Raw genomic sequence first — 230,686 nt, 5'->3', positions numbered from 1 at the left:
GCCGGCGGCGGGCACGGAGAGGGCATCCATGTTGGTCACGGTGAGGGCGTCGAAGGCGCCGGCCGTGTACTGGTTGATGCTCTCCACGTAGTCGTTGAACTGCACCACGTCGATCTTGATGCCGTACTTGTCGGCCCACTTCTTGACGATGCCGGAATCGGCGGCGTAGCCCCACGGCATCCAGCCCACATAGATGGACCAGGCGACCTTGAACTCCTTCTTCGGCGCGGCCATCGCCGGCTGGGCGGCGAAGGCGAGGCCGGCCACGGCCACGGCGCCGATGGCGCGGGCGGCGAACGACTTCAAGCGGTGGGCGGAGGACGAGAACGGAGTGCGCATATAATTCCCCTTCGCTGGATACGATTGGGAACTGGCGGAAACCCGAGTGCCGCCAATTCCTTGGCCACTGAGGTCTCCCGGGCTTTTATCCCGCCGTGCACCCGCTGCGGATGTCTCCCGCAGCAGTGGCAGCTCTCGGACCAGCGCACCCTCTGGATGCCGGAACCCTAGCCACCAACTCGCCATCCTCAAAAGCAAGGCCCGTGCCAGTTCTTCCCTCCTGGAAATTCAACCACTTGTCGCGCCCCCGTACATGGGGCTGCGCTCCCGGCGGGCATGAGTGGGTTAATTATTAGGCATTATTGTCCATCTTGGTACGCATTGCATACATGAAAAGGCTCTCGCCTGGAGGCCGCCAAGGCGGGAAGATGCGGGGGGAGGAGAAGGCTGCCATGCTGACCAGACGAGCCTTCATCACCGCTGCCTTGGCGCTGGGCTCCGCCCCCGCTTTCGGCGCCGGTTACCCGCCCGTGCCCTACCGCGCCCTGCAGGGTATGATCGATGCTGCGGCCGAACGGGCGCGCCGCGATCATGGGGCGAAGCGCGCGGTGGTGCTCGGCGTGGTGAACCCGCGCGGCAACGGCCAGCTTCTGTTCGCCGGGGCGCACGGCCTCACCAATCCCGCGGGTCGGCCGCTGGCGCTCGATGGGGGAACCCTGTTCGAGATCGGCTCCATCGCCAAGGTGTTCACCACCGCCCTGCACTTTGCCCAACACGGCCCGTTCACCGGCACCCTCGGCGACTGGCTGGCGCCGCGCCGCCTCTCGCCGGGAATGGCGGCGATCCCGCTGGCGGCGCTGGCGCGCTACCAGCCCGGCCTTGCCCAGGACAACCACCGCGCAGTGGTGCCGCCCGGCACCATGGCCAGCTTCGACGCGCTCTTCCGCTACCTCGCGCGTGCCGCTCCGGCGGCCCCGCCCGGCACCTGCTATTCCTATTCCAACCTCGGCTGGTCCCTCCTTGCCATGGCCGGCGCCGGCGCCGGCCGGGGCAGCGCGCAGGACTTCGCCGAGCGCTACGACGCCACCCTGAAGGCCTATGGGGCGACCTGCGGGGCGACGCACACGGGCATCTTCCGGCCTGCCATGAAAGCGCGCCTGCCGCGCGCCTACCGCCGCAACTGGCAGATGCTGACACCTGACACCGACTATCGCCCGACATACCCGACAGGGGTGGGGTCGGGTGGCATTGTCGCCTCCGGTGTCGACATGCTCGCCTTCCTGCGCCACCAGATGGGCTTCTCGGAAGGCGGTCTCGATGATCCGGCACTGGCCTACCTGCAGGGCCCGGTCTTCGCCGTGCCCGCCTGCGCCGGCGGGGGCGCGCCGCGCACCGCCTATGGATGGATTTTGTCGGATATTCCAGATGCTTCCGCCCCGGTGCGGGTGCTCACCAAGGACGGAGCGGTGGCGGGCTTCACCGCCTGGATGGGCTTCATCGCCTGGCAGGGCACCGGCGCGCCGTCTCCGTTCGGGGTGTTCGTCCTGAGCAATGCTCCCGGCGCGGCCCCCCTCGGCCGCGCCGCCCTGCGCCGCATCCTCTCCGCCTGACCTTGCCTTCCCTAAGGGCGCATAAAATCAGCCGAATTCCTCGCCATCCGTCCGGTCCTGCGGTAAGCGGTGCGGATCATCGTGGGGAAGGACGCGGCATGAAGGGGTTGATGGGTCTCGTGGCGGCGGTGGTGGTGTGCGCCGCGCTCTATATCGCGGAGACGCTGATCGCCCCGGTGGCGTTCGCGCTGTTCGTCATCGCCGTGGTCTATCCGCTCAAGGCCGCCCTGGCGCGGGGGATGCCGGATCTCCTCGCCGTGCTGGCCACCCTCGTCATCACGCTGTTCGTGGTGGGCGGGGTGTCGTCGGTGGTGGTGTGGGGCTTCAGCCATGTGGCGGCCTGGGTGTTCCAGAACACCGGCCGGTTCCAGGCGCTCTATGCCCAGGCGGCGGAGTGGCTGGAGGGGCACGGCTTCGTGCTGGCCGGCCTGTGGGCCGAGCATTTCGACGTGCGCTGGCTGCTGCGCGTGTTCCAGGACATTTCCGGCCGCCTGCAGGGGCTGGCGAGCTTCCTCGTCTTCACCTTCGTCTATGTGCTGCTCGGCCTTTTGGAGGTGGATGCCGCGAAAAGCCAGGTGCTGCGGCTCGGCCGATCCGGGCGGGCGCCGTTCCTGCAGGCGGCGCTGGCCGACACGGCGGCGAAGCTGCAGAAATACATGGCGGTGCGCACGCTGATGAGCATCGCCACCGGCGCGGTGGTGTGGGTGTTCACCCTCACCGCCGGGCTGGAACTGGCGCTGGCGTGGGGCGCCATCGCTTTCGCCATGAACTATATTCCGTTCATCGGCCCGTTCGTGGCGACGCTGCTGCCAACCCTGTTCGCCCTCGCCCAGTTCGAATCGTGGGAGATGGCGCTGTTCGTCTTCGTCTGCCTGAACCTGATCCAGTTCCTGTCCGGCAGCTACCTGGAGCCCCGGTTCGCCGGCAAGGCGCTGGCGGTCTCGCCGTTCCTGGTGCTGCTGTCGGTATTTGTCTGGGCCTTCCTGTGGGGCATTGCCGGCGCCTTCATCGGCGTGCCGATCCTGATCGCCGTCCTCACGTTGTGCGCGCACCATCCCTCCACCCGCTTCGTGGCGGAGCTGCTCTCCGGCCAGACGGTGCCCGAGGAGGCGTGAGGAGGCCTTCGATGGAGGTCGCCCGCATTCTCCGGCGTGGCCGGCTGCTGCCCTCCGGACCGGGGGTGACCTACCGGGCCGGCGGCAGCCCCGCCGCCACCCTCTGGACGAGATAGGGAAAGAACGGGTTGGAGGACATGCGCACCAGCATGTCCACGCCCACCACCAGCGACCCGAACTCTCCCCGCGCGGCAATGTCGCCGAGGCGGATGCCGAAGGTGTCGGCAAGGTCCGGCTCCAGGCCATAGAGCCCGTCGGAGAGCGGGAAGGGCAGCGCCACGTGGGACAGGGAATAGACGTCCTCCGGATAGGTGAGGCCCAGGGACGTGACCGTCTCCTGCGTGGAGCCGGCGGGGGTCTCGCGTGCCTCCATGTCTTCGGTGGTGGTCGAGGCGTTGGCGATGACCGCGGTGCGGAACCGGCGCGGTGCCGGCGGCAGCAGGCGCGAGAGGGCCGAATCGGCGGTGCGCGTGAGCAATTCCTCGAACTGGCCGCCGCGGTTGATGTCGAACAGCACCAGCTCGCTGCCATTGTCGTCGAGACGCGCGTGCAATTGCTCGATGACCGCGCGGGTGCTCACCGTATGATCGAGCACCGACTGGAAGGTGAGGACCGGCGCGAGCCCGGCGAGCCGCCCGGCGCGCAGATGCCGGTCGATGTTCGCCTGCAGCGTCTGCGTCAACAGGAAGGACTGGCGCGCCGCATCTACGGGAAATGAATTGTACTTGAACGGGTTGAACTCGGGAATGATGTTGAGCCAGGCGGCCTTCGCGAAGGCCGGGAAGATGGCGGGCAGCCCGGCGAGGCCGGCGAAGCGGGCAAACTCCGTCACCCCCACCATGGGCGAGAGTAGGACGATGCGCGATGGCGCCACGAGGGCGGGATCGTCCAGCGCGTCGAGGGCATGCATGAGCGCCAGCGCCCCGCCGTTGGAATAGCCGATGATGTGCACCGGCCTGCCCGGCCCCGCGCGACGCAGGGCCTCGCGCATGGCGAGGCGGGTGGCGGCGATCCAGTCTTCGTAGTCGGCCTGCGTCAGCGCCCCCGGCACGGTCCCATGGCCGGGCAGGCGCAGCACGATCGAGATGAAGCCGTGGTCGGCATAGAGCCTGGCGAGGTGGCGGTGGCTGTAGGGAGAATCGGTGAGCCCGTGCAGGAACACCGCCGCGCCCGCGGCCTCCCCCTTGGGCTCCAGCACGTAGGTGCGGTTGAAGTCCTGGGCGAAACGGCCGGGATAGATGGGGCTCGCGTCATAATAGCGGTTGAAGCGCACGCGATCGGCCGGCGGCAGCTTGTCGGTCACGTTCGCGCGCACGGCGGCGAAGGCCGTGTCCTCGGCCCGCAGGTAGGCGGCAAGGTCCGAGGTCGCCAGCTGGGCGCGGCTAAGTTCGGGCGGCACGAAGGTGTGCCACGGCTCGAGCGGCGGGCCGCGCTGGGAATCCACTGCGCGCACCACGAAGATGGTGGCGACGACGGCGACAATGAGCAGGGTGACGATCTTCGCGGTGCGCTTGGCGCCCCGCCACGCCGGTCCGATAACTCTCATGTTGCCCACGTCCCCCCGGCCGCTTCCGGCGGCGCCGCGAGCCTATGGGGCGGCGCGCCGACGGTAAAGCTGCGGCAGGGGGCGGGGGGAAGGCGTGGCAGGGGACGGCCCCTGCATCTCGGTAGCGCCGCTGCGCGCCGAGGCGTTGCCCGCGGATTTGGCGCAACCCGTTGCAGAGAGGAGGTCGGATGCCGCGCCGCGTCCGGGTGCCTCGCCGGTCGCGTCCTGTTTCGCCAGATGCTGTCGGCGTGGCCCGGATGCGTGGCCGCCCCTTGAAGCGCGGGCCCTGTATCGCTATGTGCGGTGTGGCCAGAAAGGCAGCCAAGCCATGGAAAACTTGAAGCTCATCGCCCTCGACGAGGAGGATCTCGCCATCGTCTCCGCGCATCTGCAGGATGCGGTGGTGAAGATGGAAGATATGGGTTTCCTGCCCCGGCTCCAGCGGTTCGCCATGGTGCTGAACCGCTTCGACTGGGACCAGAAGGTCTGCGCCAACGAGACGGTGCGTCGTCGCACCGGCCTGCATTTCGAGCGGGTGCTGGAGGCGAAGTGCCGGGGCATGGACGAGGCGCGCCGGACCGGCGTGCTCAATCTCCTGGCTGTCACCTTCCTTCCCGGCGAGGCGCCATCGGGCCATGTGCTGCTCACCTTTTCCGGTGGCGCGGAAGTGCGGCTCCACGTGGAGTGCATCGAGGCGGGGTTCCGGGATCTCGGGCCGGCCTGGGGGTGCACCCATGCACCCAAGCATCCGCTGCCCGAGGATCCGGCTGCGGACAAGGGCACGGCAGCCTAGATCATTTCCCCGTTTCGCGGAATCGGGAAAATGATCCAAGTTATTGCGTAGACGCGTTTTTTACGCGAACCGGTCCCCGCTTCGCTCGAAAGCGCTCAAGGCGCGCGCGTTTCACTTCAGGCATTGCCGGGGCGTTCGGATTGCGATCGCCGGAGTCCCCAAGCCGGCTCCGGCGAAGCCGGCCGTGCGCGCAAGTCCTTGCAGGACTGTGAAAAAATTTGTCAAAATGATGTGATTTCGTGCGGCATTTTATCGCTGCGCGCTGTGCTAGAGTCCAGCGCTGATGCAGCGCTGCCATGCAGATGGTGTTTCGGTGCCGCTTAGATGAAGGGTTTGACCTGGCGCACAGCATTCAGGCTTCGCAAGGGGAGGGTCAAGCATGTTGCACAGGCAGCTTACCTCTGCAGACCGAAGCAGGGGGCGCTTATTTTATTTCATTATCTTTCTGGTATCGGTGTGCATCTGGATTATTCTCGTCTCGATTGATTTTTCCGAGCGGATTTTTAGCCTAAATCGAACCTATGAATCGTTGCATTTGGATGAGATTTATTCTGGTTTCGTGGTCGCGACGTTCGCCCTGATCGCCATATTGGTCGTGCACGAACGCCGCCTCCGCGCGGAGATCGCCGAACGCCGATATGCGGAAAAGGCGGCACGGGATGCAGCCCATTTCGACGCCCTGACCGGCATCGCGAACCGCGCCCTGTTTCAACAGGAGTTTGGTCAGGCGCTGAAGCGCGCGGAACAGAGCCAGACGCGGCTCGCGCTTCTGGTGATCGATATTGATCAATTCTCGACCGTCAACGACATGTGGGGTTACAGTGCGGGAGACGAAATCCTGTATCTTGCCGCGACGCGACTGCGCACATGCCTGCAAGGCGAGGATTTCGTCGCGCGGCTTGGCAGCGATGAGTTCTCTATGCTGTTCCCGATGCTGTCTGAGGAGCCGGATAAGCTGTTTCGGTTGGCGACGCGTGTCCTGAATATTTTGCACGAGCCCTTCGTCTATCAGGACAAGCAGGTCAAGATTACCGCCAGCATCGGCATCAGCAAGTTTCCCCGTGACGGCGTGACGGAGACCGTGCTCCTCCAATGCGCGGAGACCGCCATGTGGCAGGCGAAAGCCGCCGGGAAGGACCGCTACGCCCTTTATGACCCCACCCTCGATGAGCGTCGGCGCGCGCGGCTTGCGATGGAGGCCGATCTGCACGATGGCTTCGAGCGGGGCGAAATCATCGCCCACTATCAGCCGCTGGTGGATCTCGCGAGCCGGCGGATCATGGGGTTCGAGGCCCTCGCCCGGTGGAACCACCCCACGCGCGGGCTTCTGGGTGCGCCGGCTTTTATCCCCATCGCCGAGGATGCCGGGCTTGTGGACACCCTGTTTACCGCGATGCTCAGGCGGGTGTGCGAGGACACGCGGGAGTGGCCCGCGGAATTTACCGTTGCCATCAACCTCTCGCCCATGCAGTTGCTCGATCCCCAATTGCCGCGCCGCATCCTCGATCTCCTCTCGGCCATGCAGGTGCCGCCCCAGCGCATCGAGCTCGAGATCACCGAGACTGCCCTGGTGCAGGATTTTGAGGCCGCGCGGCGGAGCATGTCGGCTTTGAGGGCGGAGGGCGTGTGCATGTCCCTCGACGATTTCGGCACGGGGTTTTCCAGCCTGCGGCACCTCTACGAGCTGCCCATCGACAAGATCAAGATCGACCGGTCCTTCACCGCCCACATCGTGGATGATCCCCAGTGCCGCAAGATCGTCGCTTCCATGCTCGGTCTTGGCCGCTCGCTGGAGCTTGTGACCGTTGCCGAGGGCGTCGAGACGCCCGAAGAGGCGGATTGGTTGCGCGGCCAGGGCTGTTCGCTGGGGCAGGGCTACCTGTTCGCCCGCCCCATGAGCGCCGCGGACGCCGGCGCACTGGCGCACGCCGAGGTCCGCCGCTCCCTGGCGCAGCGCCAGGCATAGAGGCAAGGGGAGGGCCGGCGCGGGCGAAGGCCTCGGTTCCGCCGGATGCGAGCCGACCGGATAACTCTTTCTCCCCTTGAGGTTGGAGCCGGATCGGCTGGCCCGCCCCCGGGCAGGCCCAAGGCAGGGCTTCCCTCGCGGGCGAACCTGCTCTAGCAAGGCGGCATGCCGATCCGCCTTTCGACCGAACAATCCGACTTCTCCGAGCGTTTCACCGCCTTCCTCGGGTCCAAGCGCGAGGCGTCGGTGGACGTGCAGGACCAGGTGGCCGCCATCATCGCCGACGTGCGCGCGCGCGGCGACCGGGCGCTGATCGATCTCTCCCGCACCTTCGATCGGGTGGACCTCGAGGTCCTTGGCCTCAGGGTGACCGATGCCGAGCTCGACGCGGCGCTCGTCTCCATCCCCGCGGACACGCGCGAGGCGCTCGTCTTCGCCAAGGGGCGCATCGAATCGCACCACGCCCGGCAGAAGCCGACCGACGACAGCTATACGGACAGCGCCGGCGTGGTGCTGGGGCACCGCTGGACCAGTGTGGACGCCGTGGGGCTCTATGTTCCCGGTGGCACGGCGGCCTATCCCTCTTCCGTCCTCATGAATGCGGTGCCGGCCCAGGTGGCCGGCGTGCCGCGCATCGTCATGGTGGTCCCGGCCCCTGACGGCGAAATCGCGCCGCTCGTGCTGGCGGCGGCGCGCCTTGCCGGCGTGCACGAGGTGTATCGGGTCGGCGGCGCGCAGGCTGTGGCGGCGCTGGCCTATGGCACGCAGACCATCAAGCCGGTGGACAAGATCGTCGGCCCGGGCAACGCCTATGTGGCGGCGGCCAAGCGGCAGGTGTTCGGCAAGGTTGGCATCGACATGGTGGCCGGCCCGTCCGAGGTGCTCATTCTCGCCGATGGCGAGGCGAACTCCGACTGGATCGCCGCCGACCTTCTCGCCCAGGCCGAGCACGACACCGCCGCCCAGTCCATCCTCATCACCGATTCGCCGGCCCTGGCGGACGCGGTGGAGAAGGCGGTGGAAGGCATGCTCCTGAACCTCCCGCGCGCCGCCATCGCTTCGGCCTCCTGGCGCGACCATGGGGCGATCATCCTGGTGGAGAGCCTGGCCGCGGCCATCCCGCTGGTGGATCGCCTCGCTCCGGAGCACCTGGAGATCCACGCCGCGGCGGCGGAAGACCTCGCGGCGGAGGTGCGCCATGCCGGGGCGATCTTCATCGGCGCGTTCACGCCGGAAGCCATCGGCGACTATGTGGGCGGCACCAACCACGTCCTGCCCACCGCTCGCTCGGCGCGCTTTTCCTCGGGCCTTTCCGTGCTCGACTTCATGAAGCGCACGTCCATCCTGAAGCTCGATGCGGATGCCCTGGAGAAGCTCGGACCCGCCGCCGTGCGCCTGGCTGGCGTCGAGCGGCTCGATGCTCACGGCCGATCCGTTTCCATCCGCACCAACCGATGACCCGGAGCCAGAGGCGATGAGCGACAAGCCGGCAGCCCGCCCATCGGCCCGCCTCTGCGCGGTCACCCTCGACGATGCGTCCATCGGCCATGCCAGCGCGGACATCGACCACGAGCGCGCGACCGCCATCTGGGACCTGGTGGAGGACAATTCCTTCTTTCCGTGCGGCGATCCCGGCGAGGGGCCTTACAGGCTCCACATCTCGCTCATGGAGAACCGGCTGGTGCTCGACATCAAGCGGGAGGGCGGGGAGCAGGTGGTGCAGCATCACCTTTCCCTCGCGCCCTTCCGCAAGGTTGTGAAGGACTATTTCCTCGTCTGCGAGAGCTATTACAACGCCATCCGCACCGCCTCGCCGAGCCAGATCGAGGCCATCGACATGGGCCGGCGCGGCCTGCACAACGAGGGGTCGACGCTCCTGCGCGAGCGGCTCGACGGCAAGGTGGAACTCGATTTCGACTCCGCGCGGCGCCTCTTTACCCTCATCTGCGCGCTGCACTGGAAAGGCTGAGCGGCGATGGAGCCCCCTGCGGCGCCGAAGCGCTCAGCGCGGCCGCAATCGGTTCTCTTCATGTGCGGGCAGAACGTCGTGCGCTCCGTGATGGCGGCGGCGCTGGCGAAGCACCTGTTCGGCAAGTCGCTTTATGTGGGCTCCGCGGGCGTGATCGCAGGCGACCCCGACCCCTTCGTCACTGCCGTGATGGAGGAGATCGGCCTCGACGTGCACCGGCATCGGCCGCAGAGCGTGGAGGATCTCGAGGAATATGAGGGCCTCAGCTTCGACCTTGCCATCTCGCTCTCCCCGGACGCCCACCATCGCGCCCTGGAACTGACCCGCACCAACGCGCTCGACGTGGAATACTGGCCCACCTCGGATCCCACCGGCGAGGGGGGCAACCGCGAGCAGCGGCTGGAGGCCTACCGCGCCGTGCGCGACGAGCTGGAACAGCGCATCAGGACCCGCTTCCGCCATCCGTAGGATCGGACGGCACTTGCGGCGAAGCCCTGCAATCCCTGGTTTTCGACGTCACCCCGCTGGCAGGACAGCAGCACCGGCCGGGCAGGGGACATGGCCGGCAGACTCGCCGGTTTCGCGCCTCTATTTCACGTCAAAAAATTGATTATTGACGCAATTCACTTCGCATATAAGATCGCTGGAAATTATAGGTTGTGAATTATGACGATCATTCGCGGGCGCGTCCTGAGGGACAGCTTCTTCTTCCTTCTCGCCTACGGCGTCATCGTCGCGGCGATCGTGTTCGGCTGAGCGGCCGTTCAGCTCACCGGCCGGGGCCGGGGCAGGGCGAACCGCGTGGCGATGCGATCGAACGCCTCGGCGGTGGCGGGATCGATGGGGATCCCTTCCATCTGCCGTTGGGCCGCCACCGTCCATTCCCGATCCCCGGGTGCCATCACCATGTCCCCTGGTGCGGGGCAGGAGGCGCGCAGGGTGTCGCGGTAGCGTTTCATCGCCACGTCGAATTCCATTTCCGTCACGAAGGCTCCCGGTTTCAGAGCCATGACGAAGGCCCCCACGTTGCGTGGCGTCGCAAAGTCCGGGCCGCCCATGGGGGCGATGTCGAAGGACAGCCGCGCCCCTGCCAGCACGGCGCTGAACACCTCCACCACGCCGGCAAGCGCCGCCCCCTTGAAGCCGAAGGCCGCGCCCAAGGGGGCCAGCATGTCCACCGCATGCGGGTCCGTGGTGTCGTGGCCGACTGCGTCCGAGGCGACCTCCGGCGGCAGCGCCTGCCCGAGGCTGCGGTAGAGCAGCACGCGATTGTAGGGGATGGCGCTGGTGGCCATGTCGAGCAGCCAGGGGTCTTCGTCGCGCACGGGCACGCCCATGGCGATGGGATTGGTGCCGTGGAAGCGTTCCGCTCCGCCGTGCAGGCGCACGAAACTGTCGGAATTGCAAAAGGCGAGCCCGATGAAGCCGTTCTCCGCCGCTTCGAGCGCATAGGCCCCGGCGGCGCCGAAATGGGAGGAATTGCGGATCGCCACGGCGCCGATGCCGTAAAGGCTGGCTTTCTCCATGGCGAGGTCCATGGCGGCATAGGCCGCGCGCGCCCCGTGGCCATGGTCCGCATCGAGCGTCGCCACCGCCGCGGCGCCTTGATGGAAGCGCAGGTCCGGCGCTCCCTTTACCCGGCCGCCGGCAATCACCGTGACATAATGGTCCAGCAGCCGCACGCCGTGGCTGTCCACACCGAAGCGCGATCCGTGCAGCATGGCGCGGCTCGCCGCGGCGGCCGTGTCGGCGTCCGCCCCGGCGGCACCGAGGGCCGCCTCGCAGAAGGCGAGCAGCCCGTCGGCGCGATGCCGCTCAATCGCCGCCGGGGCGGGAGCGGTGGACTCGGTCGAGGGCGGCTGCTGCGTACCGTGCTGCGTCATGGCCATGTCCTGAGGGGCAATTCCCCGCCACCGGTGCTGTGCGGGAAGGAAAGTTTGGGTGTTTGGTGTACACACCAAACATTCATCTTGTAAATATCCGGCGGGCGCGACGATCCGCGCGGCCGCCGGATGCGGGACAAGTCCTTGGCCGGCTTGGCATGTGCCGTGGCGTCGGGCACGTTTCGCACGGCGGGGCACCGAGGTGTCCTCGCGGCGCGCAGCGCGTGGCAGGCGGGAATTGGGGGAGGGGGCGCGGAATGCCGGTAGAGGTGTCTCCATTGGTTCCGGAGGGACCTGCGTCCACGGCCACGCCGAAGGCGGAGCGGCAGGCGCCGAGCGGCATTTCCCCCCGGTTGCATGAACGCGCCTTCGACATCCTCGCCGCACAGATCGCCTCGGGCGTCCTGGTCACCGGGGAGCGCCTGCTCGAATCACGTGTGGCGGAGCGGTTCGGCATCTCCCGGGCGCCGGCGCGGCAGGCGCTTGCGCGTTTGGAGCGTCTCGGGCTGGTGCGCCGCGCCGAGGGGCACGGCTTCATCGTGGAGCGCCTTTCGGGCACGCTGTCCGTGTCGTCCGCCGACGTGGCGGCGGGCGACGCGCCGGTGCAGCTTGCGCCGGAAGCGTCGTGGGAGCGCATCTATCGCAGTGTGGAGCAGGAAGTGGTGGCGCGCACCGCCTTCGGTGCCTGGCGCGTGGTGGAGAACCATCTGGCCGCGCATTACGGGGTCAGCCGCACGGTCGCCCGGGAGGTCCTCTCCCGCCTGCATCAGCGGGGTGTGGTGCGCAAGGATGCGCGCCTGCACTGGCATGCCCCGGCGCTCACCCCGGCCTATGTGGCGGAGTTGTTCGACATGCGCGCCATCCTGGAGCCGGCCGCGCTGCTGAGGGCTTTCCCGCATTTGCCGACCGAAACCATCCCGCGGCTCAGGAGCGACCTGCTGGACGCCATGGAGACGCCGTCCGCGCTTGATGCCGCGCGGCTCTCCGGATTGGAGGAGGATCTTCACGTGGGCCTCATCGGCCATTGCGGCAACGCCACCCTGATGGAGGCGCTCGGCACCTGCCACACGCTGCTGGTGGCGCTGACCTTCCTGTACAGCCGCGAACCGCGTTTTCATGCGCAGGAGCCGGTGCTTCCGGAGCATCTCGCGGTGGTCGAGCACCTGGCCGCCGGCCACCCCGACGCGGCGGCGGAGGCCCTGCGGGACCATCTGAAGGGCTCTTTCGGTCGCGCGCTCGAGCGACTTGACCGTGTGCGGCGCGACTTTGTGCCGGAACCCGTGCCCTATCTCGTCGCCGTCTAGGAGTGGACAGGCCGGCCGGGCCATGGTCACCGGCCCTACAGATGCCCGGAAGTGCTGCCGCATGAGTCACATGGGCGTGACGCCACTGGTGGCGCCGCCTGCTCCCCCCATTTCATATACGGCAAGGCTGGCGTCCGGCGGGCGAATTTGGCTAGAATGAATTTGTTCGCCGGCGCACGGCCCGCCAGCATGCGGTCATCCCGTCGCAGGCGTTTCGGTGGAGAATATCCATGTCGTCCCTCGTTGCCGCTTCCGCCTTCGCCCTCGCAGCGTTCGTCATGGCGTCGGCCCTTGCGCTGCGCGCCCAGCGCCGTCAGGCGGTACCGGTGCGCGTGCGCGCCAAGCGCGGCCAGAGGTGAGGGCCGGCTCGACCATTCGCGGCAATCCCCGCATCATCTCCTTCTGATCGGCAGGGGGCACCGCAGTGGCCGGGCAGTCCGTCGGCGGTGGCTCCGGCGCGCGCATCGAAATCGGTGTTCAGCGCGTCTCGCAGCTCTTCAACATGCTGGACCCGTTCCCGTTCCGGGAGCGGGATCTCGATCCGGATGCGGAAGCGTTCATCGTCGAATGGGCGCGGGAGCTGCCGCGAAACGCGCCCATCCACATCCTGGTCCATCTGCCCGCCGACGAGGCCGCGTCAGCTGAGGGGCGCGGGCTCGCCGAGGCGCTCAGCCACTACTTTGCCACCCAGGAGCGGACCCTTGCGGCCGAGCTGCGGGAGTTGTTTCGCATCGGGCGGCTGTCGCTGGCCATCGGCGGCGCGGTGCTCGCCGTCTGCCTCGCGCTGGCCGGGCTGATTTCGGACGTCATGGGGTTGGAGCGGCTTTCCGGCTTTGCCGGAGAGGGGCTGCTGATTCTCGGCTGGGTTGCCCTGTGGCGGCCCATGGAGATCTTCCTCTACGACTGGTGGCCCATCGCGCGCCGCCGCGCGCTCTACCGTCGCCTCGCGGCTGCGGAGGTGCGCGTGCAGGCCAACGGTTAGGACGCCGCCTCCCAGGCGCACCGGTCTCCGGCACCGGTCCGGCGCCGGCTTTCGCGGCCGGCGCGGGTTCTTCTGGGTCGGGGCGCCCGTCCTCAGGCGGCGGCGAGGGCGGCGCGGGCGTGGCCGCGAATGCGCTCCACCATCGAGCGTAGACCGTTGGAGCGCTGCGGCGTCAGATGCCCCTCGAGGCCGATCTGGCGGAAGACGCCGAGGATATCCGTCTCCAGGATGTCCTTGGGGCTGTGGCCGGACACCAGCGTCAGCAGCACCGCCACCAGTCCGCGCACGATATGCGCGTCGGAATCACCCTGGAATTCGATGATGGGGCCGGTGGGGGTCTGCCGGAGCTCGGAGATGAGCCACACCTGGCTGGCGCAACCCTGCACCTTGTTGGTTTCCGTGCGATCCGCCTCGGGAAAGGGCGGCAGCTTTTTGCCCAGCTCGATCACGTGCCGGTAGCGGTCTTCCCAATTGTCCAAAAATTCAAAATCTGCAATGAGATCGTCAGCATTCATGAGGTCAATTCCTCGTCCCGTCCCACACCTCCGCCGCACGGCGGCCGAGCGCAATACCGCTCCTTGCGGTGCAGCATAACACAGCCGGCAAAGACCTGCGCCCGATTTATCCGCGAGGGCGGGCCGCGCGGTGCCGAAAGGGCCGGGCATCGACCCGCTTCCGCCCGGCCGGATGCACCGCTGCGCTTCGTTTCCCTAGCGTTCTTCTTCCTGTCGCTCTACCGCGACCACCCGCCCGCGTTCGACGGCGAGCGCAAGGCGCCCCGCCTTGAGCGCCAGCGCGCGATCCCCGAACAGCTCGCGCCGCCAACCCTTCAGGGCCTGCACATCCGCATCGTCGCTCACGGCGATGCGCTCCAGGTCCTCGGTGGTGGCGATCACCTTGGCGGCCACCGCATTCTGCTCGGCCGTCATGCGCAGAAGCACCTTCAGCAGCTCCACCGTTGCGCTTGCGCCATTGGGCAGCGGCTTGTCGCGCTCGATGCGCGGCAGCGTCTTCGGGTCGCGGGCGAGACCGCGCCGGACCGCATCCAGAACCGCCTCGCCATAGCGCGAGCGCTCGAAGCCCTTCGGGACCGAACGCAGCTCGGCCAGTTTTTCGGGGCTCTGCGGCTGCTGCAGGGCGATCTCGCCGATCACGTCGTCCTTGATCACCCGGCCGCGCGGCAGGTCGCGGGCCTGTGCCTCCCGCTCGCGCCAGGCGGCCAGCTCCACCAGCACCGCCAGCTCCCGGGGCTTGCGCACGCGTGACTTCAAACGCTCCCACGCGGTATCCGGATCCTGTTCATAGGTGGCCGGAGAGGTGAGCACATGCATTTCCTCGCCCACCCACTCGCCACGGCCACGCGTTTCGAGGTCGGTGGTGAGCTTGATGTAGATGTCCCGCAGGTGCGTGACGTCGGCGATGGCGTAGGTGATCTGCGCCTGACTGAGCGGCCGGCGCGACCAGTCGGTGAAGCGGGACGACTTGTCGAGGTTGTGGCCGGTCGTGCGCTGCACCAATTGGTCGTAGGAAATGCTGTCGCCATAGCCAAGCACCATGGCCGCCACCTGGGTGTCGAACACCGGATGGGGAATGAGTCGCGCCTGGTGCCAGATGATCTCGATGTCTTGCCGGCCGGCATGAAACACCTTCATCACCCGCTCATTCCCCATCAGGCGGTAGAGGGGGGCGAGGTCGAGGCCGTCGGCGAGCGCGTCGATGAGGATCGCCTCGTCCGGCGAGGCCACCTGCACCACGCAGAGCTTCGGCCAGAACGTGGTTTCCCTGAGGAATTCCGTGTCGACGGTGACGAAAGGATGGCGGGCGAGGCGCTCGCAGGCCGCAGCCAGCGCCTCGGTCGAGGTGATCGGATCCATGCGCAGACCATACCCATGCCGCGCCGTCGGGAAAAGGGAATGTGGCGCGAATTTGTCACGCGGTCGGGCCGCCTGGCTTCAGCGTCCCCGGCCATGGCCGGATGTCCGGCAGGCAGCGGGCGAAGGCGCGCGCTGCCCTTCGACCATCATGCGACGCGGAATGCGCGTCCGCGACCGTCGCCGGCACCTGTAGCCGAGGACCCGCTCAGGCGACGGGACGAGGTGTCACGCCACCGTCGCCCGGGCGAGCCGCAGCGCCTCCTCGGCCGTGCCGGGGCGGCCGAGGAGGTAGCCCTGCAGGTGCGAGCAGCCCTGCTCGGTCATGATGCGCCTTTGGGCCTCGGTCTCGATGCCTTCGCCGGTGCAGCGCAGCGAGAGGGTGCGCGCCAGGCTGGTGATGGCCTCCACGATGGCGCGGCTCTGCGCGGAGTGCTCGACCTCCTCCACGAAGGAGCGATCCACCTTGATGCGGCCGATGCGCAGCATCTTCAGGTAGCGCAGCGAGGAATAGCCGGTGCCGAAATCGTCGAGGGTGATGGTGATGCCCTCCTCGCGGAACTGGTCCAGGGTCGCCCGCACCATGGGGCCTTCCAGCAACAGGGTGGATTCGGTGATCTCGATCTCCAACCGCTCCGGGGCAAGGCCGGAGGCGTCGAGGGCGGCGCGCACCTGGTGGAAGGCCTGCGCGCCGCGGAACTGGATCGGCGAGAGGTTCACCGCGACGAACAGGTGGGACGGCCACTGGGTGGCGGCGCGGCAGGCCTCCTTCAGCGCCCACGCTCCGAGCGGAAGAATCAGGCCGGTTTCTTCGGCGAGCGCGATGAATACGTCGGCCGGCACCATGCCCCGCTGGGGATGGTGCCAGCGCGCCAGGGCCTCGAACCCGGCGAGGGCGCCGCTCTCCGCCTCGAAGATGGGCTGGTAGGCGAGATGGAGCTGCCCGTCCTTCCATGCGGTCTGGAGGTCGAGCTCGAGGGCGCGCAGTTCACGGGCGTTGCGCTCCATTTCCTCCTGGAACACCCGCGCCACGCCGCGCCCGTCGCCCTTGGCGCGGTAGAGGGCGAGGTCGGCATTCTTCAGCAGGCTGACGACGTTGGTCCCATCCCGGGGCGAGAGGGCGATGCCGATGCTGCAGCCGCCGAGCAGCCGGTGGTTGTCGATGAGGTACGGCTCGCGCAGCAGCTCGATGATCGACTGGGCGAAGTCGAGCGCCGCCGCGTCGTCGGTGACGCCCCGGCTCAGGATCGCGAACTCGTCGCCGCCGAGCCGCGCGACGGTGTCGCCGGGCGGGAGCCAGCGGCGGATGCGCTCCGACACCCGCACCAGCATCGCGTCGCCGAGGTTGTGACCCAGCGTGTCGTTCACCGCCTTGAAGTAATCGAGATCGAGGAAGAGCAGGGCGAAGGGCTGGGCCGGCGCGGGGCCTCCCACCAGATTCTCGATCTGCTCGGCGAAGCCCAGGCGGTTGGTGAGGTGGGTGAGAGGATCGCGGCGGGCGGCGGCGTGCTGCGCGTCGGCAAAGGCGCGCTCGTCGTTGACGTGCCGCACCAGGCTGTAGCTCACGAGGCCGATGGTGAGGCAGATGAAGCCCGCGGCGACCGCGATGGGCATCAACCGCCCCCACATCACGGCGGCGACGGAGGCGGTGCCGTCGGTCACGGCGATGGCGAGGGGCAGGCCGGCGATGGGCCTGACGGCGGCGATCCGGGACTTGTCGTCGAACGTGCCCGCCGGCAGCTGTCCGGTGAAGCCGGGTCCGAAGAGGAGCCGAGCCACGCGCTCCCGCACGGCGTCCCCGCTCGGCGCGGCGCCGGTGCCGGCGGGGGAGCGTGCGAGCACGGCGCCATCGGCGCGCACCAGGGCGATGAGCCCCTCGTTGCCGAGGCGGATGGTGCTGTAGAAATGCTCGAAATAGGATTGCTCCATGGCCCCGAGCACGAGGCCGAGGAAGGCGCCCTCGGGCGTGGTGAAGCGGTGGGCGAGGTAGATCGTCACCGATCCGGTGCTGCGATTGGTCACCGGCTCGCTGATGAACACCGGCGGCCCCCGCATGGTGCTCAGGCTGCTGAAATAGTCCCGGTCCGCCACGTTCACCGCGGGAATGGGCCAGTAGCGGGAGAAGTTGATGAGGCGACCGCTGTCGTCGATGAGGGTGATGGCGTCCAGATAGGGCAGGCCCGAGATCTTCTCGTGCATCAGCTGGTGGACCGCCTGCGTACCCATCTGCGCGGCGAGTTCCTCCCGGTTCGACAGCTTCTGGGTCTGGATGTGATCGATGATGTCTTCCTGCACGATCTGCAGGCTCTGGAAGGCGCGGGCGGTCTGCTCCGCGAGGGTCATGGCGAGGTTGTCGAGTTCGCGCCGCCGGTCCTTCACGCCGTCATCGCGCAGCGTCGACATCAGGACGCCCGCCGCGACGATCACCACGAGGATGAGCAGCGCCGCCAGGATGACCAGGGGCATGGTTCCCGGTATGCGTCGGAGAGGTTCGCGCGCACCGCGCTCCAGTCCGTCCACCGTTGTCATTCGCGCCTCACGCCCGACACGCCGCGTTGCGTCCTCCGTCGCGTCACCGCCTTGCGCTGCCAGTGACTCGCCAGAGGCATCGGGCGAATTCTAAGGAGGCATCGAGCGATGCGGCGAGGAAATTCTAACATGTGGCGAATCCAGCTGAACAGCACTCCGGCTTGACAAGGGGAAGGGCGCATGCACCTTCGCCCCGCCTTACACGCGGACTTTCGTGCCGTGGCGCGCGGAAACGCCGCGCCCGGTGCGGGATCGGCGCCTCCGGTGTCCAGAGCGCTGCCCGGGCTGCGCGCCGGGCGCCGGACACCGGGCTTTCCGCCCCGCGTGCCATCCCTTCAGCCTTGAAAGGGCAACCCATGCACCGCTACCGCTCCCATACCTGCGGCGCGCTTTCGACCGCCGAGGTGGGCGAGATCGTCCGCCTGTCCGGCTGGTGTCACCGCATCCGCGACCACGGCGGCGTGCTGTTCATCGACCTGCGCGACCATTACGGCCTCACCCAGGTGGTGGTGGACCCCGACAGCGCCGCTTTCCGGGACGCCGAGAAGGTGCGCTCGGAATGGGTCATCCGCATCGACGGCAAGGTGCGCCTGCGCCCCGAGGGCACGGAAAATCCCGACCTCGCCACCGGCGCCGTGGAGGTCTATGCCGCCGAGCTGGAAGTGCTGGGACCGGCCGCAGAGCTGCCGCTGCCGGTGTTCGGCGACGTGGAATATCCGGAGGAGACCCGGCTCAAGTACCGCTTCCTCGACCTGCGCCGCGAGAAGCTCCATCGCAACATCATGACCCGGGGCGCGATCATCGACGCCATGCGCTCGCGGATGAAGGCGCAGGGCTTCTTCGAGTTCCAGACGCCGATCCTCACCGCCTCCTCGCCGGAGGGCGCCCGCGACTTCCTGGTGCCGAGCCGGCTGCATCCCGGCCAGTTCTACGCGCTGCCCCAGGCGCCGCAGCAATACAAGCAGCTGATCATGATGAGCGGCTTCGACCGCTACTTCCAGATCGCCCCCTGCTTCCGCGACGAGGACCCGCGCGCCGACCGCCTGCCCGGCGAGTTCTACCAGCTCGACCTGGAGATGAGCTTCATCGAGCAGGAGGACGTGTTCGCGGCGATGGAGCCGGTGATCACCGGCGTGTTCGAGGATTTCGCCGCCGGCAAGCCGGTGACGCAGAACTGGCCGCGCATTCCCTACGCGGACGCCCTGCGCAAGTACGGCACCGACAAGCCGGACCTGCGCAACCCGCTGGTGATGCAGGCCGTCTCCGAGCATTTCCGCGGCTCGGGCTTCAAGGTGTTCGCCCGCATGCTGGAGGTGGAGAAGAACGAGGTGTGGGCCATCCCCGCTCCCGGCGGCGGCTCGCGCGCCTTCTGCGACCGCATGAATTCGTGGGCGCAGGGCGAGGGCCAGCCGGGCCTCGGCTACATCATGTGGCGTGAAGGTGGGGAGGGCGCCGGCCCGCTCGCCAACAATATCGGCCCCGAGCGCACCGAGGCCATCCGCGCCCAGCTCGGCCTCAGGGCGGGGGATGCCGCCTTCTTCGTCGCGGGCGACCCGGACAAGTTCGTGAAGTTCGCCGGCCTTGCCCGCACCAAGGTGGGCGAGGAGCTGAACCTGATCGACAAGGACCGGTTCGAGCTCGCCTGGATCGTCGACTTCCCCATGTATGAGTGGAACGAGGACGAGAAGAAGGTCGAGTTCTCCCACAACCCCTTCTCCATGCCGCAGGGGGCCTGGAAGCGCTGAAGACGCAGGACCCGCTCACCATCAAGGCGTTTCAGTACGACATCGCCTGCAACGGCTACGAGATCGCGTCCGGCGGCATCCGCAACCATCGGCCCGAGGCCATGGTGAAGGCGTTCGAGATCGCCGGCTACGGCGAGGAGACCGTGGTGGAGCGCTTCGGCGGCATGTATCGCGCCTTCCAGTACGGCGCCCCGCCCCATGGCGGCATGGCGGCGGGCGTGGACCGCATCGTGATGCTTTTGTGTGGCACCACCAACCTGCGCGAGATCTCCATCTTCCCCATGAACCAGCAGGCTCTGGACCTGCTCATGGGGGCGCCCGCCGAGGCGACGCCGAAGCAGCTGCGCGAACTTCACATCCGGCCGATGCCGGCTGCAAAGTAGGGACCAAAGTCGATATGGCTCTCCCTTGGGCATCCGGAGCCGTGGTCGGCACGTCTGGGTTGCCCCAAGGGGAGGGCGCTATGCGGATCTTGGGCAGCTTGCTTGTTGTTGCATCCTTGGTCTTTCCGGTTGCCGCACGGGCCGACGAGGCATCCGACAAGGCCGCTTTGGCGCGGCAGGCGGTTGACCTGTCGATTGCTCCCGGCCTCGACGGGCGGATCGCGCGGATGATCGGGCAGGCTGTCGAAAAGCTGCCCGCCGACAAGCAGGCGCAGGCTCGCGCCGATCTGCTGAAGGCCGCCGCCGGCACCCGCGAGGATCTGGTCGGCGTGTTCGCCACCTATTATGCCGGCGCATTCACGGTCGCCGAACTCAAGGAACTCTCCGCCTTCTATTCGAGCCCCGTCGGCCGCAAGGTCGTGCAGGTGGAGGAGAACAAGCCGGCGGCGGTGGATGCCGCCATCCAGCAGCAGATCATGAAGCTGGTGGCGCTGGCCAATACGCCCGCCCCCGTCCGCTGAGGGTCGGCGACGAGGGCAGGCGACGAGGGGCCGCCTGGCGGCATCCCCTCGCCAGGCCGCAGAAGACGGACCCTACGGTGCCGACGCCGTTGCCGTGAAGCTGAACGCTTCCAGCAGCATCGACGGATCGAACGCGGCCGCAAGCGCCAGGAGCGGCACCCGTTCCTTTGGCGTGGCGGTCACGGTCAGCGTGCCGGGCTGGCGCACGAAGGCGACCACCGCGCTGCCGAGGTCCGCGGCATCCGGCGCCGCCTCGGTGAGGTCGGCGACCATGCTCTCCACCATCTCCACCACCTGCCGGCGATACTCTTCTTCGCTCACGCCCTCGGATGCGGCGAGCTGGGCGAACATCAGCCGTGCGAGACCGAGATCGGTCAGCGTCACCTTCACCGGCCCGGCGGCAACCGTCGGCAGCGCTGAAATGAAGCCGGTGGCATCGGAGAAGGCGGCCGGCGGCACGTCGCCGATCGCGCTCTCCACCGAGAGCCGGAAGGCCTCCTTCACCTCCGCCGTCGCCGGCGCGACGGTGAGCGTGCGGGCGCTCGCGTCATAGGCCGCCTTCAGCGCGAAGGAGACGGTGGCGCGCTTGATGCCCGCCGCGGCGAGGTAGGTGAAGGGCTCGCCGTCGTCCGCCCGGATCGGGCCGGAAACGTCGGTGAGGGCGAGGTCGAGCCGGGTGGGCAGGGCGCCGGCGGACCCGCCCCAGGACAGGGCGAAGGCGCCGATCTTCACCGGCTCGTTCCTGGCGTCGCCCTCGCCGTAGGGGACTTCCACGCCCGACAGCTCGATGCCGGAAAACAGCTTGAACAGCATCAGCGCCGAGACGGGAGAGGGCGCGTTCTGCTCTGCCGCGAGACGGCTCAGCTGATTGAGGTCGAGCCGGCGGATGGCGAAGCGCCCCACCTTGCCCGGCGCGCCGCCGGCCCCGGCGCCCTCCATCCCCTCGAGGGAAACCTCGTCGATCACGCTCGCGGCGAGGCCCTCGATCCGCATGCTGGCGATGCGGCCCTTCTGGCCGTCCTGCTCCGTCTCCACGCCCGATGCCGCCAGCGTGCGGAAGGCGATGCCGTCGATGATGTCGCGGGACAGGTCGAGGGCGCGGCGGCGCTCGTCCGGCGTGAGCTGGCTGCTGCTCTTGAGCTGGAGATCCCGCAGCGCGGTGGTTCGCTTGGCGTCGAAGGCCGACGGCCGGATGCCCACCTGCTCCATGAGCAGCGAGGCGGCCCGCATGCGCGGCCCGTTGTCCTGGGTGAGCACGTAGGGACCGGTCACCACCTTGCCGTAGATCAGCCCGTAATTGTCCATGCCCGCCGACGTGGCGCCCGGCGGGTTGGTCGCGGCGAGAAGGGGGGCGGTGTCGATGCGCGCCGCGACGATGCCGTCGATTCGGCCGCTGATCCGCCCCGGGACGGGTCCCGGCGCGCGGTCGGCGCCGTCGGAGGGCGGGGTGAAGGCGAAAGTGACGCGGTCGACGATGAGGCTGCGGATGGTGCCGGCATTCACACCCTCGGCGGCGATCTCGGAGTAGTTGACTTCCACCGGCTGCGCCCCGGCGGGGACGATGCGCCCCTTCACCTCGGGGATGGTCACCTTGGCGGCGGTGGTGGCCGCGATCTGCCGAAGCGCCACCCGGAGCGCACCGAAGGGGCCGTCGCCCTCGCCAGCCGCGATCAGCGTCATGGGGCCGGTATACTGGTCGATCATCACCTTGGGCAGCGTGTAGGTGACAGTGCCGCCCGCCGCCGCCTCGCCGGTGAGGGCGACCTCCAGCCCATCCACGTCGAGCGCCTCGACGGACACGCGCCGGTCGTGCGGCCGCTCTCCGCCCCGGGCGAAAAGCCGGGCGATCTTCAGGCTCGCCCCGCCCTCCGGAGAGACGATGGAAATGCCGCTGACGGTGACTGCCCGCTCGCGCGGATCGAAGCTCGCATCGGTGAAGGAGGCCTTCGCGCCGGTCTCGCGCAGGGCGGCGAAGGCTGCATCCACCTCGGAGCGCACCTTGGCGCGTGTCCATTCGAGAAAACCGAACCAGCCCGCGGCCGAAAGCACCACGAGAACAGCGAGGCCGCCCGCGATCCTGACGACGATTTTCCTGTCCATGTCCATTCCTCTCCGTCACCGCCCGATCGCAGGTCCGTCATGCGTGCGCAACATAGACCAATTTTTGCGGTCGACCGTGACATAAGGATGCGCGGCGGCTAGGTTGCAGCCCCATTTTGCCAAGCTGGCGCGTTTGAGGAGGGGGGACGGGTATGGCGTCCAATATTTCCGAGGATCTGCGTTCGGGCGCGCTCGTCTATCACCGTTTGCCGAGGCCGGGAAAGCTGGAGATCCAGGCCACCAAGCCGCTGGGCAACCAGCGTGATCTCGCCCTCGCCTATTCCCCCGGCGTCGCCGCCGCCTGCGAAGCCATCGCCGCCGACCCGCTGCTGGCCGCCGAGCTCACCATCCGCGCGAATCTCGTCGCCGTCGTCTCCAACGGCACGGCGGTGCTGGGCCTCGGCAACATCGGCCCGCTCGCCGGCAAGCCGGTGATGGAGGGCAAGGCTGTCCTGTTCAAGAAATTCGCCGGCATCGACGTGTTCGACATCGAGATCGACGCCCTCACCGTCGAGCGGATGGTGGACGTGGTGAGCGCGCTGGAGCCCACCTTCGGCGGCATCAACCTGGAAGACATCAAGGCGCCCGAGTGCTTCGAGGTGGAGCGCCTGCTGCGCGAGCGGATGAAGATCCCGGTCTTCCACGACGACCAGCACGGCACGGCCATCATCGTCGGTGCCGCGGTGCGCAACGCGCTGGAGGTGGGCAACCGCAAGATCGAGGATCTGAAGATCGTCGCCTCCGGCGCGGGGGCGGCGGCGCTCGCCTGCCTCAACCTGCTCGTCACGCTCGGCGCGAAGAAGGAAAACATCTGGGTCTGCGACATCGAGGGCCTGGTTTATGAGGGCCGCAACACCCTCATGGATCCCTACAAGGAGATCTACGCCCAGAAGACCGACAAGCGGACCCTGGACGAGGTGATCGACGGCGCGCACATCTTCCTCGGCCTGTCCGCCGGCGGGGTGCTGACGCCCGAGATGGTGAAGAAGATGGCGGACCACCCGCTCATCCTCGCCCTCGCAAACCCGACCCCCGAGATCATGCCCGAGCTCGCCCGCGAGGCGCGGCCCGACGCCATGATCTGCACCGGCCGCTCGGACTTCGCCAACCAGGTCAACAACGTCCTGTGCTTCCCCTACATCTTCCGCGGGGCGCTGGACGTGGGGGCGACCGACATCAATGCCGAGATGAAGATGGCGGCGGTGGAGGCCATCGCCGCGCTCGCCCGCGAGACGCCCTCCGACGTGGTGGCCCGTGCCTATGGCGGGGAGACCCGCTCCTTCGGTCCGGATTCGCTCATTCCCTCGCCGTTCGACCCGCGCCTCATCCTGCGCATCGCGCCGGCGGTGGCCAAGGCGGCCATGGACACCGGCATCGCCACGCGGCCCATCGCCGACATGGACGCCTATATCGAGCGGCTCGACCATTTCGTCTTCCGCTCCGGCTTCATCATGCGGCCCCTGTTCGCGCAGGCGAAGCGCAACATGAAGCGGGTGGTCTATGCCGAGGGCGAGGACGAGCGGGTGCTGCGCGCCGTGCAGGCCGTGGTGGAGGAAGGCATCGCCCGTCCCACCCTCGTCGCCCGCCCCAACGTGCTGGAGGCCCGCATCAAGCGCTTCGGCCTGTCCATCCGCACCGGCCACGATTTCGACCTCATCAATCCCGAGGACGATCCGCGCTACCGCGACTATGTGCGCACCTATGTGGAGGTGGCCGGCCGCCGCGGCGTGACCCCGGACGCGGCGCGCACCCTCGTGCGCACCCATCCCACGGTCATCGGCGCCCTCATGATGCATCGCGGCGAGGCCGACGCCATGCTGTGCGGCATCGAGGGCCGCTTCACCCGGCATCTGCGCCAGGTGCGCGACATCATCGGCCTCGCGCCGGGGGTGAAGGAACTGGCGGCGCTGTCGCTGCTCATCACGCCCAAGGGCAACTTCTTCATCTGCGACACGCAGATCCAGACCGAGCCCACCGCCGCCGATCTGGCCGAGATGACCGTGCTCGCCGCCGCCCACGTGCGCCGCTTCGGCCTGGAGCCGCGAGTCGCGCTTTTGTCCCACTCCAACTTCGGCAGCCACGAGACGCTCTCGGCCAAGCGCGTGCGTGCGGCCCTCGCCATCGTGCGCGAGCGGGAACCGGGCCTGCAGGTGGACGGGGAGATGCAGGCGGATGCGGCGCTGGTGGAGGATATCCGCCGCCACAGCTTCCCCAACTCGTCGCTGAACGGCGTCGCCAACGTGCTGGTGATGCCCGACCTCGACGCCGCCGACATCGCCTACAACATGATCAAGGTGCTGGGCGACGCACTCCCCGTGGGGCCGATCCTGATGGGCACCGCGAAGCCGGTGCACATCCTCGGCCCCTCCATCACCGCCCGTGGCATCGTCAACATGACGGCCGTGGCGGTGGCCGAGGCGCAGACGGCGGGTTGAGCCCCCGCCAAGACGTCCCGAATGGATCGTCGCCGGCCTTCCAGGAGCGTTTGAATGGCCACGTTCCGGGACGGGCGTCATGCCCGGCCCCGGTCCGGGCCCCCGGGGGGGCATAGCCGGGACACCTTGAAAAACGGTGCTGGACGGCAGGACATGAATGGCCGGAGCCATGCCCGGCCATGGCGGTTGGACAGGGGTCTGCCGTTCCGGCGAGGACGGCGCGTCCCGCGGATCGCCCGCTTCAGGCGGGGCGACGCGGCGGGAGCGGCGGGCCGGTGGGAGCGGCGGGCTGCGGCGCGTTGCCGGGCGTGACGGTGCGTCCATTCTCGCCACCGCCCCAGGCGGGCAGGAGATCCTGTGGGGTGAGTTCGAGCGCGCCGGACTGGCCGGCGGGTGACGGGCCGGGGACGCCGGCCGGCGGGTTCTCGCGCTCCGTCGACCCGAGCGCCTGGTAGAGCCATTTCGCCCCCACCTGCGCCTTTTCCGCGAGATGGGTCGCCATCTGCCCACCCACCGCGCAGGCCTGCGGCTGGCGTTCGCAGAAGCCGCGCATGTCGGCCACCACCGACTGCGCCGCGCCGAGCGCGTCGAACACGCTCACCGCCTGCCCATCCGAGCCCTTCAGGCCAAGGGGCAGGAGCAGCAGCACGAGGCCGATCCAGAAGGCCAGGCGAAACAGGAAGAACATGGCTCCCTCACTCACGGCGCCGGAGGTTCCGAACGCCCTCGAAAGATACCAGAACGGCGCCCCGGCGGGGGTCCCGAGGGCGCCGGCCCCCGACGACTTTTCAAGACATCGTTAACGCTGCGGCGCACCAGTCGGGCGATTTAGCGTTCGCTTAAAGGCTGGCGTGGCATGGTTTTCCCAGCGGGCGGCGATCTTGCGGGCAGGGGCACCCCGCAGGGAATCGACCCGCGGCGGATCACTTCACAGGGGGCGACGTGCGTCACCTCGGCAGCGGCGAGCAGGGCGAACCATTGCGCAGGGCACCGGCGTCCGACGCCGGCGGCGACACGCTTCCGCGCCTCGCGGTGCTGGGCCGGGTCACCGCCGCGGTGCTGGCGGCGCTGGGCATGCTCGCGCTGGCCTGCGGCGCCATCGCGCTGGTGTCCCAGGTTTCTGGCCTCATGCGCGGGGCCGAACTCAACGCCCTCATCCTCCTGGCCTCCGGCCTCGTCTGCGGCGCCCTCGCCGCGGTGGCGGCGGGCATCGCGCGGGCGGCGGGCCGCGCGAGCGAGACCGCCGTGCCGGCCGGTTCGCTCCTGGTCACCAGCCATGGCCCGCGCGGCGACGTGCTCGCCGTGGACGCCAGGGACGGCCCCTTCGCCGATACCCCGGCCGAGGCGCTGCTCGGCCAGATGCTGTTCGACCGCGTCCTGGTGGCGGATCGTCCCGCCTTCCTCTCCGCGGTGCAGGTCGCGGCGCGTGGCCGGCCGGTCCTGCTCAACCTGCGCCTGCGCTGCGATACGGGCGCCGATGTCGCTCCCTCCTTCATGACGCTGGAGGCGCGCTGCCAGCCGCTGCGCTCGGGCGGGGTGCGAGTGGTTTGGTCCGCGCCGTGGCAGGCGGCCAATGTCGAGCGCCTCAAGGCGGACGCGGCGGCCCGCGCGCGCGCCGAGGCAGAGGAGGCGAACGCCGCCAAGAGCCACTTCCTCGCCGCCATGAGCCACGAGCTGCGCACGCCGCTCAATGCCATTCTCGGCTTCTCCGAACTGCTCGCGAGCCCGTCCGGCGCGCCGCTCGATGACGCCCGCAAGCAGGATTATGCGCGCATCATCCATGAGAGCGGCCAGCACCTGCTGGGCCTCGTCAACGACATCCTGGACCTCTCGCGGGTGGAGGCGGGGGCCTATGTGCTGGAACGCGAGACCATCGATGTCGCGGCCCTCGTGGAGAGCTGCGTCGAGATGGTCGCCCTCGATGCCGGCCGAACCGGCGTCGCCGTGCGCACCCGCGCGCCGGCCCGCCTGCCCGCCATCGATGCGGACCGCAGGGCGCTGCGGCAGATCGTGCTCAACCTGCTCTCCAACGCCGTGAAGTTCACCCCCGCCGGCGGGCGGGTGCAGGTGGCGGTGCGCGCGCAGGGCAACGAGCTCACCATCCGTGTCCGCGACACGGGTCCCGGCATGCGCGCCGAGGACGTGGCACGCCTCGGCGAACCTTTCTTCCAGGCCGGGGACTGTACCCAGCGGGCGCGGGGCAGCGGCCTCGGCATCGCGGTGGTGAAGGGGCTCGTTAAGCTGCATGGGGGAGACTTGCAGGTACACAGCGCGCCCGGGCGCGGTACCAGCGTCATCGTCGGCCTGCCTCTGGCGGAGGCGGACGGCGCCATCCAGCCCGGATGGACGAACGACGTGGTCGCGCCGTTCCCGGCCCGGCTGGACGAGGCCCGCGTGAAGAGGTTGGCATGAGGCTCGAACCGGTTTTGCAGGCTTCCACGCAGGATGTCGCCGCCGAACTGCCGCCGGCGGACGAGGCGGAACGCGAGGGGCGCCGGCTCCGGCGGCTTGATTTCGTCGCCGGGGCGGTGGCACTGGCCGCGTCCGGCGGCTTCCTGGTGAATGCCCTGCTGCTCCAGGCGCCGCCCCCCGGCGCGCCCTTGCCCGAGGCGCGTCCGGCCGGTGCCATCCAGGCTCTCGACCGGGCGAAGGCCAGCCGCACCACGGTGCCGCTTCCGCCGGCCAACCCCATGGCCGGCACCGTGCCATCGGGCGGCGCCACCAACGGCTCGCTGGGCTATCTTTCGGTGCGCACCACCACGGCCGAGGCACCGGTGCCCCTGGTGCCGGCGACGCCCGGTCCCGGTCTGACCCGGACCGACCACCGTGCCGATTCGGTGCGCCGCCCGCTGGCTGCCCTCGGCACGGCGCCGGACGTCACCGGTACCCTGAGGCCGCCCGGCGAGGTCCCGGCCTCGCCGCGCATCCTCTCGGTGCAGAAGGCCCTCGCCAAGCTGGGCTACGGCCCGCTCAAGGTGGATGGACTGCCGGGAGGGGAAACCCGCAGCGCGGTGCTGCGCTTCCAGCGCGACCGCAACCTGACCGCCGACGGGGAGGTCTCCGACCGCCTCGTGCGGGAGTTGGCTGCCGTCTCCGGGATGCCGGTCAACTGATGCGGGGCCCCGTGCCATGCGGCTGAAGAGCGATATCTTCGTCTCCGCCCTCATCCGCCGCGCCCAGGTGGAGGGCGCCTATGCCGTCATGGTCCGGCGTGGAGCGGAGGAGGCGGGCGCCATCTTCGTCAAGGTCTCACGCCTCGACGGCACCGCCGCCCTCTACGGCCCGGCCCCGCAGAGCGCCTTCGACGACTCGTTCCCGGCCGACCGCAAGTTCGCGATGATCGTGGAGCCGGGCCGTCCGGAGGCGGATGCCGACGCGCGCCTCGTGCGGGAGCTGAAATTCGATCCCGACATCTATGTGGTCGACATCGAGGATCGCGCCGGGCGCCATTTCCTGGATCTCGTCACGCCCTGAAGGGCCTTCCCACCCGCGCGTGCGGCTTGCTCGGGGTCGGATGCACGCGCGTGGCCGGGGGATGGTTGCGCGGCGGCTCCTGGCGTACGGGGGGCACCACGTGAGCGGTCCACGTGCGGCGTCGCAACTTCGGGCATTTTCGCAGGACGCGGCGCGCCGCTCGCGGGACCATGTTCACGTACAGCACGGTTCGGCGCCTTGACGACACGGGGCTTGCTGGAGCCGCCTCGTCGTCTTCCCCTGCGTCATCGTTAATGCGCCGTTAACGCCTGCGAAACCATAACGGCGGTCGCGACGTTATGGTCACGGCTCCCGTTTGCAGAAGGAGGAGGGCATGAGTACGGTCATTGCGTTCTCCACGGCACGCCGCACGCCCGTTCGCGGACAGGCAAGCGGGCGTCGGCGCGCCGAGGCGGAGCGCCCCGGAGGGGCGGAGATCGTCATTCTTCCGGTGGTGCGCATCGAGCGGCACGATGCCGACGCACCGGGCTCGCCTCGATTCGGATCAGCTGCCATCCGTCCCCACTGAGGCACACAGGGCGCGGTGCCGCCCACGCGTCGGCGCATCGCGCCGCTGCGGTTCCAGCCGCAGCGCTGATTCCATGGGCATTCGTCCGTTCGGTCGCTTCGCCCGCATCGCCTTCATCGAATCGATCGTTTGCTGCCGCGTCCCGGCGGGGCGTCTCTCCGGGGCCGGATTGTGCTCGGCCTGGGCTTCTCGTTGTGGGCGCATCAGCCCGTGGCTGCTCTCCGCGGCGGCTCGGGATAGTGGCAGAAAATGTTCTCGAATGTCGCAGCGGGCATGGGCTTGCCGAACAGGTAGCCCTGCCCGTCGGTGCAGTGCTGTGCCTTCAGATAGTCGCGCTGCGCCTCGGTCTCGATGCCTTCCGCCGTGGTCTCCAGGCCAAGCGCCCGCGCCATGTCCACGATGGCTGAAATGATGGAGGCGTCGCGTGGGGACTGCAGCATGTTCTGCACGAAGCTGCGGTCGATCTTGATGCGGGTCAGGGGATACTGCGTCAGCAGGCTCAGGGACGCATAGCCCGTGCCGAAATCATCGAACGCCACTTGCACACCCATGTCGCGCAGGCGGTGCAGGGCGTCCAGCACCGCATCGTCGCGGGTCAGCACGATATTCTCGGTGATCTCGATCTCGAGCGCGTGCAGGGGCAGGCCGTGCCGGGCCAGCGTTTCCGTCACCGTCTTGGGCAGGTCGCCGGAGCGCAGCTGAACACCGAAGAGGTTCACGGCCATCCGGAAGTCCGTCGCACCGCGGCGAATCCAGCGGGCCGCCTGCGCGGACGCCTCGTCGATGACCCAGGCCCCGACCACGGTTGCCAGCGGACCGGCCTCCAGCGCGGGCAGGAAGGCGGCGGGAGGCAGAAGACCGCGCGTGGGATGCAGCCACCTTATGAGGGCTTCGGCGCCAGCGACAGTATTGTCGGACAGCCGGATCTGCGGCTGGTAGAACAGCAGCAGCTCGCCGTTGGTCACTGCCCTGTGGAGTTCCATGCCATAGACTCGGCGCTCCGCAGCCTCCGCCCGGAATTCCTTGGCATACATGGATGAGCGCCCGCTCCCGCCGATCTTGGCCTGATACAGGGCGAGGTCGGCATTGCCGATGAGCTCGACCGCCTCTTGCGCATGGCGTGGCGACAGGGCGATGCCGCAGCTCGCGGAGATGCGGACGTCCTGGCCGCCGACGGGGATCGGCTCGGCCACCTGCGCGAGCGCGCGGCTGGCCAACTGGCGCGCCTCCTCCTCCTGGACGGGGCAGGCGAGGATGGCGAACTCGTCGCCGCCGACGCGCGCGACGGTACAGTTCTCGCCGGCCGCGCACTTTAGCCGGGCCGCCACCGAGTGCAGGATCTCGTCGCCGGTGGCCGGCCCGAGAATGTTGTTCACGTCCTTGAAGCCGTCGAGGTCGAGCATGATCACCGCCGACGGCTCCGCTGCGAGCAGGACGGCTTCGACGTTGCAATAGAACTGCTTGCGATTGGGCAGTCCGGTAAGGGGATCGATCTTGGCCAGGCGGGACAGTTCCATCTGGTCCGGCACGGAGGCGGCCGCCGCGGCCTCATGCGCTCGGGTGGCTTCCTCGCGGATGCCCGCCACCTCGACGCGACGCAGTTCCAGGCGATCGCTGGCCATGCGCGCCAGCTCCCGCAAGCGCTTGCGATCTTCCGGCGCGAAGTGCCGGTGGGGCCTGGTGTCGATGATGCAGAGCACGCCGAGCGCACGGCCGGCGAGGGATCGCAGGGGGACGCCGGCATAGAACCTTACGGCGTGCTTTCCCGTCACCAGCGGGTTGTCGTGGAAGCGCTCGTCCTTCAGCGCATCGAGTACCACCATCACGTCGTCCTGCGTGATGGCATGGGCGCAGAAGGAGACGTCGCGCGCCTTGTCCATGTCGTCGTCGGTACCAACGCTGGCGGCGAAGAAGACGTGATCGCTGCCGATCATGTTCACTGCGGCGATGGGCATGCGGAAAATGCGCACCGCGATGCGGGCCACCGGGTCAAGGTCTGGAAGCGGGCGCTCGTCACCGAAGCCGTAATCAAGGAGGGACGCGAGCCGCTCCTCTTCGTCGTGCGGTATCGGCGGGCATCTCATTGGGGCGTCCCTTCCTGTGGCTGGGAAGGGTCGACGCCGATCAGCGTCGACGCAGTTGCCGTGCTGCCGAATATTGAGGCAGCCTCGCAAGCTTAGACAACTTTGTGTTGCTTTCAAGTGGGGGGTTTTCTTTTCCGAGCAGGGGCCGGGGTGGCGGACACCCGGCTGCTGCCCCATCGCGCCGGGCGCAGCGCCCGGGCGGCCCGGCCGGCCTTGCTGCCGACTTCCCGCTGTCCTCGATCAAGGACCGGGGAGCGCCGCGCGGACTGAGCGGCGACAGTCGCGCGATCATCATCCCTCGTGGCCGCCATTCAGGGTGATCAGGTGGCGGACGAGAGGTGCCGTGCCGGTGATCTGGAACGCCAGCAGTTCCTTCTGCACGTCGGCGTCGGCGTGGGAGGTGCGACGGTGCTGGCGCAGGTGCTCGGCCCAGGATTCGACAAGGAACCACTCGACGACAAGCGTGGGGGCGGCCGCATCCTCCGTGACCCCCCAGGCATAGGCGCCGTCGCGCCGTCGCGCGAGGGACAGCCGGCGCAGCGCGGCGAGGAACGCGATGCGATCGTCCGGGCTGACATGGTATTCCACCTGGATCAGCACCGGGCCGCGATCGCCTTCCACCGGCGTCGCCATCATCGGCTCCGGCCAGTGGTTCGAGGGCGCCAGATCCGCCTCCCCCTTGGGCAGGCGCACGCGATGGGCGAGGAAGCCGGTGAGGACAAGGCCGGCGCCGGAAATGGTGAGAGTGGTGGCGAGCCCGATCTGCTGGGCGATGAGGCCCCAGGCGAGGCTGCCGCCGGCCATGGCGCCATTGAAGACGGTGAGGTAGACCGCCAGCGCCCGGCCGCGCACCCAGTTGGGCAGGATCGACTGGGCGGTGGCGTTCAGCGTCGTCAGCGCGATGATCCAGGCGCCGCCCATGGCGATGAGGATCGGCACCGCCGCCCAGCGGGGCGGGGCGAGGGCGAGCGCGCCAGCGGCAACCCCGCTGACGATGGCGGCGGCCAGCATCAGGCCATCGGAATCCAGCCGGTCGCGCAGCTTCGGCAGAGCCAGCGCGCCGAGAATGGCGCCCATCCCGACCGAGCCGAGCAGAAGGCCGTAGAAGGCGGCGTCGCCGCGCAGCAGGTCGCGCGTCACCAAAGGCAGCAGTGCCCAGATGGAGCTGGCGAAGGCAAAGAACACCACCGCCCGCAGCAGCACCACGTGCAGCTCGCGGCTGGAGCGGGCATAGCGCAGGCCGGCGCGGAAGGCGCCGGCGAAGCGCTCGTCCAGCGCGTCCTCGGCGGCGGGCGCCCGCTTCCACCACGCCAAGGCGGCGATGACGACGACATAGCTGGCCACGTCCACGCCATAGGTCACCGCCGCACCGAACGCCGCGAGCAGCAGTCCGCCGGTCGCCGGACCGATGGAGCGGGCGATGTTGATGCCCAGCGAGTTGAGGGCCACCGCGCTCTTCAGCTCGCCGCGGGGCACCAGCTCCGGCACGATGGATTGCCAGGTGGGCGCCACCAGCGCGGCGCCGATGCCGCCGAGGAAGGTGAGGCCGATGAGGGCCGACACGCTCATCAGACCGGACGCCGCCAGCAGCAGGAGCGAGAGGCTCACCATCGCCAGCAGGAGCTGGACCACCATGAGGAAGCGCCGGCGGTCGAGGATGTCGGAGAGCACGCCGGCGGGGATGGCAAGGAGGAAGATCGGCAACATGCCGGCGGCCTGAACGGCGGCCACGGCGGCCGGCGAGGCGGAGAGGTCGGTGACGAGCCAGGCGCTCGCCACGTCGCGCATGAAGGTGCCCGTGTTGCCCAGCACCGTGGCGCCCCACAGCACGGCGAACACCGGCCGTCGCAGGGGCGCGAAGCTGCCGCCGGAGGCGGGGCGCGGGGAGGGAGAGGGTGCCGTATCGCTCAAGGTCAGTCCCTCACGCGCGGTGGGCCAGATCGTACCACGCGACGAGCACGAAGGCGCCGGCGAGGCCGAGATGCTCGAAGAAGGCATTGGCGGCGAAGAACCGCTCCGGCATGGCCATCTCCCAGAAGCGGTTGGCGAGGAGGCTCGCCATAAGGGTGAAGCCGGCGAGCCCCAGCGCGCCGAGCCAGCGGCCGAACCCGGCGAGGATCATCGCCGAGGCCCCGAGCTCCAGCGCGATCACCGCGACGGCGAAGGGGGCGGCGGGGGCGAGGCCGAAATGCCCCATCTCCGCCATGGCGGAGGGAAAATCCATCGCCTTGTTGATGCCGCCCTGCAGGTAGGCCCCGCATAAGGCGAGGAGCGCGAGGAACCGCACCGGAGCGGGGGACAGGAGGCGCCGCGCGACGCCGCGCAGCCCCTGACGCGTTGCAAGAAGGTCCATCGCTCAGAACGCCCAGCAGGCGCAGCCGAGCGCACCCCAGAAGCTGCGCTCGTCCGCCGCCGGCACGTTCGCCTGATAGGCCTGCGCGTGGGCGTGCCCGTGCACGCCGCAGGCATTCGCGCAGCCACAGAGGCTGGCGAAGGCATATTTGCGTCCGCCCGCTTCCGCCCGCTGCTGATAGCCGCCGAAGGTGCGCACCGGCGACCAGTCGGGCATGGCCGGCGGCAGATCGGGAGCCAGCGGCTTGAAGTCGCCGTCGCCATGGACCGGAGTGCCGCCAAGCAGCGTCAGCACGGCGGTGATGTCCTGGATCCGATCGTCGGGCACCGAGAAATAGTCGTCCGACAGCACCGCGAGGTCGGCGAGCTGGCCGGCCTTCACCTGCCCCTTCTTGCCGGGCTCGCTGGAGAACCAGGTATTGGCCTGCGTCCACAGGCGCAGGGCGCTCTCGCGGTCGAGGAGGTTGGACGGCGGATAGAGGGACAGGCCGCCCAGCGTCCTGCCCGTCACCAGCCAGGAGAGGGAGACCCAGGGGTTGTAGGACGCGACGCGCGTCGCGTCGGTCCCGGCACCCACCGGCAGCCCGGCTTCCAGCATGCGCCGTATGGGCGGCGAGCGCTCGGCGGCGCGGGCGCCGTAGCGCTCGGTGAAGTACTCGCCCTGGAACGCCATGCGGTGCTGCACGGCGATGCCGCCGCCGAGCGCCGCGATGCGGTCGATGTTGCGGTCGGAGATGGTCTCGGCGTGGTCGAAGAACCAGTTGAGGCCGTTGAGCGGCACGTCGGCATTGACCTTCTCGAACACGTCGAGGGCGCGGGAGATGGTCTCGTCATAGGTGGCGTGCAGGCGCCATGGCCAGCGGTTCTCGGCGAGCAGGCGGATGACCGGCTCCAGGTCGGCCTCCATGTTCGGCGGCATGTCGGGCCGCGCCACCTGGAAGTCCTCGAAGTCGGCGGCGGAATAGACCAGCATCTCGCCGGCGCCGTTGTTGCGGTAGAGGTCGTCCCCCTGTCCGGGCTTCACCTGCCCGACCCAGCCGGAGAAGTCCGCCAGCTCCTCCTTCGGCTTCTGGGTGAACAGGTTGTAGGCGATGCGCACGGTGAGCTGTCCGTCCCGGTGCAGCTCCTCGATGATGGAATAGTCCTGCGGATAGTTCTGGAAGCCGCCGCCGGCATCGATGACGGAGGTGACGCCGAGCCGGTTCACCTCGCGCATGAAGTGGCGGGTGGAGTTCTTCTGGTACTCGGGCGGCAGCTTCGGCCCCCGCGCCAGCGTCGCATACAGGATGGTGGCGTTGGGCTGGGCGATGAGCAGGCCGGTGGGATTGCCGGCCGCGTCGCGCACGATCTCGCCGCCCGGCGGGTTCTGCGTGTCCTTCGTGTAGCCCACGGCGCGCAGGGCGGCGGCGTTCAGCAAGGCGCGGTCGTAGAGATGGAGGATGAACACCGGCGTGTCGGGCGCGGCGGCGTTGATCTCCTCCAGCGTCGGCAGGCGCTTCTCGGCGAACTGGTGCTCGGTGAAGCCGCCCACCACCCGCACCCATTGTGGCGGCGGGGTGATGGCCACCTGCTTCTTCAGCATCTCCATGGCGTGGTCGAGGGAGCGTACCCCGTCCCAGCGCAGCTCCATGTTGTAGTTGAGCCCGCCGCGGATGATGTGCATGTGGCTGTCGATGAGGCCGGGAATGATCCGGCGGCCACCGACGTCGACGGTCTTCGTGCCGGGCCCCGCCAGCCGCATGGCCTCGGCGGTCGATCCGGCGAACAGGATCAGCCCGTCCTTGACCGCCACCGCCTCGGCCTGCGGGTTGGCGCGGTCGAGGGTGGTGACCTTGCCGTTGTAGAGGATGAGGTCGGCGGTCTCGCTCATGGTCTGCGCCTGTGGGGTCGAGGGAGAAAAGCCGGCAGCCGCGAAGAGGCCGGCTCCGGCGATGAACTGGCGACGGTTTGGCATGTTGCGGCTCCCGGCTAGGATTGGGGCGGTTTCTCCGCAGGGGTGGGTTCGGCGGCCTGCCTTCCGGGGAGCTGGCCGAGCACATGGTCGCTGCAATCGGCGAGCCCGATGGCGGTGGCCAGGCTGTCGCCCTTCAGCAGGTGGCGCGCCACCGGCACGATCTGCTCGCCCACGAGGATGCCGAACAGCCCGATGAGCGCCACCACCGGCGGTGCCGGTGAGCGGACATTGACGAGGCTGTAGACGATGCCGACCAGGATGCCGGCGCCCAGCGAGGCGAGATAGAGCTTCATGCGGCCTCCGCGGTCGGTTGGCGGCGCCGGCCGGCGAGGGCCGGCGCCGGGATCCTCATCCCTTGATGAAGGCGAGCAGGTCGGCGTTGATCACCTCGGGATGGGTGGTGCACATGCCGTGCGGGTACCCCGGATAGACCTTCAGCGTGCCGTGCTTCAGCAGCTTGGCCGACAGGAGCGCGGAATCGGCGATGGGGACGATCTGGTCGTCGTCGCCGTGCATGACCAGGGTGGGCACCTCGCAGGCCTTCAGGTCCTCGGTGAAGTCGGTTTCCGAGAAAGCCTTGATACCGTCATAGTGCGCCTTGGCGCCGCCCGCCATGCCCTGCCGCCACCAGTTCTGGATGGCGCCCTGGGACACCTGCGCGCCCGGCCGGTTGAAGCCGTAGAAGGGCCCGGCGGGAACATCGAGGAAGAACTGGGCGCGGTTGGCCGCGAGGGCGCTGCGGAAGCCGTCGAACACCTCCATCGGCAGGCCGCCGGGATTCGCCGCGGTCTTCAGCATGAGCGGCGGCACCGCGCCGATGAGCACCAGCTTGGCGACGCGGCCCTTGCCGTGCTTCACGGTGTAGTGCAGGGCCTCGCCGCCGCCGGTGGAATGGCCGATATGGACGGCGTTCCTCAGGTCGAGGTGCTCGGTTACGGCCGCCGCATCCGCCGCATAGTGGTCCATGTCGTGGCCGTCGCTGACCTGGGTCGAGCGGCCGTGTCCGCGCCGGTCATGGGCGACGACGCGGAAGCCCTTGGAGACGAAGAACAGAATCTGCGCGTCCCAGTCGTCGGACGAGAGCGGCCAGCCGTGGTGGAAGAACACCGGCTGGGCGTCCTTCGGCCCCCAGTCCTTGTAGAAGATCTCAACGCCGTCTTTTGTGGTGACGAAGGGCATGGCTGTGGTTCCTTTGGTCGTGGCTGAACGAGCAGCCGCGGAGGACATGGGCAGGCCGAAGGCGACCGCAAGCGCCGCGCCGGCGCCGATTTCAAGAGCGGACCTGCGGGTCAGGCCACCGGCCGGGGCGCCGGTGGCGGATGAGACTGCGGTCATGCTCAATGACCTTCGGAGGCCCCGAACATGGTCTTGGCGTAGATGATGCCGAGGCCGTAGGCGCCGCCGAACTTCTTGGCGATCCCGGTGGTCATGTCGTAGGTCCCGGTGCGGGCCCAGTCGCGCTGCAGTTCGAGCAGGTACTGCAGGGACGTCATGGGGCGGGCGCCGGCCTGGATCATACGCTGCATGGCGCGCTCGTGCGCCTCTTCCGAGACATCGCCGCAGGCATCGGCGATCACATAGACCTCGAAGCCCTGCTCGATGGCCGACAAGGCGGGGCCGACGATGCAGACCCCGGTCCACAGGCCAGAGAGCACGATGCGGCTCTTGCCGATCTCGTTGACCTTGGCGATGACGGCGGCATCCTCCCACGTGTTCATGGAGGTGCGGTCGAGCAGGGCCTGGCCGGGGAAGGCCTCGGTGATTTCGGAGAACATGGGGCCGGAGAAGCTCTTCTCCGCCACGGTGGTGAGGATGGTGGGAACCTTGAAGCCCGCCGCCGCATGCGCCACGAGGGCCGCATTGTTGCGCAGGTTCACGGCATCGATAGACTTGGTCGCAAACGACATCTGCGACTGGAAGTCGATCATGATCAGGGTGTGGTCCGTGGGAGACAACAACATCCCGCCGGGGGCAGCGACGGCGTTTGACAAGGCTCGATCTCCTGTTGAGATGGTGGGGGAAGGCTAGCGCCGCGCCGATGCGGTGGCCATTAGTTACCGGGAAGATACCAGTCGGAACCATGGACGACGAAACCGAAGACAAGAGGATCGGTACCGGAAACTGTCCGGCCGAGCCATTTCTCAAGTTTTTCGCTCAGGAATGGATGAGCCACATCATCGCTGCGTTGGCGCGCAACGGTACGCTGCGTTTTGGACAATTGCGGCGGGTGCTTCCGGGCTCGATCTCGGCGCGCGTTTTGTCGGCGCGACTGAAGGACCTGGAGGCCGCCGGCTACGTGACGCGACGCGAACTCGAAGGTCGGGTCCGGCACGTCGAGTATGCGCTGACGCAAGCCGGCAGGGCGATCGATGCTGCGCTCATGCGCAGCGAGGGTCTCGCCACGCCCATGGGCCCGTCTTCCGCATAGCAGGCCGGTCTGCACGGGACCGCAACGCCGCATCGCGTGTGGACCGGTCGCGGTTCGCGGTCGTGCTCATTGCATCCAATCTCTGGCTCGCTGTGCATGCGCGCAAACTATTCCGCGGCGACCGGGGCGTCTTGCATGAAAGTCCGCTGTTCTTGAACGATGGGATCCGCTGCTACCGGCGGCGGCGCCAGGCGCCGGGCGCGGCGCCCGTCAGGCGGGTAAAGGTCCGCGTCATGTGGCTCTGGTCGGAGAAGCCGCAGACGACCGCCACGTCCGCCAGCGGCAGGCGTGAATTCACCAGCAGGTCCCGCGCCTGCTCGATGCGCTGCATGAGCAGCCATTGATAGGGCGTCGCGCCGGTCGCTTCCTTGAAGCCGCGGATGAAATGGCCCCGCGACACCTCGCACGCCGATGCGATATCGCCGATGAGCACCTGCCCCGCGAGCCCGGCCGCCAGCATCTCCTTGGCGCGGGCCACCTGGGCGCCGGAGAGCCCGCGCGCGCGGCCGGCCTTCGGAACGCCGCCGTGCAGCCGCGTGGCGAGATGGGTCTGGATGGCGCTCGCCATCTGGTCCAGGAACAGGGGAGACGAGCCCTTTGCGTTGGCGAGGGCCGGCAGGAGCGCGCGCGCCAGATGGGCGAGGACCGGATCCCGCGCTCCGGGCGTTGTGGTGAGGCCCTCGGCGCAGGACAGCCCGGTTTCGGCGAAGGTGCGCTGGAGGGCGCTGCGCCGAATCTCCAGCAGGAAGAAGTCGAAGCCGGTCTCGACGTCGGCGCGATAGCCGTCCGAGAACGAGCGGACGTAGCAGCTGTCCTCCTCGAAATCATGGGTGACGGACCGGTTGCCGTCGAAGATGCGCCGCCGATGCCCGCGGGTCAGGGCCACGCCGACCAGCAGCCCGCGGTCGCTCGCGGGGGTCTCCACCCGGTGGATTCCGTCCCCCGCATGCGACTTGCGGTAAATCGCAAATCCGGAGCCGATCAATTCCTGGTGACAGCCCAGCGCCGAAAGCGAACATCCGAGGCTGTCGCGCACGGGCACGGTACGGTGCGTGGTGGGGCTGTCCTCGACTGCGGAGGCGTGCGCGGCGTTCATTGAGGCCCTCCACCACCCCGCGAGCGTGGTCGCACAGGTGAACGGTGCGCCGGTGCCGCGGGCCAAACCGGACCACGAGACTAGCACCGGCTGGCCGCCCGGACGAGATCCGCCGGCGTGCGCGCCGCGATCCGGTCAACCGGAGCTCGCTTCTCTACCTTGGGGCAGGCGGGCGCGGCGTGCGCACCGGCCGCCCCGCTACCGTCGCCTGGCCCCCCGGGATCATAGCGCCAGCTGCACCGCAGCCTCGAGAATGGCCATGTCTGTGCCTGCTGCTCCCACCAGCGACAGGCCGAGGGGAAGGCCGTCCACCCGCGCCAGCGGCAGCGACACTTGCGGCAGCCCGCCGAGGCCCGCGACGCAGAGGAGGTTCATGGCGAGGTTCCGGTAGGCCACCTCCACATCCGCGGCCGCCGCGCCCCGTACCGGCGCAACGCGCGGGGTGGTCGGCATCAGCAAGGCGGTGCCGGCGGGGAGAAAGGCGGACAGGCGCGCTCGGATCGCCTCGCGATGCGCGGCGGCTCGCGCCACCGCCGCCGGATCCACCTCGCGCGCCGCGGCGAAGCGTTCGCGGACCCCGGGGCCGAAGGCGGGGCGAACCGCCTCGATCCAGGGACCGACGGAGCGCCAGATCTCCGCTGCCTGAAGGGTGCGGAAGGTGGCGGACCAGGTGTCCAGCCCGTCCGGGGCGAGGGCGATCTCCTCGGCCGGGGCGAGCATGTCCTGAACGCGCTGCACGGCTGGGCGCAGGGCCGCCGCCGCCTCCGGCGCCAGCAGGGCGAAGGCCTCGCGTGGCAGGAGAAGGCGGGTGATCGGGGCAGGGGAGGTGTCCTCCGCGAGCAGCACCCGGCCGACGGTCTCGAACAGGGCCGCATCACGGGTGAACCAGCCGACGCAATCGAAGCTGGGTGCGAACGGAACCACGCCGTCGAGTGGGATGCGCCCATGGGTGGGACGCATGCCGAAGAGACCGCAATAGCTCGCCGGAACGCGCACCGAGCCGCCGCAGTCGGTGCCGAGGGCGAAGTCCACCGCCCCGCCCGCCGTCGCCGAGGCCGAACCGCTCGAGGAGCCGCCGGGCACGCGGCCGGGCGCGGCCGGGTTGAGCGGGGTGCCGTAATGGGCGTTCTCGCCGGTGAGCGAGTAGCACAGCTCGTCGGCAATGGTCTTGCCGGCGAGATCCGCGCCGGCGTCGAGCACGCGCCGCACCGCCAACGCTGAGCGAAGCGCCGGGGCGTGGGTACGCAGCCAGTCCGGATGCCCGTTGCCGGTGGGCGCGCCCTCCACGTCGAGGGCATCCTTGGCGGCGAAGCTTAGGCCGGCGAGAGGTCCGGAGCCCGAGCCCGTGCGCACGGCGTGGTTGTCCGGGCAGAAGGCGCCGAGGGTATCGGTCAAATTCATTGTCCGCATCCGCAGGTGGGGAAATGGAGACGCGCCCGCTCCCGCGTCAGCGTGCGCCGGCCGCGCTTGAAGGCGGCGAGCACGGGCGAAAGCTCGGCCACCGCGTCTCGCGGGGTGGCGTTGTCGATGATGACGAAATCGGCCGACTTGCCCACCTCCAGCCCGTAATCGGGCAGGTTCAACAGCCGGGCCGGCCGGCGCGTCACCATGTGGAAGCACTCGGCCATGTCGTGGGCGGAGCCCACATGGCAGATGTTGGCGTTGAGGTTCGCCATCCTGAGCTGGGAGCAGTCGCCGAACGGGGTGAACGGGTTGAGCACGTTGTTGGTGGACAAGGAGCAGTTCACCCCATGCTGGAGGAGAAGATGCGCCGGGGTCACCCCGCGCGTCTTGGCATGATCGCGGTCACGGCCCATGAGGAAGAGATCGGTGGAGGGCAGCACGGTGAGCGCCACCCCGGCGCCGGCCATGCGCCGCGCGAGTTCGTCCATGCGCGCGGGGGGCACATAGGCCAGCTTGGTGACATGCCCGATCGCCACCCGCCCACCCCAGCCGAAGCGCTCGGCGAGGGTGCATACATATTCGAGGTCGAGGCTCGTCGTGTCGCTGCCGAAGTCGAGATGCATGTCGATGTCGACGTCGAACGCCCGCGCCATCTCGAACACGCGGTCGATCTGGCCGTGCGGGTCGGTGTCCGTATAGGGCGCCGCGCCCACCGCCTTCGCCCCGCGCCGCAGCGCCTCCACCATCAGTGCGTCGGTACCCGGATTGTTGAGCAGGCCTTCCTGCGGGAAGACGCAGATCTGGATGTCGATGGCCCAGCGGTAATCCTCGACCAGCTTCAGCACGCCCTCGAATCCCCTGAGGCCGATGCCCGGGTCCACCTCCAGATGGGTGCGCATGTGGGTGGTGCCCTGGGAGATGGCCTTCTCCACGGTGCGCCGGCCGCGCGCATAGACATCGTCCGGCGTGAAGTCCTTCTTGGCCTTGGCCACCTCGGCGATGGCCTCCTCCAGGTCGCCGCGCCGGGACGCGCAGCGATCGAGGATGCAGGACTTGTCCAGGTGGATATGGGTCTCGACGAAGCCGGGGGAGACGAGGCAGCCGCCGGCGTCGATCACTTCCGCCTCCGCCGTGATGCCGGGGCCGACGGCGGCGATCCGGCCATCGGCGACGGCGATATCGACGGTCTGCTCGGGGGCGTCCGGGAGGCGGGCGTTGGTGATGATCAGGTCCATTCGGGGCTCCTCGGGGGAAGGGTCATCGGGCCGGCAGCCGCGCCTCGCCGCGGGCCTTCTCGGTCCGCAGCCTGGCGCGCCATGTGCCGCTGTCCACCATGGCGGCGATCACGTCCGCCATGACCTTGGCGACGGCTTCCGAGCCGCGCGGATTCATGCTGCGCTGGGACACGACCACGGACAGGCGCCAGGATGGGGTGGGATCGAGGATGGGCACGGCCGTCATCTCGCCGCGTTCCATCTCGTCCATGAAGGCGAAGTGGGGCATCACACCCAGCGCCCGGCCCGAGCGTACGAGGCGGGCGATGGTGGGCAGGCTGTCGCAGGCCATGGCGGCGGGCACCACGTCGTGCCGGGCGGCGAATTGCTCGATCACCGTGCGCATCACGTTGGGCGCGCCGGGCAGCACGATGGGCCAGTCGAACATCTCGCGAAAGGACACGCTGCCTTGTTCCGCCAGCGGATGGCCGGGCGGCACGAACAGCATGAGCTCCTCGACCATCATCTCGGTCCAGGCCACGTGCTCGAACGCCTTGTGGTCGTAGAGCAGGGCCACGTCGAGCCGGCCATGCTGGAGGAAGTCGTCGAGATAGCCGGTCATGGCCTCCACCACGTGGAGGGAGATGTTGGGCTGGCGCTCGGCCAGCGCCTGGATGAGCGGCAGGCCGAGGCCGCGGCAGGCGGAGGTGGGCAGGCCCACCGAAACCCGGCCGGAAGGATTGAGGGAACTGGAGCGGACCACGTCCTTCACCCGGTCCACCTCCTGCAGGATGCGGCGGGCATGGTCGTAGAGCTGCTGCCCGAGCTCGGTGAGGGTGACGCCGCGCGCGTGGCGCAGCAGCAGGCCGACGCCCAGTTCTTCTTCCAGGTTCTTCATCTGCTGGCTGAGCGAAGGCTGAGCAATGCGGAGCACTTCCGCGGCGCGCGAAAAGTTCCCGCTTTCCGCGATCTGGACGAAGTATTTCAGTTGCCGGATATCCATGCCTCACCTTTGCCGGGAATGAATTTTCACGGGGCAAAGGCGATTGTCAAACTGCATGATAAACTATCATATGCCTAAACTATGAGCGACGATGGACGCTAAAATATGTAATATCAGTATCTTATGTGTATGGCTACGGCATCGGCACTGCCTATTAACTCGGATCATAGTCTGGGCCTATATCAACGATCGGAAAATAATCTTTGTCCTTGAGTGCGGCCTATAACTAGCTTTCCTGCGTCGTTGGTCTGCGGGCGAAAATGCCCGGTGCGTCCTGTGGACGACAGGAGAAGAACACATGCCTCCAGAGAGCATTATGCGCAGCCAGCTTCTGGCTGCGGCGGTGGCGCTCGGCCTTTCGACCGGCGCCGCCTTCGCGCAGCAGGAGCCCTGCATCGGCAACTCCGCTGCCGTCACCGGCCCCGCGGCGTTTTCCGGCCAGGCCATCAAGCTGGGCGCCGAGATCGCCATTGACGAGATCAACGCCGCCGGCGGCGTGCTCGGCAAGAAGCTCCGGCTGATCCAGTACGACGATGCCGGCGCCCCGCCGCGCGGCGTCGACAACACCCGCCGCATCGCGCTCGCCGACAAGTGCATCGCGGTGCTCGGCGGCTTCCACTCCACCGTGGCCCTGGCGCAGGTGGATCCGGTGCACGAGATCGGCATCCCCTACATGGGCGTGTGGGCGGCCAACACCAAGGCCATCGAGAATGGGCGCGATCCCAACTTCATGTTCCGCGTGTCCGCCAAGGACAAGTGGGTCGCCCGCTTCCTGGTGGACGAGGCGCTGAAGGTCTCGAAGACCGGCAAGATCGCATTTTTCTACGAGAACACCGGCTGGGGCAACGGCGCGCTGCCGGACGTGAAGGCCGCCCTCGGCGCCAAGGGCAAGGACCTCGTCGCCGCCGAGACCTTCAACTGGAACGACCAGGACATGTCGCCCCAGGTGATCCGCGCCCGCGACGCCGGGGCGGATGTGGCGATCATCTGGTCCCTCGACCGCGAGGCCAACCAGATCTTGCGGTCCATGGACAAGGCGGCCTGGAAGCCGGCCATCGTCGGCGCCTGGGGCATCTCGGGCAATCTCGGCGAGCTCGCCGGGCCGCTCGCCAATGGCGTGCGGGTGATGCAGACCTACTCCTTCCTCACGCCGCAAAGCGAGACCGGCAAGAAGGTGCTTGCCGCCATCGAGGCGAAGGCCGGCATCAAGGACCCGAAGGACATCAAGGCCGGCTCCGGCATCGCCAACGCCTATGACGCGGTCTACGTCCTCGCCGACGCCATCAAGATCGCCGGCTCCTACGACTGGAAGAAGGTGCAGCAGGCCCTCTACCAGGTGAGCCGCGACGGGCTCGTCGCTCCCTACAAGCCCGCTTTCGACAAGGCCGACCCCGAGCGCCAGGACGCCATCCTGCCGCAATACTACCTGCTCACCGTCTGGCACGACGGCAAGCTGATCCCCCTCAAGGGCTCGCCCTACGACAAGTGAGCCCTGGAGCACGCGCTGGCCAGATTGCTCGCATTCTGATCGGCGCGTCCTCTCCTGATGTCGGCAGGCGGTTTCCCTCGCCGCCTCCCGCCTCTGCCTCGGCCGACCGCTTCCGCCGGCCCAGCCGGGATCCACCCCCATCAGTCAGGTCGCCCGCCATGACCACAGTGGTGCAATACCTTCTGTCCGGCCTCGCCATCGGCGGCATCTACGCCCTGGTGGCGCTCGGCTTCCACATCATGTGGTCGTCGGCCAAGGCGGTGAACTTCGCCCATGGCGACACGCTGATGATCGGTGGCCTGCTCGCCGTCTATCTCCTCGCCGCCGGCCTGCCGCTCGGCCTCGCCAGCCTCGTCGCCATCCTCGCCGGCGGCCTGTTCGGGCTGGTGCTGGAACGGGTCGCGGTGCGGCCCTTCCTCGGCCAGCAGGGGTCCGTGGGCTGGATGCTCACCACCATCGCCGTGGGCATCATGGTGGAGAGCTTCGCCACCATCCAGACGCAGGGCTACGCCCGCCCGCTGCCCTCGCCGGGCATCGCCTCCTCGGTCCACATCCTGGGGGCCGGCGTCTATCCGCAGGAACTTGTCATCCCGCTGGTGGCGCTCATCGCCATGTTCGGCCTCAGGGCCCTGCAGCGCCACACGCTGGTGGGCCGCGCCATGCGCGCCGTCGCCCACAACAAGAACGCCGCCGCCCTCATGGGCATCAACGTGAACTTCGTCGTCGCCTTCTCCTTCGCCCTCGCCGGGCTGCTCGGCGCGGCGGCGGGCGTGCTGGTGGCCCCGGTGGTGCAGGCCTCCGCCGCCATGGGGGTGCTGCCGGGACTGAAGGGATTCGCGGTGGCGATCATCGGCGGCATCACCTCGGCCCCCGGTGTGGTCATCACCGGCCTCGTCTACGGGGTGATGGAGAAGTTCGTGGAGGGCTATATCTCCACCGCCGCCCGCGAGATCATCGGCTTCTCCCTCATGATCCTCACGCTGCTCGTCTTCCCCCAGGGACTGTTCGGCAAAAGGGAGGTGATGAAGGTATGAGACACCTCACCCTTCTCGGCTTCCTGGCGCTCGCCGCGATCCTGGTGGCGGTGCCGCTCGCCTCCTCCAACGAGTATGAGCTGCGCCTGTTCATGCTGTTCCTCATCTACGGCATCATCGCCGTGGGGCTGAACGTGCTGGTTGGGCTCACCGGCCTCGTCTCGCTGGGCCAGGCGGGCCTGTTCGCGCTGGGCTCCTATACCGGCGCCATCCTGGCGACGCGGGCGGGCTTCGACATGATCTCGGCGAGCCTCGTCGCCGCTTTGGTGGCCGGCCTGTTCGGCGTGCTGCTCGCCTATCCCACGGTGCGGGTGCGCGGCGTCTATCTCGCGGTGGTCACCATCGCCTTCGGCCTGATCGTGGAGAATGTCGCCATCGAGTGGCAATCGCTCACCGGCGGCACCACGGGCATCACCTCCATCCCCTCGCCCAACGTGTTCGGCATGCGCCTGTCGGGCTATGCCTTCTATTGCGTGCTGGCGGTGTTCCTGTTCCTCGCCACCGCCGCCGCGCACAATCTCAAGGTCTCCCGCTACGGCCGCGCCATGCGTGCCGTGTCCCAGAGCGAGATCGCGGCGCGGGCGCTGGGCGTGGACGCCACCGGCCTGCGGACCCTCGCCTTCGTGGCCGCGGCGGTGACGGCGGGCCTCGCCGGAACCTTCTATGCCTTCCTCAACTCGTACATCTCACCGGACATCTTCACCTTCTCAGACAGCGTGCGCTTTCTTCTGATGGTGATCCTGGGCGGGGCGGCCTCCACCTTCGGGCCGGTGCTCGGCGCCTATATCCTCACCTATTTGCCGGAATACCTGCAGGAGTTCGCGGTCTGGCAGAAGTTCGCCTACGGCGCCCTGCTGCTGGTGGTCATGTTCGTGATGCCGCGCGGCATCATGGGGTCGCTCGCCTACGGCCTGAAGCGGCTGAGGCCCGCGCCGCGCGCGGTGGCTGCCTGCGAGGGGCTGCCCGCCGACGGGACGCTGCGCAGGGAGGCGCGCGAGCAGAAATCGGAGCTGGTGGCCCGCGACCTCACCGTGCGCTTCGGCGGGCTCACCGCCCTCAACAAGGCATCCCTGCGGGTGAAGCCCGGGGAGGTGCATGCGCTGATCGGGCCGAACGGCGCCGGCAAGTCCACGTTCGTGAACACCATTTCCGGCTTCTACCAGCCCACCGAGGGCGCCTTCGAGCTGGACGGCATCCAGCTCGCCGGCAAGCGCTCCCACGAGATCGCCCGCGTCGGTCTCTCGCGCACCTTCCAGAACACCGAGCTGTTCTCCGACATGAGCGTGCTGGAGAACGTGATGGTCGGCTACCAGCAGCGCCTCGGCTACGGCCTCGTCTCGGCCCTGCTGCGGACCTCCGACATGCGCCGACAGGAGAGCGAATGCCGCCGCGCCGCCATCGGCCTCCTCACCTTCGTGGGGCTTGAGGACTATGCCAACGAGGAGGCGCGCTTCCTCCCCTTCGGCCTGCAGAGACGGCTCGAGATCGCCCGCGCGCTGGCGGCGCGGCCCCGCCTCTTGCTGCTGGACGAGCCGGCCGCCGGCCTCACCACGCAGGAGATCGACGAGCTGGAGGTCATGATCCGGCGCATCGCGGCGCTGGGCGTCTCGGTGCTGCTCATCGAGCACCATGTGGAGCTCATCATGGCGGTGGCCGATACCGTGACCGTGCTCGACTACGGGCAGGTGATCGCCTCCGATACGCCCTCAGTGGTGCAGGACGATCCGCGCGTCATCGAGGCCTATTTCGGCACCTCCCTCGACCACGCGAAGGCGGAGGCCTGAGCATGCGCGACATCCTCCTCGACATCCAGTCCATGGAGCTGCGCTACGGCGCGGCGGTGGCGGTGCGCGACATCTCGCTTCAGGTGAAGCGCGGCCAGCTGGTGGCCGTCATCGGCAATAACGGCGCCGGCAAGTCGTCCATGGTGAAGGGGGCGACCGGGCTGGTCGCGCCCTCCGGCGGCAAGGTGCTGTTCCGCGGCGCCGACACCACGCGCATGAGCGCGAACGCCAAGGTGAAGCAAGGCCTGGTGATGGTGCCGGAAGGCCGCCTGATCTTCCCCGACCAGAGTGTCGAGGACAATCTGATCCTCGGCGCCTACGTCCATGGCGGCCTCAGGGGCGCGAAGGCCAAGGCGACGCGGGAGAAGGTGCTGGACCTGTTCCCGCGCCTGAAGGAGCGCCTCGGCCAGCAGGCCGGCTCCATGTCCGGCGGCGAGCAGCAGATGCTGGCCATCGCCCGCGGCCTCATGGCCGAGCCGGAACTGCTCATCATCGACGAATTGTCCCTCGGCCTCGCGCCGAAGATCGTCGACCAGCTCATGGGCGTGCTCGCGGCGCTGAACAGGGCCGGCCTCACCATCCTGCTGGTGGAGCAGCTCGCCTCCTATGCGCTGGCCATCGCCGACCACGCCTATGTCATCGCCAACGGCCGGGTGGCGCGATCCGGGCCCAGCGCTGACCTCGCCCGCGATCCAGAGGTGATGGAAGCCTTCCTCGGCCGCAAGAAACCGGCCGCCTGAGGCCATCCTTCAGCACGTCCCTGCCAGTCCAAGGAGAAATCATGTCCAAAGTTGTCGACCTCAGCCTCCTCATCGAAGACAACATGCCCGCCCACAAGCTCTTCCAGCGCCCGGTCATCACCACTCACATGAGCCACGAAAGCTCCAAGGCGCTCGGCCTCGGCGTGCCGGGCGACGCCATGACCTTCCAGACCAATTTCATCGCCATGTTGGACCATGTGGGCACCCACGTGGATGCCTTCCGCCACGTGAAGCCGGACGGCGCGCCCATCGACGAGATGCCGCTGGAGATGTTCATGGGCAAGGCCGTGTGCTTCGACCTCACCCACATCCCCGACCTCGGCGAGATCACGGTGGAGGACATGGAGAAGGCCGAGGCGGCCTCTGGCGTGAAGGTGGACGGGCATATCGTGCTGCTGTGCACCGGCTTCCACAAGCGCAACTATCCAAGCCTCGATTCCGTCTGGAAGAACCCCCTGCTCACGGCGGAAGCCACCCAGTGGCTGTATGACCGCGGTTCGAAGATGCAGGGCGTGGAAGGTCCCTCCACCGACAAGCCCTCCGACAACATCTTCGCCCAGCACCGGCTGTGCCGCGAGCTCGGCATGAGCCACTGGGAGTGGCTGGTGAACCTGGAGGAACTGGTGGGCAAGGGCGAGTTCCAGTTCTTCGGCGTGCCGCTGAAGTTCAAGGGCGGCTCGGGCTCGCCGGTGCGCGCCTTCGCCGTGCTCAACTGACCGGAGTACGTCTCTCGCCCCGACCGAGACGTATGGGTCCGCCGGATGGTCACTGCCGGCCATCCGGCGGCACTCTTTGCCTGACTTCCCCGACCGGGAGCGCTGCCCATGTCTGCCGATCTCGATTTTCTCAGCGCCCATGCCCTGCGTGCCCTGGTCGCCCGGCGCGAGGTTTCGCCCGTGGAGCTGACGCGTCGCGCCCTCGACCGCGCCGGCGCCACGCAGGATACGCTCAACGCCTTCTGCGTGATCATGGAGGAGGAGGCGCTCGCCGCCGCCCGCATCGCCGAGGATGCGGTGATGAAGGGGGCGCCGCTGGGCCTCATCCACGGGCTTCCCTTCTCCGCCAAGGACCTGATGGCGGTGAAGGGCGTGCGCTATGCCTCCGGCTCGCGCGCCATGGCCGGCAACGTCGCCGAGGTGGATGCCCCCGCGGTGGAGCGCGCCAAGGCGGCGGGCGGCATCCTCATCGGCAAGACCACCACCAGCGAATTCGGCTGCAAGCCCATCGGCGACAGCCCGCTGACCGGCATCACCCGCAATCCCTGGAATCTGGCCATGACCCCCGGCGGGTCGAGCGCCGGAGCGGCCGCCTCGGTGGCGGCGGGGATCACGCCCTTCGCTTTGGGCACGGATGGGGGCGGCTCCATCCGCATTCCCTGCGCGTTCAGCGGCCTGTCGGGGCTGAAGGGGCATTTCGGCCGGGTGCCGGTGTGGCCGACCTCGGCGACGCCGACGCTCGGCCATGTGGGACCCATCGCCCGTTCCATGGCGGATGCGGCGCTGCTGTTCTCCGCCGTCGCCGGGCACGACCGGCGTGATCCCTTCGGCGTCGCCGGCCCGGTGCCGGACGTGCTGGGCGCGGCGCAGGCTTCGGTGGCGGGCATGCGCATCGCCTACAGCCCCACCTTCGGCTATGCCCGCTCGGCGCCGGAGGTGGTGGAGGCCACCGACCGCGCCGCCCGCACTTTCGAGGCCCTGGGGTGCCATGTGGAGCTGGTTGAGCAGGTGTTCGACACCGACCCCGCCGACCTGTGGACGGCCGAATTCTATGCCGGCGTCGGCACCCGCCTGCGCAGCGTGCTGGAGACCCAGCGCGAGCTTCTGGATCCGGCGGTGGCCGACATCCTCATGCCCGCCCTGTCGCAGGAGATGAAGAGCTACCATGCCAGCGTCTTCGCCCGCTATGCGCTGCGCGAGAAGATGCGGCTGTTCTTCGATCGCTACGACCTGCTCATCTCGCCGGTGCTGCCGGTGAGCGCGCTCGAAGCCGGCCGGAACATCCCCGAGGGCCTGGAGGACCGCAACCTCGTCTCCTGGGTGTTCTACACCTACCCGTTCAACCTCACCGGCCAGCCGGCGGGCGCGGTGTGCGCCGGCTTGTCGCCGCAGGGCATGCCCATCGGCCTGCAGATCGTCGGCCGGGCCTATTGCGAGGATGACGTGGTGCGCGCGGCGGCGGCGTTCGAGCGCACGCAGGCCCCCGGCTACAACCGTCCGCCCACCCCGTGATTCCGGGGCGTCGTGCATGGGCCTGCCTGGTCTGCCTCAGCGGCCGTTTGGAAATTCATCCAGATGGATGGGTGCACGCGGGGGTAGAATTCAGTCCCCCGCCAAAGACTTCAGGCCGCCCCGTTAATCGCCTAGACTCCACCGGGAGAACGCGTTCTCTTCCTTCAAGCCAGAGGCGGAATTTCCGACCAGGCCGATTCAACCTGATCGGATCCGGCTCCGGCGGAGCCCGGCGACATGAACGACAAGCAGCTCGAGTATTTCGTGCAGATCGCCGAGCTCGGCAGTTTCCGTAAGGCGTCGGAGGCGCTGCGCATCGCCCAACCGGCCTTGACGCGGCAGATCCAGAAGCTGGAGGAGGAACTGGGCGTCAAGCTCTTCAGCCGGGGCAGCCGGGGCATCGTGACGACCTCGCCCGGCACGCTTCTGCTGGAGCGTGCGCGGTTCATCCGCCGGCAGGTGGAACAGGCCGCCGCGGACGTGCGGGCGGAAGGCACCGTGCCGAGCGGCGTGGTGACGTTCGGCGCGCCACCGTCCGTCGCCGAAATCTTGTTCCCTGCGCTGTCGAAGACCTATCTCGCTCTCTATCCGCAGGTGAAGCTCTCCTTCATGGAGGGAGTGGGACTGCTGCGGTCCTGGCTGCTCGCGGGGGACCTCGACATTGCGATCCTGCCCAATGTCCGTGACATCCCGGCCCGCCACGTGGGGCTCGAGCACCTGGTGCGCGAGCCGGTCTATGTGGTGGGGCCCGCCGGGCGCTTTCCGCCGGGGGCTGCCTGCAACTGGCGCGACGTGGTCCCGCTGCCGCTCGTTCTCGCCGCCCCGCCGAGCGCGGTGCGCGGCTGGCTCGACCTGAACCTGGCCGCGAGCGGCGAAAAGCCCCACATCGGCATCGAGACCGAGAGCCTCCAGGTGCAGAAGAAGCTGGTCATGGCGGGCCTCGGCTATGCGGTGCTGCCGCATAGCGCGGTTCTGCGCGACTATGAGGCGGGGACGCTGACGCTGTGCCGCGTGGAGGGCTGGCTCATGGACCGCGTCCTCGCCTGGCGCACCGATCGCCCGCTCACGCCGGCAGTGCAGAAGATGATCGAAATGACGCGGGCCGAAATGGCCCGGCTTCAGTCGGAGGGCACGTTCGGCTCGCCGGATTCCGGATCGCCCCTGGCCCGCGCGCGACGTGTCCGGCGCAAGCCGACCCTTCCCGCGAAGTGATGCTTCTACGGCATCATGGGCATAGCACTAAAGTATTGGATGGCATCGCGTCCATCCCCTAGCCTTCCTCCTGTCGTAGCCGGGCTCAGACCCAAGAAAAAAAGCTTCGATAGGGAGAAAACGTATGTCTCTGGAGACGGCACGTCTCGCGGAACGCATCCCCATTCCCTTGCGGAATGAGGTGGAGGCGGAAGATCCCGCGATCCGTATCTCGCACCTCGACAAAGTGTTTCTCACGGTCCGGAACGAGCGCGTGCACGCGCTCTGCGATATTTCCCTCTCCGTGAAGGAGAAGGAGTTCATTACCATCGTCGGGCCGAGCGGCTGCGGGAAGTCCACGCTGCTGAAGATCATGGCCGGCCTCGTCGCCCCGTCTTCCGGCCAGCTGCGCGTGGTGGGTCAGCCGGTGCTGAAGCCGCGCCGGGACATCGGCATGGTGTTCCAGAGCCCGGTCCTGCTGCCCTGGCGCACCGTGCTGGAGAACGTGCTGCTGCCGGCCGAGGTGCAGGGGCTGCCGGCCGCATCATGTCGCGCCCGGGCCCGCGACCTGCTGAAAATGGTGGGTCTTTCCGACTTCGAGAACAAGTATCCCGGCGAACTCTCCGGCGGCATGCAGCAGCGGGCCGCCATCTCGCGCGGGCTCATCTGCGACCCCGCGATCCTGCTCATGGACGAGCCGTTCGGCGCCCTCGACGCCATGACGCGCGAGCAGATGAATCTCGACCTCCAGCGCATCTGGCGCGAAAGCGGGAAGACCATCGTCCTCATCACCCATTCCATTCCGGAGGCGGTGTTCCTCGGCGACCGGGTGGTGGTGATGACGCCGCGGCCCGGCCGCATCGCGCGCATCATCGACGTGCCGCTGCCCCGCCCGCGCGGCCTCGACGCCATGGGGGAGCCGGCATTCGGGCAGCTCTCCAGCGACATCCGGCGCCTGCTCTACAGCCTGAACGACGTGTCGCTGGCGCATGGCGGAGGAGGACTGGGATGACCATCGAGGCCCACCTGGGGCAAGGGGCCGGCGCCGTGCGCCCCGACCTCTCGCCGCGCCCGCTCACCGGCATCCGGCTGCTCCTGCGCACGCGCCCGGAGCTGTTCCTGGCGCCCGCTTTCCTCGTCGCCGTGTTGCTGGCGTGGCAGTTCGGCGTCCAATGGATGGACGTGCCGAGCTACATCCTGCCGCCGCCCAGCGAGGTGCTGTGGGCCCTGTGGAAGGGGCTCGACACCGGCTTCACGGCGCGGGGCGGCTACTGGCTGCATGCCGGCGTCACTCTGATGGAGGTGCTGCTCGGCTTCGTCATCGGCAGCGCCGCGGGGCTGCTGCTCGGCACTATCGTCTCGCAGGTGCGGATCGTCGAGGCGACCTTCAGCCTCTATCTGGTGGCGATCCAGAGCCTGCCGAAGATCGCGCTCGCGCCGATCATCGTGCTGTGGTTCGGCTTCGGCCTCACCTCCAAGGTGGTCATCATCTGCCTTTTGACCTTCTTTCCGCTGATGGTGAACTCCATGGCCGGCTTCAAGGCGGTGGAGCCCGAGCGCATCGAGCTCATGCGCGCCATCGGTGCCAATCCCTGGCAGCTGTTCTGGAAAGTGCGGTTGCCCTCGGCCATGCCGTACATCTTCGCCGGGCTCAACATGGCGGCGGTGTTCGCGGTGGTCGGCGCGGTGGTCGGAGAGTTCGTCGGCGCCCAGCGCGGCCTCGGCGTGCTCATCTTGTCCATGAATGCCTCCATGGACACCGCCGGCACCTTCTCGGTTTTCATCATTCTCTCCCTCATCGGCATCCTGCTCCATGGGCTGCTGCGGCTGGTGGAGCGGCGGGTCCTGTTCTGGAGCGGGCCCGACCGCAGCGCCAATGCCGCCGGAAGCTGAAAGAACAACAGGGGAAACGCATGCTCAACCGTCGCAGCTTCAACGCGCTCATCGGCGCCGCCGGCGCGAGCCTTCTTTGCCCGGCCGTCTCCTTCGCGCAGAACAAGGCGGTGGTGCGCCTCGGCAACGCCGCCGGCATCATCGACCCGCAGCTCGCCTTCATGACCGTCGGCCAGAACCCAAAGGTCGGCACCTACGCCAAGGAAGGCGTGGAGATGGACGTCATCAACATGTCCGGCGCCGGCCAGACCTTGCAGGCGGTGGCCAGCGGCAATGCTGAGACTTCGGCGGTTTCCCCGGTGGCGTTCCTCAATGCCTACGCTAAGAACCAGCGGCTCGACGTGGTGTTTCCCTATTGCTGGTTGCGCGAGCCGCACTGGGGCGTCGGGGTGAAGCCGGACAGCCCGGTGAAGACCCTGTCGGACCTGAAGGGCAGGAAGATCGGCATCCGCAACCAGGGCGATACCGGCTATTTCGGCGCCCGCGCCATGCTGCAGGAGCTGAAGATCGATCCCGACAGCGATGTGGAGTGGGTCTCCATCAGCGAAGGCGGACCCGCCGGTGACGCCATCTATCGTGGACGGGTGGACGCCATGGCGTTCTGGGACGCCAGCTTCGCGCGCATCGAGCTCGCCGGCTTCCCCTTGCGCTACCTGCCCAATACGGACGGCATGAAGCAGCTCTTCGGCAATTCCTACGGGGTGCAGAAATCATCCCTTGGCAAGAACCGCGACACCATGGTGCGCTTCTTCCGCGCCATGGCCAAGTCGACGGTCTATGCCTACGCCAACCTGCCCAATGCCATCCTGCTGCATTGGGAGATCTATCCCGAAAGCAAGCCGAAGGGCCGCAGCGACGAGGAGGCCATGAAGGAGGCGCTCTTCATCCTGAAGTCGCGCGCCGACAAGTGGATGCCCAAGCCCTGGCAGAAGGACCAGCGCTTCGGCGCCCAGTCGGCCGAGCAGTGGCAGGCGCAGGTGGCCTTCGCCGGGCTGCAGGGGGAGGTGAAGGATGTTTCCGGCATCTCCACCAACGATCTGCTGGACGAGATCAACGCCTTCGACAAGGACGCGGTCATCGCCGAGGCGATGGCACTGAAGATCTGACACCGGCGCAGCGCGCCTGACCCCGTTGAATTCCGCGCCCGCAGCTTCGGCGGCGGGCAGACCCCGGCTGTTGCCCCCAGTCCGAGCGTGAGCCCCCATGACCGCGCCCTTGTTCCTCAGCGAAGCCGATGTCCGGGCGCTGGTGGGCGTCGACGACGCAATCCGCGCCCTCGACGCCTGCTTCAGCGCCCCGGCGGAGAGCATCGCCGTCATCCCCCGCCAGCGCGCGCCCCTGCCGGGCGGGCCGTTCCAGATCATGGCCGCCACCTATGCGCCGCGGGTGTTCGGGCTGAAGGCCTATTGCGGCGCGCCGCAGGGCACCTTCTACAACGTCCTGCTTTATTCCTATGCCGACCGCCGTCTCCTGGCGCTGGTCGAGGCGAACCTGCTCAGCCAGATCCGCACCGGCGCCGCGACCGGTCTTGCGACGCGCCTCATGGCGCGGGCCGACGCCCGCAGCCTCGGCATCATCGGCACGGGGAAGCAGGCCTTCTGGCAGGTCGCCGCCATCGCCGTGGTACGGCCCGTGAGCGAGGTGCGGGTGTACGGCCGTGACCGTGAGCGGCGCATCGCGTTCGCGCGGCGCATCGAGGCCGAGCTCGGCATCGCCGCCCGCCCGGTTGAAAGCGCCGAGGCGTGCGTGCGGGGGGCGGACGTGGTCGTCACCATCACCAATGCGAGGGAGCCGGTGTGCCTGTCGCACTGGGTCGCCGAGGGCACCCACGTGAATGCCGCCGGCGCCAATGCCGCCGACCGGCGGGAGGTGGATGGCGACCTGGTGACGCGCGCCGCGCTCCGCGTCACCGACGATCTCGCCCAGGCGCGCGTGGAGGCGGCGGAGTTCCGCGACCTCGCCGATGCCGGAGCCCTGGACTGGGCCGACGTGCGCACCCTTTCGGACCTCCTGCGCGTGCCCCACGAGCGAGCGCCGCAGGACATCACCCTGTTCAAGTCCCTCGGCGTCGCCATCGAGGACGTGGCGCTGGCCGAGGTCGTCTATGCGCGGGCGCTCGCCGAAGGGCGGGGCCGCGCGATCACAAGCGGCTGCGCCGCGACCAAGTCTGGAGAAACGCCATGAGCAGTAAGAGCGAAGTGCGCGACGGCATGCGCATCGACTGGGACGTGCCGATCACCATGGATGACGGCGTGGTACTGCGCGCCGACATCTTCCGCCCCCTCGGGCAGGACAAGGTGCCGGCCATCATGACCTACGGGCCATACGGCAAGGGCCTCGCCTTTCAGGACGGCTACAAGACCGCCTGGGAGATCATGGCGCGGGACTATCCCGATGCGCTGGAGGGCTCCTCCAACATGTACCAGTCATGGGAGGTGGCGGACCCGGAGAAATGGGTGCCGGACGGCTATGCCTGCGTGCGCATCGACAGCCGGGGGCAGGGCGCTCCGAGGGTTTCCTGTCGGTCCACAGCCCGCGGGAAACACAGGACATCTGCGACTGCATCGAGTGGCTCGCCGCCCAGCCCTGGTGCACCGGCAAGGTGGCGATGAACGGCATCTCGTATTTCGCCGCCAACCAGTGGCGCGTGGCGGCGCGGCAGCCGCCGCACCTCGCCGCCATCTGCGTCTGGGAGGGCTTCGCCGACAATTACCGCGACGCCACCCATCACGGCGGCATCCTCTCCGTGTTCCGCAGGAACTGGCAGGACATGCAGGTGAAGACGGTGCAGCACGGCCTTGGCGAACGCGGCCCGAAGAGCCGTGTCACCGGCGAATGGGTCTGCGGGCCGGAAACCCTGCCGGAAGACGAGCTGGCGAAGAACCGCGCCGACATGCCCGGTGACCTGCTGCGCAACCCTCTCGACGGCGACTATTACCGCGCCCTCGGCGGCGACCTTTCCAAGATCACCGTTCCCCTGCTTTCCGCCGCCAACTGGGGCGGGCAGGGGCTGCACCTGCGCGGCAATGTGGAGGGCTTCCTGGCCGCCGCCTCCGAGTACAAATGGCTGGAAGTGCACGGCGGCGCCCACTGGGCCGAGTTCTACACCGACTACGGGCTCGATTTGCAGAAGCGCTTTCTCGGCCACTTCCTCAAGGGGGAGGACACCGGCTGGGACCAGCAGCCGAAGGTGCAGATCCAGGTCCGCCGGCCGGGCGAGACCCGGTTCCAGGTGCGCCATGAGGCGGACTGGCCGCTGCCACGCACGCAGTGGACGCGCTTCTATCTCGATCCCGCCGGGATGGCGCTGACGACGCAGAAGCCTGCCGCCGCCGCGACCCTTGACTACGAGGCCATGGGCGAGGGCGCGACCTTCCTCACCGCGCCGCTTGCGCAGGAGATGGAGATCACCGGCCCCTCCGCAGCCAAGCTCTTCCTCTCCTCTCGCACCGGAGACGCCGACGTCTTTCTCGTGCTGCGCGTGTTCGACCCTCAGGGCGAGGAAGTCGTGTTCTACGGCGCGCTCGACCCGCACACACCCATCGGCCAGGGGTGGCTGCGCGCCTCCCATCGCAAGCTCGACGCGCAGAAGTCGCATCCCTATCGGCCCTATCATCCCCATGACGAGGTCTGGCCGCTGACCCCGGGCGAGAAGGTGGAGCTCGACGTGGAAATCTGGCCGACCTGCATCGTGGTGCCCAAGGGCCACCGCATCGGTCTCACCGTGCTCGGCCGGGACTATGAATGGGCAGGCGCCGCGGCGACACTCTCCAACATGAAGAACCCGATGAAGGGCTGCGGACCTTTCGTCCACGATGATCCGCAGGACCGCCCCATGGACGTATTCGGCGGCGTCAACACGCTGCACTTCGGCCCCGGCGAGGAGCCCTATCTGCTGCTGCCCGTGATTCCGGAGTGAAGATCGCGTCCCGCCCCGGATGCGGGGCGGGACCTTTCGCGGGTCCCGGCAGAAGAATGAACAAAAGGGAGGAAAGACGCATGCCCCAGGTCCATCATTGCCTGAAGGTGCTCGCGCTGCTGATTTTCGGCCTCGCAGCCGGCCCCGCACTCTCGCCCGCTTTGGCCGTCGAGTATCCGACGCGGCCGATCACCATCATCGTTCCCTATGCGCCGGGTGGACCGGGCGACATCGCGGTGCGCATCATCTCCGACCGCATGTCCCAGGTCCTCGGCCAGCCCATCGTCGCAGAAAACGTGCCGGGCGCGGGCGGCATGGTGGGCGCGGCCCGGGCGGCACGTGCCGCGCCGGACGGCTACACCTTGCTGATGCACCAGAACGGCCTTGCCATCGCGCCGGTGCTCTATCCCAAGCAGGCGGTGGATGTGGCCAGGGACCTGACGGCGGTGGGGCTGGTCAACGCCTCCTATTCCTTCCTCGTCGGCAGTCCGAAAATCCCAGCGAAGACCTTTCCGGAGCTGGTCGCGTGGATGCGCGGGCCCGGGAAGCCCGCCAAGTTCGCCCATCCCGGCATCGGCACCCTGGCACACCTACAGGCCATCATGCTGGCCCGGGCGGTGGACGTCGAGGTCACCTTCATCGGCTACAAGGGGGCGGACAGGCCATGAGCGACATCGTGGGCGGTCATTCGGATCTGGTCTGGGCGGCGGCCGCCACCTCCTCCGAGCTGATTGCCGCGGGGAAGATCACCGGCTTCGGTTATGGCTCGCCACGCCGCTTTCCGAAGCTTCCCGACATTCCCACGTTCGGGGAACTGGGCCATCCGGAGCTCGACATCCGCTTCTGGCAGGCGCTGTTCGCCCCCGCCGGCACGCCGAAGCCCGTGGTCGACAGGCTCAACGCCGCCTTGCGCGAGACGCTGGCCGACGAAAGGGTGAAGGCGACCTATGCAGAGCGCGGGGTCGAGGCCTTTCCCGCCGACGAACTCTCTCCGGAGGCCGCCAATGCCTTCGTCGCCGCCGAGCTGAAGAAATGGCGCGCCGTCATCGTGGACGCCAAGATCGATGCGGAAGCGAACTGAACGCCGTTTGAGCCGGTCCGCCGGTGTTTCAAGACATCTCTGAAAAATCAGGGGAAGAAACGTGGAAGATACCAGCATCCGCATCGAGGGCACGTGCAGCCCGGAATTTGCCGCCGTGCGCGCCGCATTCGAGGAGAACTTCCGCCGTCGCGGCGAACTCGGCGCGGCGGTGTGCGTCTACAAGGACGGGCAGAAGGCGGTGGACCTGTGGGGCGGCCACACGGACACGGAAAAAACGCAGCCGTGGCGCCCCGACACCATCGTCATCATGAACTCGGTGGCCAAGAGTATGACCGCCCTGTGTACGCACGTGCTCATCGACCGCGGGCTCGTCGACTTCGATGCACCCGTCGCCGATTACTGGCCCGAATTCGCCCAGGCCGGCAAGGAGAAGGTGCTGGTGCGGCACGTCCTGTCGCACACGGACGGGGTCATCTTCTGTGATGCTGCGCCGCCCGGATCGTGGTTCGACTGGGCCACCCACATCAAGGCGCTGGAGGTGCAGGCGCCGGCCTGGGAGCCGGGCACGAAGGGCGCCTACAACTCGATCAATATCGGCTTCCTGCTGGGCGAGATCATCCGCCGCGTCACGGACAAGAGCGTCGGGACCTTCCTGCGCGAGGCGATCACAGAGCCGCTCGAGGCTGATTATCACATCGGCCTCAGGCCGGACGAGATCGCCCGCGTCAGCGACATGCACCGCAATCCGAACAACGGCTTCTTCGCCGTGGCGCAGGATCCCTCGACGCCCCTCGGCCGGGCGTTCAGGTCGGCGCCGCCCATCGGCTACTTCCAGAACTGCCGCGAGATCCGCGAGATCGAGGTGCCGTCCTTCGGCGGTCACGGCAATGCCCGGGCGGTGGCGCGCATCTATGCCGCCCTTGCCGGCGACGGCATGGTGGACGGCGTGCGCATCCTCTCGCCGCAGGCGGTGGAGCGGGCGTCGGCGCTGGTCTGGGAGGACGACTGCATCATGACCCAGCGGCGCCTGCGCATGGGCTACGGCTTCATGCACAACGAGCCGGAGACCGCGCCCATGGGCCCCAACCTGGCGGCGTTCGGCCATACCGGCACCGGCGGAGCCTTCGCCTGGTGTGACCGCGAGCGCAACCTCGCCTTTGCCTACTGCCCGAACTTCCAGCGCGAGGGGCCCGGCATCGGCCCGCGCGGGGCAGCGGTTGCCGTCGCCGCCGGCGGTGGTGCCCCGCCGAGCTGGCTGGCCTAGAGCCGGATCCCTTCCGGGCGGGGATCAGGCGCGGGTCACATTCCCGCCGACCCGCACGCCGCTGGTCCGATCGAACAGCGAAAAGGCGGCGAGGTCGCAGGCGATGCCGATGGTGTCGCCCGGCCGATGCTCGGTGTAGCCGGGCAGGGTCAGCATCACCTCGCGGGTCAGCGCGCCGTCGTCGTCGTGGGCGGTCTTGACGCCGGCGAGCGTCACCCCCACCAGCGATTCCGCACCGATATGCTCGACCAGGGAGATGGTGCCCGCGAGGGTGCCGGCCATGCTCGGTGCCGTGAGCCGCAGCACGTTGGGGCGAAGCCCGAGCCAGACCGGGCCGGAGGCGGGATGCTCCGCGCCGACGGGAAGGGGGAGGGACACCGGACCCACCTTCACCGCGCCACCGGCCACCTCCGCTTCGATCAGGTTCATGGGTGGGGTGCCGATGAAGCGGGCCACATAGGTGTTGGCCGGCCGTTCGTAGATCTCGCGCGGAGTACCGAACTGCTGGAGCGCGCCGTCCTTGAGGAGGGCGATGCGCGTGCCCATGGTCATCGCCTCGATCTGGTCGTGGGTGACATAGACGAAGTCGCCCCCCACCCGCTGGTGCAACTGGATGATCTCGGCCCGCATGGCCGTGCGCAGCTTGGCGTCGAGGTTGGAGAGCGGCTCGTCCATGAGGAAGGCGGCGGGTTGGCGCACCATGGCGCGCCCGAGGGCCACGCGCTGGCGCTGGCCGCCGGAAAGGGTGCGCGGATAGCGGTCGAGCATCTTGGTGAGCGCCAGCATCTCCGCGGTGCGCTCCACTTTCTCGCGGACCTGCGGGCTGTTCTCGATGCGCCGCTTGGCGATGGCGCCCACCACCGGCAGGTGGAACCACCAGCGGTGCTGGCGCATGATCAGCGGGAAAGCGATGTTCCGCCGTACGCTCATGTGCGGATAGAGGGCATAGGACTGGAACACGAAGGCCATGTCCCGCTCGCTCGGCGGCAGGTGGTCCACCCGGTTGCCGGCGAGGTGGATCTCCCCGCTCGACACGGTTTCGAGCCCCGCGATCATGCGCAGGATGGTGGACTTGCCGCAGCCGGAGGGGCCGAGCAGCACCAGGAATTCGTCGTCGCCCACCTCGATGTTGATGTTGTCGATGACCTTGAGGGCCTCGAACGACTTGGAGATATTCGCGAGCCTGAGCGCCATAAAGCTTCTCCGGAAAACGGGTGTCGGCGGCGATGCGTGGCTTGAAGCGCGCGCATCAGCCCTTGACGCCGCCGGCCGTCATGCCGGCGACCACGTAGCGTTGGACGAACAGATAGAAGACCACCGCGGGCAGGGTGTAGATGAAGCCCACCGCCATCACCGTGTGGACCGGTGTCGACAGCTCGCCCACGAAGCTGGCAAGGCCCACCGAGGCGGTGCGCAGCCGGTCGTCGCTGATGAAGGTCTGGGCGAAGACGTATTCGTTCCAGCCATGGAAGAAGGCGATCACCGCCGCCGCCGCCAGCGTCGGCGCGATGAGCGGCACCACCACCGCCAGCACGATGCCGAGCCGCGAGCAGCCGTCCATGCGCGCCGCCTCCTCGATCTCGGCGGGCACCGCGTCGATGGCGCCCTTGAGGATCCAGGTCACCACCGGCACGGTGAAGGCGGCATTGGCCAGGATCAGGCCGAGCAGCGTGTTGAGCAGGCCGGCTTTGGCGAAGATGTCGTAGAGCGGCACCACCAGCATCGCCTCGGGCAGCATCTGCGTCAGGAACAAGGTGAAGCCGAACAGCAGCATGCCCGGAAACTTGAGCCGCGAGAGGGCGTAGGCCGGCAGCACCGCGAGCAGGATCGACAGCACTGTGGTGCCCACCGCCACCACGATGGAATTCAACAGCCACTGCCGCAGCGAGGTGCCGGTGAGCGCATCGAGATAGACCGACAGCTGCGAGAAGTCAGGCAGCACTTGCGGCGAGGCCGAGAACAGCCGCCCGGACGGCGTCAGCGAGGTGACGAACATCCAGTAGAGGGGAAAGGCGGCGACCCCGAGCAGAGCGAGCACCGCCGCGGCGTGGAAGGGATGGAAGCGGGCCATGGCGCTCACCGCTTTCCGCTGGCCGCTTCCGCGCGCCGGGACGCCCAGAAGTAGACGAGGGTGACCAGGATGGCGACCGCGAGGCCGACCACGCCGACCGCCGCCGCGCGGCCGAGGTCGAGATAGACGAAGGCCCGCCGGTAGAGATCGATGACGAGGGTGTTGGTCTCCCCCAGCGGGCCGCCCTGGGTCATGATCCAGATGACGTCGAAGCGGCGCAGCGACCACACGGTGACGAGGAGTGCCAGCAGCGCGACGGTGGGCCGGATGGTGGGCCACACCACCGCCTTGAACACGCTGAAGCGGTCCGCACCATCGATGACGGCGGCTTCACGCAGCTCCGAGGGCACCCCCTGCAATGCGGCAAGGATCACCACGGCCGAGAACGGGAAGATCTGCCAGAGGGTGGTGATGAGGATCGCCGGCAGCGCGTAGGCCGGCTCGTCCAGCCAGTTGATGCCACCGGTGGAGAAGCCGAGCGCCTGCGACACGCGGCTGAACAGGCCGTACTGGGCGTTGTAGAGCCACACGAAGATGAGGGCGGCGGCCACCGGCGGCGCGGCCCAGGGGATGGTGACGAGGGCGCGGGCGATGCCGCGGCCGCGGAACGGACGGTCGAGCAGCAGCGCCGCGCCGAGGCCGAGGGCGATGGAGCCGGCAACGCAGATGAGCGTATAGACCACCGTGACGCGCAGTGCCTGGTGGAATTCGGGATCGGTCAGCAAGTCGCGGTAGTTGGCGAGGCCGACGAAGGTCTGCCGCGAGGGATCGAGCAGCGAGGTGGAGGTGACGCTCAGATATAGCTGCTGCGCCAGCGGATAGAACTGGAACGCGAGCAGATAGAGCACCACGGGCGCGACGAAGGCCGCCGCCACCCAGCGGCCCGGGTCCGGCGCTGCGTTCCGTTCTGCGGCCTTCGGCCGGCGCTGTGTCAGGCTCGTCATGGATCTCGATCCGGTGCGGAGGGAAACGGGCCGGCGCCGGCGTCCGCGCGGCGCTGGCCCGAGTGGTCTTGTGCCGGCGGCGGTCTTCGACCGATGCCGCGTGGAGACGCGCGAGCGCCGCGCGGAGCCCCCCGGTGCTACTGGCCGAGCACGCGGGTGGTGACGAGGCGCTGTGCCTCGTCCATGGCGACCTTGGGCGCGACGCCGCCCTGCAGCACCTTCAGCACTTGCTGCACGACGATCTGCTGGATTTCCGGCGCCTTGGTCTCCAGGCCCTGGGGCAAGGCCGGGACGGAATAGGGCGTCTGCGCGTCGTAGACCTTCAGCCAGGGCATGGCCTCCAGTTCCGCCTTGGTGCGCTCGACCACGGTGGCGACGTTGGCGGCGCCAAGCAGGGTCTGCAGTTCCTGCTGCTGCTGGGGCTGCAGCGCCCAGCGCAGGAACTTCACCGCCGCGTCCTTGACCTTGGTGTTGGCGTTGATGGTGGCGGGCGCGAGGATCATGCCCTGCTCGCGGTGCGGGAAGGGCGAGTGCGCCGCGCTGATCGGGTGGGCCTTGCCCTCGGAGGTGAGGATGGTGGCGACGCCGCCATTGTCGATCTCCATCGCCACCTTGCCTTCCCAGAACATGCGCCGGTAGGTGGCCGCATCCGTGCCCTTCGGGGTCACGCTTGCGTCATAGACCTGCTTGTAGGCGGCGATGCCGGCCACCACCTCGGGGCTGTTGAAGGTGGGCGTTCCGTCGGGCTTCGACCAACGGCCGCCGAAGCCGTAGACGAAATTTGTAAGATCGTACCACATGCCGCCGCGCTCGGCCATGGTGGCGCGGAAGGCGTAGCCGTAATTGCCATCCTTGGTGGCGGCTTTCGCGGCGGCGAGGAACTCCTCGAAGCTTTTCGGCGCCTTGCCCTCGGGCAGCAGGGCGGCATTGTAGACGAGGGCGTAGTTGGCGGTGTCGAAGGCGACGCCGTAGCGCTTCCCGCCCACGCTCATGTACTTGTCGGCGCTGGTGAACTTGTAGTCGGCGTCGGTGATGAAGCCGTCCCATGGCAGCACCGATTTCGCCGCCACCGCCGCATAGAATTCCGGCAGGTCGAAGCGGATCACGTCCGGTCCGCCGCCGCCGCCCATCTGGGTGAAGATGGTGGAGGCGAAGGAGGAGAACGGGATGGTGATCGGCTTCACCTCCACGTCCGGATTCTCCTTGTTGAACCGCTCGATCCAGGCCCTGAGGCGGTCGCCGCGGCCGACCTCGGCGAAATGCGAGGCGGCGAACGTCACTACCGCCTTGGTCTGGGCGCAGGCCGGGCCGGCCGCGAGCAGGGCGCCGGCGGCGGCGATCGAGGCGAGGGGGGCAAGCAGGGTACGTATCGTCATCCGTATCTCCTCCATTTTCTTGTTTCAGCTTGGCGTTTTATTTTCAGATATTTGAGCGGAGCCTCTGTCGCTCAGAGCAGGCCGCGCCCCGCGAGATTGCGCATGAGGTCGGAGGCGCCGAAATCCCACGGCGCGCAGTCGGCGCAGTGTCGCACCCGGTTGGACAGCGCGCCGAGCGCCGGCGTGGCGATGGTCACCACGTCGCCCACCTTGTGGGTGAAGCCCTCGCCCGGCCGGTCGCGGTCCTGCACGGGGGCGAACATGGTGCCGAGCAGCAGCACGAACCCGTCGGGATAATGGTGGTTCTCCGACAGGGTCGCCGCCGCCAGCTCCACCGGATCGCGGCTGATCTGCCGCATGGAGCTCGACCCTTCCAGGCGGAAGCCGTCCGGTCCCTCGACGGTGAGGCCGAGGTCCGCCGCCCGCACGTCGTCGAGGCTGAAGCCGGCGTCGAACAGGCGCACGAAGGGGCCGATGGAGCAACTGGCGTTGTTATCCTTGGCGCGGCCGAGCAGTAGCGCCGAGCGGCCCTCCACGTCGCGCAGGTTCATGTCATTGGCCAGCGTCGCGCCGACGATGGCGCCGCGCGAGGTGACGAGGATCGCCACCTCCGGCTCGGGATTGTTCCACACCGAGCTCGGCAGGATGCCCACATGCGCGCCCGTGCCCACCGAGGACAGGGGCTGGCCCTTGGTGAAGATCTCCGCGTCCGGCCCGATGCCCACTTCCAGATACTGGGACCACATGCCTCGCGCGATCAGCGCCTCCTTCACGTCAAGAGCGGCGGGCGAGCCGGGCTTCAGCGCCGAGAGGTCGGTGCCGATGAGGCGCGTGATGTCGGCGCGGATGGCCTGCGCCTTGTCCGGTGCGCCGCGCGCCTGCTCCTCGATGACGCGCTCCAGCAGGCTGGTGACGAAGGTGACGCCCGACGCCTTCACCGCTTGAAGGTCGATGGGGGACAGGAGAAAGGGCGCGTCGCCGCGCCGCCTGGCCTCGTCGGACTGGGCGAGCAGGTCGGCGATGCTCCCGATGGGTGTGCCGGGAAGGTCACGCGCAAGGCCCGCCGGGTCCTCGCTCTCCGCCAGGTCGCGCACGGTGGGGGTGGCGCGCGAAGTGATGTCGATCACCGCGCCGCCGCGCACGGTGACCACGCACGGGCCGATGCCGGGTCGCCAGGCGCGGCCCACGAGGACCGGTTCGCGGCCGCCCGCGCCGGGCGCGGGTAAAGCGTGCTTCGGATCAAGGATGAGGGCGGATTCCGTCATGGCCGGTCTTTCGTTTGCCTGTGTTCCCTGCGCCGAACTCATTTGCGCCGGAACACCGGCTGCCGCTTCTCCTTGAACGCCGCGCGGCCCTCGGCGGCGTCGGCGGTGGCGAAGCAAATGGTCTGCAAGTCCCGTTCATAGGCTATGGCCTGCTCCACGGGCAAAGCGTGGGCGGCGGCGAGATTGAGCTTCGCCGTTTCCGCCGCGATGGGCGCGCGGCTGGCGATCACCGCGGCAATCGCGTGGGCGCGGTCGAGCAGCCCCTCCTGCGGCACCACCTCGCTCACGAGGCCCCAGGCGAGCGCCTTGGCGGCATCGATGGGGTCGCCGGTGAGGATCATCAGCGCGGCGTTCGAGGCGCCGATGGCATGGGACAGGAAGGCGGCGACGCCGCCCCCGCCGATCCAGCCGAGCTTGATCTCCGGCGCGGCGAACTGGGCATTGTCGGAGCAGATGCGCACATCGCAGCTCATGGCGGTTTCCAGGCCGCCGCCGAAGGCATAGCCGTTCACCGCGGCGATGGAGGGCTTGCGCAGCCGCCGGATCGCATCGCAATAGTCCTCCCGGTTGCGGAAGTTCCACGCCGTGTCATAGCGGTCGAGTTCGCGGATGTCGGAGCCGCAGCAGAAGGCCTTGGGACCGGCGCCGGTGAGCACCACGCAGCGTATGTCGTCGTCGGCGTTGCACCGCTCCACGGCGGCGATGAGCGCGCTCGCCATCTCCGGCGTCACCGCGTTCAGCTTCTGCGGCCGGTTGAGGGCGATCGTGGCGACGTAGCCGTCGGTGGAGAAGGTGATCTCTTCGGTCATCGGGCGTTCCTGAAAAGGCGGCTCTGGGAGCGCTTATCGTTCGGTTCCGGGGGTGCGGCTCAGCGCATAGCGCGCGGCGAGGTCGGCGAGGATGTCGCGGTGCGGCCGGCCTGCCGCGAGGCCCTGCCGCAGAATCTGGGCGGCCTCCGCCTGGAAGGCGATATAGCCGTCATGGCGCGGGCGCACATAGGCCTGCTCCAGCGTGTCGGCCGTGTCCGCGTAGAAATGGCCCCAGCGGGCATTCACCCCCGCGTCGTGCCAGGCGGCGCGGCGGCTCGGCTGGCCGTCATGGGTCGGGATGAAGGAGACCTGCGCCTCGGCGCCCAGCAGCCAGCGCAGGTGGTCGAGCAGTTCCGGCGTGACCTGGCAGCGGCGCGAGATGCCGATGCCGGTGCCGCCGAGGGTGGAGCCCGGCCGGCCCCCGGGCGTGGCGCGCGGCGCGTTCGAGAAGGCGATGGCCTTGGCGCCGGCATCGGCTGGCGCGGCGTAGTTCACATAGCCGTAGACCAGCGGGCAGAGCGCCACGTCGTCGTGCGTTGCCATGTGGGCCAGGAGGCCGATGGGATTCTTGCCCCGCACCCCATCCGGCGTGCGGGCGGCGAGGCGGGCCATCAGGTCGAGCACTTTCTCGCCCACGTCCGGCGAGACCAGCACGTCGGGGTCCGCCATCGCCGGCGGTTCGCCGAAGGCGGTCGCCATGGACAGGAAGGTGAGGCAGGCATGCGGGCCGGCGAGTGAGAGCGCCACCGGCGCATGCGCGGACAGGGCCTCCACCTCGTCCCAGGTGGCGGGCGCCGGGCCTTCGAGGAGGTCCGCGCGGCGGGCCATCACCTGCGTCGCCGCATCGAGCGGCAGCGCCCAGTGGCTGCCGGCGAAACGGTAGCTCGACAGGCTCGGGCCGATGCTCTCCCGCGCCAGAGCCGCGATCTCAGCCTCCGGAAACAGCTCTTCCAGCGGCACCAGGCAGCCCTTGGCCACCGCTTCCCCCACATGGGGATGATCCAGCACCACGAGGTCGTATCGGGCGCACAGGTCGCCGATGGGGTGGGCCTCGAAGCCTTCCAGCGGCTGCCTGTCCCAGGAGATGGCGAGCCCGTTCGCCGGATCGAGCGCCGCTGCGGCTGCGGCCAGCGCAGTGTAGCCGCGCGGGTGGTCCCAGGTGAGGGCGTGGTAGCGCATGGTCGCCCCGTCAGCTTTCCGCCACGGCGCCGGAGGCGATGAGGCGGTCGATGTCGGTGGGGGAATAGCCTGCGTCGGCGAGCACCTGGCGGCTGTGCTCGCCGGCGAGCGGCGCCCCGCGCGCGACGCTGGAGGGGGTCTTCGAGAACTTGATGGGGAAGCCCGGGGTCGTCACGCGGCCTTCGGTAGGGTGATCGTAGGTCACGAAGGTGCCATTCTCGGCGATCTGCGGATCCTTCAAAAGCTCGTCGTAGCCGTAGACCGGCCCGGCCCAGATATCGTGCGCGCGGAACAGGTCGAGCCACGCGGCGGTGGTCTTCGTGGTGAGCCTGGCGCGGGTTTTCGCGAAGATCTCGTCGCGCTGCGCCCAGCTGTCCACCTCGTCATTCATGGTGAGGAAGGAAGGCTCGCCGATGAGCTCGCCGAGAAGCCTCAGGGAAGGGAAGGCGAGGATGAGGAAGCCGTCGGCGGTGGCGAAGGCGCCATAGGGCGCGCGGATATAGACGTGGGCATGCGGCTCGGCCGAGCGCACCTGCGGCTTGCCGGCCACCGTGAACACCGACAATTCCTGCATCTGCAGGGTGGTGATGGCGTCGAGCATGTTGACCTGAACGAGCTGGCCCTCGCCCGTGCGCTCGCGGTGGAGGAGGGCGGCAAGCACGCCCTCGAAGGCGGTGTAGGCGGTGACCGCATCCACCAGATACTGGCCCGCCGGGGTCGGCGGCTCGTCGGCGCGGCCGGCGGAGAGCATCGCCCCGGACATGCCTTGGAGCAGCAGGTCCTGCCCCGGCCGGTCCTTGTAGGGGCCGGTCTCGCCGTAGCCGGAGATGGAGCAGTAGACGAGCTTCGGATTGATGGCCGAGAGCGTTTCGTAGTCCACGCCGAGGCGCTTGGCGACGCCGGGGCGATAGTTCTGCAGGAACACGTCGGCGGTCTTGACGAGTTCGAGCAGCGCCGCCTTGCCGTCGGCCGACTTGAGGTCCACCGCCAGCGACCGCTTGTTGCGGTTGAGGGAGAGAAACGAGACGTTGATGCGGTTACCGCCGGCCCCTCCGGCGGAGACGTGGCGCTGCCACTCGCCGGTCACCGGTTCCACCTTCACCACGTCGGCGCCGAGATCGCCGAGGCGCTGGGCCGCGAACGGGCCGGCCATGGCGATCGAGCAGTCGAGCACGCGATACCCGCTCAGAACGTTGTGCTTACTGTCCATGCCTCGTCTTCCTTGCGGTCCGCGCGGAGCGGACGGTGGGCGTTCCGGTGGTGGCGAAAGATGCCGCCGCACCTATGGGATGGCTGCGGCCGGCTCCGGCCGGGCCGGTGTGGGGTCGATGAAGTTTCGGTTCCAGGTGGGGCTGATCAGGATCTCGTTGACGCATACCCGCGCGGGCATCTCGGCGACGGCGCGGATCATCCGGGCGACATCCTCCGGCCGGAGCAGGCGGGCGACTTCCTCCGGCGGAGGCGGCGCAGCGCGCTGGTTCAGAAGATCGGTCGCCACCTCTCCCGGCATCACCACGCAGGCGCGGATGCCGTTGGCGCATTCCTCCATGTTCAGCGACTGGCCGAGCGCGAGGAGCGCGTGCTTGGTGGCATTGTAGGCCGGCCCGCCGAGCTTCACCGCATGGCGCCCGGCCCAGGAGGAGACGATGACCACGAGCCCGTCGCCCGCCGCGCGCATGGCGGGCAGGACGGCGGCGGTGGCATACATGACGCCGCTCAGGTTCACGCCGACGATGGTGTCCCAGGCGGCGGTGTCGAGGGTGGCGAAGGAGCGGTTCGGCACGTTGAGGCCGGCGCTCGCCACCAGGATGTCGATGCGCCCGCGGGCCGCGCGGATCCCGTCGGCGACGCGGAGGGCGGCATCGGCGTCGGCAACGTCGAGGGGGGCGGCATCCGCCGATCCGCCGGCGGCGCGGATGCCTTGCGCCACCCGCTCCAGCTCGACCTGGCGGCGGCCGGAGACGACGACGTGCGCGCCGGCCCGGGCCAACGCTCCGGCGGTCGCTTCACCGATGCCGCTGCCGCCGCCGGTGACCCAGGCGACTTTTCCTCCGAGCCCGATCATGCCCGTGCCCGCCTCTCCCATGCCGGCGGTGGCACATGGCACCGCCCGCGGCTCTTCTCCCGGAGAGGGTCCCCGGGGTTCTGCATCGATTGTAAAGTGACCGCTAACGTGAGCGATAACACGGGTGTCGAGCTCTCCGCAAGCCTCTTTCGGGACGGCTGTGGATGAGCGGTAACGTGAGCGCGATCACTCCAGTCGTTGCAAGCTTTCGGCCGGGACGTGTCTTGCGCCCGATGGCGCGCGCGGGCATCAAGGGGGGAACAGGACGTAAGGTCGGTTTGCGCGGCCGAGGCAGGGGTTGGGGCAACGTGTCAGAGAACGGGCCGGGGTCGGCGAAGAAATCCACCTCCCAGCGCAGGTCGGCAACGCGGGCCGTCACCATGGCGGACGTCGCCCGGGCTGCCGGCGTGTCGACGCAGACCGTCTCGCGCGCATTGCGCGACCCGCGCAGCGTGGGGCCCGACACCCTCGATCGCATCGAGACCGCCGTGCGCGAGACGCACTACGTGCAGAATTTCGCGGCGAGCCACCTCGCCTCCAACCGCTCCATGACGGTGGCGGCGATCATCCCCACCATCTCCGCCTCGATCTTCGCCGACACCATACAGGGCCTCACCGACGTGCTGCTGCCGGAGGGCTACCAGGTGTTCCTCGGCCATACCGACTACACCCCGGCGCGCGAGGAGGCCCTGGTCCGCTCTCTCGCGGGGCGCCGCCCCGACGGTTTCTTCATCATCGGCACCCGCCACACCCAGGAAGCGACGGAAATCCTCAAGCGCACCGGCATGCCCGTGGTGGAAAGCTGGAGCTGGACCAGCCGGCCGGTCGACCTTCTCGTCGGCTTCTCCAACCACGCCGCCATCATGAGCGTCGTGGACCATCTCGTGGCCGGCGGCTACCGGCGGCTCACCTTCGCCGGCATGGTGCGGCCGGGCGACCACCGGGCGAAGGACCGCCTCAAGGGCTTCATCGATGCCCACGCGCGGCACTTTCCCGGGCAGGCCACGCGCGTGGTGACCGCCGCGAGTGGTGCCATGGAGATGGAGCGGGGGGTCGAACTCCTTCATCGGGTGCGCGAGACCCATCCCGAGACGGATGCGATCGTCTTCGCCAGCGACGTGCTCGCGGCCGGGGCCGTGCTGAAGTGCGGCGCCCTCGGCATCCGCGTGCCGGACGACCTCGCCATCACCGGATTCGGCGACTACGACATCGCCGCCCATCTCACGCCGGCCCTGACGACGGTGGCCATCGCCAGCCGCAGGATCGGCATGGAGGCCGCCCGCCTGCTGCTTCAGCGCATGCACGGCCAGGCCGTGGAGGCGAAGATGGTGGATGTGGGCTTCGAGCTTCTCGTGCGGGGCAGCACCTGAGGGACGGGGCGCGCGGCCCTTTCCAGCGGCGCAGCCATCGCACGCGCCCGGACAGGACAACGGCCGGCGGGTCCCTCCCGCCGGCCGCGCCACACAACTATGTCAAAGCAGCCCGTGTCAGGACTTGAACGCGGCGCAGGCGATGCGGGCCCCGGCGCCGCCGATGGGCTGGGTGGTGTGGTCGTCCGGGCTGGCGTGCACCAAAAGGGCGAAGCCATCCGCATCGAGCAGGCCGTTCGCGCCCGTAAGGCCGGTCGGGCTCGTCACTTCCGCCGAGACCGAGCCGTCGGCGACGGCGAAGATGTTGGGCAGGTCGCCGTCGTCGGGGCCGTTGGGGTTGAGCAGGCCATGCGCCTTGCCGCCGTGGTTCACGTGCGCCTTGGACGCCAGGAACTTGTCGACATCCGAGCAGTCTCCGACCGCATGGAAGTGGATGCCATGCCAGCCGGGCGGGATGGCGCCGGGCTGCAGGACCAGGCGGACGATGGTGACGCGGTCGTTGCCGGTGGCTGTGACCGTGCCGATGGTCTTGCCGTCATTGCCCACCACGTTGCCCTTCACGACCGTGGGTGCGGGCGTGGCGGGTGCGGCGGCAGGCGCCTGGGCCAGAGCGGCGGGAGCGCCGGCGATGAGGGCCGAAGCGACGAAGAGCCATTTCCTCGAGACCATGGAGCTTGTCCCTTTTTCCAAGCCCGCGCCGGGCGCCTGCGCCGCAGGCCGGACGATGCGGGCTCCTTCTTGCGTTTCGCGGCGGTCTCACCGCCCGGCTCGATTCGATCCGAGCGGTGATCCGGATCCAGCGGGTTGCACGGTACGCGCCTCCCCGGCGTGGGGGAACCGCTATCGGCGGCCGCGGGGCTCGACCTCGTCGCCGCCGCGTCATCGGCGGTTTCAAAGTTGCGTGACGAACGGGGCGCCGATCGCCTCGGCCGGGCGCGGCCGGGTGTCTTGGCCGCACCGGAGGCTCGACTCCCGGGGGCGCCCGTCCCACGATGGCTTCTTTCCGGATCCGGTTTCAGGGAGGCCCGAGGCGCGATGATCACGGGTGGATGCTTGTGCGGTGCCGTTCGCTTTCGCGTGCCGTCAGCGCCCGTTTCGGCACGTGTGTGCTGGTGCAGGCTCTGTCAGAAAATCGGCGCAGGCAGCGGAACGGTGAATGCCGTCTTCGAGAAGCAGGGGCTCCAGGTGGAGGGAGACCTGACCGACTATGAAAGCGTAGCCGACAGCGGCAACCGCATGCACCGGCGCTTCTGTCGCGTCTGTGGAACCCCGGTCTTCAGCGAATCGGAGGCCAGGCCCGATCTGGTCCTCATACGGGTCGGCGCCCTCGACGATCCCGAAGTCGCAAGGCCCGCCGCAACCATCTGGGTCAACAGCGCACCCACCTGGGCCTGCATCGATGCGGGCTTGCCGACGGTCGAGCAGCAGCCCCCGCCCAGTCCATAGCGTGCGTCATGCGGCAGGAGGAGGCCCGTTCTTCGCGATGAAGGCGGCGCCTCGCCTCACGGCTTGGTTTCGATGATCTTCCGCAGGGCCGCATTGATTCGCTCCTGCCATCCCGGGCCGCCCGCCTGGAAATGCTCCAGCACGTCACGGTCGATGCGGAGCGAGACCATTTCCCGCGCATTGGGAATGACCGGTGCCGGCGGCGGCGCCTCGACCGGCTTTGCCGTCACCGACTTGAACGCGGCTTCCGCGGTGTCCCGGGCCGAACCCCCGGTTCGACGAAATGGTGGTTTCTGCATCAGTGGTTTCCCTTGCGCGCTCTGCGCATCCGCAGCCGAATCCCCGGCCCTTCGCCCTTCTCTGCGAGGAAGACCATGCAGGTGGCCCCCAAGGCAATACGGATCTTGGTCGTGGGGGTGGTTCGCCGCAGCGGCGGCTGCGTGAGGCGGGCCGCGACCTGTCGGCCCTCCTCACGCGCGATGGCTATGTCCGGGTGGCGGTTCCGGCCATGCAGGCGGGCGCGTCCGCCTGCATCGAGAAGCCGGTCGGACGCACGGACTTGCGCGCCAGCGTCGAGCGGGCCCTCAAACAGCACGGGTCCGGGGGCGGGCGTGAGCGTGCTTTTGGCAGGCGCCGGCTTGTGAGATATTCGTCGCCAATGGCTCGACAGGATCAGCAGCGCCTCGCCTCGCCAGCGACCCTCGCCGACGTGGCGCGCGTTGCGGGCGTGGACATGTCCACCGCCTCCCGCGTGCTGCGCGGCGACAGCGCCCAGCGCGTGCGGGAGGAGACGCGCGACCGCATCATCAAGGTCGCCGAGGAATTGGCCTACCGTCCCAATTCCCTCGCCCGCGGCCTGCGCACGGCGCGCACTTACACCCTGGGCATGGTCGTGCCGCAGCTGGACAATCCGGTGTTCGCGGCGGCCATCCGGGGGGCGGAGCTGGCGGCGACGGCGCTCGGCTATTCGCTGCTCATCTCCCATCGCGAGCCGGGCGCCACCGCCACCACCATCGCCAAGCTGTCCCAGACCAACCGCGTGGACGGATTGCTCGTCGCCAGCCTCGACGACGACGCTGTGCTCCGCACGGATCTGGCCGCGGCACAGGTGCCGTTCGTGTTGATGAACCGCGTGCTGCCCGGCGCGCCGCTCTCCGTGGTGCTGGATAGCCGGGCCGCCGCCCGCAAGGCGGTGGACCACCTGGTCGGCCTCGGCCACCGGCGCATCGCCCACCTTGCCGGTCGCGACCAGGGCTTCAACGCCGCCCAGCGCCTGGAAGGCTATCGCGACGGGCTCGCGGCGGCCGGCATCGGCTTCGACGAGGCCCTCGTCGCCATCGCCGGCTACACCGCCGAGGGCGGCGCCGAGGCCATGCGCCAGCTCATGCCGCAGAAACCCACGGCGGTGCTCGCCGCGACCCTCGTCTCCGCGGCTGGCGCCATGTCGGAACTGCACGCCGCCGGCTGGCGCATCCCGCAGGACATCTCGGTCGCCGGGTTGCATGATGCGCCCGTGGCCCGGCTGCTTTATCCGAGCCTGACCACGGTGATGATGCCCACCGAGGAGATGGGCCGCCTGGCTGCCACCCTGCTGGTGCGCCGCCTCGCCGGCGAGCACCCCGTCCCGGTCCCGCCGCTGCCTCCGGGCGCGCTCATCGCCCGCGCATCTACCGGCCCCGTTCCGCGCTGAATTTTACCGCTTGACGCCCAAGGTCGCCTCTGACAGCTTAGAACAAACGATTGTTCATCAATCGATTGTTCAAAAAGAACAAGGGAGGACGCCAATATGGGACCCCGCATTGCGGGGCCGTGGCTGCGCGCCTCTGTTGCGAAGAGGTGACCATGACCGGCCTGACCATCGCCGCCGCCAGAACGTCCGATCAGGTGGATGCCGACCTTGCGTCGGCGCTCGCCGCCATCGTTGGCGCGGACAACGTCCTCACGGAGTTCGAGGCGCGCCGCGCCTACGCCCACGACCGCCTTCCCTTCGCCAATTTCCGCGAGCGCGCCGGCAAGCTCGCCGGCGTCGTGCCGCGCCTCGTGGTACGGCCGGGATCCGCCGCCGAGGTGCAGGCGGTGGTGAAGCTCGCCCGCGCCGGGCGGGTGGAGCTGATCCCCTTCGGCAACGGCTCGGGCGTCCTGGGCGGCACCATTCCGCTCCACCGCGAGGTGATGGTGGACCTGCGCCGGCTCGATCGCATCGTCGCGCTCAATCCGCACGATGCCATGGTCACGGTCGAGGCCGGCATGAACGGCGCCGTGTTCGAGCAGGCCCTGAACGCCGAGGGCTTCACCACCGGCCACTTTCCCCAGTCCATCGAGATCTCCACCGTGGGCGGCTGGGCCGCCTGTCGCGGCGGCGGCCAGGCCTCCAGCCGCTACGGCAAGATCGAGGACATGGTGATCGGCCTGAAAGCCGTGCTGCCGGACGGCACGCCGCTGGAGATCCGCCCCGTGGCACGCCGCTCGGTGGGCCCGTCCGTCCGCGACCTGCTGGTGGGCGGGGAGGGGGCCTTCGGCATCATCACCGAGCTGACCCTGCGCCTGTGGCGGCTGCCCGAGGCGGAGCGCGGCGTGGTCGTCGCCCTGCCGTCGCTGGAAGCGGCCTGGGAGGCGGCGCGGCGCATCATGCAGGCGGAGCTGCGCCCCACCGTGGTGCGCATCTACGACGCCAGGGAGAGCGCCGATCGCACCGAGGGGCTCGACCAGTTCAAGACCAAGCCCATTCTCGCCATCCTCGTCTTCTCCGGTTCCGAGCCGATGCTGGGCGCGGAGCAGCGGGCCGCGCTCGACATCATCGCCAGCGTCGGCGGAGAGGTGGCACCGGACGGGCCTTTCCATCACTGGAAGGAGAACCGCTACGTCGCCTATTCGCAGAAGTGGCAGGCGGCGGGCTATTACAATGATACGGTCGAGGTCACCGGCAACTGGTCGGCCATTCCCGGCATGTACGCCGCCATGTCGGCCGCCGTGCACGCGATCTATCCGCAGATCCATTTCGGCGCCCACTGGTCGCATGTCTATCCGGAGGGGGCCTGCCAGTACATGACCATCCGTCTGCCGCCCATGGACGAGGCCGAGGCGCTGCCGCTCCACGCGAAGCTGTGGGAGGCGCTTCAGTCCCTCGCGCTGGAGCAGGGTGGCTCCATCGCCCATCATCATGGCGTGGGACTGTTCCGAAACCCGTGGATCAAGGCGGAGCTGGGGGCGGGGCACGCGGTGCTGCAGGCCATCAAGGACGCGCTCGACCCTGATAACCTCATGAATCCCGGCAAGCTTGGCCTGCGCCCGGCTACTGGCGCCGTGGACGTGCGTCATGGCTGAGCGTGCCTCCCGACGGAGGCTCGCACGGTGACGGCCGACCTCCTCGTCGGCATCGACCTCGGCGCCGGCGCGCTGAAGACCAGCGTGATCCGCGTGGATGGCACGCTGGCCGGCGAGGCGTCGGCGGCTGTCGGCACCTCGTCCCCGCATCCGGGCTGGTCCGAGCAGGACCCTGCCCAGTGGTGGCGGGCCATGTGCGAGACGCTGCCCCGCGCCCTCGCGGCGGCAGGCGGGGAGCCGACACGGGTCGCCGCGATTTCCTTCTCCGCCGGTGCGCACACGCAGGTGCTGGAGGACAAGGACGGCAACATCATCCGTCCCGCCATCCTGTGGAACGACCAGCGCTCCGGGGCGGAGACACGCGCGTTGCGGGAGGCGGCGGACGCCCGCATCCTCGAGCTCGGCGCCAACCGGGCGAACCCCACCTGGACCCTGCCGCAGATGCTGTGGCTGAAGCGGCACGAGCCCGAGGCCTTCGCCCGCGTCAAGCGGCTCTATGTGGCGAAGGACTGGCTGCGCTCCCGCCTCACCGGGACCTGGGAGACGGATTTCATCGACGCGGTGGGCACGCTGATGGCCGATATCGCCACCGGCGGCTGGTCGCGCGAATTGTGCGACATGATCGGTTGGCCGCTGGAGACGTTGCCGCCCATCGTGCCCACCACCTGCGTGGTCGGCCGCGTGACCGCGGAGGCGGCGCGCGCGACCGGGCTCGCCGAGGGCACGCCGGTGGTCTGCGGCACATCCGACACGGCGGCGGAGACCTATGGCGCCGGCATGGTCGCGGAAGGCCTCGGCGTGGTGAAGCTCGCCACCGCCGCCACCGTGAGCGTGCTGACGCGTGCGCCTCGCCCGGACTTCACCGTCATCAACTATCCCCACGTGATGCCGGGCCACTGGTACGTCATCGCCGCCACCAATTCCTGCGCCTCCGCGCACAAGTGGCTGCGCGACACCTTCTTCCGCCGGGAGGGAGAGGACGGTTCGGCAGTCTTCTCCGAGATGGACCGCCGCGCCGCCGCCGTGGCACCGGGCGCGGAAGGCCTCTTCTTCCACCCCTATCTCAACGGCGAGCGCAGCCCGCACTGGGATCCGCTGCTGCGCGCCGATTATGTGGGCATGGGCTTCAACCACGGCCCCGGCCACTTCGTGCGCGCGCTCTACGAGGGCATTGCCTACTCGCTGCGCGACTGCATGCTGGCGCTCAACGGGAAGGGCCTGTCCTTCTCCACCGCACGTCTCACCGGCGGCGGGGCGAAGAGCGCGCTGTGGCGGCAGATCGTGGCGGACGTGCTGAATGTGGAGGTGGAGCTGCCGGCGGTGGCGGAAGCCTCGTTCGGCGCCGCGCTCATCGCCGGGGTCGGCGTCGGAATCTATGCCGACGCGCGCGACGCGGCGCGGGTCATCGACATCGTCTGGCGTGCCGCACCCGATCCGGAGCGGGCGGCGCGCTATGCGCAGGGCCATCGCATCTATTGCGACATCCAGGCCGCGCTCGCGCCCATCAACCACCGCATCCACGATTTCGTCCGCGGCGGCTAGCCGGGTTCGGGGGAGGAGCCGCGGGTTCACGTAGAAGCACGTTGATCGAGACGTTTAACGGCACCGCAAAGGCGAGCAGGAGAAGATGGCGCAGGTCAGGCTGAACAAGGTCCGCAAGGCCTACGGGACCGTCGTGGCGGTCCACGGCGTCGACCTCCATATCAAGGACGGCGAGTTCGTCGTGTTCCTGGGTCCGTCCGGCTGCGGCAAGTCCACCACCCTGCGCATGATCGCGGGGCTGGAGGAGATCACCTCCGGCACCGTCGAGATCGGCGGCCGGGACGTGACGCAGCTCGAGCCCAAGGACCGGAACATCGCCATGGTGTTCCAGAACTACGCGCTCTATCCGCACAAGACCATCTACGAGAACCTGGCCTTCGGCCTGCGCATGCGCCGGATGGACAGGGCCGAGATCGACCGGCGCGTCAAGGCGGCCTCCGCCATGCTGGGGCTCGATCCTTACCTGGAGCGCAAGCCCAAGCAGCTCTCCGGCGGCCAGATGCAGCGCGTGGCGCTGGGCCGGGCGCTGGTGCGCAATCCGGAGGTCTTCCTGCTGGACGAGCCGCTCTCCAACCTCGATGCCAAGCTGCGCGTGCGCATGCGGGAGGAGATCGCGCGGCTGCATCAGGAGGTCGGCACCTCCATGGTCTACGTCACCCATGACCAGGTGGAGGCGATGACCCTCGCCGACCGCATCCTCATCATGCGCGACGGCCACGTGCAGCAGCTGGGCGCGCCGCTGGAGGTCTATGACCGGCCGCAGAACCTGTTCGTCGCCGGCTTCATCGGCGCGCCGGAAATGAACCTCGTCGAGGGGCGGGTGGAGGACGGACGGTTCGTCGCCGATGGTTTTTCCATCGGTCTGCCCCAGGGCCCGGCCGTCGCGGAGGGAACGGAGCTGGTGGTGGGCATCCGCCCCGAGCACATGCCGGCGGGCGAGGCACCGGGCGCGGTGCCGCTGGAGGTGAGCGTCATCGAGCAGCTCGGCGCGCAGACCCTGCTCATCGGCCGCATCGGCCAGGTGCGCATGCGCGTGCTGGTGGAGCGCACGGACGGGGTGAGGAGCGGCACGGTGGTGCCGGTGAGCCTCAAGCCGGAGCGGCTGCACGTCTTCGACAAGGTCACCGGTCAGCGCATCGGGACAGGGGAAAGCCCGGCCGGGCAACGGCCGGCGGCGTGAGCGTAAAGAGACGACAAGAAAACAGATAAACGCATTTGGGAGGAACGGCACATGGACGAGACGAAAGACAAAAGCGGCCTCAGCCGACGCTCGGTTCTCAAGGTGGCCGGCGGCCTTGCCGGCGGGGCCATGGCGAGCGGCCTCGGGGCTCCGGCGGTGCGCGCCCAGGGCACCAAGACCATCCGTTTCCTGAATACCGAAACTTCCATCGACAGCATTCGTGCGCTGAAGGTGGCGGCGGCGGAATATGAGAGGCAGTTCGGCACCAAGGTGGTGATCGATTCCGTGCCGCTCGACGGTGTCTTCACCAAGGTGACCACCTCGCTGCGCGGCGGCACCCCCTACGACATCGCCACCTTCGCCTTCGTCGGCCATGTGCTGATCCTCGCCAGCGAGGGGCACCTGATGCCGCTCAACGAGCTGACGGACCGCTACAAGTGGGGTCCGAACATCCTCTTCCCCATCGACGGAAAGGTGTTCTGGTATCCCTACGACTACAACCTCGCCTGGATCTATTATCGCAAGGACCTGTACGAGAAGAACGGCCTCTCGGTGCCGAAGACCTGGGATGCCTTCCTTGCCAACGCCCAGAAGCTGAATGGCGACGGGCGGTCCGGCGCGCTTTTTCCCATCGGCTCGAACGGCGCCACCAACTGGCTGTCGCCCGGCTTCATGTGGGCCGAGGGCGTGAAGATCTTCGACGACAAGTGGAACATCGTCTTCGACAGCCCGGAGATCGGGCCGAAGGTGGCGAAATATCTCGATTTCTTCGGCGAGCTCTACAAGACCATGCCGTCCGGCACCAGCCAGGTGAGCTTCGGCGAGGTGCTCTCCAACTTCACCGGCGACAAGGTGGCCCACACCGCCTATGCCGGCCGCCTCATCGAGACGCTGGAGCGCAACGCGCCGAAGCTCGCGGACCAGTACGGCATCATGCCCTACATGGATTCCGCGGGTAAGGCGCAGGCGGTGAACCACGGATACGACGGCTGGGTGGTGCTCAAGACGCCCCAGGCGGACGAGGCCATGAAGTTCATGAAGTGGTTCACCGACAATCAGTACATCAATTTCCTGCACACCGCGCCGCTGCACTTCCAGCCGCCGCGACTCGACGTCTATGACGACGCGCGCTGGCGGGCGCACCCGCTCATCGAGAAGCACAATGCGGCGGTGGAGGAGATGCGGCGCTTCCTCACCGACAAGAACATCGTGCTGACCTCCATCGACACCCAGGGCCCGAAGCCGGACCTTCGGCCGGGCAAGATCTTCGAGGCTTTCGTCTTCCCGGAGATGCTGCAGAACAAGTGCCTCAAGGGCATGGCCTCCGCCGAGGCGGTGAAGATCGCGGCGGAGCGCATGAAGCAGGTCATCGCCTGAGGGCGACTTGTCCTTGCCTCATCCCCCGGCGCGTCCGGGGGGTCCACCCTGCAGCCGGGGTTGGTGAGTCCAGCCATGGCATCGGGGGAACGCACCAGCGGATGCCCCGGACAAGCCGGGGCATGCAGCCCATATGGACGGGACGCCGCGCCCGCGGTCCCGGACGGTAGAAACGCTCACAAGGACGACACCTTGAGCTCGCGCGCAACCATCTATTCCTTCCTTGGGATCGGCCTTGCGGCCACCCTGCTGCTCATCGTGGCGCCGGTGGTCTATGCCATCTCCCTGAGCTTCTACCACATGGATTCCTTCGTCGGCACGCCGCGCTGGGCGGGCCTCGACAACTATGCCCGGGTCCTGTCCGAGTGGGCTTTCTGGCGGGCGCTGGGGAACGGCTTCATCTATTCGTTCGGCACCATCGTGCTGCAGGTGGTGCTGGGCATCGGCTTCGCGCTGGTGCTGAACCAGGTCTTCCCCTTCCGCAACATCGTGCGGGGCCTGTCGATCCTGCCCTATCTCCTGCCCACCGTGGTGGTGGTGCTGACCTTCAAGTGGATGGTGGACGGATCCATCGGCGTCCTCACCCATGTGATCGCCGCCCTCGGCCTGCCGCCGGTGCAGTGGTTCGAGAGTCCCGGCGCGGCCATGGCTTCGGTGATCCTGGTGAGCGTGTGGATGTGGACGCCGTTCGTCACCACCACCTTCCTCGCAGCCCTGCAGACGGTGCCAGCCTCCCTCTACGAGGCGGCCAAGGTGGATGGCACCAATGCCGTCCAGCGCTTCTTCCACATCACGCTGCCCATGCTGAAGCCCATCCTCACGGTGATCGTGCTGTTGCGCGCCGTGTGGATGTTCAACAAGTTCGACGTGATCTGGCTGCTGACCCAGGGCGGCCCGGTGGGGGCGACGGAGCATCTGGCCATCCTCTCCTACCGCACCGCCTTCTCGCTGTTCGACATCGGCGGCGGGGCGGCCATCGCCACCATTTCCTTCGGGATCCTCTCGGTGGCGGTGTTCATCTATTTCCGCCTGTTCCCCATCGATACGGAGTGAGGACGATGACCCGCCCGCTCCCCGCGCGGCTCGGCCTCTATGCCGCCGCCCTCGTCATCGCGGTCTATTCGGCCTTTCCCATCTACTGGATGGTGGTGTCCTCCTTGCGCGCGCCCGAGGCGATGCTGACCAGCACATCCCCGCTGCCGGGGCCCTTCACCACGGAATATTACTGGAACCTCCTGGAACTGACGGATTATCCCGCCCAGTTCCTGAACTCCGTCATCGTCGCCGGTGTCACGGTGGCGGTGACCATGGTGCTGTCGGTGATGATCGCCTATGCGGTCACGCGCCAGCGCATGCCGGGCAAGCGCCTCGTCATCGGCGCCATGCTGTACGCCTACATGTTCCCGCCGCTGCTCATCGCCATTCCCATGTTCTCGGTGTTCGCCAAGATCGGGCTGGGCGATACGCTGGCGAGCGTCATCGTCTCCCACCTGACGCTGACCCTGCCGCTCGGCGTGTGGTTCCTGTGGGGCTTCTTCAAGAGCATGCCGTTCGAGCTGGAGGAGGCGGCCATGGTCGACGGCTGCACGCGGCTCGGCGCCTTCCTGCGCGTGGTGCTGCCGTTGTCGCTGCCGGGGCTCATCACGGTGGCGATCTTCTCGTTCCTGCTGTCATGGACGGACTACACCTTCGCGCTGATCATGATCGGCTCGGACGCCAACAAGACGGTGCCCGTGGGCCTTGCCTCCATGATCGGCTCGTTCGATCTGCGCTGGGGCGAGATCATGGCCGGCTCGACGCTGATCGCCCTGCCGCTCTTCGGTGCCTTCGCGCTGCTCAGCCAATACTTCATCCAGGGCCTCGGGGCCGGCGCGGTGAAGGGATAGGAACGGAAAACACCGATGGATCTCGGTCTTCAGGGCAAGATTGCCCTCATCACCGGCGGCGCGGGGGGCATCGGCCGGGCGGAGGCGGAAGCCCTCGCCGCCGAGGGCGCCGCCATCGCCGTCAACGACCTTGATGCGGACGCCGCCCATGGCTTCGCCGCGGAGCTTTCGGCGCGGGGCGTGACCGCCGCCGCCGTGCCGGGCGACGTGTCCGATCCGGACGGCGCCCAAAGCGTGGTCGCGCGCGCCGCGCAGACGCTGGGCGGGCTCGACCTCCTGGTGAACAATGCCGGCGCCGGCGGGCGCCATCTCGGCCGCACGGTGGAGGAGATGGCGGTCGAGGACTGGGACATCATCGACCGCACCCATCTGCGCAGCACCTTCCTGTGCTCGAAATACGCCGTGCCCCTCATGCGGTCGCGCGGCTTCGGGCGCATCGTCAACACCTCGTCCATGAACGTGACGGGCGGCGGGCGGCCGGGGGTGGCCAACTATTCCGCGGCCAAGGCGGGCGTGCTCGGCTTCACCCGCACCTTCGCCAAGGAGGTGGGCAGCGCCGGCATCACCGTGAACGCCATCGCCCCCGGCTACGTGGAGACCGGCCTCATCGCCGGCTTCTCGGCGGAGAAGCGGGCGGTGATCACCGGCCAGAATCCGCTTGGCCGTTTCTGCCAGCCGCAGGAAGTGGGGGCGCTCATCGCCTTCCTGTGCTCGGTGCAGGCGGCTTTCATCAATGGCGCGCTCATCTGCATGGACGGCGGAAAGCGCGATTTCCACTGGGGGGAAGCATGACGTTCCGCGCCTTCGGCGGCCCGCACCTCTACGTGCAGGGGCCTGGTGCCCTGTCGCAGCTCGCAGACCGTGTCGCGGCGCTGGGCGGCCCGGCTTTCGTGGTGGCCGACGCGGTGGTCGCCGACCTCCTCGGCGACCGGCTGCGCGCGGCGCTCGGCCCGGACGCGACCTTCGCGACCTTCGGGGGGAATGCTCGGCCGGCGAGATCGACCGCCTTGCGGCCGCCGCCCGGTCGGCGGGGGCGCAGGTGATCGTCGGCGTGGGCGGCGGCAAGGCCATCGACACGGCGAAGGGCGTGCGCATGGCCCTGGGCGCCCGCATCGTGATCGTGCCCACCATCGCCTCGAACGACAGCCCCACCTCACGCCTTGCCGTGCTCTACACGGAGGCGCACGTGCTGGCCGAGGTCCGGTTGATGGGCACCAATCCCGACGTGGTGCTGGTGGACACCGCCGTGATCGCCCAGGCCCCGGCGCGCTTCTTCGCCGCCGGCATCGGCGATGCCCTGTCGAAGAAGTTCGAGGTGGAGCAGTGCACCGCCGCCGGCGGCACCAATTTTTTCAAGGGCCGCCCCACCGAACTTGCCCTCGCCATCGCCGATCGCTGCTACGCCATCATCCGCTCGGACGGCATCGCCGCCATGGAGGCGGTGCGCCGCAAGACGCCGGACACGGCCATGGAGGCGGTGGTGGAGGCGACCATCCTGCTCTCGGGCCTCGCCTTCGAGAGCGGTGGCCTCTCCATCGCCCACTCCCTCACCCGCGGCTTCTCGGTGGTGCCGCAGCTCGCGCGCGCCCTGCACGGCGAGCAGGTGGCGCTGGGGCTGCTCGCGCAACTGGTGGCCGAAGGCCGCGATGCGGCCTTTCTCGACGACTTGCGCGGCTTCTATGCGGCCATCGGCCTGCCGACGACCCTGTCCGCCCTCGCGGTGGTCGATGCCGCCGCGGTGGACGAGATCGTCGACGTCTCCTGGCGGACCGCGCCCTACATCCGCAACTTCACCCCGGAGCTGTCGCGAGAGCGGCTGCGCGACGCCGTGGCCGCCATCCGCTCCTGATCCCGCAGACCGGTTGGACGGCGGCAATGCGAGGTCGGCCTGCTCCGCCGCCTCGACCGCGCGAATCCGGGTCGGGCGCGGTGCTTTCCTCATGACAATTTATCATGTCCCGGCGGCCGCAAACGTCGTTTGAAGCCGCCGATGGACGCGCGCACAGTCGCCGGATGTAGCGCGCGGCCATAGCCGTTCTCCGCTGCGACAGGCGTGGGCCGCAACAAGAGCCCGTGCCCATAAGAATGGGAGGACACATGATCCGTTCATGGCTCGCAAAATCCTTGGCGGCCGCGGCGATGGCTGCTCTGATGCTCGGACCCGCCGCGGGCGCTGACGATACCTATCCCACCAAACCCATCCGCCTCATCGTGCCCCTGTCTCCCGGCGGCGTCACCGACATGGTCGCGCGTCTCCTCGCGCAGGGCATGACGCGGGACTGGGGCCAGCAGGTCGTGGTGGAGAACGTCGCCGGCGCGGGTGGCACGCTCGGGGCGGAGGCGGGCGCACGCGCGGCGGCGGACGGCTACACCCTGCTGATGGGCACGGTGAGCTCGAACGCGATCAATGCCTCTCTCTACAAGAACCTGCGCTACGACAACATTCGTGATTTCGCGCCGATCTCCCTGGTGGCGATCGGGCCAAACATGCTGGTGGTGAACCCGAGCCTCCCGGTGCACACCGTCGCCGAGCTGATCGCCCTGCTGCGCGCCAATCCGGACAAGTACAGCTATGGTTCCACCGGCGTGGGAACCTCGGTCCACCTGCTGGCGGAGCGCTTCAAGACGCTCACCGGCACATCCATGACGCACGTGCCCTACAAGGGCAGCGGCCCGATGACGCTGGATCTCACCGCCGGCCACGTGCAGCTGAGCTTCGACAACATGCCGACCGCGCTGGCGCAGGTGAAGGCGGGCAAGCTCCGCGCCCTCGCGGTGACGAGCCCCGAGCGCTGGCCGACCCTCCCCGACGTGCCCACCGTCGCCGAGACCATTCCCGGCTTCGTCGGCATATCCTGGCAGGGCCTGTTTGCGCCGAAGGGCGTGCCCGAGCCCATCCTGGAGAAGATTTCCGCCGAGGTGCGCAAGATCCTGGCGGAGCCCGCGATCAAGGAGCGGTTCCTGGAGCTCGGCACGCAGGCGGTCGGCAACACGCGCGCGGAGTTCGCGGCCTTCGTCGCCACCGAGACGGCCCGTTGGGCCGAGATGGTCAAGCTGTCCGGCGCGCAGGTGAACTGAAGCAGGTGAACCGAGGCCGGCGGACGTTGCCGGGCGCCGCCGCCGGCTCCACAATGCCCGTGTGAGGACGCCAGAAAACAACGGCCTAAGCCGGGCGTAATCGGGAGGATTTCCATGAAGTCGCTGTTGTCGGAGCAGGGAACGAAGGCCCGCCGCGATGTTCTCGGTGCAGACTGGGTCGATCGCAACCTGGAGAACACGACCGAGTTCGATTGCGCCTGGCAGATGTACGTCACCAACATCAACTGGGCCGGGACCTGGTCGCGCAACATCATCCCGCAGCAGCAGCTCAGTCTCATCAATCTCGCCATGCTGGCGGCCTCGGGCCAGATGCACGAGTTCGAGCACCACTTCCGCAATGCGCTGGTGCGCACCAAGGTGCCGCTGACGCAGCTGCGCGAGCTGCTGCTGCACGTGGCCCAGTATTGCGGCATTCCCACCGGGACCGACATGTTCCGCATCGCCCGGCGGGTGCTGGCGGAGGAGGGAATAGACCTCTCCACGCTCCAGCCGCTCGATACTTCCTATCTCTACACGCTGGATACTGAGGCTTCCTCCTGAGCGAGGCCGCCCGGCGCCCCCGCCGGGCGGCGTGAGGCTTCGGCGAGCCAGGCGCGGAACACCTGGATCTTGGGGGCGTCCGCGCGCTCCAGAGGCGTGACGAGATGGTAGCCGAGGTCGCGCCGCAGCACCGTGCCGAAGGGCTCGATCAGCCGGCCGCTCATGAGGTCGTCCTCCACGTAGGAGCGCTGGCCGATGGCGATGCCGAGGTTTGCCCGGGCGCATTCGTAAACGATGCTCAGGTCCTCGAAGTAGAGGTTGTCCCGCTGCTCCTCGGCGACATGCGCGCAGCGGCACCATTCGGCCCAGTCCGACGGGCGCAGGTTGTGGTGCAGCAGTGTTGATCCGCGCAGCAGCGCCTCCGGCGAGGAGGCGTCGCGCTGGGCGAGATAGTCCGGGCTGCAGATGGGCGAGAGCTCGTCGAGGAACAGGAGGTCGCAACTCCAATGGCGCCATTGCCCACGCCCGTAGCGGATGCCGACGTCCACCGCGTCGCGGTCGAAGTCCACCGGATCGGAGGCCGCCACCAGGCGCACCTCGATCTCCGGATGGAGCCGCTGGAACTGCGGCAGGCGCGGGATCAGCCAGCGGATGAAGAATGTGGTGTAGCCGCGCACCGTGAGCACCGAATGGGTGTGGGTGGCGATCAGATTGTCGGTCGCCCGCGCGATGCGCCCGTAGGCGTCCTCCAGCGCCAGGGCGAAGACGTGGCTGCCGTGGCTGAGCTGGAGCCCCTGCGCGGTGCGGCTGAAGAGGGGGAAGCCGAGCCTCTCCTCCAAGGCGCGGATGTGCCGGCTCACGGCGCCCTGCGTGACGCCGAGTTCCTCGGCCGCCTTGGTGAAGCTGGCGTGGCGCGCCGCGGCCTCGAACGCACGCAGCTGGTTCAGGGGCAGAAGACGGCGATGTGGCTTCTTCATGAGTTTATCTCACGCGGCATCGGGCTGAAAAATGGTTTGTCGCGTCCGATCTGACCCTACAAACTCTTATCATACAAGAAAATATCTCATTCGGTGGGAGATGCTGGAGGCGCCGGGAAAAAACTTGTGATCGGGCTGTTTTCTCATGTTCTCCTCATCCGAGATGAGGAAATCTCATCGGCAGGCTCCACCGACCACGTCTTCCCTTGCTCCATCGGCCCGCACCGGGGTCGGCTCGCCGGCAAGAACAGGGATCAAAAATGTCTCCGAACCTCAGCGATGAACAAAAGCAGATGATCCTCACGGTGAGGGAGCTCGTTCAGTCCGAATTCAAGCCGAACGCCCAGAAGTACATGGACGGAACCTTTCCCTGGGAGAATATCCGCAAGCTGGCGGAGATCGGCGTGCTCGGCATGTCCGTGCCGGAGGAATACGGCGGGCTCGGCCTGTCGGTGTTCGACAGCGCCCTGGTGCTCGAGGAAATTGCCAAGGGCTGCTACGTCACCGCCATGGCCACCTTGGGCGAGGCCGGCGTCCAGACCCGTGTCATCGCCCACTATGCCCCCGCGCCCATCCGCGAGCGCATCCTCCCCCGTGTGGTGGCCGGCGAGTGCATCCTCGCCATCTGCATGACCGAGCCCCACGCGGGCACCGACGTCGCGAGCTATCGCACCAATGCCCGCGTGCTCGGCGACCGTGTGGTGCTCAACGGCGTGAAGACTCTCATCAGCCGGGCGCCGGAAGCCGGCATGTTCGTGGTGTTCACCCGCATTGACGGAAATCCGGGCCGCGAGGGCATCGGCTGCGTGCTCGTGGAGCCGGGCACGCCCGGTTTCGAGGTGACGGGGACCTACCACACGATGGGCGGCGAGAACCTCCACGAGGTGCAGTTCAACGACTGCGAGCTGCCGATCGAGAACCTCGTCATCCGCGAGGACGGCTTCAGGAAGCTGCTGTCGGCCTTCAACACGCAGCGCTGCCTCAACCCCAGCATCTCGCTCGGGCTGGCCGAGGGCGCCTTCGAGGAAGCGCGCCGCTACGTGCACGGCCGCACGGTGTTCGGCAAGGCGGTGGGCGACTTCCAGGGCATCCGCTGGAAGCTCGCGGACATGTACCGGGAGATCGAGGCGGCACGGTCGCTGCTCTATCGGGCCTGCGCCAGCGCCGATCCCTTCCCCGATCCCTTCCTCTCGGCGGTCGCCAAGATCACCTGCAACGAGATGTCAATCCGCGTCACCAGCGAGGCGATCCAGCTGCATGGCGGCGTCGGCTTCACCGACGAGTATGCGGTCTCCCGCTTCTACCGCGGCGCGCGCTACGGCACGCTCGGCGGCGGCACCTCGGAGACCCTGCGCGACCTGATCGGCAAGCGGATCATGGAGGCCACCGCGTTCGGCGACGACATCCTCAACTATTCCGCGCCCGGGCCCCGGGTTTCCCGCCCGGCCGAGACGGCCGGCTTCGCCATTTCGGCGGAGTGAGATCATGACGGCAGCTCAGGTGCCGCCGCCGGCCGCGGCGGGGGAGGTGCATCGCGTGCGGGCCCTGGTCGGCGGTGCGCACATGGATGGCGAGGGAACCTTCTGGACGGTGGACCCCTATTGCCAGACGCCGTTCGCCGAAGTGGCGCAGGCGGGACCGCGCGAGACGGCCGCGGCCGTCGCGGCGGCGCGGGCGGCGGCTGCGGGGGCCGCCGCCTCGCCCGCTCGCGAGCGGGCGGCGCTGCTGCGACGCGCCGCGGCCGCCATCGAGGCGAGGAGCGAAGCCCTCGCCCGCACCATGGCGCGCGAAACCGGCAAGGCGATCCGCGATGCCCGCCGCGAGGTGGCGCGCTGCCCCGCCACCCTGGAGCTGTGCGCAGAGGAGGCCGTGCGCATCGAGGGCGCCCACGTCCCCATGGAGGCGACCGATACGGGAGCGGGGAAGCTCGGCGTGGTCCTGCGCTTCCCGCTCGGCGTGGTGGCGGCGATCACGCCCTATAACGCCCCGCTCAACCTGGTCTGCCACAAGATCGGGCCGGCCCTCGCCGCCGGCAACGCAGTGGTGCTCAAGCCCGCGGTGCAGGCGTCGGCCACGGTGGCGGCGCTGGTGGAGGCGTTCCAGGCGGCCGACCTGCCCGACGGCTGGCTGAACGTGATCTACGGTGACGCGGCCGGCCGCCACCTGGTGGAATCGCCCGGCATCGACGCGGTGTCCTTCACCGGGTCGACCGCCGTCGGCGCACGCATCCGAGCCGCCGTGCCCCTGAAGCCGGTGGTGCTGGAGCTTGGTGGCAACGGCTTCACCATCGTGCACCACGACGCCGATATGGAGGCCGCCGCCGGCCTGTGCGCCGCGAACGCCATGCGCCTCGCCGGCCAGAGCTGCATCTCGGTGCAGAACGTATGCGTCTCGCGCCCGGTCTTCGAGCGCTTCGCGGCGCTGCTGCTCACCCAGGTGGACCGGCTGAAGGTCGGCGACCCCATGGACGTGGACACGGATGTGGGACCGGTGATCTCGGAGGCGGCGGCCGAGGCCATCACCGCGCGGGTCGCTGCGGCGGCGAAGACGGGCGCGCAGATCCTGCGGGGCGGCGGGCGCAAGGCGGCGCTGGTGGAGCCCACGGTGCTGCGCCTCGAAACCGCCCGAGGACCGACCTTCGACGAGGAGGTGTTCGGCCCCGTGGTGAACCTCGTCGCCTACGACGACCTCTGCGAGCCCGTGTCCTGGGTCAACGGCGGGCGCTACGGGCTGCAGGCCGGCGTGTTCTCCGGATCGCTGGCGGTGGGCATGTCGCTCGCGCGGGCGCTGCGGGTTGGCGGCGTGATCCTGAACGGCTCCTCCACCTGGCGTTCGGATCAGGCGCCCTACGGCGGCGTGAAGGACAGTGGCTCGGGCCGCGAGGGCCCGCGCTACGCCATCCGGGACATGACCGAAGAGCGGTTCATCGTCATCAATCATTGAGGGTCGGGACATGTTGTTGATCGAATGCGACGGCAAGGCCCTGTTCGAGGCGGCCGGCATTCCCGTGCCAGAGGGCGTCGTCGTCACGGACGGCACGGTTCCACCCCTGCCGGGCGACGGTCCCTGGCTCGTGAAGGCCCAGGTTCCGGCAGGCGGGCGGGGCAAGGCGGGCGGCGTCGTCTTCTGCGCCACGCCGCACGCGGTGGAGCAGGCGCTCGCGCGGCTGCTCGGCCGCCCGCTGCTCGGACATGTGGTGCGGGCCTGCCTGGTGGAGCGCGCCGCGCGCGGGAGCGAGGCCTATCTGTCCCTGATGGCCGATCCGGCGGAAGGCGCCGTGCGGCTCTCCTTCAGCGACCGCGGCGGCGTGGACGTGGAGGCCACGGCGCGGGAGGGCGGCGCTTTTCTCACCGAGGTCTGCGCCGCGACTCCCGAAGCGGTCGACGCCGCCATCGAACGGCTCGCCGCCGGCCTTGCCCCGCAGGGCGCGGCGGGCCTGCGCGCCGTCGCCCCAGCCCTCGCGCGCCTCTTCTTCACCCATGAGCTGCTGCTGGCGGAGATCAACCCGCTGTTCCTCGATGCGGACGGCCCTTGCGCCGGCGACGCGAAGGTGGTCGCGGACGTGAATGCGCTCGCCCGCCAGCCGCAGATCCGCGGCATCGTCGACGCGCGGCCCGCCATCTACCAGGACGTCTGGCGCAAGCTGCATGAAGGCTTCGATTTCATCGACCTCGACCCGGACGGCACCATCGGGCTCGTCACCACGGGGGCGGGGCTGTCCATGATGCTGATCGACGAACTGACGGCGCGGGGCGGCCGGCCGCTGAACTTCTGCGACCTGCGCACCGGCCAGATGCGCGGCCGCCCCGACCGGCTGGTCCGGGTCCTCGACTGGCTCGCGGCGAAGCCCGGGCTCAAGGTGCTGTTCGTCAACATCTTCGTGGGGATCACCGACCTCGCCGAGTTCGCGCGACTGCTCACCGAGGCGCTGGCGCAGTTCTCGCGGCCCGACATTCCGGTCGTCGCCCGCCTCGTCGGCTCCGGCGAGGCCGGCGCCCGCGCGCACCTGGCGGCGATCCGTCCCGACCTCGTCACCTACGCCGATCTCGACCAGGCCCTCCAGCACGTCATCGCGGTCTCCCGTTCATGATCTCCGATCTCTTCGCCATCGACCGGGACACCCCGGTCATCATCCAGGGCGTGACCGGCCGCATGGGGCGCCGCCACGCCGCGCTCATGCGTGCCTACGGAACGCGCATCGTCGGGGGAACCTCCGCCCGCGCGGGCGGCATCGAGGATATGCCGGTGTTCGGCGATTGCCGCGCGGCGGTGGCCGCCACGGGAGCGCAGGCCTCGGTGGTCATGGTGCCGCCCGAGGACGTGCTGGCGGCGGCGGTCGAGGCCATCGCCGCCGGCATCCGCGTGGTCGTGACCATCGCCGAGGGGGTGCCGGTGCATGACGCCCTCAAGCTCAAGGCCATCGCCGCCGCCGCCGGAGCGGTCTGGATCGGACCCTCCACCCCCGGCATGGCGCTGCCGGGAGTGGTGAAGCTCGGCTTCCTGCCGGACATCGCCCTTCGTCCCGGCGACTGGGCGCTGCTGACCAAGAGCGGAACGCTTTCCTACGAAGTGGGATACCGGCTCGCCGCCCGCGGCCTCGGGCAGAGCATCTGGATCGGCGTCGGCGGCGATGTGGTCAAGGGCGTGCGCTTCGCCGACCTGGTCGAGCCCCTGGCGCAGCACGCATCGTCCCGCGGCATCCTGCTGGTCGGGGAGGTCGGCGGCACCGAGGAGGAAGAGTTCGCGGACGCCCTGATCCGCCATCGCTTCCAAAAGCCGGTGCTGACGCTCCTGGCCGGCCGCGAGAGCAAGCAGGGCGTCGCCATGGGGCATGCCGGCGCGCTCACCTTCGGCGAAACCGGCACGCTGCGCTCGAAGCGCGAGCGTCTGGAAGCCGCCGGCGCCGAGGTCTTCTTCTCGCTCGATGCGCTGGTGGCGCGCGCGGCAGCGCTCTCCCCATCGTCCAACCATGATCAATCCAAGGAGCACGCGCATGGCTGAGCTGAACCTGGCTGAGCTGAAGGGTGCGGACATCATCGTCGATCACCTGATCGCGGAGAAGGTGCCCTACCTCTTCGGCCTGTGCGGCCACGGCATCGTCGGCCTGATGGAGGCGGCCCGGACGCGATCCGACCGCATCGCCACCGTCACGGTGCACAACGAGCAGATCGCGGGCTTCGCCGCCGACGCCTATTTCCGGCTCACCCGGCGGCCGGGCGCCACCTTCACCTCGTGCGGGCCGGGCTCGGTCAACATCCAGATGGCGATCGCCAACGCCATGTTTGATTCCTCGGCGGTGCTCGCCATCACCGGCAACATCCCAACCCAGCAATTCAACATGGGGCCGTTCCAGGAATTCGGGCACCACCATCAGGCGGATTTCGTCTCCGCCATGCGCCCCTACGTGAAGCGCAGCTACCAGGCGACGCGCCCCGACATGCTGCCGTCGATGATGCGCCATGCCTTCGGCACCATGCTGGCCGGCCGGCCAGGGCCGGTCCATCTCGACGTGCCGTTCAATGTGTTCCTCGAGACCGCGCCCTGCTCCGTCGTCGACGTGCAGTCTTGGCGCGCCGGCGTGGACACTCGTCCCGCGCCCTCGCCCGAGGCACTGGACCGCGCGCTCGATCTCCTCGCGGCGAGCGAGCGACCCCTGATCCTCGCCGGCCACGGCAGCCTCGGGGGCTGCGCCGGGGAGGAACTCGCGGCCCTGGCGCGCGAGCTGCAAATTCCGGTGGCGACCACGCCGCAGGGCAAGGGCGTGCTCCCGGACGACGACACGCTCCATCTGGGCCCGACCGGGCGCGACGGCGTCTATCCGGCCAACCGCGCCGCCCGCGAGGCGGACGTGGTGCTGGCGCTGGGCACCCGCTTCGGCGATCGCGGCACCAGCAGCTGGCACCCCGGGGTGACCCACGACTTTCCGCCGGCGCGGCTTATCCACGTGGATTGCGATCCCGCCGTGCTGGGCCGCAACTATCCCACCGCCCTCGGCGTGGTGGCGGACGCGGCGCTGTTCTGCCGGCTGCTGCGTGAACGCGCGCGGGCGCGTCCCCTCGGCCCCTCGGCCGCGCGGCCGGCATGGCTCGCCCGCACGCAGGCATGGAAGGCGCGCTGGACCGCCGACGTCCGGGGACAGGCCGCGAGCGAGGATCGCGCGCCGATGCATCCCGCTCGGGTGGTGGCGGAGATCGCCGCGGCGGTGCCGGACCATACGGTCCTCCTCTCCGACATCGGCGCGCACCACAGCTGGTGCGTCCAGCAGATGCCCATGCGGCGGAACGGGCGCTTCCTCCAGTCGGGCGGCGGGGCGACCATGGGGTTCGGCGTGGGCGGCGCCATCGGGGCGCAGTTCGCCATGCCGGACCGCCCGGTGGTGGCGGTGGTCGGCGATGGCGGCATGCTCATGCATGCGAGCGCCATCGCCACAGCGGTGGAATACGAGCTGCCGGTGGTCTGGGTGGTCTGGAACAATGGCGGCTACGTCTCCATCCGCGACCTGCAGCGGGGCTTCCTCGGCACCGACGCCGAGTTCCTCACCCGGTTTCGCAACGCCCGGACGGGCGACCTCGTCAGCACGGACTTCGCGGCCCTGGCGCGGGCCATGGGCGCGCGCGGCGTGCGGGCGCAATCGCCCGCCGACCTCGGCGCGGCCATGGCCGAGGCCCTGCGTGCGGGCGGCCCCACCGTGATCGACGCGGCCGTCTCCGCCGACGCGGCGCGCATGACCGCCGGCAGCTGGAACATGCCGCCCATTGCCGGTCCCATGCCGAACTACGATCCCGATCCGGTCGGAGCCTGAGCCATGGCCGACGCCCTGACCTTGCTCCCCGCCACGCAGTCGGGCTCCGTCGCCGGGTCCTCCCCCGGGAGAGGGGCGCGGGAGGGGCCGCGGCGCGCCCTGGTGGTGGGCGCCTCGGGTCTGCTCGGGGAAAACCTCTGCCGGCGGATCGCCGCGACCCCCGGATGGCATCTGACCACCCTGTCGCGCCGCCCGCCCACCATCGGCGGCGGCGGGCATGTGGCGCTGGACCTGAGAGCGCGCGACGACTGCCTGGCGCATGCCCGCGCCTTCGCGGACGTCACCCACGTCTTCTTCTGCGCGCGCGAGCTGTCCCGGGGCTACGGCATCAGTGTCGACGCCAATGGCGAGATGCTGGTCAACCTGCTCGACGCGCTCGCCGAAGGGGCGCCGTCGCTGGCGCACGTGCAGCTGATGCACGGGCTGAAATGGTATGGCACCCATGTGGGCCCGGTCGGCCTTCCCGCGCGGGAATCCGATCCGGCGCATGCGGATTCGAGCTTCTACCGGCGCCAGCAGGAGGAGCTGATGCGCCGCTCGGTGCGCGCCGGCTGGAGCTGGTCCACCATCCGCCCGCACTTCCTGTGCGCCTTCGCCACCGGCAGCCCGAGCAACCTCGTCCTGATGCTGGGGACCTATGCCAGCGTGCTGCGGGAGCTGGGCGAGGACCTGTGGTTTCCCGGCTCCGAGGCGGCGTTCGATGCGGTGACTGGGTGCGTCGACATCGATCTCGTCACCTCCGCCATGCTGTGGGCCGCCTCGTCCCGCAATTGCGCCGACAACGCCTTCAACATCGGCAACGGCGACTTTTTCCGATGGCGGGACCTGTGGCCCAAGATCGCCGCGGCGTTCGGGATGCGGCCGGGGCCGGTGCGGCCGACGGACCTGCCCCGTTTCATGGCCGACAAGGGTCCGGCCTGGGACCGGATCGTCGCCTGCCGGGGCCTGAGGCCGTTGCCCTTCGCCGGGATGGCCGATTGGCACTTCGCCCACAACAACGTGTTCGGCCTCGGCTGGGACGTGGTCCCGTCCCTCGTGAAGGCGCATCGCTTCGGGTTCCACGAGGTGGTCGACACCGAGGAGATGTTCGCGCGCCTGTTCGCGCGTTATCGCGCAGAGAGGATCCTGCCATGAGCGGGCACGTCCGACCGCCATTCACCTGCCCGCGGCTGAGCACCACCACGTCGACCTTCGGCGGTGCGCTCGACGGGAAGCTGCGGGCCATCGCGGCAGCGGGCTTCGGACAGACCGAGTTCTGGCCGAAGGACCTGTTTGAGCACCCCGACGGCCCGGATGCCGCGATGACGCAGCTTCGGGCATGCGGGCTCGGCATTTCGGCCTATCAGGCGCTCCGCAACTACGAGGGGGCGCCGCCCGAGCAGCGCGCGCGCACACTCGGCATCGCCACGCAGATGATGGACCAGATGGCCCTGCTCGGGGCGGATCTCCTGGTCGTCGCGTCGAACACCGCCGAGGCGGCGAGCCCGGATCTCGCCCGCGCCGCGGACGACCTCGCCTACCTCGGCGATCTTGCCCGCGCCCGTGGCCTTCGCATCGCCTATGAGCCCATCGCCTGGGGGCGCCATGTGCGCAGCTGCGCGGACGGGTGGCGGGTGGTGCGCGCGGCGGATCATCCACAGGTGGGGCTGCTGCTCGATTCCTTCCACAGCTTCATCCTCGGCACGCCGCTCGAAATCCTGTCCGACATTGACGGGGACAAGATCTTCCTGGTGGAATTGTCCGATTTCGCGCGCAGCGCGCTGCCGGCGATCGAGGTGGCCCGCCACTATCGGCTGTTTCCGGGCGAGGGCGGCTCGAATGTCGCGGAGTTCGTCCGGCGGGTGCAGGGCACCGGATATGCCGGATGCTACTCGGTGGAGGTCTTCAACGCCTACTATCGCACGTGCGATCCGGCGCAGGTCGCGCTGCGGGCGATGACGAGCACGCAATCCGCCCTCGCCGCAATTGCCCCCGAACTGTTTGTCCCGTGACGCACTCCGGTCCCGGACGCCGCCCGCGGTGGGCGGTCTGACCCGCGGCGTGGATGCCGAGGCGGCGGATCGCGCATACGTTTGGCGGCACCATCGGCCGGGTAGCCTCCGCGCCGGACGGCGGCGCGGGCGGGACAGGTCATGACCGATGTGATCGTGGCGGGCGGGTCCGGTGGGATTGACGCTGGCATGCGAGAGGTCATGACGGGGACAGGTAATCTGAAAGCTGCCGCTCGAAATCGGGATAGTAGTGCGGGACGACGGCCATATCGAAGCGTCCGAGGATATTCTCCTTCGGCTCGCGATCCAGGAGGAACCGAAAGACAGCCTCGATGCACCTGGCCGGGCTATGCGCCCCCGCCGTCAGCTCCTGATAGGTGGCTGGCGCCATGGTGACCACATGATGGGTCTCCCCCGTCTCGTCTCGCACCGCCACCTCGAATTTCAGGGGATCCCCGCCCGCGCTCTGCCGCACCTCGATCATTTTGACGCCTCCATTTCCCTCGCAAGGATATGTTAACGCCTCGTGCAATGCGGCCAAGCCTTGGTCGACGGGCCGCGGCGATGGCATCGATCTTGAATGCGGTGGGAGTTCCTGACGGGGGAGGGATGGGACCAGATGCAGCGCAAGCCTGACGCTAGCGATTACCTTGCACTTTTCGGCCACTACAAGGAGGACTTCGGAGACGTCTATATGGACCCGGAAGACGACCGATTCCGGCTGCTTTTCGACCAGATCTGCCGCATGCTCACCCAGCCCTCTTCTTTCAATCTCAGTCTGCCGGAGCAATTTCGCGCAACCGCCTTCCGCTATCTCGAAGGCGACGCGCGTACGCTCGCCCACATGAAAACCGTCGAGAACCGCCATTTCATGCTGAGCGACCTGTTCGACTACATCCACCTTGTCAAGACGATGGGCGGCTCCTGGGATCAGCGCGGGCGGTAGAGGCCGCGCGTAAACCGCTCGGCACGCGCGGAGATCGACGAGGGGCGCCCGGCCTCACCCTCGATGCGGCGGCCCCGGGCCGCCTCGAGGGCGCCAGCATTGAAGGAAATCGGGCTTTCGGCGGGCCACCGCCGAACCTATGCCGCTGAAGGCTAGCGGTTTGTTGCCAGCATCGGGCCGTAGATGACCAGAAAGCCGGCGAACGCGGCCCCCCAGGCTGCGCCCGCGGCCAACATCATCGCGATGCTCCAATCAGGCCAGAACGCCATGCCGATGCGAGCGGCCAGAGCGACGGCCACCAGCAGGTAGACCGCCTGTGTGCCAGGCGAGGCCGTCAATGCCCGGCCGCAATGCCCGAGCGTCGCGCGGGTCATCATGGCCAGCGTCATGCCGCCGATGCCGCCAATGGCGAAGACGTGGATACCCACCGCCGCCGGCACCAGGCCGGGCGCGACGCCGTGCGCCCCGGCGCAGATGAAGCCGATCGCGACGAGCAGGAAGGCCGCATGGAGCACCAGCACCAGCGGATCGGGCAAGGTGCGCCATCCTCGCCAGCGTGCGAGCCGCAGGAGGTTGGCGATCCCGCCCGCGAGCAGCGTCGCGCCGGTGACGCGCATGTCCGGCGCAGCGATCCATCCGGCGAGGCCCAGCGCTGAGACGCCCAGCGCCGCCGTGTCCCAGCGATCGAAGGGGGCGGGCCGGTGCGTCTCGCCGCGCTTGGCCAGCCAGTTGCCGGTGAAGCTCGGCACCACGCGTCCGCCGACCAGGAGGATGAGGAACACGATCAAGGCCAGCGCGATGCGCGCCGCATGTTCCGCCGTTCCGTTCATGCGCGCTTCCAGGTGGAAGCCCAGGTTCGCGAGCGCCAGCAGCATCACCACCCCGGCCACCTTCAGGTTGCGGGTGTTGCGCCCGGCGATGATCTCTCGCATCACCACCGCGGTGAAGACCGCCAGAAACGCCACGTCGATGGCTGCCGCAGCCGCCCAGCCGATCAGCCCCGAAATCAGCACGGCGCCGCGCCCCGCAAGCCAAAGCAGGGCGAGGCTGCCGAGCGCCGCGCCCGCCACCGGCAGTCGCCCCGTCCAATTGGGGATCGCGGTCAGCAGAAAGCCGGCAATGACGGCGCTGCCATAGCCGAACAGCATTTCATGGGCGTGCCAGTCGGTGGCCGAGAAGGCCGTGGGCAGCGCGAGCACACCGGTGAACACCGCCGGCCATATGGCCATGGCCGTGAGCGCGAACACGCCCGCCCCCAGGAAGAAGGGGCGGAAGCCGCGGCTGAGCAGCGCGATTCCGGTGAAGGTCCTGAAGGTTTGCGCCGTGCGCATGATGATCGCTCCTGCCACCGGTCGGCGCCGGGGGCTTACGGGAAGAACAGGCCGTGGGCGCCGGCGGTCGCGCCGAGAATGGTTGCCGCAGCGAGCGCCAGCAGCACGAGATGGATGACGAGCGCCCGCGCCAGAACAACGTCAGGCGCCGCGCGGGCGGCGGCTTCCAGGCGGCGCTTCAGCAGTGGCTCCACGAGGAAGACCGCGCCCATGAAAACGAGCCAGAGGGCGACCATGGCGCTCATCCACCAGAAGGACGCGCTGATGAAGCGATCCCACATGTCGAGCCGCGCCGTCATCCAGAAGCCCGCGGCACCGGCCAGCGGAATGGAGACGCGCACCTGCGCCGAGAAGCGCCGCTCCACCCGCGCGAACAGCTCCGCGCCCTCCACCCCTGCGCCACGGGCGAGCGGAAGGATCACGAGCGTGACAAAGGAGACACCGCCGATCCAGTGCACCAAAGCGAGCACATGCAGAGCGCGGGCCAGGGTCACGTCATCCATCCTCGCCCCCTCTTTCCTGTCAGCCGCCCAAAGCGGACATGTGCCGCGCCAGGGCCGGGGTGCCGACGCGGGCGATGACGAAGTCGTGTCCCCGGGGCTTGGCCCGGATCGCCCCGGCGATCGCCGCGCGCAGGGCCGCGCCGTCGGCGCTGGCGCGCAGAGGGGCCTTCAGGTCGAAGGCGTCCTCCTGCCCGAGGCAGGTGTGGAGCATCCCGGTCGCGCTCACGCGGACGCGGTTGCAGCTCTCGCAGAAGGAATGGCTCATGGGCGTGATGAAGCCGAGACGCCCGCCGGTCTCGGCGACACGAGTGTAGCGTGCCGGCCCGCCCGTGCGTTCCGACGTGTCGGTGAGCGTCAGGCGGGCCTCGATCAGCCGGCGCAGCGCATCGAGGGGGAAATACTGGTCGATGCGGTCCACCCCCACGTCGCCGAGCGGCATGGTCTCGATGAAGGTCAGGTCCATTCCGCGGCCATGGGTGAAATGGATGAGGTCGAACACCTCGTCCGGCGTGACGCCGGCGAGGGCCACCGCGTTGAGCTTGACCTTCAGCCCGGCCTCCAGCGCGGCGCGGATGCCGTCCATCACCACGCCCAGGCTGCCCCGGCGGGTGATGGCGCGAAAGCGCTCGGCGTCCAGGGTGTCGAGGGAGACGTTCACCCGCTTCACGCCGGCGCGGGCGAGGTCCTCCGCATGGCGCGCCAGCTGGGTGCCGTTGGTGGTGAGCGTGAGCTCCTTCAGCGCGCCGCTTTTCAGATGCCGCGAGAGACCGGCGAACAGATCCATGACGCCCTTGCGCACCAGGGGCTCCCCGCCGGTGATGCGCAGCTTGGTGATGCCGGCCGCCACGAAGGCGGAAGCCATCAGGTCCAGTTCCTCGATGGACAGCACCTGATCGCGCGGCAGGAAGGTCATGTCCTCCGCCATGCAGTACAGGCAGCGCAGGTCGCAGCGGTCGGTCACCGACAGGCGGAGATAGGAGACGCGGCGGCCGAACAGGTCGACCATGGCGCAGGGGGAGGTGGCGGAAGCAGACGTGGTGGGAGCAGACGGGGCGTGGAGCATCAGGGCGTTTCCTGCCGTGGGGCGAGGGACCGGGCTGCGGCGGTGGCCGGGCCGAAGGCGCCGCAGGTACAGCCGGCGCCGCAGGGGGCGACATCCTCCAGATCCATCTCGAGGAAGGCCGCGATGGCATGGCGGCGGGCCGCCGTCATGGGTTCCACCGGCGCGGCCAGCAGTGTGTCGAGAGAGGGCAGGGCGGCAAATTCGGCGGGCGAGGAGACGGTGGTGCCGAGATCGCGCAGCAGGCCGTCGCCGATGCCGTAGATCCAGCCGTGCACGGTGACCTCCGTGCCGCGCGCCCAGGCGCTCTTCAGCACCGGGGTCGCCGCGAGGCGGCGGACCTGGATTTCCACATTCAGCTCGCACAGGCGGTCCAGCCGGTTCGCTGCGGAAGCATCGATGGTGGCGCGGTGGCGGGCATAGAGGTCGACGACGGGCGCCAGCCAGTGGTCGACGAGGCCGCTTCCACCGGTGCCGTCGGCATTCTCCAGGGCCCGCCGCACGCCGCCGCAGCCGTAGTGGCCGCAGACGATGATGTGCCGCACCCGCAGCACATCCACTGCGAATTCGAGCACCGCGAGCATGTTCATGTCGCTGGAATGGACCACGTTGGCGATGTTTCGGTGGACGAAGATCTCGCCCGGATCGAGCCCGACCACATCATTGGCAGGGACCCGGCTGTCCGAGCAGCCGAGCCACAGGAAGCGGGGCGCCTGCTGCTCGGCGAGGCGGCGGAAGAAGGTGGGGTCCTCCGCGGTCTTGCGGTCGGCCCAGGCGAAGTTCTTGTCGAACAGCTCGTCGAGCACGCCCTCAGCCCGGCCCATGGTCGTGTCCTCCGCAGCCACCCCCGCCGCCACACCCGCAGCCCGCCGCTTCAGGAGGAGGGGCGGCATCCTGCTTCAACGACCAGTCGATCATGGCGCGCAGGCAGGTGGCGGCTGGGTCGCCGCCGCGCTCCAGCGCCGTCATCAGCGCCAGCCAATCCTCGTCGCTCGCACCGTCGCTGAAGCGGGCACAGGCACCCGCAGCATAGTCCGCCGCGCTCTCGCCGAAGCGTGCGCCGGCCTGCGCCACGCGCGCCGCCAGCGTCACGTCGCCGAGGGCGAACAGGGTCTCCTGCGCGAACCGTTCATCCTGCAATTGCCGCAGGAGGGCGCCGAGCAGCATCTTTTCCTCCTATTGCACGAGGGGGTCGGCGCCCCTTCCAGAGTCACCCCGCGGATGTCGGCCCGCCCTGCGAGCAGGCTCAGATACTGGCGGACCGCGATGTGCCAGGAGGTCGCCTCCAGGTGCGCGGCGATGGACGCCTCGGCCGCTGCGAACGGCAGCTCCTCGCCGGCCACATGCCGGGCCACCCGCACGATGTGGAAGCCGTAGCGCGTGGGAACGAGGAGCGGATGGACCGGCCCCGGCGCGATGGCGGACAAAGCCGCCTCGAATTCCGGCACGGTCTGCCCCTTGCCGATCTGGCCGAGGCTGCCGCCAACTTCGCGTGACGGGCAGGCGGAATGCGCCCGCGCCATCTCCTCGAACGCGGTTTCATCGCTGAGCACGCAGCGCAGCACCGCCTCCGCCTCGACCTGCGCCGCTGCGCGCCGCGCCGCGTCGGCCGACGCGGCGGGAATGAGGATGTGCGCAACCTCATACAGGTCATCCGAGCGGAAGGCCGCGCGGTTCCGCTCGAAGTAGCGGCGGCAGGTGGCGGTGTCGGCCTTCGGCACCGTGACCTCGCGGTCGAGGAGGGCGCGGATGACCGCCTCCTCGTCGGTTTCGCGGGTGCCGTCCGCCTCGGTCGCCGGCTCCGGGACGATGTCGAGGCGCCGGGCCTGCGCGAGGAGGAGCTCCCGCACGGCGAGGGCGCGGGCCGCCGCGTGCCAGGCGTCCGCCGGCGTCTTCGCCGCGTGGTTCTGGATCTCGCGGGCGATGGCGGCGCGGGGGATGACCACGCCGTCCACGCTCACCTCATCCGGGCGTCGGGGCGGACGGGCGGAGGGGGACGTGCCGATGATTTCGGTCATGGCGCTCACTCCGCCGGGCGGCCGAGGGGACGGCGCACGGCCGGGCGCACCGCGGCCAGCGTCTGGCCGGGCACGGGCGGACGGGCCGCGCCCCGCGGCAGGCGCGTGCGCACCACCTGGTAGCCGGTGCGGCCCAGGTACCAGACCGGGGCGCTCCACACATGCACGAGGCGGGTGAAGGGGAAGACGAGGAAGATCGTCATGCCCAGCAAAAGGTGCGCCTTGAACACCGGGCTGACGTCCGCCACATAGGCGGCGGCCGAGGGCTGGAGGGTGAGGATGCCCTGCGCCCAGTTCATGAACTTCACCATCTCGTGCCCGTCCATGTGGTGGAGCGAGATGAAGATGGTCGACAGGCCAAGGGTGAGCTGCGCCCACAAAACCAGCAGGATGGCGGTGTCGCCGAAGCTCGAATTGGCGCGGATGCGCGGATCGAACAGGCGCCGGTGGGCGAGGAGCGCGATGCCGGCGAAGCACATCACCCCGGCGATGCCGCCCACCGTGATGGCGAGGCCCTGCTTGAAGCTATGGGAGATGCCCAGCGCGTCGAATACCCAGATGGGGGTCAGCAGGCCCCCGGCATGGCCGAGGAAGATGACGAGGATGCCCACGTGGAACAGGTTGGATCCCCAGCGCAATTGTCGCTTGCGCAGGAGCTGCGAGGAGCCGGTCTTCCAGGTGTATTGCTCGCGGTCGTAGCGGATCAGGCTGCCGAGCAGGAACACCGTGAGGCAGAGATAGGGGTACCAGCCGAACAGGGCGGCGTTGATGGCCTCGGACATGATCGTCCTCCCTCAAGCTGCGGTATGGCGCGCGTCGCGCTGGGCGGCACGCAACTGGGTTCTGAAGCGGTCCACGGAGCAGGCGCCCATGCCCTCGCCCGGTCCGAAGGTGACGGCGGTCTCCTCCCAGGCGGCATCCAGCGCGGCAAGGTCGTCCACCGGTTCTTCTTTTGCCGGTGCCGATGCCGGGGCGGCGACCACGCCGTCCGTCGCCAGCGTCCGCAAGGCGGCGAACACGGCCGCATAGGCCGAGCCGCGGGCCGCGAGGCGCTCCTCGAGGCTTGCCAGGATGTGGACGATGTCGGCGATGAGCCCCCGCGCCTCGGCCAGGGGCCGGGTGGAGAGGAACTCCAGGAACAGGGGCAGGTAGTCCGGCAGTTCGTTGGCGACGAGCACCAGCCCGCCCTTCTCGTAGATGCCGGCGAGGTCCACCATGGCCTGCCCGCGGTCGCGGCTTTCCCCATGCACGTGCTCGAACAGGTGCAGCGACAGGCGCCGGGTGCGGTCGAACAGGCCGACATAGCTCTCCTGCAGGGCGAACAGGTCGTCCTGCGCCAGCTCCTCAAGCAGGGGGGCGAGGCCGGCACGGGCCGGCTCGCCGACAAGGCCCTCCAGCGCCAGCACGTCGGCGATGGCCGGCGCAGCGGCCACCAGATCCTCGCTGGGATAGGCGAGAAGCGCGGAGAGCGCCCTGAAGGTCAGGTTTTCAGCTTGCATCGCCATCACTCCACCTCCATCGGGGTGCGGGCCTTCTTCGTGGAAGGACTGCCGAACAGGTTGAGCTCGCTGTCGCCGCCGGAGCAGCCGTTGCCGAAGGAGAAGCCGCAGGACCCGCGCAAATCGTAGGCGTCCTCGCTCCATTCGCGGTGGGCGGTGGGGATGACGAAGCGGTCCTCGTAATTGGCGATGGCCATCACCTGGTACATGTCGTCGATGGCGGCGCCGGTGAGCCCCACCTTGGTGGCGATGCGCTCGTCGATGCGCCCGTCCACCGTCTTGGCGCGCATGTAGGCGCGCATGGCCAGCATCCGCTCCAGCGCCAGGGCGACCGGTTCCTCATTGCCCGCCGTGAGCAGGTTCGCGAGGTATTTCAGCGGGATGCGCAGGGAGCGCACGTCCGGCATCTCGCCGTCGAGCCCCATCTTGCCGGAGGCCGCGGCGGACTGGATGGGCGAGAGCGGCGGCACGTACCAGACCATGGGCAGGGTGCGGTATTCGGGATGGAGCGGGAACGCCACCTTCCACTCCATGGCCATCTTCCAGATGGGCGAGTGGCGCGCCGCCTCGAGCCAGGCATCGGGCACGCCGTCGGCGCGGGCCTGGGCGATGACGGCGGGGTCCTTCGGGTCGAGGAACAAATCGAGCTGGGCCTGGTAGAGCCTGGTCTCGTCGGCGACGCTCGCCGCCTCCTCGATGCGGTCGGCATCATAGAGCAGCACGCCGAGATAGCGGATGCGCCCGACGCAGGTCTCCGAGCACACGGTGGGCTGGCCCGCCTCGATGCGCGGATAGCAGAAGATGCATTTCTCGGACTTTCCCGAAGACCAGTTGTAATAGATCTTCTTGTAGGGGCAGCCGGACACGCACATGCGCCAGCCCCGGCATTTGTCCTGGTCGATGAGGACGATGCCGTCCTCCTCCCGCTTGTAGATGGCGCCCGAGGGGCAGGCGGCGGCGCAGGTGGGATTGAGGCAATGCTCGCACAGGCGCGGCAGGTACATCATGAAGGTGTTTTCGAACTGGCCGTAGATGTCGGCCTGGATGCCCTCGAAGTTCACGTCCTTCCTGCGCTTCTCGAACTCGCCGCCGAGAATCTCCTCCCAGTTCGGGCCCCATTCGATCTTCTCCATCCGCTCGCCGGAAATCAGCGAGCGCGGACGGGCGGTGGGGAATGCCTTGGATTCCTTCGCCGTGTGCAGGTGCTCGTAGTCGAAGGTGAAGGGCTCGTAATAATCGTCGATCTCCGGCAGATCGGGGTTGGCGAAGATGTTGGCGAGGATGCGCCACTTGGCGCCCATCCTCGGCTCGATCCTGCCATTGGCCTTGCGGCGCCAGCCCCCATTCCACTTCTTCTGGTTCTCCCATTCGCGGGGATAGCCGACGCCGGGCTTGGTCTCCACGTTGTTGAACCAGGCGTATTCGACACCTTGGCGGCTGGTCCACACGTTCTTGCAGGTGACCGAGCAGGTGTGGCACCCAATGCACTTGTCGAGGTTCAGAACCATGGCGATCTGGGCGCGGATCTTCATTGGGCCATCTCCTTCGCGGGAGTGGTCGAAAGGGGCTCTTCCAGCCAGTCCACCTTGTTCATCTTGCGGATGACGACAAATTCGTCGCGGTTCGATCCCACGGTGCCGTAATAGTTGAAGCCGTAGGCCAATTGTGCGTAGCCGCCGATCATGTGGGTCGGCTTCAGCACCGTGCGGGTGACCGAGTTGTGGATGCCGCCGCGGTTGCCGGTCAGCTCGGAGCCCGGCGTGTTCACGATCTTTTCCTGGGCGTGATACATCATCATCATGCCCGGCATGACGCGCTGGGAGACCACCACCCGGGCGGTGAGCGCGCCGTTGGCGTTGAACACCTCCACCCAGTCGTTGTCGACGAGGCCGGCCGCGCGGGCATCGTCCTCCGACACCCACACCACCGGGCCGCCGCGGTTCAGCGTCAGCATCAGGAGGTTGTCGGTGTAGGTGGAGTGGATGCCCCATTTCTGGTGCGGCGTGATGAAATTGAGGACGATCTCCTTGTGCCCGTTGGGCCGCGCGTCCTTGATGCCGGGGATGGTCTTGAGGTCCACCGGCGGCTTCCAGGTGACGAGGCCCTCGCCGAAGGCCCGCATCCACAGGTGGTCCTGGTAGAGCTGCTGGCGGCCCGAGAGCGTGCGCCAGGGGATCAGCTCGTGCACGTTGGTGTAGCCGGCGCTGTAGCAGACGGTCTCGCTCTCGATGCCCGACCAGGTGGGCGAGGAGATGATCTTGCGCGGTTGCGCCTGCACGTCGCGGAAGCGGATCTTCTCGTCCTCCTTCGCCCGCGCCAGGTGGGCGTGCTCACGCCCGGTGGCCCTGGAGAGGGCGTCCCACGCCTTCACCGCCACCTCGCCGTTGGTCTCCGGCGCCAGCATCAGGATGACCTCGGTGGCGTCGATGTCGGTCTCGATCTTCGGCAGGCCCTTGGCCGGGCCGTCGCGATGGGTGCCGTTGAGGGCGCCCAGCGCCTCCACCTCGTGCCCGGTCTTCCAGGTGATGCCCTTGCCGCCATTGCCGATCGTGGTCATCAGCGGCCCGAGGGCGGTGAAGCGGGCATAGGTCGCGGGATAGTCGCGGGTGACGACGGTCACCGTAGGCATGGTCTTGCCGGGGATCGGCTCCACCTCGCCCGTCTTCCAGTCCTTCACGTCGATGGCCTGCGCCAGCTCGCCGGCCGTGTCGTGCAGGATGGGGGTGAGGACCGTGTCCTCCTCCACGCCCAGCACCTCGGGGGCGACCTGCGAGAAGGCTTTGGCGATGCCCTTGTAGATGTCCCAGTCGGAGCGGGCTTCCCACGCTGGGTCCACCGCCGCCGACAGCGGATGGATGAAGGGGTGCATGTCCGAGGTGTTGAGGTCGTTCTTCTCGTACCAGGTGGCCGTGGGCAGCACGATGTCCGAGTAGACGCAGGTGGTGGACATGCGGAAGTCCAGCGTCACCAGCAAATCGAGCTTTCCCTGCGGCGCTTCCTCGTGCCAGACGACTTCCTTGGTGCGCACGGCGCCTTCCGCGCCGAGGTCCTTGCCCATGACGCCGTTTTCGGTGCCGAGCAGGTGCTTCAGAAAGTATTCGTGGCCCTTGCCGGAGGAGCCGAGCAGGTTGGAGCGCCAGATGAACAGGTTGCGCGGCCAGTTGGCCGCATCGTCCGGGTCGTGGCAGGAGAGTTCCAGCTCGCCAGACTTCAGCGCGGAGGCCACATAGTCCTTCACCTCCCGGCCAACCGCCTTCGCCCGACGGGCAATGTCCAGTGGGTTCTGCTTGAGCTGGGGCGCCGAGGGCAGCCAGCCCATGCGTTCGGCCTTCACGTTGTAGTCGATGAAGGTCTGGTCCCAGTCGCCCTCCGGCGCGGTGGGGGAAAGGATCTCGCCGGCGGTCAGGGTCTCGTAGCGCCACTGGTCCGTGTGGGCATACCAGAAGGAGGTGGCGTTCTGCTGGCGCGGCGGGCGGCTCCAGTCGAGGCCGAATGCCAATGGCTGCCAGCCGGTCTGCGGGCGCAGCTTCTCCTGGCCCACATAATGCGACCAGCCGCCACCGGACTGGCCGACGCAGCCGCAGAACACCAGGAGGTTGATCACCCCCGGTAGCTCATGTCCATGTGGTACCAATGGTTCATGGCGGCGCCGATGATCACCATGGAGCGACCGTTGGTCTTCTCCGCATTGGTGGCGAATTCGCGCGCCACGGTGACGATGGCCTCGCGCTTCACGCCGGTGATGCGCTCCGCCCAGGCGGGGGTGAAGGGCACGTCGTCGTCATAGGAGGTGGCGACGTGGTCGCCGCCGAAGCCCCGGTCGAGGCCGTAGTTCGCCATCATCAGGTCGTAGACGGTGGCGACCTTCATCGGCCGACCCTCGGCATCCGCGAGGGTGCGCACCGGCACGTTGCGGGTGAGGATCTCGCCGTGCTGGGTGGCGACGAAATGCTCGGTGGCGCGCCCGCCGAAATAGGGGAAGTCCACCGCGGCGACCTCGGCGCCGTCGCCGGCCAGGGTCAGCTTCAGGCGGATGTCGCGCCCTTGCCCGTCCTTCTCCTCCAGGTTCCACTTGGCCTCTTCGCCCCAGCGATGGCCGATGGAGCCGAGCGGCGCGACGGGCTCGCCGGATGCCTCGTCCAGCGCCACCGTCTTCCACTCGGGATTGTTGGTCTCGCCCAGCGCCCCCGGCAGGTCGGACGCGCGCAGCATCCGCTCGGGCACCAGATGCCCGTTGCGCTCCACCATTCGGACCAGGAAGGGCATGTCCGAGTAGCGCCGCAGGTAGTCGTCGAAATAGGGCACCTGCCGGTCGAGGTGATATTCCTTCAGGATCACGTGGCCCATGGCGAGGGCCAGGGCGGCATCCGTGCCCTGCTTGGGGTTCAGCCAGATGTCGGCGAACTTGGTGGCCTCGGCGTAATCGGGCGAGACCACCGCGCTCTTGGTGCCCTTGTAGCGCACCTCGGTGTAGAAATGGGCGTCCGGCGTGCGCGTCTGCGGCACGTTGGAGCCCCACACGATGATGAAGCCGGCATTGTACCAGTCGGCGCTCTCCGGCACGTCGGTCTGCTCACCCCAGGTCTGGGGGGAGGCGGGCGGCAGGTCGCAATACCAGTCGTAGAACGAAAGGCACACGCCGCCGATGAGCGAGAGATAGCGCGCCCCCGCCGCATACGAGACCATGGACATGGCGGGGATGGGCGAGAAGCCCACCACCCGGTCAGGCCCGTGGGCGCGCACCGTGTAGGCGTTGGCGGCACCGATCAGCTCGTTCACCTCGTCCCAGGTGGCGCGCACGAGGCCGCCATGGCCGCGGATGGAGGTGTAGGAGGCGCGCGCCTGCGGGTTCTCCACGATGGAAGCCCAGGCCGCCACCGGCGAAAGCTTCACCCGTGCCGCCCGCCACAGCTTCAGCAGCCGGCCGCGGATCATGGGGTATTTCACCCGCGCGCCGGAATACAGATACCAGCTGTAGGACGCGCCCCGGGCGCAGCCGCGGGGCTCGTGGTTGGGCAAATCGGGCCGCGTGCGCGGATAGTCCGTCTGTTGGGTTTCCCAGGTGACGATGCCGCCCTTCACGTAGATCTTCCACGAGCAGGAGCCGGTGCAGTTCACGCCGTGGGTGGAGCGCACGATCTTGTCGTGCTGCCAGCGCTTGCGGTAGCCGTCCTCCCACGAGCGGTCCTCGTGGGTGACGATGCCGTGGCCGTCGGAGAAGGTCTCCGTTTCGCGGCGGAAGAAGGTGAGGCGGTCGAGGAAATGGGACATGTGGTGCGTGCCTCCCGTTACTCGGCCGCAGCCGGACGGTGGGTGGCGCGCGGGGCGATCCCGCGCTCGATGTCGTGGAGCAGGCCACCCTTGCGGGTGTAGACGGCCCAGGTGAGGAGAAGGCAGCTCACGTAGAAGCCGAGGAAGGCCCACAGCGCGGCTTCCGGCCCGCCGGTGAGGGCGATGGAGGTGCCGTAGCCCTTGGGGATGAAGAAGGCCCCGAAGGCGGCGATGGCCGAGGTGAAGCCGGTGATGGCGGCGGCCTCCTTTTCCGCCTGCCGACGGCGCGTCTCGGCATCGGCGGCGGGCATCAGGCGGTCCATCTCCTTGCCCATGATGATCGGGATCATCTGGAAGGTGGAGGCGTTGCCCACGCCGGTGGCGAAGAACAGCACCAGGAAGGAGCCGAAGAAGGCCCAGAATGCCCAGGGCTCCGCGCGCATCCCGATGGACCACAGCACGCCGGAGACGCCCGCCATCATCAGCAGGAACACGTAGATGGTGACGCGGCCGCCGCCATATTTGTCCGCGAGCCAGCCCGTGCCGGAGCGCGAGAGCGCGCCGACGAGAGGGCCGAGGAAGGCGAACTGGAGCGCATTCACGTCCGGGAACAGGATCTTCGTCAGCAGCGGAAAGCCGGCCGAATAGCCGATGAAGGAGCCGAACGTGCCGGTGTAGAGCCAGCACATGATCCAGTTGTGCTTGCGCTGGAAGATCACCGCCTGCTCGCGGAACGAGGCCTTGGCGGAGGCGATCTCGTTCATGCCGAACCAGGCCGCGAAGGCCGACAGGACGATGAAGGGCACGAAGATGAAGCCGGCATTCTGCAGCCACATGGGCGCCGGCCCGCCCGCCGCCTTCACCAGGGCCGGATCGCCGCCGAACGCGCCGAAGATGCCCATGGTGATGACGAGGGGCACCACGAACTGCACCACGCTGACCCCGAGATTGCCGAGGCCGGCATTGAGCGCCAGCGCGTTGCCCTTCTCCTTCTTGGGGAAGAAGAAGGAGATGTTGGCCATGGAGGAGGCGAAGTTGCCGCCGCCGAAGCCGCACAGCAGCGCCAGGATCAGCAGCACCACATAGGGCGTGTCCGGGTTCTGCACCGCATAGCCGATGCCCACCGCCGGGATGATCAGTGACCAGGTGGTGAGGGTCGTCCACAGCCGCCCGCCAAAGATCGGGACCATGAAGGAGTAGAAGATGCGCAAGGTCGCGCCGGTCAGGCCCGGCAAAGCGGCGAGCCAGAACAACTCGTCGGTGGTGAATTTGAAGCCCACCAGCGGCAGCTTGGCCACCACCACCGACCACACCTGCCAGATGGCGAAGGACAACAGCAGCGCCGGGATGGACAGCCAAAGGTTTCGCCGGGCGATGGCGCGGCCGGTGGAGACCCAGAAGCCCGGGTCCTCCGGCCGCCAGTCGGTGAGGATGGCGCCCTTGACCGGCGCCGGGGCGGCGATCGCGGCCGGCATGCCCTGCATTTCCGGCAGCTGGGGCAGCGTCTCCAGCGTCTGGCCCGTGGCCTCCCGCTCCATCTGGCGGATGGCGAAGTGCATCCACGCGAGGGCGCCCGTGGCGAGGATGAACAGCAGCATGAAGCAGCTGGTCCACAGGCCGGTCAGGTCGTTGAGCACCCCGAACATGAGCGGGAGGACGAAGCCGCCGAGCCCGCCGATCATGCCTACGAGGCCACCCACGGCGCCCACGTTGTTCGGGTAGTAGACGGGAATGTGCTTGTAGACGGCGGCCTTGCCCAGGGCCATGAAGAAGCCGAGGACGAAGATGGTGAGGGTAAAGCCCACCACCCCCATCTGCATGTGGAACGCCATGGGGCCGTGGATGCCCTGCACCACATAGTCGGTGGGCGGATAGGACAGGACGAAGGTGGCCGCCACCGAGACCAGGAAGGTCCAGTACATCACCCGCCGCGCGCCATAGACATCGGAGAGGTGGCCGCCATAGGCGCGGAACAGACTGGCCGGCACCGAGAAGAAGGCGGCGATCATGCCCGCGCTCTTGATGTCGAGGCCGTAGACCTTCACCAGATACTGGGGCAGCCACAGCGCCAGCGCGACAAAGGCGCCGAAGACGAAGAAATAATAGAGCGAGAAGCGCCACACCTGGACGTTCTTCAGCGGCTCCAGCTCCAACCATGCGCTCTTCGGCCGGATGCCGAGGCGGCGGCGCTCCGCGAGGACCGGGTCGTCCTTGGTGGTGACGAAGAACACCACCGCCATCACCACCAGCGCCGCTGCCCACGCCTGCGCCACCATCTGCCAGCCGAAGGCGACGAGGACGAAGGGGGCGAGGAACTTGGTGACCGCGGCGCCCACGTTGCCGGCGCCGAAGATGCCCAGCGCCGTGCCCTGCTTCTGCGGCGGGTACCAGCGCGAGACATAGGCGACGCCCACCGCGAACGAGCCGCCGGCGATGCCGACGCCGAGGGCGGCGATCAGGAATTGCGGGTAGGTGGTGGCATAGGTCAAAAGGAAGGTGGCAATCGCCGCGGCGAGCATGGTCAGGGTGAAGACGATGCGCCCGCCATAGAGGTCGGTCCAGATGCCCAGCGCCACGCGGATGAGCGAGCCGGTGAGGATGGGCGTGCCCACCAGCAGGCCGAACTGCGTGTCCGAAAGCCCGAGGTCCTGGCGGATGCGGATGCCGACGATGGAGAAGATCGTCCACACCGCGAAGCACACGGTGAAGGCGACGGTGCTCATGGCGAGGGCAGTCCGCTGGTCCGCGGCGCTCACGTCTCGAGAGGGTTGCATGGCTCGATCTCGCCTGTTGCAAGGGCACGGCTGCGTCGTGCGCCGTGCAAACTCCTTCAAGCGACGTCCTTGTGATTTGACTTATATCAGTAACGAAGTGTTGTGCGACGATTTATTCGGAGATTAGAGCTGTGAGTATCTCGCAATTACATAATTTGTTATTGACAGTTTACATATATGTTCCTGCCAATTGACATTTATCAAGCTGCAGTTTGTTATGGCCTGCTTCGCAATCTATCGAGGGACGCATGAGGCCCGAGGACGCCGCTGCCATTCGGAACCTGCCCCTGTTTCGGGACGCGCAGGAGGAGACGTTCGGAGACCTCGTGCGTGCCGGCTTCCTCCAGCGTTTTCCGCCGGGGGTGGTCCTCATCAATGAGCGCGATCCTGCGGATTTTCTGCACGTTGTGGTGGAGGGCCTCGTGGAGATGTTCGCGACCAGCGAGGGACGTGAGACCACGATCAGCATCGTCCGACCGGTTGGAACCTTCATCCTCGCCGCCGTGCTGAACGACCAAGTCTACCTTCAGTCGGCGCGGACGCTGGAAAAATCACAGGTGCTCATGATCCCGGCCGAAATGGTGCGGGCCGCGCTTGGGACCGACCCGGCGTTCGCGCGCGCCGTTGTCACCGAGCTTGCCCGTGGCTACCGCCGCGCGATCAAGGAGGTGAAAAACCAGAAGCTGCGCAGTGGCGCAGGGCGGCTCGCCAACTGGCTGCTCAGGGAGGATGTGATTCAGGGAGCGTCTGGAGTGGTGAATCTCGGCTTCGAAAAGCGAGTTCTGTCCTCCCTCCTGGGCATGACGCCGGAGAACCTGTCCCGGGCCTTCTCGACGCTCAGGGCGCGCGGTGTCGCCGTTCAGGGCGCGCAGGTGCGGCTGACGGACAGGGAGGGGTTGGTGCGCTTTGCGCGACCGGACCTCCTCATCGATTCTGACGAGTGACGGGAAGCCAGGCGCAGGAAGCCTGGCCGATCAGGTCATGCGCCTGCGATCGCATGACCTGATTTCCACCTGTGGCACAGGGGAAAGAACTGGCCCGGATATCAAGGGCAGTCGGGCGAAGGGCGCACGGGCCACCCCGCCCGCCGGAGGCGCCCCGGCGTCACTGCTCGGCTTCGCTGGTGGTCGTGGTGAGCAGCACATCCTTGTCGCCCTGGATCTCGTAGAGCGCAAAATCACGGCTCTTGAGCATGCCGTTGGGCAGGAAGTCCGCCGAGGAGCTGGCGCCGTCGTAATTGATGTTCTTGCCTTCCGCGAGCAGCTTGGCGCCCTGCGCGAAGGTGGTCACGCGCTCGCCGGGGCCGTTGGCCACCTTCATGATGTGCTCGGCGATCTTCGGGCCTTCCGTGGACCTGGCGCTGGCGATGCCGAGCAGCAGCAGGTTCATCTCGTCATAGGCGGCGCAGCCGTAGGGATTCTGCACCTGCCCGTTGGGCTTGAGGCCGACGAGGCTCAGGTAGGCGTCGTAGGTGTCCTTGCCCACCGGTGGCACCGGCGAGCCGTGCAGGATGCCGTCCGCGGCGGTTCCCACCGCCTGCTTGAACTGCGGGCCGACGGCGAAGGACAGGGCGAAGACCTTGCCCTTGTAGCCGCCGCGCACCAGCTCGCGATAGACGGGGGTGAGGTCGGTGACGTAGCCGGCGAGGAACAGGGCCGGAGCACCGGTATTGATCAGGCGTTCCGCCTCGGCGCGGTAGGAGACCTGGTTGGGATTGTAGTAGAGCGGCTCGCCGACGATCTTGCCGCCCACCTTCTCCAGGGCCTTGCTGAAGCTGTCGCCCATGGAGGCGGCGAAGTCGTTCTTGGGGCCGGCGAAGGCGATCTTCAGCTCGCCGCGCTTGGCGGCGAGGTCGGCCAGCGCCACGCACCACGCCTTGTTGAGGGGCTGGAGGTTGTAGCACAGGCCCTTCTTGTCGCCGTTCGGCAGGGTGTCGGAGGAGCCGGTGAAGATCTGGACGACGTTGGCCTCCTGGCACAGGGGCATGATGCCGAGCGTCTCGGACGAGGCCCAGGTACCGAGGATGGCGCAGACGCGGTCGGCATCGATCATCTTGCGCGCGGCGCGCACCGCGGCCTCGGGATTGGTCTCGGAATTCTCGGAGACGAGCACGATCTGGCGGCCGAGCACGCCGCCCTGCTTGTTCACGAGCTCCACCACGGCCTTGTGCGCCTGCGCCTTCTCCGGCCCGTACGGTCCGCCACCGCCGGACAGCGGCACGAGGCTGCCGACCTTGATGGGCTCGGACTGGGCGAGGCCGTAGCGCAGGAGCGCCGGCGCAGCAACGGTAAGGGTCGATCCGGTGAGGAACAGCCTGCGGGTGAGGTCCATGACCATTATCCTTTCAATGCGGGGCGGCGGGTGGCGGGCACGACGGGCGTGTGCCTGGGCTCGGGCAGCAGCCCCTCGGGGCGGAAGCGGATGACGAGGATCAGCGCCGTGCCGATGACGATGAAGCGCAGCGCGGACACCTGCTCGGCGTCGAGGAAGCCGAGCCATGGGGTCAGGAAGCGGCTGCCCTCGTAGATGGTCACCACCGCCAGCGCCCCGACCACGGCGCCGAGCATGTTGCCGGGCCCGCCGACGATGACCGACATCCACACCAGGATCGCCACCGGCGTTGTGAAGTTGTCAGGCGTGATGGTCTGCACGTAATGCGCATAAAGCGAGCCGGCGGCAGCCATGAGCATGCTGCCGATGACGAAGGACTGGAGGCGGTAGACAAAGACGTTCTTGCCCAGCGTGGCGGGAACCAGCTCGTCCTCGCGGATGGCGCGCAGCACCCGGCCATAGGGCGTCCCGGCCAGGCGCAGCATCAGCGCCAGCGTGAGCACAGCCCCTGTCAGGACGACGCCGAGCACCATCCACGCATTGGCCGTGCGCCCGAAATCGGCGAGGACCGGGCGCGTCATGATCAGCAGCCCCTTGGGGCCGCCGGTCAGCCAGTCCTCGTTGTTGAAGATGAGCCGGACTGTCTCGGCGAAGCCCAGGGTGACGATGGCGAGGAAGTCGCCCGACAGGCGCAGGCAGAGCAGCGCCAGCGCGGCCCCGGCCAGCGCGCCGGTCGCCATCGCCACGGCGAGGCCGCCGATGAAGGGGGCGTGGAAGCTTTCCGTGGCGATGCCGCTCGCATACGCGCCGAGGCCGAAGAAGCCCACCACGCCGAAATTGACGAGCCCGGTGAGCCCGAACTGCAAGTTCAGGGCGAGCGCCAGGATGACGTAGATCCCGGCTATGGTGAGGATGGCGACGAGATAGGCATCCATGGCGCTTACTTTCGATCCACCTTGATGCCCAGGAGGCCCTGCGGGCGCAGCAGCAGCACGAGGGCGATCACCACGAAGCCGACCGCGCCTTTGTAGGTGGGCGTGAAGTGTGCGGCGGTGAGCTCCTCCGCGAGGCCGATCACGACGGCGCCGATGGCCGCTCCAAGGGGCGAGCCGAGCCCGCCGACGATGGCCGCGGCGATCACCGGTATGGCGATGGCCCAGTTGAGGTTGGGATCGATGGCAAGGTCCACGCCCACGAGCGTGCCCGACAGGCCGAACAGGGCGCCGGCGACGATCACTCCGAAGGCCTCCACCCCCGGCACCGGCAGGCCGCGCACATTGGCGAGGGAGGGATTGTCGGCCACCGCCCGCAAGGCCCGGCCGATGGGCGTGAAGGAGAGCAGCGCACCCACGGCCAGGGTGGCCACCAGCGATACGGCAATGACGAAGAGGGTCTCCTTCGGCACGCGCAGGCCGGCGAAGACCAGCGGGCCGGTGAGCGGCAGGTCGAAGCCTTTCACCTGCGCGCCGAAGCCGAAGCGGATGATGTTCTCGATCACGAAGGACAAGGCGATGGAAACGAGCAGCAGCGTGCCGCCGCTCCGACCACGCAGTGGTCGGAAGACGACCCGGTCGCTGAGGGCCACCGCGCCGGCGCACACCCCCATGGCCCCCACGCCCCCGGCCCAGAGCGGCAGGCCCAGCGGCGCGTTCAGCGTCCAGGCGGCAAAGGCGCCCACGGTGACGAAGCCGCCAGCGGCGAAATTGGCGTAGCGGAACAGGGTGAAGATCAGCGTGAAGGCGACCGCCGCCGGCGCGAGGATGGCCGCGGTGGCGAGCGCGTTGATGAACATCTGCATCAGGCGGCCTCTCCGAAGAAGAGCGCGCCGAAATCGGGCTCCTGCGCCAGCACCGCGGCGCTGCCGGCCCGCACCACCCGGCCGTCCACGAGCACCAGCGCCCGGTCTGCCCGTTCAAGCGCCGCGCGGGCGTTCTGCTCGACGATGAGGATGCCGAGGGTGGCGGCGGCGGCGAGCTGGCGCAGCACGTCCAGCATCTCGCCCACCAGCAGGGGAGAAAGGCCGGCGGTGGGCTCGTCCACCAGCAGCACGCGGGGGCGGGCCATCAGCGCCATGGCCAGCGCCACCATCTGCCGCTGGCCGCCGGAGAGGCCGCCGGCCCGCTTGTGCATATAGGGGCGCATGGTGGGCAAGAGAGCCGTCACCTCCTCGCGCCGCTGCGCGATGTCCTTGCAGCCCCAGGCACTGACCGACAGGTTCTCGCTGACCGAGAGGGTGCGGAAGACGTTGCGGTCCTGCGGCATGAACACCGCGCCCGCCTGGGCGCGCGCGGCGGGAGAAAGCGGCACCAGGTCCTTGTCGTCCAGCATGAGCGTGCCGCCGGTGACCTTCGCGACGCCGGCGATGGACTTGAGCAGGGTCGACTTGCCGGCGCCGTTGGGGCCGACGAGGGCGACCATCTCGCCGGGCGCGACCTCGAGGTCGACGCCGTGGACGATGTCGCCGCCGCCATAGCCGGCACGCAGGTTCTGAAGGCGCAGCAGGGTCATGCGGCCTGTCCCAGATAGGATTCGACGACGGCAGGATTGGCGGAGACGTGGGCGAAGCTGCCCTCCGCCAGCACGCGGCCGGTGGCCATCACCACCACCCGCGAAGCGAGGGCGCGGATGAAGCCGATATTGTGCTCGATGATCACGAAGGTCTTGCCATGCTCGCGATTGAGACGCTGGATGAGCAGCGCAATCTCATCCACCAGATGCGGCGCCACCCCGGCGGCGATCTCGTCGAGGAGGATGGTGTCCGCCTCCGCCATCAGGCAGCGGGCCATCTCCAGCAGCTTCTTCTGCCCGCCCGACAGGTTGGACGCGAGCTTGGCCTCGTGGTCCGAAAGGGAGACCAGGGCCAGGACCTCGCGGGCCCGCTCGGTGGCCGCCCGCTCGTCTCGGCGCGTGGCGGCCGGACGGAAGAGCGCGCCGGTGAGCGTCTCGCCGGCATTGGCGGGGGCGGCGAGGAGCACGTTCTCCAGGACCGTGAGCTTGTCCAGCTCGCGGGCGAGCTGGAAGGTGCGCACCAGCCCCAGCCGGGCGAGGCGGTGGGGCGGAAGGCCGGTCGCCTCCGTGCCGTTCACCACCAGGCGGCCGGCATCGGGCTTGAGCACGCCGGACATGAGGTTGAAGAGGGTCGTCTTGCCGGCGCCGTTGGGGCCGATGAGACCGAGAATCTGTCCCGGCTCCACGAGGAAGGAGACGCCATCCACGACGGTGACGCCGCTGAAACGCTTGGTGAGCCCGTTGGCTTCGATGCGCGGCGGGGCGCTGGCGGGAGTTTCGTTCATGGCCGCCGCCGTGCCGAGCTTGTCCGCGGCTTGGCGGCGGCGAGGCTTTCCCGTTCGAGAATGGTCCGTACCGCGTCCACCAGCATGGCCAGCACGTCGCGCACGCGGGCCTCGTCGCGATGGATGTTGTCCTGGATGCGCAGCCCGCGCAGGGTGGAGACGATGAGGGTGATGACCACGTGGATGCGCTCGGGCGGCAGCCCGGACACGTGGAACGCCTTGACGCCCAGATCCTCGTAGGATCGGAACAGGTCCGTGAGGATCTGCTCCACCGCCTCGCCCACCCGCGTGTCACGGCCGGTGACCATCAGGTCGAGCATGGTGACGAGCGCATTGGCCCGGAACACGTCTTCGTAGAGACGCTCGACGAAGGTCGCGACATCCGTCCGCCCCGCGCTCATGTCGTCGGCGAGCGCCGCCACAATGTCCTGCGCTCGCCGCCAGAAATGGGCGGCGGTGTCGATGATGAGCTCATCCCGCGTCGGATAGTGATGCAACATCGCGCCGCGGGAGACGCCACATCTCTGCGCGATGGCGGCGGCGGATGCCGCGTTCACCCCCACCTCGGCGATGAGTTCCTCGGTGGCGGCGCGCAGCCGGGCCCGCATGGCGGCGCCTTTCAGCTCGCGGCCGTCGGCGCTCTCGCCGGGATGTCTGAGGAGGATGGTTTCCATGGTCAAAGCCTGACATGTGGCGGCCGAGGCCGCGCGCAAAAAAGTCAGTCATGACTGCTTGTTTTATGCGCAGCCGTCGCCGGTCCTTGGGCGCTAACTCGCCCGTCGCCGAAAACGGTTCGCTGCGTTGCGGTCTTGGTGGCGCGGGTCGCAGTCCGGCGTGTGGCCAACATTTGTTCATCATAGAAATGATGGGCGTTAAATCATCGGTTCGACATATATAAATCGTGACTTTTGCATGGATTTGGGGGAAGAAAATCTTATTGATTCGTGAAAAGAAAGAATAAAAATAATTTAAGCATATTTGATGCCCCGCGATGCGCCGTGTACATCGTATCCGGGCTTGGCGCGAGATCGTTTCCTTACCATTCGCAGAAGTTGTCGCGCCGCAGGCATGGAGAGAAAAAGTTGCTCGTTCGGGAAACGCCGGCTGAGGAAAAGCCGACCCTGGCGGCGCCCGCCGACCTCGTGATCCTTGGTGCCGCGCAGGTCGTGCTGTGCGATCCCGGCCGTCCGGACGGGGTCGGCGTCGTGGACGGCGGCGCCGTTGCGGTCCGCGGCGAGGAGATCGTGGCGGCGGGGCCGGCGGCGGAAATCCTGGCCCTGATCGGGGCGCACACGCAGATCGTGGATGCGCGCGGCGGCGTCGTCACGCCTGGGCTGGTGGATTGCCATACCCACCTGGTGTTCGAGGGTGACCGCTCCGGCGAATATTTCCACCGCACCCGCGGGCTCGACGACGCCGGCCTGACCGCCGCCGGCCTCTCCTGGGGCGTGCCGGCCTCCCGGCCCGCCAATGCCGGCCTGCCGCCGGACCGCCTCGCCGAGGCGGCGCTGCGGCGCGCCCGGAGCATGCTCGCCTGCGGCACCACCACCATCGAGACCAAGTCCGGCTACGGGCTCGACCACGACAGCGACCTCGCGTCACTGGAGGCGGCGCGGCTGGTCGCGCAGGCCACCGGCGTCGAGATCGTCGGCACCTATCTCGGCGCCCATGCCCGGCCGAAGGAGGGGGCGGCGCGCTATCTGGACCGGATGATCGCCGACACCATCCCGGCGGTCGCCGAGGGCGGGCTCGCGGAATTCTGCGATGTCTACGTGGACCCCGACGTGTTCACTCTCGACGAGTGCCGCCGGGTGCTCGCCGCCGCGAGCGACGTGGGGCTTGTCGCCAAGCTGCACACCGATGCGCGCGTCAACGTGGGCGGCGCGCGCCTTGCGGCCGAGGTCGGCGCCGCCTCTGTCGACCATGGCAACATGCTGAGCGACGCCGACCTGCGCGTGCTGGCGGATGCCGGCACCAGCGTCGCCGTCTTCCCCGGCTTCGACTGGGCGGTGAACCACCCCCGGCCGGTGAATGCGCGCCGCTTCGCCTGCTCGGGCGTGAACGTGGCGCTCGCCACAGACTTGTGCCCCGTGTGCTGGCACCTGTCCCAGCAGGTGACCATGGGCTTCGCCTGCCGTCTCTCGGGCCTGTCGCCGGAGGCGGCGCTGCTGGGTGTCACCCTCAACGCCGCGAAGGCGATCCGGCGCGATAACCGCATCGGCTCCATCGCGCCCGGCAAGCAGGCGGACCTGGTGGTGTTCGATGTGCCGGATTTCCGCCAGCTCGCATTCCGCTTCGGCACGAATGCGGCGGCGGTCGTGATCAAGAAAGGCCGCGTCCTCCTGGACGCGATGGCGGTCAACCCGAGGGACGGACGATGAAGGACAGGAGCAGCGAGGGGTTGTGGGCATGGCGGCAGCCGGAGAACCACAACCACATGATCGGGCTTCAGGAGAAGGGGCCGACGGCGTCCGGCGACGGGTCCATCGAGCTTGCCTTCTTCGGCGGCTCGGCCTTCCGCATCACGACGCCGGCCGGGCTCACCTTGATGCTCGACCCCTGGCGCAACCCGCCCTGGGGAACGTGGGACTGGTACCTCTACGACTTCCCGAAGACGCAGGTGGACGTGGCCCTCTCCACCCATGCCCATTTCGACCATGACGGCCTGCATCAGCTCAGCGCCAACGTCATCCTGGACCGGCTGATCGGCACCTACAGCTTTGCCGACGTCACCATCACCGGCATCGCCGACAAGCACGTGAGCGATAGCCGGCACAATGCCTATGACTGGGCGGAAATGACCCGCCGCCTGACCCATGTGGGCACGACGCCTCCCGACAACTGGCGCTCGTTCGACAATTGTCTCCTCATCGTGGAGGTGGCGGGCCTCCGGATCCTGCATTGGGGCGACAACCGTCCGAACCCGCCGTCGAGCGTGTGGGACAAGCTGGGCGAGATCGACATCCTGCTGCTGCCGGTGGACGGCTCGCAGCACGTGCTGAGCTATGCCCAGGCGGATGCGGTGGCGGATAGGCTGAAGGCGCGCCTCATCGTGCCCCATCACTACGGCATCTGGGACGTGACGACGCGAGGGTCCACCCTGCTGCCCCCCGACGCGTGGGTGAACACGCGCCCGGACGCCATCTGGGCCGAGGCCGGCGCGGTGCGGCTCGATCCTGCTTTCGTCAAGGCGCAGGCGGGCCGCGTCTTCTGCTTCGGGGAGAAGGTCGCCTTTGACAAGCCAGACATGAAGGCCGCGCCGAAGGGCGCGTGAGGCGCCGAGGCTCGCCGCTCAGCGGTCGAGGGTCCGTTCGGCGGCCATGCGCCAGACGATTTCGGCCGCATGGGAGGCGAAGCTCCCCGCGCGGCGGGCGAGGCATATGGTGCGGGGAAAGCTCGGCTCAAGCGGCGTCACCGTCACCCCGGCATGGGTCTGCGGCACCGCGGTTTCCGCGATGATCGACACCCCCATGCCGGCCCGCACCAGGGCAAGGATCGAGGTGATCTGCTGGATCGAATGGCGGATCATGGGCTCGTGGCCGCCGCGGGCGAACCAAGCGCGCACCAGCGGCTCGCTGCCGCCCTTGGTCATGATGAAGGGAGCCGCGGCCAGCGTCGGCGCGTCGAGCGTCCTGCGCCGGGCCAGCGGATCGCCCGTCCGCACCAGCGCCATCAGGTGATCCTGCTTGAGAGGCAGCAGCTCGAGGTCCGGATCCCCGGTCTCCACGATGGTGGCAAAATCGACGAGGCCGTCATGGAGCGCCTGCAGGGTGGGCTGATCGGTGGTCTCGGTGATCTCGATCTGGAGCTTGCGATAACGCTGGCTCACCGCCGCCACGAGCTGCGGCAGGATGTGGGTGGACGCTGACGCGCCGAAGGAGGCGATGCGCACGAGGCCGTCGCCCTGCGCCCTGCAATCCTCCAGGCGGCGCGCCGTCAGGCGGGCGAGCTCTTCCTGCCGCTCGGCATGTTCAGCCAGGATGCGGCCTTCCGCCGTGAGCACCATGGGCCGGCGGCCGCGGATGACGAGGGACACGCCGCAGATCTCCTCGGCGCGGACGATGGCCTTGCTCGCCGCCGGCTGGCTGACGTCGAGGGCCCGGGCCGCCTCGGTCAGGTTGCCGAGCCGCGCCACGAGGGGCAACAGCCGCATGGCAAGCAGGGGAACGGCATCGAAGGGAGCGGCGGCCATCTGAATAACTAACAGTTATTGGATTATGCCACTTCATTCTGCACAAGAATAAGCCTGTCGTCATCCGAAACGTCCGGTCTGCCCCGTGAAAATCGCTCTCAACCCGTTCATCGCCGGTATTCCCGCCAATCCCCTGCGCGCCCTTTTCCCCTTCGCGGCGCGGCCGGGCATGCTCAATCTGGCCAGCGGCCATCCCTCCCGCGACGCCTACGATCACGAGGGCCTCGCGGAGGCGCTGGCGACGGCGGGTGCCGATTTCCCGGCCTGGACCTACGGCCCGAGCGCCGGCGATCCGCTGCTCCTGGCGGCCCTTCAGGAGCACGTGGCCGAGGTCCCCGCCGGCCATCGCCTGCTGGTCACCTCCGGCGCGCAGCAGGGCATCGACCTCGCCATCCGCACGCTGGCGCCGCCCGGCGCTACGGTGCTGGTGCCGGAGCCGGTCTATCCGGCGGTCCTCTCGGCCTGCGCAGCGGTTGGCGTGCGCGCCGTGGGGTATCGCACCGATGCGGCCGATGCGGCCATGGCGGGGCTCGCCGAGGCCTTGGCCGCTGCCCCCGACGTGCGCGCCCTCTACGCCCTCCCGACCTTCGGCAATCCCACCGGCGAGACCCTCGACCAGGCGCAGCGGCTGGCGATGCTCGCTCTGTGCGCGCGGCGAAGTATCCCCATCATCGAGGACGATCCGTACCGCGCCCTGTGGTTCCGCGCCCCGCCGCCATCCAGCCTCATGGCGCTGGCGCCGCAGGTGCCCGGCGCTGTGGTCATCCATCTCGGCAGTCTGTCCAAGATCATCTCGCCTGGGCTGCGCCTCGGCTGGGCCATCGCGCCGGATGCCGTCGCCGGACCCATGCAGGAGGCGCGTCAGGCGAGCGACCTCCAGCCCAATTCGCTGGCGCAGCGCGTGGCGCTGCATTACCTGCGCCTCGGACGGCTCGACGCCCATGTGGTGCGCGTGCGGGCCCTGTACGCGGCCCGCCACGATGCCCTGGCCGGGCGCCTGGCCGGCGCCGGCTTCGACGTGCCGAAGGTCGAAGGCGGGATGTTCGTGTTCGCGCGGATGCCCGACGAGGCCGTCCGCGACGGCCTGTTCGAACGGGCGGTGGCCAACGGCGTGATGTTCGCGCCGGGACCGGCCTTCTCGCTCCGCCCGGGAGATGTGGCCTTCGCGGAGCGGATGCGCCTGTGTTTCGTCGGGCTTTCCGATGCCCATGTCCTGGAGGCCGCGGACCGCCTCATCGCGGTGGTGAGAGGCTGATCATGTTCCAGATCCTCATCGCGCTGCTGCCCGATTTCAGCCTGATCGCCCTCGGCGGCGCCTTGCGCCTGACCTTGTCGCCGGACGCCTGGAAGGGCATCGACAAGCTGAATTTCCAGGTGCTTTTCCCGGCGCTGATCTTCACCGCGGCGCTCAGCAAGGCGCCGGATGCGGGCGACGTGCTGGTGGTCGGCGTCGGGGTCTGGCTGATCATCGGCCTGGGCTTCTGCCTCGCCTGGCCGTTGCGGTCGCTGGGCCCCGAGCGCTTCCTCGACTTCGCCGGCCTGTGGCAGACGGCCTGGCGCTTCAACACGGCGCTGGCCTTCGTGGCCGTGCAGACCCTGCCCGAGACGCATCGCGCCCTCATGTCCATCGCCATCGGCATGGCGGTGCCGCTCGCCAACGTGCTCGCCATCGGCGCGCTGTCGCGCGGGCATGCCCTGTCCCTGCCGAAGATGATCCGCCAGATCGTGACCAATCCCTTCTTCGTCGCAAGCGTCGCGGGGATGGCGCTCTCGATGCTGCGGGTGGACCTGTCTCCGCTCCTGCTCAAGCCGGTGCGGATGCTGGCGATGGCGGCGATCCCCATCGCGCTCCTGTCCATCGGCGCATCGCTGAACTGGCGGGCGCTCGCCAGGGTCAACCGCTTCTCCGTCGCCCTCAACGCCATCAAGCTGCTGATCCTTCCCGCCGCCACATGGGCGCTGGCCACGGCCATCGGGATCGATCCGGTCCGCACCACCGTGCTGACCCTCTTCGCCGCCTTGCCGACGGCCTCCGCGGCCCATGTCCTCGCGTCCGTCTTCGGTGCCGACCGGGAGGCGGTCGCCACCCTCATCGCCCAGTCCACGCTGATCGGTTGCGTCAGCCTCCCCATGTGGCTGGTGTTCCTGAACGGGGCCGCGTGACAGGTTCCTACCTGATCCGGGACACCTCCACGCCTCCCCATCGGCCCCGCCACGCCGCGCATCCTGGGAAGCCCTGACGGTGGCGCCGGATGAAAGCCATGGCGATCGCCGCGAAGCCGCGCGTTGTCTCGGCCTCGATCGCACGACCTTTTGCAATCGGCTGAGGCCCCACGGGCTTCTCGGGTTCGGCAGGGACGGGCGGGCGTAACCGTCCGGATCGAAGATCGCGGTTTCCGCCTGCCGAACGGCCTCGTGCGGCCCGACGCGGTCATGGGTGGCATCGCCGGACGCAGAGGCCCGGCGGCCCGGAAAACGCGGCAACGCACCGGGTATGCGGGCCGAGCGCAGCGGAGCGGGGGCGCATCGCGGCATTTTACTTCCACCGGCGCGACGAGATCTCGGACCCGGTCGATCTTCAAGGCCTGGGTGGCTGTCTTCCCCGTAACCGAGAGCCTCCGCGCCAATCTGACAAAATTGTTGCGAGCGCCAATTGACGCTAGGCGGAACCACTGCGATTATATTTGAAACACACGTTCCAATATTCAGAACATCATGGACAGCACCACACTCAAGGCATTGAAAATTCTTGAAACCCTCGTCAGAGGCGGGCGCCCACGCGGCATTTCCGATCTCTCCAGGGAAATCGGCTTGCCGAAAAGCAATATTCATCGCGCGCTTACGACGCTCGAAGCCGCGGAATATGTGCGCAGGACTTCGGAAAGCACCTACACCCCGACGCTCAAGCTGTGGGAGTTGGGCCTTGAGGTCATGGCGCAGGTCGACATCCGCGCCATTGCGGCGCCGCATCTGAAGGCCCTCGTCGCCGAGACGGGCGAGTCTGTCATCCTTGCCGTGCTGGACGGTCACGACGTCGTCTATGTCGACAAGGCTGAGTCAGGTCACGCGATCCAGGCCATCACGCACGTGGGAAGTCGAATTCCGGCTTATTCCGTCGGTACCGGCAAGGCGATGCTGGCGTTCGCGTCGGAGGCTCTCCAGGCGGAGGTTGCAGCCCGAGCGGTGGCTCACACGTCCTCGACCATCGTTGGGGAGGACGCGCTGCGCAACGAATTCGCCGCCATCCGCGCCCGCGGCTACGCGATCAACCGTGGCGAGTTTCGCGATGAGGTCTCGGGCGTCGCCGCGCCCATCCTGGACGGCAGCGGTGCTGTCATCGGCGGCGTTGGCGTGTGGGGACCGGACCAGCGGTTCTCGTCCAAGCTCGATGTCCTCGGCGTGTCTGTCCTTGCCTGCGCGAGGCGCATTTCCGCGGAGTTCGGCGCGAAGGCCGCTTCTCTCCCGATTTCTCGCAAGTCCAAGTAAAGGGAAGGTCATTCACATGTCGGATATCGATCTCGTGCTCGCTGGAGGCAAGGTTATGTCCCCCGGCGGCTTGATCGACGCATCGATCGGCGTCCAGAACGGACAGATCGCGTTTGTCTCCACCCACCAATGGACGCCGCCGGCCCGCGAGGTAATCGAGCTCGAAGGCAGGGTGGTCGTGCCTGGATTCATCGACACCCACGTCCACTTCCGCGATCCCGGGCTGACCTACAAGGAGGACTTCACCTCGGGCACGCGCGCCGCCGTTGCCGGAGGCATTACCACCGTTGTGGATATGCCCAACAATAAGCCCGCGATCAACACGAGCGAAGCTTTTCGGGCGAAGCGCGACGATGTCGGCACCAAGTCATTGGTCGATTTTGCATTGTATGCCGGCGCGACGAAGCTCGACCAGATCCCATTGATGCTGCGCGACGGCGCCATCGGTGTGAAGATCTTCATGGTCGCCGACCCGAAGTCCGGATATCCTCATGATCCGGAGCTGTTTACCGGCGACGACGGCATGCTCTACGACACCCTCAAGCTGTCCAAGGCCGAGGGTACATTTTGCGCCGTGCATCCCACCAACCAGGAGATCTTCGCTCACGAATCGAAGAAGCGCTGGGCGGCCGGAACAACGACGCCGGACGACTTTTTGCCGGCCTATTTTGGCGAGAACTTCGTCTCCGATCACACCGCCATCGCAACGCTCATCGAGATGGTCCGTGCCTGCCAGGCGCGCGTCCACATCCTGCACCTGCGGTCGGGAGCCGGAATTCTCCAGCTTCACCGGGCTCAGCAAGATGGCCTGCCGCTGACCATCGAGGTTAATCCCAAATACGTCCTGCATACCGCCGATGACATGAAGCGGCTCGGGCCGCTGTGCACGCCCTACGGCTTGCCGGATGAGGAGCGATTCAAGATCCTGCGTGACATCGAGCGGGGATGGGTCGACATCCTGGGCAGCGATCATGCGCCCCATACCCGCGAGGAACTGCTGCCGGGCTGGCAGGACGCCTGGAAGATCCCCTTCGGCAACCCGCAGCTCGACCACTTCGTCTCGGGCCTGCTCACCTATGTCGCAGAGGGCGTGCTCAGCCTGCCGACACTGGTCCGCACGCTGAGCGAGAATCCGGCGAAGCTCATCGGCCTCTATCCCCGCAAGGGCGTCATCCAGGCCGGTTCAGACGCCGATTTCGCGGTGCTGGACCTGAATGCCAAGGGTGTCTTCTCCGACGAGGGCGTGCAGACCAAGGTGGGCTGGTCGCCTTTCACCGGCCGCGCCTTCACCGGCAAGCCGGTCATGACCATCTCGCGCGGGAAGGTCGTTATGCGAGACGGTGTGGTGACGGGCGAGCCCGGCTGGGGCCGGTTCGTCGACGGCCACGCTCTGCGCAACTAACAACAACCCACTTCCAGAGGATCGTGAAAATGTGGAAGCAGACACGCCGCCAAGCGATCATGACCCTCGCGTCCCTGGCCATGCTCCCATCGCATGGCCAGGCCGCCGTCCAGAAGGTGCGGGTGGCCAACGGCACCACCCTGGACATTCTGAGCATCCCGGACGTGCGCACCTTCGAGCACTTCCTGAAGCAAAGCACCGGCATCCCGAGCGAGGTGACCTACCTGCCAGGGGCGGTGCGGGCGATCCAGGCCATCATCGCCGACCAGGCCGACGTCGGCATTGCCACGCTCAATGCGGGCCTTGCCGCTGTGCTGCAGCAGCAGGACATCGTGGTCTTCGCCCTCGCCTCCGGCGCGCGCCCCTACCTGGTGATGACCGCCCAGGACGGGCTCGGCAGCCTCAAGGCGCTCGAAGGGCGTACCGTCGGCGTCATCTCGCTCGTGGATTCTACCTACTATCTGCCCGTGATGCAGATGCGGGCCGAGGGGGTGGACCCATCCAAGGTCCGCTGGCAGCCCGTGGGAGGAGGGGCTGGGCGCGGCAATGCGCTTATCTCCGGCGGCATCCAGGCCGCCTCCTTCCAAGTGGGCCAGGCACTCGACCTGACGCAGAAAGGCGCGTTCAGGATCATTGATCCGCCATCCCACAACATGGACCTCATCTTCAAGGCGTTCTGGGCGAGGCGGTCGTTCCTGGAGGCCAATCCCCAGCTCGCCACCGAGATCGTGAAAGCCCACCTGCTCGCCACCCGCGAGGCGCTCGACAAGGCGGCTTTCCTGAAGGTCGCGACGCCCATGCTCGCGCCCATGGCGGAGAGCACCATCTCGCAAGCCTATGACATCCTCGTCCGGATGGGCGTCTGGGACCCCAACGACGACTTGCTCAATCCCAAGGCCGGGGATGAGACCGTCGCCCAAATGGTCAAGTACGGCATCATCGACCGGGAGATTTCCTTCGACCGCTGGGCGACCGATCGCTTCGTCAAAGAAGCGGTCGCGGTGGTGGGCAGGAGATAGACCGCGATGGCGCACCTGGTGGCAAGCGGTGTCGGCAAGCAGTTCGCAATTCGTGGGCGGAACGGCGTGGAGGTCGCCGACATCCTCAAGGGCGTGGATCTCGAGGTGGGTGATAACGAGTTCGTCTCCATCGTGGGGGCGAGCGGTTCCGGCAAGACCACGTTCCTGCGCATCGTCGCCGGCCTGGCCCAGGCCGATGCCGGATCCGTCAAAGTCAACGGCAAGACGGTGTCGGGTCCCGGACCGGAGCGGGCGATGGTGTTTCAGGCCATCAACCTGCTGCCGTGGCGGAATGTCGTCGGAAACGTGGAGTTCGGCCTGGAGCTCCAGAAGGTGCCGGAGGCGGAACGCCGGGCGCGTGCCGAGCGTTTCATCGAGCTCGTGGGGCTGGGGCGACACCGGCATGCCTATCCGCACGAGTTGTCCGGCGGCATGCAGCAGCGCGTCGGCATTGCCCGCGCCCTCGCCACGGATCCGGCGCTGCTGCTGATGGACGAGCCCTTCGGCAGCCTGGACGCCCAGACGGCCGAATTCCTTTGGGACGAGCTGTCAAAGATCGTCGCGGAAACCCGCAAGTCCGTGCTGTTCGTCACGCACCATATCGACGAAGCGATCTATCTCTCCGACCGGGTTGTGGTCCTGGGCGGGAGCCCGGCCGGCGTCAGGGAAGTCATCGCCATCGATTTTCCCAAGCCGCGCTGGGCCTACGACGTCCGTGCGGACCCGAGGTTCGCCGAGTTCCGGGCGCGGCTGCGCGCCCACATCTTCCACCCGAACACCAGCCAGGAGTGAGGAGCACATGGCCAACAAGTGGGCGCTGCGCGCCGCGTCCCTCGCGGTCGTCGGCGTGACGTGGCAGATCGTGGGCAGCAGGCTCAACCCCATCTTCCTCTCGACCCCGACCGCCGTCTTCAAGGCGGGGGTGGCCTTGGTGGCAAACGGTGAGCTGCCGGCGGCGATGCTGGTGAGCCTCGGCGTGGTGTTTGCCGGCTTCGGTGTCGCAATCCTCGTCGGCGTTCCACTGGGGCTCGCCATGGGGCGGTCGCGCACCGTCGAATATCTGCTCGACCCTTACGTGAACGCGCTTTACGTGGTTCCGCGGATCGCGCTGATCCCGTTGATCATCGTGTGGCTGGGGCTCGGGATCCCTGCGCAAATTGCCGTTGTGTTCGGCACCAGCGTGTTTCCCATTCTGATCAGCACGCACACGGGCGTGCGCAACGTCAGCTCAAACCTGATCGAGACGGCGCGCTCCTTCGGCGCGGGAGAGAGCGAGCTCGTGCGCAAGATCATCCTTCCGGCGAGCGTGCCCTTCATCATGTCCGGGCTGCGTCTCGGCATCGGACAGGCCATCATCGGCATGATCGTGGCGCAGATGTTTCTCGGCATCTCCGGCATGGGCTTCATGCTCGTGAACTACGGCAACCAGTTCGCGACGAACTATGTGTTCGTGATCGTGGTCGCGCTCGCCGTGCTCGGCGTCTTGCTGACGGAGATGGTCCGTCTCCTGGAAAGCCGGTTTTCCCACTGGCGACAGGCGCCGCCACGCTAGGTTGCATGCCAAACCGATGTCTTGGCGAGGTCGGCCCAACCCGGTAATTTCTCGGATGTTCTGACACTCCAAAAGACTTTGGCCAGGGCCACAGCATCGATGCGATCTTTGAGCAGATCGCATTTTCGTCCCATGTCTTTGGAAAGCGGGTGCCGGAAGGATGGACAATAAGTAGAAAAACTTATTGAATATCAATGATATAATCATAACATATATTTACAGGTACCAGCAGATCGCGGCGTTGGCTCCTGGATGGCCCCTTTGGGGATTTGCCGGGATCAGGGGGGGATTGGGCGGGATCGGGCGCGAAGCCGCTGGGCTGGTCTTCACCAGTTTCTCTTTGGGAGGGTCGCATGAAAGACCATGCCTCGTCCTCCTTGCCGAAGCACACGACCACCCGTGGCCTGCGCAGGGATTGCTCCGGAGAAATAAGATCAAAATGTGACATAGCTATTCCAGCTACCTCTGGATAGCCTGCCTGTGCCCTGAGCCGGGGCGAGGGGCATCTCATGAAAATTCGATCGTTTTTTTGCGACGTGTCGCGGACACGCGCGCTCGGGCTCGTCGCCATAGGCCTGGGCGCCGGCAGCCTGGGGCAAGGCGCGCTGGCCGACCCCCTGCCGTCTTCGTCCACGACCTATCAAACGCTGAATTACGGGACGACCGGGACGTTCCTCACCGGCATTCGCGGCGACAACATTGTCGGCAACTATACCATTCCTGGCACCACCGAGACCGGCGGCCTCTACTACAACATGACCAGCCAGACCTGGTCGCCTATGCCGGAAGCCACCGACAACGGCGCCAACTATCCCGGCGCCATAGGCTCGTCGCCCTACGGGCCGAGTTTCGGAACCCCCGGCGGCATCCTGCGCGTGGTGGGCAGCTACCAGACCGAAACGTCGGCCCCGTACGACCTCAGCTATCTTTACGACGCCGCCGCGGCGCCGGGGCAGACGCTGACACCGCTGGCCTATCCGGGCACCGACACGCTCTACACCATTGCCCACAGCAACTTCGGCAACCAGGTGGTCGGCGACTACGACACCCGGCTCGCGACCGGCAACGCCTTCATCTACAATATCGACACAAAAACCTATATTACCAACAATATACCAGGCGCCGTCAGCACCACCGCCTATGGCATCTACGGCGACAAGATCGCCGGCGGCTACGGCGAGGTCGAGGTCGGCGGCGGGCTCCACGCCGAGCACGGCTACATCTACGACCAGACCACCGGCACCTATGAAACCTACGACCACCCCGGTGCCGTCGCGACCCATTTCGAGGGTATCACCGGGGCCGGCCGCTCCGGCGAGTACAACCTCGTCACCAACTGGGTGTCGGCGGACGGCGTGGTGCATCCCGCGGTCATGCATATCGACGCCCTCGGCGTCGTGACCTGGTACGAGATCGACATTCCCGGTGCCGTCGTGTCGTCCAACTCGGCCTATGGCGACAATGTCGTCGGCATCTATGTCTCCACCGAGGGCGGCACGACCACCATAAACGGTTTCATCGCCACCATTCCGGGCATGTACAACCCGATCCGCAACACCGGAACGCTGAACTTCGCGACCGACAATGCCGCCGCTTTGTCAGGTCTGAAGGGCGACGACATCATCAACAGCGGCACCATCCATGTCACCGGCAATGGCGGCATCGGCATGCGTGGCGAGACCTATGGCGTGCTGACCAACAAAGGCACCATCACCGCCACCGGCATCGCCGGGGCAGCGGTGGAGTTGCATGGCACCTACGGCACCTTCCTGAACTACGGCACCCTGCAGACCACGGTCGAGGCCGATGCCCTGCGCACGGGCCCGGACAGCCACGGCACCGTGATCGTGAACACGGGCATCGTCGATGGCCGGCTGGCCGCGACGGCGGGGACGGACAAGAGATTCGAGAACGCCGGCTGGCTCGGCGTGAGCGGCACCGGCCCGACAATCACCCACCTCTTCAGCGGCATCTTCGTGCAGACCACGACGTGCACCTACGCGGCGCGCGTGACGGATGAGGGCAGCGACGTCCTGGAGGTGACGGGCACCGTACGGCTCTCCGGCACGCTGCAGGCGTCCTTCCTCGACACGAGCTTCGCCCCGACCACAACGCTTATCGTTGCGACCGACGGCATCACCGGCACCTTCGACCACGTGGTCACCCCCGGCCTGCCGGCTCTGTTCGATGCGAGCGTGGCCTATGCGCCGACCGCGGTGACCATGACGGTCGCCGCCGATCTCGCCGGCAAGGCGGGGAACACGCCGAACCAGCGCGCGGTCGGCGGTGCGCTCGATCGCCTCATCAACACCACCACCGACGGCCTGCTGACGACCCTTCCGACGGCGCTCAGCCCGCTCTACGGCCTTACCGTGGCGGAGCTGCCCGGCGCGCTCACCGCCCTCTCCGGCGAGGCCTATGCCAGCGCGCAGACGGTTCTCTTGGGCGACAGCGCATACAGCCGCGACGCTTTGCTGGGACGCCTGCGCCAGGGCTCCTATGCCGGCCAGGGCGGCCCGACGGCCGCGCTCGGCTTCGGCGGGCCCGCGCTCGCCTATGCCGCGCCGACCGCCTCCGGCGTGCCGTTCCCGACCAAGGCGCAGCCTTCCGCCGAGCCCGCGTTCAACGGCACCATCTGGGCGCAGGCATTCGGCGGGTGGAGCGCCTATGGCGGCGGCCGCGACGCCGCCGACGTCGATGCCAGCATCGGAGGTGTCATCTCCGGCGCCGATGTCAAGGTCGAGAACTGGATGCTTGGCGCGGCGGTCGGCTACACGCACTCCAGTGCGCAAATGGATGCGCTGGCGAGCCAATCCGACACCGACAGCATGCTGGTCGCGCTCTATGCGGGCACCAGTTCCGGGCCCTGGAAGCTGCGCCTCGCCGCCAGCTACGCCTTCAACCAGATCGACGCTTCGCGCACCATCGCCTATCCCGGTTTCTTCCAGCGGGCGAACGCCGATTATTCCGGCGGGACCGGGCAGGTGTTCGCAGAACTCGGTTACGGCTTCGCCGTCCAGCACCTGGCGCTGGAACCCTTCGCGGGCCTCGCCTACGTCCATTTGAGCACCGACGGCTTCACCGAGACCGGCGCCTCGGCCGGCCTGACCGGCGCGTCCAACGCGATGGGCGTCGGCTATTCCTCGCTCGGCCTCCGGCTGGCGACCACCGTGGAGCTGTCACGCGGCGTGGCGCTGGAGCCCAATGCCTCGGTCGCCTGGCAATATGCCTTCGGCGACCTCACACCCGATGCCCAGCTCGCCTTCCTTAGCGTCCCGAGCGCGAACTTCACCGTCGCCGGCGTGCCGCTGGCGCAAAACACCGCGCTGGTGAAGGCGGGCGCCGACCTGCGCATCGGCGAACAGGTCCGCCTCGGCATGGCCTATGTCGGCCAGTTCGCAGACAGCGTGACGGTCAATGCCGTCCAGGCCAACCTGGCGTGGCGCTTCTAGCGGGTCGAGTGGGGGATGCGGAGATCCCTGCCGTGACCGACGGCGTCGGTCACCGGCTGATGCACCCGTCCCCCGCCGCACCGGCGGTCGCTGGGCCGCCCCATCATCTGGCACAGCGCGAAGATGCGGCCGCATTCCACCGGGGCATTCCGATAGGAGATCAGGAACAGCTCGCCCTGCGCCGGCTGGTGGTCGGCCAGGTCCACCACGGCGAACTCGCCGCGGTGCAGGTGCCGAGAGCCAGCGCCTTCTGCTTTCCCCCAAATCGGTAGTTAAGGCGCCAGTACCGGGCCCCCTCGGGCTTCACCAGCAGGTATAGGCCGCCCCCGTCCGTGAGCTTGTATGGCTTCTCGCGCCCCTTCGCGCTTCTGGCGGCAGTGTCGGTCAGGGGCATGTTGGTATCTCAAAGAGGGTAGGAAAATCTGACCCTCAAAAATACCAACAAATTTTTCGGACGCCAACGCGCCTCAGTGAACGCCAGCGGCGCGTGAGAATGCGGAGTAGCTTGATTTCGCTTGGTATATGCGAACCGTCCCGAACCACGGCGAGCAGGAATTTGGTGGGCCCGGCAGGACTCGAACCTGCAACCAGACCGTTATGAGCGGTCAGCTCTGACCATTGAGCTACGGGCCCTGCGGCGAGTGGGGCTTCCCGCGCGGCGCAGGGCATGCTCTAGCAATCTCGCGCAGCGTGAACAACCGCAGATCTCGCCGCATCCGCCAGGGCGGCTGCCGCAATGGCGCCGTGTTCGCGGCGTCGTCTCCCGGCCTTGCCCATGGGGAGAAGATCATGCGTCAAACCTCGTTCCGCCGCTCCTATCCGCTCGGTCGCCTGCTGGCTGGGGCGCTCGCGGCGGCCATCGTCTTCGCCGTTCCGGCCGGCGCAGCGACACTGACGGTGGTGGGCGAGGCCCGGGTCACCGCGGCGCCGGACATGGCGGTGCTGTCCACAGGCACCGTGACCACGGCCAAGACCGCCGATGACGCCCTCGGCGCGAATTCGAAGGCCGTCGCCGCGGTGATCGAGACCCTCAAGGCGGCCGGCATCGCGGCCTCCGACATCGCCACCGCGAATTTCTCCGTCCAGCCGCAATATTCCTACCCGCAGCAGGGCTCGCGGGAAGCGCCGAAGCTCATGGGCTTCGAGGTGCGCAATTCCGTGCGCGTCACCGTCCGCAGCCTCGATTCGCTCGGCGCCCTGCTCGACCGGGTGGTCCAGTCCGGCGCGAACCAGGCCTCCGGGCTGACGTTCGCCCTGTCTGATCCGGCGAAGCTCCAGCGCGAGGCGCAGATTGCGTCGGTGAAGGAGGGGATGGACCAGGCGAAGGCGCTCGCCGCCGCGGCCGGATTGCGCCTCACCCGGATCACCAGCATCCAGCCCGAGGGCCAGAGCATGCCCATCCTGCCGCAGCCCATGATGATGAAGGCCGACATGGCGCGCGCGCCGGTGCCGGTGGAGGCGGGCGAGATCGAGGTGCGGGCGCGCACCGTCATTGTCTACGAGGTCGAACCGCTCTGAGCGGCGGCCGGATGCGGCTGCCGGGTCGAGGCGACGGCCGATCGCCGCCTCCGGGAGGCGGCAGCGGGCCGGCAGGAGGGCGCCCTGTCAAGGCCGCAGGTTACCTGGGCTTTTGCATGTGCTAGATCAGCATCACTGTCCGATTCATGTTTCCGCGAGAGATTCGCAAGGACGTATCGGCAGCAAGACGCGTGACGAACACTTTCAGGCCCTCCAGTCCTTCCGCAGGAACGCCCATGTCGCATCCATCGGATTGGCCAGCCATGCCGATCGCCGGTGGGAGCCCGGGCCGGCGGGTGCAGTATGCTGCCCTGCCGTATCGGGTGCGGCGCGACGGTGAAGTGCAGATCCGCCTCATCACCTCGCGCGAGACCCGGCGCTGGGTCCTTCCCAAGGGCTGGCCGATGAAGGGCCTGTCACCGCCCAAGGCTGCGGCGCGCGAATGCTACGAGGAGGCCGGGCTCATGGGCGTGATCGCCCGCGAGCCCTTCGGCATGTACACCTATGAGAAGCGGCTCGGCACGCGCTCGGTGCTGTGCGACGTGCTGGTGTTTCCGCTGAAGGTGAAGCGGCATCTCCAGAAGTGGCCGGAGCGGTTCCAGCGGCACGGCTTCTGGTTCTCCGTCGACAGCGCGGCGGGAGCCGTGCAGGAGGAGGATCTCTGCCTGCTCATCCGGGCCTTCGGCGACGTCATGGCCCGCCGGTGGGAGGCGAAGCTCCAGGCGGCCGCGGACAAGCCGCGGAAGGAAAAGCCGGCGTCGGAAAAGCCGGTGAAGGAGAAGGCCGCCAAGGAGAAGGCCGTCAAAGACAAGGCGGCGAAGGAAAAGGTTGCCGGGGAGAAGGCGGCGCCCGACGAGGCGCCCGGCGCATCGGAAGAAGGCGTCCCACGGGGGAAGGCGCAGAAGCCGGCCAAGGCCAAGTCCGCGAAGGGGCGGAAGGCGCCGCCCTTGCCCGTCGAGGCGGAAAGCGATCCCGGCCTGCCGGCGGAGGTTGACGATCGCCGCGTGGCGGCCGAGGCCGCGGCGCGAGGCGCCGGGGGCAAGCTCGCCAAGGCATCCCGGAAGCTTGCCGCCGTGGCCGGGCCGGATACGGCCGCCGGGCGCGGGTCGCCTCTCGCGCCAGCAGAGGAGCCGGCCCGCAAGCCGCCATCAGCGAAGAAGGCGGTAGCGAGGAAGGCGGTGAAGGTCTCCGCTGCCGGTAAGGCGGCAAGCCGCAAGCAGGCGTCCCGGGCGCCCAAGGCGGCGGCTGCTTCGGTGAAGGCTGCCGCGGTGAAGGCTGCATCGGCCAAGCCGACTTCGGCCAAGCCAACCTCGGCCAAGCCAACCTCGACCAAGGCCCCCTCGGCTAGCAGTCCGCCGGCGAAGAAGCCGACGACCAAGGCGCCGCGCAGGGCATCGCCGAAGAAGACACCGTCCGGCGGGCGGAAGTCGGGTCCGGCCTGACCCCTCCGGCGCGGCCGTCCGCCCTGCGGCGCCCGGCGTCAGGCCGCCGGCGAGATCACTCTCCGATAGAGATGCCAGGTGGCGAAGCCGAGCACCGGCAGCACCACGATGAGGCCGAGGAAACACGGCGCCGCGCCGATGAAGAGCACCGCCACCACCGTCATGCCCCACGCGATCATCGGGCCGGGGCTGAGCAGCACCGCCTGGACCGAAGTGATCATCGCCGTCACCACGTCGAGGTCGCGGTCCATCAGCAGCGGGAAGGACACCACGGTGATGGAGAAGAGGCCGAGGGCGAGGGCGGCCCCCACCACGTGCCCGACGGCGAGGAAGCTCAGCCCGTCGGAGGTGGTGAACAGCACCCGCATGAATTCCTGCATGGTGCCGAAGGAGGCAAAGCCCAGGAACAGCGCCAGCAGCAGCCGCACCTGATACATCCAGATGATGAAGGCGAAGATGGTGACGAAGGCCATCCAGCCCAGTTCCCGCTTGCGCTGGGCGAAGACCGTGGACAGCACCCCGCGCAGGGTGGGCGTGCGGCCCGCCTCCAGTTCCCGGCTCACGTCGTAGAGGCCGGCCGCCACGAACGGGCCGATGAGCACCGAGCCGGCGAACAGGGGATAGGCGAGATAGCCGAGGTCGAGGGCGAAGACGCAGGCGAGCAGGATGATGCCGCCGAAGGCATAAACCGCGCCGAACAGGGCGCCGATGACCGGTGCCCGGTTGAAGTCCTCCACCCCCTCCAGCAGCGCCGCCTTCACGTCGGCGAATGTGATGGCGCGGATGGTGGGGGCGACGTGCACCGCGCCCGCCGGCCGTTCGAGGATATCCGCCATGTCTTCGCTCCCTGCGCGGTCGTGGGGGCCCTTGTCTTTGAGGGCCCTCCTGTTTGCCGAGAGAGTGCGGGCGGCGGCCGGGCTTGTAAAGGCCGACCTGAGATGTAGGAGCCGAGCCGGCTGCGGATAGAGCCGGGTCCTAGCCGGTGAGCATCTCGATCCGCGCCGTGGCCATGCGGATGCGCGCGGCGAGCAGCACCGCGAGGTTGCGGATGATGCGGCTGGCGGCGCGGGTGTTGGCTTCCTCGAACGTGCGGAACGCTTCCACGCCGAGCTCGAGGCACACCACCTCGGTCTCGGCGAAGACGTCCGCCGCCCGGGCCTCCTCGATGAGGGCGAGCTCGCCGAAGGCCATTCCCGGAATGAGGGTGGCGAGGCGCACGTCGTTGGCGGCACGCGCGCTCACCATGCCGCGCAGGAGAAAGAAGACCTTGGCCGGGGGCTCGCTCGCCGAGATGATGCGGGCGCCCTGATCGAACGTGACCCGGGTGCCGAGGCGGGACAGATCGGAAATCTCCTGCAGCGAAAGGCCCGCGAGCAGGGACTGCCCGGCGAGGTCGGCCTCGACCCCCACCTGCGAGAAGCCGCCGTGGCGGTAGACGATCTGGTCTTCCGCCCATTCCACCGCGGCGTCGTAGGTGGGGAAGATGCGCACCCGAACGCCCTGGTCCCTCAGCGCCTTGAGCTGAGGCGCTACGGGGGAGGATCCCTCCACTCCGGCGATCACCGCCGTGGTTCCGGCCGGCAGCTGGTTGCGGATGAGGCCGATGAACAGGCTGAGCCCGGCGTCGGTGATGGTGGAGACGCGGTGCAGGTTGAGGATCAGGAATTCCGGTACCCCCGCGGGATCGGTCAGGCGGCGGGTGACATAGTCCATGGTGGCGAAGGAGAGCTGGCCGGAGAGCTCCAGCACCCGGATGGCGCCGGAGCGCGCGGCGAGGATCTCCTGCGCCTTGGTCTGGCGGCCGGGCCGGGGCGGCACGGTGCGGAAGTCGTAGTCTGCCACCACCGCGGTGCGCACGTCGCCGCGGCGGGACAGCATGTGCAGGTCGAAGGATTCCGACATGGCGGCGCAGGTGCGGATGCCGCGCACGCTGTTGCCGTGGGCGTCGAGGCGGGGCGAGAAGATGCCGAGGCCGAGCTGGGAGGGCAGCGCCGCGACGATGCCGCCGCCGACTCCGCTCTTCGCCGGCAGGCCGACGCGATAGATCCACTCGCCGGCGAAGTCGTACATCCCGGACGAGCTCATCACCGCCAGCGTGCGGGCCACCGCATAGTTGGACGCCACCACCTGTCCGGTCACCGGGTTGACGCCGTGATTGGCGAAGGTGGCGCCCATCACTGCGAGGTCGCGGGCGGTGACGAGTATGGAGCACTGGCGGAAATAGGTGTCGAGGATCAGGTCCACGTCGCCGCGCACGCCGCCATAGGTGCGCAGGAGATAGGCGATGGCGCGGTTGCGGTCGCCGGTGGCGCGCTCGGACTGGAAGACCGCGTCGTCCACGTCCAGCGTGCGCCCGGCGAAGGCGCCGAGCGCGGCGCGGATCATCTCGAACGCCGCCTCCCCCGTGGCTTCGGAGATCAGCCCGCAGCAGGCGATGGCGCCGGCATTCACCATGGCGTTGAACGGCTTGTTGTCGGCCCGCAGGCGAATGGAGTTGAACGCTTCCCCGCTCGGCTCCACGCCGATGGTCGCCTCCACGTGCTCCGCCCCCAGCGTGTCGAGGGCGAGGGCGTAGACGATGGCCTTGGAGATGGACTGGATGGTGAAGGGAACGCCGGTGTCACCGGTCTCGTAGACGTGGCCGTCGGTGGTCGCGACGGCGATGCCGAAGTGGTCGGGGTCCGCCTTTCCCAGCTCGGGGATGTAGGAGGCGACCTCGCCCTCATCGAGTGGGCCGAACCGTGCGTGGGTTTCCTTCAGGAAGCGCAGCAGGGGCGTTTCGAGGGAAGGCGTGGGGGAGGGAGGAAGAATCGACACGGCGCGGCTCCGGAGCACGGGGCCCAGTGAAGGCGCGTGCGCCGCAGTTTGCAATGCGGCATGCGGCAGGAGCCGCCGCGCCGCAAGGGATGGCCGCTCACGCCACCTCGTCCTTCACCGGCTCCATGACCACGTAGGTGGAGGTGCTCGCCACGTGCGGCAGGCTGGAGATCTTCTCGCCCAGCACCTCGCGGTAGCGGCGGATGTCGCGGGTGCGCACCTTGAGCAGGTAGTCGAACGGCCCCGCGATCATGTGGCAGGCCTCCACCTCCTTGATCTTCAGCACCGCCGCGTTGAAGGCAGAGAGCGCCCGCTCGGTGGTCTCGGAGAGCTTCACCTCGGTGAAGGCGATGTGGTCGAGGCCGAGTTTCACCGGGTCGAGCACGGCGCGGAAGCCGCGGATGTAGCCCTCGTCCACCAGCCGCTTCAGCCGCGCCTGGCAGGGGCTGCGCGACAGGCCGACCACGCCCGCCAGATCGGTCACCGACATGCGCCCGTCCTGCGCCAGCGCGGCGATGATCTTCGTATCGAAGGAGTCGATTTGGCTGTCGATATGGGAACTATCCATCGAAGTGATCCAAAATCCGCAGATATTTAAGCCATTATGCAGAATGGATGAAAGCCGAAAAGGCGAAACGCCTGCCTTCGTCGATTTATCATGTCGGAAATCGCCGAAACCGTCCCGCGCGCCGCCGATCCGCCCGCCGGGACCGAAAGGGGGACCGACATCATGGCCACCGCCGCCCTGCGCCCCGCGCCGCCGCCCGCCGCCGCGCCGCTCTTCGACGCCTTCGCCCCGGCCGCCGGGCCGCGCTGCGCCCTGCGCGCGGCGATCACCGCGGCGCACCGGCTGCCGGAGCGCGCCTGCGTCGCCGCGCTTCTCTCCCCGGCACGCCTGCCGGAAGCCAGCCGCGCCGCCGTGGCCCGGCGGGCTCGCGATCTCGTCACCCGCCTGCGCGCCAAGCCGCGCGGATCGGCGGTGGCGGAGCTGGTGCACGAATATGCCATCTCCAGCCGCGAGGGCGTCGCCCTCATGTGCCTCGCTGAGGCCCTGCTGCGCATCCCGGACACGGCCACCCGCGACGCGCTGATCCGCGACAAGATCGGCGCCGGCGACTGGCAATCGCATCTCGGCGGCGGGCGTTCGCTGTTCGTGAACGCCGCCACCTGGGGCCTCCTGATCACCGGCCGGCTCGCCGCGCCCGACGATGCCGGGGGGCTTTCGGCGGCGCTCACCCGCCTCGTGGCGCGCTGCGGGGAGCCGGTCATCCGCCGCGCGGTGGACATGGCCATCGGTCTCATGGGCGAGCAGTTCGTCATGGGTCGCACCATCGAGGAGGCGCTGGCCCGCAGCCGCCGGCGCGAGGCGCAGGGCTTCGGCTTCTCCTTCGACATGCTCGGCGAGGCGGCCATGACCGCGGCCGATGCCGATCGCCATTTCGCCGCCTATGGCGCCGCCATCGCGGCCATCGGCGCGGCTTCGGCGGGACGCGGGGTGCTCGGCGGGCCGGGCATCTCGGTGAAACTGTCGGCGCTCCATCCGCGCTACGCCCGGGCCCAGGCCGAGCGGGTGATGGGCGAGCTCTTGCCGCGCCTCGCCGACCTGGCGCTGCTGGCGCGGCGCCACGACATCGGCCTCAACATCGATGCCGAGGAGCAGGACCGGCTCGAAATCTCCCTCGACCTCATGGAAGCCCTGTGCGCCCATCCGGGGCTGGCCGGCTGGAACGGCCTCGGCTTCGTGGTGCAGGCCTTCGGCAGGAGGTGCCCGGCGGTCATCGACTTTCTCGTGGACCTCGCCCGCCGCACCGATCGCCGCCTCATGGTGCGCCTGGTGAAGGGCGCCTATTGGGATGCCGAGATCAAGCGCGCGCAGGTGGACGGGCTGGACGACTTCCCCGTCTTCACCCGCAAGGTGCACACGGACCTGTGCTACATCGCCTGCGCCCGCAAGCTGCTGGATGCGCGCGACGCGGTGTTCCCCCAGTTCGCCACCCACAATGCCCAGACCGTCGCCACCATCTGGGAGCTGGCGGGCCCGGATTTCCGTGTGGGCGACTACGAATTCCAGTGCCTCCACGGCATGGGCGAACAGCTCTACGAGGAGGTGGTGGGCGAGGCGCCGCGCGGGCGCCCCTGCCGCATCTATGCTCCCGTCGGCACCCACGAGACGCTGCTCGCCTATCTGGTACGGCGGCTCTTGGAGAACGGGGCCAACTCCTCCTTCGTGCACCGCATCGCCGACGAGAGGGTGCCGGTGGAGGAACTGGTCGCCGATCCGGCCGAGGTGATCGCCGCCATGGCCGATCCCGGCGCACCGAGCGAGACCATCGCCGCCCCCCGCGCCCTCTATGGCGCGCGCGCCAACTCGGCGGGGCTGGATCTGGCCAGCGACGGCGTGCTCGCCGCTTTGGCGCCGGTCCTGCGTGCCAGCGTGGCGACGCCGTGGCGGGCGGCTCCAGCGGTCGGTGCTGGTCCGGCGCGCCGCGTGCGCAATCCGGGCGATCACCGCGACATGGTGGGCGAAGTGCGCGAGGCGCTGCCGCACGAGGTCGCGTGGGCCGTGGCCGCTGCCGCCGCGGCGGCGCCCGGCTGGGCCGCGCGCCCGGCGTCGGAACGCGCCGCGCCGCTCCTCGCTGCCGCCGACATGCTGGAGGTGCAGATGCCGCATCTGCTCGGCCTCATCATGCGCGAGGCCGGCAAGTCCGCCGCCAACGCCGTGGCCGAGGTGCGCGAGGCGGTGGATTTCCTGCGCTATTATGCCGGCGAGGCCACGGCGCGCCTCACCCCGGCGCATCGCCCGCTCGGGCCGGTCGCCTGCATCAGCCCGTGGAACTTTCCCCTCGCCATCTTCACCGGGCAGGTGGCGGCGGCGCTGGCGGCGGGCAATGCGGTGCTGGCCAAGCCGGCGGAAGAGACGCCGCTGATCGCCGGCGAGGCGGTGCGCCTGCTGCATGCGGCGGGCATTCCCGGCGACGTGCTCCAGCTCCTGCCCGGCGACGGCGTGGTGGGCGCGGCGCTGGTCGCGGCGCCCGAGGTGGCGGGGGTGATGTTCACCGGCTCGACGGAGGTGGCGCGCGCCATCGCCGGCGTGCTCGCCGGCCGCCTCACCCCCGACGGCCGGCTGGTGCCGCTGATCGCCGAGACCGGCGGGCAGAACGCCATGATCGTGGATTCCTCCGCTCTGCCCGAGCAGGTGGTGGCGGACGTGATCGCCTCCGCCTTCGACAGCGCCGGCCAGCGCTGCTCGGCCCTGCGCGTGCTGTGCCTGCAGGAGGAGGTGGCCGACACCGTGCTCGCCATGCTCAAGGGCGCCATGGACCAGCTGGAGGTGGGCCGCACCGACCGGCTGAGCGTGGACGTGGGCCCGGTCATCACCGAAGCAGCGCGGGCCGGCATCGCCGCCCATGTGGAGGCCATGGCGGCGAAGGGGTTCGAGATCCATCGCCTGCCGCTGCCGGCGGCGACGGCATGCGGCACCTTCGTCGCGCCCACCCTGATCGAGATCGCCGCCATGGCGGACGTTGAGCGGGAGGTGTTCGGCCCGGTGCTGCACGTGCTGCGCTGGCGGCGGGCGGACCTGCCTCGCCTCATCGCGGACATCAACGCCACCGGCTACGGCCTCACCTTCGGCCTGCACAGCCGGGTCGACAGCACCGTCGCCGAGGTGACGCGGCAGGTGGCGGCGGGCAACCTCTATGTGAACCGCAACATGATCGGCGCGGTGGTGGGGGGGCAGCCCTTCGGCGGACGGGGGCTCTCCGGCACCGGCCCGAAGGCGGGCGGGCCGCTCTATCTGGGCCGGCTGGTGACCGGCCCGCAATTCGCGGTGGGTTCCGGCGCCGCTGATCCGGCGGCGGGCGCATTCGCCGACTGGCTGGCGGCGCGGGGACGGGCGGAGGACGCGGCGGCCGTGCGCGCGTTCGCGGCCGGGGTATCGCTGGGCTGCGTCCTCGATCTGCCGGGGCCGGTGGGCGAGCGCAACACCTATGAGCTGCGCCCGCGCGGCACGCTGCTGCTGCTTCCGAAGACCGAAACCGGCCTCTGGCGCCAGGTCGGCGCCGCCTTGGCCACCGGCAACCGCATGGTGGTGGATGCCCCGGACGCGCTGACCGTCCCTGTCGCCCGCCTGCCGCGGCCGGTGGTGGCGCGCATGACCGTGGGGCACGCCGGGAGCGGGGCGGCGTCCTTTGCCGCGGCGCTGGTGGAAGGGGAGGGGGCCGAGCTGACGGCGGCGGCGCTGCGCATCGCCGCCTTGCCCGGCCCGGTGGTGCCGATCCACGCGGCCAGCCCCGCCGAAGCCGCCGCGACGCCTTTCGCCTGGCCCGCCAACCTGCTGCTGGAGGAGGTGTCGGTCTCGGTGAACACCGCGGCGGCCGGCGGCAATGCCAGCCTCATGGCCATGGCCTGAGGCTGCGCCTCAGGCCCGCGACTCCAATCTCGGCCTCACTGCTTGCGCAGGCCGGTGGCAAGCGCCGAAAGGCTCGCCTGACAGGGCGGGGTGACCTCCGCCTTGTGCTCCTTGAGGCACGAGAGGATGCGTCCGCCACCGGGCTGGACGCCGTTGCAAAGCTTCTTCACGTCCGCCTCGCAGGCGGTGCGCAGGGCCTGGGCCTGCTGGGGATCGACGCTCTGCGCGCCGGCGGCGGAGGCGAGGGCGAAAAGAGGCAGGGCGAACAGCGCGGCACGGGTCACGTGGAACATGGAAGGTCTCCTTTTACCGACGTCCTCGGTTCGGGACCGAGGCCGGAAGGGGGGCGCTCAGGCGCCGCCCGGGCTCGTCGTAAAAGCCAACGGACAGGAAAGCCAGTATCCAGGAAAGCCAGCGGACAAGGCTCGCCGCCCACGGCGCCGCACCCGCCGCGGGGGCGGCGGGTCTACAAATCTCAATCTATCTCGCGATTGCGACGAGTTTCCGGGCGGACCACATCACCCGAAGGCATCCGGCGCGGTCCGCCCGCGCTCACATCCCCGGCAGCCTGGTGCCGGTGATCCGGGCATAGAGCCGGGCGAGGGACGCGTCGTCGTCCTGGCCCATGCCGGCCCCGGAGGCGGCGAGAAACATCTGCAGGGCGGCGGCGGAGACCGGCACCGGGAACTTGGCGCTGCGCGCCATGTCCTGGATGATGCCGAGGTCCTTGACGAAGATGTCCACCGCGCTCCGCGGGGCATAGTCGCCGTCGAGCACGTGGGGCATGCGGTTCTCGAACATCCAGCTGTTGCCGGCGGACGCCGTGATCACCTCGTACACCTTGCGGATGTCGAGGCCCTGCCGCGCGGCGAACGCGATGGCCTCGCAGGCGGCGGCGATGTGAACGCCGGCGAGCAGCTGGTTGATCATCTTGAACGCCGCGCCCGCGCCGGGGGCGTCGCCGAGCTCGTAGAGCTTCGCGGCCATGGCGTCGAGCGCCGGGCGCGCCTTGGCGAAGGCGGCAGGGCTGCCCGAGGCCAGGATGGTCAGCGCCCCTTCCGCCGCCCGCTGCGCGCCGCCGCTGATGGGCGCATCGAGATAATGCCGTCCGCCCGCCTCCAGCCGGGCGGCGAGGCTGCGGGCGACGTCCGGATCCATGGTGGCGCAGGAGATGAAGACGGAGCCTTCCGGCAGCGTCTCGGCGACGCCGCCGGAACCGAACAGGATGGCCTCCGTCTGCGCGGCGTTCACCACCACGCTCACCACGTGGTCGGCGCCCTTTGCCACCTCCGCCGGGGTCGCGGCGCCGCGCCCGCCCGCCGTGGCGAAGCGCTCCACGCTGGCGGCGCTGACGTCGCAGCCGGCGACATCAAGGCCGGCGCGCAAGAGCGAGAGGGCCATGCCGAAGCCCATGGAGCCGAGTCCCACGATGCCGGTGCGCCCGGCGGAGCGGGATGGCGTTTCCCCGTTGTCTGTCATGTTCCCATTGTTGGTCATGGGCCCGATCCCTGTTGAGCTTCCGGCGCGACCGGCCGGGCAGCCTCGAAACGCGACGAGTGAGGACGCCTTGCCGGCCAGCCTCGTGCCATCTGGCCGGAACGTGCGCCTTGCCCTTGTAGGATCGCCGTGGGATCCGATCAAATCGATTCAATGGCGCCCGGAGCACCTCCGGTATCGGCTTGAGGAAAGCCTTGCCATGCGGGGCGGCGTTCGGTTTCGTGCGGCTGGCGGGCAGAGCCGGGTGCCGGGCACGGGGAGGCGGGAATGAGCGAGACCAAACTGCGCGAGGACATCTGCCGCTTCGGCCGCTCCCTGTTCGAGCGCGGGCTGACGCCGGGGTCGTCCGGCAATGTCAGCGTGCGGCTCGACGACGGCGGCTGGCTGGTGACGCCCACCAACGCTTCCCTCGGCTTCCTCGACCCGGCCCGCCTCTCGCGCCTCGACGCGTTGGGCCGGCTGGTTTCGGGCGACGCGCCGACAAAGGAGATCCCGCTGCATTCCGCGCTCTACGAGACGCGCGGGGCGGCGCGAGCGATCGTGCACCTGCACTCCACCCATGCGGTGGCGCTGACCATGCTGCCGGAGATCGACCCCAGGGCGGCCCTGCCGCCCATGACGCCCTATTACCTCATGCGCGCCGGCCAGACGGCGTTGCTGCCCTATTTCCGGCCCGGCGACCCGGCGGTGGCGGATGCCATACGCGGCCTTGCCGGGCGCTATTCCTCGGTGCTGCTGGCCAATCACGGGCCGGTGGTGGCCGGCGATACGCTGGAGGCGGCGGTGTTCGCCACCGAGGAGCTGGAGGAGACGGCCAGGCTCTACCTGCTGCTGCGCGGCCTCAACCCGCGCTATCTCTCGCCGGCGCAGGTGGAGGACCTGGTGAGGGTCTTCGGCCTGACATTGCCGGCGCACGACCCTGACGAGGGCCACTCCCACGGGGGCCAACCCCACCATCCCTGAAACGGCTGCGGCGCCCCGCCGGGAGGGCTGGGGCACCGCATGAGGTCAGGGATCCGTTTGTGTCAGTAGACGCCGGCGTTGCGCGGCTGCGGATTTCCGGCAGCCGCCGCGGGCTTGGGAGCGGGCTTCGCGGCAGGCTTGCTTGTGTCGGGCTTGCTTGCGTCGGGCTTGGCGGCCGTGGCCGACTTCGGCTTCTGTTGCGGCTTGCCGCCCGGCAGGGCGGCGACCAGATGCGGCTTCAGCGGCTTGTCCATGGCGATCAGCTCGGACAGGGTGCCGAACTTGTAGCCCTTGGCGATCAGCTCATCGAGGACGCGCGGCATGGCGGCGACGGTGGTCGGGTAGATGTCATGCGACAGCACGATCGCGCCCGGCTTCACCTGCGCCATGATGGCGTCATGCACCTTCTGGCTGTCGCGGTCCTTCCAGTCGTTCGGGTCCACGGACCAGTTGACGACGGTGAGGCCGAACTTGTCCTCGATATAGGTGCGCAGCGTCGGCTTCATGGAGCCGTAGGGCGGCCGCAGATAGAGGGGGCGCTTGCCGGTGGCCTGGAAGATGATCTCCGAGGTGTCGCCCAGCTGCTTGTCCACCGCCGCGATATTGATGCGGGTGAGCTGCGGGTGGCTCCAGGAATGGTTGCCGATCTCGTGGCCGTCGTCGGCGATCATCTTGAGCAGCTCGGGGTGCTTGGCCGCCATGTTGCCAAGCACGAAGAAGGTCGCCTTGATGCCGCGCTCCTTGAGGACGGCGAGCAGCTTCGGCGTCGTCTCCGGGCTGGGGCCGTCGTCGAAGGTCATGGCGATGTAATTGCCGTCCACCTCGAAGGATTTGTATGTGTAGTTCTTGCGCGGGCCGGCGCTCGGCGCGGGGGCGGCCGGAGCGGGGGCGGGGGTCGGCGCGACGGCGGGGGTGACGACGGGCTTGCCCGCCTGCCCCGTCTGCGCCTGCGCGAGCTGCACCGGCTTGGTGATGGACTGCGTGGTGGCCGGGGCGTCGTCCTTCAGCGCCTGCGTCAGCATGGGGCCGACCGCGATGCCGGTGCCAGCAACACCAGCGACCAGAATTCCGGAAACGATCAGGAGCGACTTCACGAGCGCGGCTTTCCACTCTGTGGGAGCATTACAACCTACACCATCATCTCCTTTCGTGGACAAATCGTGAAGCGAAAGCGTTTCCGTTGCCTTTTTGCTGCTCTGTTGTGGCAGCCGAACACCGTTGGTTCCCGGGTGGCGGTATCGAAGGCCGGACGGTGCCGCAATTCGGACTTAGTCGCTCCGTCGGGGCGCTCGGAGGCGCGCGAAGTCAGGCGGGGAAGGGAGGCCCCGTGCCCCATCCCGGCGCGGAACACGCAACCCGCGCCGCACGGCGGCTGGGGGAACGGCGGGGGGATGCGCGAAAGGCCGGGGCTGGACCGAGCGCTGCATCTCCGTCAGCGGGCGGGGCGTCGGGCGGGCTTCGCGGGAACAGGCGGGATGTCGATGCGCAACGCCGTGGGCGGGGGGGGGAGGCCCTGCCTCACGGCGCGCATGTCTCATCGTGTGGTCGGCGAGCTCTGCCTTGGAGGGTCTGCATCGCTGCCGGGATCGGCCCTTGCTTGAGCGCCTGCGCGCACAGGCGCTTCAGGACCGCCTGTGTCAGACCGGCTGGGCCGAGCCGAGGGGCGCCGCGCGGCGGGTTCCGGGGCGGCCGTGGCGACCGTCCCGGAGGTGGCGGCCGCATCGTGGGCGATTCTGCGGATGTCCGAGCGGCTGATGCCGATGTCGGAAAGCTCGCGGTCGCTCAGGGAGGCGAGCTCCTCCGTCACGCGGCGGCGCAGCATCTCGGTGGCGAAGACCTTCTGAAGGGCAACCCACAGGGTTTGAAGGGCGAACATTGCCGTCTTCTCCTCTTGCCGCGCTCCGCGATGGAAGAGCGGATTCCGCCGCCGGGCGGATCACGCCGCCCCGGGGCCCATACTGCGATGCAGCATTCTGAAGAGAAGGTATCTTGCAATGCAGCGTAAAAGAAGCGCGCAGAATGCAGGTCAGCCCTGCCGGGAGCGTCCGGCACGTTAACCTGGCGGCAACGGATCCGGGCGTCGGCGCGTCCGCCCGGATCCGGGCTGGGCGGCTAGTTGTCGCCCTGGGACTGGGCCACGTGCTCGCGCAGCTCCTGGAGCGAGGCAAAGCGCACCACGCCATTGGGCAGGTCGGCCTGGATGGAGCCGTCGGAATACAGGGTGTAGGCCATGCCGCCGACGATCCCGGACTTGAGGATGCGCGGCTCCTCCGGCTCGGCCCGGCGCGGGGGCGGGGCGATGGCGGGCGGCTGCGGGGCTTCCGGGGCGGGGCGGGGCGGCCGCGGCGGCGGCTCGTAGCCGGTGGCGCGGGCGGCCGGGCGCGGCGCCGGCCGGGGCGACGGCTCGGCGCGGCGTTCCAGGCGCTGGCGACGGGCCTCGAGCATGGGGTCGGCCGATTCGGCGGAAGGCTCCGGCGTGGGCAGGAGCGGGGAGGGGCGGGCCGGTGCGCGCTCCGCGGCCGGGGCGGGAGGCGCCGCCTCCTCGTCCTCGGGGGCATGAGGTCTTCGACCGAGAGGCGCGGCGGCGCGGCGCGGGCCGGTCCGCGGACCTGCGCCGGGGCGGGCGCCGGCAGGGGGGCGGGGGGCGCCGCCTCCTCGTGGGCGGCGTCATGCTCGGCAAGGCCACGCTCGATGCGGACGGTCAGGCGTTCCAGCTGCCGCAGCACCAGCCCCATGGCGGTAATCACGAACCCGCCGGAGGCGGCCACGGCACCGGTCGTGATCAGCGTGTTGCCGAAGGTGGTGACGAAGATGGACACGCCGAGCGCTATGACCGCCAGGCCGGCGAGAGCGATCAGCACACCGAGAAGGACCAGGAACCACCACATCTCGTCACCCCACTTGCGCTCTTCGGCTCTGCGCCGTCCGCTCGTCCTGTTCCGGCACTTCGCCGGGAAAATCGGCGGCATCAAGGTTGTTTGAAGGCGATGGCGGCCCTATCTAGGTGCTCGCTCGGACATGTCGTATACCCGGTGCGCTCCGGGGCACCGATTTCGCCCCGAGCGCGATGCCGGATCGATTGCGGAGATGTTTCATGTCCTTCACGCTGCCCGAACTGCCCTATTCCTATGACGCCCTCGCACCCTACATGTCGCGGGAGACACTGGAATACCACCACGACAAGCACCACCTCGCTTACGTCAACAATGGCAACAATCTCCTAAAGGGAACTGAATTTGAAGGGAAATCCCTTGAGGAGATCGTCAAGGGCTCGTTCGGCAAGAACGCCCCCCTCTTCAACAACGCCGGCCAGCACTATAACCACCTGCATTTCTGGAACTGGCTGAAGCCCAACGGCGGCGGCGCCATCCCCGGCGAGATCGAAAAGAAGATCATCGAGGACATCGGTTCGGTCGAGAAGTTCAAGGAGGACTTCGTCGCCGCCGGTGTCGGCCAGTTCGGCTCGGGCTGGGCGTGGCTGTCCCTGAAGGACGGCAAGCTCCAGGTCACCAAGACCGCCAACGGCGAGAACCCGCTGGTGTACGGCGCCACCCCCATCCTCGGCGTCGACGTGTGGGAGCACTCCTACTACATCGACTACCGCAATCGGCGTCCCGACTACCTGAAGGCGTTCGTCGACCATCTGGTCAACTGGGACTACGTGGCCGAGCTCTACAGCAAGGCGGTATGATTAACGCTTCCCCCGGCACCACTGGCTGCCGGGGGATTTTCTTTTGCAGTGCAGTGTGTGTTGCGTTGCCGGCGAAGCAGTTCGGGCGCTAGAAATTCTTCGCCGCGGGAGAAAAGCTCCCTGCCGGAGAGTGATCACCGAACGACATCTCCCCGAAGGGCAGTGAAGCCGCCTTAATTCCACACCAATGCCGCCCCATTTTTTGCGTTGCACAGCATAATTTTGTTGCGATCTGCGGCTACTCCCTCTTATCTGTGACGCGCGCTTCCCGGCTGCGGTAAGATGATGACATCTGCCATGGGGGCAACGAAGAGGTCCGTCTCTTCGTCCGGCGGGCGCCGCGTGCTCGTAGTATCCGGGGTTCTCCTTTCATGTCGTTCTTGCAGATCGAACGTCGGCCGGGCGCGATCGCGGATGCCTGTGCGCTTGTCCTGCTTGCGGCAGTTGCGGCAGTCGCCATCTTCACTTTTGCCGATTACGGCTTGGGATGGGATGACTTCACCCATTCCCAGTATGGCGACCTGCTGTACAACTACTTCGCCTCGGGGCTGACACAACGTAAGGTTTTCTCCTTCGTCAACCTCTACTATTACGGTGGCGGATTCGACCTTCTGGCCGCCAGCCTCGCCAAGGCGATGCCGTTCTTCGACGTGTTCGACATCCGCCGCCTGCTCGGCGCGCTGGTGGGCCTCGCCGGCTTCTTCATCGTGTGGCGGACCGGCCGTCGCCTCGCCGGCCCCTGGGGCGGCTTTGCCGCCATGGCGCTGCTGATGGTGTGCCCGCTCTTCTACGGCCACATGTTCATGAATGCGAAGGACGCCCCGTTCGCGGTGGCGGTGGCCGGCCTGATCTACGCCGTGGTGCGCGCCTTCGACGAGTTCCCCAATCCCTCCCCCCGCACGGTAACCCTGTTCGGGGTGTTCCTCGGCCTGTCCATTGGCACGCGGGTGCTGGGCCTGATCTGCGGCGTCTATATCGTGGCGGCTCTGGTCTTCGTGCTCGGCGCGGAGACGCTGCGCCTGGGCCTGAAGCGGGCTCTGGGGCGGACCGCGTGGTTCACCGGCCTGCTCGCCCTCGGCCTGCCGCTCGCCTACTTCGTCCTCGGCATTGTCTGGCCCTGGGGCGTGGCCGAGCCGCTCAACCCCCTGGTGGCACTGAAATACTACTCCCATTTCTGGGAGGTGCCGTGGCGCGAAATGTTCGAGGGGCGGCCCATCCTCGTGCCGGACATGCCGCGCAGCTATGTGCCCACCTTGTTCTCGGTGCAGATGCCGGAGCTGTTCCTCGGCCTCGCCCTGGCCGGAGCCGCGGGCGCCATCCTCACCGCCCTCTTCGGCAAGGACGCGCCGGCGCGGCGCGCCCGGCTGGTGCTGGTCTTCACCGCCGCCGCTTTCCCCGTGCTGCTCACGGTGACGACCCAGCCGGTGGTCTATAACGGCATCCGCCATTTCGTCTTCGTCACCCCGCCGCTCGCGCTGCTGGGGGGATTTGCCGCCGCCTGGCTGTGGGAGCAGGCGCAGCGCCTCCCGCGCCTCGCCCAGGGCGCGGTCGCCGCCACCTTCGTCATCGGCCTCGCCATGCCGGTGAACGAGTTCCGCACGCTCCACCCGTATGAGTATACTTATTACAACCACCTGGTGGGCGGCACGCGCGGCGCCGACCGGCTGTTCATGCTCGATTACTGGGGGCTCGCCTTCAAGCAGGCGGCTGCCGAGCTCGACGAGTATGTGGACAAGCACCGGCTGAGCCTGCCCCAGGGCCGCAAGCTGCGGGTGGCGGTGTGCGGCCCGCATTTCGCTGCGGCGGCGGAACTCGGGCCGCGGTATGAAACCACCTATGACACCAAGAATGCGGACTTCTACCTCATGCTCGGCGAGTTCTACTGCCGGGATGTGAAGGCGCCGCAATTGGTGAAGATCGAGCGCGACGGCGTCACCTACGCCACCGTCTACGACGTGCGCGGACGCCCGTTCCCGAGCGTGTTCGCCGACGGGCAGTGAGGCCCCACACCACGCCATCATGACCTGTCGAAAGGGCCGGCCCCCGCAAGGGCCGGCCCTTTCCTTTTTCGGCAGGTGCGTGGGTCAGATCCACTTGAGGCGGCGGAAGGCCCATAGCAGCACGAAGCCGAGCAGCACCATGGCCAAAGCGAGGGCCCAGAAGGCCGCGGGATCGGTGTTCCCGGGAATGCCGCCCACATTCATGCCGAACATGCCGGAGATGAGTGTCATGGGGGCGAACACCACCGTCACCACGGCGAGCACGAGCATGGACTTGTTCATCTGCTCGGCGCGGGCGTCCACCATCTGGTCGCGGATGATGCCGGCGCGCTCGCGCACGCTGTCGAGCTCCTCGGAGAAGCGCGCTACCCGGTCGGCGGCGTCGCGCAGCCGGTTCCGGTCCTTCGGCCCCATCCAGGGGTCGTCCTCCAGGGCGAAATGGTTGAGCGCCTCGCGCTGCGGGGCGATGTGCCGGCGCAGCTTGGTGGCGACGCGGCGCAGCACCGCGAGCTTGGGCAGGAGCTCGGATGCCTCGGTCCCCAGCACCGCGTCCTCGAGCTCGTCCGCATCCTCGATCAGCGTGTTCACCACCGCATCCACCCGTTCCACGAGGCGCATGGACAGCTCGGCGACGAATTCCCCCTGGCTGCGCGGGCAGCGGCCGCGCCCCAGCGCATCCTCGAAATCGGCGATGGCGGAGAGGAAATCGTGCTGCACCGAGATGATGCGCTGGGCGTCCACCCAAAGGTGCACCGTCACCAGTTCCTCGGGCAGCGCGTTGCGCTGCAGGTTGATGCCGCGCAGCGAGAGCAGCGCGCCGTCGACGAACATGGCGCAGCGCGGCCGGCACTGGTCTTCGGCCATGGATTCGACGACGGAGGGGTCGAGATTGCTGCCCTGCCGCAGCCAGGGCTGGGGCGCGCGCGGCACGTAGCGGAAATGGAACCACACGAACCCGCCCTCCTGCGGGCGGGCCGAAAGCGCTTCCCCCGGCGGCAGCCGGGTGGCGCCGCCCTTGCCGTCGAACTGCCAGGCCGAGAGCAGGCCCTCACTGTCGATCTTGTTCACCGGGCGTTCCATGGGGGCATCCGCGCGCTGTGCGCCGCCTTCTGACACGATTGCGCGCCGCACGAAAGCCGGCGCGCAACGTCATGTGCCGCGGTTCACGCCAGGGCGTCGAGGATGCGCACCCAGCTGCGGGTCCCCTTGTGGAAGGAGGTGAGGTCGTACTTCTCGTTGGGGGAGTGGACCCGGTCGTCGTCGAGGGCGAAGCCGATGAGCAGCGTGTCCATGCCCAGCCGGTCCTTGAACTGGCCCACCACCGGGATGGAGCCGCCGGAGCCGATGGTGACCGGCGCCACGCCCCATTCCTGCTCCAGCGCCCGTGCCGCGCGGGTGAGGTCCGGGCTGTCCGGCGGCACCAGGAAGGCGCGGGCGCCCTCGCCCCAGGAGAACACCGCCCGGCAGTCCGCCGGCACGCGCGGCGTCACGAACGCCTCGAAGCCGGCGCGGATCTCCGCCGGGTCCTGGTCGGCCACCAGCCGGAAGGAGATCTTCGCCGTGGCCCGCGCCGGAATGATGGTCTTGGTGCCGGCGCCGGTATAGCCGCCGAACATGCCGTTCACCTCGAAGGTGGGGCGCGACTGGATCTGCTCGATCACCAGCCGGTCGGCCTCGCCGGCGGAGATGGAGAGCCCCACCGGCTTCAGGAAGGCGTCGGCGGTGAGGCCGAGGCTTGCCCAGCGGGCGCGCACCTGGGCGGGCAGTTCGCGCACGTCGTCGTAGAAGCCGGGCAGGGTGACGCGGCCCGAGGCATCGTGCGCCGCGCCGATGATGGCCGAGAGCACATGGATGGGGTTGCGCGCCGCCCCGCCGAACAGGCCAGAATGCAGGTCCCGGTCCGCGCCCTCGATGGAGAGTTCCGCGTGCAGGATGCCGCGCAGGGAGGTGGTGATGGAGGGGGTCCCGGGGTCCCACATGCCGGTGTCGCAGACGAGGGCGATATCGGCGCCGAGCTCTCCGGCATGGGCGGCGAGGAAGGCCGGCAGGTTCGGCGAGCCGCACTCCTCCTCGCCTTCCAGCAGCACGGTCACGTCGACGGGCACCGTGCCCCGCGACGCGCGGAAGGCGCGCAGGGCCTCCAGGAAGGTGAGCACCTGGCCTTTGTCGTCGCAGGCCCCGCGGGCGACGATGGTGCGCCGGCCATCCGGCGTTGCGCCAAGGCGCGGCTCGAACGGCGGCGTCTCCCACAGCTCCAGCGGGTCCACCGGCTGCACGTCGTAATGGCCGTAGAACAGCACGCGGCGCGGTGCGCCGGTGTCGGTGCGGGCAACCACCACCGGGTGGCCGGGCGTGGCGTGGACGGTGGCGGCGAAGCCCAGTCCCGCCAGTTCGCCCGCCACCCATTCCGCCGCCGCGCGGCAGGCATCCCTGTGGGCGGGATCGGTGGAGATGGAGGGGATCTTCAGGAAGCTGAACAGCCGGTCGAGGGCCGGGTCGAGCCCCTGATCCACCGCCAGCAACGTCTTGTCCAGTTCCGGTGTCCGGTTCAGGTCCGAGGTTTCATTCAGATCCGGCATGGGGCCTCCGTGGCGCGGGCGCGGCAACCGGGCGCCGGAGCCAATGATCCCGGTAGGATCATCGGCGCCCCGGCCCGTTCCGGTGAGCACCCACCGTCGGCGTGGATGCTCGCCGCCCGCGTCGGATCTGGCAAGGCGCGACACGACGCATGCCGGCAGGGCTTATGCCGGCAGGGGATATGCCCGTTCCGGTGATGCCGGCGCGTGTCCCGGCGGGGAAAGGGGCGCCGGCCGGGGAGGGGAGTGGCGGGCGTGAGCCCGCCGTCTCAGTCCGCCGTGGCGAGATCGGCCGGCTGCACGGTCGCGGCGGAGGCCGGGCGGGCGAGGCGCCGCGCGCGCTGCAGCACGGAGCCGATGCGGCGATAGAGCAGGCGGGGCGCCAGCGGCGCGCCGAGAGCGGCGTCATAGCCGGCGCGGCCGGCGGCGCGCACCAGCAGCTGGGCCGGCACTTCCGCGATCAGCACGGCGGGGATGCCGGCGCCGAATCGAAAGGGATTGGCCGGAGCGTCCTGCGGGTCATCCACCTGGACCACGAGGACATCGGCCAGGCCGTGGACGGCGGGGTCGGCGACTTCATCAACGGAGGCCGCTTCGCTCACGGCGCCCACGCCGAGGGCGGCAAGGGCAAGTCGCGTCGCCTGGCGACGCTCCATTTGGGAATCGACGAGAAGAATGCGGGCAGTCGGCAACACCTTCATGAGGCGCTCCAGTTCGTGGCACGCCCACCGGACCATCCACCCAAAGGTTGAACACTGCCGGTCGCGCGCGTTGAGCATCTCTGCCGAAGGACCCCGCAATCCTGGTCGGCGGCAGCAAAAGTACCGCCCCGGCCGCTCCGAAGCAACAGGAAGCTGGCCAGCCATTTGGTCTATGCCGCAGCGGAAGTCCGTCACGACCCGCGTGGAGGGGGTCTCAGCGGCGCACGCTGCCCAGGATGCCGCGCAGGATGACCTTGGTGAATTCAGTCGCCGCAGTGCGCGCCACCTGGCGCACCACCACTTCCGTGGTGGACATGCGGCTGGCCGGCCGGGGGCCGCCGGCGCGGCCCTTGCCGGTGGCCGGATCCGCGCCTCCGGTGCCGAAGACGCCGTCGAGCACGTCCCCCAGGAAGCCGCCGCCGCCGGAGGAGGTGGAGGCCTCCTGCGGCGCGGCCTTTTCCTCGATTCGCTTCTGCAGCATCTCGAAGGCCGATTCGCGGTCCACCGGTGTGTCGTAGAGGTGCGCCACCGGGCTCTGCGCCATCACCGCCGCGCGCTCCGCCGGGCTCAGGGGGCCGACGCGGGCCGAAGGCGGGCGGATCAGCGTGCGCTCCACCATGGTCGGAACGCCGGCGCCCTCCAGCATGGAGACCAGCGCCTCGCCCTTGCCCAGCTCCATGATGACCTGGGCCGTGTCGAGATCGGGATTGGGACGGAAGGTCTCCGCCGCCGCCCGCACCGCCTTCTGGTCGCGCGGGGTGAAGGCGCGCAGGGCGTGCTGCACCCGGTTGCCGAGCTGGGCCAGCACGCTTTCCGGCACGTCGAGGGGGTTCTGGGTGACGAAATAGACCCCCACGCCCTTGGATCGGACCAGGCGCACCACCTGCTCCACCTTGTCGAGCAGCGCCTTGGGCGCTTCGTCGAACAGGAGGTGGGCCTCGTCGAAGAAGAACACCAGCCTCGGCTTGTCCGGATCGCCGACCTCCGGCAGTTCCTCGAACAGCTCGGACAAAAGCCATAGCAGGAAGCAGCCATAGAGGCGCGGCGACCCCATGAGCTTGTCGGCGGCGAGGATGGAGATGGTGCCGTAGCCGGAGCGGTCCACGCGCATCAGGTCGGCGATCTGCAGCGCCGGCTCGCCGAAAAACTTGTCGGCGCCCTGGTTTTCCAGCACCAGCAGCTGCCTCTGGATGGCGCCCACCGTCTGGCTGGAGACGTTGCCATACTTGGTGGTGAGGGTGGCGGCATTCTCCGCCACGAAGGTCAGCAGCGCCCGGAGGTCCTTGAGGTCGAGCAGCGGCAGCTTCTGCTCGTCGGCGAGGCGGAAGACGATGTTGAGCACGCCTTCCTGCGTGTCGTTGAGCCCCATGAGCCGGGCCAGCAGCAGCGGGCCGAGCTCGGTGACGGTGGCGCGCACCGGATGGCCCTGCTCGCCGAACAGGTCCCAGAAGATCACCGGGAAGCTGTCGGGAGCGTAGGTGATGCCCACCTCCTTCGCCCGCGCGACGAGGAAGTCCTTCGGCTCGCCCTGCGCGGCGATGCCGGAAAGGTCGCCCTTGATGTCGGCGGCGAAGACCGGGACGCCGGCGCGCGAGAAGCCCTCCGCCAGCACCTGCAGCGTGACCGTCTTGCCGGTGCCGGTGGCGCCGGTGACGAGGCCGTGGCGGTTGGCGAGGCGCAGCGACAGGTAGGCGTCCCGCGTGCCGGTGCCGGCCGCGGCCGCCTCGCGCTTTCCGAGCTCGCAGCGCCCCACCAGGATGCGCCCTTCGGTGTCGGGATTGTTCGCGGCGCCGGTCGGGGCGGCGGAGGCAGGAGCGGTTTTCGGCGCGCCCCACGGGCCGCTTCCGGCGGCGGGGCCGGTGGGGGAGGATCGCGTCGAAGGGGGGCGGGCCATGGCAGCATCCTCGCAGCGGCCCGGCGCGAATCGGCGGGCGCGTTCGAAGTCGTCGAGGCGGAGTTTTCGCAGCCTTCCGGGCGAGGGGGCAAGCAAATTGCGCCGGCCGGCGCGAGGGCGGCGCCTCCATCCCCAGCCTGTGGCGCCCGTGGGGCTGCCCCTTGCCTATGGGCGCCGCCACCGGCAATGTTCCGCCCCTCGCCCCGGGCTCCGTCCCGTGGGGGAGGCCCTGGGACACCGTCCTCGGGGAGGGGCCTCGCCTGGGGGAAGGTCCTCGCGGCCGAGGGTGAGCGACGTTGAGAGGGGCGAGATGGACGAACTGATCGCACGGCTGGGCGAGCGGCTCGGCGTGGACCAGCGGACCGCGCGGGAGCTCGTCGCCATCGTCATCCAGTTCCTGGCGCGGGAAGCGCCGCCCGAGGCCATGGCACCGCTGTTCGCGGCGCATCCCTGGGCGCAGGGCCTTGCCGCCGAGGTGCCGGAGGCGAAGGCCACCACCCCGTCCGAGCGCCATTTCGGCGGCATGGCGCGGCTGATGGGCGTCGCCGACCGGATGATGGCCCTGGGCCTCACCATGCCGCAGGTGCAGCAGACCGTGCGCGAGACGGTGGATTACGCGCGCGACACCGTCGGGCCCGAGCCGGTGGACGCGCTCGTGCGCGCCATCCCCGGGCTCCGGCAGGTGGTGTGAGCGCCGCGCCGTCGCCCGGTTTGACATGGCGGGTGGTTGTGTCGTGATGTTCGCGACCGGCTGCGAGCCGGCCCGACAAGAGGGGGGAGAGCCATGTCCTATCCCATCATCGACATCGAGGGGATCGGCCCGGTCTACGCCGAGAAGCTGAAGGCGCACGGGCTCAACACGACCGACGCGCTGCTGGAGGCGGCGAAGTCGCCGAAGGGGCGCAAGGAGCTTGCCGCCGCGACCGGCCTCGAGGAGGTCCGCATCCTGAAATGGGCCAACATGGCCGACCTGATGCGCATCAAGGGAATCGGCGAGGAATATTCCGAGCTGCTGGAGGCCGCCGGCGTCGACACCGTCAAGGAGCTGAAGACCCGCGTTCCGGTAAACCTGCTCAAGGCGATGACCGAGGTGAACGAGAAGAAGAAGCTGGTGCGCGCGCTTCCCACCCTGAGCATGGTGGAAAAGTGGGTGGCCCAGGCGAAGGAACTGCCCGCGGTTCTCACCTATTAGGGCGTTTTCGAGCGAAGTGGACACCGGTTCGCGTGAAGAAAACGCGATCACGCAAACCAGGGCGTTTTCGAGCGAAGTGGACACCGGTTCGCGTGAAGAAAACGTGATCACGCAAAGACACAGGGGCGCTTCGCCGATTTCGTGAAACGGGAAAGTGCCCTGGGGCCGGATACGCCGCCCAGGCCGGCTCGGCGGGCGGCGACGGCCCAGGAATTCAGGAACGACAGGCGCGCCGGGGGCATCGCGCTCCGGCCGCCGCGGCGGGCGGCCCGAACGGGTCCGGCACCGTCGCCCGGCACGCCGCCACCGCACGTGGAGGCCTGGGGCGGGACCCGTCATGCCGGCTCTCGGCCCGTTCGTCATGCACAGGCCAAGCCGCCGGGGGGCAAGCGCCCCTTGAAATGCGCCGCCCCTCCCCGTAAAGAGTGACCCCGTGCCGCGGTAGCTCAGCTGGTAGAGCAACGCATTCGTAATGCGTGGGTCGGAGGTTCGAATCCTCTCCGCGGCACCATTTGCCCATTTGCTGGCGTCGATAGACGTCGAAAAATAAAACAAAATCAATCAGTGATCCGCCCTAAGCGTCGCAGGGCGTCGATAGCCGTCTGTTGGCATCGCTCAAATTTGTTGGCGTCGGCGAGTGCCAACAATCATGCCAACACGATGCCTCTGTCGGACGTTGCTGTCCGTGCTGCAAAGCCCCAGTCAAAGCCTGTGAAACTGTCGGATGGCGGCGGCCTTCAGCTGTTGGTCACGCCGACGGGCGGGAAGCTCTGGCGGCTCGCTTACCGGTTCGATGGCAAGCAAAAGCAGCTGGCCCTAGGTGCCTATCCCGCCGTGGGTCTGGCGGACGCTCGAAAGGCGCGCGATGCGGCCAAGGCCACCTTGGCGGCGGGTGTCGACCCGAGCGAGAAGGCCAAGGTCGATCGAGCCGCCCGGAAGGTCGCAACGGCAAACACCTTCGGCGTCATCGCCGACGAGCTCATCGACAAGATGGGGCGCGAGCGCAAAGCGGTCCGGACGATCGCCAAGGTGACATGGTTGCTTAGCATCGCGCGTCCCGACCTCGGACAGCGACCCATCGCCGACATCACCGCGGCAGAGGTGCTGAGGGTCCTCAAGGCGGTCGATGAACGAGGAAGCCACGAGACAGCAAAGCGCCTGCGCGCGACGATCGGAGGTGTCTTCCGATACGCTATTGCCACGACGCGTGCCGAGAATGATCCAATCGCTTCGAGGCGGGTCAAGATGCGAGAATGAGCAGCGTGGAAAAGATGCGCGCCGCCCTGGAAGCCGCCGGCGTGATCTTCGTGGCAGAGAACGGCGAGGGGCCGGGGGTGAGGCTGAGGAAGCAGCTGTGATTGGGATCGTGCATCCTGACGTGTCGCCGAACCCGCTGATGCAGGATCTGCAGCTGATCGGGCTCATGTTCGCCCTGACGGCTGTTGCGCTGCTCAAGGCACGTCACAGGTAAACGCGCTCATTCGGGCCGACGGCATGCTCTTCAGAGCAAAATGCAGAGGGAGAGCTTCGCGAGCGTAGATGGGCGCTCGACAAAGGCAACGCCGGTCAGGCACGAACTCCGCTCGACATTCAACGAAAACCTTCGCCTATCGCGCCGCACTGTATTGAGAGTGCCTCCGGCGCGGGGAAGCGGGACAATCGCGCGCTATCCGCCCCGGCGAGCCGACACGCCCGCACCGGTATCAAGAGCTTTCGAACCAGGCGGCGATGAACTGGCCAGACTCGAGGATGTGCTCGACCATCATCTTGCGAGAGCGGATTGGGTCTCGCCGTTCCATGGCAGAGAGGATGGCCTCGTGGTGGCGGATGTTCGCTTCCATCCGAAAGCGGTCCATCCCGCCAGCCGAACTCGACATGATTCCGCGGGTGTAGCCGGAGCGGATCTCGCGAAGCATCCGTTCCAGGTTCCGATTCTTGGATGCGCGCGCTATGGTGGAGTGGAACTCCGCATTGGTCTCGATCCAGGAAGCCGCGAGTTGCTCGCGCAGGTCCCGGTCGACGCCGGTCTTGGCCCGCCTGCCGTCGCCGAGCGCGGTCACCGCGCTGACGAACTTGTCGTGCGCTCTGCGTAGCTCGCCGAGTTCGTCGTCGGTGATCCAGCGCGCGGCAAGTTGCGCCGCGAGACCTTCGAGCTCGGCACGGATCTGGTACATCTCGCCGATGTCGCGGGAGGAGGGCTTGGAGACCACAGCGCTGCGGCGCTGCTCCTGCACGATGATGCCCTGAGCCTCGAGCCGGGACAACGCCTCGCGGATCGGCGTGCGGCTGACGGAGAACTCCTCGGCGAGCACTTCCTGCTTGAGACGGTCGCCAGGCGCAAACTCGCCGGAGATGATCTTGGCGCGAATTCTCTCGACAATCTCGTCGATCAGCTTTGCCGAGCCGGCGGTCGACATGTTGCACCCCTTCCCCGGTCCTGCGGACGCAACACCCAACGGCGGGATCCGCACAGGCCGCGCCCGCGCTCTTAGCGAATTTCGTGCCGCCAGATCAAGGTCGCTGAAAAATGACGTTCCAACCCTACGCGAAGCGCGCAGGCATTCGGACCCGCTGTCCTTAAGCTGCCGCTTCCTGCCGCCACGACTGCCAATAAAGGATGCAGACTGCTCTTTTTTTGGATTCTTTAAATAAATTTCTGGATACAAGAATTGGGTCATTCTATATGGGAGGAGCCCGGTCCAAACGGCCTGGGCCCGCATTCGTGCCCCAGCGGAGAGGCCCGTGAAGAAGCTCGTGTACACGTCGTGCACCCTGGATTGCCCAGATGGCTGCGGCGTCGTTGCCCATGTGGAGGACGGCAAGGTCGTCAAACTGGACGGCTATGCCGATCACGCGTTCACGCGCGGCTATCTTTGCGGCAAGACCTACCGATATCCGTCACGCGTCTACAGCCCCGAACGCCAGATCCATCCGCTTCGGCGCAAGGATGGGCGCGGAAGCCCCTGGGTGCGCATCACCTGGGACGAAGCTCTCGATCTCGTGGCGGAGCGCATCTCGGGATTCATCAAGGAGAGCGGTCCGCTCTGTATCCTGCACTATCAGCGCACCGGGTCGTGGGGCTCCACCAAGCTTCTGAACAGGCGGTTCTGGAATCTCCTCGGCGGCGCCACCACAACGCGCGGCTCGCTATGCAGTGGCGCGGCCCGCGCCGGCCAGGCGATGGATTTCGGCCTGCGTACGGGGCATGACCCATCCGACCTCCTCAACAGCCGGCTCGTCCTGCTGTGGGGCCGCAATCCGATGGCTACGAACCTCCATGTGGTGCCGATCCTCAAGGAGGTCCGCGCGGCCGGAGGCAAGGTTGTACTGGTTGATCCGGTGCGCAGCGAGTCGGCGAGCTTCTGCGATGGCCACGTCCAGCCGGTGGTGGCCCGCGACGCCGAGCTCGCCATGGCGATGGCGCGTGTGATCCTCGACGAGGGGCTGGAAGACCGGGAATTTCTCGCCCGCCACACCCACGGCTTCGAGGCCTTTGTCGCGCTTATCCGCAGCCGCAGCCTACCGGAGCTGTGCGCCGCCTGCGGGCTCGACGAGCCGACCGTGCGCGATCTCGCCGTCCAGTACGCCACGGCGAAGCCGGCATCGATCCTGCTCGGCTGGGGACTCAACAAGTACCAGCACAGCGCGGAGATCTTCCGTTGCGTCGACGCGCTCGCCGCCATCTGCGGATATGTGGGCGTGCCGGGCGGCGGCGCGACCCACGGCTTCGTGCAGCAGCGCCACTTCGACAAGGCGGTGGAAGGCTTCGGCCTCGCCACGCACCACCGCGCGCTGTCCGAGCCGATGCTCGGTCGGGCGCTCCTGGACGCCTGCGATCCGCCGGTGCGGATGATGTTCGTCAATGGCGGCAATCCAGTGAACCAGTCACCCAACTCGAACCTGGTCGCCAGGGCCTTCGACACGCTCGAATTCACCGTTGTCGTGGACGCCTTCCTGACCGACACGACTGACTATGCCGACGTCTTCCTGCCCACCACCACCTTCCTCGAGGAAGAGGACGTGCTGGTGTCGTGGGGCCACAACATCATCGGTGGGGTCAACGCAGCCATCCCGCCGGTGGGCGAGGCGCGCTCTGACCTGTGGATCTACCAGCAGCTTGCCGACCGGCTCGGCATCGGCGCGGGCATGGCGGGGACACCGCGCGAATGGCTGCGGCGCATCCTTGCCCCACTGGAGGCCCGCGGCGTCAGCGTGGACGAGGTGATGGAGCACCCCGTCCCTTGCCCCATTGCGCCGCAGGTGCCTTTCGCTGACCACGTCTTCCCGACATCTTCGGGCAAATTCGAGTTCATCGGCCGACTGGAGCACGAGCCGCGGGAACTCGAAGGCTTCCCGCTGGTGCTGGTAACCAATTTTGCCAAGACCTGGCTGCTCTCGCAGATGCTGGAGCGCGAGCACCCCGCGCGAGCCTTCGTGCGCATCGGGCTAGAGACAGCGCAGGAATTCGGCATCACGGACAAGCAGGAGGCGGTCATCCGTTCGCCGGTGGGCCAACTCGTAGTCGAGGTTCGCGTCGATCCCAAGGTCGGGCGCGGCATGGTGGTGATGCCGGTCGGCACGTGGATGAAGCGAGGGGGCGGAGCCAATGTCCTCACCGAGGACATCGTGAGCAATTTCGGCGAGATGGCGGCCTATGGCGAAACCCGAGTGATGCTGGAGCCGCTGCCCGGAGCACCCGCCGTATCCGACGCGACCCCAGCCATCGCGCGGGAACCGGCGGAGTAGGTCCGCGACGCGCACAGCTGGCGCGATCCTTGCTTCTCGCAGATGCGACGACGAGATTGCACCGCTGAACGCCCTTCCCGCGTGGCGGCAACGCCTGGATGACTCACAGCAAAGTCGAAGCTCCAATTTCAGGGTTTCCAAACATGTCCATGGCGATCGTCGGTTGCGACGTAGGCGGTACCTTCACGGATCTGATGGCCCTCGATCCGCGGACGGGCGACATTAAGCTGGCGAAGGTGCCCTCCACCACGGACAATCAGGCGCGCGGCGTGCTGGAAGCACTCGCGGCGGTGGGTTCGGACGCAAGCGCGGTGGACCTCTTCATCCACGGCACCACGGTCACGACCAATGCCCTGCTGGAGCGCAAGCTCGCGCGCTGCGGACTGATCACCACCCGCGGCTTCCGCGACATCCTGGAGCTCGGCCGGCGTACGCGCCCCACCCCTTATGGCCTGACGGGAACGTTCGTGCCCATCATCCCGCGCGATCTTCGGCTCGAAGTAACCGAGCGCATGGACGCCCAGGGCCAGGCGGTCACGCCCCTCGACGCCACGGATGTGGAGGCCGCTGCGCGGGAGCTGCTGGCACAAGGCGTGGAGGCGGTGGTCATCCATTTCCTGCATTCCTACGCCAATCCCGCCCACGAGCGGCGGGCCGCTGAAATCGTGCGCGCCCTCTGGCCGAACTCCTATGTCACCGTGGGCCATGAAATCGTCGCCGAGCAGCGCGAGTACGAGCGCGGGGTTACTGCGGCCGTCAATGGGTCCATCCAGCCCGTCCTGAGCCGCTATGTACGCCGCCTCCGCGAAGGCCTCGCCGAGCGGGGGCTCGCGCGCGACCTGCTGGTGATGCAGGGCAACGGCGGCACGGCCTCGGCGGAGGTGGTGGCGCAGACGCCGGTGCAGACGGTGATGTCCGGCCCGGCCTCTGGCGTCATCGCGGCGTCCTATCTTGCACACGCGGCCGGCCGGCTGAACGTGGTCACCTACGACATGGGCGGCACGTCCACCGACGTCGCCCTGATCCGCGACGGGCAGCCGTTGGTCTCGGCGGAGATCGAGCTCGAATACGCTATGCCGCTCCACATCCCCATGGTGGACGTGCACACGGTGGGTGCCGGGGGCGGCTCCATCGCCTCGGTAAACGAGGCCGGGCTGCTCCTCGTCGGGCCGCAGAGCGCCGGGGCCTATCCCGGGCCGATCTGCTTCGGGCGCGGCGGCAACCGCATCACCATCACCGATGCCAATCTTCTGCTCGGCCGGCTCGACAAGGAACGTCTGCTGGCCGTGAACGAGACCGTCTCGCTGGAAACCATCCGAAGCCTGATGGAGGAGCAGATCGCCCGCCCCCTCGGCCTGTCGGTTGAAGCGGCGGCGGAGGCCGTGGTGCGCGTCGCTAACGACCGGATGGCCGGCGCGGTGCGAATGGTGACGCTGGCGCGCGGGCTCGATCCCCGCGACTTCTGCCTGATCGCCTTCGGCGGCGCAGGCCCCCTGCATGCCGCGGCGCTCGCCCGCGAACTCGCGATCCCCGAAGTGCTTGTTCCGCCGCGGCCGGGGCTGACCAATGCCCTCGGCTGCCTCGTGGCCGACCTGCGGCAAGATGTGGTGCGCACCATCAATTGCCCGCTGGATCGGCTCGCGGATGGCGGCATCGCGGAAATCCTCGAAGGCCAGATCGCGCAGGCGCGGGTCGTCCTCGGATCCCAGGAAGGGATCATCGAGCGCTACCGGGTGCTGCACAGCGCCGACATGCAGTTCGCCGGCCAGAGCCACGTGCTGAGTGTCGCATTGCCCGCCGTAGACATCGGCCGCGACGCGCTGCGCGACCTGTTCCGTCATGCTTATTTCGATCGCTTCCAGGTGGATCTGCCGGAAATCGAGCCCGTCCTCGTCAGCCTGCGGACGGCCGTGATCGGCGAGCGCGCGCCGCTGCCCATCTCCGCCTTCCTGCCCAAGGCGCCGGCGGCGCGGACAGAGGAGGCCATCGGCGGGCATCGGCGGGTCTGGTTCGATGGCGGCTTCTTCGACACGCCGGTTTACCGGCGCGAGATGCTGCCCATCGGCGCAGTCATCGACGGGCCGGCGATCCTGGCCCAGCTCGACACCACAATCGTCATCGAGCCGCAGGACAGCGGCCGGGTGGACGAGTGCGGCAACATCATTATCTCGCTGGCGAGGGCGCTTCAGTGAAGCACGTAGAGACCGTCATCGACCCTGTCACCCTCTCGGTCATCCAGAACGGGCTGCAGCAGGTCTGCAACGAGATGGACCTCGCCTTCGTGCGCACCGCCTTCAGCCCGGTGATCGCCGAGGGACTCGACCGCTCCGACGGCATTTATGCCCGTGGCACAGGCGACCTGATCGCCCAGGGCGAGCTGGGTCTGCCGGTCTTCGTCGGCACCATGCAATTTTCCACGCGGGCGGTGATCGAGCGCGCGCGGAGCATCGATGAAGGCGATATCTTCATCCTCAACGACCCCTATATGGGCGGCACCCACCTGATGGACGTAAAGTTCGTCGAGCCGTTCTTCTACAAGGGTGAGCTCTTCGCCTGGCTGGCCAATACCGGACACTGGCCGGACACCGGCGGCATGGTGCCCGGCGGCTTTTCCGCCCATGCGACGGAAGTGGAGCAGGAGGGCCTGCGCCTGCCGCCGGTCAAGCTGTTCAAGAAGGGCGTGCTGGACGAGGAGATCCTCTCCATCATCCTCTCCAACATCCGCGTGGCGCAGCAGCGCATCGGCGACATCAAGGCCCAAGCCGCAGCGCTCGCCATCGGCAAAGCGCGCCTGACTGCCCTGCTCGACCGGTATGGCCGCGAGGTGGTGGACAGCGCCATCAAGCAGTTGCGTACCCGCGCCGCGCAGCAGATGCGGGCCAAGATCGAGACCATTCCCGATGGCGTCTACACGGCGACCACCATCGTCGATTCCGATGGTGTGGTGGACGCGCCGCTCGAGATCAACCTCGCCATCACCAAATCAATCAACGGCCTCAGCTTCGACCTCGGCGGCTCCTCCAAGCCCTGCCGCGGGCCCATGAACAGCGTCATCGCCACCACCAAATCCTCCATCTATCTCGCCATGAAGCACCTCTTCCCCGAGGTGCCGATTAATGCCGGTACGTTCGACCCGCTCGACATCGCCGTGCCCGAGGGCACGTTCCTGGATGCCCGCTACCCCTCCCCGGTGTCCGGCTGTGCGGCGGAGGTGAGCCAGCGCATCGCGGAGGCCGTCTTCATGGCGCTCGCCCCGGCCCTGCCGGAGCGTGCCTTCGGTGCGCCGGCTGGCACCAGCGGCAATCTCGCCATCGGGGGGTTCGATCCAGAAACGGGCCGGAACTACGTGATGTATGTCGTCACCGGAGGGGGCTATGGCGGCTCGGCCGGGCATGATGGAATCTCCAACGGCTGCTCCACCATCGGCATCGCCAAGACCCCGCCCCTGGAGATCCTGGAGCAGCGCTTTCCCGTGCTGTTCGAGGAGTTCGCCCTCGCCGAGGGTACGGCGGGCGGCGGCACCCATCGCGGCGGCTTCGGCGTGCGCTACAAAGTTAAGCTTCGGCGCGGTGAGGCCCGCGCCTCCTTCGTCATGGACCACGGCCGCGTCGGCCCGCCCGGCGTGTTCGGCGGAGAGAGCGGGCTGCCGAACAGCATCGAGATCGTGCAGAACGGCGTTTCAACCACGCCGCCGCACCTGTCCAAGGATCAGGACGTGGCCCTGAAGCCCGGCGACTATCTTCTCGTCCGCACGCCCGGTGGCGGCGGTTATGGGCCGGCCAGCGCGCGCAGCGCCGGTCTCGTGGCGCAGGATCTGGCGCGCGGCTACGGCTGCGGAGCGAAGCGCGAGGACTGATGGCGTGCCGTGGCAGCGACCGAACCTTTTGACGGGAAGGGCCGGCACGACGGTCCTCCATCCCGCATCGGAGCGCGGCGCCCCGGCAGGTGGAGCAACGGATCAGGGGGTCGCATGGCCTATGTCGTCACCGAGGGCTGCATACGGTGCAAGTACATGGACTGCGTATCCGTGTGCCCAGTCGATTGTTTCTATGCCGGCGAGAACATGCTGGTGATCCATCCGGACGAATGCATCGACTGCGGCGTGTGCGAGCCCGAATGCCCCGCCGAGGCGATCCGGCCGGACAGCGACCTCGGCATCGGCGAATGGGCCGCCCTCAACGCCCGCTTCGCTCAAGCCTGGCCCAACATCACCGAGAAGCGCGAGCCCCCGGCGGATGCGGACGAATGGAAGGGCCGGCCAGGCAAAGCTGCCCTCCTATCCCCCGAACCGGCACAGCCCTGACGTGGCCGGAAACTTTAGAGACCGTCATGAGCAGCAACTTCTTTGAGGAGCAGGTCCTCAGCGTCCGCCACTGGACCGACCGTCTCTTCTCCTTCGCCACCACACGTGATCCCGGGTTCCGCTTCCGCACCGGCGAGTTCACCATGATCGGCCTCAAGGTCGACGGCCGGCCGCTGCTGCGCGCCTATTCCGTGGTGAGCCCAAGCTGGGGCGAGACGCTGGAATTCTTCTCCATCAAGGTACCCAACGGCCCGCTGACCTCCCGTCTCCAGCACATCAAGGTGGGCGACCCCATCACCGTGGGACGCAAGGCCACCGGCACGTTGGTGCTCGACAATCTCCTGCCCGGCCGCAACCTCTATCTTCTCGGCACCGGCACTGGCCTTGCGCCCTTCCTGTCGGTGATCCGCGATCCGGAGACCTACGCGCGCTTCAACAAGGTGGTGCTGGTCCACGGCTGCCGCCATGTGGCGGACCTCGCCTATGAGGAGCTCATCTGTGAGGAACTGCCGGCCCACGAATTCCTCGGCGCGGAAATCGCGGAGAAGCTCGTCTACTACCCGACCGTGACCCGCGAGCCGTTCCGCAACGAGGGTCGCGTCTCCACCCTGCTGGAGAGCGGGAAGCTGGCCGCCGACGTGGGCCTCAAGCCGGTCGATCCGGCGATCGACCGGGTGATGATCTGCGGCTCGCCAGCCATGATGACGGACATCAAGACCCTGTTGGTGGCTCGGGGCTTTGAAGAAGGCTCTGGCGCGAGCCCCGGACATTTCGTCGTAGAGAAGGCGTTCGCCGAGCGATAGTCCGTGCACGCCAGCGGGGCCATGTCCGGCAGCCGATCGCCGCCGGACATGGCCCTACAGGGCCAGATAGTTGCGGCGGATGTCCTCGTCGCCCATGAGCTCTTGCATGGTGCCCGAGAACTTGATCTGTCCCTTCTCGATCACATAGGCCCGCTCGGAGACGAGGCCGGCAAAGTGCATGTTCTGCTCGGAGATCAGAACCGTCATGCCGGTCCTGCCGAGGCGTAGGATGGCATCCGCCATCTGCTCGACGATCTTGGGGGCGAGGCCCTCGGACGGCTCGTCGAGCAGGATCAATTCGGGATTGCCCATGAGGGTGCGGGCAATGGTGAGCATCTGCTGCTCGCCGCCACTCATGTGGCCGGCCTGACGGCCGCGCATCTCGGCGAGGTTGGGAAAGACCTCGTAGAGCCGCTCTGGCGTCCAGCCCGCCTGACTGCTCCGCGCGGAGCGGCGGCCGACCTCCAGGTTCTCCGCCACCGAGAGACTGACGAAGATACGGCGGTCCTCCGGCACGAAGCCGATGCCCCGGCGCGCCACCGCAAAGGGTTCGAGGCCGGCGATCTCCTCCCCCTTGAAGCTCACCGCCCCGCTGCGCGGCGTCACGATGCCGATGATGGACTTCATCAGCGTCGACTTGCCCGCGCCATTGCGGCCGAGCAGCGCTACCGTCTCCCCGGCCCCCATGGTGATGGAGAGGTCGTGGAGGATATGGGCCGCGCCATAGAAGCTGTTGATGTTCGATACCCGCAGCATCAGTGCGCTCCATACATGGTGCCGCCGCCCAGATAGACGTCTTGCACGTGCTTCTCGTTGCGGATGGCGGCGGGGGCTCCGGTGGCGATGACCCGTCCGCGGTTCAGCACGATCACCCGGTCGGCATGGCCGAAGACCACATCCATGTCGTGCTCGGTGAACAGGATCGAGATGCCCTTCCCCTCAACGAGGTCGCGCACGAGGCGCATCATGCCGATGCGCTCGGTCGGCGCCATGCCGGCGGTCGGCTCGTCCATCAGGAGAAGCCTCGGCCTGCTGCCGAGCGCCATGGCCAGCTCCAGGCGCTTGAGGTCGCCGTAGGAGAGCACCGCGCAGGGCCGGTCGGCCTGCGAACGCAGGCCGGTGACGTCGAGCAGTTCTTCGGCCTCGTCGCGGAAATGCGCGGAGGTCGGACGCCACCAGCCGGCGAGGCGTCGGTGGTGCGACAGCAGCACCATCTGCACATTCTCCCGCACGCTCATGCTGGCGAAGGTGGCGGTGATCTGGAATGTCCGCCCGATGCCTAGCCGCCAGACGGCAGCCGGATCGAGCCCGTTGACCAGCTTGCCGCCGAAGCGCACCTCGCCGGCGTCCGGCCGGATCTGTCCGCCCAGCATGTTGAAGCAGGTGGATTTGCCCGCCCCGTTTGGTCCGATGATGGCTACCATCTCGCCCGGAGCGACGGAGAAGGACACGTCGTCCACCGCCTTCACGCCGCCATAGGCTTTACGGATGCCGGTGACGAGCAGCTCGCCGTCCATGATCATGATGGGTCTCCGACGCTCGCGCGGCGGACGAGGCCGACGCGGCGGAACAGGTGCGGGACGAGCTTCTCGATCATTCCGACGATGCCGCGCGGGAAGAAGATGATGGCAAGGACGATGACGATGCCGAGCGGCGCCCGCCAGTATTCGGTAGTGCGCTGTAGTTCCGCCAGCAGCCAGTGATAGCCGGCGGCTCCGACGATGGGGCCGGCGAGGCTTTCGAGCCCGCCGAGGAGCAGCATCACCAGACCGTCGACCGAGAAAGCGATCGAGGCGACGTCCGGAAAGACGCTCCCCTTGGCGAAGGCGTAGAGTGCGCCGCCAAGGCCCGCCAGCGCCCCCGCCAGCACGAAGCCGGCCCACTGGACGCGGCGCACTTCGATGCCGATGGCAACCGCCCGGGCCGATGAATCCCGCGCTGCCCGGAGCGCGTAGCCGAAGGGCGCGAACACGATGCGGCGCAGGACGATAAGACTCATCCCCACCACGGCCAGGGTGACATAGAGATAGACCACGTGGTTGTGGGCCCAGGCATCCGGCCACACCTTCAGGATGCCGTTGTCGCCGCCCGTGACGCTGATCCACTGCCACGCCACCGACCAAACGATCTGGGCCAGGGCCAGCGTGAGCATGGCGCGATAGGTGCCAGAAAGGCGCACGCACAGCCAGCCGAACAGCGCCGCGCCAAGACCGGCGACGATGGGCGCGCCGATGAGCGCTGGAAGGAAGGGCAACCCGAAATATTTGACCCCAAGCGCAGCGAAATAGGCGCCGATGCCGAAATAGGCCGCATGGCCGAAGCTGAGAATGCCTGCCGGGCCGACCAGGAAATGGAGGCTGGAGGCAAACAGAATGAAGATCAGTGTCTCGATCAGCAGGGTGATGCCGTAGCCGTTCAGGAGCAGCGGCGAGGCGACGACGAAGGCCGCGGCGAGACCCCACAGAACCCATTGCTCGCGGCCGCCCTGGACCATCAGTCCCTCGTCGACGCGTGGCGGCTCGCGTACCTGCACCTGCTTCTTGCCGGCGAGACCGTAGGGACGGAACACCAGCACGATGGTCATGAAGATGAAGATCGTCACCAGCGTCATGGAGGGCATTAGCAGGGTGCCGAACGACTGGATGACGCCAATAAGCAGGGCCGCGACGAAGGCGCCCGAGATACTCCCGAGGCCGCCGATCACCACCACCACGAAAGCTTCGGTGAGCAGATTGAAATCCATGCCGAGATTGGCGGAATCCCGCGGCAACTGAACGGCTCCGCCGAGCCCCGCGAGCGCGCTGCCAAGGATGAAGACGGAGGTGAACAGCCAGCGCTGGTTCACCCCCAACACACCGACCATCTCTCGGTCCTCGGTGGCGGCCCGCACCAGGGTGCCCCAGCGCGTGCGGTGGAAGACCAGCCACAGGAGCCCGAGGATCGCCGGGCCAAGTAGCATCAGGAAGATGTTGTAGGAGGGAAAGCGGATGCCGAAGAAATCGAGCGAGCCGGCGAGGCCCGGCACGCGCGGGCCGATGAGGTCCTCACTGCCCCACACATAGCGGGTGACATCCTGCACCACGAGGACGACGCCAAAGGTGGCGAGGAGCTGAAGCAGCTCCGGAGCCTTGTAGAGGCGACGAAGCACCGTCATTTCCACCAGCCCGCCCACGATGCCGACCACCACCGCGGCGACCAGCACGCCGGCCCAGAAGCCACCGGGGACCGACATCATGACGGAGACCAGCGAATAGGCGATATAGGCCCCCAGCATGTAGAACGAGCCGTGGGCGAAATTGACGATCTGCGTGACGCCGAAGATGAGCGACAGGCCGCAGGCCACGATGAAGAGCATCGAGCCGGTGGCGAGGCCGTTCAGCAGCAGCGAGACGAACGTCTGCGCGTCGAGATGCATGAGGGCTTTTCCTGCGAGGAAGATGCCGGCGGCGCGACCTTCTCGTCGTGCTGCCGGCAGCGTCAGCCGCGCCGGGCGATGCCGGCGCCTTTTTGGTCCGCGCTCACTTCGCGGGGCGCAGCTTGGCGATCTCGGCGGGCGGCGGGAGGAGCTTGGCGCCGTCGACGGCGATCCAATCCACCATCTCGCCCTTGTCGCCCTTCTTCGTGAGCTTACCGGTGAAGACGGTCAGGGTCGCCTGATTGTCGGCGGCACGGAATGTCACCTCGCCAACCGGCGTCGGCAGGCTGAGACCGCCGAGCGCATCCACAATCTTCTCGGGGTCGGTGCCGCCAGCCTTGGCAATGGCCGCGGCGAGTGCCTTGTAGCCGATGTAGCCGAACATGGCGCCCCAGCGCGGGTAGTCGTTGAACTTCTTCTGATAGGCTTCGCGGAAGGCCTTGTGCTCGGGCGTGTCCAACGTCTGCCAGGGGTAGCCGGTAACGATCCAGCCTTCAGGCGTTTCTGCCTTCAGCGTGTCGAGATATTCCGGCTGGCCTGTGAGGGCGCTCACCACGTACTTGCCCTTGAAGGCATCGCGAGTGTTCACCTCGCGCACGAGGCGGATCAGGTCGGTGCCGAACTCCGCGTTGAAAATGGCATCCGGCTGGGCCGCGAGCAGGGCGTCCAGCGTCGGGCCGGGATCGAGCTTGCCGAGGGCAGGCCATTGCTCGGCGACGAACTTCACGTCCGGCCGCAGCTTCAGGAGGTGCTCCTTGAAGCGGGCGACGAAGGAGGTGCCGTATTCATAGTTCGGCGCGACCGTCGCCCAGGTCTTGGCGGGCAGCTTGGCGGCCGCCTCGGCCAGCGCCTGGGTCTGCATGTAGGTGGAAGCGGCGGTGTGGAAGGTGTAGCGGTTGCCCTTCTCCCAGACGACGGCGTCGCTCACCGCGATGCCGCAGACGAAAGGAATCTTGCGCTGCAGGGCGAAATCGGCGAGCGCTAGGCACACCGAGGAGGTGAAGCCGCCGGCCAGCGCGACCACCTGCTCGGAGGCGGTCAGCTCCTCGGCCTGGCGAATGGCATCGCCAGCCTTGGCTGCATCATCGCGGAAGATCACCTGAAGCGGACGGCCGTTGATGCCGCCGGCCGCGTTGATTTGCTCGACGGCGAGCTCGGCGCCCCGGCGATAGGGATCGGTGAACAGCGCCATGTTGCTGTAGCTGTTGATGTCGCCGATCTTGATCGGTGCCTGGGCCGATGCGGTCGCCAGCGGGACGGATACCAGCGCAGCCCCCAGAACAAGCCGGCACGCGTCCAACGCCCTCGCGGCCAGCCAGTGTCCGACGTGCGAGCGCCGGTTCCATCCTGACCTTCCCCCTCTGGCCCTTGTCATCGATAGATCTCCGTACTTCGCAACGTCCGGGACGGCGCAGTTGCAGGCATTGTTGACGGAGCCGTACGGCTGTCCCAGCGGACCAAACGCTGAAATCGTTCTGAGGATTCGGATCCCGCGGCAGCTAGCCAAAGCCGGGAACAGTCTCCAACAGTGCCACGATGGCTCCTCACGACAGATAGAACAGCAGAGCGGGGGCCATATCGAGTCCAAAAAAATCTCACATGTATCCAAAAATTCGCCATCTGCATCCGATTCTGCCAGGTCGAACCGCGCGCGACGCACTCGGCTCCAATGATTGGCAGGATTTTGATGTGCACAGACGTTGGGCAGAGAGGTGTGCCGCGCGTCTCCATCGGCCCGGACGGCGTCAGCCTTCGTACGAGCGAGGATCGGCCGGCCTCTGTTTGAATCGCAGTCTGGCAGCCACCGTGCGCGAACGGTTCTCTAGCTGCAGCGCTGAGGCATCAATATCGGCATAACGGGCCTCAGAGGCCCGCTGCGCATTGACCGCCCAATGAGCGCTTTGCTGGCCATGCACGCCATGAAGGCCACCGGCTGTAGGACCGGGCAAGCAACGCAATTTGGGCCAGACGGAGACGGTCGTGAACCACTGCAGCCGGTTCCTGCCGCAGGACAAGGCCGCGCTCGCCGCTCAGATCTTGAACCGGGTATGGGAGGCGGCCTGAGCGGCCGTGTCCCGCTCTTTTCCATCTGAGCCCCGCAAATCTCGGGATAGCGCCATCCAGGGGCAGCGATCGGGTCTGTTGGCATTTTTGTTGGCATCTAGGCGTTTGGCATTTAAAAATAGCATGAAAAATCATAATACTATTCGATTTTATCGAATCCTCTCCGCACCGCAACGCTATCGAGCGCATGTCCTGCCGGCTGAAGGACTTCCGTCTTGTCGCGACCCGCTACGATCGGCTCGCCGTCAACGTCTTCGTTGCTGTCTGCATCGCTGCGACCGTCAGCTGCTGGTTATGAGTCTGGACCCTTGCATCGAGATGCGCAGCTTAAGAAAATTCAAAAGCGAGATCCAAGCTCCTCAATCAATAGGAGTCTTCTGAAGATAGTCGTGCGACATCGATTGTGTATTAAATGGATCTAGAACAAATCTAAATATTTAATATTGCAACAAAAAAATCGGACGCTATTGATCGTCGATAGTGTTGCGTCTTCGTCAGTGACGGAGCGGATCGGGGGTGGTGGAAGGATGAGCCGGGCGCTCGTGCCTATTTTCCGCACAGGGAAGAGCCTCGCATGAAGGAAGGGGATGCACGGCACGGGGTCTATCTTACGCATCGCTCTGCGCTGATCGACTACGCGACCTCCATTCTCGGCTCACGCGAGGCTGCCGAGGATACCGTTCAGGACGCCTATCTGCGGTACCTGCCAGCCCCCCTCCAGGCGGGGACGCCGGAGCAGGCCCTTGCCTTCCTCTACCGGATCGTCCGCAATCTGGCTTTCGATGTCCTGAAGCGGCGCAAGATTGAGACGCGTGAGGCGGGCCGTGGTCTGCCGTTCTGGGCCGAGCCGCGCGCTATCGAGACGCCGGAGCAACATTTGCTGTTCTGTGATCAGGTGCGTGCCGTGTCGGATGTGCTCGCGGCCCTTCCGCTCGAAGCGCGCGTCGCAGTGGAGATGCACCGGTTCGGCGGCTTCACCCTCGATGAGGTGGCCGGGCACCTGGGGATTTCCGTCACCACAGCGCACAGATATGTGCGCTCCGCCATGCTTAGGATCGCCGCCCGGCTCGACGAGGGGGGCTGATCCACGGCGCGGAAAAAATCTTCGCCCCAATCGTCTTTGAGAGCGAAGAGTGTAAAAGGCGGCAGTCGGCGCCTTTGGCGGGGGCACCGAGATGGCATGGCAGGAACGAGCTTGACCGAGGACGAGAGAGCGGACCCGCTTCTGGAGGAGGCCATCGACTGGCTTCTGCGCCTCAAAGATGCGCCGCAGGACCCGGAGATTGCCCGGGCGTTCGAGGCCTGGCGCGCCGTCTCTCCCGCCCATGCCCGCGCCTGGGAGAATGCGCGCCGGACATGGCATGTCCTGGGTGAGGTCCCGCCGGAGCATGAAGATTTTTGGCGCCCGCGCGCGGGCCCGGTCCCCGCCGGTCGGCGGGCCCGGGTCGCCCCGCGCACCCCGCGTCGGCGGAGCTGGCGGGCGCGGGTGGCGGCCGCCGCGGCAGTGGCTGCAGCGGGGTGCGTCCTCATTCTCGCGGCCCCCCGCTGATCCTGCGTTTTCAGGCCGACCACATGACCGCGACCGGGGAAAGCCGCGTCGTCACGCTGGCAGATGGCAGCACCGTCACCCTTGGAGCGCACAGCGCCATTGCCACCGCCCTCGCGGGGAACGGCGCCATGTCACGCTCCTGTCGGGGGAAGCCTTCTTCGAGGTCACGCCCGATGCGTCCCGGCCGTTCGTGGTCGCGGCCGGCGGCGTGGATGTGACCGTGCTCGGCACCGCCTTCAACGTGGCGCTCTCTGCCGACACCACCGCCGTGGAGCTGGCGCACGGGTCGGTCCGCGTCGCGCCCGGGCAGGCGGGCGGCCAACCGGGCGCAACGCTGACACCCGGCGAGACGGTGGTGGTGGACCGGGGCACGGGGGCGATGCAGAAGGAGACCATCGCGCTCGACGACATCGCCGCGTGGCGGAACGGCCAGATCTTTGTCAATGACGCGACGATCGGTTCCGTGGTTGAGCGCTTGCGGCGCTATCACCGTGCCTGGATCAGCTTGCCCGATGCCGCTCTCGCGGCTCAAAGGGTGACAGGGCTCTATGACCTGCGGGATCCTGATCGTGCGCTGCGCGCGCTCGTGCAGCCATATGGCGGGCAGGTCCACGAGATCTCGCCTTATCTGAGGGTCGTGTCGCGCCTCTGAGAGGCGGATCCGCATCCGGCACAAAAAGCGGCCCGCGTGGAAAAAAATCGCGAGCCGATCGTCTTTGGGACCGGAAGCACATGCGTGAGCTGTGCGCGGACACCCGAGACGAGGAAAAATGAGTTCGCACGCGACCGATCTGAAGACGGCAATCCGCAAGGGTGTTCCGGCGCCCTGGCTTCTGGCGACCACTGCGATCGTCGCACTGTGGGCCCTGGCCCCGCAGACCCGCCCGGCCGCAGCTCAAGCCATCGTGGGAAGCGCGGGCGCGGTGCAAAGCTTCGATATTCCGGCCCAGCCGCTGGCCTCCGCCCTCAATGCCTTCGGCCGGCAGGCGGGCCTGCAGGTCACGCTCGCATCCTCGACGACACGGGGCCTGACCTCACGCGCAGTGACCGGGAGCTACGCGCCCCGGCAAGCCCTCGCCCTGATGCTCGAAGGAACCGGGCTTCCCTTCCAGATCACGGCCGATCGAACCGTCATGGTGGGTCAGCAGAACGCGGTGGACGCCGGAGCCGTTGGCGCCGACGGCTCTGTTGTGCTCGACACCATCGAGGTCGGCGGCGCCCATGGCGCGAACCGTCCGTTCGAGACGCCGGGCACCACCAACTTCATTTCGAGCGAAGAGTTGGAGCGCTTTCCCGGTCTCACCGCGGGCTCCATCTTCCAGGGCACGCCGGGCGTCATCTCCGGCTCCAGCAACAACGGCGCCGCCATCGACCCCAATATCCGCGGCCTGCAGGGCATGAACCGCGTGGCCACCACCATCGACGGATCGCAGCAGTCCACATCGAGCTATCGCGGTTATGCAGGTGTCACCAGCCGGACCTTCGTGGACCCCGACCTCATTTCCGGCATCACCGTCACCAAGGGGCCGGAGGGCGCGGTGGGCGGCGCCATCGGCGGCACCATCGCCATGGAGACGCTGGGCATCGCCGATGTGCTGCGTGCGGGCGAGAACTACGGCGTACGGGCGCGCGTGGGCCTCAATTCCAACGGCGTCGAGCCCGTCATCGGCCAGAAGACGGCCGACTTCGGCAATTCCGATGCCGAGAATGGCAATGCGAGCCTCGCCGCGGCGGTGACGGAGCAGAACGTGGATCTCGTCGCCGCCTACGTGCGGCGCAAGAGCGGCAACTACTTCGCCGGAACGCAGGGCGACCTCACCGCCGAGAATTATCTCGGCGAGCAGCAGCGGCTGTCCAACTATTTCTACGGCCAGCAGGTCTACAACACCTCCGAGGATGTCACCTCCGGCCTCCTGAAGGCGACGCTGCGACCGGCGGACGGACACGAGCTGCAGCTCGGCTACCTCTATTACGGCAACGATTTCGGCGAGGTTTCCCCCACCCTGATCTCGGTGGGCAACGCCACCACCTGGCAGATTCCCCTCAGCTCGGCGGCGATCAACCAGCTGACGGCGCGCTATCACTTCAAGCCCCAGGACAACGACCTGATCGACTTCAAGGCCAATGCCTACGCCTCCAATGTGGACGAGGTCACCGTCTTCTCCCTGATCGGGAGATCGGCGGAGATCAAGCAGCAGACGCGCAATTTCGGCTTCAATGCTGACAACACGTCGCGCTTCGCGGCGGCTGGGACTCCGATCTCGCTGCGCTACGGCGGCACCTACACCCTCGAGAGCGCCAGCCCGTCCGATCCGCTCGACGTCGAGCAGTTCTCCCTGTGGGCCCTGCCCGCCAACGGCGACCGCCGGATCGCCACCCTGTTCGCCAGGGCGAAGTGGGATCCCCTGTCCTGGCTGAGCGTGGAGGCGGGGGCCGAGTATCTGAACTACGACACCGCGTTCAGCGGCGACAGCTTCTACAATCCCGGCGCGCCCTACACCGGCTATTCCGGCGACGGGGTGAGCCCGATGGCGAGCATCACGCTGACCCCTTTGCCGGGCTGGCAGATCTACGGACAGTATTCCACCGGCATCCGTCCGCCGAGCCTGCGCGAGGTGAGCCAGACGCGTAGCGACCAGCGGTTCAATCCCAACCTCGATGCGGAACATGCGGTAAATTACGAGGTCGGCACCAACCTCCTGAAGAACGACGTGTTCCTGCATGGCGACAAGGTGCGGACCAAGCTCTCGTACTTCGAGAATACCACAAACGATTATATCGGGAGAGAATTTACAAATTTACAGACCATGATGTTCTTCAATTACGACTATGTCCGCTTCAAGGGTTTCGAGCTTAGCGGCGGATATGATGCCGGCTTCGGCTTCATCGATTTCGGCTTCAACTATTATACGGACTTCGAGGCCTGCTTCCAGGACGGTGAGTGCATCAGCTACACAAGCCAAGCCGATTTCCTTGCCAACCAGGTGCCGCCCCGCTTCACCGCCTCAGTCACGGCTGGCCTGCGCTTCTGGGACGACCGCATCACCCTGGGCGGACGCCTCACATACATGGGCGAGCGACTCGCGCCCATGGTCGCCGACACCGCGTATTTCTCGAACGTCGCGAAGAACTGGGCGCCTTACACGGTGGTCGATCTGTTCGGCCAGTGGAAGATCAACGACACGCTGACCCTCGACGTGGGCGTGCAGAACCTGTTCGACGCCTACTATGTGGATGCGATCAACAATACGGACATGCCCGCCCCCGGCCGGGTGATCCGGGGCAGCCTCACCGCCAAGCTGGGGGGCTCCGAGCCGGTGACGTGGCTGCCCTTCGGCCGGCCCGCGAGCGCGCGCAACATGCCCTGGACAGGCCTCTATCTGGGCGCCAACGTGGGCTACGGCTTCGGCGGGATCTCCGGCACCACCACTCCTCTCGACGGCAGCGCGAATGCCATCGCGGCGACGGAATCGGCGGACCTGTCGCTGGCCAACATCATCGGCGGCGCGCAGGCCGGCTACAATTACCAGTTCTCGAACGGCATCGTCCTCGGCGTCGAAGGAGACTTCGGCTGGGCGCGCATGTCCAAGACCCAAAATGCCCTCGCCACCGAGGCGCAGCTGCTCATGGATGCCAACATGCTCCAGGCCAGCACGGACTATTCCTTCGACTGGTTCGCCACCGTGCGGGGGCGCGCCGGATACGCCTGGGACAAGCTCATGGTGTACGGCACCGCCGGCGTCGCCTTCCTCAGGGAAGAGGAGGAGCGCACCCAGTACCAGTCGGATATCGCCTATGAGGCCAGACCGGCAGGCAACCGCACGACCCCCTTCTTCACCGAGATTTCCGCGCGGACGCGGACCGGGCTCGCCATCGGCGGGGGCGCGGAATATGCCATCGCCGACAATTGGTCGATCAAGGCCGAGTACCTGTTTTCTGCCTTCGGCTCCGAGAGCTTCCTGTTCAAGGACGCGCGCGCCGGCGTCACCAAATCCTACTCGGTCACCCGTCAGGTCGGAACCAAATGGGTGGTCCGCAGCGAACCGCTCTGTGCCACCAGGGGAGGCCTCTTCTGCGATCTGGTTGAAAGGCCGGTGTACGAAACCACGAATTACATCGGATCCTCGACCATTTCCAATGGCCGCGAAGCATCCAACTCTGCCGACCTCCAGCTTTTGAAGATCGGCGTGAACTACCGCTTCTGAGCCTGAGAAATTCTTTCAACCATTGAGGATCATCCCATGACCATCGCCCTCGACCGCCCCGCCGACAACCGCGCCAGCCGGCTGAAAGCCCTCACCCACACCACGCACGACCGCCTCGACAAGACGATCATGGCGGGCGAGCCGTTCGCGAGCCGTGAGCGCTACGTCCTTTTCCTGAAGGTGCAGCACGCCTTCCATCGGGAGATCGACGCGCTCTATTCCGATCCGGCGCTGGATCGCCTCTTGCCCGATCTCACTGGCCGCCGCCGCTTCGGCCTGATCGAACAGGATCTTGCAGACCTCGGAACGGAGCCGCCGCCGGCGGAAGGCGCGCCGGTGTTTCGCCAAGGGGATCCGGCGGACGTTCCGACCGCGCTCGGCTGGCTCTACGTGGCCGAAGGCTCGAACCTCGGCGCGGCCTTTCTCCTGAAGGCGGCCGCAGGGCTCGGCCTCTCCGCGACCTTCGGCGCCCGCCACCTCGCCGCCGCACCGCAGGGGCGGGGACTCCACTGGAAGACCTTCACCATAGCCCTCGATGGGCTGGAACTGTCGGAGGCCGACGAAACGCGGGTCACGGCGGGGGCGAAAGCCGCTTTTGCCCGCGTCCACGCCTTGGTGGTCGCCACCTTCGGCTGAGGTGGTCCCCATTCGCCGGATATTGGCGGCTTTGCCAAGCTTGATCGTCAGCGGCTTCCCGCTGACGATCGCCCGAAAAGTTCTGCCAAGTGTGGCCCGGTCGATCCAGATCACATCGCTGATCGAAGCCGGGATCATTCGCCCGATCATGGATCGGATCTTCCCGTTCGAAGCGACCAATGAAGCGTTGGCCAACATCGAAACCGGACGGTCAAAAGGCAAGGTCGTCGTCAAGCCTAGGCGACGGCAAGTTCTCTCCAACTGAAGCACGGGCGCCGCGCTGATTAGGCCATCTTCTGCATTCAACGATGACGCTTGACGCGAGGGGCGGCGCTGCGATCAATCATCCTTCACGGCTCTTATGTTCGCCCACCCAGGCGAGGTTCGCGGCGCGGTGGTCGGAGGTCGATCTTGAGAAATTGATCTGGAGCATGCCGGTGACGTAACGTCCGTTGCGCCGTGGCGAACCGCCAGCCCGGAATGCACCCAAGAATGCAAAACGAAGGAGGAACAAACGATGCCGGCAAAATACGTTCCGATTGTCGCCGCCGCTTGGCTGGCGCTTGCCGCTGGGGGCGCTGAGGCTCAGACTGCCGACATGACGTTCTTTGTGTCGAGCGCGGGCTCGGGCAAGGGGGCGGATCTGGGAGGCCTCGAAGGGGCGGATGCGATTTGCCAGCGCCTCGCCCAGGCGGCGGGTGCCGGCGGCAAGACCTGGCGCGCCTATCTCTCGACGCAGGCGGCGGGCGGCGTGGCGGCCGTGAATGCCCGCGACCGCATCGGCGCCGGTCCATGGCGCGATGCCAAGGGCACGATCATCGCCACGAGCGTCGCCGATCTGCACAGCGCCGCAGCCAATCTCACAAAGCAGACCGCGCTGAACGAGAAGGGCCATGTCGTCAACGGTCGTGGCGACACGCCGAATATGCACGATATCCTGACGGGCTCCCAAGCCGACGGCACAGCCTTTGGCCCGGGCGAGGACCGGACCTGCGGCAACTACACCAAGAGCGGGGCGGATGGCGCGGTCATGCTCGGCCACCATGACCGTACCGGCCTGGACGACTCTGCGGCTGCAAAATCCTGGAATTCATCCCACCTCTCACGCGGCTGCAGCCAGGATGCCTTGAAAAGTACGGGGGGCGCCGGTCTGCTCTACTGCTTTGCGGTCAACTGATGCGTCATTCCTGACGCGATCTAAGATCGCGCGGACCGCGCGGGCAGCCTGAAAAAAGGAGGGCATGCATCATGTCGAGCGGAGAAGAGCGCATCGATCGCCGCGACTTCGTGATTGCAGCGATCGTCGCATCGGCAGCACTTGCGGCTGATGCCGGTTCCGCGAACGCCCAGGGTCCGGCGGCGTCCTCGGCCGGTCCGGCGCCAGGTGGGCGGTCGGCGACAATCTTCACCGGCGACATGATCCAGGGGAAAAAGGTCGTCAGCGCGCTCAACGTCGATGACCTGGAGCCCGGCAAGAAACACCTTCTATATTTTCAGGGCGTTCAGATGCCCACGGGGCAGTACTGGTATGTGTCGGTGACGGTCGCCAAGGGCGCAAGGCCAGGCAAGCGCGTCGTTCTCATCAGCGGTGTGCACGGCGACGAGATGAGTTCCGTGCACACCGTCCAGAGCGTGATGAACCAGCTCAATCCGGCACAGATGTCGGGCTGTGTGATGGCGGTGACGGACGTGTCGCGTCCGGCCATGGAAGGCATGCAGCGCAGATGGCCCAATGCGGGCAGAGGCGCCGATCTGATCGACATGAACCGGGAATGGCCGGGGAACGAGAACGGCCCCACCGCTCCCAGCCGCCATGCCGGGCTTTTGTTCAACCGTCTGCTGCGGCCGAATGCCGACGCCGCGATCGATTTCCATACCGGGACAACCGGCTTCGACGTCACCGCCTTCAATCTCGCCGGCATGGATGTGCCGGAGGTCCGGGCAATGGTGGAGCTCTACCCGGTCGGGCAGATCTTCGACAATCACGTGTATCCGGGTGTCCTGCACAATGCCTTTATCGATGTGGGCATCCCCGCTTTTACGCCGGAGATCGGCGCGGCGCGGGTGCTGAATCTCGAGATGACCGCGCGGTTCGTGGAAGGCACGATGAACGTCCTCAAGCATTACGGCATCGTGGCCGGGCCGATGGGACGTACAGGCAAGGATGTGAATGTCTTCGTCGGCAACAGCGCGTTCCCGATCCTTGCGACCCAGGGCGGGCTCGTCGAGCATCTGGTCAAGCTCAACGACAAGGTCGAGGCCGGGCAGAAGGTGGCCGTCCAGCGCAACGGTTTCGGCGAAGTGGTTGCGGAATATACGAGCGGCGTGGCCGGAGAGGTCACGGGCCAGCGCAGCGACGCGATGGCCGAGCCCGGCAATCCCCTGGCATTCATCCTTTTCCATAAGGCGACGCGGGACGGCGGCGAGACCTATCCCGAGTGATCCAGCCCTCGATGCGCGCCTCTGCACCCCGTGCTGACGCCGCACACGCACGCCGCTCCAACGGGTTGGATTGAACGCGGGGGCGGTCGTTAAGGCGAGGACGCGCCGGCAGCGGAACTTGGTACCCGTCCGGCAACCGGACATCTACGGCTGTCTCGCCCATGGCGCGGAGGGGGCGCCGACTATTGCGTCTGAATTTCCAACCAGCCGCTGATCCAAGCCAATAGTATGGCACGAAATGCCGCCACTTGGCGCGCCGGCATGGTTAAAAGCTACCGCCGCACAGAACACATTCCGAAATCATCAGGAGCAACGTCAAACGGTCGGAACCGTTTGTGAAGCGAGGCCTTCACAATTTTCACAAATCATGGGAAGCATCTGGACCGAAAGTCGTTTTGCTTTTCGGCCCACGGCCCTTCCTCTGGAGGCGATAATGATAGGCGAAATGGTGAGCTTCAGCATGATGCGAGGCGGCCACCGCCGTTATCTTCTGGCATTTTGCGCGGCCATCGCGGTTTCCGCCGTAGAGTGTCCGCCGTCCAGGGCCCAGGCGCCGGATCGTGCCAGCGTCGGCGACTTCGACGCCAGCAAGCTCCCACGGGTCCCCGGTGCCAAGGACGTTTTCGCCAGCCCGTTCACGACGATCTTCGTCTCCCCCCAGGCGATCGGCCCGACGGCCGAGGCCGTCGAAAAGGGGCTCGTTGCTCTCGGCTGGCAAAAATATGCCGCGCCCAACGCCGCGTCTGCGGAAAATCCGTCCATGAGGACACTGACGTTGAAGAAGGGGTCGCAGGCCCTCAACGTCTTTATCACCGTCGCGCCGGCGCAGAACAACGCCATCAGCGTGCAATATTCCGCCATCCCACTGAAGGTGGATCTGCCTTTCACGGCCGATGCGGCCAATGTCGAATATTCCCCGGACAGGCCGTCGTTGAGCCTGATAAGTGGCGAGCCGGTCGAAAAGCTCCTCGATTTCTACCGCCGGGAACTCGCCGGCCACGGCTGGTTCCTTTGGTCGGCAAAGGCCAATGGTAAGCAGGCGGCGGGAGGTCCTTCGGGAACGCTCCATGACAGGGGCGGCGCCGCCTATTTCGTCAGCGACCAGGACCCGAAGGCGACCTTGGCGCTCGTGCTGCAAAAGACCGATGCCGGAAAGGTCAGGGTCGAGATCAAGCCGCAGCCGATCAGCATTCTTGCGAACGAGCGCCAGGTCTATCTCAGTCGCGACAATGTCGCGCCGCTGGTCGCCGTTTCCGATCTGCCGCGCCTGCCTGGCGGGCGCGACACGGGGAAGTCAACCGCCGAGCGCGTGTCCTATTCGGTTCCCGGCAACGTTCCCGCCACGACCGCGGCGATCAAGGCGCTGCTGGCCGCCCAGGGCTGGAGCTTTTATGTGGTTCCGCTGGACGACCGGCATTCGACCTGGCTGACCTTCATCAAGGGGCAGCAGGGCCTTTCGGTTCGTTTCACCATTTCGCCCGGCAGGGCCGAGGAAACCACGGACCAGACCACGGTCGAGTATGTGGCCGATCGGCTGCAATTCGCTCCGCCGGTTCCGGAGGACGCCGCCGATGTGATGTTCGACGAGCATCGGCCCTATCTCAGCCTGACCTCGGGCGGCACGCCGCAGACCCTGCGCGAATTCTATGCCCGCAAACTCGCCGAAAGCGATTGGGAGCCGCTCCCGGATGCGGACATCGCCACGAAATGGCCGAATGCGAAGCTCGATCCCAAGCCCGCGAATGGCGACATCGCCTATTTCATGCGCGGCAATATCCGGCCGCTCATGCTCGTCCTGCGAGCGAGCGAGCGTGGCAGGACGCAAGTCGAGCTGAAAACGCCGGTCTTCGCCGAGTTGCAATCGGTCGAGGCCGATAACGATATCTTCGGCCTGCCGGTCCCCAAGCCGCGCAAGAATGCGGGTGGCACGAATGGCGGGACCGGGCGGGAAATCCACGCCCAGGTCGTGGCGAGCCTTGGGGCGGTATTGTCATTCTACAGGGGCGCGCTTTCGGCGCGCGGGTGGAAAGAGGATGGGCGCGCCACGATCGGCCCGGACGAGGCGGAGGTGAATTTCACCTTTCCCGAAGGTACGGCGTCTCTGAAACTCGCCAGCCAGTACGGCCTGACGACCGTCAGCCTCATTGAGAAGATCACCAAGCCCAAGACCCAGAGCGTGGCCGGCTCCGGCTCGGTCAACGACATGCTGCAGCAGGCCCAGCAGATGATGCGCGACGCCGAGGCGCAAACCGGCGGTGCCATCCAGCCGCCGGCCGCCGCGCGCGGGGCCGACGCCACCGTCCAGACCCTGCAGCCGCTTGCCGGCGGCAATGCGCCTATTCCGCTCCCCGAGACGGCGCAGGATGTGGATTTCGACGGAGAGGACGGAACCCTCCAATTCACGAGCGCATCCAACGTCAAGTCGATCAGCGAGTTTTTCCGGTCGGCCCTGCAGCGGTCCGGATGGCGCGCGAAGCCGGGCGTGATCAACAACGCGAATATGGCGCAGCTTCAATTCGCGAAGGGGAACAAGGATCTCTCCATCACGGTCATGAAGATGGGCCCCAGCACCAATGTGAATGCGCGCGGCTCGGGCCTGCAGGTCGCGGCCGCGAAGCCCGACGAGCCCGCTCCGGGCAATCCAAGCCGCGCCGGCAGCGCGCCGACGCCAGCGCCGTCGGCAGACGATATCATCGTCGAGGAGAGCGCGGGGCTGCCCGTTCCCAAGCGCCATACGATGTCGGAAGGAACACGGACACCGTTCCGGCGCGAGCTCAACGCCAATGTACCGCTCGATCTCTCCGTGGTCCTTGAATTCTATCGCCGCGAGCTTGGCAATCGAAACTGGAAAGAGGATGCCAAAGGTGCGGTGGCCACGGCCGACCGGGCGACGGTCCGTTTCACCTCTCCCGAAGGGCCGGCCGTGTTAACCCTCGGCCGAAAGCGCAATGAGACAACCGTCAGCCTCGGCGTGAAAAATCCCGAGGCGGCTCGGAAGGCGGGCATCATGCCGCAGGCCGGAAAGGCCCGCGTGATGTTCGGCAATATCATGCCCGAGGAATCGTCGCTCACCTTCAATAACCGGACGATCAAGGTCGCGGCCAACGCTGGAACCAAGGCCCCCGACGGGCCAGCCCTGGATCTCGCGCCCGGAAAATACAAATATTCGATCAAAACGGGCGGCAAGGTTCAGGCTGACGAAGTGGAGATCCGCTCGGACGAAACCTGGGGACTGATGATTGGCCCGGGGGGTGTGCTGGCGTTGCAGGCCTATTAAGTGGCCTGGGGTCCGGTTTCATACGCGCGACATCGATGACGATGCAGACGGCGGCGAGGGTGCCGGCTGCGTTCCGGGGGCGGTCGCGTTGTGTGACTGCGCCCTTGCCCCCTGTCGGATGGGACATTGGAAGAGTGCTCAGGGCGTCCCCCTGCGCCAGGAACGGAACTTGGCGAAGCGGCCAAACGGGACGTTCAGATGCCAGAAGGGCAGGCCGTTGGCGCCCTGAGAGAGGGCCAATTTAGGCTTGGCCTGTCGCTCTCATGGAAGCGCGCTTCTGCGCGTGTGTTCCGCACTATCCGGCCGCGCTCTGGTAGGTTCGTTCCCTTGCCCTGATCAGGCCAACCAAGAGATCGTTTACGGGCGTGACCTGCCCCAGCTTCCGTGCTTCCCGAGGTATCGCGCCGTTAATGAAGTCGATCTCGCTTCGACGACCAGCTTCAACATCCTGGAGCAGCGACGGGCGTGACTTCGGCATCCGGCTTGCGAAATTTCTTACATGCGCAATCGGGTCCTCTACAGCAATATTCACGCCCAAGGCACGTGCGATTGTCCAGGCTTCCACCGCAGCAGCTCGACTGATCGGTCCGGCGTCGGGATCGTCCAATACTTGCCCCACGCTCATGCCAGTGAGAGCGCATGGGGCGCTGTATGCGACGTTGCAGATCAACTTCTCCCATTGCATGGCTAGAATATCCGCCGTGGCCTCGCATCTGAAGCCGGCTGCCCTCCAGGCCTCGGCAATCCGCTCGACGGTGCTCCAAGGCAACGTGGAGTATGATCCAATGCGGATGACCTCCATCCCGTTGTGATGCGCATGCCCTGGGCCGCGCATCGATGCTCCGAAGCCTCCGGCGATGCCGACGGCGAGCCGATCATCCCCGAGCGCTTCGGCCACGAGGTCAGCGCTACCAACGCCGTTTTGGAGTGCCAGCACAACGGTCTTCGGGCCTACCATCGGTCGCGCCGCCGTCGCCGCTTCCGCCACCGCCGTGGCTTTGACCGCGAGAACAATTAAATCCATCTCCTCCTGAGGAGCCTCAGTCGTGGCGCGTATCGTCGCAATTCGATCACCGCTTGCACCCTCGACACGCAACCCGCATTTATTCACGTGCGACGCTTGATCGGAGTTGCGAAAAACTCCGATAACTTCATTTCCTGCCGATGCAAACAAGCCCGCATAGATCGAGCCCATGGCACCTACCCCAACTATCGATATCTTCAACGTCTTTCTCCACTTTGGCACATTTCAAAGAAGACGCATTCGTCTTCGCGGCTTGGCATCGCCCGTTTGAATGAGACGTTAACAATTGCCTTTCTTAAAATATGGCGTTGCAGGCATGGGTCGTGTTGCCAGGGATGACCACTCGATGCCTTTCGGTCTTTGGCTCGATCTGGCCGCCACCTGGAGGTCCATGCTCACTCTGGTAGCGGCTTGCCGCGTGTCTCGGGCAACAGCGGGGTTGCGAGGATCCCCAGGACGTAAATCAACGCCACGGCCATCGCGGCTTGGCCGAACCCGCCCGACGATACGACGAGCGAGCCGCCGACAAGTGGCCCGACGAAGGCGAAAAATCTTGGTCCGTTGAACGCAAACGCAAGCGCCGTCGCACGTACGCGGGTTGGGTAGAGTTCTGGCAGCCAAATCGGCATCCATGTAAAGAGGCCGTTCGAGAAGAAGGCATTCAGCGAAGCCAGCAACAGCAAGGTGGCCGGATCTCGCGTGGTGAAAAACAGCACGGGCGTGAGGGCGAGGGCACATGTAAAGTAAATGAGGGTCACCGGCTTCCGCCCCCAAGCATCCGCCGCGAACCCGAGGGCGATGTAGCCGAGAACGGATCCGGTCGTGTAGGCCATGCCCGCGTAACTTGCCCACGCGCCGCCATTCAGCCCCTGCGCAGTGGCGGACGCCGCGATAAAAGGGGGGACCCAAGTTGAAATGCCCCAGAATCCGAACGTGGTGCTGAGTGACATGATAAAAACGATAATCGTTCGGCCGCGCAATGACTTGTCCGAAAACAGATCAACCAATGTGAAGGTCGTGAGGCCGACCTGGTCTTCCGTTAACGTGGCGCCGGTGCGCTTCAAGGCCGCGGCCTCCTTTCGACGCTTGGCCGACTGTTCCCACTTCTCGGATTCCGGGATGGAGCGGCGGATCCACAGGGTCAGCAGCGCCGGCAAGACTCCGACAAGATAAATGTATCGCCAAGCATCCGGGCCCAACGTCTGCATGAAGAGCCAGACCAGGGAAGCGAGGAAGAAACCGATCCCGAGGCCGCACTGCATTAACCCCGCTGCCTTTCCTCGCGCGCGGTCGGGCCAAAGCTCGGCGATCATCGAGCTCCCTGTCGCCCATTCGGATCCGACCGCGATGCCGACGAAGAATCGCATCAATGCGAACGACCACCAATCGAATGAAAAGGCACTAAGCCCCGTAAGCAGAGAATAACCGAGGATAGCGAGGATCATCGTTCGCTTGCGACCGAGGTAATCGGCCATCACTCCTCCCATGATCCCACCGACGCCCCAGCCGAGCAGGTTGATGCCGATAATTGCACCCACGTAGAACGGAATGGAGGCGTGGTCGGCCGCAGGCAAGAGCTGGCGAAGCGCCGACGCAGCCGTGAGGACGAGAGCAAAGCTTTCGAACCCATCAAATACCCATCCAAGGTTGGATGCCAGCAATGCACTCCATTGCTTACGACTGATCGCCTTGTACCATACAACCTCGGGTGCGCGTGACCCTGAATCGTGAGAGGCTGAGCTGATGTCGTGCATGTTTCCGCCCAATTAATATGTTTTTCTTTTGAAGCGCCTGAGGCGATATGGCCGGGCGCCTTGGCACCGTATTGACCGCATGCAAACTCATCCAGTGCCGTTATCGGGGATCATGATGCACAACCGGCATCAATATGACGCCCGTCGCCGACGCGGCGTGCCCACGCAAGACGCCTGGCCTGGCCACCTGAACGGCAAAGCGCATGTCAAAATGGACAGGCTGAAGAGATTGAAATCGTTCGTTCGATTCACGTGGCCACATCCGTGGCGATCAAGCGCGACCAGAACTCCTCAGCGCCTTCGCTCTGACGAGAGCGCGGCCTGAAAAGCCTTATTTCGAGCGCGATGCTCCATTGTGTGGGATGAGCCAGGACGAGCTGGCCCGATTTCAAATCCTCGTGCACCAATGTCTGGGGAATCCAAGCAATTCCTCTCCCGGCGCGCGCGACCGTTCGCAGGACTTCAGCAAGATGAGCCTTGAATACGGGCGCCAAGCCCTCCGGTCTTGCGTCCTCCGTCAGCACTGCCTCCAGGATTCGGCCAAGGCCCGAGGCCGCACTGTAACTGAGATATGGCACGTTCCCGCCCGAAACCGCATCGAGTTCATGCCGTGGAGTACCATCAGTATTGGGCGCCGACACAGGCAGAAGAACATCCGCTCCTACTCGCTTGGATAAAAACTGTGGGCCGGACAGGCGATTTCGAGCCGCCGCATGATAATGCGCAAGAAGGAATTGTACGCTTCCGTCGAGCATCGCGTGTTCGCAGGCAGCCATCGTGTCCGATTGGAGAATAATGGGAATCGATGAAGCTGCCGGTTCGAGCGAGCGCAACCAATCTGGGAAGAAAGTGAAGGAAAGGGCGTGCGTCGAGGCGAAGCGAAGGGTGTCAAACTGTCCGCGGCCGATGGCGCGCGCGTCTTCGCGACCTTGTTGCAGCAATCGAAGGACATCCCTGGCTATGGGAAGGATATGCTGGCCCGCCTCGGTGAGTGAGATCCTGTAGCCAGAGCGGTCGACAAGCTCTGCTCCAGCCCATTCCTCGAAAGCCCTGATCCGCCGGCTAAACGCAGGCTGCGTGACATTCCTCAATTCCGCGGCCCTGTGGAAGTTTCCGGCTTCCGCCAGGCAGATCAGGTCTCTAAGCCACTCTGTATCCATGCCGAATTGCATCCTGTCTTGAGCGGACGATCGCCCGGGTGGGTTTGACCGCGGACATCGACCTCAACGTTGCCCCCTCCAGGCGCCCGCGGCGGGCCGGGCCGGAACTGTAGCCGGTCGGGTGCATTGAATCACGCCGGCACGGGACGGGCGAGGAACTTGTTCAGCAGCCTGCCAGGAGACGGAAGCGGAGCCGGCGCCGTTCAACCATCCAATTGGCTGGGGCGCGAGCATGGCTTGAACCGGCACTCGAACCTGAAACCCATCGGGTCCCGCACGATCTCGGCCGAGACGCCGTCCGCCATCGACGGGATGAGCGTGATTGATGCCGCTGACACATCGAGCGAGACGGACATGGCATTGGAGTTGAATGCATGGCGGCATAGATTCGTCCCTGTCAACAAGGAGGATGAGGCGTTGAAAATTATCGACATCCGCGAGAAGACAGTTTCCATCGCATCACCTATTGCAAATGCCTATATAGATTTCTCCAAGATGACTTGTTCAATCGTCGCAGTCATTACGGATGTTTTTCGCAATGACCGAAGGGTCGTCGGGTATGGATTTCATTCCAATGGACGATACGGTCAAGGTGCGCTCATGCGCGAAAGGTTTCTGCCGAGGTTGGCGGAAGCAACGGCGGCATCGCTGATCGATGAGCGTAACGGCAATCTGGATCCGTTCGCGATCTGGAGAACGCTGATGTCGAACGAGAAGCCCGGCGGCCATGGGGAACGTTCCGTCGCCGTTGGTACTCTCGATATGGCTGTTTGGGATGCGGTCGCTAAGATCGCCGACAAGCCGCTCTACCAATTGTTGGCCGAACGCTATGGAAGCGGATCGCCCGATCGATCTGTGTGGGTCTATGCTGCGGGTGGTTATTATTACCCGGGCAAGGATCATGGCAAGCTGAAGGATGAAATGCGCAGCTATCGCGATCGTGGTTACGAGGTCGTGAAAATGAAGATTGGTGCGGCCGCATTGGATGAGGATCTGCGTCGGATCGAGGCCGTTCTCGAAGTCGTTGGGGATGGCAAATACCTCGCGGTTGACGCGAATGGGAGGTTCGATACCGCAACGGCGCTCGCATACGCGAAAGCATTGGAGCCCTACAATCTGTTCTGGTACGAGGAGGCCGGTGATCCGCTCGACTATTCTCTCCAGGCGGAGGTGTCTGCTGCCTACAATGGCGCAATGGCGACCGGCGAGAATCTCTTCTCGCATCAGGATGCTGCGAACCTCGTCCGATATGGCGGGATGAATTCCAGCAAGGACTTTCTGCAGTTCGACTGCGCTTTGTCCTATGGACTGGTCGAGTATATGCGGACGCTTGAGGTGCTGAAGGACCACGGCTGGTCTTCGCGTCGCGTGGTGCCGCACGGAGGCCACCAAATGTCGTTGAACATCGCCGCAGGTCTGCATTTGGGCGGCAACGAGTCCTATCCGGACGTCTTCGCTCCTTTCGGAGGCTTCGCCGATGGCATTGTCGTTGAAAATGGTCAGGTAGGACTGCCCGCGAATCCCGGCATCGGGTTTGAGCTAAAGAGTGAGTTGTATGCTTTGCTGCGAACACTGCACGAGGACGTCGTCATGACAGAAACCTCGAAACAGCACGTTTCGGCCTGAGGCGTGCTGAAGTGGGACGGGAGGCCAGGTATGGGCAGCGCACGAACTCTGTTCCAAAAAATTTGGGACGCCCATGTCGTCGACAGAATCGACGACGAGACGGATCTTCTCTACATCGACCGCCATCTGCTCACCGAAGTTACAAGCCCACAGGCATTTGATGGTCTTCGGCAATCGGATCGGCGGGTAAGGCGACCCGATGCGACCATCGCTGTGGCAGATCACAATGTGCCCACCATGAATCGCGGTGCGCCCATCGAGGATGAGGCGAGTCGCCTCCAAGTGGAAACGCTTGAACGCAATGTCGCGGATTTCGGTGTCCGCTACATTCCGCTGCTGAGTCCAGAGCAGGGTATCGTGCACATCATAGGGCCGGAACAAGGGCTCACCCTGCCCGGCATGACCATCGTATGCGGCGACAGTCACACATCCACTCACGGCGCGTTTGGCGCTCTTGCGTTCGGAATTGGCACTTCTGAAGTCGAGCACGTGCTCGCGACGCAGACCCTGCCTCAAGCCCGCGCGAAGAGCATGCGCATCGTGCTGGATGGCCGCCCCCCAGCCGGGGTCACGGCGAAGGACATGATCTTGGCGGTCATAGGTCGCGTTGGCGCAGGAGGAGCCAACGGTTACGTGATCGAGTACACAGGCGAGGCTATTCGATCGCTCGACATGGCGGGCCGAATGACCATCTGCAACATGTCGATCGAAGCGGGTGCGCGCGCGGGACTCATCGCGCCTGACGAGACGACATTTGCCTACATCAAAGAAACGAGGTTCGGGCCGAAATCAAAGGACCTGGATAAGGCCTGTTCGCAGTGGCGGGGTCTGTTTTCCGATGAGGCTGCGATATTCGACCAGGAGGTTCGCATCGATGCGTCCCAGCTGGCTCCGATGGTCACTTGGGGTACGAGTCCCGAGGATGTTACGTCCATCGATGGTGCGGTACCCGATCCGGCTTTGATCGTCGATCCGACAGCGCGAAGCCAGATGGAGGGCAAGCTCTCCTATATGGGCCTTAAGGCCGGGCAGCGCCTTAGGGACATCAAGGTCGATGTCGTGTTCATCGGCAGTTGCACGAACGGCCGCATTCAGGATCTCCGTGCCGGAGCCGAAGTTGTCCGGGGTCGAAAGGTCGCCAGGGGAGTGCGTGGCCTGGTCGTGCCGGGCTCCGGGCTCGTCAAGAGGCAAGCAGAGGCCGAAGGGCTTGACCAGATCTTCCTGGATGCCGGCTTCGAATGGCGCGATGCCGGGTGCTCCATGTGCCTTGGGATGAACCCGGACCAGCTCAAGTCCGGCGAACGTTGCGCGTCCACAAGCAATCGAAATTTCGAAGGGCGGCAAGGCCCGGGCGGACGGACGCATTTGATGTCACCTGAACTCGCGGCTGCGACCGCGATAGCGGGACACATCGCCGATCCACGAGCGGTGACGGAGGCTGCGCAATGAAGCCCTTTATCAAGCTGACGGGGGTCGCCGCGCCGCTGCCTTTCGCCAACGTCGATACCGACAAGATCATCCCCGCCCGCTTTATGAAGACGATAAAGCGGAGCGGCTTGGGAAAGAACCTCTTCGATGCCCTGCGCTACGCCAACGGCGAGGAGGTTCCCGAGTTCGTGCTCAACAAGCCTCAGTTCAAAAATGCTGGCATACTGATCACTTTCGAAAATTTTGGCTGCGGGTCTTCGCGCGAGCACGCACCCTGGGCTCTTCTTGACTTCGGAATTCGCTGCATTATCGCACCGAGCTTCGCAGATATATTCCATAATAACTGTTTGAAGAACGGCATCCTCCCCATTTGCCTGCCGCACGACACCTGCGAGGATTTGATGGCGAACGCAGAGTTGGGCGAAAACGCGCGGATGACCATCGATCTGGAACTGCTGAGGATCGTCAAGGCGGATGGCAATGTAATCCCGTTTCACATCGATCCCGCAAAGCGCCGGCGCTTGTTGCAGGGCTGGGATGATGTGGATGAGACCTTGAAACGCTCAGCTTTGATTGACGTGTTTGAGCGTCGTCGAACCGCCTGCGCCGAATGGGAGCTGCCCGATCTTCCGCAGTCATTGGGAACCTAGCCGGCTGTTGAAGACGTGCCTTGGCCGGCCCTGCGTCGGCGTGATTCCATGTGCCCGACCGGCGGCGTGTTGCCGATCGCGCGGTGCGGCCGAACCTCGTTGTCGTCTCTACGCCAGGCCTTGCAATTTCGCCCGCGCTGGAGAAGGCCGCCACGCCGTCGGGCCGGTGGCTCAGGCGCGCGGCCCTGGCCTCCGCCGCGTGCCCGAACTGCATGCTCAGGCGGGCTTGCGGTCGGCATCGGGATGGTGGAAGGCGAGCACCAGCGCCACGGAGGACAGGGCCAGCCCGGTCATCAGCAGGAAGCCATCGGCGAACGATCCGCGCAGGCCGAGCACCCATCCGGTGATCACCGGCGCCGCGAAGCCGGACAGCGCGAAGCCGAAGTCCATGATCCCGAGCGCGGTGGCGGCCCGCTTCGGCGCCACGTCCACATTCACCGCATAATAGGCGGCGTTGGCGCCCATGGAGGCCGCCACCGCCACCGTGATGCCGGCAATGGCGATGGCGAGATTGTCGCTCAGGGCCACGGGCACCACCGCCATCGCCGCGACGAACTGGGTGCCGGCGATGAGGTAGGAACGTGCCACCCTGAGGCGGCCCGTGACCTTCAGCAGATGGTCAGACCAGCGCCCCAGCGCCCACAGCGCGACGGCCGCCGCGAGCCAGGGCAGGACGGTGAAGACGCCGACCTGCGCCAGGTTGAGCCCATAGGCCTGGTGCAGGTAGCTCGGCAGCCAGGTCATGAAGAAGAACAGGAAATAGCCGAAGACGAAGAAGGCCCAGTAGTTCACCAGCAGCGTCCGGTTGGTGAGCAGGGCGCGGATCTCCGCGGCCGCGGGCCATTCACGCGCGGCGTGTGGCCCCGATTCCGGCCGTCCGGCGCGGATATGGTCGAGCTCCGCCGGATTCACATGGCGCGATTGGGCGGGATCGTCGCGGAACAGGAGAAACCAGAGCGGCACCCAGGCGATGGAAATCGCGAACAGCACGCCGAAGGTCCAGCGCCAGTCCAGCACCGACAGGAGCTGGGTGACAATGGGGCCGCCGATGGCGAGCGCCAACGGCACCGAGACGAGCGCATAGGCGAGCGCGGTGGCCTGTTCCTGCGGCGGCAGCCAGCGGCTCACGGCGCCCGCGAGGGCCGGGAAGTTCGGCCCTTCCGATACGCCGAGCAGCGTGCGCGCCAGATACAGGGTGAGGAAGCCCGTGGCCGCCCCGGTCAGGCCGATGGAGAAGCTCCACAACAGCGCCGCGACGGTGAGCACCAGGCGCGCGCCGTAGCGATCCACCGCGAAGCCCCCGAGCAGGGTCGTCACCGCATAGCCGAGGCCAAAGGCGCCAAGGATGATCCCCGCGTCGGCCTTCGAGAGTCCAAGCTCCTGTTCCATCAGGGGGATGGCATAGGAGATGGCGGCCCGGTCGATGTAGTTCACAACGGTGACTGCAAACAGCAGGAAGATCACCACCATATGGAATCGCGTCGCCCGCATGTCCCGCTCCCGCCCGATGACGCGCCTCACACGCGCGAACGTGCCCAAAGCACCAACCCGGCCACCACGACCACCATCACGGCCAGCAGGGCCACGAACAATGCCGATTGGTCGAGCCAGGCCACGGCGGGCACGCACAGCGCCATGACCACGCCATTGAGGCCCATGCGCCAGGACGCCGTGTGCACGCCGGCGACGAAGCTGCCCAGGGCCAGCAGCAGCAGCACGATGAGGCTGGTGGAATCGGCGTCGGCCACCGCCTGGACGCTGGGAAGAAACACGAGGTTCATGGCGGCGAGGAACGCGCCCCAGTGCAGCACCTGCGTCCAGACGAGGCGGACGCGCTCGTCCCGGTCCGCCGCCTTCGGCCAGCCGGCGAAGATCCCGACGCCGAAGCTGACCAGCGCCACCAGCTCCCAATACGTGACGAGCGGGCTGCGCGTCATGGCCCCGTAGGCGACGCCGCCCAAGGTCATGATCAAAATCGCGAGGTAGGGGAGTTCGCGCACCCAGAAGCGGCTTCCAAGCGGTTCGGAGGCGACCTGTGCGCCGCTCGGCCGGTTTGCAACAGTGTTCATGGTTTCAGTCCTCCCCGCCAGCTTGCACCGCTGCGGTCACCTTATACCCGTGGTGGCGCGTTGCGCTGGCATATCGGACAGCCTGCCCTCGACACAAGGACGCAAGGGCGACACCGCAGCCCACGCACCCGGTGCGGTGCCCGTTTGCGGGCTGCCGGGTCCCGCCCCACGCCCAGGCTGTCGCCGGGGGCGCGGCAACCGGTGCCGGCGGAGCGGAAACGACACGCGCGCGCCGCGGCCTGGCAGCGCGCGCTCTGCGCTATCCTCCGCCGGCCTCGACGACGGTGATACGAGGGCGCCGTCAGAACAATCCGGCACGTCAGTGAGGGAGCGGGCGAACTCCGCAGATCAGTCGTCTTTGCAATGCCCTACGGCATCTGCCACCAGGTGTCCGGGCGGGGGGCGATGGCTTGAGCCGAACCATTATATTCATGCGGGTGATATAGCTTATGTCGTCTTTGAATGCGCGCAAATCCGGACCCATGTTAATAGTCCAAATGCCCGGTCCGAACGCCAGATCGGGGATAAGGGTCTGTGCTGTCAGGGGCAAGGGAACCCATGCCACCTGCGAAATTCATCGCCTGCGGTGACCGGGCGCAGGCCCGGACGTTGCGCAGGCCCGGACGTTGCGTATGCCCGGATGTTGCGTATGCCCCGGGCGTGGCGATAGGCGCAGCATCCGGCGCCGCCGCATCCGAGGCGGGGATCGCTGAAGGCCTGGGTTTATTGCCTGCATGAATGTGCGCAAGACGATAGAGCCCAGTAAACGTATAACAGGCAACAGTCAGAGGGCTAGATGTCCGAAAAGCTCCCGCCGGCCGCTGTGTTGATTTCCGCCGATTTGCAGCAATTGCGCAGCCAGGCGCATTATGCGGTTCTCAAAGCCAACAAGGCGCTGGTTCTGCGAGGCTGGGACGATCCGGTCTACGTCGCCGGGCGGCAGGCCCTGGATCAGGTCATGGTGCTATTGAACCAGGCCAAATGGGGCCTTGGCCGGATCGACGGGACTTACGCGGACTTCCAGTCCAGCGACACCCGGGCCGTGCCGGCGGAGGCGGTCGCGGACGGGTTCGAAACGGTCCGGACGCATGCGGAGAAGATCGCAGCGGCCTGCCTCGAGGGGCGCCCGCCGGAAGGATTGCGCGGTCCGGCCCTCGAGTCTCACGGGGCCGAAATCCTTTTTGCCGGGGAGGTGCCGCTGGTTCCGACCATCTGCCCGGTGGTGGTGCTCGCCGGCTCCAATCGCGACATGGGCCGCCAATATGCCCGCCAGGTCATCGAGATTTACGGGGAATGGATTTTCCGTCATCAGGCCCAGCGCAGTTTTGGCGCGGACGAGGCGTCCGAGATCGCGAAATGGGAGGAGCAGCTCGCAAGGCACGCCCCCGACATTCTCGACTTCGTCCGCGGCTGGGCGGAAGGGGCCTCCGACAGCGGCGTTCCCATGAGCTACCAGCAGGTGCTCGCCATCTGGACCGGTACGCTGCCGCCTTCGAACAAGGTGCGCCCCATGGCGCTGGCGCTCACCGACGCGCACAACAACGTGTCCACCGCCGCCTATCTCGGCGTAAGCGCCGCGGTGCTGGACCATGACGACATGTGCAGCGGCGCCTGCGCCTGGGGCGAGGGGACGCCGCACGGCAAGCTCGTCGCGGGCGCAACGACGGATCACGATTGCACATTCCAGGCGACCATCATCGCCTATCCCGAAAGCGGGAACAGCTTCATCTACACGCCGTTTTCGGTGAATGGCTCCATTCCGGTGCTGGGGCGCTTCTTCATGGCTGGCCATCCAGGCATGAACAGCCGGGGCCTGGCTTACGTGCACCATGGTGGGGCCAATACGGGCGAGCCGCGCGAGGAATGGGGTTACGGCCTGCGCCGCGGCTCGGCCACGTTTCATCTGTTGCAGTTCGCCGCGACCGCCGCCGAGGCGCGGGACATCCAGATCGGCTGGCCCGTCGGCGATACCGCGATTTCGCTCGGCACCGTTGGCGGGCTGTTCGCGGATGCGGGCTATGGCTGTTCCATCGAGGCGCGGCCCGGCAGTCCCCACGCGCCCGCCCCCATCATCCGGGAAGCAACGTACGACGCGCTGGGGCGCGGCTACAGCTTCCTCTACGCCACCAACAACGCCATAGACCCGCGTTCGCGCTGGCTCAATGCCGCGCCGGCGGAAGGGTGCCTCTACAATCTGGCTGGCGGGTGGCACACCTTCGATCCCAAGGCAATCTTCTCGGGGGATGCGGGCGAGGCCTTCCGCCGGCTCAGCTCCAAGAACAGCGAGGGGCGCAATCGCCAATTCTATGCCTCGTTCATGGCGGGCTACGGCCGGATCGATGCGACCTACATGATGGCGGTGTACCGTCATTCGGGCGCCATTCCCCACGGGGATTACGACGAGGTCTGTGCCGAATGGCATAAGGGCGCTCAGTGGAATTGCTCGGCCGCGCACCGGGCCAATGCCTTCACGGTGGTGATGGAGCCGGATGCGGTGGGCACGGGGAAATACCATGCCTGCGTGGGGCCGGCGAACCGGGCGGTCGCATGCCGCGATCCGGGGCATGGATATTATTACTTTGACGAGACGAACGCGTTCTGGACGCTGACGCTGGCCGCGACCCCCGAGGAGGTGGCGCAGGACGCGGGAAAGACCGCCCGATCCGAGATCGGGCGGGCGGACCGCATGTTCGAAGGCCTGTCCCGCGACTTCGCCGGCCGGACGCTGCTGGGGGGCTATCTCGATCTGGCGAAAGCCGCTCTGAAGGAGGCCGAGGCGCTTTCGGCCGGAATGGATCTCACCGACCGTGACGCGCGGCTGGCTCGCCTGGCGAAGATGACGCGCTGTTTCACCCGCGCGCAGGTGCGCGCCCGGCAGGTCATCGAGGCGATCCAGCCGCCGCCCACCGATCCGAAGACACTGGTTCCGGCTTTCGGCACCGTGGCTGCGGCGCGCGAATTGGAGGGCGTGTGATGAACCGGCGTCCTCTCTTCTCTCGGCGGCTTCTGGTTTGCTTTGTCCTTGCAATGATGGGGGGGGCGGCGCCGGGCGTCGCGCAGGATCTCCGCGTTGCGGTGCAGGTGGGGCCCACGACGCTTGATCCGCATTTCTTCAATTACTTCGCAAATATCGGCAATCTCGGAAACATATACGAAGCCCTGGTCACCGAAGACCCGGCGGGAAAGATTCAGCCCCAGCTCGCCACCTCGTGGGAGGCGGTGACGCCGACCGAATGGGTGTTCCACCTGCGGGATGGCGTGAAGTTCCACAACGGTGCAAGCTTCGGTGCCCAGGATGTCGCGTTTTCGATCGCGCGGACCAGGGAAATTCAGGGATCCCCGGGGTCATACACCACGTTTACCGGGCAGATTAAGAGCGTCGAGATCCTTAATCCGCTCACGATCAAGCTCGTGACGTTTTCTCCCTCTCCCTATTTTCTGTTCGACATGGCGCGCGTGTTCATCGTCAGCGCCGGATCCGCGGCCGCCACCACGGCGGACTACAATCAAGGCAGCGCCGCCATCGGCACCGGGCCATTCCGGTCCGTGAGCTGGACACAGGGCGCGGACTGGAACCTTCAGCGCAACGATGCCTGGTGGGGGACACCGCCGCCCTGGAAGACGGCGCGCATCCGCATCATCCCCAATGATGCGGCGCGGGTGTCGGCGCTCCTGGCCAAGGATGTCGACCTGATTGATCGCGTGCCGCCATCCGATCTCCCGCGGCTGGAAACCGGCCCGCAGTTTGCCGTTTCGTCCCGGCCCGGGCTCGAAGTCTTCGCTCTGAACATCGATACGCAACGGGACATCACCCCCTTTGCGCGCGGCCTGACGCCCCAGCAGACGCAAAACCCCCTGCGGCAGGCGGCGGTTCGCCGGGCACTTTCGCTGGCGATCAACCGAAAGCTGCTGGTCGAGCGGGTTTTCGGGCCCAACGCGGTGCCCGCTTACGAGCTGTCGGATGTCGGAGATCAGGAGCGCACGGGTCTTGAGGCGCAGAACTTCGACCCGGCCCAGGCGAAGGCCCTTCTTGCGGAGGGCGGATACCCCGACGGCTTCGAGCTGACCCTGCACGGATTTTCCGGGGTGATCGCGGGTGATGTGCAGCTTGTTCAGGGCGTCGCGCAGTTTTTTTCGCGGATCGGCGTGAAAACCAAGGTCGAGACCATGCCGCCGACGGTCCTCTTTCCTGGCGCCAGTCGAGGGGACTGGAGCGTTTATCTCTCCGGCTCCACGGTTCCCTATTCTCTCGCCCCGTATAAATTTTATGCGATGACCCCGGACCCGGTTAGGGGATTTGGCTCCGGCAATCGGCTTCGCTTTTCAAACCCGCAGCTGGACGATGTCCTGAGCGAGGCCCTGGTGACGATGGATCCGTCCAAACGGCTCGGATTGGTAAAAAAGGCGGCGCTGCTGGTCCGGGAGCTCACCCCGGTCATCCCGCTCTTCCACCCCGTGTACAACTGGGCGTCGAATCGCGAGGTCACGATATACGAAGCCCGGGCGCTGCCGTTTACGCGGATCGTCTCCGCCCGGCTGCCGGGGAAATGATGGTCCTCCCGGGGGTGGTGGAACGGTCGCGGCGCGTGGGGCGGTCCCGTGCCGCCTCTCAATCCGGGTGTCCGGGACAGGCCCGGTCGTCGCGCATCGCGAGCAGAGCGGTAAAATGGGCTCGTTATTTGGCTCGGAGGCGGTTCCAGCTCCAGCGGACCGGAAACACCAACAGAACATCCGTGCTTCAGGCGGGTTTACAACATGACCACATGGCTTCTGCGGCGCCTTTTCCAGGCGTTGCTTGTAGTGCTGGCGATGACGGTGATCGTCTTCATCGGCGTGAACGTGATCGGCGATCCGGTGGAGATCCTCATCTCCCCGGAGGCGGATCAGGCCGAGCGCACGCGCGCGATCGCCGCCCTCGGCCTCGATAAGCCCTTGTGGGAGCAGTATCTGCGCTTCCTGTGGGCGGCGCTGCACGGCGACCTCGGCCAAAGTTTCGTGTACAATGAACCGGCCATCCGCCTGATCGGCGACCGCTTGCCGGCGACCATGGAGCTCGCGGTCATGGCCGTTCTGCTCTCCGTCGTCATCGGCATTCCGCTCGGGCTCTACGCCGGTCTGAAGTCCGAGACCTTTCTCGCGCGCGCCATCATGGCGGGCTCCATTCTCGGCTTTTCGCTGCCCACCTTCTGGGTGGGGCTGATGCTGATCATGGTGTTCGCGGTGCAGCTCGGCTGGCTTCCGAGCACCGGGCGCGGCGAGACGGCGGAGCTGTTCGGAATGCAGTGGTCGTTCCTGACGCGGGACGGGCTGGCGCACCTGGTCCTCCCCGCGGCCAACCTCGCCTTGGCCAACATCGCCCTCGTGCTGCGCCTGACCCGCGCCGGCGTGCGCGAGAACCTGCAACTGGAATATGTAAAGTTCGCCCGCGCGAAAGGGCTCACGCCGACCCGGATCGTGTTCGTCCACATCATGAAGAACATCATGATCCCGATCGTGACCGTGATCGGCCTGGAATTCGGCAGCGTGATCGCCTTCGCGGTGGTCACCGAGAGCGTTTTCGCCTGGCCGGGCATGGGTAAGCTGATCATCGACAGCATCAACGTGCTCGATCGGCCAGTGATCGTCGCCTACCTGATGGTGATCGTATTCCTTTTCGTGACCATCAATCTGGTGGTGGACCTGCTCTACACGGTCCTGGATCCGCGCGTACGGCTGGAGACGAAGGAATGACCGCGATGGCCGCAACCGCCCCGGCGCGCGACGAAACGCCGTTCCGACGCTTCGCGCGGGAATTTTCGTCGAGCCGGCTGGCGATGGCCGGTCTCCTGACCGTGCTGGCGATCACCCTGGTCGCCCTGCTGGCTCCGCTCATCGCGCCGCAGAACCCGTACGACCTCGCCCATCTCGACATCCTCGACGGGCGGCTTCCGCCCGGTTCCACATCGGCGAGCGGGATGACGTACTGGCTGGGGACCGACGACCAGGGGCGCGACATGCTGTCCAGCATCATGTACGGCTTGCGCATCTCGCTGGGCGTCGGCGTGGGCTCGGCGGTGATCGCCGGCATCATTGGTTCCGTGCTGGGCCTGGTCGCGGCCTTTCTGGGCGGCAAGATCGAGACGGCGATCATGCGGCTGGTGGACCTCCAGCTCTCCTTCCCGTCGATCCTCGTGGCGCTGATGATCCTCGCCTTCCTGGGCAAGGGCGTGATGAACGTCATGCTGGCGCTGGTGATCGTGGAATGGGCCCGCTATGCCCGCACCGCCCGCAGCGCCGCCTTGGTGGAGCGCCGGCGCGAATACATGGAGGCCGCCGCCTGCCTCGCGCTGCCCCTTTGGCGACTGCTGTTCCGCCACCTCTTGCCCAACTGCCTCCCGCCGCTGATCGTCATCGCAACCATCCAGATCGCGCGGGCGATCACGCTGGAGGCAACCCTGTCGTTCCTCGGCCTCGGCGTGCCGATCACCGAGCCCTCGCTCGGGCTGCTCATTTCCAACGGCTATCAATACATGCTCTCGGGAAACTACTGGATCAGCTTCTATCCCGGGCTCGCGTTGCTGGTGACCATCGTGGCCATCAATCTGACGGGAGACCAGCTGCGCGACGCGCTCAATCCCCGGCTGCACAAGTGAGCCTGCTGCGATGAGCGAGATAGCGCTGGAGGTCCAGGACCTCTCGACCCATTTCGATACGCGCGCGGGCACCGTCCGCGCGGTGGATGGCGTCTCCTTCGCCGTGCGGCGGGGGCAGGTGCTGGGCCTGGTGGGAGAATCAGGCTCAGGCAAATCGGTGACCGGCTTCTCCATCCTGGGCCTCGTCGATCCGCCCGGACGGATCGCCAAGGGGCGGATCCTCTTCGGGGGACGGGACCTGACGAAGCTCAGCGAGCCGGAGCTGCGCAGACTGCGCGGCAATCGCATCGCGATGATCTTCCAGGACCCGATGATGACGCTCAACCCGGTGCTGCGCATCGACACCCAGATGATGGAGGCGGTGTTCGCGCACGCCAAGGTTTCCCGCCGGGAGGCCTTTGTCCGCTCGCGCGATGCGCTGGGCATGGTGGGTATTCCAAGCCCGGAGGAGCGCCTGCGGGCGTATCCGCACCAATTCTCCGGTGGCATGCGCCAGCGCGTGGCCATCGCCATCGCCCTGCTGCACCGGCCCGACGTGATCCTGGCCGACGAGCCGACGACGGCGCTCGACGTGACGATTCAGGCCCAGATCCTCGCCGAGGTGCAGAAGCTGTCGCGCGAGCACGGCACCGCGCTCGTCTGGATCACCCATGACCTCTCGGTGGTCGCCGGCCTCGCCGACGAGATCGCGGTGATGTATGCGGGCCGCATCGTCGAGGGCGGACAGGTGGGCGCGGTGCTCGAACAGCCGATGCACCCCTACACCCACGGGCTGATCGGCAGCGTGCCGAGCCGCAACAAGCGGGGCGGCAGGCTGCGGCAGATTCCGGGCATGACTCCCTCGCTCTTGAACCTGCCGAAGGGCTGCGCCTTCTCCACGCGCTGCGCGCGGGCGGATGCGGCGTGTGAACAGGATCCACCCCTCATGGTGCCGTCCGAGGGACGCGCGTTGCGCTGCTTCCACCCCCAGCTGGAGGCCGCCGAATGAACGCGATGGGGAACCCGCCGGTTGTCGTTGCGCCGGTGATCCAGCTCCGCGGCGTGTCCAAGCGGTTCGGCCGCACCCACGACCTTGCCGCCCGCACCGCCCGATCGCTCAGGCGCGCGTTCGGGGGCGAGGTGAAGGACGTGGTGGTGCGCGCGGTCGATCATATCGATCTCACCGTCAACAAGGGCGAGGTCGTGGGCCTGGTCGGCGAATCCGGCTGTGGCAAGTCCACGGTCGGGCGGATGGTGGCGGGGATCATGCCGCCATCGGATGGCGGGGTCCTGTTCCACGGCCGCGACGTGGCAACTCTCGCGGGGGCGGACCGGACGCGGGCGGCGCTGCAGGTGCAGATGATCTTCCAGGATCCGTATGCCAGCCTCAACCCGCGCCTGCGGGTGGCCGACATCGTCGGCGAGGCCCCCTTGGTCCATGCCCTGGTGACGCGCGGTGACTGGGATGGCTACGTGGACGCGCAATTGCGCCGCGCCGGCCTCGACCCCGCCTACAAGCACCGCTACCCGCACCAGTTTTCCGGCGGCCAGCGCCAGCGCATCGGCATTGCGCGCGCGCTCGCCGTGCAGCCCGAATTCCTGGTGTGCGATGAAGCGGTGGCGGCGCTGGACGTCTCGATCCAGGCGCAGATCCTGAACTTGTTCATGGACCTGCGCGCCGAGCTGAACCTGACCTACCTGTTCATCAGCCACGACCTCGGCGTGGTGGAGCATCTGTCCGACCGGGTGGTGGTCATGTATCTCGGGCGGATCATGGAGGAGGCGCCGACGGACGAGCTCTTCATCCATGCCAACCATCCCTACACCCAGGCTTTGCTGGAAGAGGTGCCGCGCATCGACAGGCGCAAGCGCCAGTTCACCGCGATCAAGGGCGAGATTCCGAGCCCGCTCAATCCGCCTCCGGGCTGCCATTTCCATCCGCGCTGCCCCCATGCCATGCCGGTGTGCCGGGAGGTGGCTCCGGTGCTGCGCGAGATTGCGCCGGGCCATCGCAGCGCCTGCCACCTGAACGACTAGAGCGCGATCCGATCAAGTTGCATCAACTTGATCGGGAAATCGCCGTCTCACTCTCAGATAGAGGACGCGTTTTCCGGCCGGCTTGCGATGCAGGCCGACCGGCGCGTGCTCTGGGAGCATCTTCGAGCGAAGCCGACAGCGGCTCGCATGCAGAGCATGCGATAACCTGAGCGCCTGGAGCCTTTCATCGTGTCCCTGAAGGGATGAACGCTCCAGGCGAGGACGAGGCGAGGCGGGCGCGGGAGGAGGGACAGCCCGCCGCGCCCGAGATCATGCGGCCGGCTACAGCGGCTTGTTGGTCCCGATCACCCGCACTTCCTCGCGGCCGAAGGCGGTGATCTCGCCATTCAGCCCGCCCGTGAACAGCCCGTACCAGACCGCCGGCTTCATCTGCATCTTCCGGCGGTTGAGCACGATCTCGACGGGCGCCTCGACCCGGTAATAGCCCTTGCCGGACTTGGTTACGGTGCAATCGGGGTCGCTGCGGACCGCTTCGACGATGGGGTGGAATTCCGGCACGTCCAGCACATAGACGACGACCATGGGATCATTCTCCAATCAAGGCTTCGACGAGCTTGGCCTTGCGCCGCCAGACCGTATCGATGTCGCGCAGCCGGTCGCCGGCGGCACGGCGCTCATCCTCCACCTGGACGGCGGCTTCCAGGGTCAGCGCGGCATCCCTGGCGTCCAGCACGTCGGTGTCGCGCAGGCGCAGGGTGATCTCCAGCGGATACCCGTTCGGGTCCCGGAAATAGATGGATTCGAGGATTTCGTGGCGGGTGTAGGCGGAGACGGCCAGGCCCCGGCCTTCCAGCGTCGTCTTCCACCGCTCCAGCTCGTCCCGGTCCGGCACGCCCCAGGCGGTATGGGTCGCCGCGTAGAACTGGCTGTCCTCCGGCATGTAACGCTCCGGGCGATCGGTGCCGATATAGTAGAAGAAGGCGATGGTGGCGCCGCGGCCGGCATCGAAGAAGAAGTGCAGGAAATCCGGATGACCGGGATGGCCCCAGCCGCGTGCGCTGATGGTGTGAACCAGTGGCAGGCCCAGGACGTCGCGGTAGAATTCGATGGTCTCGCGCAGCTTCCAGGTGGGGCGCGCGCTGTGATCCACCCCGTCGAGGGCAAGCGCAATTCCATCGGAGGCGGCTCTTTTCAGCGCCGCGACATCCACATCCCTGGTGCGATAGTCGCGGTTGGTGGTGAACGCCGTTGCCGGTGCCTCGCTGTCGTGCAAGCGATCCTGGGCCATGATTTGTCTCCTTTTCAAATAACCGCCTGTTGGGCGGTGCGCAGCAGCGGCACGGCGCCGTTGATCTGGCGGAAGCGGGTGCAGGTGGCTTCGGCAAGGTGGGCGGAAGGGGGCGCGGCTCCCTCGCCAAGGCCCGGATGGATGCGCCCGGCGCCGAGCGCGGGCATGCACAAGCCGAGCGCAAGGAGGGCCCGGGCAATCGTCCAGATCAGCATCGGGCCGACCCGCCGGACGACACATCATTCCAGCACCAAGCCGGAGACCGCATGGAGAAGGAAAATGCCGCCTCGCGCGGCATCCGCGTGGGCCATCAGCCGTGCTCCGCGAGGCTGAGGCCGGCGGTCTGGCCGGGGATGGCGGCGGGTGGCGCAAGCCGGCGCAGGATCTGCATGGCCGTGCATTCCGCCGCCGAGGTGACAGGAACCCCCAGGCGCCTGCGGGCCTCCGCCAGCACGCCGAGCGACGGCATCTGGACGCAGGCGGACAGAACGACGCGATCGACGCCGGACGTATTCAGCCCGTCGAGCGCCGCCAGCACCCGCTCGCCGGGGATGCGCCCGACCTCGGCATTGTCGGTCACCCGCAGGTTGACATAGTCCTGAACGATGAAGCCTTCGGCCTGCAGGTAGTCGGCGACCCGGCACGCCAGCGCATCCGCATAGGGCATGACCAGGGCGATCCGGCGGGCGTCCGCAAGACGCAACTCCTCCACCAGCGCGCCGGCGGAGGTGATGACGGGGGTGGCGCGGCCGCCCTGTGTCGCGATGGCCGCCAGCTCGGCCTCCGCGGTGCGGTGGTGACCATCGCCCATGGCCATGATGGCGACGAGGCAGGCGAAGGCGACCGCATCGAGCGGCGCGTCCATCAGCTCGGTCATGGCGCGCGTCGCGTCGGCGTTCATGCGCACCAGGTCTTCCTGCCGCACATGCAGCATGCGGACGCGGGCGCCGTGGAAGGTGAAGCGTTCCCCCGATGGAGCAAGCAGGCGCAGCAGCTCCGGGACTTCCGTCTCCATGGTGGTGTTGGAGCTCGGAACGATCATTCCGATCCGGCGTACGGCTTCAGACATGCTGTCCTCCTGCTGGAAATCCGTCGCTCGCCGGCAGGCCCGCCGCGCCGCTGGCGCGCGCATGGGCGATGAATGTGGGAAAGTCGCGCAGCATCCGCTCGTCGCTGATGCGGCCGGTGCGGCGCAGGAAGCTCAGGGCAAATTCGCCGGGGGTCCGCGACTTCAGCTTTTCGGAGAAGCGCTCGTACCAGTCGAAGCTGCCCTCGGCCGCGCGGGCGAGCTTCTCCATGGGCGCGCGCCGGGTTTGCGCATAGCATTCGAACGCAGCGTCGCGCGATAGCCCGCAGGTCAGGGCGTCGGCGAGCGCAATGGCGTCCTCGAGCGCCATCCGGGTTCCCGAGCCGATCGAGAAATGGGCGGTGCGCAGCGCGTCACCGATCAGCACGAAGCGGTCGTGGTGCCAGCGGGCAGTGGTGATGGCCGGAAAGCGGCGCCAGATGGAATTGTTCTCGATGAGGTCGGCATGACCCAGCTCTTCGGCGAAGAACGACTGGGTGATCTGCCGGCGTTCCGTGTCGGTTTTCTCTTCCAGCCCCAGCGCGTCCCAGGTCGGGGCGTCGCATTCCATCACGAAGGTGCTGCGGTCGGGCGCATACGTATAGTAATGGCCGCAGAGCGCGCCGCCGGAGATGGTCTTGAAAGTGATGTGTGAGGCGTCGAACGTCCGGTTCGCGCCGAACCAGGCGAAACGGTTCGTCAGGAGCCGGGTTGCAGTTCTGAAGTGCTTGGCGAAGCGTTCGCGAACAAGAGAATTACTGCCATCGGCGGCGACGACGACATCGCAGTCGTCAAACACGTCGAGGTCGGAAACATGGGTTTCGAACTGAAGTGCGACACCCGCCTGCCGACAGGCGGCTTGCAGGATCTGTAGCAGCCGCAGCCGCCCGATGGCGCCGCCGCTGCGGATCTTGTCGATGGGAATATCCTCGTCATGGACGGTGAAGACCTGGCGCGGAATCCAGTGGAGGCAGGCCTCGATCGCGCTGAAGCTTTCCGGATCGGCGGCGGCAAGCTGCTGCAGGCCGCCGTCCGCCAGCACGACGCCGAAGCCCCAGGTGGCGTCGGCCCGGCTGCGCTCGATCACGCGCACATGGATGTCGGGCCGGCGCTTCTTGACCAGAAGGCCGAGATAAAGGCCCGCCGGCCCGCCTCCGAGAATTCCAATGCGGCGCATCACGAGGCTCCTCCAACCAATTGGGCGGCCCGGCCGCGCAGGGCTTGCTTGTCGAGCTTGCCGGCGCTGGTGGTCGGGAAGGCATCGATGGCGAAGACGTGTTCCGGCCACTTGAATTTTGCGAGGCCCTGCTCGGCGAGATGCCGGCCGAGGTCCCCCACGTCGGGGCAGGGGTGGGATGTGTCGGGGATCACGAAGGCGCAGCCGCGCTCGCCGTAGACCGGGTCGGGTACGGGCACTATGACGATATCGAGGATGGCGGGATGGCTGCGGGCATAGCGTTCGACTTCCTCGCAGGAGATCTTTTCGCCGCCGCGGCTGATCAGGTCTTTCAGCCGCCCGTCGAACACCAAGGCGCGCCGGTTCTCACGGAGCACCTCGTGCGCCAGATCGCCGGACCGGACCCAGCCGTCGGAGGTGAACGAGACCCGGTTCTGTTCCGGGGCGTTGTAGTATCCGTGGAAGACGTATGGGCCGCGAAAGACCACCTCGCCGACCTCGCCCGGCGCCACCGCCTCTTCCGTGCCGGGCCGCAGGATGCGTACCTCGTCGCCCTCGGCGATGGGCCAGCCGATGGTCTGGTGGCGGATGCCGGGCGGGTCGTCGGCGCGGGTGTAGGAGATGATGCCCTCGGTCATGCCGTAGAAGTGCTGGGTGCGGACGCCGATCTCCTGCTCGATCTGGCTCCCGCTGCTGGAGGTCACGATCCCGCGCATCCGGGCGCGCGCTTCTGGATGCTGCGCGAGCACCTTCACCAGCCGGGGGAGCAGGGGCTTCGGCATGTAGAGCCAGGTGGGGCAGCAGGCGCTGAACAGCCGGGAGAGCTCCGCGTCCTGAATCTTCTCAAGGATCCCGACGCGGGCGCCCGCCAGCAGCGCGGGCCCCCAGAAGCAGACCAGCCCCGCATTGTGAAGCATCGGGCCGGGCGTCACGACGCAATCATCCGCCGACATGGCCGTTGCGCGCGTGACCTCCAGCATGTTGGCCAGGTAGTCGTTCTGGAACCTTGGAATGATCTTCGGCAGCCCCGTCGACCCGCCGGAGATCTGAAACACGGCGACCTGGAAGGGATCGAGCGCCGCGACGTTCTGCCGGACGAAGGCGCGCGCCTCCTCGGCGTCCGCCGCCGCGATGAGCTCCGCCAGGGTCGGGACGAGGGCGCTGCCGTTCCCGTTGACGGCCACGGTCCATTGCAGCGTCGGCACGCGGGTGCGCATACGGGCGGCGAAGTCGTGAAAGTCGAAGTTGGACGGGGTGGTGTCGATGAAGTGCGCCCTGGCTTCCGCGTGGGTGCCGAGGCCGACGATTTCCACCTCCCGGTGGACGTGGAGCGTGCAGACGGGGATTAATCCGGCCTTGAGGCATCCCAGGATGGCAACGACGAGATTGGCGCCGTTGCCCACCTGGAACACGACGCGGTCGAGGGGGCGCAGGCCCAGCTTCGCGAAGGCCAGCGCCGCGCGGTCGGACAGCATGTCCAGCGTGCCAAAGGTCATGCTCCAGCCGTCACCGACCAGCGCGACGCGCTCCTTGTTCCGGTCGAACGAGGCGCGCAGGGCGGCGATGAGCGTGCGCGCTTCCAGCACGCCGGAGGCGAGATGGCGCTTGAGATCCGGCAGGGGCGGATAGGTGACGCCGGGCATGGGCTGGCGAACACCGATGGGGGGGCGAAGCGTGTTCATCAGCGCGCGCCCGTCCCGAATCTGGTCGTGGAGAGCCAGTCGCGGACGATTTCTCCGGCGCGCAGTCGTCCTTCCGGCTCGCCTTCCGCCACCGGCCGGCCGTGGTGGTTGCCTGGAACGTCGTGACGCTCGATCCGGGTCCTGGTGAACAGGGCCTCGAGCCGGTTCGCCTCTGTGTCGAACACGCTGTTGTCGCCGAGGTAGCGGATCATGCAGGTGGGCTGCCGCACGCTCGGGGCGCACCGCGCCATGGTGGCGTTAGAGGATCGGGCGGACCAGTTCGAGAGCCAGCTCTCGGGTGTGCAGAGCCGGCCGAATCCGACGCTTCCCCAGTTCGAACGGATCGGATCTCCGCCCCAGAGGCTGCCATAGGCGCGCGGCGATGGTTCAAGCGACAGGTCCCAGCAGCGCAGGTCCGCATCGGTCCGCCAGATCGTCATGACGGGCGACCATGCGGCGCGCGCGCGATCGGACGCGGCGGCGCTTCCCTCCTTGAGGGTGCGCCGGGCGGCCGCCTTCTGTGCCAGGAGCGAGCGCGCCCGCGCATCCAGGCGCTCGACCCTCATGGCCTGTGCCGCGCGATACCGGCCGATGAAATCCGCCGCATACCGGCTCGACCGGGGCGGTTCGCAGAAGCCGTTCGCGGCGTCGAACGGGTCAAGCGCCGGGTCGGTTGCGAACGGGTCGTCCTCGTCGAGAACCGACGGGTCGAGGCCGTCCTGCAGGAGCGGCCCCTGGCCGAGATGCGAGGAAATGAGAACGAGCCCGTCCGCTTCCGGCAGGTCGGCGCCGGCAAGGTCCACCGGCCGGCCGGCGGGGGTCCTCGCGATGCGCGCGTCGGGCGGCAGGGCGGCCTGCTGGCAATAGAACGCGGCCAACGGCCCCCGCCGGATGTGCCCTGAAGGATCGTGGTGGAAAAGCCCTGGGATCGCAGGAAGACCTGGCCCGCAGCCAGATCCAGCAGGGCCGTTTCGTGCTCCAGCCGAAGGTCGGTGTTGGGCGTGCGCGAGCCCTGCACCCAGAAGGCGCAGCCGCCCCGCAGGACCTCGGGCGCCATATATTGCGGCACCGTCATTTCGCGCGGGTGCATGGCGCAGACGACGGTCCGCTCGCCGCCCCGGCGGATGAGGAAGCCGACGACCGTGGCCGCGTCGTGCGTGCGAATGGAATGAGCGGAAATCTGCACATCCGGGGGCAGCCTGGAGGCATCCCAATGGGTGCCCCTTAGGCCTGCTGTGGTCATCGCGACCCGCACGGCGTCCTGACTGGCTGCAACCCTACCCATTTCTCCTCCCACCGCAGACTTCGGTCCACTTGCGGGGGAGCTAACAATACAGGTTATGCGCACGTAACTTTATAATACGGATAGTCTATATCACTGCTCTGAATATGGTGGCGCCATTCCTTTCAATTCAAGCTGCCGCGCGCCGGGACGCGCCGTCAGGCCTGCGGCATCCTTGAGGCCTCGCCGGCCCTGGTGCGCGCCGACATGAGTTCGATGATCTGCTGCCGCAGCCAGCGGTTTCCCGCATCCTTCTGCTGGCGGATATGCCAGCCCAGGCGGATCGAGATCCCGGGGCAGATGAACGGCACCTGGAGGATGACGAGATCGGACCGCCGGACGAGTTCGGCGGCGACCAGGCTCGGCACCACCGCAACCATGTCGGTCTGGTTGAGGATGCCGGCGAGCACCAGGAAGTGCGGCACCTCCAGCGCCACCCTGATCCGCCAGCGGTGTGCCTGGATGAGGTTGTCGAGGGGCACGTCCACCGAATTCGGCGGGCGGACGATGACGTGGTGGCTCTCCAGGATCTGGTCGAGGCGCGCCACGCCATCCTGTCCGGCCGAGAGCTCCAGCGGATGCCCGCGGCGGCAGACGATGACGTGGTGCTCCTCGAACAGCCGGCGCAGCACGAAGGTGCCAGCCTTCGGCCGCAGGTTGCCGACGGCCAGGTCCGCCTGGTCGGTCTCGAGCGCTTCCAGGTAGCGCGCGATGGGCAATTGCAGGACGCGGATGTCGAGCATCGGCGCCTTTGCCCTGAGCTGCGGCATCAGGCGCGGCAGGAACACCATTTCCCCCGCGTCGGTCATCAGGATCCTGAACTGGCGCCGGGTGGTCGCCGGCTCGAACGGCGCGGCCCGCTCCAGGCCCTGCCGGATGAGGCGGAGGCCCTCGGACAGGGCTCCCCCCGCCGCCAGCGCGAACGCGGTGGGCTCCATGCCCCGCCGGGTGCGGACGAACAGGTCGTCGTCGGTCAGGGCGCGCAGGCGGCGAAGCGCGTTCGACACGGCGGGCTGGGTCAGGTTCAGCGCCGCGGCCGCCGCCGATACGCTGCGGTGAACCATCAAGGCATCGAAGACGCGGACGAGATTGAGGTCGATCGCAGCCATATTCACACCAGTGATAGAGATTATATCCAATATAAACTTCCGAATATATCAAAGCCCCGACGAAAATGTAACCGCGCTGAACCGGCGTGGAGGAGGCGCAGCCGTGTCAGTTGAGGCTGGCACCGCAAGAAGCCGATCTGCGGTAAAAGTATGATTATACCAAATCTCAGTGGTCACGGCCATTCTTAAATCCATCCTCTTCGTGCATACCGCGAGAATATGAACCGAAGAATACGCACAAATAAAAATATCAACATGCCTGGAAGCATATAAATAAGAGGGGTCGTAATGAAAATGAATGGAATGCGGATATCGATGTCCGCAGCTCTTGGTCTCTTGGTGCTTGAGGGGGCGAGCGCGGCAGATTTGCCGGAAAAGGCGAAGGCCGTTGAGTACATGAAGGTCTGTACCGCCTATGGCGCCGGGTATTATTATATCCCGGGGACCGATACCTGCATCAAGATCGGCGGGTTCGCGCGCCTCGACGCCTATGTCAACGCGGTCGGCACCTTCACGCCAATGATCACCTCGTCGGCGGACAAGGGCTTCAACGGCCCCGGCGCCGGCGGGTTCGGCTATCCCTTCCGCGATGATGATGACCCCGCTTATTTCACCCGCGTGCGCGGCGTGATGAACATGGATGCGCGCACCCAGACCGAGTTCGGGACCTTGCGGTCCTACGTGCGGTTCGGCGCGAACTGGGACACGCAGGGCACCGCCGGCACCGGCGCCGGGAGCGGCCTCTATTTCGAGCGCGCCTTCATCCAGTTCGCCGGATTCACCTTCGGCTATACTCAGTCCTTCTTCGATCCCGGCCTGAGCTACATCTTCACGGCACCCCTGGCGACATCGAACGACTGGACCACCGTGGCGGCCTATACCGTCCAGATCGGCAACGGCTTCTCCGCATCGCTGTCGCTGGAAGACGCCGCCAACCGCACCACCGGCGTGCAGATGACCGGCGCGACCGCGACGCCGATCTTCAACATCAACACCGTGACCACCGGCCTTGGCTACACCAACTTCCAGGCGGGCCAGGTCGCTCCCGACGTGGTCGCCAACCTGCGTGTGGACCAGGCCTGGGGTTCGGCCCAGCTCTCCGGCGCGGTGCACCAGGTGACCGCAACCGCTCCCCTCTACACAGGCTTCTTCGGCGGTCTGGAAACCTCGAACGCCTGGGGCTGGGCGCTGGGGGCGCATGTGGAAGTCAAGCTGCCGATGCTCGCGGCGGGCGACAGCTTCTTTGTCCAGGCGGCCTATGCGGAAGGCGCTGCGAACTATATCGGCCTATCGGCAAGCCAGCAGGCGCGTGGCACCGGCATCGGCTCGATCGAGTTGACGCAGCAAGGTGGAACCCTGTCCGGCACCGGGGCTTACTACACCATCGCGGATGCCGTCGCGACGTCCACGACTGGCGATTTCGGCCTCATGTCCGGCTGGGCGATCCAGGGGCAGTTCCGTCACTTCTGGACCCCCGGATTGCGATCGGCCCTTTATGCCGGCTACGCATCCTATGATGTGCCGCAGAACATCGTCGCTGCCTTCGCTTTCGATACCTGGCAGATCGGCCTCAACACCATCTGGTCCCCGGTGAAGGACCTCGATATTGGTGTGGAAGTTCTGTATTCAAAAGTTGACGGATCGGTTCCGCTGGGCAATTACGCGGCGATCAGCAATACCGGCGCGACCATCAATTCCATCGCCGGCGGGTCCGCCGATGTCTGGTCGGGCGGCATGCGCGTGCAGCGAAACTTCTGATCGTTCGGTCCCCGGACGATCCGGGGGAAGCCTTGCGGCCCGGTGGCCGCAAGGCTTTCTCAGGTTGCGCGGCCCGCCATCGCGGCGGGTTTACCGGGAGCTCCAACGCCAGGGCAGGGGGCGCCCCCACGAGCCCGCAGCACGCTCGGCAGGTTTCAAGCCGTCATTTAACAATGCGATTGTTCCGGATCATCCATCTTTCAATGCGGCGGATGTGAACGGGACCAGCGGGGGGCAGGCGAGGTCCATGGGGGCAGTCCCGTTGAGGCGCCCCCCGCCGCCGTCCGGCGGTCAGCGCTGCCCGGGGGGCGGAAAGAACCACTTGCCGTCGCGCAGCGGCAGGAACGCGCCGTCATCGTCGCCCACCTCCTCGGCGATGCGCGCATTCAGCTTGTCGTTCATCGCCATGATCAGGTCGCGCGCGGCGGTGCCCGCCCCGGCAAGGTTGCGCATTTCCTGCGGGTCGGCGTCGAGGTCGTAGAGCTCCAGGTCGTTGTTCGCGAGGAGGTCCTCATAGGTCGCCGGCGTGTTGAAGGCGAGCGGCGCGAAGTAGCGGCTGAAGCGATAGCGCCCGTCGAAGGTGCTGCGGATGGCGCAGCGCTGGTGGAAATCCGGCTCGTATTGCAGCATCCAGGCGGCCTTCTGCGGGCCGGTCATGCCGGCGTCGTGGATCACCTTTTCGGCGCGCGGGATCCATTTGGCGTCCTGGAACAGCAGCATGTTGTAGTTGAACAGCGCCGCCGGGCGCAGCGCGTCCAAGCCGGCCTGTCCCGGCGCGCGCAGGAGCGGGGAGAAATCGCGCCCCGGCAGCCCGTCGGCCGCGGATTTCAGGGTGTCGGGCGCCACGCCGGTCAGCGCCAGAAGGGTCGGGGCGAGGTCGACCTGCGAGGTGACCGCCTTGCACGCAAGCCCGCCGGGATAGGCGGGGTGCACCACGATCAGCGGCAGATGGTTCTGCTCGCGATAGGTGCTGTTGCCCTTGCCGCGCATCTGGTGCGCGCCGCCCAGCTCGCCATGGTCGGCGGTGAAGACGATGACCGTGCGCTCGGCCTGGCCGCTCTCGCGCAGCGCGTCGAGCACGGCGACGACCTGCCGGTCGCAATCGCGGATGCAGTTGAAGTAATAATCGCGCAGCACGCGCCAGCGCCGATCCTCGTCCGGCCATTGCCCGACCAGCACATCCTGCACCGACTGGTAGATCTTCTGCGCCGCCGGGCGGCCCGGCGCGTCGAAGGGCTGGCGCCGGGTCGGCGGCAACGGCACCTCGTCCCAGGCGGCCTTGTACAATTCGTCCTGCGGCGCGCGGGCGATCTTCATGGCCGAAGACTTGCCCTGCACGATTTCGCCCGGCAGGTCGGAATTGATGTACATGACATCGTGCGGGTTGACGAAGTTGACCGCGAGATACCAGGGCTTGCCCGCCTCTCCCAGCTCGAGCCCCCTGGTGCGCAGCCACCGTGCGGCGAAGGCGGTGGTCGCCTCGTCGTAATTGTAGCCGCCGAGGGTCGTGTCGGTCAGGTCGCCGAAGCCGAAGAAGTCCTGGAAGCCGTAGGTTTCAATGATCTTGCGGTACTGCGCCATGGGCGCGTCGACGGCCTCGTCCACCGTGTCGAGGTTCATGCTGAGGTGCCACTTGCCCTGATAGGCGGCGTGGTAGCCGAGCCCGGCCAGGCGGTGGCCGATGGTCTTCATGCCGGTGGACAGGTCCGCCTGCCAGGGCGAGTTGGCATTGTCGAAGATCTTGGTGTGCTGGATGTGCTGGCCGGTATAGATCGTGGAGCGCGCCGGCGAGCAGACGCAGGACGCCGCCTGATGGTTCAGGAAGCTCACGCCGTTCTTCCGGATCCATTCGCGGCCCGGCACCGGGAAGGGCCAGCGGTCGAAGAAATGTTCCTGGTCGACGAGGATGAACAGGATGTTGTAGCCGGCGGGCGGCGATTGCGGCGGCGTCCGGCGGCGCGGCGGGCGTTCCGCGGCGGCCGGTTCGGCGCCGCGGGCGACGTCCGGCAGCAGCTGCGCGCCGATGAGGGCCGCGCCACTGCCGATCACGGCGCGGCGCCCGGGATTCTCAAGATCCGTCTTGCGATCGACCATTCCAGCACAGGCTCCCGCGGGCACGGCGCGCATGCTCGCACAGGTCCGGGACGGCGGGATAGGGGGCACGGCCACGGAACCGCCGGGCAGGTCGAGCCGCGAGCGAACGCGCCGATCGGATCGCGCGCTAGGTGCGGCGGGCGCGGCGCCACGCGGCGGGGGTGACGCCGCAGAAGCGCCGGAACACGCGGGTGAAGTGGGCCTGGTCGGCGAAACCGGCGGCCACCGCGATCTGCGTGAGCGGCAGGTCCGGGTTCGCCAGCATCTGCTGCACCCGCCGCATGCGCGCCTGCATGTGCCACTGGCCGGGCGGAAGGCCGGTGGCGGCCTTGAACGCGTGGCTGAAATAGGACTGCGACAGGTCGGTGAGCGTCGCCAGCTCCTGCAGGCGGACGTTGCGCAGGCAGTTCTCCTCGATGAAGGACGTGACCCGGCGGAGCTGCCACTGCGACAGGGCGGTCCGCCTCGGCGCCTGGCTGCGCCCGAGCCGCATGAGGTCGATGAACAGCGCCATCACCAGCCCGTCGCCATACAGGTCGTGGCGGGCATCTGGCGCGACGCATTCCTCGGCGATCAGGCGGGCGAGGGCGTGGATGCGCTCATCCATGAAGCCCAGCCGCGGTGTCGCGAGCCGGTCCGGATCGAGATCCTCGCCGAGGCGCTCGGCGAGGGCGGGGATGTCGAAATGCAGGTCGAGATGGCGCAGCTCGCCGGCCGCCTCGATCCGCGACCAGAGCGGCATGTCCGCCGGCACATAGCTCATGTGCACCGGCGCGCAGGCGTCGACGGCGCCGCCGCGCGCCGACAGCTGGAGCTGGGTCTGGCCGCGCTCGCGTTCCAGCACCACGAACAGCCGCGCGTCCCGCGACACGTATTCCCCCCGCGCCCCCGGCTGGCAGTGCACGTGCCACACGTCGGCGACCACGCCGTTCCACCGGCGCCAGCGCAAATCGTCGAGGAGCGTGATGCCCTCGATGGAGGAGGTCATGCGCGGTCGGAACACCATGGGCAGAGCTCGCTTGGGACAGATCTCGCTTGGGCAGGCCTTGGTTGGGGCAGTCCTTGCTTGCAGGGCGCCGGCATGGCCCGGAGCACATCCGGACAGGCGTGAACGAGATGTCACCAGTTTAGAGTCGTCATAAAGAACGGCACACACCACGTCGCGACTAGCTTGCGCCGCAATATGAGGCCAGAAAGCGTCAAACTGCAAGAGGAACGGACAATCCGGCGCGAGAGCGCCTTTGCTATGAGGAGAAGTAATCGAAGCCTGTGGCTTTGAAGTGAAGTTTTTAATTGTTCTGAAGTGAACAGTTCGACATGTGAGCGATGTGATGACTGCACTTTCCGGTGGACAAACGCGATCCTGGCTTCTGTGCGCCGCCGCCTGCACCCTCGTCGCGGCATCGCCCGCCCGGGCGCAGCAGGCGCAGGGCGTGGAGCTCGACACGATCACCGTGGAAGGCCAGGGCACGGCGGAATCGCCCACCGGCCCGGTCGAGGGCTACGTCGCCCACCGCACCATCGCCGGCTCGAAGACCGACACGCCCCTCATCGAGGTGCCGCAATCCATTTCCGTGGTGACGCGCGACCAGATGGACGACCGGGCGGTGCAGAATGTCGGCCAGGCGCTGGACTACAGCGTCGGCGTCCTCGGCCAGCCGTTCGGCACCGACCCGCGCTTCGACGCCCCGCTCCTGCGCGGCTTCTCCGCCGCCAACAGCCAGTACCTCAACGGGCTGAAGCTGATGCGCGACGCCGGCGCGGTCGCCATCGAGCAATACGGACTAGAGCGCATCGACGTGCTGCTCGGGCCGGCCTCGGTGCTGTACGGGCAGGGCAATCCGGGCGGGCTCATCGACCTCATCAGCAAGCGCCCCACCTTCACCACCTTCGGCGAGGTGCAGGGCCAGATCGGCACGTTCGATCGCTATGTGGGCGCCTTCGACGTGGGCGGCGTGGTCGGCAGCGATTTCGCCTACCGCCTCACCGGCCTTGCCCGCGATGCCGGCACCCAGACCGACTTCATCGACGACAACCGCCTGTTCTTTGCCCCCTCCTTCACCTGGAAGCCCACCAACGACACCTCGCTCACCGTCCTGGCCAACGTCCAGTACGACCAGGCGGGAACGCCGGTCGGCCTCCCGGTGGAGTATACGGTGGGACCGCTGCGCAACCTGCTCTCTCCCGACCTGTTCCTGGGCGATCCGTCCTACAACGCCTCCAGCCGCACCCTGGCCAGCATCGGCTACGAGTTCCAGCACCGCTTCAACGACATGTGGCAGATCCGCCAGAATGCGCGCTACCTCCAGCTCAACTGGGACTATAGCAGCCTCTATTATTCGAGCCTCAGCACCACCAATCCCACCATCGCCAACCGTGGCTCCTCGCAGAACAACGAGGACCAGAACACGATCACGGTGGATACCCAGCTCCAGGGCGACTTCCAGACCGGGCCGCTCACCCACAAGCTGCTGCTCGGCGTCGACTACCGGCGCTTCAGCCAGGACAACCTGACCCAGTTCGGCAACGCGCCGCCCATCGACATCCTCTTTCCCGTCTACAACCAGCCGGTCACCGGCCTGCCCTGGTACGTCTCGGCGGTGGACGGCACGGTGAACCAGACCGGGCTCTATGCCCAGGACCAGGTGCGCTTCGGCAAGTGGCTGCTCACCGCCGGCATCCGGCACGACTGGGCGAGCGTCGATTCAACCACCGACACCAATTTCGGCGACACGGTCCAGGACCAGAACGACGCCGCCTTCACCGGCCGCATCGGCCTCACCTATCTGTTCGACAACGGCATCGCGCCCTACGCGAACTATTCCACCTCGTTCGATCCGGTCATCGGCAGCATGCCGTCGGTGCTTGGCGGCCAGCCGTTCCAGCCGTCCACGGGCGAGCAGTACGAGGTGGGCGTCAAGTACCAGCCGGCGGGCTGGAACGGCTTCTTCACCGCCGCCCTCTACGACATCAAGCAGAAGAACGTGCTCTCCAGCCAGCTCATCGGCGGGATCAGCTACGAGACGCAGATCGGCGAGGTCTCGGTGCGGGGCTTCGAGCTCTCCGGCACCATGAGCCTGTCCGAAGGCTGGAAGCTGCTCGCCAACTACACCTTCATGGATGCCGAGATCACCCAGGGCCAGTATGCCGGCAACCGGCCCGCCAACGTGCCGGAGAACATGGCCAATATCTGGCTCGACTACACCTTCAAGAGCGGCCCGTGGGCCGGCTTCGGCATGGGCGGCGGCGTGCGCTATGTGGGATCGCGCTACGCCCTCGACAACAACGCCGTCTTCCTCGACGCGAACACGCTGGTCGACGCCGCCATCCACTACGAGAAGGGGCCCTTCAAGGCGCAGCTCAACGTGAACAACATCGCCAACGAAACCTATGTTTCGACCTGCGGATTCTTCGGCTGCTACTACGGGGACGGGCGCACGGCGGTCGCCCAGCTCACCTACCGGTGGTAGCGGTGACGGCAGTCGCCCCCCTGTGGGAGATGGACGGGGTCGGCGTGCGCGCCGGGGAGCGGCAGATCCTTTCGCCGCTCACCCTGTCGCTCGCGCCCGGCCGGGTCCACGGGCTCATCGGCCCCAACGGCTCGGGCAAGAGCACGCTGATGAAGGTCCTGGCCCGCCAGATCGCCCCCAGCACCGGCGTGGTGCGCTTCGAGGGGAAGCCGCTCGCCGGCTGGCGCGGCCGGGCCTTCGCCCGCAAGGTCGCCTACATGCCCCAGTTCACGCCGGCGACGGACGGCATGAGCGTGCGCGAGCTGGTCGCCCTCGGCCGCTATCCCTGGCACGGGGCGCTGGGCCGGTTCGGCGGCGAGGACGCGGCGGCGGTGGAGGCGGCCATCCGGCGCACCGGCCTCGCCCGGCTGGAGGACCGCATCGTCGACAGCCTCTCCGGCGGCGAGCGCCAGCGCGCGTGGCTCGCCATGATGCTGGCCCAGGGCACGCGCTGCCTGCTGCTGGACGAGCCCACCTCCGCCCTCGACATCGCCCACCAGATGGAGGTCCTCGCCATCGTGCGTGAGCTGGCGCGCGAGGAGGGCGGCATGGCGGTGCTGGTGGTGCTGCATGACATCAATCTCGCCGCCCGCACCTGCGACGCGCTGGTGGCGCTGCGAGCGGGCCGCCTCGTCGCCCACGGGCCGGCGCGCGACATCGTCGAGCCGGCCACGCTCAGGTCCATCTACGACCTCGACATGGGCGTTCTCCCGCATCCGGTCAGCGGCGCGCCCATGGGGTTCGTGCTGTGAGCGGGGCCTCGCGCCGGGCCTTCCTCCTCGCCGCCGCCGCCACGCTCGCCGCGCCTCCGGCGCGGGCGGCCGCGGCGCGGGTCGCGACGCTCGACTGGGCGCTGCTGGAAACCCTGCTCGCCATGGACATCGCGCCGGTGGCGGCGGCGGAGCTGGTGCTGTTCCGACAGGTGGCGGTGGAGCCGCCGGTGCCGGCCGGCGTGGTCGATCTGGGGCTGCGCGGCATGCCGAATTTCGAGGCCCTGCGCCGGGCCGAGCCCGACCTCATCTTCAACTCCGCTTATTACGTCGCCTCCGAGCCGAAGCTGCGCCTCGTCGCGCCGGTGGAGACCATTTCCATCTATGCGCGCGGCGGCCGCCCGTTCGCTCGCGCCGAAGAGGCGGCGGAGCGCCTCGCCGCGGCCACCGGACGGCCGCAGGCCGCCGCCGCTTTGATCGCGGAGACCCGTGACACCCTGGCGCGCGGCCGGGAGGCGCTGTCGGGCTGGGGGGCGCGGCCTTTGCTCGTGATCAACCTGGGCGATGCCCGCCACTTCCGGGTGTTCGGTCCCGACAGCATGTTCGGCGAGGTTCTGGCGCGGCTCGGCCTCGCCAATGCGTGGACGCAGGGCACCTCCTATGCCGCCTCGGCCCCGGTGGGGCTGGAGGCGCTGGCCCGCTTCGCCGACGCCGCCCTCGTCATCCTGCCCCCCGTGCCGCCCGACGCCCGGCGCATCCTGCCGCAGAGCGCGGTGTGGCAGGCGCTGCCCAACGTGCGCGACAACCGCGTCTTCGTGCTCGAGTCCATGAACCCCTTCGGCGGCCTGCCCACGGCATCGCGCTTCGCGCGGCTGCTCGGCGCGGCGCTGCTCCACCCGACGGGGGCGGGCCTTGGCTGACATGAGCCTGCCGCACCTGCGCCGGCCGCGCCGGCTCTCCCTGTGGCTGGGCCTTGCCGGCGCGGCGCTCGTGCTCGTCCTGGCCGCGTTGCTGCGCCGTCCCGAGATCACCGGCGACCCGGAGACGGTGCGCCGGCTGCAAGAGGCGCTGCTGTGGCACAGCCTGCTGCCGCGCGTGGCCACCGCGCTCGTCGCCGGCGCCGCCCTCGGCCTCGCCGGCGCGCTCCTGCAACGGGTGCTGCGCAACCCCATCGCCGACCCCTCGACCCTCGGCATCGCCTCCGGCGCCCAGCTCGCGCTCACCCTGGCCCTCGCCTTCGCGCCGGGGCTGCTGGCGGTCTCGCGGGAGGCGATCGCCTTCGCCGGCGGGGCCGGGGCCGTGGCTCTGGTCGTGGCGCTGAGCTGGCGGCGGGGCCTTGATCCCGTCACCGTGGTCATCGCCGGCATGACGGTGGCGCTGATGGCGGCGGCGGCGAGCGCGGCGGTGATCCTGGCGCGGGGCGAGTATGTCCTGTCCGTCTTCATCTGGGGCGCCGGCTCGCTGCACCAGCAGAACTGGCATGCCGCCGTCACCATCGGATCGCGGCTGCTGCTCGGCGCCGCCGCATCCGCTTTGCTGCTGCGCCCGCTGGCGGTGCTGGCGCTGGACGACGCGGGGGCCAGGAGCCTCGGTGTCGCCCTTCTCGCGATGCGGGTGCTGGTGATCGCCATCGCCGTCTGGCTCGCGGCCAGCGTGTTCGCCGAGGTGGGCGTCATCGGCTTCGTCGGCCTCGCCGCGCCGGCCTTCGCCCGGCTGGCCGGCGCGCGCACGCCGGGGCAGATCCTGTGGCGGGCGCCGCTCATCGGCGCGCTGCTGCTGAGCCTCGCCGACGGGCTGGTGCTGGCGAGTGCCGGCAGCCGGGGCGACCTGATCCCCACCGGCGCCATGGTCGGCCTCCTCGGCGGCCCGCTGCTGCTGTGGCTGCTGCCCAAGGTGACGCCGACCACGCCTCCGGCACCCGCAGCCACGGGCGCCGGGCGCGGGCTCGCCCGGCCCGGGCGCGCCCTGCTGCTCCTTGCCGGGGCGGGGCTGGTCCTCGCCGCCGTGGCGCTGACCCTGGGGCCGGGTCCCGAAGGCTGGTCCTTCGCCACCGGGTCCCTGCTGGCGGACCTCTGGCCCTTCCGCGCTCCCCGCGTGGCCGCGGCGGCGGGCGCCGGGGCCCTGCTCGGCGCCGCCGGCGCGCTGATGCAGCGCCTCACCGGCAATCCGCTGGCCGGGCCCGAGGTGCTGGGCGTGAGCGCCGGGGCCGGGGTCGGCATCGCCGCGGCGCTGCTCCTCTTCGACATGCCCGGCACCGGCACGCTGATGGCGGCGAGCGCGCTCGGCTCCCTCGCCGCGCTCCTCTTCATCCTGCTGGTGGGCGCGTGGACCTCCTTCGGCCCGGAACGCATGCTGCTGGCGGGCGTCGCGCTCGGCGCCATGTGCCTCGCCGTGCTCGCGGCGGTGTTCGCGGCCGGGGGCTGGAACACCTTCCTGCTGTTGAGCTGGATGGCGGGCTCCACCGACCGGGTGGGCGCGCCGGAGGCCGCCCTGCTCGCCGGCATGACCCTCCTGCTGCTCGCGCCCTTGCCCTGGCTCGGGCGCTGGATCGGCATTCTGCCCCTGGGCGCGCCGGTGAGCCGGGCGCTGGGGGTGCCGGTGGCCGCAAGTCGCCTCAGCTTGTCGCTGCTCGCCGCGCTCATGACGGCGGTCGCCACCTTCTTCGTCGGGCCGCTGAGCCTCACCGGGCTGCTGGCGCCGCATCTGGCGCGGCTGCTCGGCTTCGGCGGCGGGCGCCTGTTCCCCTTCGCCTCCGCGCTGCTGGGGGCCGGGCTGCTGGTGCTGGCCGACTTCCTCGGCCGCACGCTCGCCTATCCCTACCAGATCCCGGTGGGCTTCTTCGCGGCGCTGGTGGGCGGGCCGTATCTGATCTGGCTGCTGCAGAGGAAAGGCACGGGCCATGGATGACCTGCTGAAGGCCGAGGCGCGCGTGCCGGTTGGCGATCCCGCCGCCGCCATCGCCGCCATCGCCACGCGCCTGGCCGACCGGGCGGCGGTGGAGTGGACGCCGGCCGGCGCGGTTCTCGACAGCCCGCGTTTCGGCCGCATGGCGCTGGCGGCGGACGGCGGCCTCCTGGTGATCGCCTGCGCCTGCGCGACGCCGAGCGCGCTGAGCCATGCCAAGATGGCGGCGGCCGACGCCATCGCGCGCCACGCCGGCCCGGACCATCCCGCCTTCGCCTGGACCGGCGCCGACGCGGGCAGCCGGGTGCTGCCCTTCTTCCGGGAGATGACGGTCGCCCGCGCCCATCCGGTCACGCCGCGCATGCGCCGGGTGGTGCTGGCGGGCGATGCCGCCCATTTCGACGCCGCCTCGCTGCATGTGCGGGTGCTGATCCCGCCCGCCGGGCGCCCGCCGGTCTGGCCCCACGCGGACGACGCCGGCCGGATGGTGTGGCCGAAGGGGGCCGACGCCCTGGTGCCGCGCATCTATACCGTGCGGGCCCTGGATCGCGCGCGGGGCGAGATCGCTCTCGACGTCGCCCTGCACGACGGCGCCTCCACCCCCGGCGCCGACTGGGCGCGCGGCGCCGGGCCGGGCGACAGGGTGGGCCTGCTCGGCCCCGGCGGCGCCCCCTTCATGCCGGCCGCCTTCAACCTGTTCGCGGGAGACGAGACCGCGCTTCCCGCCATCGCGCGGATGCTGGAGGCCCTGCCGGCGGACACGCGGGCGGTGGCGCGGATCGAGGTGGAGGATGCTGGCGAGGAGCAGCCGCTGCGCTCGCCGGCCGCCCTCGACCTGCGCTGGCTTCACCGCTCCGGAGCCCCGGCCGGCACCAGCGGGCTGATCGAGGCCGCGGTGCGCGCCGTACCGATCCCGCCCGATCCTTCGGGCGTGCGCGTGTTCGCCGGTTGCGAGCAGGCGACGGCGCGCCGGCTGCGCGCGCACCTGGTGCGCGAGGCCGGCCTCGACAAGAGCCGGATGTCGATCGCGGCCTACTGGCGTCTCGGCCACGAAGGTGTTGATATCGGCGAGTAGATGCGAGCTTTGTTGACATGACGATTTTGCGCCAGTTCTTTTCCTACTACACACCGTACAAGGGCTTGTTCCTGCTCGATTTTTCCTGCGCCATCCTGTCCGGGCTGCTGGAGCTCGGCTTTCCCCTGGCGGTTCAGGCCTTCGTCGATCGCCTGCTGCCGGCGCAGGACTGGGGCCTCATCCTCCTCGCGTCCTGCGGGCTCCTCGTCATCTATCTGGCCAATACGGGGCTGATGGCGGTGGTGACCTATTGGGGCCACATGCTCGGCATCAACATCGAGACCGAGATGCGGCGCCGCGCCTTCGATCATCTGCAGAAGCTGTCCTTCTCCTTCTTCGACAACCACAAGACCGGCCATCTGGTGGCACGCCTCACCAAGAACCTGGAGGAGGTGGGGGAGGTGGCCCATCACGGGCCGGAGGACGTGTTCCTGGCGGTGATGACCTTCTTCGGCGCCTTCCTGCTGATGCTGTGGGTGAACGTGCCGCTGGCCCTCGTCACCGGCGCCATCGTGCCCGCCGTGGCCTTCGCCACCACCCATTACGGGCGCGAGATGACCGACAATTTCCGCTCCCTGTTCGGCCGGGTCGGAGCCTTCAATGCGCGCATCGAGGAGAATGTGGGCGGCATCCGCGTGGTGCAGGCCTTCGCCAACGAGGAGCACGAGCGGCGCCTGTTCGCCCGCGACAATGCCCACTACCGCGAGACCAAGCTCGCCGCCTACCGCCTGATGGCGGCCAACATGTCGCTGAGCTATCTCGGCATGCGGCTGACGCAGGTGATGGTGATGCTCGCCGGCACGTATTTCGTCCTGCGCGGCGAGCTCACGAACGGCGGCTTCGTCGGCTTCCTGCTCCTGGTCGCCGTGTTCTTCCGGCCGCTGGAGAAGATCGCGGCGGTGGTGGAGATCTATCCCAAGGGGATCGCCGGCTTCCGCTCCTACCTCGACTTCCTCGAAACCCGCCCGGACATTGCCGACCGGCCCGGCGCGGTGGCGCTGGAGCGGGTGCGCGGGGAGGTCCGCTACGAGGCCGTCAGCTTCGGCTACACCGCGGACAAGAAAGTCCTGAACACCCTCTCGCTCACCATCGCGGCGGGCGAGACGGTGGCCTTCGTCGGCCCCTCCGGCGCCGGCAAGACCACCCTTTGCTCGCTGCTGCCGCGCTTCTACGAGCCCACCGCCGGCCGCATCACCATCGACGGGCACGACATCCGCAACGTGACGCTGGCCTCGCTGCGCCAATCCATCGGCATCGTGCAGCAGGACGTGTTCCTGTTCGCGGCGACGATCCGCGAGAACATCGCCTACGGGCGGCTCGACGCCTCGCAGGAGGAGATCCTCGCCGCCGCCCGGCGGGCGCGGCTCGACGACATGATCGCCGCCCTTCCTCTCGGCCTCGACACGATGGTGGGCGAGCGCGGGGTGAAGCTGTCGGGCGGGCAGAAGCAGCGCCTCTCCATCGCCCGCATGTTCCTGAAGGACCCGCCCATCCTCATTCTCGACGAGGCCACCTCGGCCCTCGACAGCGAGACCGAGCAGGAGATCCAGCAGTCGCTGGCCGCCCTGTCGCGGGGCCGGACCACCCTGGTGATCGCCCACCGCCTGTCCACGATCCGGAACGCGGACCGCATCGTCGTGGTGACGCGGGAGGGGGTGAGCGAGCAGGGGCCGCACCAGGACCTGCTCAACGCCGGCGGCCTGTATTCCCGCCTGGTCAAGACCCAGTTCGCGCTCTGACGCGGCGGGCCGGGCCGGAAGATCCGCAGCCCGGCGGGCCAGGCCGCGGCGCACACTTCCGGTTCAGGCGCCCCGGTCTCAGGCGGCCCGGTCTCAGGCGGCCCGGACGCGGCCGGGCGCGGCGCCCTTGCCGCGGACTTCCGCCTCCTCGAACTCGGCCGCGGCGATCGCCCGGTCGAGGGCGGCGCGCAGCTCGCGGGCGCTCTCCAGCGTCAGCTCGATGCCGGCGCGCGCCCCCGGCTCAAGGCCGGTGTTGATGAAGTCCAGGGTGATGACGTCGGCCAAGGGCGCATGGCGGGCATGGTCGTAGGCGACCACCGCCTGCGCCAGGGGAAACCAGTCGTCGCCGCGCTTGGCCATGCCTTCCGCCGGGACGATCTCGACAATGGACGTGCACATGCGAGGCGCCTCCTAATTTGCCAGGTGCCGGCCGAAGAACGCGAGAATCCTGCTCCAGCCGTCCATGGCCTGCTCGGGCCGGTAGAGCGGCCGGTGCCAGTAGAAGAAGCCGTGGCCGGCGCCGTCATAGCGGTGGAACGCGTAGCTCTTGCCGTGCTTCTCAAGCTCGGCCTCGTGCTGGTTCACCTGCTCGGGGCTCGGCGCGCGGTCGTCGTTGCCGAAGATGCCGATCAGCGGGCAGGAGAGATCCTTGGTCAGGTCGATGGGCGCGACCGGCGCCTTGTCGTTGAGCTCCTCCTGGCCCATCACCACGCGGCCGCCCCACAGCTCGGCGCAGGCGTCCACGTCCGTCTTCCGGCAGGCATAGAGGAAGGCGTGTCGTCCGCCCGAGCAGGAGCCGAACAGGCCGACCTTGCCGTTGTGCCCGTCCTGCGCGCGGGCCCACTTCACCGCCGCCTCGGTATCGCCGACCACCTGGGCGTCGGGAACGCCGCCCTCGGCGCGCACCTTGGCGGCGACGTCGTCCGGATCGCCCTCGCCCGCGCGCTGGTAGAGGTTGGCGCAGATGGCGAGATAGCCGTGATGGGCGAAGCGCCGGGTCGTCTCGATGTAGAATTCGCTCCAGCCGGGCAGGTGGTGCACCAGCACCACGGCCGGGAAGGGGCCGGGACCTTCGGGCCGCGCCACATAGGCGGTGATCGGGGTGCCGCCGTCACCGCTGAGGGTCACGTTCTCGCAGGTCATGCCTCGATAGAAAGACATCCAGGTTCCTCCACAGGCGCCGGCCTCGATCGTTCATGCGGTGCATATCACGACGGCCGCGCGGCGGGTGTGACAAACCGCCCGCGCGGCCTTCCGGCGGGAACCGGCGGCCGGAACGCCGCGCTCGCGTGCGCGCCTCAGTCCGCCGGGGTCGCCTCGGGCTGGGCGGCGCTGGCGGCGGCGTTGGGATCGCCGGGCTCGGTCTCCCAGGCGAGGCCGGGAATGGCCACGATGCGCCGGCCGCGCCCGTCCAGCCGGCACACGATCACCTGCCGCTCCTCCATATAGGCCAGAAGCCGCCGCGCCCGGCCGGGCGAGCGGCTGCCATAGGCGCGGGCGACGTCGGCATCCGACGGGCAGGGGCGATGGTCGTGGGCGGCGCGGGCGAGGGAGAGGAACACGCCCTGCATGTCCTCCGGCAGCGCGCCGGCCATGCCGAGCACCTCGGCCCAGGGGGAATCCTCCGCCTCCGCCTCGGCCATGTCGATGCCGGCATGGGCCACGGCCAGCCGGCGGCGGAAGGCTGGGAGGCTGACGGGATCGCCGCCGATCCGGCGGATCCGGCAGCGCACCAGGAAGTCCTGGTAGAGCACGGCGATGGTGCGGAACCCGGCATCGCTCTCGCTCAGGATCTCGCGCAGCGCCGCGTCGATGGCCGCCTGGCGTTCCTCGGGGGACAGGCCGGGCGCCGGCGGCGCGGCCGGCGGCGGGGCGGCCGGCACGCTGCGGGCGAGCTGGGCCAGCACGTCCGCCGTGGGCGCCACCGCCGGCGGGCGGCGCGGCACCAGGGGCCGCGCCTCGTCGGCGCCGGGGGTGAAGATCAGATCGTGGGCGTCCTCGGCGGCCGCCGGTTCCGGCAACGGCACCAGCCGGGGACTGGTGGAGCGGGCCGAGGTCTCCACCGGGCCGATGTGCACCGGCAGCGGCCGGCGCGCCAGGGCCGGGCCGAGGGCGATGAAATGGCCGCTCTGCAGGTCGCGGAACATCTCGGCCTGCCGCCGCTCCATGCCCAGGAGGTCGGCGGCGCGGGCCATGTCGATGTCGAGGAAGGTGCGGCCCATGAGGAAGTTGGAGGCCTCCGCCGCCACGTTCTTGGCGAGCTTGGCGAGGCGCTGGGTGGCGATGACCCCGGCGAGGCCGCGCTTGCGGCCGCGGGACATGAGATTGGTCATGGCCCCCAGCGACACCTTGCGGGCCTCGTCGGACACCTCGCCAGCCGCGGTGGGGGCGAACAATTGCGCCTCGTCCACCACCACCAGAACCGGATACCAGGCATCCCGGTCGGCATCGAACAGGCCGCCGAGGAAGGCGGCGGCGGCGCGCATCTGCTGCTCGGCGTCGAGCCCCTCCAGGTTGAGCACCACCGAGACCCGGTGCTGGCGGACCCGGGCGGCGATGCGCTGGAGATCCGCCTCGCCGCGCTGCGCATCCACCACCACATGGCCGTAGCGGTCGGCCAGGGTGACGAAATCGCCCTCCGGGTCGATCACCGCCTGCTGCACCCAGGGGCGCTCTGCTCCAGCAGGCGGCGCAGCAGGTGCGACTTGCCGGAGCCGGAATTGCCCTGCACCAGCAGGCGCGTGGCCAGCAGCTCCTCCAGGTCCAGCACGGCCGCTCCCCCGCCCGCGCGGGTGCCGAGGTCGATGGACACCTTGGCCGGGGCCGTCATCGCGGCGCCCGCCGTGCGGCGAGGGGGGAAAAAGTCATGGCGGGACTCATATCGATTCCTGCCGCGGGTTCAACTGCACCGCACGGGGCCGGCGGCGCGCGGCCTTGGCGCCGAATATGCATGGACGCGCAGGCCGTCCGGCTGTCGCGAACGCTTTCGCACAAAAGACGGGGGTGCGGCGCCGGCTCATGCATGAAAGCGATCGCATGTCGGACATTTTGGCATGACGGACAAAGAGGATTGGGTCGTCTGGAACGGCTCGCTCGGGGTCCTCGACATGGTGAGGATCGGCCAGGTCGAGGCGGAGGAGGGCGGCCGCAGGGCCTGGCTGGCGCCGCCCTACGGCGTCGTCGGGCCGTTCAGCCTCGACGAGCTGGAGACGCAGGGCCGGATCGCCTTCGGCGCATGCCTCGTCATGTCGCGCGAAAGGTGGCAGGCGGACCAGGTCGAGCTGCGCATGGAGGCGCAGAAGCAGCGCCGCGCCTTCCTGTTCCGGGCGGACTTCGACGACGACGACAAGGAGCACCGCGAGGTGCTGAACCTGCCGGTCGAGGGGGCGCTCGAGCCGTCGCAGATCAATGCCGCCTTCCGGCGGCTGGCCAAGACCGCGCATCCCGACGCAGGCGGCAGCGACGCCCACTATCGCCGCATCGCCGACGCGCGCGACGCGCTGCTCGACCAGTTCGCCGGTGCCCGGTAGGCCGCACGGCGGTGCCGGCGAACCGGCCCCGCCCTCCGTCAGCCGAGCAGCCGGCCGATAAGGCATGCGCCCGGCGCATGGCCGACATGTGTGATGTTCGATATATACCGGGGTGCCGCCTTTGCGCTGGTTGCGGGCGAGACTGGATGTCCTGCATGCCGGCCCCCCGGTCCTCCCTCGACGCCGCGTTCAGCCCCACCGACGTGCTGCTCTTTGCCGCCACCGTTCTCATCTTCGGCAGCGGCTGGCTGCCGCTGAAGCTGCAGCTCGGCCTGGTGACCCCGGAGGTCTCCGGGGTGTGGCGCTTCCTGGTCGCGGCATTGGTGATGTTCGCCATGGTGCTCGTCTCCGGCGGGCGCCTCGCGTTCACCCTGCGCGACCATCTCCTGTTCGCGGCCATGGGCGCGACGCTGTTCTCGCTGAACTTCCTGAGCTTCTATTATGCCGGCTACCACCTGCCGTCCGGCCTGCTGTCGGTGGTGTTCGCGCTCTCCGCCGTCATCACGCCCCTGCTGTCCGCCGCCTTCCTCGGCCTGCGGCTGCGGGGGCGGGTTGTCGCCGGGGCCGCGGCGGGCGTCGCCGGGCTCGCGCTGGTGTTCGGCCCGTCCGTGGCCGATGGCACGGGCGTGAACGGGATGGGCGAGGGGCTGGCGCTCGCGCTCGCGGGCACCGTCTGCTTTTCCCTTGGCAGCCTTCTGTCCGGCGTCGCCGGGCGGCGGGGCTACCCGCTCGCCTCGCTGACGGCATGGGGGTTCTTCTACGGGCTGGTCATCCTGCTGGCGGTCGCGCTGGTGCGGGGGTCGCCGTTCATCGTCGAGTGGAACACGCGCTATCTCGGCTCGCTGGTGTATCTGGTGCTGGCGCAGACGCTGACCGGATTCGCCATCTACCTGCTGCTGATCCGCCGCATCGGCGCGAACCGGGCGGGCTACGGCGCGGTGCTGTTTCCCCTGGTGGCGCTGGCGCTCTCCACCTGGTACGAGGCGTTCCACTGGACCTTGACGGCGGCGGCCGGCATCGCGCTGGTGCTCGCCGGCACCCTGCTGGTGCTGATGCCGGAGCGTACCCGCCCGGACGTATCCCGATAATTACCCTGTCGCGACGCGGGGTTCCGCGTCAAAGAGCGGGGATTTACCGCAAAGGCTGGTGCAACCTGCGCGGAGCTTCGCCCGTGCCGCCCTTGCGCATGGGGCGTCCACCTTGCCAATATCCACCGGCTCTGCCCGAGTTGGGACATATGGTCGATCCTGATCTGCTTTTCACCCGTGTTCTCGAATTCATGCAGGGTGGGGTTCTGGCCCTCGACCGCCAGGGCCACGTGCGGGCTTTCAATCCGGCCGCCGAGCGCATCCTCGGCTTCTCGCCCGCGGGCGATGACGAGGCGCCCTTCGCGACCCAGCTGTTCGGCGATCCGGCCAATGACGGGTTTGCGCAGGCGCTGCTGGACGCCGTCTACAATGCCGACAGCTGCCACGACAGCGACATCCCCTATTATCGCGACAACCAGCTGGTGTGGCTGAACCTGATCACCTCCACCCTGTGGTCGCAGCCGGCGCCGGACAGCCCGCCGCACAAGGTCGGCGTGGTGGCGCTGTTCGTCGACATTACCGAGCGCAAGGTCGCGGCCGCCGAGCTGCGGCGGGCCAACGAGGAACTGGAGCAGCGGGTGCAGGAGCGCACCCGGCAGCTCGCTTATGCCAACCTGAACCTGACCCGAGAGATCGCCGAGCGCGTCCGCGCGCAGGAGCAGATCGCCCGCCTGGCGGCACACGACGTGCTCACCGAGCTGCCGAACCGGCGGCACTTCGAGCAGTGCCTGGCCGCCGCGGTGGCCGAGGGGGGCGCCTTCGCCGTGCTCTATCTCGATCTCGACGGGTTCAAGTCCATCAACGACACGCACGGCCACGACACCGGGGACTGGCTGTTGCAGAACGTGGCGGACCGCCTGAGGAGCTGCGTGCGGGAGGGGGACATCCTGGCGCGGCTGGGGGGCGACGAGTTCGCCGCCATCCTCAAGTCGGCCCATACCGCCGAGGAGGTGGAGCCCGTGGTGGCGCAGATCATCGAGCATGTCGGGGCGCCGTACCGGCCCGGCGGCGGGCCGGCGTTGCGGGTGGGGGTGAGCGTCGGCTTCGCGCTTCATCCCCACGCGGGCAGCACGCCGCGCGAGCTGATCCAGGCCTCGGACCGGGCGATGTACGCGGCGAAGCGGGGCGGGCGGCACCCGAACCGCCCGCTGGTGCCCGACAGCGAGGAGGCTTAGAGCCCGTTTGAAAATGCGCCCCGTTGGGCGCGGTCAGCCCTCACCGGGCCTGTCCCGGGTATCCGCGCCGCACCGCTGGCGCAGGCCTGCGAGGATATGTGCCCGGCCCAACCGCGCGGGTGGCCGGGACAGGCCCGGCCCTGACGGTGGTGGAGGGCGGGCGCCGGTCGATCTGAATGTCGATCCGCGCTCGGTCGCGATCCAAGCAACGATCCAAGCAAATTGAATCAATCTGACCGGTGAATCGCCCTCTACTCCCAGATGGAGCCCGGGGCGCGAAAGGCGACGTGCGCCGGGTCTTGTCCGGGAATCAGAACGTGAACCGGGCCGAGAGGATCGCCTCCAGCGGGTCGCCGATGGCGTTGCCCAGATTGTTGTTGGCCTGGGACGAGGTGTAATAGGTGGTGTCGAACAGGTTTTTCACGTTGAGCTGCACGGTGACAGGCGTCGGCGCGGCGATGGTGTAGGCCACCATGGCGTCGAACACCACGTAGGCCGGCAGCCAGTAGGTGTTGGCGGCCACCCCCGGCGCGGCGCTGCGGCCGTGGAAGCCGCCGCCGATCTTCAGCTTGTTGTCGCCCCACACCTTGCCGAAATCGTAGGTGGCGAAGAGCGAATAGTTGTGGCGCGCCGCGTTCGCCGGCACGTTGCCGGCATAGTCGGGGTCCTCGACGATCTTGGCATCGGTGAAGCCGTAGCTGGCGATGAGGTTGATCTCGTCGGTGAGCGCGCCGGCGATGTCGAACTCGAAGCCGCGCGAGCGCACCTTGCCGGCGGTGCGCGCATAGCTCTCGCCGTCGATGACCTCGGTGTAGAGCACGTTCTCCTTCTCGATGTTGAAGACGGCCGCCGTGCCGGTCAGGCCCCTGAAGATCTCGAACTTCACGCCGGCCTCGTAGGAGACGCCGGTCTCCGGCGGCAGCGTGCCGATATAGCTGGCGATCGAGGTCTGCGGCACGAAGGAGGTGGCGTAGTTGGCGTAGAAGGAGAGCTTGTCGGTGGCCTTGTAGACGAGGCCCGCCCGCGGCATGAACTCGCCGCCGTCCGCATCGGTGTTGAGATTGAACGGGCGGCCCTTGCCGGCGGTCTGCGTGTAGTACTGGTAGCTCGCCCCGGCGACGACGATCCATTGCTCGGTGAGGTAGAGCGCATCCTGCGCATAGCCGTTGTAGAGCGATTGCTGGATGGTCTGGTCGCTGTCCGCCGCCGACACCGTGGTGCAGTAGGGCAGGGTTCCGTAGACCGGATTGTAGATGTTGAAGCCGGTCTTGTTCTTGCAGCGGATCATGTCCGTGCGCAGAAGGTCGTAAGTGTTGTAGGCGACGCCGAACAAAAGCTCGTTCTTCATGCCGGCGACGTTCACCGTGCCGTTGAGGTCGGCGCGCAGATTGTGGTCCTTCTGGGTGGAATCCTGCGTCGCGTCGGCGCGGCGGGTGAGGTTGCCGGTGGCGGAATCATAGGCGATGACCCGCGCCTGGTTGTCGGCATAGACGTCTTGGCTGTAGGCGTAGTTGACCTTCAGCTTCCAGGCGTCGGAGAAATCATGCTCCAGCCCGGCGAGGACGAGGTCCGAGGTGCCGTTGGTGACGTTGTAGGGCTCGTCGAAGCGGGTGCGCCGGTCCACCGGCACCGGCTTGCCGGTGGTGAGGTCGAAGATGGTGCCGCGGTCGAACGGCACCGAATATTCGCGATGGGTGTAGGCGAGGGTCGCCACCGTGTCCTCGCCGTAATAGGCGAGGGAGGGGGCGAGAATCCCCTGCTCGGTGTCGCCGAAACTGCGCCAGTAATTGGTGTCCTGATATTCGCCGATGAAGCGGTACGCGAGCTTCGTGCCGGCGATGGGGCCGGTGAGGTCGAAGTCCGCATAGCCGCCGCCGAAGCTGGTGAGCGAGCCGTCGAGGACGGCGGCGTAGCTCTCCAGCGGCTTCTTGGTGATGACGTTGATGATGCCGCCCGGCTCCTGGATGCCGTAGAGGGTGGAGGCCGGCCCCTTCAGCACCTCGACGCGGTCGGTGGTGGCGTTGAAGCTGCGCGGCAGCACCGTGCGCAGGCCGTTGGTGAGCACCCCGCCGTCGCGGTTGTCGCCGAAGCCGCGGCGGATGAAGGCGTCCTGCGTGCCGCCGAGCGTGTTGGCGATGGTGACGTTGGAGACGTTCTGCAGCACCTGGTCGAGGGTGGTGGCGTTCTGGTCGCGGATCACCTCCTGCGTCACCGTGTTCACCGCCTGCGGGATGTCGAGGATCGGCATCTGCGTGAGGGTGGCGGTGGAGCTGGTGAGGGGCTGGTAGCCCTGGGTCTGGCCGTCGCCGCGCTCGGCCTGCACCACGAGGGTGGGCAGGGCGACGATGCCGGTCTCGCTCTCCTGCGGCGCGTCCGGCCGCGGCGCGGCCTGCGGTGCGTCCTGCGCCAGCGCGAGGCCCGGCAGGGCCGTCGAGGCGAGCACCGACGCGCGCACCAAAGCGGCGGCCGAACGGTGCAAGCGGGCGCGGTATGTCGTGGGTGAAGCCATGTTCCCGGGTCCCGAACCTATCTTCGAGACCCCCGCCGCCGGG

At 67.9% G+C, this 230,686-nt stretch carries 188 protein-coding genes, 2 tRNA genes, 8 pseudogenes and 1 riboswitch (1 of these 199 cut by a window edge); of the genes and pseudogenes, 110 read left to right on the top strand and 88 right to left on the bottom strand.

Annotated elements, in window-relative coordinates:
* A protein-coding gene (locus EZH22_RS26150) for a putative urea ABC transporter substrate-binding protein (RefSeq protein ID WP_203193293.1) crosses the window boundary here: on the bottom strand, nt 1–339 show its 5' end (the start). Its footprint begins 765 nt before the window's first position; only the first 339 of its 1,104 coding nucleotides appear in the window; the start codon lies at nt 337–339; its stop codon lies off the left edge, out of view.
* Between the two features lie 72 nt (nt 340–411).
* A riboswitch (guanidine-I (ykkC/yxkD leader) is annotated at nt 412–521 on the bottom strand.
* 210 nt (nt 522–731) lie between these two features.
* On the opposite strand from EZH22_RS26150, the gene EZH22_RS26145 reads away from it, so the two are divergent.
* Both EZH22_RS26145 and EZH22_RS26140 read left to right on the top strand, forming a co-directional pair.
* Nucleotides 732–1,889, top strand: coding sequence for a serine hydrolase domain-containing protein (locus EZH22_RS26145; RefSeq protein WP_203193292.1), 1,158 nt, complete (start codon nt 732–734; stop codon nt 1,887–1,889).
* Between the two features lie 98 nt (nt 1,890–1,987).
* Nucleotides 1,988–3,004, top strand: a complete 1,017-nt coding sequence (locus tag EZH22_RS26140; RefSeq protein ID WP_203193291.1) for an AI-2E family transporter — start codon at nt 1,988–1,990, stop codon at nt 3,002–3,004.
* A 70-nt stretch (nt 3,005–3,074) separates the two neighbouring features.
* Here the strand turns inward: EZH22_RS26140 and EZH22_RS26135 are convergent, their stop codons facing one another.
* The gene (locus EZH22_RS26135; protein ID WP_203193290.1) at nt 3,075–4,550 is read right to left on the bottom strand and encodes an alpha/beta hydrolase; all 1,476 of its coding nucleotides are present in this window, start codon (nt 4,548–4,550) and stop codon (nt 3,075–3,077) included.
* Between the two features lie 328 nt (nt 4,551–4,878).
* On the opposite strand from EZH22_RS26135, the gene EZH22_RS26130 reads away from it, so the two are divergent.
* The 5 genes from EZH22_RS26130 (at nt 4,879) to EZH22_RS26110 (ending at nt 9,746) form a co-directional block, all read left to right on the top strand.
* On the top strand, nt 4,879–5,343 hold the full coding sequence (locus EZH22_RS26130) for a DUF2948 family protein (RefSeq protein WP_203193289.1): 465 nt from the start codon (nt 4,879–4,881) through the stop codon (nt 5,341–5,343).
* A gap of 379 nt (nt 5,344–5,722) precedes the next feature.
* The gene (locus EZH22_RS26125) at nt 5,723–7,309 is read left to right on the top strand and encodes a putative bifunctional diguanylate cyclase/phosphodiesterase (RefSeq protein ID WP_203193288.1); all 1,587 of its coding nucleotides are present in this window, start codon (nt 5,723–5,725) and stop codon (nt 7,307–7,309) included.
* Between the two features lie 165 nt (nt 7,310–7,474).
* Entirely contained in the window at nt 7,475–8,767 is a 1,293-nt protein-coding gene (hisD, locus tag EZH22_RS26120) for a histidinol dehydrogenase (RefSeq protein WP_203193287.1), read from the top strand.
* A 16-nt stretch (nt 8,768–8,783) separates the two neighbouring features.
* On the top strand, nt 8,784–9,278 hold the full coding sequence (locus EZH22_RS26115; protein WP_203193286.1) for a UPF0262 family protein: 495 nt from the start codon (nt 8,784–8,786) through the stop codon (nt 9,276–9,278).
* 6 nt (nt 9,279–9,284) lie between these two features.
* Nucleotides 9,285–9,746: an arsenate-mycothiol transferase ArsC gene (locus EZH22_RS26110; protein ID WP_203193285.1), complete on the top strand. Its 462-nt coding sequence runs from the start codon at nt 9,285–9,287 to the stop codon at nt 9,744–9,746.
* Between the two features lie 296 nt (nt 9,747–10,042).
* Here the strand turns inward: EZH22_RS26110 and EZH22_RS26105 are convergent, their stop codons facing one another.
* Nucleotides 10,043–11,161, bottom strand: a complete 1,119-nt coding sequence (locus EZH22_RS26105) for an Ldh family oxidoreductase (protein ID WP_203193284.1) — start codon at nt 11,159–11,161, stop codon at nt 10,043–10,045.
* 257 nt (nt 11,162–11,418) lie between these two features.
* Between EZH22_RS26105 and EZH22_RS26100 the strand changes: the two genes are divergently transcribed.
* The 3 genes from EZH22_RS26100 to EZH22_RS26095 all read left to right on the top strand — a co-directional run bounded on the left by EZH22_RS26100 (nt 11,419) and on the right by EZH22_RS26095 (nt 13,447).
* Nucleotides 11,419–12,465, top strand: a complete 1,047-nt coding sequence (locus tag EZH22_RS26100; protein WP_203193283.1) for a GntR family transcriptional regulator — start codon at nt 11,419–11,421, stop codon at nt 12,463–12,465.
* A gap of 230 nt (nt 12,466–12,695) precedes the next feature.
* A complete protein-coding gene (locus EZH22_RS32460; protein WP_269902894.1) occupies nt 12,696–12,824 on the top strand; it encodes a hypothetical protein in 129 nt (42 codons plus the stop codon).
* A gap of 65 nt (nt 12,825–12,889) precedes the next feature.
* A complete protein-coding gene (locus tag EZH22_RS26095) occupies nt 12,890–13,447 on the top strand; it encodes a hypothetical protein (RefSeq protein WP_203193282.1) in 558 nt (185 codons plus the stop codon).
* 92 nt (nt 13,448–13,539) lie between these two features.
* Here EZH22_RS26095 and EZH22_RS26090 read toward each other — a convergent pair whose 3' ends face one another.
* The 3 genes from EZH22_RS26090 to EZH22_RS26080 all read right to left on the bottom strand — a co-directional run bounded on the left by EZH22_RS26090 (nt 13,540) and on the right by EZH22_RS26080 (nt 17,784).
* Nucleotides 13,540–13,962: a SufE family protein gene (locus EZH22_RS26090; protein ID WP_203193281.1), complete on the bottom strand. Its 423-nt coding sequence runs from the start codon at nt 13,960–13,962 to the stop codon at nt 13,540–13,542.
* 195 nt (nt 13,963–14,157) lie between these two features.
* Nucleotides 14,158–15,321, bottom strand: coding sequence for a ribonuclease D (gene rnd / locus EZH22_RS26085; RefSeq protein WP_203193280.1), 1,164 nt, complete (start codon nt 15,319–15,321; stop codon nt 14,158–14,160).
* A gap of 225 nt (nt 15,322–15,546) precedes the next feature.
* On the bottom strand, nt 15,547–17,784 hold the full coding sequence (locus EZH22_RS26080) for a putative bifunctional diguanylate cyclase/phosphodiesterase (RefSeq protein ID WP_203193279.1): 2,238 nt from the start codon (nt 17,782–17,784) through the stop codon (nt 15,547–15,549).
* 419 nt (nt 17,785–18,203) lie between these two features.
* On the opposite strand from EZH22_RS26080, the pseudogene aspS reads away from it, so the two are divergent.
* A pseudogene (gene aspS, locus EZH22_RS26075) lies at nt 18,204–19,975 on the top strand (aspartate--tRNA ligase).
* Between the two features lie 98 nt (nt 19,976–20,073).
* Nucleotides 20,074–20,496: a DUF2059 domain-containing protein gene (locus tag EZH22_RS26070; RefSeq protein WP_203193278.1), complete on the top strand. Its 423-nt coding sequence runs from the start codon at nt 20,074–20,076 to the stop codon at nt 20,494–20,496.
* A gap of 72 nt (nt 20,497–20,568) precedes the next feature.
* Here EZH22_RS26070 and EZH22_RS26065 read toward each other — a convergent pair whose 3' ends face one another.
* A complete protein-coding gene (locus EZH22_RS26065; protein WP_203193277.1) occupies nt 20,569–22,596 on the bottom strand; it encodes a hypothetical protein in 2,028 nt (675 codons plus the stop codon).
* Between the two features lie 152 nt (nt 22,597–22,748).
* On the opposite strand from EZH22_RS26065, the gene EZH22_RS26060 reads away from it, so the two are divergent.
* Nucleotides 22,749–25,031 carry an NADP-dependent malic enzyme gene (locus tag EZH22_RS26060; RefSeq protein WP_269902893.1) on the top strand — a complete coding sequence of 761 codons (2,283 nt, stop codon included), beginning with the start codon at nt 22,749–22,751 and terminating at the stop codon, nt 25,029–25,031.
* A 241-nt stretch (nt 25,032–25,272) separates the two neighbouring features.
* Here the strand turns inward: EZH22_RS26060 and EZH22_RS26055 are convergent, their stop codons facing one another.
* Entirely contained in the window at nt 25,273–25,719 is a 447-nt protein-coding gene (locus tag EZH22_RS26055) for a DUF5330 domain-containing protein (protein ID WP_203193276.1), read from the bottom strand.
* Between the two features lie 254 nt (nt 25,720–25,973).
* Here EZH22_RS26055 and EZH22_RS26050 point away from each other — a divergent pair, with 254 nt between their 5' ends.
* The 4 genes from EZH22_RS26050 to EZH22_RS26035 all read left to right on the top strand — a co-directional run bounded on the left by EZH22_RS26050 (nt 25,974) and on the right by EZH22_RS26035 (nt 29,034).
* Nucleotides 25,974–27,443, top strand: a complete 1,470-nt coding sequence (locus EZH22_RS26050) for a sensor histidine kinase (RefSeq protein ID WP_203193275.1) — start codon at nt 25,974–25,976, stop codon at nt 27,441–27,443.
* Nucleotides 27,440–28,144 (top strand): peptidoglycan-binding domain-containing protein, encoded by a 705-nt coding sequence (locus EZH22_RS26045; protein WP_203193274.1) that lies wholly within the window; start codon nt 27,440–27,442, stop codon nt 28,142–28,144. Before EZH22_RS26050 ends, EZH22_RS26045 begins: the two co-directional genes overlap by 4 nt.
* Before the next feature lie 16 nt (nt 28,145–28,160).
* Nucleotides 28,161–28,505, top strand: a complete 345-nt coding sequence (locus EZH22_RS26040; protein WP_203193273.1) for a DUF1491 family protein — start codon at nt 28,161–28,163, stop codon at nt 28,503–28,505.
* Nucleotides 28,506–28,839: 334 nt separating this feature from the next.
* Nucleotides 28,840–29,034, top strand: a complete 195-nt coding sequence (locus EZH22_RS26035; protein WP_203193272.1) for a hypothetical protein — start codon at nt 28,840–28,842, stop codon at nt 29,032–29,034.
* 203 nt (nt 29,035–29,237) lie between these two features.
* Here the strand turns inward: EZH22_RS26035 and EZH22_RS26030 are convergent, their stop codons facing one another.
* The 7 genes from EZH22_RS26030 to EZH22_RS26000 all read right to left on the bottom strand — a co-directional run bounded on the left by EZH22_RS26030 (nt 29,238) and on the right by EZH22_RS26000 (nt 37,385).
* On the bottom strand, nt 29,238–31,118 hold the full coding sequence (locus EZH22_RS26030) for a putative bifunctional diguanylate cyclase/phosphodiesterase (protein WP_203193271.1): 1,881 nt from the start codon (nt 31,116–31,118) through the stop codon (nt 29,238–29,240).
* A gap of 291 nt (nt 31,119–31,409) precedes the next feature.
* Nucleotides 31,410–33,029, bottom strand: coding sequence for an MFS transporter (locus EZH22_RS26025; protein ID WP_231711157.1), 1,620 nt, complete (start codon nt 33,027–33,029; stop codon nt 31,410–31,412).
* A gap of 10 nt (nt 33,030–33,039) precedes the next feature.
* A complete protein-coding gene (locus EZH22_RS26020) occupies nt 33,040–33,471 on the bottom strand; it encodes a DoxX family protein (protein WP_203193269.1) in 432 nt (143 codons plus the stop codon).
* A gap of 3 nt (nt 33,472–33,474) precedes the next feature.
* The gene (locus EZH22_RS26015) at nt 33,475–35,424 is read right to left on the bottom strand and encodes an amidohydrolase (RefSeq protein ID WP_203193268.1); all 1,950 of its coding nucleotides are present in this window, start codon (nt 35,422–35,424) and stop codon (nt 33,475–33,477) included.
* A 14-nt stretch (nt 35,425–35,438) separates the two neighbouring features.
* Nucleotides 35,439–35,717 (bottom strand): XapX domain-containing protein, encoded by a 279-nt coding sequence (locus EZH22_RS26010; RefSeq protein ID WP_203193267.1) that lies wholly within the window; start codon nt 35,715–35,717, stop codon nt 35,439–35,441.
* A gap of 55 nt (nt 35,718–35,772) precedes the next feature.
* Nucleotides 35,773–36,603, bottom strand: coding sequence for an alpha/beta fold hydrolase (locus EZH22_RS26005; protein WP_203196772.1), 831 nt, complete (start codon nt 36,601–36,603; stop codon nt 35,773–35,775).
* A 158-nt stretch (nt 36,604–36,761) separates the two neighbouring features.
* The gene (locus tag EZH22_RS26000) at nt 36,762–37,385 is read right to left on the bottom strand and encodes a hydrolase (RefSeq protein ID WP_203196771.1); all 624 of its coding nucleotides are present in this window, start codon (nt 37,383–37,385) and stop codon (nt 36,762–36,764) included.
* A gap of 119 nt (nt 37,386–37,504) precedes the next feature.
* Here EZH22_RS26000 and EZH22_RS25995 point away from each other — a divergent pair, with 119 nt between their 5' ends.
* Nucleotides 37,505–37,852: a winged helix-turn-helix transcriptional regulator gene (locus EZH22_RS25995; protein WP_203193266.1), complete on the top strand. Its 348-nt coding sequence runs from the start codon at nt 37,505–37,507 to the stop codon at nt 37,850–37,852.
* Nucleotides 37,853–38,024: 172 nt separating this feature from the next.
* Here EZH22_RS25995 and EZH22_RS25990 read toward each other — a convergent pair whose 3' ends face one another.
* From EZH22_RS25990 to EZH22_RS25975, 4 genes are all read right to left on the bottom strand, one after another.
* Entirely contained in the window at nt 38,025–38,948 is a 924-nt protein-coding gene (locus EZH22_RS25990; RefSeq protein WP_203193265.1) for an AraC family transcriptional regulator, read from the bottom strand.
* Nucleotides 38,949–39,170: 222 nt separating this feature from the next.
* Nucleotides 39,171–40,349, bottom strand: a complete 1,179-nt coding sequence (locus EZH22_RS25985) for an amidase (protein WP_203193264.1) — start codon at nt 40,347–40,349, stop codon at nt 39,171–39,173.
* Complete coding sequence (locus tag EZH22_RS25980) at nt 40,346–41,587, bottom strand: amidohydrolase family protein (protein WP_203193263.1); 1,242 nt, start codon at nt 41,585–41,587, stop codon at nt 40,346–40,348. Before EZH22_RS25980 ends, EZH22_RS25985 begins: the two co-directional genes overlap by 4 nt.
* Nucleotides 41,588–41,609: 22 nt before the next feature.
* Nucleotides 41,610–42,569, bottom strand: coding sequence for a LysR family transcriptional regulator (locus EZH22_RS25975; RefSeq protein ID WP_203193262.1), 960 nt, complete (start codon nt 42,567–42,569; stop codon nt 41,610–41,612).
* Between the two features lie 298 nt (nt 42,570–42,867).
* On the opposite strand from EZH22_RS25975, the gene EZH22_RS25970 reads away from it, so the two are divergent.
* The 14 genes and pseudogenes from EZH22_RS25970 (at nt 42,868) to EZH22_RS25900 (ending at nt 59,174) form a co-directional block, all read left to right on the top strand.
* Nucleotides 42,868–44,058, top strand: coding sequence for an ABC transporter substrate-binding protein (locus EZH22_RS25970; protein ID WP_203193261.1), 1,191 nt, complete (start codon nt 42,868–42,870; stop codon nt 44,056–44,058).
* Nucleotides 44,059–44,216: 158 nt separating this feature from the next.
* Nucleotides 44,217–45,092, top strand: a complete 876-nt coding sequence (locus EZH22_RS25965; RefSeq protein WP_203193260.1) for a branched-chain amino acid ABC transporter permease — start codon at nt 44,217–44,219, stop codon at nt 45,090–45,092.
* Nucleotides 45,089–46,876, top strand: coding sequence for a branched-chain amino acid ABC transporter ATP-binding protein/permease (locus EZH22_RS25960; RefSeq protein ID WP_203193259.1), 1,788 nt, complete (start codon nt 45,089–45,091; stop codon nt 46,874–46,876). The genes EZH22_RS25965 and EZH22_RS25960 overlap by 4 nt, the downstream gene beginning before the upstream one ends.
* Nucleotides 46,877–46,878: 2 nt before the next feature.
* Nucleotides 46,879–47,616, top strand: a complete 738-nt coding sequence (locus EZH22_RS25955; protein ID WP_203193258.1) for an ABC transporter ATP-binding protein — start codon at nt 46,879–46,881, stop codon at nt 47,614–47,616.
* A gap of 41 nt (nt 47,617–47,657) precedes the next feature.
* Nucleotides 47,658–48,353 carry a cyclase family protein gene (locus tag EZH22_RS25950; protein ID WP_203193257.1) on the top strand — a complete coding sequence of 232 codons (696 nt, stop codon included), beginning with the start codon at nt 47,658–47,660 and terminating at the stop codon, nt 48,351–48,353.
* 108 nt (nt 48,354–48,461) lie between these two features.
* Complete coding sequence (locus EZH22_RS25945) at nt 48,462–49,865, top strand: amidase (protein WP_203193256.1); 1,404 nt, start codon at nt 48,462–48,464, stop codon at nt 49,863–49,865.
* Between the two features lie 237 nt (nt 49,866–50,102).
* Nucleotides 50,103–51,077 carry a LysR family transcriptional regulator gene (locus EZH22_RS25940; RefSeq protein ID WP_203193255.1) on the top strand — a complete coding sequence of 325 codons (975 nt, stop codon included), beginning with the start codon at nt 50,103–50,105 and terminating at the stop codon, nt 51,075–51,077.
* A 124-nt stretch (nt 51,078–51,201) separates the two neighbouring features.
* A complete protein-coding gene (locus EZH22_RS25935; RefSeq protein WP_203193254.1) occupies nt 51,202–52,068 on the top strand; it encodes an ABC transporter ATP-binding protein in 867 nt (288 codons plus the stop codon).
* Complete coding sequence (locus tag EZH22_RS25930; protein WP_203193253.1) at nt 52,065–52,949, top strand: ABC transporter permease; 885 nt, start codon at nt 52,065–52,067, stop codon at nt 52,947–52,949. Before EZH22_RS25935 ends, EZH22_RS25930 begins: the two co-directional genes overlap by 4 nt.
* Before the next feature lie 20 nt (nt 52,950–52,969).
* Nucleotides 52,970–54,055, top strand: a complete 1,086-nt coding sequence (locus EZH22_RS25925; RefSeq protein WP_203193252.1) for an ABC transporter substrate-binding protein — start codon at nt 52,970–52,972, stop codon at nt 54,053–54,055.
* A 97-nt stretch (nt 54,056–54,152) separates the two neighbouring features.
* Nucleotides 54,153–55,133, top strand: a complete 981-nt coding sequence (locus EZH22_RS25920) for an ornithine cyclodeaminase family protein (protein WP_203193251.1) — start codon at nt 54,153–54,155, stop codon at nt 55,131–55,133.
* Nucleotides 55,130–56,868 (top strand): annotated as a pseudogene (locus tag EZH22_RS25915) (CocE/NonD family hydrolase). The gene EZH22_RS25920 and the pseudogene EZH22_RS25915 overlap by 4 nt, the downstream one beginning before the upstream one ends.
* Nucleotides 56,869–56,924: 56 nt before the next feature.
* Nucleotides 56,925–57,949: pseudogene (locus EZH22_RS33005) on the top strand (Bug family tripartite tricarboxylate transporter substrate binding protein).
* Nucleotides 57,950–58,010: 61 nt separating this feature from the next.
* Nucleotides 58,011–59,174 carry a serine hydrolase domain-containing protein gene (locus EZH22_RS25900; RefSeq protein ID WP_203193248.1) on the top strand — a complete coding sequence of 388 codons (1,164 nt, stop codon included), beginning with the start codon at nt 58,011–58,013 and terminating at the stop codon, nt 59,172–59,174.
* Nucleotides 59,175–59,198: 24 nt separating this feature from the next.
* Here EZH22_RS25900 and EZH22_RS25895 read toward each other — a convergent pair whose 3' ends face one another.
* The 9 genes from EZH22_RS25895 to EZH22_RS25855 all read right to left on the bottom strand — a co-directional run bounded on the left by EZH22_RS25895 (nt 59,199) and on the right by EZH22_RS25855 (nt 68,883).
* Nucleotides 59,199–60,368, bottom strand: coding sequence for an ABC transporter ATP-binding protein (locus tag EZH22_RS25895; protein WP_203193247.1), 1,170 nt, complete (start codon nt 60,366–60,368; stop codon nt 59,199–59,201).
* A gap of 55 nt (nt 60,369–60,423) precedes the next feature.
* On the bottom strand, nt 60,424–61,245 hold the full coding sequence (locus EZH22_RS25890) for a carbohydrate ABC transporter permease (protein ID WP_203193246.1): 822 nt from the start codon (nt 61,243–61,245) through the stop codon (nt 60,424–60,426).
* A gap of 5 nt (nt 61,246–61,250) precedes the next feature.
* Entirely contained in the window at nt 61,251–62,189 is a 939-nt protein-coding gene (locus EZH22_RS25885; RefSeq protein WP_203193245.1) for a carbohydrate ABC transporter permease, read from the bottom strand.
* A gap of 137 nt (nt 62,190–62,326) precedes the next feature.
* A complete protein-coding gene (locus EZH22_RS25880) occupies nt 62,327–63,565 on the bottom strand; it encodes an ABC transporter substrate-binding protein (protein WP_231711155.1) in 1,239 nt (412 codons plus the stop codon).
* 71 nt (nt 63,566–63,636) lie between these two features.
* On the bottom strand, nt 63,637–64,830 hold the full coding sequence (locus tag EZH22_RS25875) for a fumarylacetoacetate hydrolase family protein (RefSeq protein ID WP_203193243.1): 1,194 nt from the start codon (nt 64,828–64,830) through the stop codon (nt 63,637–63,639).
* 38 nt (nt 64,831–64,868) lie between these two features.
* Nucleotides 64,869–65,639, bottom strand: a complete 771-nt coding sequence (locus EZH22_RS25870) for an enoyl-CoA hydratase/isomerase family protein (protein ID WP_203193242.1) — start codon at nt 65,637–65,639, stop codon at nt 64,869–64,871.
* Between the two features lie 33 nt (nt 65,640–65,672).
* Complete coding sequence (locus EZH22_RS25865) at nt 65,673–66,818, bottom strand: extracellular solute-binding protein (RefSeq protein ID WP_203193241.1); 1,146 nt, start codon at nt 66,816–66,818, stop codon at nt 65,673–65,675.
* Between the two features lie 10 nt (nt 66,819–66,828).
* Nucleotides 66,829–68,028, bottom strand: coding sequence for a CaiB/BaiF CoA transferase family protein (locus EZH22_RS25860; protein ID WP_203193240.1), 1,200 nt, complete (start codon nt 68,026–68,028; stop codon nt 66,829–66,831).
* A gap of 72 nt (nt 68,029–68,100) precedes the next feature.
* Nucleotides 68,101–68,883 (bottom strand): SDR family oxidoreductase, encoded by a 783-nt coding sequence (locus EZH22_RS25855; protein WP_203193239.1) that lies wholly within the window; start codon nt 68,881–68,883, stop codon nt 68,101–68,103.
* A gap of 380 nt (nt 68,884–69,263) precedes the next feature.
* Here EZH22_RS25855 and EZH22_RS25850 point away from each other — a divergent pair, with 380 nt between their 5' ends.
* Nucleotides 69,264–70,253 (top strand): LacI family DNA-binding transcriptional regulator, encoded by a 990-nt coding sequence (locus EZH22_RS25850; RefSeq protein WP_231711154.1) that lies wholly within the window; start codon nt 69,264–69,266, stop codon nt 70,251–70,253.
* A gap of 117 nt (nt 70,254–70,370) precedes the next feature.
* On the opposite strand, the gene EZH22_RS25845 is transcribed toward EZH22_RS25850, so the two are convergent.
* Nucleotides 70,371–70,922 carry a superoxide dismutase family protein gene (locus EZH22_RS25845; protein ID WP_203193237.1) on the bottom strand — a complete coding sequence of 184 codons (552 nt, stop codon included), beginning with the start codon at nt 70,920–70,922 and terminating at the stop codon, nt 70,371–70,373.
* A 366-nt stretch (nt 70,923–71,288) separates the two neighbouring features.
* Here EZH22_RS25845 and EZH22_RS25840 point away from each other — a divergent pair, with 366 nt between their 5' ends.
* Complete coding sequence (locus EZH22_RS25840; RefSeq protein WP_203193236.1) at nt 71,289–71,699, top strand: GFA family protein; 411 nt, start codon at nt 71,289–71,291, stop codon at nt 71,697–71,699.
* A 56-nt stretch (nt 71,700–71,755) separates the two neighbouring features.
* Here the strand turns inward: EZH22_RS25840 and EZH22_RS25835 are convergent, their stop codons facing one another.
* Nucleotides 71,756–72,001 (bottom strand): BrnA antitoxin family protein, encoded by a 246-nt coding sequence (locus tag EZH22_RS25835; protein WP_408647748.1) that lies wholly within the window; start codon nt 71,999–72,001, stop codon nt 71,756–71,758.
* Nucleotides 72,002–72,357: 356 nt separating this feature from the next.
* On the opposite strand from EZH22_RS25835, the gene EZH22_RS25830 reads away from it, so the two are divergent.
* The 12 genes from EZH22_RS25830 to EZH22_RS25780 all read left to right on the top strand — a co-directional run bounded on the left by EZH22_RS25830 (nt 72,358) and on the right by EZH22_RS25780 (nt 84,647).
* Nucleotides 72,358–73,389: a LacI family DNA-binding transcriptional regulator gene (locus EZH22_RS25830; RefSeq protein WP_203193234.1), complete on the top strand. Its 1,032-nt coding sequence runs from the start codon at nt 72,358–72,360 to the stop codon at nt 73,387–73,389.
* Nucleotides 73,390–73,541: 152 nt separating this feature from the next.
* A complete protein-coding gene (locus EZH22_RS25825; protein ID WP_203193233.1) occupies nt 73,542–75,023 on the top strand; it encodes an FAD-binding oxidoreductase in 1,482 nt (493 codons plus the stop codon).
* A gap of 27 nt (nt 75,024–75,050) precedes the next feature.
* Nucleotides 75,051–76,565, top strand: a complete 1,515-nt coding sequence (gene xylB / locus EZH22_RS25820) for a xylulokinase (RefSeq protein ID WP_203193232.1) — start codon at nt 75,051–75,053, stop codon at nt 76,563–76,565.
* Between the two features lie 85 nt (nt 76,566–76,650).
* Nucleotides 76,651–77,745, top strand: a complete 1,095-nt coding sequence (locus tag EZH22_RS25815) for an ABC transporter ATP-binding protein (RefSeq protein ID WP_203193231.1) — start codon at nt 76,651–76,653, stop codon at nt 77,743–77,745.
* 51 nt (nt 77,746–77,796) lie between these two features.
* Nucleotides 77,797–79,122: an ABC transporter substrate-binding protein gene (locus EZH22_RS25810; protein WP_203193230.1), complete on the top strand. Its 1,326-nt coding sequence runs from the start codon at nt 77,797–77,799 to the stop codon at nt 79,120–79,122.
* Nucleotides 79,123–79,314: 192 nt separating this feature from the next.
* The gene (locus tag EZH22_RS25805; protein ID WP_231711152.1) at nt 79,315–80,175 is read left to right on the top strand and encodes a carbohydrate ABC transporter permease; all 861 of its coding nucleotides are present in this window, start codon (nt 79,315–79,317) and stop codon (nt 80,173–80,175) included.
* Nucleotides 80,176–80,180: 5 nt separating this feature from the next.
* Nucleotides 80,181–81,008 carry a carbohydrate ABC transporter permease gene (locus tag EZH22_RS25800; RefSeq protein ID WP_203193228.1) on the top strand — a complete coding sequence of 276 codons (828 nt, stop codon included), beginning with the start codon at nt 80,181–80,183 and terminating at the stop codon, nt 81,006–81,008.
* 15 nt (nt 81,009–81,023) lie between these two features.
* Nucleotides 81,024–81,800 (top strand): SDR family NAD(P)-dependent oxidoreductase, encoded by a 777-nt coding sequence (locus EZH22_RS25795; protein WP_203193227.1) that lies wholly within the window; start codon nt 81,024–81,026, stop codon nt 81,798–81,800.
* A complete protein-coding gene (locus tag EZH22_RS32065; protein WP_231711608.1) occupies nt 81,797–82,051 on the top strand; it encodes a hypothetical protein in 255 nt (84 codons plus the stop codon). Before EZH22_RS25795 ends, EZH22_RS32065 begins: the two co-directional genes overlap by 4 nt.
* Nucleotides 82,006–82,857: a glycerol dehydrogenase gene (locus EZH22_RS25790; RefSeq protein WP_231711581.1), complete on the top strand. Its 852-nt coding sequence runs from the start codon at nt 82,006–82,008 to the stop codon at nt 82,855–82,857. Before EZH22_RS32065 ends, EZH22_RS25790 begins: the two co-directional genes overlap by 46 nt.
* Nucleotides 82,858–83,147: 290 nt before the next feature.
* Nucleotides 83,148–84,086, top strand: coding sequence for a Bug family tripartite tricarboxylate transporter substrate binding protein (locus EZH22_RS25785; RefSeq protein WP_231711151.1), 939 nt, complete (start codon nt 83,148–83,150; stop codon nt 84,084–84,086).
* 114 nt (nt 84,087–84,200) lie between these two features.
* Nucleotides 84,201–84,647 carry a carboxymuconolactone decarboxylase family protein gene (locus tag EZH22_RS25780; protein ID WP_203193225.1) on the top strand — a complete coding sequence of 149 codons (447 nt, stop codon included), beginning with the start codon at nt 84,201–84,203 and terminating at the stop codon, nt 84,645–84,647.
* Here the strand turns inward: EZH22_RS25780 and EZH22_RS25775 are convergent.
* Nucleotides 84,617–85,564 carry a LysR substrate-binding domain-containing protein gene (locus EZH22_RS25775; RefSeq protein ID WP_203193224.1) on the bottom strand — a complete coding sequence of 316 codons (948 nt, stop codon included), beginning with the start codon at nt 85,562–85,564 and terminating at the stop codon, nt 84,617–84,619. The two genes, EZH22_RS25780 and EZH22_RS25775, sit on opposite strands and share 31 nt — an antisense overlap.
* A gap of 260 nt (nt 85,565–85,824) precedes the next feature.
* On the opposite strand from EZH22_RS25775, the gene EZH22_RS25770 reads away from it, so the two are divergent.
* The 7 genes from EZH22_RS25770 to EZH22_RS25740 are packed head-to-tail and all read left to right on the top strand — an operon-like array spanning nt 85,825 to nt 94,357.
* Nucleotides 85,825–87,045, top strand: coding sequence for an acyl-CoA dehydrogenase family protein (locus EZH22_RS25770; RefSeq protein WP_203193223.1), 1,221 nt, complete (start codon nt 85,825–85,827; stop codon nt 87,043–87,045).
* 4 nt (nt 87,046–87,049) lie between these two features.
* Nucleotides 87,050–88,507 carry an aldehyde dehydrogenase family protein gene (locus tag EZH22_RS25765; protein ID WP_203193222.1) on the top strand — a complete coding sequence of 486 codons (1,458 nt, stop codon included), beginning with the start codon at nt 87,050–87,052 and terminating at the stop codon, nt 88,505–88,507.
* Nucleotides 88,508–88,517: 10 nt separating this feature from the next.
* Nucleotides 88,518–89,654, top strand: coding sequence for an ATP-grasp domain-containing protein (locus EZH22_RS25760; protein WP_203193221.1), 1,137 nt, complete (start codon nt 88,518–88,520; stop codon nt 89,652–89,654).
* Entirely contained in the window at nt 89,651–90,565 is a 915-nt protein-coding gene (locus EZH22_RS25755) for a succinate--CoA ligase subunit alpha (protein ID WP_203193220.1), read from the top strand. The genes EZH22_RS25760 and EZH22_RS25755 overlap by 4 nt, the downstream gene beginning before the upstream one ends.
* Nucleotides 90,558–92,366, top strand: coding sequence for a thiamine pyrophosphate-binding protein (locus EZH22_RS25750; protein ID WP_203193219.1), 1,809 nt, complete (start codon nt 90,558–90,560; stop codon nt 92,364–92,366). Before EZH22_RS25755 ends, EZH22_RS25750 begins: the two co-directional genes overlap by 8 nt.
* Before the next feature lie 3 nt (nt 92,367–92,369).
* A complete protein-coding gene (locus EZH22_RS25745; protein WP_203193218.1) occupies nt 92,370–93,500 on the top strand; it encodes an SDR family oxidoreductase in 1,131 nt (376 codons plus the stop codon).
* Entirely contained in the window at nt 93,497–94,357 is an 861-nt protein-coding gene (locus EZH22_RS25740; RefSeq protein ID WP_203193217.1) for a sugar phosphate isomerase/epimerase family protein, read from the top strand. Before EZH22_RS25745 ends, EZH22_RS25740 begins: the two co-directional genes overlap by 4 nt.
* 199 nt (nt 94,358–94,556) lie before the next feature.
* On the opposite strand, the gene EZH22_RS25735 is transcribed toward EZH22_RS25740, so the two are convergent.
* Entirely contained in the window at nt 94,557–94,841 is a 285-nt protein-coding gene (locus tag EZH22_RS25735; RefSeq protein ID WP_203193216.1) for a hypothetical protein, read from the bottom strand.
* A 135-nt stretch (nt 94,842–94,976) separates the two neighbouring features.
* On the opposite strand from EZH22_RS25735, the gene EZH22_RS25730 reads away from it, so the two are divergent.
* Nucleotides 94,977–95,303: a hypothetical protein gene (locus tag EZH22_RS25730; RefSeq protein ID WP_203193215.1), complete on the top strand. Its 327-nt coding sequence runs from the start codon at nt 94,977–94,979 to the stop codon at nt 95,301–95,303.
* A 152-nt stretch (nt 95,304–95,455) separates the two neighbouring features.
* Here the strand turns inward: EZH22_RS25730 and EZH22_RS25725 are convergent, their stop codons facing one another.
* From EZH22_RS25725 to EZH22_RS25675, 11 genes and pseudogenes are all read right to left on the bottom strand, one after another.
* The gene (locus EZH22_RS25725) at nt 95,456–96,634 is read right to left on the bottom strand and encodes an NnrS family protein (protein ID WP_203193214.1); all 1,179 of its coding nucleotides are present in this window, start codon (nt 96,632–96,634) and stop codon (nt 95,456–95,458) included.
* 35 nt (nt 96,635–96,669) lie between these two features.
* Nucleotides 96,670–97,137, bottom strand: coding sequence for a hypothetical protein (locus tag EZH22_RS25720; RefSeq protein WP_203193213.1), 468 nt, complete (start codon nt 97,135–97,137; stop codon nt 96,670–96,672).
* A gap of 19 nt (nt 97,138–97,156) precedes the next feature.
* Nucleotides 97,157–98,200: a GTP 3',8-cyclase MoaA gene (moaA, locus tag EZH22_RS25715; protein WP_203193212.1), complete on the bottom strand. Its 1,044-nt coding sequence runs from the start codon at nt 98,198–98,200 to the stop codon at nt 97,157–97,159.
* Nucleotides 98,201–98,382: 182 nt separating this feature from the next.
* A pseudogene (locus tag EZH22_RS25710) lies at nt 98,383–99,021 on the bottom strand (carbonic anhydrase); the annotation flags it as partial.
* A complete protein-coding gene (locus tag EZH22_RS25705; RefSeq protein ID WP_203193210.1) occupies nt 99,008–99,364 on the bottom strand; it encodes a hypothetical protein in 357 nt (118 codons plus the stop codon). The pseudogene EZH22_RS25710 and the gene EZH22_RS25705, both read right to left, overlap by 14 nt.
* The gene (locus EZH22_RS25700) at nt 99,286–100,215 is read right to left on the bottom strand and encodes a peptidylprolyl isomerase (protein WP_203193209.1); all 930 of its coding nucleotides are present in this window, start codon (nt 100,213–100,215) and stop codon (nt 99,286–99,288) included. The genes EZH22_RS25705 and EZH22_RS25700 overlap by 79 nt, the downstream gene beginning before the upstream one ends.
* 5 nt (nt 100,216–100,220) lie before the next feature.
* Nucleotides 100,221–100,997: a respiratory nitrate reductase subunit gamma gene (gene narI / locus EZH22_RS25695; RefSeq protein ID WP_203193208.1), complete on the bottom strand. Its 777-nt coding sequence runs from the start codon at nt 100,995–100,997 to the stop codon at nt 100,221–100,223.
* A 12-nt stretch (nt 100,998–101,009) separates the two neighbouring features.
* Nucleotides 101,010–101,720 (bottom strand): nitrate reductase molybdenum cofactor assembly chaperone, encoded by a 711-nt coding sequence (gene narJ / locus EZH22_RS25690; protein ID WP_333473634.1) that lies wholly within the window; start codon nt 101,718–101,720, stop codon nt 101,010–101,012.
* Nucleotides 101,720–103,246, bottom strand: a complete 1,527-nt coding sequence (narH, locus tag EZH22_RS25685) for a nitrate reductase subunit beta (RefSeq protein WP_203193207.1) — start codon at nt 103,244–103,246, stop codon at nt 101,720–101,722. The genes narJ and narH overlap by 1 nt, the downstream gene beginning before the upstream one ends.
* Nucleotides 103,243–106,985 (bottom strand): annotated as a pseudogene (locus EZH22_RS25680) (nitrate reductase subunit alpha). The gene narH and the pseudogene EZH22_RS25680 overlap by 4 nt, the downstream one beginning before the upstream one ends.
* A gap of 17 nt (nt 106,986–107,002) precedes the next feature.
* Nucleotides 107,003–109,759, bottom strand: coding sequence for a nitrate/nitrite transporter (locus EZH22_RS25675; RefSeq protein WP_203193206.1), 2,757 nt, complete (start codon nt 109,757–109,759; stop codon nt 107,003–107,005).
* 248 nt (nt 109,760–110,007) lie between these two features.
* Between EZH22_RS25675 and EZH22_RS25670 the strand changes: the two genes are divergently transcribed.
* Nucleotides 110,008–110,703, top strand: a complete 696-nt coding sequence (locus tag EZH22_RS25670; RefSeq protein WP_203193205.1) for a cyclic nucleotide-binding domain-containing protein — start codon at nt 110,008–110,010, stop codon at nt 110,701–110,703.
* Nucleotides 110,704–110,863: 160 nt separating this feature from the next.
* On the opposite strand, the gene EZH22_RS25665 is transcribed toward EZH22_RS25670, so the two are convergent.
* Genes EZH22_RS25665 through EZH22_RS25640 form a run of 6 tightly spaced genes read right to left on the bottom strand, consistent with a single transcriptional unit; the run spans nt 110,864 to nt 116,057 of the window.
* Nucleotides 110,864–112,090 carry an ABC transporter substrate-binding protein gene (locus EZH22_RS25665; RefSeq protein ID WP_203193204.1) on the bottom strand — a complete coding sequence of 409 codons (1,227 nt, stop codon included), beginning with the start codon at nt 112,088–112,090 and terminating at the stop codon, nt 110,864–110,866.
* Between the two features lie 5 nt (nt 112,091–112,095).
* Entirely contained in the window at nt 112,096–113,025 is a 930-nt protein-coding gene (locus EZH22_RS25660) for a branched-chain amino acid ABC transporter permease (RefSeq protein WP_203193203.1), read from the bottom strand.
* 5 nt (nt 113,026–113,030) lie between these two features.
* Nucleotides 113,031–113,888 carry a branched-chain amino acid ABC transporter permease gene (locus EZH22_RS25655; protein ID WP_203193202.1) on the bottom strand — a complete coding sequence of 286 codons (858 nt, stop codon included), beginning with the start codon at nt 113,886–113,888 and terminating at the stop codon, nt 113,031–113,033.
* Nucleotides 113,888–114,598 (bottom strand): ABC transporter ATP-binding protein, encoded by a 711-nt coding sequence (locus EZH22_RS25650; protein WP_203193201.1) that lies wholly within the window; start codon nt 114,596–114,598, stop codon nt 113,888–113,890. The genes EZH22_RS25655 and EZH22_RS25650 overlap by 1 nt, the downstream gene beginning before the upstream one ends.
* Nucleotides 114,595–115,383, bottom strand: coding sequence for an ABC transporter ATP-binding protein (locus tag EZH22_RS25645; RefSeq protein ID WP_203193200.1), 789 nt, complete (start codon nt 115,381–115,383; stop codon nt 114,595–114,597). The genes EZH22_RS25650 and EZH22_RS25645 overlap by 4 nt, the downstream gene beginning before the upstream one ends.
* A complete protein-coding gene (locus tag EZH22_RS25640) occupies nt 115,380–116,057 on the bottom strand; it encodes a TetR/AcrR family transcriptional regulator (RefSeq protein ID WP_203193199.1) in 678 nt (225 codons plus the stop codon). The genes EZH22_RS25645 and EZH22_RS25640 overlap by 4 nt, the downstream gene beginning before the upstream one ends.
* Before the next feature lie 408 nt (nt 116,058–116,465).
* Here EZH22_RS25640 and hutI point away from each other — a divergent pair, with 408 nt between their 5' ends.
* Nucleotides 116,466–117,764, top strand: coding sequence for an imidazolonepropionase (gene hutI, locus EZH22_RS25635; protein WP_203193198.1), 1,299 nt, complete (start codon nt 116,466–116,468; stop codon nt 117,762–117,764).
* Nucleotides 117,761–118,657: an MBL fold metallo-hydrolase gene (locus EZH22_RS25630; RefSeq protein WP_203193197.1), complete on the top strand. Its 897-nt coding sequence runs from the start codon at nt 117,761–117,763 to the stop codon at nt 118,655–118,657. Before hutI ends, EZH22_RS25630 begins: the two co-directional genes overlap by 4 nt.
* Nucleotides 118,658–118,675: 18 nt before the next feature.
* Here EZH22_RS25630 and EZH22_RS25625 read toward each other — a convergent pair whose 3' ends face one another.
* The gene (locus tag EZH22_RS25625) at nt 118,676–119,575 is read right to left on the bottom strand and encodes a LysR family transcriptional regulator (protein WP_203193196.1); all 900 of its coding nucleotides are present in this window, start codon (nt 119,573–119,575) and stop codon (nt 118,676–118,678) included.
* 85 nt (nt 119,576–119,660) lie between these two features.
* Here EZH22_RS25625 and EZH22_RS25620 point away from each other — a divergent pair, with 85 nt between their 5' ends.
* The 9 genes from EZH22_RS25620 to EZH22_RS31495 all read left to right on the top strand — a co-directional run bounded on the left by EZH22_RS25620 (nt 119,661) and on the right by EZH22_RS31495 (nt 130,758).
* A complete protein-coding gene (locus EZH22_RS25620; protein ID WP_203193195.1) occupies nt 119,661–120,830 on the top strand; it encodes an aminotransferase-like domain-containing protein in 1,170 nt (389 codons plus the stop codon).
* Between the two features lie 2 nt (nt 120,831–120,832).
* Entirely contained in the window at nt 120,833–121,738 is a 906-nt protein-coding gene (locus EZH22_RS25615) for an AEC family transporter (RefSeq protein ID WP_203193194.1), read from the top strand.
* Between the two features lie 552 nt (nt 121,739–122,290).
* Nucleotides 122,291–123,061 (top strand): IclR family transcriptional regulator, encoded by a 771-nt coding sequence (locus EZH22_RS25610; protein WP_203193193.1) that lies wholly within the window; start codon nt 122,291–122,293, stop codon nt 123,059–123,061.
* Nucleotides 123,062–123,077: 16 nt separating this feature from the next.
* Nucleotides 123,078–124,463, top strand: coding sequence for a dihydroorotase (locus EZH22_RS25605; RefSeq protein WP_203193192.1), 1,386 nt, complete (start codon nt 123,078–123,080; stop codon nt 124,461–124,463).
* Nucleotides 124,464–124,522: 59 nt separating this feature from the next.
* Complete coding sequence (locus tag EZH22_RS25600) at nt 124,523–125,482, top strand: ABC transporter substrate-binding protein (protein WP_203193191.1); 960 nt, start codon at nt 124,523–124,525, stop codon at nt 125,480–125,482.
* Nucleotides 125,483–125,488: 6 nt separating this feature from the next.
* On the top strand, nt 125,489–126,274 hold the full coding sequence (locus tag EZH22_RS25595; RefSeq protein ID WP_203193190.1) for an ABC transporter ATP-binding protein: 786 nt from the start codon (nt 125,489–125,491) through the stop codon (nt 126,272–126,274).
* Nucleotides 126,275–126,281: 7 nt separating this feature from the next.
* Nucleotides 126,282–127,034, top strand: a complete 753-nt coding sequence (locus tag EZH22_RS25590) for an ABC transporter permease (protein ID WP_203193189.1) — start codon at nt 126,282–126,284, stop codon at nt 127,032–127,034.
* Between the two features lie 536 nt (nt 127,035–127,570).
* Nucleotides 127,571–130,486 carry an autotransporter family protein gene (locus EZH22_RS25585; protein WP_231711150.1) on the top strand — a complete coding sequence of 972 codons (2,916 nt, stop codon included), beginning with the start codon at nt 127,571–127,573 and terminating at the stop codon, nt 130,484–130,486.
* 32 nt (nt 130,487–130,518) lie between these two features.
* Nucleotides 130,519–130,758 carry a hypothetical protein gene (locus tag EZH22_RS31495; protein ID WP_210352042.1) on the top strand — a complete coding sequence of 80 codons (240 nt, stop codon included), beginning with the start codon at nt 130,519–130,521 and terminating at the stop codon, nt 130,756–130,758.
* On the opposite strand, the gene EZH22_RS25575 is transcribed toward EZH22_RS31495, so the two are convergent.
* Nucleotides 130,647–130,880 (bottom strand): Arm DNA-binding domain-containing protein, encoded by a 234-nt coding sequence (locus EZH22_RS25575; protein ID WP_408647646.1) that lies wholly within the window; start codon nt 130,878–130,880, stop codon nt 130,647–130,649. The genes EZH22_RS31495 and EZH22_RS25575 overlap by 112 nt on opposite strands.
* Nucleotides 130,881–131,043: 163 nt before the next feature.
* Nucleotides 131,044–131,119 (bottom strand) — tRNA-Ile (locus EZH22_RS25570).
* A gap of 156 nt (nt 131,120–131,275) precedes the next feature.
* Here EZH22_RS25570 and EZH22_RS25565 point away from each other — a divergent pair.
* Nucleotides 131,276–132,004: an SIMPL domain-containing protein gene (locus EZH22_RS25565; protein ID WP_203193187.1), complete on the top strand. Its 729-nt coding sequence runs from the start codon at nt 131,276–131,278 to the stop codon at nt 132,002–132,004.
* A 263-nt stretch (nt 132,005–132,267) separates the two neighbouring features.
* The gene (locus EZH22_RS32060; RefSeq protein ID WP_231711149.1) at nt 132,268–133,446 is read left to right on the top strand and encodes an NUDIX hydrolase; all 1,179 of its coding nucleotides are present in this window, start codon (nt 132,268–132,270) and stop codon (nt 133,444–133,446) included.
* A 38-nt stretch (nt 133,447–133,484) separates the two neighbouring features.
* Here the strand turns inward: EZH22_RS32060 and EZH22_RS25555 are convergent, their stop codons facing one another.
* From EZH22_RS25555 to EZH22_RS25545, 3 genes are all read right to left on the bottom strand, one after another.
* Entirely contained in the window at nt 133,485–134,282 is a 798-nt protein-coding gene (locus EZH22_RS25555; RefSeq protein ID WP_203193186.1) for a DUF2189 domain-containing protein, read from the bottom strand.
* A gap of 139 nt (nt 134,283–134,421) precedes the next feature.
* Nucleotides 134,422–136,263, bottom strand: coding sequence for a glutaminase A (glsA, locus tag EZH22_RS25550; RefSeq protein WP_203193185.1), 1,842 nt, complete (start codon nt 136,261–136,263; stop codon nt 134,422–134,424).
* A gap of 97 nt (nt 136,264–136,360) precedes the next feature.
* Nucleotides 136,361–136,831: an Lrp/AsnC family transcriptional regulator gene (locus EZH22_RS25545; RefSeq protein WP_203193184.1), complete on the bottom strand. Its 471-nt coding sequence runs from the start codon at nt 136,829–136,831 to the stop codon at nt 136,361–136,363.
* 162 nt (nt 136,832–136,993) lie between these two features.
* Between EZH22_RS25545 and putA the strand changes: the two genes are divergently transcribed.
* Nucleotides 136,994–140,674, top strand: a complete 3,681-nt coding sequence (gene putA, locus EZH22_RS25540) for a bifunctional proline dehydrogenase/L-glutamate gamma-semialdehyde dehydrogenase PutA (protein WP_203196769.1) — start codon at nt 136,994–136,996, stop codon at nt 140,672–140,674.
* Between the two features lie 35 nt (nt 140,675–140,709).
* Here putA and EZH22_RS25535 read toward each other — a convergent pair whose 3' ends face one another.
* Together EZH22_RS25535 and ltnD are read right to left on the bottom strand one after the other, a co-directional pair.
* Nucleotides 140,710–140,967 carry a cysteine rich repeat-containing protein gene (locus tag EZH22_RS25535; protein WP_203193183.1) on the bottom strand — a complete coding sequence of 86 codons (258 nt, stop codon included), beginning with the start codon at nt 140,965–140,967 and terminating at the stop codon, nt 140,710–140,712.
* Between the two features lie 259 nt (nt 140,968–141,226).
* A complete protein-coding gene (gene ltnD / locus EZH22_RS25530; protein ID WP_203196768.1) occupies nt 141,227–142,153 on the bottom strand; it encodes an L-threonate dehydrogenase in 927 nt (308 codons plus the stop codon).
* A gap of 285 nt (nt 142,154–142,438) precedes the next feature.
* Between ltnD and otnC the strand changes: the two genes are divergently transcribed.
* Nucleotides 142,439–143,134: a 3-oxo-tetronate 4-phosphate decarboxylase gene (gene otnC / locus EZH22_RS25525; protein ID WP_203193182.1), complete on the top strand. Its 696-nt coding sequence runs from the start codon at nt 142,439–142,441 to the stop codon at nt 143,132–143,134.
* Nucleotides 143,135–143,196: 62 nt separating this feature from the next.
* On the opposite strand, the gene EZH22_RS32455 is transcribed toward otnC, so the two are convergent.
* The 3 genes from EZH22_RS32455 to EZH22_RS25510 all read right to left on the bottom strand — a co-directional run bounded on the left by EZH22_RS32455 (nt 143,197) and on the right by EZH22_RS25510 (nt 145,579).
* Entirely contained in the window at nt 143,197–144,228 is a 1,032-nt protein-coding gene (locus tag EZH22_RS32455) for a polysaccharide deacetylase family protein (RefSeq protein WP_203193181.1), read from the bottom strand.
* Between the two features lie 440 nt (nt 144,229–144,668).
* Nucleotides 144,669–145,010, bottom strand: coding sequence for a DUF1127 domain-containing protein (locus tag EZH22_RS25515; RefSeq protein ID WP_231711148.1), 342 nt, complete (start codon nt 145,008–145,010; stop codon nt 144,669–144,671).
* Between the two features lie 236 nt (nt 145,011–145,246).
* The gene (locus EZH22_RS25510; RefSeq protein WP_203193180.1) at nt 145,247–145,579 is read right to left on the bottom strand and encodes a hypothetical protein; all 333 of its coding nucleotides are present in this window, start codon (nt 145,577–145,579) and stop codon (nt 145,247–145,249) included.
* 649 nt (nt 145,580–146,228) lie between these two features.
* Here EZH22_RS25510 and EZH22_RS25505 point away from each other — a divergent pair.
* Together EZH22_RS25505 and EZH22_RS25500 are read left to right on the top strand one after the other, a co-directional pair.
* Nucleotides 146,229–146,825: a superoxide dismutase gene (locus EZH22_RS25505; RefSeq protein WP_203193179.1), complete on the top strand. Its 597-nt coding sequence runs from the start codon at nt 146,229–146,231 to the stop codon at nt 146,823–146,825.
* 371 nt (nt 146,826–147,196) lie between these two features.
* A complete protein-coding gene (locus tag EZH22_RS25500; RefSeq protein ID WP_203193178.1) occupies nt 147,197–148,825 on the top strand; it encodes a glycosyltransferase family 39 protein in 1,629 nt (542 codons plus the stop codon).
* Between the two features lie 84 nt (nt 148,826–148,909).
* Here the strand turns inward: EZH22_RS25500 and EZH22_RS25495 are convergent, their stop codons facing one another.
* The 4 genes from EZH22_RS25495 to EZH22_RS25480 all read right to left on the bottom strand — a co-directional run bounded on the left by EZH22_RS25495 (nt 148,910) and on the right by EZH22_RS25480 (nt 153,996).
* Nucleotides 148,910–149,905, bottom strand: a complete 996-nt coding sequence (locus EZH22_RS25495; protein ID WP_203193177.1) for a zinc transporter ZntB — start codon at nt 149,903–149,905, stop codon at nt 148,910–148,912.
* A gap of 83 nt (nt 149,906–149,988) precedes the next feature.
* The gene (locus EZH22_RS25490; protein WP_203193176.1) at nt 149,989–151,404 is read right to left on the bottom strand and encodes a M20/M25/M40 family metallo-hydrolase; all 1,416 of its coding nucleotides are present in this window, start codon (nt 151,402–151,404) and stop codon (nt 149,989–149,991) included.
* A 266-nt stretch (nt 151,405–151,670) separates the two neighbouring features.
* Nucleotides 151,671–152,102, bottom strand: a complete 432-nt coding sequence (locus EZH22_RS25485) for an ANTAR domain-containing protein (RefSeq protein ID WP_203193175.1) — start codon at nt 152,100–152,102, stop codon at nt 151,671–151,673.
* 214 nt (nt 152,103–152,316) lie between these two features.
* A complete protein-coding gene (locus tag EZH22_RS25480; RefSeq protein WP_231711147.1) occupies nt 152,317–153,996 on the bottom strand; it encodes a helicase HerA-like domain-containing protein in 1,680 nt (559 codons plus the stop codon).
* 310 nt (nt 153,997–154,306) lie between these two features.
* Between EZH22_RS25480 and EZH22_RS25475 the strand changes: the two genes are divergently transcribed.
* From EZH22_RS25475 to EZH22_RS25460, 4 genes are all read left to right on the top strand, one after another.
* Nucleotides 154,307–154,687 carry a hypothetical protein gene (locus EZH22_RS25475; protein WP_203193174.1) on the top strand — a complete coding sequence of 127 codons (381 nt, stop codon included), beginning with the start codon at nt 154,307–154,309 and terminating at the stop codon, nt 154,685–154,687.
* Nucleotides 154,688–154,780: 93 nt separating this feature from the next.
* The gene (locus tag EZH22_RS25470) at nt 154,781–155,188 is read left to right on the top strand and encodes a DUF4332 domain-containing protein (RefSeq protein WP_203193173.1); all 408 of its coding nucleotides are present in this window, start codon (nt 154,781–154,783) and stop codon (nt 155,186–155,188) included.
* A gap of 435 nt (nt 155,189–155,623) precedes the next feature.
* Nucleotides 155,624–155,699: transfer RNA gene (locus tag EZH22_RS25465), tRNA-Thr, on the top strand.
* A 200-nt stretch (nt 155,700–155,899) separates the two neighbouring features.
* On the top strand, nt 155,900–156,445 hold the full coding sequence (locus tag EZH22_RS25460; RefSeq protein WP_231711146.1) for a tyrosine-type recombinase/integrase: 546 nt from the start codon (nt 155,900–155,902) through the stop codon (nt 156,443–156,445).
* 446 nt (nt 156,446–156,891) lie between these two features.
* On the opposite strand, the gene EZH22_RS25450 is transcribed toward EZH22_RS25460, so the two are convergent.
* Nucleotides 156,892–157,605, bottom strand: a complete 714-nt coding sequence (locus EZH22_RS25450) for a GntR family transcriptional regulator (RefSeq protein ID WP_203193171.1) — start codon at nt 157,603–157,605, stop codon at nt 156,892–156,894.
* A gap of 325 nt (nt 157,606–157,930) precedes the next feature.
* Between EZH22_RS25450 and EZH22_RS25445 the strand changes: the two genes are divergently transcribed.
* The 5 genes from EZH22_RS25445 to EZH22_RS25425 all read left to right on the top strand — a co-directional run bounded on the left by EZH22_RS25445 (nt 157,931) and on the right by EZH22_RS25425 (nt 165,040).
* Nucleotides 157,931–159,934 (top strand): molybdopterin-containing oxidoreductase family protein, encoded by a 2,004-nt coding sequence (locus tag EZH22_RS25445; RefSeq protein ID WP_203193170.1) that lies wholly within the window; start codon nt 157,931–157,933, stop codon nt 159,932–159,934.
* A gap of 149 nt (nt 159,935–160,083) precedes the next feature.
* On the top strand, nt 160,084–162,126 hold the full coding sequence (locus EZH22_RS25440) for a hydantoinase/oxoprolinase family protein (RefSeq protein ID WP_231711145.1): 2,043 nt from the start codon (nt 160,084–160,086) through the stop codon (nt 162,124–162,126).
* Complete coding sequence (locus tag EZH22_RS25435; protein ID WP_203193168.1) at nt 162,123–163,790, top strand: hydantoinase B/oxoprolinase family protein; 1,668 nt, start codon at nt 162,123–162,125, stop codon at nt 163,788–163,790. The genes EZH22_RS25440 and EZH22_RS25435 overlap by 4 nt, the downstream gene beginning before the upstream one ends.
* 114 nt (nt 163,791–163,904) lie before the next feature.
* A complete protein-coding gene (fdxA, locus tag EZH22_RS25430) occupies nt 163,905–164,237 on the top strand; it encodes a ferredoxin FdxA (RefSeq protein WP_203193167.1) in 333 nt (110 codons plus the stop codon).
* Nucleotides 164,238–164,263: 26 nt separating this feature from the next.
* The gene (locus tag EZH22_RS25425; protein WP_203193166.1) at nt 164,264–165,040 is read left to right on the top strand and encodes a ferredoxin--NADP reductase; all 777 of its coding nucleotides are present in this window, start codon (nt 164,264–164,266) and stop codon (nt 165,038–165,040) included.
* 54 nt (nt 165,041–165,094) lie between these two features.
* Here the strand turns inward: EZH22_RS25425 and EZH22_RS25420 are convergent, their stop codons facing one another.
* The 4 genes from EZH22_RS25420 to EZH22_RS25405 all read right to left on the bottom strand — a co-directional run bounded on the left by EZH22_RS25420 (nt 165,095) and on the right by EZH22_RS25405 (nt 169,830).
* The gene (locus EZH22_RS25420) at nt 165,095–165,799 is read right to left on the bottom strand and encodes an ABC transporter ATP-binding protein (protein WP_203196765.1); all 705 of its coding nucleotides are present in this window, start codon (nt 165,797–165,799) and stop codon (nt 165,095–165,097) included.
* The gene (locus EZH22_RS25415) at nt 165,796–166,557 is read right to left on the bottom strand and encodes an ABC transporter ATP-binding protein (protein WP_203196764.1); all 762 of its coding nucleotides are present in this window, start codon (nt 166,555–166,557) and stop codon (nt 165,796–165,798) included. The genes EZH22_RS25420 and EZH22_RS25415 overlap by 4 nt, the downstream gene beginning before the upstream one ends.
* 2 nt (nt 166,558–166,559) lie before the next feature.
* Nucleotides 166,560–168,455 (bottom strand): ABC transporter permease, encoded by a 1,896-nt coding sequence (locus EZH22_RS25410; protein ID WP_203193165.1) that lies wholly within the window; start codon nt 168,453–168,455, stop codon nt 166,560–166,562.
* Between the two features lie 103 nt (nt 168,456–168,558).
* On the bottom strand, nt 168,559–169,830 hold the full coding sequence (locus tag EZH22_RS25405; protein WP_203193164.1) for an ABC transporter substrate-binding protein: 1,272 nt from the start codon (nt 169,828–169,830) through the stop codon (nt 168,559–168,561).
* An 858-nt stretch (nt 169,831–170,688) separates the two neighbouring features.
* Between EZH22_RS25405 and EZH22_RS25400 the strand changes: the two are divergent.
* From EZH22_RS25400 to EZH22_RS25360, 10 genes and pseudogenes are all read left to right on the top strand, one after another.
* Nucleotides 170,689–170,817 (top strand): annotated as a pseudogene (locus EZH22_RS25400) (IS5/IS1182 family transposase); the annotation flags it as partial.
* A gap of 276 nt (nt 170,818–171,093) precedes the next feature.
* Nucleotides 171,094–171,603: an RNA polymerase sigma factor gene (locus tag EZH22_RS25395; RefSeq protein ID WP_203193163.1), complete on the top strand. Its 510-nt coding sequence runs from the start codon at nt 171,094–171,096 to the stop codon at nt 171,601–171,603.
* A 96-nt stretch (nt 171,604–171,699) separates the two neighbouring features.
* Nucleotides 171,700–172,068, top strand: coding sequence for a FecR/PupR family sigma factor regulator (locus tag EZH22_RS32050; RefSeq protein ID WP_231711144.1), 369 nt, complete (start codon nt 171,700–171,702; stop codon nt 172,066–172,068).
* Nucleotides 172,028–172,720 carry a FecR family protein gene (locus tag EZH22_RS25390; RefSeq protein WP_231711579.1) on the top strand — a complete coding sequence of 231 codons (693 nt, stop codon included), beginning with the start codon at nt 172,028–172,030 and terminating at the stop codon, nt 172,718–172,720. The genes EZH22_RS32050 and EZH22_RS25390 overlap by 41 nt, the downstream gene beginning before the upstream one ends.
* Nucleotides 172,721–172,838: 118 nt before the next feature.
* Nucleotides 172,839–176,273 carry a TonB-dependent receptor domain-containing protein gene (locus tag EZH22_RS25385; RefSeq protein WP_203193162.1) on the top strand — a complete coding sequence of 1,145 codons (3,435 nt, stop codon included), beginning with the start codon at nt 172,839–172,841 and terminating at the stop codon, nt 176,271–176,273.
* 36 nt (nt 176,274–176,309) lie between these two features.
* On the top strand, nt 176,310–176,909 hold the full coding sequence (locus EZH22_RS25380) for a biliverdin-producing heme oxygenase (RefSeq protein WP_203193161.1): 600 nt from the start codon (nt 176,310–176,312) through the stop codon (nt 176,907–176,909).
* Nucleotides 176,910–177,015: 106 nt separating this feature from the next.
* Nucleotides 177,016–177,174 (top strand): annotated as a pseudogene (locus EZH22_RS25375) (zinc-binding dehydrogenase); the annotation flags it as partial.
* Nucleotides 177,175–177,426: 252 nt separating this feature from the next.
* Nucleotides 177,427–178,086 carry a hypothetical protein gene (locus tag EZH22_RS25370; RefSeq protein WP_203193160.1) on the top strand — a complete coding sequence of 220 codons (660 nt, stop codon included), beginning with the start codon at nt 177,427–177,429 and terminating at the stop codon, nt 178,084–178,086.
* Nucleotides 178,087–178,157: 71 nt separating this feature from the next.
* The gene (locus EZH22_RS25365; protein ID WP_203193159.1) at nt 178,158–179,351 is read left to right on the top strand and encodes a M14 family metallopeptidase; all 1,194 of its coding nucleotides are present in this window, start codon (nt 178,158–178,160) and stop codon (nt 179,349–179,351) included.
* A 445-nt stretch (nt 179,352–179,796) separates the two neighbouring features.
* The gene (locus tag EZH22_RS25360; RefSeq protein ID WP_203193158.1) at nt 179,797–182,628 is read left to right on the top strand and encodes a hypothetical protein; all 2,832 of its coding nucleotides are present in this window, start codon (nt 179,797–179,799) and stop codon (nt 182,626–182,628) included.
* 295 nt (nt 182,629–182,923) lie between these two features.
* Here EZH22_RS25360 and EZH22_RS25355 read toward each other — a convergent pair whose 3' ends face one another.
* The 3 genes from EZH22_RS25355 to EZH22_RS25345 all read right to left on the bottom strand — a co-directional run bounded on the left by EZH22_RS25355 (nt 182,924) and on the right by EZH22_RS25345 (nt 186,566).
* Nucleotides 182,924–183,823 (bottom strand): ketopantoate reductase family protein, encoded by a 900-nt coding sequence (locus EZH22_RS25355; protein ID WP_203193157.1) that lies wholly within the window; start codon nt 183,821–183,823, stop codon nt 182,924–182,926.
* Between the two features lie 224 nt (nt 183,824–184,047).
* Nucleotides 184,048–185,406: an MFS transporter gene (locus tag EZH22_RS25350; RefSeq protein ID WP_203193156.1), complete on the bottom strand. Its 1,359-nt coding sequence runs from the start codon at nt 185,404–185,406 to the stop codon at nt 184,048–184,050.
* A gap of 248 nt (nt 185,407–185,654) precedes the next feature.
* Nucleotides 185,655–186,566 carry a LysR substrate-binding domain-containing protein gene (locus tag EZH22_RS25345; RefSeq protein ID WP_203193155.1) on the bottom strand — a complete coding sequence of 304 codons (912 nt, stop codon included), beginning with the start codon at nt 186,564–186,566 and terminating at the stop codon, nt 185,655–185,657.
* A 417-nt stretch (nt 186,567–186,983) separates the two neighbouring features.
* On the opposite strand from EZH22_RS25345, the gene EZH22_RS25340 reads away from it, so the two are divergent.
* From EZH22_RS25340 to leuD, 3 genes are read left to right on the top strand one after another with little or no spacing between them, the layout of a single operon-like run.
* Nucleotides 186,984–188,192, top strand: coding sequence for a mandelate racemase/muconate lactonizing enzyme family protein (locus EZH22_RS25340; protein WP_269902920.1), 1,209 nt, complete (start codon nt 186,984–186,986; stop codon nt 188,190–188,192).
* 30 nt (nt 188,193–188,222) lie between these two features.
* A complete protein-coding gene (gene leuC, locus EZH22_RS25335; RefSeq protein ID WP_203193154.1) occupies nt 188,223–189,641 on the top strand; it encodes a 3-isopropylmalate dehydratase large subunit in 1,419 nt (472 codons plus the stop codon).
* Nucleotides 189,638–190,270, top strand: coding sequence for a 3-isopropylmalate dehydratase small subunit (gene leuD, locus EZH22_RS25330; protein WP_203193153.1), 633 nt, complete (start codon nt 189,638–189,640; stop codon nt 190,268–190,270). The genes leuC and leuD overlap by 4 nt, the downstream gene beginning before the upstream one ends.
* Nucleotides 190,271–190,486: 216 nt before the next feature.
* Here the strand turns inward: leuD and EZH22_RS25325 are convergent, their stop codons facing one another.
* Nucleotides 190,487–191,761: an MFS transporter gene (locus EZH22_RS25325; RefSeq protein ID WP_203193152.1), complete on the bottom strand. Its 1,275-nt coding sequence runs from the start codon at nt 191,759–191,761 to the stop codon at nt 190,487–190,489.
* A gap of 26 nt (nt 191,762–191,787) precedes the next feature.
* On the bottom strand, nt 191,788–192,339 hold the full coding sequence (locus EZH22_RS25320) for a hypothetical protein (RefSeq protein WP_231711143.1): 552 nt from the start codon (nt 192,337–192,339) through the stop codon (nt 191,788–191,790).
* Between the two features lie 796 nt (nt 192,340–193,135).
* Here EZH22_RS25320 and EZH22_RS25315 point away from each other — a divergent pair.
* The 6 genes from EZH22_RS25315 (at nt 193,136) to EZH22_RS25290 (ending at nt 200,987) form a co-directional block, all read left to right on the top strand.
* Complete coding sequence (locus tag EZH22_RS25315; RefSeq protein ID WP_203193151.1) at nt 193,136–195,313, top strand: C45 family peptidase; 2,178 nt, start codon at nt 193,136–193,138, stop codon at nt 195,311–195,313.
* Nucleotides 195,313–196,890, top strand: coding sequence for an ABC transporter substrate-binding protein (locus EZH22_RS25310; protein WP_203193150.1), 1,578 nt, complete (start codon nt 195,313–195,315; stop codon nt 196,888–196,890). Before EZH22_RS25315 ends, EZH22_RS25310 begins: the two co-directional genes overlap by 1 nt.
* Before the next feature lie 204 nt (nt 196,891–197,094).
* The gene (locus EZH22_RS25305; RefSeq protein WP_203193149.1) at nt 197,095–198,069 is read left to right on the top strand and encodes an ABC transporter permease; all 975 of its coding nucleotides are present in this window, start codon (nt 197,095–197,097) and stop codon (nt 198,067–198,069) included.
* Nucleotides 198,070–198,152: 83 nt separating this feature from the next.
* Nucleotides 198,153–198,971 carry an ABC transporter permease gene (locus EZH22_RS25300; RefSeq protein WP_231711578.1) on the top strand — a complete coding sequence of 273 codons (819 nt, stop codon included), beginning with the start codon at nt 198,153–198,155 and terminating at the stop codon, nt 198,969–198,971.
* 10 nt (nt 198,972–198,981) lie between these two features.
* Nucleotides 198,982–199,959 (top strand): ABC transporter ATP-binding protein, encoded by a 978-nt coding sequence (locus EZH22_RS25295; protein ID WP_203193147.1) that lies wholly within the window; start codon nt 198,982–198,984, stop codon nt 199,957–199,959.
* A gap of 5 nt (nt 199,960–199,964) precedes the next feature.
* Nucleotides 199,965–200,987: an ABC transporter ATP-binding protein gene (locus EZH22_RS25290; protein WP_203196760.1), complete on the top strand. Its 1,023-nt coding sequence runs from the start codon at nt 199,965–199,967 to the stop codon at nt 200,985–200,987.
* A 282-nt stretch (nt 200,988–201,269) separates the two neighbouring features.
* Here EZH22_RS25290 and EZH22_RS25285 read toward each other — a convergent pair whose 3' ends face one another.
* The 8 genes from EZH22_RS25285 to EZH22_RS25250 form a co-directional block, all read right to left on the bottom strand.
* On the bottom strand, nt 201,270–201,530 hold the full coding sequence (locus EZH22_RS25285; protein WP_203193146.1) for a hypothetical protein: 261 nt from the start codon (nt 201,528–201,530) through the stop codon (nt 201,270–201,272).
* A 4-nt stretch (nt 201,531–201,534) separates the two neighbouring features.
* The gene (locus tag EZH22_RS25280; RefSeq protein ID WP_203193145.1) at nt 201,535–202,236 is read right to left on the bottom strand and encodes a VOC family protein; all 702 of its coding nucleotides are present in this window, start codon (nt 202,234–202,236) and stop codon (nt 201,535–201,537) included.
* A 14-nt stretch (nt 202,237–202,250) separates the two neighbouring features.
* A complete protein-coding gene (locus tag EZH22_RS25275; protein ID WP_203193144.1) occupies nt 202,251–202,451 on the bottom strand; it encodes a hypothetical protein in 201 nt (66 codons plus the stop codon).
* Between the two features lie 95 nt (nt 202,452–202,546).
* Nucleotides 202,547–203,305, bottom strand: coding sequence for a maleate cis-trans isomerase family protein (locus tag EZH22_RS25270; RefSeq protein ID WP_203193143.1), 759 nt, complete (start codon nt 203,303–203,305; stop codon nt 202,547–202,549).
* The gene (locus EZH22_RS25265) at nt 203,298–204,395 is read right to left on the bottom strand and encodes an FAD-dependent monooxygenase (RefSeq protein ID WP_203193142.1); all 1,098 of its coding nucleotides are present in this window, start codon (nt 204,393–204,395) and stop codon (nt 203,298–203,300) included. Before EZH22_RS25265 ends, EZH22_RS25270 begins: the two co-directional genes overlap by 8 nt.
* 83 nt (nt 204,396–204,478) lie before the next feature.
* A complete protein-coding gene (locus EZH22_RS25260; RefSeq protein WP_203193141.1) occupies nt 204,479–206,161 on the bottom strand; it encodes an AMP-binding protein in 1,683 nt (560 codons plus the stop codon).
* Nucleotides 206,161–207,039: a hypothetical protein gene (locus EZH22_RS25255; protein WP_203193140.1), complete on the bottom strand. Its 879-nt coding sequence runs from the start codon at nt 207,037–207,039 to the stop codon at nt 206,161–206,163. Before EZH22_RS25255 ends, EZH22_RS25260 begins: the two co-directional genes overlap by 1 nt.
* A gap of 562 nt (nt 207,040–207,601) precedes the next feature.
* Nucleotides 207,602–208,552 (bottom strand): LysR family transcriptional regulator, encoded by a 951-nt coding sequence (locus EZH22_RS25250; RefSeq protein WP_203193139.1) that lies wholly within the window; start codon nt 208,550–208,552, stop codon nt 207,602–207,604.
* A gap of 315 nt (nt 208,553–208,867) precedes the next feature.
* Here EZH22_RS25250 and EZH22_RS25245 point away from each other — a divergent pair, with 315 nt between their 5' ends.
* Nucleotides 208,868–210,310 (top strand): porin, encoded by a 1,443-nt coding sequence (locus EZH22_RS25245; RefSeq protein WP_231711142.1) that lies wholly within the window; start codon nt 208,868–208,870, stop codon nt 210,308–210,310.
* 291 nt (nt 210,311–210,601) lie between these two features.
* Here EZH22_RS25245 and EZH22_RS25240 read toward each other — a convergent pair whose 3' ends face one another.
* Both EZH22_RS25240 and EZH22_RS25235 read right to left on the bottom strand, forming a co-directional pair.
* Entirely contained in the window at nt 210,602–212,404 is a 1,803-nt protein-coding gene (locus EZH22_RS25240) for a sulfatase-like hydrolase/transferase (protein WP_203193138.1), read from the bottom strand.
* Nucleotides 212,405–212,531: 127 nt separating this feature from the next.
* Nucleotides 212,532–213,410, bottom strand: coding sequence for a helix-turn-helix domain-containing protein (locus EZH22_RS25235; RefSeq protein WP_203193137.1), 879 nt, complete (start codon nt 213,408–213,410; stop codon nt 212,532–212,534).
* 325 nt (nt 213,411–213,735) lie between these two features.
* On the opposite strand from EZH22_RS25235, the gene EZH22_RS25230 reads away from it, so the two are divergent.
* The 6 genes from EZH22_RS25230 to EZH22_RS25205 are packed head-to-tail and all read left to right on the top strand — an operon-like array spanning nt 213,736 to nt 222,341.
* Entirely contained in the window at nt 213,736–215,874 is a 2,139-nt protein-coding gene (locus EZH22_RS25230) for a TonB-dependent siderophore receptor (protein WP_203193136.1), read from the top strand.
* Between the two features lie 29 nt (nt 215,875–215,903).
* Nucleotides 215,904–216,665 (top strand): ABC transporter ATP-binding protein, encoded by a 762-nt coding sequence (locus EZH22_RS25225; protein WP_203196758.1) that lies wholly within the window; start codon nt 215,904–215,906, stop codon nt 216,663–216,665.
* Entirely contained in the window at nt 216,662–217,543 is an 882-nt protein-coding gene (locus EZH22_RS25220) for an ABC transporter substrate-binding protein (RefSeq protein WP_203193135.1), read from the top strand. Before EZH22_RS25225 ends, EZH22_RS25220 begins: the two co-directional genes overlap by 4 nt.
* A 1-nt stretch (nt 217,544) precedes the next feature.
* A complete protein-coding gene (gene fhuB / locus EZH22_RS25215) occupies nt 217,545–219,530 on the top strand; it encodes a Fe(3+)-hydroxamate ABC transporter permease FhuB (protein WP_203196757.1) in 1,986 nt (661 codons plus the stop codon).
* Complete coding sequence (locus EZH22_RS25210; protein ID WP_231711141.1) at nt 219,523–220,602, top strand: siderophore-interacting protein; 1,080 nt, start codon at nt 219,523–219,525, stop codon at nt 220,600–220,602. Before fhuB ends, EZH22_RS25210 begins: the two co-directional genes overlap by 8 nt.
* A gap of 17 nt (nt 220,603–220,619) precedes the next feature.
* On the top strand, nt 220,620–222,341 hold the full coding sequence (locus tag EZH22_RS25205; RefSeq protein ID WP_203193134.1) for an ABC transporter ATP-binding protein: 1,722 nt from the start codon (nt 220,620–220,622) through the stop codon (nt 222,339–222,341).
* 93 nt (nt 222,342–222,434) lie between these two features.
* On the opposite strand, the gene EZH22_RS25200 is transcribed toward EZH22_RS25205, so the two are convergent.
* The 3 genes and pseudogenes from EZH22_RS25200 to EZH22_RS25190 all read right to left on the bottom strand — a co-directional run bounded on the left by EZH22_RS25200 (nt 222,435) and on the right by EZH22_RS25190 (nt 225,171).
* Nucleotides 222,435–222,740 carry a DUF6295 family protein gene (locus EZH22_RS25200; protein ID WP_203193133.1) on the bottom strand — a complete coding sequence of 102 codons (306 nt, stop codon included), beginning with the start codon at nt 222,738–222,740 and terminating at the stop codon, nt 222,435–222,437.
* Between the two features lie 12 nt (nt 222,741–222,752).
* Nucleotides 222,753–223,502: a dienelactone hydrolase family protein gene (locus EZH22_RS25195; RefSeq protein ID WP_203193132.1), complete on the bottom strand. Its 750-nt coding sequence runs from the start codon at nt 223,500–223,502 to the stop codon at nt 222,753–222,755.
* A 137-nt stretch (nt 223,503–223,639) separates the two neighbouring features.
* Nucleotides 223,640–225,171 (bottom strand): annotated as a pseudogene (locus EZH22_RS25190) (ATP-binding protein).
* Nucleotides 225,172–225,394: 223 nt separating this feature from the next.
* Between EZH22_RS25190 and EZH22_RS25185 the strand changes: the two are divergent.
* The 3 genes from EZH22_RS25185 to EZH22_RS25175 all read left to right on the top strand — a co-directional run bounded on the left by EZH22_RS25185 (nt 225,395) and on the right by EZH22_RS25175 (nt 228,134).
* Nucleotides 225,395–225,871, top strand: coding sequence for a J domain-containing protein (locus tag EZH22_RS25185; RefSeq protein ID WP_203193131.1), 477 nt, complete (start codon nt 225,395–225,397; stop codon nt 225,869–225,871).
* Nucleotides 225,872–226,026: 155 nt separating this feature from the next.
* Nucleotides 226,027–226,959, top strand: a complete 933-nt coding sequence (locus tag EZH22_RS25180) for a DMT family transporter (protein WP_203193130.1) — start codon at nt 226,027–226,029, stop codon at nt 226,957–226,959.
* A gap of 149 nt (nt 226,960–227,108) precedes the next feature.
* A complete protein-coding gene (locus tag EZH22_RS25175) occupies nt 227,109–228,134 on the top strand; it encodes a GGDEF domain-containing protein (RefSeq protein ID WP_203193129.1) in 1,026 nt (341 codons plus the stop codon).
* Between the two features lie 310 nt (nt 228,135–228,444).
* Here the strand turns inward: EZH22_RS25175 and EZH22_RS25170 are convergent, their stop codons facing one another.
* A complete protein-coding gene (locus EZH22_RS25170; RefSeq protein ID WP_203193128.1) occupies nt 228,445–230,643 on the bottom strand; it encodes a TonB-dependent siderophore receptor in 2,199 nt (732 codons plus the stop codon).
* Nucleotides 230,644–230,686: the final 43 nt, after the last annotated feature.

Origin of the sequence: Xanthobacter dioxanivorans (genome assembly GCF_016807805.1) — a bacterium.
Taxonomy (GTDB): Bacteria; Pseudomonadota; Alphaproteobacteria; order Rhizobiales; family Xanthobacteraceae; genus Xanthobacter; species Xanthobacter dioxanivorans.
This window is presented reverse-complemented; position numbering and strand designations above follow the sequence as displayed.

Bases quoted from the DNA above. Each gene is read 5' to 3' on its own strand.
- EZH22_RS26145 (WP_203193292.1), top strand. From the start codon at position 732: ATGCTGACCAGACGAGCCTTCATCACCGCTGCCTTGGCGCTGGGCTCC.
- EZH22_RS26140 (WP_203193291.1), top strand. From the start codon at position 1,988: ATGAAGGGGTTGATGGGTCTCGTGGCGGCGGTGGTGGTGTGCGCCGCG.
- EZH22_RS26135 (WP_203193290.1), bottom strand. From the start codon at position 4,550: ATGAGAGTTATCGGACCGGCGTGGCGGGGCGCCAAGCGCACCGCGAAG.
- EZH22_RS26130 (WP_203193289.1), top strand. From the start codon at position 4,879: ATGGAAAACTTGAAGCTCATCGCCCTCGACGAGGAGGATCTCGCCATC.
- EZH22_RS26125 (WP_203193288.1), top strand. From the start codon at position 5,723: ATGTTGCACAGGCAGCTTACCTCTGCAGACCGAAGCAGGGGGCGCTTA.
- hisD (WP_203193287.1), top strand. From the start codon at position 7,475: ATGCCGATCCGCCTTTCGACCGAACAATCCGACTTCTCCGAGCGTTTC.
- EZH22_RS26115 (WP_203193286.1), top strand. From the start codon at position 8,784: ATGAGCGACAAGCCGGCAGCCCGCCCATCGGCCCGCCTCTGCGCGGTC.
- EZH22_RS26110 (WP_203193285.1), top strand. From the start codon at position 9,285: ATGGAGCCCCCTGCGGCGCCGAAGCGCTCAGCGCGGCCGCAATCGGTT.
- EZH22_RS26105 (WP_203193284.1), bottom strand. From the start codon at position 11,161: ATGACGCAGCACGGTACGCAGCAGCCGCCCTCGACCGAGTCCACCGCT.
- EZH22_RS26100 (WP_203193283.1), top strand. From the start codon at position 11,419: ATGCCGGTAGAGGTGTCTCCATTGGTTCCGGAGGGACCTGCGTCCACG.
- EZH22_RS32460 (WP_269902894.1), top strand. From the start codon at position 12,696: ATGTCGTCCCTCGTTGCCGCTTCCGCCTTCGCCCTCGCAGCGTTCGTC.
- EZH22_RS26090 (WP_203193281.1), bottom strand. From the start codon at position 13,962: ATGAATGCTGACGATCTCATTGCAGATTTTGAATTTTTGGACAATTGG.
- rnd (WP_203193280.1), bottom strand. From the start codon at position 15,321: ATGGATCCGATCACCTCGACCGAGGCGCTGGCTGCGGCCTGCGAGCGC.
- EZH22_RS26080 (WP_203193279.1), bottom strand. From the start codon at position 17,784: ATGCCCCTGGTCATCCTGGCGGCGCTGCTCATCCTCGTGGTGATCGTC.
- EZH22_RS26065 (WP_203193277.1), bottom strand. From the start codon at position 22,596: ATGGACAGGAAAATCGTCGTCAGGATCGCGGGCGGCCTCGCTGTTCTC.
- EZH22_RS26060 (WP_269902893.1), top strand. From the start codon at position 22,749: ATGGCGTCCAATATTTCCGAGGATCTGCGTTCGGGCGCGCTCGTCTAT.
- EZH22_RS26055 (WP_203193276.1), bottom strand. From the start codon at position 25,719: ATGTTCTTCCTGTTTCGCCTGGCCTTCTGGATCGGCCTCGTGCTGCTG.
- EZH22_RS26045 (WP_203193274.1), top strand. From the start codon at position 27,440: ATGAGGCTCGAACCGGTTTTGCAGGCTTCCACGCAGGATGTCGCCGCC.
- EZH22_RS26040 (WP_203193273.1), top strand. From the start codon at position 28,161: ATGCGGCTGAAGAGCGATATCTTCGTCTCCGCCCTCATCCGCCGCGCC.
- EZH22_RS26035 (WP_203193272.1), top strand. From the start codon at position 28,840: ATGAGTACGGTCATTGCGTTCTCCACGGCACGCCGCACGCCCGTTCGC.
- EZH22_RS26030 (WP_203193271.1), bottom strand. From the start codon at position 31,118: ATGAGATGCCCGCCGATACCGCACGACGAAGAGGAGCGGCTCGCGTCC.
- EZH22_RS26020 (WP_203193269.1), bottom strand. From the start codon at position 33,471: ATGGACCTTCTTGCAACGCGTCAGGGGCTGCGCGGCGTCGCGCGGCGC.
- EZH22_RS26015 (WP_203193268.1), bottom strand. From the start codon at position 35,424: ATGCCAAACCGTCGCCAGTTCATCGCCGGAGCCGGCCTCTTCGCGGCT.
- EZH22_RS26010 (WP_203193267.1), bottom strand. From the start codon at position 35,717: ATGAAGCTCTATCTCGCCTCGCTGGGCGCCGGCATCCTGGTCGGCATC.
- EZH22_RS26005 (WP_203196772.1), bottom strand. From the start codon at position 36,603: ATGCCCTTCGTCACCACAAAAGACGGCGTTGAGATCTTCTACAAGGAC.
- EZH22_RS26000 (WP_203196771.1), bottom strand. From the start codon at position 37,385: ATGTTGTTGTCTCCCACGGACCACACCCTGATCATGATCGACTTCCAG.
- EZH22_RS25995 (WP_203193266.1), top strand. From the start codon at position 37,505: ATGGACGACGAAACCGAAGACAAGAGGATCGGTACCGGAAACTGTCCG.
- EZH22_RS25990 (WP_203193265.1), bottom strand. From the start codon at position 38,948: ATGAACGCCGCGCACGCCTCCGCAGTCGAGGACAGCCCCACCACGCAC.
- EZH22_RS25985 (WP_203193264.1), bottom strand. From the start codon at position 40,349: ATGAATTTGACCGATACCCTCGGCGCCTTCTGCCCGGACAACCACGCC.
- EZH22_RS25980 (WP_203193263.1), bottom strand. From the start codon at position 41,587: ATGGACCTGATCATCACCAACGCCCGCCTCCCGGACGCCCCCGAGCAG.
- EZH22_RS25975 (WP_203193262.1), bottom strand. From the start codon at position 42,569: ATGGATATCCGGCAACTGAAATACTTCGTCCAGATCGCGGAAAGCGGG.
- EZH22_RS25970 (WP_203193261.1), top strand. From the start codon at position 42,868: ATGCCTCCAGAGAGCATTATGCGCAGCCAGCTTCTGGCTGCGGCGGTG.
- EZH22_RS25965 (WP_203193260.1), top strand. From the start codon at position 44,217: ATGACCACAGTGGTGCAATACCTTCTGTCCGGCCTCGCCATCGGCGGC.
- EZH22_RS25960 (WP_203193259.1), top strand. From the start codon at position 45,089: ATGAGACACCTCACCCTTCTCGGCTTCCTGGCGCTCGCCGCGATCCTG.
- EZH22_RS25955 (WP_203193258.1), top strand. From the start codon at position 46,879: ATGCGCGACATCCTCCTCGACATCCAGTCCATGGAGCTGCGCTACGGC.
- EZH22_RS25950 (WP_203193257.1), top strand. From the start codon at position 47,658: ATGTCCAAAGTTGTCGACCTCAGCCTCCTCATCGAAGACAACATGCCC.
- EZH22_RS25945 (WP_203193256.1), top strand. From the start codon at position 48,462: ATGTCTGCCGATCTCGATTTTCTCAGCGCCCATGCCCTGCGTGCCCTG.
- EZH22_RS25940 (WP_203193255.1), top strand. From the start codon at position 50,103: ATGAACGACAAGCAGCTCGAGTATTTCGTGCAGATCGCCGAGCTCGGC.
- EZH22_RS25935 (WP_203193254.1), top strand. From the start codon at position 51,202: ATGTCTCTGGAGACGGCACGTCTCGCGGAACGCATCCCCATTCCCTTG.
- EZH22_RS25930 (WP_203193253.1), top strand. From the start codon at position 52,065: ATGACCATCGAGGCCCACCTGGGGCAAGGGGCCGGCGCCGTGCGCCCC.
- EZH22_RS25925 (WP_203193252.1), top strand. From the start codon at position 52,970: ATGCTCAACCGTCGCAGCTTCAACGCGCTCATCGGCGCCGCCGGCGCG.
- EZH22_RS25920 (WP_203193251.1), top strand. From the start codon at position 54,153: ATGACCGCGCCCTTGTTCCTCAGCGAAGCCGATGTCCGGGCGCTGGTG.
- EZH22_RS25895 (WP_203193247.1), bottom strand. From the start codon at position 60,368: ATGGCGCTCAGGCTCGCGAATATCTCCAAGTCGTTCGAGGCCCTCAAG.
- EZH22_RS25890 (WP_203193246.1), bottom strand. From the start codon at position 61,245: ATGGCCCGCTTCCATCCCTTCCACGCCGCGGCGGTGCTCGCTCTGCTC.
- EZH22_RS25885 (WP_203193245.1), bottom strand. From the start codon at position 62,189: ATGACGAGCCTGACACAGCGCCGGCCGAAGGCCGCAGAACGGAACGCA.
- EZH22_RS25880 (WP_231711155.1), bottom strand. From the start codon at position 63,565: ATGACGATACGTACCCTGCTTGCCCCCCTCGCCTCGATCGCCGCCGCC.
- EZH22_RS25875 (WP_203193243.1), bottom strand. From the start codon at position 64,830: ATGACGGAATCCGCCCTCATCCTTGATCCGAAGCACGCTTTACCCGCG.
- EZH22_RS25870 (WP_203193242.1), bottom strand. From the start codon at position 65,639: ATGACCGAAGAGATCACCTTCTCCACCGACGGCTACGTCGCCACGATC.
- EZH22_RS25865 (WP_203193241.1), bottom strand. From the start codon at position 66,818: ATGCGCTACCACGCCCTCACCTGGGACCACCCGCGCGGCTACACTGCG.
- EZH22_RS25860 (WP_203193240.1), bottom strand. From the start codon at position 68,028: ATGGACAGTAAGCACAACGTTCTGAGCGGGTATCGCGTGCTCGACTGC.
- EZH22_RS25855 (WP_203193239.1), bottom strand. From the start codon at position 68,883: ATGATCGGGCTCGGAGGAAAAGTCGCCTGGGTCACCGGCGGCGGCAGC.
- EZH22_RS25850 (WP_231711154.1), top strand. From the start codon at position 69,264: ATGGCGGACGTCGCCCGGGCTGCCGGCGTGTCGACGCAGACCGTCTCG.
- EZH22_RS25845 (WP_203193237.1), bottom strand. From the start codon at position 70,922: ATGGTCTCGAGGAAATGGCTCTTCGTCGCTTCGGCCCTCATCGCCGGC.
- EZH22_RS25840 (WP_203193236.1), top strand. From the start codon at position 71,289: ATGATCACGGGTGGATGCTTGTGCGGTGCCGTTCGCTTTCGCGTGCCG.
- EZH22_RS25830 (WP_203193234.1), top strand. From the start codon at position 72,358: ATGGCTCGACAGGATCAGCAGCGCCTCGCCTCGCCAGCGACCCTCGCC.
- EZH22_RS25825 (WP_203193233.1), top strand. From the start codon at position 73,542: ATGACCGGCCTGACCATCGCCGCCGCCAGAACGTCCGATCAGGTGGAT.
- EZH22_RS25815 (WP_203193231.1), top strand. From the start codon at position 76,651: ATGGCGCAGGTCAGGCTGAACAAGGTCCGCAAGGCCTACGGGACCGTC.
- EZH22_RS25810 (WP_203193230.1), top strand. From the start codon at position 77,797: ATGGACGAGACGAAAGACAAAAGCGGCCTCAGCCGACGCTCGGTTCTC.
- EZH22_RS25800 (WP_203193228.1), top strand. From the start codon at position 80,181: ATGACCCGCCCGCTCCCCGCGCGGCTCGGCCTCTATGCCGCCGCCCTC.
- EZH22_RS25795 (WP_203193227.1), top strand. From the start codon at position 81,024: ATGGATCTCGGTCTTCAGGGCAAGATTGCCCTCATCACCGGCGGCGCG.
- EZH22_RS32065 (WP_231711608.1), top strand. From the start codon at position 81,797: ATGACGTTCCGCGCCTTCGGCGGCCCGCACCTCTACGTGCAGGGGCCT.
- EZH22_RS25785 (WP_231711151.1), top strand. From the start codon at position 83,148: ATGGCTGCTCTGATGCTCGGACCCGCCGCGGGCGCTGACGATACCTAT.
- EZH22_RS25780 (WP_203193225.1), top strand. From the start codon at position 84,201: ATGAAGTCGCTGTTGTCGGAGCAGGGAACGAAGGCCCGCCGCGATGTT.
- EZH22_RS25775 (WP_203193224.1), bottom strand. From the start codon at position 85,564: ATGAAGAAGCCACATCGCCGTCTTCTGCCCCTGAACCAGCTGCGTGCG.
- EZH22_RS25770 (WP_203193223.1), top strand. From the start codon at position 85,825: ATGTCTCCGAACCTCAGCGATGAACAAAAGCAGATGATCCTCACGGTG.
- EZH22_RS25765 (WP_203193222.1), top strand. From the start codon at position 87,050: ATGACGGCAGCTCAGGTGCCGCCGCCGGCCGCGGCGGGGGAGGTGCAT.
- EZH22_RS25760 (WP_203193221.1), top strand. From the start codon at position 88,518: ATGTTGTTGATCGAATGCGACGGCAAGGCCCTGTTCGAGGCGGCCGGC.
- EZH22_RS25755 (WP_203193220.1), top strand. From the start codon at position 89,651: ATGATCTCCGATCTCTTCGCCATCGACCGGGACACCCCGGTCATCATC.
- EZH22_RS25750 (WP_203193219.1), top strand. From the start codon at position 90,558: ATGGCTGAGCTGAACCTGGCTGAGCTGAAGGGTGCGGACATCATCGTC.
- EZH22_RS25745 (WP_203193218.1), top strand. From the start codon at position 92,370: ATGGCCGACGCCCTGACCTTGCTCCCCGCCACGCAGTCGGGCTCCGTC.
- EZH22_RS25740 (WP_203193217.1), top strand. From the start codon at position 93,497: ATGAGCGGGCACGTCCGACCGCCATTCACCTGCCCGCGGCTGAGCACC.
- EZH22_RS25735 (WP_203193216.1), bottom strand. From the start codon at position 94,841: ATGATCGAGGTGCGGCAGAGCGCGGGCGGGGATCCCCTGAAATTCGAG.
- EZH22_RS25730 (WP_203193215.1), top strand. From the start codon at position 94,977: ATGCAGCGCAAGCCTGACGCTAGCGATTACCTTGCACTTTTCGGCCAC.
- EZH22_RS25725 (WP_203193214.1), bottom strand. From the start codon at position 96,634: ATGCGCACGGCGCAAACCTTCAGGACCTTCACCGGAATCGCGCTGCTC.
- EZH22_RS25720 (WP_203193213.1), bottom strand. From the start codon at position 97,137: ATGGATGACGTGACCCTGGCCCGCGCTCTGCATGTGCTCGCTTTGGTG.
- moaA (WP_203193212.1), bottom strand. From the start codon at position 98,200: ATGCTCCACGCCCCGTCTGCTCCCACCACGTCTGCTTCCGCCACCTCC.
- EZH22_RS25705 (WP_203193210.1), bottom strand. From the start codon at position 99,364: ATGCTGCTCGGCGCCCTCCTGCGGCAATTGCAGGATGAACGGTTCGCG.
- EZH22_RS25700 (WP_203193209.1), bottom strand. From the start codon at position 100,215: ATGACCGAAATCATCGGCACGTCCCCCTCCGCCCGTCCGCCCCGACGC.
- narI (WP_203193208.1), bottom strand. From the start codon at position 100,997: ATGTCCGAGGCCATCAACGCCGCCCTGTTCGGCTGGTACCCCTATCTC.
- narJ (WP_333473634.1), bottom strand. From the start codon at position 101,720: ATGGCGATGCAAGCTGAAAACCTGACCTTCAGGGCGCTCTCCGCGCTT.
- narH (WP_203193207.1), bottom strand. From the start codon at position 103,246: ATGAAGATCCGCGCCCAGATCGCCATGGTTCTGAACCTCGACAAGTGC.
- EZH22_RS25675 (WP_203193206.1), bottom strand. From the start codon at position 109,759: ATGCAACCCTCTCGAGACGTGAGCGCCGCGGACCAGCGGACTGCCCTC.
- EZH22_RS25670 (WP_203193205.1), top strand. From the start codon at position 110,008: ATGAGGCCCGAGGACGCCGCTGCCATTCGGAACCTGCCCCTGTTTCGG.
- EZH22_RS25665 (WP_203193204.1), bottom strand. From the start codon at position 112,090: ATGGACCTCACCCGCAGGCTGTTCCTCACCGGATCGACCCTTACCGTT.
- EZH22_RS25660 (WP_203193203.1), bottom strand. From the start codon at position 113,025: ATGGATGCCTATCTCGTCGCCATCCTCACCATAGCCGGGATCTACGTC.
- EZH22_RS25655 (WP_203193202.1), bottom strand. From the start codon at position 113,888: ATGCAGATGTTCATCAACGCGCTCGCCACCGCGGCCATCCTCGCGCCG.
- EZH22_RS25650 (WP_203193201.1), bottom strand. From the start codon at position 114,598: ATGACCCTGCTGCGCCTTCAGAACCTGCGTGCCGGCTATGGCGGCGGC.
- EZH22_RS25645 (WP_203193200.1), bottom strand. From the start codon at position 115,383: ATGAACGAAACTCCCGCCAGCGCCCCGCCGCGCATCGAAGCCAACGGG.
- EZH22_RS25640 (WP_203193199.1), bottom strand. From the start codon at position 116,057: ATGGAAACCATCCTCCTCAGACATCCCGGCGAGAGCGCCGACGGCCGC.
- EZH22_RS25630 (WP_203193197.1), top strand. From the start codon at position 117,761: ATGAAGGACAGGAGCAGCGAGGGGTTGTGGGCATGGCGGCAGCCGGAG.
- EZH22_RS25625 (WP_203193196.1), bottom strand. From the start codon at position 119,575: ATGGCCGCCGCTCCCTTCGATGCCGTTCCCCTGCTTGCCATGCGGCTG.
- EZH22_RS25615 (WP_203193194.1), top strand. From the start codon at position 120,833: ATGTTCCAGATCCTCATCGCGCTGCTGCCCGATTTCAGCCTGATCGCC.
- EZH22_RS25610 (WP_203193193.1), top strand. From the start codon at position 122,291: ATGGACAGCACCACACTCAAGGCATTGAAAATTCTTGAAACCCTCGTC.
- EZH22_RS25605 (WP_203193192.1), top strand. From the start codon at position 123,078: ATGTCGGATATCGATCTCGTGCTCGCTGGAGGCAAGGTTATGTCCCCC.
- EZH22_RS25600 (WP_203193191.1), top strand. From the start codon at position 124,523: ATGACCCTCGCGTCCCTGGCCATGCTCCCATCGCATGGCCAGGCCGCC.
- EZH22_RS25595 (WP_203193190.1), top strand. From the start codon at position 125,489: ATGGCGCACCTGGTGGCAAGCGGTGTCGGCAAGCAGTTCGCAATTCGT.
- EZH22_RS25590 (WP_203193189.1), top strand. From the start codon at position 126,282: ATGGCCAACAAGTGGGCGCTGCGCGCCGCGTCCCTCGCGGTCGTCGGC.
- EZH22_RS25575 (WP_408647646.1), bottom strand. From the start codon at position 130,880: ATGCCCCTGACCGACACTGCCGCCAGAAGCGCGAAGGGGCGCGAGAAG.
- EZH22_RS25565 (WP_203193187.1), top strand. From the start codon at position 131,276: ATGCGTCAAACCTCGTTCCGCCGCTCCTATCCGCTCGGTCGCCTGCTG.
- EZH22_RS32060 (WP_231711149.1), top strand. From the start codon at position 132,268: ATGCCGATCGCCGGTGGGAGCCCGGGCCGGCGGGTGCAGTATGCTGCC.
- EZH22_RS25555 (WP_203193186.1), bottom strand. From the start codon at position 134,282: ATGGCGGATATCCTCGAACGGCCGGCGGGCGCGGTGCACGTCGCCCCC.
- EZH22_RS25545 (WP_203193184.1), bottom strand. From the start codon at position 136,831: ATGGATAGTTCCCATATCGACAGCCAAATCGACTCCTTCGATACGAAG.
- putA (WP_203196769.1), top strand. From the start codon at position 136,994: ATGGCCACCGCCGCCCTGCGCCCCGCGCCGCCGCCCGCCGCCGCGCCG.
- EZH22_RS25535 (WP_203193183.1), bottom strand. From the start codon at position 140,967: ATGTTCCACGTGACCCGTGCCGCGCTGTTCGCCCTGCCTCTTTTCGCC.
- ltnD (WP_203196768.1), bottom strand. From the start codon at position 142,153: ATGACAGACAACGGGGAAACGCCATCCCGCTCCGCCGGGCGCACCGGC.
- otnC (WP_203193182.1), top strand. From the start codon at position 142,439: ATGAGCGAGACCAAACTGCGCGAGGACATCTGCCGCTTCGGCCGCTCC.
- EZH22_RS25515 (WP_231711148.1), bottom strand. From the start codon at position 145,010: ATGTTCGCCCTTCAAACCCTGTGGGTTGCCCTTCAGAAGGTCTTCGCC.
- EZH22_RS25510 (WP_203193180.1), bottom strand. From the start codon at position 145,579: ATGCTCGAGGCCCGTCGCCAGCGCCTGGAACGCCGCGCCGAGCCGTCG.
- EZH22_RS25505 (WP_203193179.1), top strand. From the start codon at position 146,229: ATGTCCTTCACGCTGCCCGAACTGCCCTATTCCTATGACGCCCTCGCA.
- EZH22_RS25500 (WP_203193178.1), top strand. From the start codon at position 147,197: ATGTCGTTCTTGCAGATCGAACGTCGGCCGGGCGCGATCGCGGATGCC.
- EZH22_RS25495 (WP_203193177.1), bottom strand. From the start codon at position 149,905: ATGGAACGCCCGGTGAACAAGATCGACAGTGAGGGCCTGCTCTCGGCC.
- EZH22_RS25490 (WP_203193176.1), bottom strand. From the start codon at position 151,404: ATGCCGGATCTGAATGAAACCTCGGACCTGAACCGGACACCGGAACTG.
- EZH22_RS25485 (WP_203193175.1), bottom strand. From the start codon at position 152,102: ATGAAGGTGTTGCCGACTGCCCGCATTCTTCTCGTCGATTCCCAAATG.
- EZH22_RS25480 (WP_231711147.1), bottom strand. From the start codon at position 153,996: ATGGCCCGCCCCCCTTCGACGCGATCCTCCCCCACCGGCCCCGCCGCC.
- EZH22_RS25475 (WP_203193174.1), top strand. From the start codon at position 154,307: ATGGACGAACTGATCGCACGGCTGGGCGAGCGGCTCGGCGTGGACCAG.
- EZH22_RS25470 (WP_203193173.1), top strand. From the start codon at position 154,781: ATGTCCTATCCCATCATCGACATCGAGGGGATCGGCCCGGTCTACGCC.
- EZH22_RS25450 (WP_203193171.1), bottom strand. From the start codon at position 157,605: ATGTCGACCGCCGGCTCGGCAAAGCTGATCGACGAGATTGTCGAGAGA.
- EZH22_RS25440 (WP_231711145.1), top strand. From the start codon at position 160,084: ATGGCGATCGTCGGTTGCGACGTAGGCGGTACCTTCACGGATCTGATG.
- fdxA (WP_203193167.1), top strand. From the start codon at position 163,905: ATGGCCTATGTCGTCACCGAGGGCTGCATACGGTGCAAGTACATGGAC.
- EZH22_RS25425 (WP_203193166.1), top strand. From the start codon at position 164,264: ATGAGCAGCAACTTCTTTGAGGAGCAGGTCCTCAGCGTCCGCCACTGG.
- EZH22_RS25415 (WP_203196764.1), bottom strand. From the start codon at position 166,557: ATGGACGGCGAGCTGCTCGTCACCGGCATCCGTAAAGCCTATGGCGGC.
- EZH22_RS25410 (WP_203193165.1), bottom strand. From the start codon at position 168,455: ATGCATCTCGACGCGCAGACGTTCGTCTCGCTGCTGCTGAACGGCCTC.
- EZH22_RS25405 (WP_203193164.1), bottom strand. From the start codon at position 169,830: ATGACAAGGGCCAGAGGGGGAAGGTCAGGATGGAACCGGCGCTCGCAC.
- EZH22_RS25395 (WP_203193163.1), top strand. From the start codon at position 171,094: ATGAAGGAAGGGGATGCACGGCACGGGGTCTATCTTACGCATCGCTCT.
- EZH22_RS32050 (WP_231711144.1), top strand. From the start codon at position 171,700: ATGGCAGGAACGAGCTTGACCGAGGACGAGAGAGCGGACCCGCTTCTG.
- EZH22_RS25385 (WP_203193162.1), top strand. From the start codon at position 172,839: ATGAGTTCGCACGCGACCGATCTGAAGACGGCAATCCGCAAGGGTGTT.
- EZH22_RS25380 (WP_203193161.1), top strand. From the start codon at position 176,310: ATGACCATCGCCCTCGACCGCCCCGCCGACAACCGCGCCAGCCGGCTG.
- EZH22_RS25370 (WP_203193160.1), top strand. From the start codon at position 177,427: ATGCCGGCAAAATACGTTCCGATTGTCGCCGCCGCTTGGCTGGCGCTT.
- EZH22_RS25365 (WP_203193159.1), top strand. From the start codon at position 178,158: ATGTCGAGCGGAGAAGAGCGCATCGATCGCCGCGACTTCGTGATTGCA.
- EZH22_RS25360 (WP_203193158.1), top strand. From the start codon at position 179,797: ATGGTGAGCTTCAGCATGATGCGAGGCGGCCACCGCCGTTATCTTCTG.
- EZH22_RS25355 (WP_203193157.1), bottom strand. From the start codon at position 183,823: ATGGGCTCGATCTATGCGGGCTTGTTTGCATCGGCAGGAAATGAAGTT.
- EZH22_RS25350 (WP_203193156.1), bottom strand. From the start codon at position 185,406: ATGCACGACATCAGCTCAGCCTCTCACGATTCAGGGTCACGCGCACCC.
- EZH22_RS25345 (WP_203193155.1), bottom strand. From the start codon at position 186,566: ATGGATACAGAGTGGCTTAGAGACCTGATCTGCCTGGCGGAAGCCGGA.
- leuC (WP_203193154.1), top strand. From the start codon at position 188,223: ATGGGCAGCGCACGAACTCTGTTCCAAAAAATTTGGGACGCCCATGTC.
- leuD (WP_203193153.1), top strand. From the start codon at position 189,638: ATGAAGCCCTTTATCAAGCTGACGGGGGTCGCCGCGCCGCTGCCTTTC.
- EZH22_RS25325 (WP_203193152.1), bottom strand. From the start codon at position 191,761: ATGCGGGCGACGCGATTCCATATGGTGGTGATCTTCCTGCTGTTTGCA.
- EZH22_RS25320 (WP_231711143.1), bottom strand. From the start codon at position 192,339: ATGAACACTGTTGCAAACCGGCCGAGCGGCGCACAGGTCGCCTCCGAA.
- EZH22_RS25315 (WP_203193151.1), top strand. From the start codon at position 193,136: ATGTCCGAAAAGCTCCCGCCGGCCGCTGTGTTGATTTCCGCCGATTTG.
- EZH22_RS25310 (WP_203193150.1), top strand. From the start codon at position 195,313: ATGAACCGGCGTCCTCTCTTCTCTCGGCGGCTTCTGGTTTGCTTTGTC.
- EZH22_RS25305 (WP_203193149.1), top strand. From the start codon at position 197,095: ATGACCACATGGCTTCTGCGGCGCCTTTTCCAGGCGTTGCTTGTAGTG.
- EZH22_RS25300 (WP_231711578.1), top strand. From the start codon at position 198,153: ATGGCCGGTCTCCTGACCGTGCTGGCGATCACCCTGGTCGCCCTGCTG.
- EZH22_RS25295 (WP_203193147.1), top strand. From the start codon at position 198,982: ATGAGCGAGATAGCGCTGGAGGTCCAGGACCTCTCGACCCATTTCGAT.
- EZH22_RS25290 (WP_203196760.1), top strand. From the start codon at position 199,965: ATGGGGAACCCGCCGGTTGTCGTTGCGCCGGTGATCCAGCTCCGCGGC.
- EZH22_RS25285 (WP_203193146.1), bottom strand. From the start codon at position 201,530: ATGGTCGTCGTCTATGTGCTGGACGTGCCGGAATTCCACCCCATCGTC.
- EZH22_RS25280 (WP_203193145.1), bottom strand. From the start codon at position 202,236: ATGGCCCAGGATCGCTTGCACGACAGCGAGGCACCGGCAACGGCGTTC.
- EZH22_RS25275 (WP_203193144.1), bottom strand. From the start codon at position 202,451: ATGCTGATCTGGACGATTGCCCGGGCCCTCCTTGCGCTCGGCTTGTGC.
- EZH22_RS25270 (WP_203193143.1), bottom strand. From the start codon at position 203,305: ATGTCTGAAGCCGTACGCCGGATCGGAATGATCGTTCCGAGCTCCAAC.
- EZH22_RS25260 (WP_203193141.1), bottom strand. From the start codon at position 206,161: ATGAACACGCTTCGCCCCCCCATCGGTGTTCGCCAGCCCATGCCCGGC.
- EZH22_RS25250 (WP_203193139.1), bottom strand. From the start codon at position 208,552: ATGGCTGCGATCGACCTCAATCTCGTCCGCGTCTTCGATGCCTTGATG.
- EZH22_RS25245 (WP_231711142.1), top strand. From the start codon at position 208,868: ATGTCCGCAGCTCTTGGTCTCTTGGTGCTTGAGGGGGCGAGCGCGGCA.
- EZH22_RS25240 (WP_203193138.1), bottom strand. From the start codon at position 212,404: ATGGTCGATCGCAAGACGGATCTTGAGAATCCCGGGCGCCGCGCCGTG.
- EZH22_RS25235 (WP_203193137.1), bottom strand. From the start codon at position 213,410: ATGGTGTTCCGACCGCGCATGACCTCCTCCATCGAGGGCATCACGCTC.
- EZH22_RS25230 (WP_203193136.1), top strand. From the start codon at position 213,736: ATGACTGCACTTTCCGGTGGACAAACGCGATCCTGGCTTCTGTGCGCC.
- EZH22_RS25225 (WP_203196758.1), top strand. From the start codon at position 215,904: ATGGACGGGGTCGGCGTGCGCGCCGGGGAGCGGCAGATCCTTTCGCCG.
- fhuB (WP_203196757.1), top strand. From the start codon at position 217,545: ATGAGCCTGCCGCACCTGCGCCGGCCGCGCCGGCTCTCCCTGTGGCTG.
- EZH22_RS25210 (WP_231711141.1), top strand. From the start codon at position 219,523: ATGGATGACCTGCTGAAGGCCGAGGCGCGCGTGCCGGTTGGCGATCCC.
- EZH22_RS25205 (WP_203193134.1), top strand. From the start codon at position 220,620: ATGACGATTTTGCGCCAGTTCTTTTCCTACTACACACCGTACAAGGGC.
- EZH22_RS25200 (WP_203193133.1), bottom strand. From the start codon at position 222,740: ATGTGCACGTCCATTGTCGAGATCGTCCCGGCGGAAGGCATGGCCAAG.
- EZH22_RS25195 (WP_203193132.1), bottom strand. From the start codon at position 223,502: ATGTCTTTCTATCGAGGCATGACCTGCGAGAACGTGACCCTCAGCGGT.
- EZH22_RS25185 (WP_203193131.1), top strand. From the start codon at position 225,395: ATGACGGACAAAGAGGATTGGGTCGTCTGGAACGGCTCGCTCGGGGTC.
- EZH22_RS25180 (WP_203193130.1), top strand. From the start codon at position 226,027: ATGCCGGCCCCCCGGTCCTCCCTCGACGCCGCGTTCAGCCCCACCGAC.
- EZH22_RS25175 (WP_203193129.1), top strand. From the start codon at position 227,109: ATGGTCGATCCTGATCTGCTTTTCACCCGTGTTCTCGAATTCATGCAG.
- EZH22_RS25170 (WP_203193128.1), bottom strand. From the start codon at position 230,643: ATGGCTTCACCCACGACATACCGCGCCCGCTTGCACCGTTCGGCCGCC.